This is a genomic window from Methylomonas sp. PHL2-19 (genome assembly GCF_059331595.1).
The window spans coordinates 1,613,655-1,844,340 of the sequence record NZ_CP196839.1 but is presented as its reverse complement, the minus strand read 5'-3'; the positions used below and the strand labels follow the sequence as shown (position 1 = coordinate 1,844,340).

Below are 230,686 nucleotides of genomic sequence, written 5' to 3'. Positions count from 1 at the left end.
CAGGCGGTCGGCATAACGGGAGATGCGTTCCGGAATCGGCGTTTCCCGGACGAAATCCTGGCCGGTGGCTTTATCGTGCACGCTTTCTTTGCTGGCGACTACGGTCGGGGCGATTTCGCCGGCAAATTCCGGCAAGGCCACTTGCCAAGCCCGTTCCATCACATCCAGGCCGGTGGCCGATTCGGTCCATTGCGCCTGGCTTTGGCTGTTCAAGGCGATGCCGTTCAATACCGGCACGCCCAAGCGGGTCAAGGTCGGCACGGTTTTGTCCGGGCTGGCACCGATTTTAAGAGCCAACGCGGCGATGGCTTCGACGCGGGATTTGCCGTTGCCGTCGACCAGCATTTTTTCCAGGGTTTTGTCGTAGGGATAACCGAACGCCGGCAACACGTTGTAGCCCTTGGCCTCCAGATTTTCGGCAAGAGTTTTTACCGTATCGGTCTGGCCGGACAGCGCCGAGGAACGGTAAAACAAAATGGCTATCCACGGTTGGCCTGCTTTGAAACCCGCGTAAGCTTTTTGATAGCTGTCGAAATCGGCAAACAGCTTATTACTGCGCACATCGAAGGCGCCGATCTCCGGTTGGGCTTGCGGCGGCGCAATGTCGGCCTGGACGTTTTTGAATTTGGCCAAGGCCAGCCGGATCATATTGGCGGCATTGTCGGCGCCGCCGGCCGACATATAGGCTTGCAGGTCCTTATCCAGTTGCAGGCCGTAATCGGCGAAATCGGCGTCGTAACTCAAACCCACCGCGTACAGCTTGCCGCCATGCGCGGCGATCTGTTTAAACACCTCGCCGCCCTCGCGCAGAATGCCGCGGCCGGTGATTTGCGCCAGCACCAGATTGGATTGTTGCAATTCGGCCTGATCGGCTTGCGCCAATTTGGAGCTGGAATACACCCGCAACTTGACGCCTTGCAACAGCGGATCATTTTGCAGTTTAGCGGTGGCGGCGACAGCGGTTTGTGAGTCCAGATCGCCGAGAATCAGGCTAAGGTTGAGCGGCGTTTCGGCGAAAGCGCTGCTTGCGGCCAGCCATAGCAGCAGAGCCGGCAGCCAAAGCCAGCACTTATTCCGGTACATAAACCACCTTACCGTCGTTCAAGCGGTACGCAGTACCTAATCGTTCGCCGGAACCGCTAAGTTTGCGGTCGGTGACTTTGGACACTTTGATTTGCGAGCCTTTCTTGCTGACGATTTCCATGGTGCCGTCGGCGTTTTCCTTGGTCATCGTCACGGTGGATTCCGGATTCATCAAATCCAGCATGTTGTAGGCCATGAATAAGGCCACCATCATGCTGACGATGAACACCACGCTGGCGTCGAACAGATTGGCGACGCCGGCAATCGGATCTTCCAGCGGCTCGCTGTTACGATGCAGACTAGAGCGTCTCAGATAGCGCATGGCCGTCCTCCTCGATTGTCAAATCCGGCGCGTCCAGAGTCCGGCTGGCGGCCAGCTCGGCTTGATGGCGCATAGCCGCGAAATCGGCGCGCAGCCATTGCTCGCGCACCAAAGCCACCAGATAGGTGATCACGCCGCAGCCCAAACCGGTGACGGTAGCGGTAAACGCGGTGACCATGCTACCGGCCATGCTGGGAATATTGCCTTGCGCCAAGGCCGCCAGCGAAATCCCCATCGGAATCAAAGTACCCATCAAGCCCAGCGCTGGCCCCAATTTAATGACGAAACGCACCTGATCCAGTTTGATTAATTGCCGATGTTCGTGGGTTTGCAACAGCAACTCCAATTCCACATCCAGCGGCGCGGCATTGGCGCGTTGCTGGCGCCCCAGCGCGACGGCCAGATCGAGATTAAATAAGCGCACGGTACGCGATCCGGCCTGGCGCCGCTCGAGCCATTCCTGGGCCAGACGACCACAGGTGTAGATCGAATACGCTGCCAGCAAGGTGACGATCAGCAATACCGGCAAGTAGAGCGACGACGAGATCATGTAAAGAATTTGTTCTAGCGTATGGGTGAGTTCCACGGCCTTCCTCCTCTATAAAATTGTTGTTGTTTTATTAAAAAATCTATTTTTCTCAAGCGCTTACCCAAAGCCCCATCACCGGTTTACCCAAACGACAGGCAATAGCAATCCGTGGCTCTTATGAACCGTTTTTTTGATAAGGATTGATCAGGCCAGCGGGAGCCGGCCTTGTGCCAGTTATTGCGGGTTAGCCTCCCGCCTTGGGCTTTCTTTACAGCATGGTTCTCTCCACCAACCAGAATGCGCCCATCAAACTGACCGCAATCGAACCGGCTTTCAAAAACTTCTCGGCCGTCTCTATCTTATTATTTAGCCACCAGATCATCGGCAACACGATAGCCGCGACGGCGATTTGCCCGGTTTCTATGCCCAAGTTGAACGACAATAAGGGCAACAAAATCCCGGTATCGCCGGACGAAATATCCATTTCCTGCAAAACCCCGGCAAACCCAAAACCGTGGATCAAGCCAAATCCGAAAGTCAGCCAATGCCGCCCTTTGGGATGGTCGCCGCGGATGATGTTTTCTACCCCCACATAGATAATCGTCGCGGCAATAAACGGCTCCACGAAACTGCTCGGCAGTTCAATCAGATTAAGCCCGGCGCAAGCCAGCGTGATGGAATGGGCAACGGTAAAAAACGTGATGATTTTTAAGGCCGGCCAAAAGCTGTGAGTGACCGCCAACAGTGCGAACAAAAACAGCAAATGATCGTAACCGGTGAGAATATGCTCGATACCCAGCTTAAAAAAATCGCCGAACGCCGCAAACGGAGCTTGGGGGGACTCCGCGGCCACGGCGTTGGCGATTGGTAAACTGATTTGATCGTCGTGTTTGCCCAGCATTTTTTCGCTGAGCGCTTTGCCGTTGGCGTCCCTGACCGTCAAATACTGCTGATGGCCGTCGGGCAGCAAAGCCAAAAACTTCGACTGTACCAACAAAGCGGTTTGCACAGCTCCCGGATAGTGCAGTTCCACCCGCGCATTATTTTGATCGTCAAAGCTGACCTGTCCTGGTTCGCTGGGCAGAGCATCATGGCTATCGATATTCACGCGCAGTTGCTCGGCCAATAGTTTGGCAATAGCCGGCTTGGCCGCTTCGCGCTCGGCTTCGGTCACCTCCGCGTCCAAATCGGCATCCATCGGCGCAAAGGCTTCGATGTCTTGTAAGGCAAAAGTCACCTTGGCATCGAGTTGCGCGGGGTTGATCGTTACATCCAGCGAACTTAGACCGGGTGGATGCGCATAAACCCCGGCGGATTGCAGCGTTAACAACACTGCAATCAAGCTGATAGCCCAGTGGGTTGAAGCAAATTTCATCAGGCTATCCTTAAAAATTGACCGTGATGGTGCCACGCACCATACGTGGCTCGACCGGATGTTTCATCAGGCCGGCGCCAGAAACGCCGTTTGGATAGTTATATTCATAGTTGTAGGCAATATCGTTGCTTTGTGAACCGAGAATATTGAAGATGTCGACCTCGAATTTGTATTGCTTTTGCTTATAACCCGCACCCAAGTTGACGATGTTGGTATCGCCGGCCCAAACCGCGCCGGATTCATCCAGCGGCACGCTGCCGAAGTGGCGGAAACGCAAGGTGCCGAACAGACCGTTGGGGGCTTCGATCAGGGCACCGGCACTAATGACCCGGCCCACGGAATTGGGGATGTACTTATTGGTCGCACCATCCGGTGCTTTGTTGAATTGCGCCGTGGTCAAGGCATAGTCGGCATCCAGCGTCAGCCATTCGGTGGGTTTGTAGTAATTGGTAAACTCGATACCGTAGCGTTGCGATTTACCATTCACTTCGGTCGTTCCGGCATCGCCGACGAACACCAGCTCCTCACTGGATTGCAACCACCACAAGGCAAAGGTGCTGTTCAAACCGGGGATGATATTGGTACGCGCACCCACTTCGCCGCCGCGCGACCAGGCCGCCGGGCGGATGCGCGGACTAACCGCATTGCCATCGGGGTCAAACTCGGTGCCGGTGACCGGATGCACTTGCAGCGTGGTGCCGCGCGCGTCGTTGGAGTGATAGCCGTAACCGATATTCGCGAAGTATTCGGTGTTGTACCAGGGACCGACCACCAGACTCAATTTCGGGCTGATCATGGCTTTGCCGCGACTGCCGGAGTTAGCGGCGTTGGTCTCAGCCGTGCCACTGCCGCTGGCCAGCACTTCGACGTCATTATTAATGAAATCGCCGCGCAAACCGGCGATGGTGCGGACTTTATCGTGCCAGTGGGTAGTATTTTTGAAATAAGTACCCACGGTGGTCACACCAACATTGCTCTTGCTGACGGTATTGACGATCTGCCGGGCTGTGGTTTCGTATAGACCCAAGTCCATGATCTGGTCATTACGAAATTGCAGGCCAATGCTGTTGTCCATTTCAAAGCCGAACAGCTTGTTATAGCGGGTGTGTTCGAAATGACCGCCAGTTTGCACGCGGCGTTCGGTTTGCAAAATCTGGTCGCCGTCGCCGCCGCGGGTAAAGCCGCTGAAATTGGAGAACAAATTCAAATCGGTGTAGACCGCGTAGATATTCGCGTCGTTTTTCCAGTTACCGCCCTGGTTCCAGAAGCTAGCCGAAGCGCTATAGCGGTTGGTCTCGCCGCCGTCGGTCGGGTCCATGCTGCCGTACAGTCCGATGGCGCCGCTATCTATTGAGGCTTGCGGAATCTGGTTGGTGGCGGTCCAGCTATTGGTGTAAGCCTTGCCGTTAATCGCCATGCCCCAGTCGCCGCGATCCAGCGTGTAGCGCAACTGGCCGTTGAATTTTTTCGAATCTTCCGGCACTTCCCAGACGCCGTTGTAGAGATTGAATTCGCCGGCATACAGCAAATCGCCATCGCCGAGCTTGTTGGAGTTGGCCACCAGCGTTCGGTAGTAATCAAACGAACCGGCGGTAAATTTGGCAATGCCTTTATCCAACTTGTCCATACTGAACATTTTGGCGTAACCGGCCGCCGAGAAGTCCCCCACTTCCGCGTAATACGGGCCCTTGCCGTATTCCACTTTTTTCACCAACTCGGGAATGATGCTGTTGATGTCCATATAACCTTGGCCGTGGGCGTGGGTAGTCATATTCATCGGGATGCCGTCGACATAAGTCGTGAAATCGGTACCGTGGTCCAGGTTAAAGCCGCGCAGGAAGTATTGGTTGGCCTTACCCGAGCCGCTGTGCTGGGTGGCGATGGCGCCGGGTACTACTTCGACCAATTCGCCGTTACGCGAGAACGGCCGGTACTCAAATTGCTTCTGGCTGACTTCGCCTTGCGAAGCCGACGGCGCAATACCGATCAGATTCTTGCCGCGGCCGTCTTCTTCCACTTGCACCGCTTCCAGTTCTTCTGACTTAGCGGTTTTGACTTTCTTTGTGCTCTGTTGCGAGGTCTCTTGCGCCGTTTGTTCGACAGATTCCGCGTCGGCATTTGGTGCGGCGTTCAGATCCGCACAGGCCAGACCTAAAATAATTTCCAGGCCGATGACCAGGTGCTTCTTTTTGAAATAGGTATTGCAGGATTTCATCTCAGCTCCGGGAGGTATTTAGTAAAGGCGATGGGTGACGCGAAGCGCCGGCAGGGTGTTGCATAAGGTCTTCCTCGATGTGCGTTATTGTTTTAGTTGTTATTGTTTTTGGGGTATTGCCTGGACCGAAATCGGTCGAATTTTCTAAACCGCGCGCTATGAGCCGTTGAACGCCGACAGCGCGAGAATGAACCGGGAGGAATAAACGTGCCGAGCAAAGCGCTGGCTCGGGGAGCGAAAACTGCTTGCTGGAAACCACAGCCGCTAAAGCGTCCGGCTGTAACTCGTTAAATGATTGGGTATTAAAATCGCCGAGGAGAGTGCTGGCGAAAATCGGTTGAAGACGGGGCGCTTCAACAGTGGAAACCGGGGACTTGCGAAGAGTAAAAGAGGTGCTTACAACAAAGAAATTCGAATAGGCAGGCGGCGATGTGCGACCGACGCCACTGCTGGACAAATGCGTACCCGGCGTATGATTGATGTCCGGAAACAGCTGCCTGAAGTGTAAGTTGCCCAGTGCTGCCAGACCATCGAAATCGACGATAGCCTTGAACAGCACCGACAGATTCTGCAAATAAGCGCTCAATGAAGCACTGAGCCCAAGGGTTTGACCGTCCGTAGCGCAAGCCTTTGTCGCCGAATATCCGGCCGGACTACCCAATGCTTGACCGCCCGAAACCGCATCATCCAGCCCCATCGCAGCTACTTGCCGCTCAAAATCAGGCCGCTCGGCCAACGCTCCGGTATTGAATAAGTCCGTCCAGTTGCTCAACGCTGTTGAACTGGTATTCTGATTTAGCGTTGTAATGTTGCCGGTGTCGCTGACCATGGCGTCAGCGGCTCTGGCCATCGCGGCTTGCGAGAATAACAAAGTCAGCAAGCAGGTAACGGTCAACACCACCAATTTAGCCACCAGTATCCCGGCGCCGTGCAGCAACAGCGTCGCCAGCATAAAGCCCAGCGTGTAAGACAACAAACTAGCCGACGTAGATATTTCCTGGCCATGGGCAAAGCCGTGGAAAAACGCGAAAAAGGCGACGATAAAGACGTTGACCTTAGCGCTGAAACGAATTTTGCGGGTAATTAGCACGGCAAACACCGCGCAAGACAATAGGATGATGCCTTCGACACTGGGAATCGTCAGCCCGGCCGCGCCGGCCAATCCGCCCAAGCTCATCACGCCGACAAAAGCCAACGGCAACATCCAGATCGCTTGACCGCGTAATTGCGCGGCCCAGATCCCCACCGCCAACATGGTCAGCAGGTGATCCCAGCCCCCCAAGGGATGACTAAAGCCATTATTCCAACCGATATTGTCCAAACCGCCAGAATTATTGAGCAACGGAAATATCAACCCAAACGCCAAAGCCAGGCACGACGCAAGCCATAAACGGCTGCGGGCTGACTCTGTTAGCTTGGTTTGAAACTGAAATTGCATGAGATTTATCTGGGTTTATCGGTCTTAAAGCTCGATCTATGCGCCACGTAGGACAAAACGGAAAACCATCATACGATAGAAGTCACATTTTTTAAAATTATGAAGATTTAATAAAATATCTTATTATCTTCACCAACAAACTGCTCGTGCCGCTAACTCGGGCCTTCAAGTACGCGGATGAAAGTGGCTGTGAGCATGATCGTGGTGACCATGCTGGTGATGCGACATTGCCATTTTCACCGGCACCAAGTTTAGCGATGCGTGGCGCACACCGGTTTCGGCGGACATTTTGTCTGCCAGCGACCGAATTCGTTGAGTCATGCCGCGCAGGAACAAGGTTTCCATGCAGTCGTCGTGATCGAGATGCACATGCATGGACGACACGACCAGGTCGTGGGCGTTGTGTTGCAGGCTGGTTAGGCGTTCGGCTAAATTGCGTTCATGATGATTGTAGACATAGGACAGCGTGGCGATGCTGTAGATGGCTTCATCCTTGCTTAGGCGCTTGGTTTCGATTTCCTTGCGCAATAAATCGCGTACAGCTTCGGAACGGTTGGAGTAGCCGCGCGCTGCAATCCATTGATCGAATTCGGCGGCCAAATCGTCGTTGAGAGAAATGGTAAAACGTTCCAAAGTCGGCTCCTGTCGTTATTGTTATGGGATCGCCGATTATAACGCAAAGCCCTGATTCACTGGCGTTTACGCCGATATAGATACCCGCCGCACTGCCGGCGCGATTAAAACAACAAGAGGCATTTTTCATGTCCGCCGGACATTACATACACGACAACTTCAGCAAACTCGTCATTCGCAGCCAAGTCGGTATTGCCTTAACACTGCTGTTGATATTAACAGCTTCCGACTTTTGGTATCCGAGCGACTATAGCCTGAAGGCCGGCGTGCATGGCGTGAGCGCTATCCTCGCTGTCGTGGTCGGCACCTATCTTACCCATCGTGCCATTCCGTTGATAAAAGGCATGCACGTCAGACTTGAATCGTTGCGCCACTGGCTGCTGGCCGCCACCCTGCTAAATCTGGCCGGCGCGATTAGCGGCAACTGGATCTATATGCGCTACCGCGGACAGGACGGTCCGCGCGACTGGATATTGGCTCATGTGCCGGCAATTCATAACGTGCTGATGGAATTCAAGGAATTCGTCTCGCTATTCCCGTTTCCGCTGATGCTATTGGCAACCGCGACACTGTACTACTACGGCCTATCGATCCAAATGCGCCGCGACCTGACCCGCTTCGTCGGCATCACAATCCTGGTGTCATGGAGTTTTCTGATGATCGGCTTCGTGGTTGGCTTGGTACTGGCCAAACTGCGCTTTGTTTGACGGTGACCCGCGTGATACATAATCAAAACCAAACCGATTCCAATAACGAGCCCCTCTATTCCGGGCCGGTGGTAGCGGCCAGCCTAGCCCTATTATTGGCATTTTTGACCTTGATGGTCAGCCACCATATTTCGCGATTGTCGCCCGGCCTGGACAAGTTAGTGCATAGCTTCGGCTATTGGATTCCGGGTTCGCAAGGCAAGGGTCCGGACGGCAGCATAGGCTCGTATACGGGCAAGGAAACCCTGGCTATCGGCGTCTGGTTATTAAGTTGGCTGGCATTTCATTTGCTCTGGCGCAAACAGGATTTGGATCTGACGACCTGGACCCGGGTTTTCGTCATTAGTCTGGCGGCGATAACCTTGGGCTTCTTTCACCCCTTATCCGATCCGCTGGTACTGTTCATCGCCGGTTTCTTCGGCCTGCCCTAAGGAAACTCCATGCGTAAGCTTTTAAATCCATTCATCCCGGTGTTGCTGGCATTGGCCAGCCCAATTAGCCTTGCCGAAGGCGTGCTGTTAAAGTCCGACCCCAAAAATAACGCCGAAGTGACCGGTTTCGACGGCACGGTGAAATTCTGGTTCAGTGGTAACGTCGGCGAGCGTTCACCTTCGGTCGTCGTCGTCGATGCCCAAGGCAAGCGGGTGGACAACGGCGATGCCCGCCTAGTCCTCGGCGAACGCCATCGGCTAACCGCCACCACCCAAACATTGCCGCCCGGCGATTACGCCACCCGCTACCGGGTGATTACCGAAGACGGGCTAATCGTCAGCGGGGTTTCCAAATTTTCCATCGTCGCCGAATCGGCGCCCGGGGAGGCCAAACCATGATTCGTATCAGCCGACTTTCCGCTGCTTTATTGTTGTTCACGACCGGCTTGCAACTGGCTATGGCATCGGTGCCGCTGGGCGGTAACCGCAAAGGCGCCAACGGCAGCTACGATCTTTACGGTTGCATGCTGACCAATGACTATTACGTGGTCAATTTTGCCGCCTACCAGATCGATCCTAATCGTGCCAAGGACGACAAATCCGTACCTCAGGCCGAATGCGTCGATCTGCCGCACGTCGGCAAAACTCAGATTGCGATCGATTTGCTGGATCTGGATGTACGCAAGAAGCCGGTGGCATTGAAAATACTACGCGAAGACGGCCAATCCATAGCCGAATTACCGATGGCCGTGGTTAAGCAAGGCGTATTGACGACGACAGTGGATTTTAAAACGCCGGGTAAATACCAAGCCGTGCTGTTCGTCAAGGACGACGACTTGCATACGCCACCGGAGATCAGCGCGCTTCACATGCCGCTGACCGTTGGCTTGCTTGTGGAACCAACGGCCACTAGCGGCAATAGCCTATGGATTTTGGTGGGGTTGCTGGGCGGATTGATAGCACTGGCGGCCTACTTAGTGCCGCGCTGGCTAAAGCCCAATCCAGCTCATACACCGCGTTAACCCCGATTTCGTCGCTCCGACCACAACGGGCCTGCCTGCCGTAACCACATGCTAGGGGCCGAACGAAAAGATGCCGGCGCGCCGCGTATGTCGCGACCGTCGGTAGTCAATACCCTGCTTTCACTCTGTCTTGCAAAGGAACCCCCTATGACACCAATCCGATTTAAATCGACCATACTGGCCGCTTGCGTGTTATCGCTAACCGCCTGTGCCTCCCATCACCACCACGATGAACAGCACGCCGACGCCGGTTTCGTACCAGGCCTGGGTGAAATCATGGCGCAAACCGCCACTCGCCACGCCAAATTATGGTTTGCCGGTCAGGCCGAAAACTGGGCACTGGCGGCCTATGAAATCGACGAACTGCACGAAGGGATGGAAGATGCCGGTAAGTACCACCCCACGCATAAGCAGATCAAACAAGCGATTCCGGAATTGATCGCCCAATATGTCGACCAGCCACTCACAGCGCTGGAACAAGCGATAAACGCCAAAAACAAAGCTGAGTTTATTGCCAATTACGATAAGCTCACCGCTGGTTGCAACGCCTGCCACCAAGCCACCGAATTTGGCTTTAACGTGGTTCAACGCCCCAGTCTCAACCCCTTTGCCAACCAGGCTTTCTAACCAACGGTAAAAGCCAACTTCTGCCGTCATCGAAGTTGGCACACTCGAATAACAGTGGGAGGTATCGGCGTTTTTTGACGTTCATTTTCTTGCCTATCCCTGTGTAAAACGACCCGTTATTTCTTCATCGCGCTATTTTTTCCGGCCTCTTAAATTGTCCACGCCGACCCAGTCGGCGGCGACTTCCGGTATTTTCTTCCGCGCAAAAAAAAAGGGCAGCCTAAGCTGCCCAAACTGCATACATGAAGTATTTGTGTTGTCAAAATGCCATTACTGGAATTTTGTCAGACCGGCAAAGCCTTCTCTGGCTTCTTTAAGTTCTTGTTCTGCCGCAGCAAAATCCGACTTTTTAGCCAATTCTCTGGCTTTTTTCAATTTCAAAACTACTTTGTCGCGTTCGAATTCGAATTTATAGTTGGCGCTAAGTTCGCTGGCGCTTTGTGACGCTTCCTTGATCAACGTGGCTATTTTTGTCGAATCAGCGGACGGAATCGCATCCAAAGCGGCTTGCATATGCGCATCCACTTCTTTCAACACCTCTGGCACGGTTTTGTGGACTTCTTTTGCGTATGTCACGCTGGAAAAGCCCAGAATCGAAACCAGCAGAGTTGATGCGATAAAAATTTTCTTTAATGTCATGTGTTTCCTCTTAGTTAAAATGAAATGTAACGGGTAAAGCAAATTGTCCTGATCTGAGATTAAACGCTACTGAGCGGGCGACTCCTGTGGTTGAAATTATTTTCGAGTGCTTGGCGTGGCTATTTATTGGGGCATCCGGCCGGCCAGCTTAGCCAGTGACATCAAGATACCCAGGTTTACGGCAACGCCGATTGCCAATAGACTTGAAGTCGCCAAAGCGAAGCCGGCCGTATAGCCCAGCGCTTCAACATCCAGCCAAATAGCCAAAGCGTGCACATAACCGTGAAACACCGCGACGGCAGCAATCAGCAGCAACGAAAAAACCCAGTGCAATTTGCGTCCCGACGCCAACAGCAAACCCAAAACCAGCACGCTCGCATACATCAGCGTTTCAGCGTGGGCAATCTCCAACGGGATCAGGGTCAAACCGCCGCCCAGCAACAACATGCACAAGAACAATAACACCTGCCAAACAAACGATTTGCCGCTACCTGTCCGGCAAATCCACATGCCTACCGCGAGCATCGTCAAGATGTGATCGGAACTGGAAAAAGGATGGAGCAAACCGCTGCCAAAACCGACCGATTCTTCGGCCCAATGCAACGGGTGCGCCTGCACAGCTGACACAGACGCCAGCATTACAACTAAAAACCGTCGTAATAATTGTTGCGTCATGCTTCTGTCTCCGATAGCGGCAAGGTTGAGGAATTTTTATAGAAACGCCGCCATCGTAGCAGAAATAAGACGAATTAAAAATATTTCATAACCAAATTAAAATAAAAAACCCTGCCTCTCAAAACTCGTACTTAAACCCTGCCTGCACCAGACGCGACATGCCCGACTGAATACCGCGCACCCGGTCGGTGATGTAGGTGTTGTCCAGCATGTTTTTCAGCGACACGAACAGGGTCAAGTCCTTGCGCACCTTGTAGGAGCTGGCGAAGTTGACCACCACATAGTCGTTGATCTTGCCGTAGCTGCCACCCAAAGCCGCGCTGCTGGTCGGGCCGTTGGGATGGTCGACGCCGCTGTCCAGATTCAGAAAATCGGCGTATTGCTCGCTGACGAAGGCTGCTTCCAAGTGGGCATCGAAACCGGTCGGATGCGAATAGCCCAAGGTCGCGGTCAACAGGCTTTCCGGCGCATACGGCGCGCGCTTGCCGGGCGCGGAACCGAACACATGGCCGCCGGGGCAACTCGCCGGATAGGCGCCGCTGGACAACGGCACGCAGCGGAAGGCCGCAGTGGTCTCGGCGGTCGGCAGCCACATGTAGGCAATCTGCGCATAAGGATTATGGGTCCAGTCGAACACATCGCCGAAGTCGGCCCGCGCCATAAGTTCAATGCCTTCATACAAGGCCTTGCCTTGCGCGACCGGTACGGTGCCGCCGCCGACCGTGCCCAGTACAGTTAAGGAATCGAAGTCGTTGTGGAAATAGGTCAGCTCGGTTTTGACGCCGCGCACCGGTCTGGCCCGGACGCCGAACTCGGTGTTCCAACTGATCTCGGCGCCGACTTCGGCCGAACCGCCGGTATCGTTGTAAACCGCGTCCTCCACTCGGGGCGGCGCGAAACCGCGGTGAATGCCGAAAAACAGCTCGGCGCTATCGATGGGCGCATACGTCATCGCGAACGACGGCAGGATTTCGGTCAGGCTGCTTTGGCCTTGCGTGCCGTTCAGCAAATTCTTGCGCTCATAGCTGACCGATTCGACGCGCACGCCCGGCGTGAAGGTCCAATCGTTCCAGATGAATTTGTTCTGCACAAAGCCGGAATAGGCGTCGACAAAGCGTTCGTTATTCTCGGTCAGTTGACCGTAATTGCCGCCGTTGGGATTGCTGGCGTCGCGTGCATCCGCGGTACTGCCGCGAATCATGCGCCGATATTGATTCTCGAAATGCGCTCGAAAACCGGCGTCCAATTGGCTTTCGATGCCGAACAAATCGTGTTTGGCATGCAAGGTCGGCGCCACGCCCCAGGTTTCGTAGTTACGCAACCGGCCGGAGTTGTAATTACACAAATCCATATCGACCGGAAAACCGTTCTCCCGGTCTTGCACATAAGTGGGGATGCCTCGCCCAACGCACTGGTTCTCGGTCGGAAATTCATTCTGCTGTCGCCACCAGTTGCGCTCGTACGCCGACCAGTAAAAACTGGTTTCCAACGTCACGTCGTTATTAAAACTGTGCTCGTAGGTGGCCGAGGTTGACCAGCGGTCATTGGTAAAATTGGCGTTTTTGTCCGGATTGTAACGCGCGCCGAGATTGCGGTATTCGGCATCGGTCAAACCGAAGGCCGCACCTTGTTCGTCCTGGTGGTAGAAATCGCCGCGCAGCGTCAAGCGATTACGGGCGTCGAAGTCGATGATGCTTTTTAAGTTGGCGTCGTCCACCACGGCAAAGGTATTGTCGCGGTTTTCCATGCCTTCCTTGTGGATGTAATCGACTACACCGCCGATGGCATCCAGGCCCTGGACGTTCTTGGCCATGCCACCGTAACGGGCGTGACCGTTCAGGTAATCGCGGTTGCCACCGGTAAAGCTGACGAAACCGCCGGGAGTGGTCGGCACTTTGGGGGTCAGATAATTGACCGCACCGTTGATGGTTTGCGGGCCGAATTGAGTCAAATCGGCACCCTTGTAAATCTCGATGCCGTCGTAGCGCTCAATCGGCGGATGGTAGTAGATGTCGTTGTCGCCGTAGGGCGCGAAGTTGAACGGGATACCATCTTCCAGGAACAACACCTTGGTGGAACGGAACGGGTTTTGGCCGCGAAAGGCGATATTCGGCCGCAGGCCAAAGCCTTCCTCGTCGCGCACATACACCCCGGGCGCCTTGCGCAAGGCTTCATTGACGGTAAAGACTTGGTCGCGCTCCAAGGTTTGCTTGTCGATCACCGAGGTCGAACCGGAAAAGGTCGCGGCTTTCTCGACGCTTTCTTCGACTTCGACGCTAGTCAGCGTGTCGACGGCATTCTCGGCTGAAGGCGAATGGGCTTCGGGTTCGACCGCCGCCACGCTCCCGGCCATCAGACCCGCTAGCAAAGCCGGCAATAATCCATGTTGTTTGGGCATATGATTCACTTCGGATTGAATATTGATTAATTGCGCATCCAAACCCCGGCAGGCCGAAACTGAATGCCGGGGCGCAATGTAACCAAGCCTGCTGAATCGAAACTGAAAATCCCGGCGCTTTAAATCCGGTTTTAGCGATGCAACGGCAAACTCACCGTTACCAAAAAGCCGCCCAGAACCTTACTGCGGCCAAAATATATTGCGCCATGGTAGGTGTTGACGATGTCCGACACGATACCAAGACCCAGGCCATGGCCCTGCACCGACTCATCCAGGCGCCGGCCGCGTTGAGTCAGGTAGGCCAGATCTTCGCTTTGACAACCGGGGCCGTCGTCGGCGACCCGAATCACCACCCCGCCTTCCAGCGCCAATTCGACATCAATCCGCTGCTTCGCCCATTTGCAGGCGTTATCCAGCAGATTGCCGAGAATTTCCATCATGTCTTCCCGGTCGAAATGCAGGAGTTGCTTGGGCGCGGTAATTTGAATGTCCAGCGGCTTGCCGGCGTAAATCGTCCGCAGGGTCTTTTTCAAGGCGATGATTTCGCCATGCGGGTTGAAGCCCGGCGCCGCCTGCTGGTCGCCGGCGATCCGCGCCCGTTTTAACTCGCGTTCGATGCAATGGCGGATGGCTTGGCTTTGCTCATCCAAGCGCGACCGCAAGTCAGGCCGGCTATCGAAATGCGGGTCTTCGCCGGTTCTTAACAATAGCGCCATCGGCGATTTCAGCGCGTGCGCCAGATTGCCCATCGCGGTGCGCGATTGTTGCAAGCGGCGCGCTACCAATTCCAGTAAATGGTTGATTTCCTCGACCAGCGGCTGGACTTCGGCCGGTACCTCGCTGCCGATATGTTGCCTGCCGTCGCCGGCCACCTGCTCCAGTTCGGAACGCACCGTGGCCAGCGGACGCAGCGCACGCTGGATGTCCCAGCGCAGCAAGCCGATGGCGCTGAATAATATCAGCAAGGTCAAACCCAAATAGGCCACGCGAATGGAGGTGATGTCATGGTCGACTGCCGACAGGTCTTCGGCCACGCTGATGTTGATCCGATGGCCGAAACGGACCGCGCCCAAGGTCAAGACCAGCAGCGGCGTTTGCTCGGGTCCGGCCGCATGGTAAAGCATCGACTGCTCAGGCCCGACGGCCTCGACCGCCAACGGAAAATCCAGCAAAGACGGCGACGGGTAAGCCTGGGTATCGATCTTGACTAAGTAATAGTGGCCGGATAACCGGCGGTTGTAGACCGAACTGATATGGAAACTATTGAAAGCAACTTGGTCGGCGTCGCTGTAGGCCAGAGACTCCAGCAGCGAGTAACCGTCGTCGGCCAGACGGTTAGCCATTTGCTTTTCGGCGGCGCTGCGGATGATCCAGTCGGCAGCGATCCAGTGCAGGATAAAAATCGCCCCCAGCACCGCGATCAGGCCGCGGCCCAGGCGCTTGCGTAAGGACATCACGGCTTGAGACCGAACAGATAGCCCTGGCCGCGCCGAGTATGAATCAAATCGGCGCCGACAATCTTACGCAGGCGTTTGACATAGACTTCCAGCACGTTGCTGTCGGGTTCTGTGGATTCGCTGTAGACGTGTTCTCCCAGTTGCGCCTTGCTTAACACCTTCCCGGCATTCAGCATGAAATAGCGTAACAGCCTGAATTCGATGGCCGTCAGCGGTTGAGCTTCGCCGCCGTCAACCATGGCGGTTTGTTCGTCTTCGTCCAGTTCGACGCCGAACAGCTTTAGTTTGGCTTGGTTGAAATGGTGCACTCGCTTCAGCACCGCCTGCAAGCGGGCCAGCAATTCTTGGGAGTGGAAGGGCTTGCAGACATAGTCGTCGGCACCGGCTTTAAAGCCGTCGACTTTTTCGTGCCACGCATCGCGGGCGGTCAGGACAATCACCGGCATATGGTTGCCGGCGTCGCGCCAGCATTTCAGTACTTCCAGGCCGGCCAGCTTGGGCAAGCCCAAGTCGAGAATCGCGGCATCGTAGGGCTCAGTCGCACCCAGGAACTCGCCCTGCGCACCGTCGGTTGCGGTATCGACGACGTAGCCGGCGCCGCGCAAATCAGCCGCCAGCGGCAAAGCAAAGGCCGGATCGTCCTCGACCAGTAGCAGACGCATAAATGCGTGAGTTACATCGCGTGCATTTTGTAGTCGACGCGGGGGTAATCCTTTTTGTCGCGCGGATCGGCGCTGTCGGCGGTTTCTTGAGCGTTGCGTTGTTGCGCAGACTTAGCAATCATCTGCTCCCAATTCTCGTAACGGGCATATTCCTTGTCGCCGGCCGCTTTTCGCTTCGTAAAATTTTCCTTGCCCAGATCGATCAACTCTTTTGAAGTCTTACCGTCGATGAGTTGCAAGAACTCATCGTTATTCTTGATTTGCTCGCGCAATAACCAATAGGAAACCTCAAACGGCATACGTTCGGCTTCCGGTAAATGTTCTTTGATGTAAAAAACCGACTTCTGCGCAGTCTGTAAACTCCGGGCATTGATCTGATTCGCCTTGCTGCAAGCACCCATCACGCATACCAGCGATGCAATTAACACAATAGCCAAAACTCTCACATTTCCTCCTAATGACTACGCTGTAGCCCGTTCCCGTTCTCACGGATAAAAAATAAAGGACTCACTTTCGGACAAACCTAATCGGCCGCGAATTGTAGCATTATTAAGATAATTATTTTTTTAGTCTTACATCGAATGAAAATAGCGGAGGTTAAGGCGGGATTTCTGTCGGAACTGCCCAGTTGGGCTTTACGGAATTGCCAACGACAAGCCCGCAGGATAGGCAAGCACGGCATTCGATGCTCAGAACATCATAGGCACCTTTGCAAAAAATCCGCTCGGCGTTTGCCTATCTCAACAATAGCTTTTCGCCATCCGGCTTAATGGCACCACTTGAATCTTGCCGGCATGTCCAGCCGAACCGAATGCTTCGTAACGCGCCTGGCAAAGCGCCTGCATCGCATCTCTGGCGGCTTGGTAAATCTTGCGAGCATCCAATTCCGCGGCATGTTCCGGTTGGGCGACAAAGCGGCGAATCGCGCCGGTGGAAGCCATGCGCAAGTCGGTATCGATATTGACTTTGCGTACCCCGTATTTAATGCCTTCCACAATTTCCGCCACCGGCACGCCATAGGTTTCCGGAATATTGCCGCCGTGTTCGTTGATGACTTGCAGCCAGTCTTGCGGCACCGAACTGGAGCCGTGCATCACAAAATGCATATTCGGCAGACGCTGTTGCAAGGTTTTTAAGCGGCTGATTACCAACACTTCACCCGTCGGCGGCTTGCTAAATTTATACGCGCCATGACTGGTGCCTATGGCCACCGCCAACGCATCGATTTGGGTTTGCTTGACAAATTCCACCGCCTCGTCGGGGTCGGTCAGCAAGCGGCTGTGATCCGCATCTTGCTGATTTTCCAACGAACCCAGGCAACCGATCTCCCCTTCCACCGACACGCCACAGGCATGCGCCATATTGACCACGCGGCGGGTCACCTCGACGTTATAGGCAAAAGACGCCGGGGTTTTCATGTCCTCCAGTAAAGAGCCATCCATCATCACCGAGCTAAATCCTGATTGAATAGCCTGGGCGCAAATGTCCGGCGATGGCGCGTGATCGCGGTGCATCACCACCGGAATATGCGGATATTGCTCGACGGCAGCCAAGATCAAATGCCGCAGAAACACTTCGCCGGCATAGCGATTAGCCCCAGCCGAACCTTGCATGATTACCGGGCTGTCACAAGCATCGGCCGCCTGCATGATGGCCTGCACTTGCTCCATGTTGCTGATGTTGAAAGCCGGCACGGCAAAGCTGTGTTCCGCCGCGTAATCCAAAAGTTGTCGTAAAGATATTAAAGCCACGCTTGGCTCTCCTTGGCGTTGTTGTATTAAATTCGATGGCGTCTGGCGGCATCTATACCGCCCGAACAAAAAAGCTACCGGCTCACAAGCTTTCCGCGTCGCGGCGAATCAGCCGCTTGTTGAGTGCTTGCCGGCTAATACCCAGCAAACCGGCGGCGACCCCTTGATTGCCTTGGGCGCGTTGTAAAGCTTCGGCAATCAGCGACTCTTCGGCTTCCTTCAGAGTCGGCAAGCGCTCCGGAAAACTGCCGGACGAGGCAGACATCCCGTCCATGACACTAGCATCGCCGGGCATCGGCATTTGCTCGGCAATGGCCTCCTTGAAACTCTGCAAGGACAGTACCCCGCCCTGGCTACGAGCCACCGCATCGAAGGCCATGCCTTCGAGCTCGCGGATATTGCCGGGGAACGAGTAATTATGCAACCACTGAAACAACGCCGGCGGCACGCTGGGTGCAGGCTTGCCCAGGCTGTCGGCGGCTTTCTCCACAAAATGCAGCGTCAGTTGCGGCAGGTCTTCCCGGCGTTCGCGGAGCGGCGGCAGTTGGATATGATGGGTCCGCAAGCGAAAATATAAATCCTTGCGAAAACTGCCGAGTTCGACTTGCCGTCTGACATCGCAATGGGTCGCCACAATGATGCGCGCCCTGCTCTGCCGGGGCCGATCCGCACCTATCGGATAAAACGAACCATCCTGCAATAAACGCAATAGCTTGACCTGCGAAGCGATGCTGAGGTCGCCGATTTCATCCAGAAACAGCGTTCCCTCGCCAGTGCTGGCCAGCAATCCGTCGCGCGCCCGTTCCGCGCCGGTAAACGAGCCCTTGGCATGGCCGAACAGCGTATCGGAAAACAGCGTGTCGTCCAGTCCGGCGACGTTGACCGCCACCAAATCACCCGCGCGCCCGAACAAGCGATGCAAGGCGCGGGCGATCAACTCTTTGCCGGCCCCGGTTTCGCCGGTGATCAACACCGGTTGCGGGGAGGCGGCAATGGCTTCGATGTAACGAAAGATGGCAAACATGGCCGGGCTTTGCGTGACGATGTCGGCAAATGCGCTGGGTTCGTGCGGGCTGTTGGTGAGCATTCGCTCTTTCAGCGACAAAAATTCCGCGCGTAGCACCCGGCTTTCCACCGCCCGCCGCACCGCTGCCACGAGACAGCTTTGCTCGACCGGCTTGAGTAAATAATCGCTGGCGCCGCTGCGCATGCACTCTACAGCAATCTGCAAATCGTTGGTGGCGGTCATCATGATCAGCGGAATTTCCGGATACTCGGCGGCGATCTGTTCCAATAAAGCCTTGCCGGACAGATGCGGCATGGTTAAATCCAGCACGATTACGCCGATGGGCCGGCTTGCCAGCAACGGCAATACCGTCCGGCTGTCGTCCAGCGTCAGCACCTCGGAAAAACCGGCGCTACGCAACACCAAACTGGCGCTGTGCAACAACTGCGCTTCGTCGTCCACCAACAAGATAGGCAGCTTGCCCAGATCTTTACATTGCATGATTCGCTGCCATCGCCGGCCCCGGATTAACCTGAAAAATAACCCGCGCACAGGTGCATTGCCCCGGCTCGGATGAAAAACTTAAGCTACCGCCTTGGGCGCGCAGCAATGAAGCGCTGATCGCCAAACCCAAACCGGTGCCGCCATTAGCCTGCTTGGTGGTAAAGAACGGGTCGCACAGTTGCTGGATATGTTCGGCGGCGATACCGACGCCTTCGTCTCGAACTTCCACACCCAACTGCCGGCCGTCATTCAGTAGCTTGGTGGTAACGCTGACCGATTTCTCCGGGTCCGGAAGTGCTTCCAGGGCATTGATCAACAGATTGACCAGCACCTGTTCCACCTGCTGCGGATTGCCGCGCAGCTCCGGCAAGCCCTCGGCCAAATCGGTTTTGAAATGCCGAGTTTTTTGTTCGATTAAATGCTTCAGTAAAGCCAGCGCCCGCTCCACCACGTCGTTAATCGCGAAAGATACCGGAGCCTCGCTGCTGGGCGGGCGGGCATAATTTTTCAGTTCCGCGACGATGCGTTCGATGCGTTTGGCGCCATCCCTGACATCGCGGATCAACACCGCCGCACTACTACGCATTTCGCTGTAAGGCAAACCGCCCAAGGAAAACTCGCCGGCCGCTTGATAATGCTCTTCCAACACCTCCAGCGCATCGCTCCAAATATCGGCAAGTAAGCCGGAATTAAACAGAATCAGTTGATTGGGGTTGTTAATTTCATGCGCGACGCCGGATACCAAAGTACCCAAGGCCGTCATTTTGTTGGCTTGAATCAGTTGCAATTCTTGCTGGCGGGCAACATCTTCCAAATGTTTACGGGCACTAATGTCGCGGATGATCGCAGTGAAATAGCGCTCGGCACCGCGCGTCCAACTAGATAGCGACAATTCGACCGGAAACGCGCTGTTGTTCCGCCTTAGAGCTTTCAATTCCCGCATTGGGCTACTAAGTCGATTTGCGCCTTGTGTTTCCTGGATTTGTGCAAAAAAGTCCGGCTGCGGGTTTGCCAACAACTGCTGAAATGGCTGACCGAGAATTTGGTCTGCCGGAAAGCCAAACATCAGTTGCGCGCCTTGGTTCCAGGACACGATATTGCCTTGCATGTCCACGGAGACAATCGCTTCATGCGCCGAGTCGGTAATGGCGCGCAGCCGGGCTTCGCTTTCCCGCAACCAGGATTCGGCTTGCAAGCGCTCGTTGGTTTCTTGTTGCAAATTGGCGTGGGCCTTTCGTAACGCCAGCGTATTCGCCCTGAGCAGGACAAATTGATACAGCAAATACGCCAACAGGACGACGGCGACTAAATACAACGCCAAACGATAGGCTTCGGCTTGTTGCTCCACGCTGCCGCTGTACTGGCGCAGGGCTTGTTGCAAATCATCGACTCGGCTGACGATGGGCTGGGCGATGATCTGCCGCAATAGCGAATCCACTTTGGGCGACACCTCGATAATCAACCGGCCGTGGGCGATCAGCACCCGATAGTCATCCGACTGCGCGGCCAATCCGGCCAGCCGGTCAAGCTCCTGCTTTATTTCCGCGGCCAATTCCGGCTGCAGGCTGTCCATGAAACTAAACATCAAGCGCCATAAATTGCCCAGCTTGGCGGCATCACCCGGCTTCGCGGCAGCGCGCAAAGTTTTACCGATTTCGTCGAAGGACATCACCGAATTACGCAGCAAGGCGTTATCGGATTTTAAGTATTCGATCTGCCCCAAGCGTTCCTGCACTGTTGCCGTTAGCTGATCAGCCAATGTACCCATGAGCCTCTCCGCTTCAGCATTCGCCGGTTGCAATTCGGTTTGCAAACTCTGCGTCAAACGCAAAAGTTCCTGGCCAGCTTTGGTGAGGGCATCGTAGTTAGCCAGCAGGCCGGCGCGGGCCAGCAAAATATCGCGCATCAGTTCCGCATCGCGCAATTCGATGATACGCAACGTGCTTTGCAGGCGGTTACGCCGCTCCAGTTCCGGACTGGCGCTTTGTAGCCAGAGATAGGTCAAGGCCAGCAACAGACCGGCGACGATCAGCCTGGGCCGCCAGGAAATCGCGGTCATGGCTTGGCTGCTTGGCTGGCGACCAAAGCCTTCCCGGCGTATTCCCCGGTCAATGTCTTTAGAAATTTGACGATAGCATCGCGCTGCTTCGCCGCCAGCCGCTTGCCCAATTGATGCTCGGCCATCGTATCCACCGCCGCTTCCAGGGTGGCGGCGCGGCCGTTGTGAAAATAGGGCGCGGTCACAGCGACATTACGCAAGCTTGGCACCCGAAACACGCCGCGGTCTCTGTCGTTGCCGGTCACGCTGTAGCGGCCCTCGTCCACCGGCTCTTGCGGCCCTTGCGGTGCGCCGAATACGCCGAACTTCTGAAATAGATTGCCGCCGATATTGACGCCCTGATGGCAGGCCACGCAGCCCAAGGCCTTGAACAAATGAAAGCCTTCCTGTTCGTCAGCGTCAAGCGCCGTGGTTTCACCGCGCAGAAAGCGGTCGAAGCGGGCATTGGGCGTGATCAAACTGCGTTCGAAATGGCTCAAGGCGTCTACCACATTGGCTTTGGTCAATCCGTCCGGGTAGATTCGGCTAAACGCATCGACATAATCCGGCACCGCGCGCAAACGCTCGATCAACTCCGGCCATTTGGCGTTCATGATTTTCGGATTCAGCATGACTTTTTCGGTGTGGGCTTCCAGTGTGGTGACTACCCCATCCCAATTAAAAAAGTAGTTGAACGACACGTTGAACAAACTGGGAGTATTGCGCAGCCGCGACACCCCGTCCGCCGCTGCGGCGCGGACCTTGCCGTCCATGCCGCCGCTGTCCAGCGGATGACAACTGGCGCAAGAGCGCTGGCCTTGGTCGGAGAGTTTGGGATCGTGAAATAAGCGTTGGCCCAACACCACGCGCGGGGCATCTAAAGCCACTGTGAGCGGTAAGGGCGCCAGCGGTTCCGGGGTTTGCGCCCGCGCTGCCATCGTTAAGGCCATCCCCATGCCAACCGCTAAAAAAAGCCCAGCCATACTTTTCTGCGTCATGTTTACGTGTGTCAAAGCGTGGTTTACGAATCCGGTCTTCATTCTATCCTCGATTGAAATCGCGGTAAGGCTAAATTTCGTACTGGATCAACGGCCTTTTCTTTGATTATCACGCTACATTTAAGCTTTCCGTTACCCCCCTGAGACAAAAGTTGCTGAATAAGCCACTCTGTTAACCGCCCTCCGCCGCTTAATGACCGGCATCGCAGCGCTTTCCAGCACCTTTGCTGCAACTTTCATCGCACCCACCCGCCGGCACAAACAAGGAAAAACCAAATCCTAACTAAATGATTTTAAACATATATTTATAAAAAACTTTCTTGGCACGCTACTCGCATTGTTAGAGACAGAAGCTGCCAGCAGTTTCTTTATCCGAGACCAATTCTCAGCACTTTAACCCTTTTAGGAGTACCGACATGCAAAGCAAATTAATCCCCTTTTTGGCCGTTTCCACCTTGTTCGCCGCCAACGCCGACGCCGCAGCCTTCTCGTTCAGCACCGGCGGTCCGGATTACCGAATCGCCACCGGCGCGCAAGCCGGCGGCACCAGCCGGGAAATAGAATCAGCCGACGACTTCGTACTGACGCAACACACCCAATTAAATCAGGCCACGTTCACCGGTTTGCTCGCCAACGGCGCCACGCTGAGTGACATCGCCAATGTGAATGTGGAAATCTACCGGGTATTTGGTAAGGATTCCGTAAACCCGCCCTCCGGCCGCGTGCCTACCCGCGTCAACTCACCTTCGGATGTGGCGTTTTTGGGCCGCGAATCGGCTGACAACTCCTTGAGCTACAGCGTCACCTTGCTAAACAGCAACGCCTTGGCCGGCAACTCGGTAATCAACGGCATTCATCCGCTGCCCAACCAAACCACCGGCGGCGAAGGCGCTGTTTCCGGGCAGGAAGTAAGATTTGACATTAATTTTAACGACGCCATCTCCTTGGCGGCCGACCATTACTTTTTCGTGCCGCAGGTGGAATTGAAAAACGGGAATTTCCTCTGGTTGTCTGCCGCCAAACCCATCGTCGGTGGCAGCGGCCCGTTCACGCCGGATTTGCAATCCTGGATACGCGACGGCAACCTGGACCCTGACTGGCTGAGAATCGGCACCGACATCGTCGGCGGCACCACGTTTAACCAAGCCTTCTCGGTATCCGGCGTTGCCGCCGTACCGCTGCCCGCTGCCACCTGGCTGTTTCTAAGCGGCATCCTGGGCGTCATGGGCTTGGGTAAACGCAAACAAGCCAGCGTTTAAATCGTCCTGCACTGCACTCCTCTCCTACCTGCCATGCCGTTAGCAAGCAAGTTGTTGGCGGCATGGGCTTTTTCTCTAGGAAACTAACTCAGCCTTTATTTACTTGCCGCCACGTAAAAAAGCCGGCACTAGGCCGGCTCTTCTAAGCTTAAGCGCTTACTGCGCGAAAAAGCCGATTTCAGCGGGTGGCAACGGCTGCGGGTTTAAACTGACCGTGGAGAGCTTGCTGACCGCGCCACTAAACAAGTCGGGCAGCGGACCGGGTTTTGGCCCTTTCCAGAAACCGGGATAAGGCGTTCCGCACCAACCGCCGGCTACCTGTTGCAGTTCTTCTGTATTCAGAACCCTAAAATTTTGCGTTACTTGCGTGTTCATTTGACTGGCTCCTTTGAAATATCAATAAATTCCCACCGCTAAAAGGTGGTTCCAAACCGCGACTTGAACCGATCCGTGTTTAAACAAAGCGTTCATCCGCATGCCGTTTTGGGCACACCCATTCAAATCGCAGATGCTCTTGGCCAGCGCCTCCGTTTGCTGGCCGGAGCCAAAAAGCAATGCCTATTGCAATCTGACCGACGGCGACCATTGATCGGTCGGGTCGCAAACCCTTGCTGTTTGCCGGCATAAGCACTTTACAAGCAGGCACCTCTCACATCTGTGGCAAATTACCGACAGCCGGACGCAATAATCCACAGCATCAGCAATCACGCGCCTTTAGGTTTTGTTGGGGAATACGGCATGGTTCATGAGCAGCGCGCCGGGTGCCTTGTACACCGGCCACATCGGCTGCGCCCAGCACAGGCCGGCTCAGCGGACGATATAGCGACGGCCCATGGGTATAAACGCTCTGAAAAATGACTGAAGGCGGCTTTCTATTCAGGCGGTGAGCAATACATCACGACATGATGGCCCGCTCAACCATCCCATCCGCCAGCTTTTGCTGCAACTGATTAGCGGCGACGAGACGGGCTTTAAGTTGGTCGCAGAGGGCCATCAGTTCTTCGACTTTGGCGACTATGCGGTGTTGTTCCATAATGGGAGGCAAGCCAATTGGCATTTTTTTTCAGAATGCCATGATTCAAGTTCACCATGGTTGTTCCAACAGCTTCTCCAGCAAGGTAAACGCGAACATAATCGCATCTGTATTAGTCACGACTTGATCTGACACATCGACTTGAAAAGATGAGAGTTACCGGTTTTGATAGGGGTGTCGAATCCTTACACAAAACACAAAAGGTAACTCTCATGATCCATACAAACAATCCGATCATTAAACACAAAGCGGGGCTGTTAAATTTAGCCCAAGAACTGAATAACGTCTCCAGAGCCTGCAAGGTGATGGGTGTCTCGCGCGATACGTTTTATCGTTATCAAGAGCTTGTGGCCGAAGGTGGCATTGATGCCTTAATCGACAAAAACCGCCGGTCTCCGAATCTGAAGAATCGCGTCGATGAAAGCATTGAGCTAGCAGTGAAAGCCTATGCGGTTGAGTGGCCAGCGCATGGACAGCATCGAACCAGTCATGAACTGCGTAAACAAGGGGTATTCGTATCCGGCAGCGGCGTTCGCTCCATCTGGTTACGGGCATGACCTGGAGAACTTTAAAAAGAGGCTTAAAGCACTGGAAGCCAAGGTAGCCGCCGAAGGGTTAATGCTGAGCGATGCGCAGATTGCGGCGTTGGAGAAAAAGCAGCAGGATGATCAAGCCTGCGGCGAAATCGAAACAGCCCATCCCGGTTACCTGGGTTCGCAGGATACCTTTTACGTTGGCAACCTCAAAGGGGTTGGGCGGATTTACCAGCAGACTTACGTGGACACCTACAGCAAAGTCGCTCACTGCAAACTGTACACCACCAAAACGCCGATTACTGCCGCGGACATCCTGAATGACAAAGTATTGCCGTTCTATGAAGCCAACGCATTACCCGTTCTACGCATTCTGACGGATCGCGGCACAGAATATTGTGGCAAGGTCGAACAGCATGATTATCAGCTATACCTGGCGATCAACGACATCGACCAGACCAAAACCAAGGCCATGTCGCCGCAAACCAATGGGATTTGCGAACGCTTCCACAAGACCATCTTGCAGGAGTTCTATCAGGTCACGTTCCGCAAAAAGCTCTATAGCGACCTGGATGAACTCCAAAAAGATCTGGACGAATGGCTGGTTTATTACAACAATGATCGAACTCATCAGGGCAAAATGTGCAACGGCAGAACGCCGATGGATACCTTGCTGGATGGAAAACAGATTTGGGCTCAAAAAAATCTGAACCAAATCTAATCTGACAGACACCCCGCAAAAACGGTAACTGTCAGATCAGGTCTGAGCTAATACAGGCAAATCTTGCCGGATTACGTTGGACAATAAAAAACCCGCTAAGCCAGATAGCTTGCGGGTTTTTGTACTTCTTTGGATTTCTCAAAATCCTTATTTGGTACGACGGGCGGACTTGAATTAAAAAATAACTCATTGATATTTATACAAATTATTTAACAGCCCCGCCAGAATGACATAATAAATGACACAATCACGCCGATTGTTCCGCATTTTACCTACTATTTTCGCGGATGGTGGCAAGTCATTTGATAGGCAAATTGCCACTATTCGCCAATCATTTTTTAGCCGATTGGCGAATAACAAGGTCTCCAGCGCTTGCCGCTGCAATCGCTCTTTAACGGTTCGGCTATTGATATGAGAATAAATTTTATTTAAAACAAATAGATAGCCGATTTTTACCCCAAAAAAACCGCCAATAATCGGGCGGATATTTTCGTTTTGCGCCATATATCTTCAATTCCTGAAATAACCCTGGAGGCGCCGGCGAGGTGCGATTAAACCGGCATTACCCGTTAAACCTGGGAAAAGCCACCGCAACAATCGGGCTATCGGGTTCTGGAACGAATTCAGAGCGCAAACTTCGTGCAAAAACCGCGCGGGGGAGGAGGAGTGAATTTTGACTGGCGGACGGTCTGAATTGACCAACTAGACCGTTACCAAGTTGCGACCTCGATCAGGCCGCTTTAGCCAATGGATTTAAAGCGACAGCGTCCTTTAAATGGTCCGGCGCCAGGTGCGCATAGCGCATCGTCATACCGATATCGGCGTGACCAAGTATCTTTTGCAGGCTCAGGATGTTCCCGCCGTTCATAACAAAGTGGCTGGCGAAGGAATGGCGCAATATATGGGACTTTTGCCCACGCGGAAAATCCAGCTCGCTGCGCTTGGCTGCCCGCCTGAATGAGCCCAGACAATTGGTGAATAGCCTATCATCCGGATTTTTGTAGCCGGCGAACTGGTCGAGAGCATGGAAGAACGCCGGTTCAAGCGGAACGGTTCTAGTTTTCCTGGACTTGGTAAATTCGAAAGTAATCCGGCCGTTATGTACCTGCTTGCGCTTTAACTTCTCGGCCTCGCCCCATCGCGCCCCAGTTCGTAAACAGATTTGCGTTACCCACCAAGTGCTCAGGTTTGTGGAATACATCTTGATAGTTTCCAGCAACTCATCGATCTGCGACCGGCTGAAATAACTGAACTGCCTTTCCTGGATCTTGAAAAACTCCACCTCGCAAATCGGCGACTGATACGTAATCACCTTCAGTTTTTTTAAGCGGTTGAAGACGGCGGCTAGATAACCGTGCCGATTATTAAAGGTTTTCAAGCACACAGCGCCTTCGTTTTGCGTGACATGAAAGCGGTACATCACAAATTGCTCAGCCGTGATCTGGCTGGCTATCGGGTTTTTTAAATCGATTGCCATCTGTAACAGGACCCGGCGCCGACGCTCGGCGTCAGCCAAGTTGATGCCGTGGTATATGTACCAAGCCTCGATCAACTCTTTCAGGCTGCGCTCATCCATCGCCTGCTCGTAGTTGGTGCGATACTTGGCGAGATAATCGCGCTCGAATAGGTCGGCGGCCTCCCTTGTTTCAAAGCCGCTGCGCCGCGTGCGCGGTATGCCTTTACGGTCTACCTGCACGCGCCAGGTGCCGTCTTGATCTTGTTTAACCGTCATAGCTCAACCTTGGCAATTAGAAATAGCCCGTGTTGCCGGCTAGCGGCGAATGCCGGCCGGAAGCGATGGCGGTCAAATGCGTCTGTTTATACTCGCTTAGTTGGACCAATAACCGATTCACGTCGCTATCGTCGCCCGGTAACTTCATTAAAAAATCTTGCATGTCGTTCAGCAATTGGTTCAACTGGGCGTTGTCCCTGGCATGGTTGCCGGCGACGAGCCTCATTGTTTTGTGTTCTCTATCCATTCTGTAGTCCTCCAGGTTCCCGGTAAGTGGGTGAAAAAAGCAAGCCGAACGGCGCCGGCTTGCCGTGGCTGGCTCTAATGGGGCGCTGTCTCGATCACGCCGATGACGTGCGCCGTGGCGTGGTGTAGGTCGGGCATCTCGTAACCGTTCGGCCCCACGCCGAAAGCCCGTTGATACAACAGCTCGCATAGCAAGCGCGAGGTTTCCCGTTTAAAGAAATCCTTTTCTTCCAAGGTATAGCCTTGGCTTTTAGGCGCTCAATACGGCTGGTTTTCTTGGTGTGGGTGGTTTGACTGGTTAGGTGGGCGATAGAGTCAAGCCATTTATGAGTGACATCGGCAAAACTGTCGAGTATCGGCAAGCCACCTTTAACCCGGTCTTGATTCTGCTTTCCAAGCTGCTTGGCCTTCTTGACATCGTCTCTGACAACTGCTGGATCAATACCGTCAGCTATTTGTTTACGAGCATCTTCCGATTTACGCCGGGCCGATCCCAATGCTGTATCCGGATAAACCCCTAGCGAGAGTCTTTTCCGCTTGCCTTCGAAGGTAAAGATAAAATGCCAAAGCTTTGTACCGTTGGATTTGACTAAGAGATACAGACCGCCGCCATCATTGATGAAGTAATCCTTATCTTTATGTTTGGCAGACCTGTAAAACAAGTCGTTGTTGAGTTTCTCAGCCATAGTGTGTCATCGAGTGTGTCATTCAAACTGGTGTTTTTCAGAATGATACACTCGATGACACACTTTTGCTTGCATGCCCCTGCATTTCACTGCACTTCCCTGCACAATAAAAAACCCGCGAACCCAGTAGATTCGCAGGTTTTTGCACTTCTTTGCACTTCCGTGCATTCTCAAATGGTACCGACGGGCGGACTTGAACCGCCACGACTTGCGTCACCACCCCCTCAAGATGGCGTGTCTACCAATTTCACCACGTCGGCTTTATTTGTTGCTAACTTATTTTGCCGCTGGCTTTTCGACTTCTTTGATAGCCGGCGCTGCAGGCAAAGTCGCATCCTGGATCGGCAAACTGCCGTCTGCCGGCATGCCTTGCGTTAACGGTACATCAGACTTAACGGGTTCAGCAGCAGGTGTCGAATCCAATATGACGTCGGTTTTTTTACCTTGATAGCCGCTTAAGACGGCCAAGCCTAAGCTGGTAATAAAAAACAAGGTGGCGAAAATAGCGGTGGTTCTGGACAAAAATGAGGCAGAACCTTGCGCGCCGAATACCGAACCGGATGCGCCGCCGCCAAAAGTCGCGCCGGCATCCGCGCCTTTTCCTTGTTGCATCAGGACCAAGCCAACGATGCCTATACCCAGGAAGATGTGAATAATTATTATAATTTGGTACAACATAAAGACCTTAATCGGATGAGACTAAACCGAATGGCAAATCTGCAGGAAGCCTTTTGCATCCAGCGATGCGCCCCCAACCAAACCACCATCAATGTCCGGCATCGCAAACAAGCCTTTTGCGTTATCTGGCTTGACGCTACCGCCGTATAAAATTTGTACTTTTTCCGCGATTACCGGATTTCTATCGGCAATCCGTTGGCGAATGTACTTGTGTACTTCTTGCGCCTGCTCGTCGGTAGCCACTTTGCCGGTGCCGATAGCCCAAACAGGTTCGTAGGCAATCACAGCGGTTTCGAACGCTTCGATGCCTGCGGCGGCAATGACTGCGTCCAGTTGCTCGTCAACCACTTGGAAGGTTCTGTCTTGCTCGCGCTCTTCCAGTGTTTCGCCAACGCACAGCACAGGCACTACGCCTTTGCTCAAGGCTTGGCAAAAGCGTTTGGCAACCGACTCGTTGGTATCGCCGTAGTAGCTGCGGCGCTCGGAGTGACCAACCAATGCATATTTGCAACCGACTTCGCTCAGCATTGCCGCAGACACTTCACCGGTATAAGCACCGGAAGCTTGGTCGGCTACGTTTTGTGCGCCCAATGCGATGGGGGATGCAGCCAATACGCTACGAATATCTGACAAATAGACGAAAGGAACGCAAACCGCGACTTCCTGCTGAACGTCACCTAGACCATCAGCCAAAGCTTGAGCAAGTTTTTGCCCATCTTCCCGAGAGCCGTTCATTTTCCAGTTACCCATAATCAAAGACCGACGCATTACATCCTCCGAGCTAAATAAGACCGCATATAATATCGAGTTAAGCCTTTTAGTTCAAGCCGGAATAGCTTTCTTGACATCGGCGGCCAGTTGGTTGGCAAACTTGACCACCTCGTCTTGATCTACACCTTCCACCATCACTCGGATCAATGGTTCGGTGCCGGAGGATCGCAGTAACACTCTGCCTCGTTCACCCAGTTTTTTCTCTACTGCATCCACGGCTTTTTTGATGCTGTCGATCTCTTCGATTTTGACTTTTTTATCGGTTTTGACGTTAATCAGTACTTGCGGATATTTGCTCATACCGGATTTAAGCTCGTTCAGGCTTTTGCCAGTACGTTGCATTTCCGCCAACACTTGCAAGGCGGAAACAATACCGTCGCCCGTGGTGGTTTTATCCAGACAGATAATATGTCCGGAGCCTTCGCCACCGAGCATACCTTTGTGCTCAGATAACATTTCCATCACATAGCGGTCGCCTACTTTGGCGCGCAGCAGAGGCACGCCGACGGCTTTCAGCGCATGCTCCATGCCAAGGTTTGACATCAGTGTACCAATCACGGGCCCGAACAATTTGCCTTCTTCCAAACGTGATTTGGCAATGATGTAAATCAACTCGTCGCCATCGACAATTTCACCTTTGTGATCGACCATGATAATCCGGTCGCCGTCGCCATCCAGCGCTATTCCCAGATCGGCGCGGAATTCCAGCACTTTGGCAGCCAGATTTTCCGGCTTGGTAGCACCGCATTCGTCGTTGATGTTCAAACCGTCCGGGTCGGCACCGATGGTGACAACTTCGGCTCCCACTTCGCTGAAAACATGCGGTGCGATGTGGTACGTCGCACCGTTGGCACAATCGATAACAATCCGCATGCCTTTAAAATCCAAATGCGGCGGCACGGTTGCCTTGCAAAACTCAATGTAACGCCCGGCCGCATCGCTGACCCGTTTGGCTTTACCCAGCTTTGCCGATTCCACCGTAGTCATCGGCGCATCCAAATATTGTTCGATCTGATGCTCTACGTCATCCGGCAATTTGGCGCCGTCCACCGAGAAAAACTTGATACCGTTGTCATAGTACGGATTGTGAGAAGCACTGATGACAATGCCGGCTTTCGCTCTTAAAGTACGAGTCAAATAGGCAATACCAGGCGTGGGCATAGGCCCCAATAAACGGGTATCCACACCCGCCGCCGACAACCCCGCTTCCAACGCTGATTCGAACATGTAGCCGGAAATGCGCGTGTCCTTGCCCACCAACACGAAACCACTGCCTTCCTTGGCAAAGACTCTGCCTGTCGCCCAGCCCAGCTTTAGCATGAAGTCGGCAGTAATAGGGTACTCACCGACTTTGCCGCGGATACCGTCAGTGCCAAAATATTTTTTTGCCATACTCAAATTCTCTTAACTAAATCCCAAAAAAAAGAGAGGCCGGAGCCTCTCTCGCTTTTGCCGTTACAGCATCAGCCTTGCTCGGCTGCGCCTCCGATTGATGGGTCGGTATCTTTTTGATCCCAATGATCATTTTTGATGCCGCCACTGGAAGACGGCGTATCGTCCTCCCAACCTTTTGGCTCTCTTACCGGTTTTCTTTCCATCAAATCATCGATCTGATATTTATCGATGGTTTCGTATTTCATCAAAGCGTCTGCCATTGCATGCAGAATATCTTCATTTTCCTTCAGAATCGTTTCCGCTCTTTCGTAATTTCTGTCAATGATAGACCGGATTTCTTCGTCGATGGTGTGCGAAGTCTCTTCCGCCACAGATTTATGCTGAGTGACAGAGCGGCCCAAGAAAATTTCGCCTTCTTCTTCACTGTACGCCAAAGGACCAAGACGTTGCGACAAACCCCATTTGGTCACCATGTTTCTGGCCAGCTCGGTGGCACGTTCGATGTCGTTGGAAGCACCGGTGGACACTTGTTCCCAGCCAAAAATCAATTCCTCGGCAATCCGGCCACCGTACAAGCTGGAAATCATGCTATCGAGTTTACGCTTGCTGGCGCTATATTGATCGCGCTCAGGCAAGAACATGGTTACACCCAACGCACGGCCACGGGGCATGATGCTGACTTTGTAGACAGGATCGTGTTCAGGCACCAAACGACCGACGATAGCGTGCCCTGCTTCGTGGTACGCAGTCATTTTCTTTTCTTTCTCGTCCATCACCATGGAGCGTCTTTCCGCACCCATGATCAGTTTGTCCTTGGCTTTTTCCAAGTCCACCATGCTGACCAAGCGCTTGTTGTAGCGCGCGGCGAACAAGGCCGCTTCGTTAACCAAGTTGGCTAAGTCAGCACCGGAAAATCCTGGCGTACCTTGGGCGATATATTTGATTTTGACGTCATCCGCCGCAGGGACTTTTTTCAAATGCACATTAAGAATTTGTTCCCGGCCCCTCACGTCAGGCAACCCGACTACCACTTGACGGTCGAAACGGCCTGGACGTAACAACGCTTTATCCAACACGTCGGAACGGTTGGTTGCCGCGATAACGATAATACCTTCGTGACCTTCGAAGCCGTCCATCTCAACCAACAACTGGTTCAAGGTTTGTTCGCGCTCGTCGTTACCACCGCCCAAACCGGCACCACGTGAACGACCAACCGCATCGATCTCGTCGATGAAGATGATGCACGGTGCGTGTTTTTTAGCTTGTTCGAACATGTCGCGCACCCTGGAGGCACCAACACCGACGAACATTTCCACGAAGTCCGAACCGGAAATAGTGAAGAACGGCACTTTGGCTTCGCCGGCTATCGCTCTGGCCAACAAAGTTTTACCGGTACCCGGAGGGCCAACCATCAAGGCGCCGCGCGGCACTTTACCACCCAATTTCTGGTATTTTGACGGGTCTTTAAGGAAGTCGACCATTTCTTCGACCTCTTCCTTAGCCTCGTCGCAACCTGCCACGTCGGCAAACGTCACCTTATTTTGATCCTGATCCAGCATCCGCGCCTTACTTTTACCAAAGCCCATCGCACCGCCGCGACCACCCACGCCGCCGCCTTGCATTTGGCGCATGAAGAATACCCAAACCGCGATCAGCAACAAAATCGGACCGAATGACACGAAGATTTGCATCAGCATGGACGGCTCTTCGGGAGGCTGGACGGATATTTCCACACCATTAGCCAACAGATCGTCGATCAAATGCGGATCGTTAGGCATATAAGTTTTAAACTTATCGCCGGAGACCATTTTGCCTTTGACAGTATTATCGGAGATCGCAACCTGCTGAACTTGTCCAGCTTTGACAGCGTCGATCAATTGCGAGTACGAAAAAGTCGCGTCGCTACGAATCGCCCGCGACCCGAAACTGTTGAATACAGCCATCAACACTACGGCGATGACCACCCACAAAATTAAATTTTTAATCATATCGCTCAAGTTACGCGCTCCGGCCTGGAATGGCCTCAAAATTTAAAAACCGAGTAATTGTATCAGGACTACTCGCATCCCACCGCCATCATAGCCCTATGAACGGCGACTTTCGCAGTTTTATTTAAAACCCTTCGCCAAAATATACACTTCGTTACTTCTGGGCCGCGAAGCTTTCGGCTTCCTAATCACCACACTGCTGAACTGCTGACGCACTTGATTATAGTATTCATCAAATCCGGCGCCCTGAAACATCTTGATCAAAAACGTCCCACCCTTAGCCAATATATGTTGCGCGGCATCCAGAGCCAATTCGCCCAAGTAAATCGCCCGCGGCTGATCCATTTCCCGGCTACCACTCATATTGGGGGCCATATCCGACAATAACAAGTGAACCGGTTCGCCATCAAGCACTTTATATAGCTGCTCCAGCACATCGTCTTCCCGGAAATCACCTTGAATAAAATCGACGCCATCAATAGGATCGATGGCCAACAAATCCAGCGCAATCACCTTATTTTTTTTACCGACGATTTTGCTGACATATTCCGACCACCCGCCCGGCGCGGCGCCTAGGTCGACTATATTAATACCAGGTTTTATGATTTTGTCTTTTTCTTGGATTTCTATCAGCTTGAACACGGCACGAGAGCGGTAGCCCATGGCCTGCGCTTTCTTGACATACTCGTCTTGGAAATGTTCCTGCATCCACTGCTGGCTACTTTTGCTGCGTGCCATATTTTCTATTCGTGTAAAATTGCTGGGTTTTTAAAGTTTAAGGAAACAGAGTGAATCCTATTCAAAAGAAAAAGCTGAAAGCTGAAGCTCACCCGCTAAATCCAGTGGTGATTATCGGCCAGGCAGGTTTGACCGAAGCAGTTATCAAAGAAATTAATGTAGCGTTGGACGCTCACGAGCTGATCAAAGTCAAAATTCGCGCGGAAAGAGACGAGCGTGCGGCTATTAGAGAACAAATCTGCGCGCAAACCAAGGCTGAACTGGTGCAATCTATTGGTCAAATAGCCGTTATTTATCGTTTGAACCCCAAAAAATAAAGCCAATGGGGAGGCGTTCCTCCCCATTAACCAATCAGCTTAAATATATTGAACCGAGAGAATCTCGTATTCGATATTGCCGCCCGGCGCTTTTACCGTCACCACGTCTTCCACTTCTTTGCCAATTAATGCTCTGGCAATCGGCGAACCCACCGAAATGCGGCCTTCCTTGATGTTGGCTTCGTCTTCGCCGACGATCTGATAGGTCACTGTTTTGCCGGAATCGAGATCTTCGATTTCCACTGTCGCCCCGAACACGACCTTGCCGTTGGCTTCGGTTTTTGTCACATCAATGATATTGGCGTTGGATAACTTGCCTTCGATTTCAGCGATGCGGCCTTCGGCAAAGCTTTGCTGTTCGCGCGCCGCGTGGTACTCGGCATTTTCTTTTAAATCGCCGTGGGCGCGCGCCTCAGAGATGGCCTGAATGATGCGCGGTCTAACCACAGTTTTAAGTTCTTCCAATTCGGCGCGCAATTTATTGGCACCCACCACTGTCAGTGGAAATTTTTGCATTTACTGCTCCCCTTTTGAATTCAAATTCATCCGTTAAAATGTTTTATGCAAGTCTTGCAGGCAATTCACGTCGCCGGCATCGAGTTCGCCCAAGGCATAACACGCGGCACGCGCACCCGCCATCGTCGTGTAATAGGTCACTTTGCGCTGCAAGGCTTCGCGGCGCATGGTAAACGAATCAGCCACGGCTTTAACACCTTCGGTCGTGTTGACGATCAACTGCACCTCGCCGTTTTTAATCATATCCACGGTGTTGGGCCGGCCTTCGTTGACCTTGAAGATTTCCTTGCAAGGAATACCGGCTTCTTTCAATACCTTGGCAGTACCGCGAGTCGCCACAATCTCGTAATTTTTGTCGATCAGCATTTTAGCCAGTTCCGGCAGCTTAGGTTTGTCGGCATCACGGATACTGATCAACACCTTGCCGCTGTGGCTCAAATCCACACCACACGCACGCTGCGATTTGGCAAACGCTTCGCCGAAGGTCTTACCGACGCCCATCACTTCGCCGGTGGACTTCATTTCCGGGCCCAGCAAAGGATCGACGCCGGGGAACTTAATGAACGGGAATACCGCCTCTTTCACTGAGAAATATTCGGGAATACGCTCTTCGGTAATGCCCTGCTCTTGCAAGGATTTACCGACCATCACCCGCGCAGCGATTTTCGCCAGCGGATAACCGGTGGCTTTGGAGACAAACGGCGCGGTGCGCGAGGCGCGCGGATTGACTTCCAGCACATAGATGGTTTCGCCTTGAATCGCAAACTGAGTATTCATCAGACCGCGTACACCCAGCGCTTCGGCCATTTTCGCGACTTGTGCACGCAGCTGATCCTGCATATGTGCCGGCAAGTCATAAGGCGGCAACGAACACGCCGAGTCGCCGGAATGCACGCCGGCTTGCTCGATATGTTCCATCAACCCGCCGATCAACACTGTCTCGCCGTCGTAAATCGCATCGACGTCCATTTCCACCGCATCGTCCAGAAATCTATCCAGCAATACGGGCGAATCGTTGGAAACACTGACCGCTTCTTTCATGTAGCGGCGCAAGCCTTCTTCGTTGAACACGATCTCCATCGCCCGACCACCCAACACATAGGATGGGCGCACGACCAACGGATAACCGAGTTCGCGAGCCGAATTAACGGCTTGCTCGACCGAACGTGCAGTGGCATTGGGTGGTTGCAACAGATTCAAACGCTCCAACAATTTCTGGAAACGCTCACGGTCTTCAGCCAAGTCTATCGAATCGGGCGAAGTGCCGATAATCGGCGCACCAGCAGCTTCCAAGGCCCGGGCCAGTTTTAACGGCGTTTGCCCACCGTATTGGACGATGACACCCTTGGGTTTTTCCAATTCGATAATTTCCAACACATCTTCCAGCGTCAAGGGCTCGAAATACAGACGATCGGACGTATCGAAGTCGGTAGAAACGGTTTCCGGGTTACAGTTGACCATGATGGTTTCGTAACCATCTTCGCGCAGCGCCAACGCGGCATGCACGCAGCAATAATCAAATTCGATACCTTGGCCGATCCGGTTCGGGCCACCGCCAAGGATGATGATTTTTTCCTTGTCGGACGGATTAGCCTCGCATTCCTGTTCGTAAGTCGAATACAGATAGGCGGTATCGGAAGCAAACTCCGCTGCGCAAGAATCGATGCGCTTGTAAACCGGGCGCACGCCTTTTTTGTGGCGGACGCTGCGCACTTCGGATTCCTTGGTTTCCAGTAATTTGGCCAGACGTCTGTCGGAAAAACCTTTGCGCTTCAGCCGCAATAATTCGCCCGGCTCCAGAGTTGCCAGGGTTTTGGTGGACAAGGTTTTTTCAGTATTAATCAGATCCTCGACCTGCGCCAGAAACCACGGATCAATTTTCGAGGCCTGATGAATCTCAGTAAAACTCAAACCACTACGGAATGCATCCGCCAAATACCAAAGGCGTTGCGGGCCAGGATAGCGTAATTCTTTCAGAATGGTGTCTTCGCTATTAGCATCGTTCAAATCGGCAATTTCATCCAGACCATCGACACCCACTTCCAAGCCACGCAAAGCTTTTTGCAAAGATTCCTGGAAGGTGCGGCCAATCGCCATCACCTCGCCGACCGACTTCATTTGCGTGGTCAGCCTGTCATTAGCTTGCGGGAATTTTTCGAAGGCAAAGCGCGGCACCTTGGTAACCACGTAATCGATGGACGGCTCGAACGACGCCGGCGTAGCACCGCCGGTGATTTCGTTACGCAACTCGTCCAGCGTATAGCCCACCGCCAATTTGGCCGCGACTTTGGCAATCGGGAAACCGGTGGCCTTGGAGGCCAACGCCGACGAACGCGAGACACGAGGATTCATTTCGATGACAATCAAGCGGCCGGTGTCGGGATTGATGGCAAACTGTACGTTGGAACCGCCGGTATCCACACCGATTTCCCGCAATACCGCCAAGGAAGCGTTACGCAGAATTTGATATTCCTTGTCGGTCAGAGTTTGCGCCGGGGCTACGGTGATCGAATCGCCGGTGTGCACGCCCATAGGATCGAAATTTTCGATCGAGCAGATAATGATGCAATTGTCTTTGGAATCCCGCACCACTTCCATTTCAAACTCTTTCCAGCCCAAAATGGATTCTTCGATCAATAGCTCGCTGGTCGGCGACAAATACAGGCCGCGCTCGCAAATCTCGATGAACTCTTCGCGGTTATAGGCAATACCGCCGCCGCTACCGCCCATCGTGAACGAGGGCCGAATCACGGTGGGATAACCCACTTCTTCCTGTGCGGCAAACGCTTCTTCCATGCTGTGTGCGACCTTGGCTCTGGACACTTCCAAACCAATGCGCGCCATCGCTTCATTGAACAGCGCGCGATCCTCGGCCATATTAATCGCTTCCTTGGTCGCGCCTATCATCTCCACGCCGTATTTTGCCAATACGCCGTGTTTGTCCAGCGCCAACGCGCAGTTCAACGCGGTCTGGCCGCCCATCGTCGGCAGGATGGCGTCGGGACGTTCTTTTTCGATGATTTTCTCAACGGTCTGCCAGTCGATAGGCTCGATGTAAATCGCGTCGGCCATATCCGGGTCGGTCATGATCGTCGCCGGATTGGAGTTGACCAGAATCACCCGGTATCCCTCTTCCCGTAGCGCTTTGCAAGCCTGGGTGCCGGAATAATCAAACTCGCAAGCCTGACCGATGACAATCGGTCCTGCGCCCAGTAATAAAATCGATTTTATGTCGGTTCTTTTTGGCATATCACTCTGTATAAAACTTAAGCGGAACGAGGCTGGTTCATCAAATCGATGAAATCGTCGAACAAGGACTCGACATCGTGCGGGCCGGGACTGGCTTCCGGATGCCCCTGAAAGCTGAAGGCCGGCACATCGGTGCGGGCGATGCCCTGCAAACTGCCGTCGAACAGCGATACGTAGGTGGCTTTCAGGTTGGCGGGCAAAGAGTCGGCGCTAGCGGCAAAACCGTGGTTTTGGCTGCTGATCATCACCCGGCCGGTTGCCAGTTCTTGCACCGGATGGTTGGCACCGTGATGGCCGAATTTCATTTTCTCGGTTTTCGCGCCGCTGGCTAAAGCCAATAACTGATGGCCCAAACAAATACCGAATACCGGCACTTTTTTGTCCAGGATGGTTTTGATCGCTTCGATGGCATACGTGCAAGGCTCCGGATCACCGGGGCCATTGGATAGGAACACGCCGTCCGGATTCATTGATAACACTTCGGCGGCGGGCGTTTTGGCCGGAACGACCGTGACCTTGCAACCGCGGTTGGCCAACAACCGCAGGATATTGCGCTTGATACCGAAATCGTAAGCCACTACATGCTTGGTCAAATCAAGCGCTTGTTGATGACCTTCGCCCAGCTTCCAGACGTTTTCGGTCCAGACATAGGCTTGCGCGGTAGTCACTTCCTTCGCCAGATCCATACCTTTCAAGCCTGGAAAGCCTTCGATGGCCTGTTTCGCAGCGTCTAAATCAACCGACTCACCGGCCATGATGCAACCGCGTTGCGCACCTTTGTCGCGTAGCAAGCGGGTTAATTTGCGGGTGTCGATGTCGGCAATCGCCACCACGTTGTGCTCGCGCAGATATTCCGGCAGGGTTTTCGCGTTACGCCAGCTGCTGGCCAGCAAAGGCAAATCCCGTATCACCAGACCACTGGCAAATACTTTGACAGATTCGTCGTCTTCAGGATTAGTACCGACATTGCCGATGTGCGGATAAGTCAATGTAACGATTTGCCGTGCGTATGACGGATCGCTGAGAATTTCCTGATAACCGGTCAATGCCGTGTTAAAAACCACTTCTCCCACGGAACAGCCGTCGGCACCTATCGAAATGCCGTGAAACGCCGTCCCGTCTTCTAGTACCAGTAATGCAGGTTTGTTCAAGATTGGCCACCTTAGATGTAGAAAACGGGATAAATCTTGCGACTCATCCCGTTCCTGATAGATAAAAACTTAGGTGATTTTACGAAATTATGGCTGTTTGGTCATTAACAATTTTCTAACTTGGTGCGTCACCGAGATTCCGCTGTTTCACAAAGACACTGTATTTATTGCCAATTCCGCCTTATCCGGATTGGCCGGGCGCCAGCAGCCACTGCACCGGGCTGTGTAAGGACAACAGGTTCAGTCAATGTTCGAATCTGCCGATTTCGGCTTGCAGTTTTTCTTGCTGCGCGGCCGTTAACAGCATAAACACGTCATGATCCAGCTTGGATTTTTCCAAGGCCATCTGCTGATGCATCGCTGCAGATTTCTCAAGCAACGCTTTGGCCTGTTCCTCATTGTAATCAGCGGAAAAACTCAAAGCGTGCAATTCGGCTCGCAGCGCATGCTCTTGTTTAAATCGACCCTGTCCGTCACCGAATCGGGTTTTCATTAAATTCTTGATATCGGCTTCCTGTTTTTCGCTGAGATCAAGATTTTTTAAAAATCTCGGCAAATGTTGCTCGCCGTCCGCCTCGCCAAACCTATGCATCGGCGGTTTGCCGCCGCCGTGGTGCCCGCCGTGCGGCGGCTCAGCCATTGCAGTTAGGGGTAACAAGCCAAGCACTAACACTAATTTTTTCATAACACTCTCCACAAAACGATGATAAATCCAAGGACAAAACTTGTTCAATTTCGTCGTAGCCAGTATTTCAAATCAGAGGTTAAGTGCTGTTAGTGCTGTGTAAAATCAGGTAAACCGCGCTGGTTGTCTGCAGAAGCCGCGGCTATGATGATGAACACACAGCCAACGAGCGAGAACCATGCACAAAGTGTTAATTATCGATGACGACGTCGAACTGGCGGGATTATTCCGAGAGTATCTGACGCAGGAAGGTTTTAATGTGGACGTCAGCCATACCGGCGCCTCCGGACTGCAACATGCCCTATCCGGCGAATATCAACTGGTCATTTTGGACATCATGCTGCCGGATATCAAAGGCACCGAGATATTGACGCGCATCCGCCTGGAAAGCCGGGTGCCGATACTGATGTTCACCGCCAAGGGCGATGACGTGGACCGCATCATTGGCTTGGAATCCGGCGCCGACGATTACGTCCCCAAGCCTTGCACGCCCAGAGAACTGGTCGCCAGAATCCGGGCAATTTTGCGTCGAACCCAGCCCGCCGCCAGTCTGTCATCAGGACCGATTGTCGCCGGGCCGTTAAAACTGTGGCCGGAAAAACGCAAAGCTGCCTGGTTTGAACAAGACCTGGACCTAACCAGCACCGAGTTCAATTTGCTGGAAACCTTAGCCAGTCAAGTGGGCCGGGTGGTCAGCAAAAACGAACTCTCCGAAAAAGCTCTGGGCAGGCCTCTGGCGCGTTTCGACCGTAGCATTGACGTCCATATGAGCAGCATCCGCCAGAAACTTGGCAGCCAGCCGGACGGCCGCTCTTACATTCAGACCGTGCGCGGCCAAGGCTACCAGATGATCAAGGCATAAGATGGGCAGATTGTTTTGGAAGTTTTTCTTTGCTTTCTGGCTGGCTCTATTAACCGCAGGCATCGGTGTGGGTACCGCCGTCTGGCTAAGACACTCCGCGCAGCAAAACCTGTCGGCCAAGCCAGCCGATGTCGTCGATGTCAGACGCGCTTCGCTAGTCAAGCTGGCCGCCAGCACCCTGCCGCATGGCGGCGTCAAGGGCTTGCACGATTTTATTCAGACCTTGCAAAACACCCGTTTTCCACCGATATACGCGGTAGACGATACGGATCGGGAATTACTGGGCAGACCCTTAGCGACAGAGGTATTGCAGCAGGCCAGAGCCTTACAGCGAAAAAACGCCTACCCGGATGCCATCCAAATGATTGCGGCCGACGACGGCCATCGTTATCTACTTTTCGTACCCTTGCCGGAACACGGTTTTGGCAGCCTGTTCAGGCCGTCATTTCCGGGCAATCCCGAACTGCCTGCATTTGGCTTCGACGGCCCCCTTTTTGGAGACCGGCCGCCCCCGTCGAGCGGTAACCCGGAAGAGCACGGCCCTCGCCCGCGCCGCGAGCCGCCCACGCCGATTTTACCGATAATCTCCGGCAGCTTGGCTAGCCTGCTGTTCAGCGGACTGTTGGCCTGGTATTTCGCCAAACCCATTCGCAGCCTGCGCGACGCTTTAAGCGCTGTAGCTCAAGGCCGGCTAAATACCCGCATCGGCAATGCAATGGGTAGACGGAGCGACGAATTGGCGGACCTGGGTCGTGACTTTGACCATATGGCGCAACAAATCTGCTCGCTAATCAACGCCCAGCAACATCTGCTGCACGATGTGTCTCACGAACTTCGCTCGCCGTTGGCGCGTATCCAGGCGGCTATCGGCCTGGCTCAACAACAACCGGAAAAATTGCCGGCCACGCTGGAACGCATCGAACGGGAATCGCAACGCATCAGCGATTTGGTCGGCGAACTATTGATGCTATCCAAGCTGGAAGCGGGCGTTGCGCCAGGAAAACTGGATGCACTCAATCTCGACGACCTACTGGCCGACATTGTCGCCGACGTGCGTTTCGAGGCGGAACCGAAGCGTATCGAACTGAGGTATCTCAGCGATGTTGACGTGGAGGTCGAATGCCAAAGCGAACTATTACATCGCGCTATCGAAAACGTGCTGCGTAACGCCGTGCAGCACTGCAAAGCCGACGGCACGGTATGCATTGCCGCCGATTTTGATAGCGCTAATCGTCACTTAAGAATACGGGTGGACGATGACGGCCCTGGGGTACCCGATCAGGATTTGACGGCCATTTTTCAGCCGTTTTTCCGCAGTGGTCAAGCGCAAAAACCGCACAGCACCGGCCTGGGACTCACCATCGCCCATAGAGCCGTCGATGCGCATGGCGGGAGCATCAGCGCTGGCAACCGACCGGAAGGTGGTTTAAGTGTTCTGATTGAAATCCCGTTTCCAATACGGCACGCAAACGAGAGGTAAGTATGTTTAAACTCAAAAAGTGGCTGTCAGCCACGCTGATAGCTTTACTGTCGGCATGGACGCTAAGCGCGAGCGCCGACCCGTTTCATCATTACGGCGGCCGGCATTTTGGCGGACACTTCCGTCCGGGTTTTGGCTTCTACTTTGGTGCGCCACTGTATCCCCGACCGTTTTACCCGTCCTATCCTTACTACCCGGCTTATCCGTATTACCCGCGGGAAATCATCACCGTACCGGTGCAACCCCCGGTCTACATCGAGCGCGAGCGCAGCCAGCCTCAGAACGCCCCTTTAGCAGAAGGCTATTGGTATTACTGTAACGACCCGGCTGGCTACTATCCCTATGTAAAGGACTGTGCGAATGGCTGGCAACAAGTTGAGCCGACGCCGCAAAATTAGCAGGAGACCGCAAACATGAACAGTAAAAACCCAATAACAGGAATCTGCGTAGCACTGGCCTTGAGCGGCTGCGCCCATATGCCTTCAGGCCCGAGTGTGATGGCGCTGCCCGGCACCGGCTTATCATTCGAACAATTTCGCCAAGACGACTACCAATGCCAGCAATACGCGGCCGGACAAGTGGGGGCCACACCGAATCAAGCCAGCACCGATAGCCAAATCGGCAGTGCCGCAGTCGGCACGGCAGTGGGAGCGGCCGCCGGCGCCGCTATTGGTGGCGGCGGCGGAGCGGCAATCGGCGCGGGCACGGGATTAGTGGCCGGGACTATCGTCGGCAGTGGCGAATCAAGACGCTCCGGCTATGCCACCCAACAAGGTTACGACAATGCCTATGTGCAATGTATGTATGCCAAGGGGCACAGAGTACCGGTATCCGGGCAGTTTTCTTACCAATCGCCGGCGCCCAAAGCCTCACAACCCAGCATTCCGCCACCACCACCCGGCTTGCCACCACCACCTCCTTACCAATAACCAGCAGGAAGGGCTTGCGTAACTAGAAAGTCATCCGCAAGCCCGCTTCGAGAATGTGGTCGGAAATATTGGTTTGGCCCAAGCGGGTCTCATAACGCACGAACCCTGAGCCGCCATTGGGCAATGTAGCGCTGAGCGAACCGCCGAGGTTGACATAATCGCGGTCGGGCTCGCCGGTTTGAATCGTAAAATTACCCTGCCCCGGCTCGGCCTGAGCCAAGCGCATGTGAATCAGCCGATTGTCGTTGAGGTATTGATGCTCCCATTCCACGCGCACGGCCGGCGTGAATACGCCCCATGAGGTGCTGAGCGCATAACTGATTTGGGTACCGAGATTGCTGACGAAAGAATGATTGATTTGCTCGCCGGTGATGATGTCGAAACCGTTGCCGCTGTGCTCCTGGTATTGGGCGATGTTCATGCCCAGGTACTCTAAACGCAGATAAGGGCCGATGGCCCACTCGTCCCAATTGAAGTCTTTGCCGCTGCTTAATGCAAAACCGTATTGATTGCCGGTGGTTGTGGATGCGGATTGGCCGGCGAATCCGGAAAAGGCGTATTGGCGGTTAAAGGCATAGTCATTACCGCCGTAGTTTCCCACCCAATCCAGATAAATATCCTCGGGCAGATAATAGCTGCCGTATAGCGCGCCCAGATAAGTATCGCTGCTCATATTGCCGGCCGAATCGGCATATTGGGTGGAAGAATGCGTGTAGTTAAATGCCGCACCAACCACCAATTTGTCGCTTAGCCGATAATCCGCGCCGCCCGTTACGGTGCGCGCTTGCGAATCAAAGCCGCGATCCCACGCATCACCGCGCAGATTGGCAAAATTAAAGCGGGTTTGTAAAAACACACCCAGCGGTGAATCACGGAACAGCTCGTCATCGCCCGCCGCGCCGCCTAGCCCCTGAGAGCCCACAGGGTTGGCGGATAATTGGATCCCGTTAAAATTCACCGACAAAGGCGCACCGCCGCCGCCTGCCCGTAAGCTCGCCAATCGGGTCAACGGGCCATCCATGCGCATTGCGCCCAATTTCACCGGCCCGGCCATCTGGCTCGGCACCTGATCCGGCGTTAATGCGGCAACAGCGGTGGTTTGCTGTTCCGGACTGAGCGCTTGCAGTTGCAGACACCGGGTCGCCAAAATCCCGCTTGGGGTCGCGCAAGCCTCATTCAAGGCGGGCGCGAAAGTCTGCTGGTTAAAGGTTAATTCCGGTGAGGTGCTAGTCTCTGTTGTAAAAGGTTGCAGGCTCCAGGGGGCCAATTGGCCTCGACCGCCACCGAAACTGCGTATCGCTCCCAATAAGTATTGGTTTTCCGGCAGATTGGGATCGATGTAAATGTCGTAGTCGCTGCTAATGCTGCTTAATTGGTTCACGCCATCCGCCAATACCAGTCGACTGGCATACAATGCGGCGCCCGGCGTGCTATTGCCATCGACCAAGCTCAAACCGTTGCCGCTCGCTACCGTTACAGAACCCCAGGCAAAATTATTGACCGCACCAGCAGTGGTCTGCCCCTGATCGCTACCCACCAAGCTCATCGCATGCTGCGTCGCGCTCGGGCCGCTGAAAACCAGATCGGCATTTGCGGTATTCCACAGGGTATTTTGCGTGCTGGCATTAATAAAATCGCCGGTTACGATGAAAACATCGCCGGCACCGCCCACCAAATAACCGCTGGCACCTATGGACAGATTGTTGAATTGGTTGATCGACGGGTCGCTCTCATAGCGGCCGTTATTCGTGAAGTTACCGGTAAACGCTACCGAGGTATTTACCGTTCTGAAAACACCGTCGTTACTGACATTGCCATCAAACCGATGCGTGTTGTTACCGGAAATATCGACGCGCCCTTGCCCGCTGTTATAGAAATCGCCGGTCCCGGTAATTAGACCGGTTTGCGCCAGATTGAATTGGCCGGTATTGCTTATAGTGCCGGTATTGTTCAGCACGCCGTGATTGCTGAAAGTACCTTGGTTACTCAGTTGCCCGGCGTTGCCGAAATTTCCCTGATTGACCAGTGCGCCGGCGTTTGTCAGCGTATTTCCCGTTACATTGTCGATGCTGCCGCTATTGACCATCTGTCCGGCGTTCTCGATTACACCTTGGTTGTTGATGGCGCCGAAATTGGCGAAAACGCCTGAGCCATGACTGAACGTGGCGCTGTTATTGACTAATGTGCCATAGTTGTTGAAATCGCCGCCGGTGTTGTAATAGTAACCGGGCAAAGTGCTGAAACTGTCATTCGCGCTAATAGAACTAACGGCTATAGGTATGACAGTTACCTGAAAAGGCGCGAAACCGGATATGCCATTCTGGTCTTTCCCAAACCCGCCGGCAGTATTCGGTTGGTAAACATAGTCCAGCGTTGCGCCAAGACCGATAAAGTAAGTCCCCGGCGTTTTAGGGGCCGTGAGTTGACCGGAAAACGATCCGCTCAGGCTACCGAAACCGGGACCGATTCCACCGGAGTAAAACCCGGCCGAGCCAGCCTGTGCCGGGGCAATCCAAGCGGTATAAAGCTGGATAATGCAGCCTGGGCAGTAACTGGTGTCGCCTTCCTGGATGCTGTAACCACCCGCCAAATTAACGGTGGCCCCCGAACCTACCGTTGCCGAATTTCCGGCAAAACTCCCCCTGTCTGCGCCGGCAAAGAACGGCTGAGTAATCGTGACATTACGCCCAATCACCGACCAGGACACATCGGATGACAACGCATCGGCTAGCGCAGACCCGGAGGCGCAAGCCAACAAGCCAATCCGTATCGGACCCTTTAATTTCATCACACTGTTAATTTGCTATGCGCTTGGATTGCGGGATTTGAAGAACTATGTACATAAGGTTAGCCGAATCATTCAACAAAACAACCGCATCGTTAGGTACTCTCAACGATGCGGAATATCAAATAATTTACAAGGACCCCAAATAAGCGGCCACCGCCTTGATGTCGTCTTCGCTAAGCGATTGTGCCAGAGCATTCATTTGCGGGGCCTTGCGCGCGCCTTTTTTGAAATCGGTTAGCTGTTTGGCTAAATATTGCGGATGCTGTCCGGCCAGTTTCGGCACCATACCCATACCTTGCGCATTGTTGCCGTGGCAACCCAGACACATAGCGGCTTTGTCTTTACCCTGCTTAACCAAATTGGCGTCGCTGCTACCGGCCGATTTGCCGTGCAAGCTGGCGTAATACGCAGAAATATTTTGAATGTCGGTGTCGCTCAAGCCTGAAGCCAACGGCTTCATCACCTCGTTATCACGCTGACCGTTGCGGAATTTATTCAGCTGACTCTCGATATACACCGCGCTCTGCCCCGCCAGACTGGGCCATAACGGGCTGCTACTGACGCCGGCCGCACCGTGGCAACCTTGGCAGGCCGCCGCTTTCGCCTTGCCTGCTTCGATATCCGCTGCATTGACGCCTGCGGCAAACAGCCCCAGCATGACGATATATTTCATTTTATGATATTTATTATTCATCGGAATCACCCTTGGTTGGCTTGTTGTACAATCCTGACCACATAATGCGCTATCAGGCTTCTGCATCATAGTCAGGCGACATTGACTAAGCAAACCTAAATCCCTTCAACCCACTCGAACCAAAGGAATAGGCCATGTCGTGGTTGCTATCGCTTTTTAATCAAGATTCCGTGCCGCACACACTACTAATTATCAGCCTGGTAGTGGCAAGCGGCCTGGTGTTGGGCAGAGTAGCGCTGGCCGGTATTCAACTGGGCATCGCCGGCGTGCTGTTTTCCGGACTGCTATTCGGGCATTTCCAACTGAGCATTAATCCGGAAGTGATGCATTTCTTGCGAGAATTCGGCTTGGTACTCTTCGTTTACGCGATTGGTTTGCAAGTCGGCCCCAGCTTTGTCAGCTCGTTTTTTCGTTACGGCTTGCGGCTGAACGGCATGGCCGCCGCGATTGTGCTATTGGGCGCATTGATCACGGTCTTGATCAGCATTGTCGGCGAGATTCCGATGCCGGTAGCGGTGGGCCTGTTTTCCGGCGCCACCACCAATACCCCATCGCTGGCCGCCGCCCAGCAAGTACTGGGCGGGATTGCCGGCATCGACAGCGAAACCTTGAAAATGCCGGGCTTGGGCTATGCGGTGGCCTACCCATTCGGTATCGCCGGCATCATTCTGGCCATGCTACTAAACAAACGCTTGTTTAAAGTCGATATAGCCGACGAAGCCAAAAGCTTTGCCGACCAACAACAGCAAGACACCCATGTACCGATCTGGAAGGATTTGCGGGTGGAAAACCCTAATCTGAACGGTTTAACGCTGAGCCAAATTCCGTTTTTCGAAGGCATGAACGTCGTTATGACCCGGATTCTGCATAACGGTGCCGTCGATGTTGCTGGCCAGGAAAGCCGCCTGGCAATTGGCGACACCATCCGCCTAGTCGGCGAACGTGAACCTTTGGAACAACTGAAAATTCTGATCGGTCCGGAGTCGGATATCGATCTAAAACAAATTGCCACCAATTTGCAAAGCAGACGATTGGTAGTCACCAACAAATCCGCGATCAATCAAACCGTCGGCAATCTGTGCATGCTTTACGGCGTCACCATTTCCCGAATTCATCGGCCTGATGTCGAGTTCTCGCCTACCAGCAATGTGCATGTCCACTTCGGTGACGAGCTGAATGTGGTGGGTCATCAGGAAGCGTTAAACAGTATCGAAAAAGCCCTGGGTAACTCGCTGGAAGAACTCAACCATCCTCAGATCATGCCGATTTTTATCGGCATCTCGCTGGGAGTTTTGCTGGGCAGTCTGCCGATGTATTTACCCGGCATTCCTTCCGCGGTAAAGCTGGGTATGGCCGGCGGGCCGCTCTTGGTGGCGATTATGCTCAGCCGGGTGGGTAATTGGGGCACGATGACCTGGCATTTACCGAAAAGCTCCAACATCATTTTAAAAGACATCGGCATTGTGTTGTTCCTGGCCTGCGTCGGTTTACACTCCGGCGATCAATTCGTCGAGACGTTGGTAAAAGGCGACGGTTTTTACTGGATGGCCTGCGCGGCGATGATCACCTTACTTCCGCTCCTGATCATCGCCGCCGTGGGCCGGATAGTCTATAAACTCAACTTCCTGACGCTTTGCGGCTTGCTGGCCGGCAGCATGACCGACCCCCCCGCGTTGGCGTTCGCCAATAACCTCAGCCCGGCAGCGGCTGTGTCGATGGCCTATGCGACCGTATACCCGTTGGTCATGATTCTGCGGATCATTGCCGCGCAGTTGATTATATTGTTGGTGCATTAAATCCGACTCATTTACCGGATTATCTGGTTCGGCGGCTAAAATCCCCGAGCCAGCGAAGACGGGTACTGCGATGACATCGAGCTTAAACATCAACTACCAAAATCTGGCGACCCGTGATGGCGAGTTATATCTACTGCCTGCTTTCTACCCAACCGGCATTGCAGACAGTTATTTGCACAGCTTATTGCAAAACCTGGCCTGGCAAACCGAGCAAATCCAACTTTTCGGGCGTTGGGTGCCGGTACCGCGATTGATGGCCTGGTACGGCGACCCAGGTGCCGACTACCGCTATTCCGGGGTTGATCACCAACCCTTGCCCTGGACCAGCGAGCTACAATCCATACGAAGCGACGTCGAAACCGTTTGCCAGCAGCCTTTCAATAGCGTTTTGGCGAATCTGTATCGCGACGGCCGGGACTCGATGGGCTGCCATGCCGATAATGAAAAAGAGTTGGGAGCGAATCCGCTGATCGCGTCGCTCAGTTTCGGCGAGACGCGCTTGCTGCGCTTTCGACACGCCCGCAGCTGCACGGTGCTGGATATCGAGCTAAGGCACGGCGATTTGCTGATCATGGCCGGCGAGTTGCAACACCATTGGCGCCACGAACTACCCAAAACTCGCCAACTAAAACAAGCGCGTATCAATCTGACTTTTCGGCGGATTGTGTCAACGCCCACTTCGCCCGCGCTATCCGCAGCGCGTTAACCTTTTCGACCAACAGCTGCCGGACAGTCTGATCAGCCGGTAGCTTGCTATTTACGCGAGTATTATCGCCATCCAGTTTCACCAGATAGTCTTCGTTTTCGGCAAATACACTAACCATATCCCGATTATCGCCGCGCCTATGAATGATGTATTTGGGTGAGGCTTTCGCGGCGCCGAACAATATTCCGTTCCAATCCGAATAACATTGCTTGCCTGCCGCCAAGCCCTGCAAAGTATTAAACACATCAATTTGTTGATATTGATTATTTTCCACGCCCACCGGCCGGTCGCTATCGACAATCACTAAAGGCACTTTGGCCGAAGCTTTATACTGGCCATATAACTCGACTTCGGCTTTTTTTAAGGGTGTCATCGAATGATGGTCGCCGACAATAATCAAGAGACCATTCTTGAAAAAGCCCTTATTTTTTAGTTCTTGATAAAACCGGCCTATTTGCTTATCGGTATAGGTAATGGCCGCAGATTCGGATTTTTCCTTAGTCTCCGGATTAATATAAGGATGATGACTGCTAACCGTTTTGATAAACAGCAAAAAATTATTTCTCTTATTTTTATCGATCCTGTCCAAAGCTCTTAAATATAAGGCCTCATCCGGCGCGGCCTCAAAATGAAACCGTTCCCATTTATCATACTCCGGCTGGTCGTGGCCTTCGACATAATCAAACCCCACACTTTTTGCCCAGACTCCGGTATTACCAAACTCCAAATCTGCAGTCGTTAAAAATTCGGTTTTATAACCGTGCTTTTTAAGAATATTGGGTAGGGAATCTTTTATATTATAAAAACTATAAAACGACGTACCGCCATCGTCGGTATAACTGGAGGGCGGATAGAGCGGCTGCAAGCCCGTCAGCAGCGCGACTTCGCCGTCTTCGGTGATAAAACCGTTGGCGTAAAAATTCTTGAACGCTTGATGTTGGCGAGCAATTTCATCCAGATTGGGCGTCCAATCGTGGATGCCGGAGAAATATCGGCTTTGATAAGCGGAAAGGGACTCCACCATCAAAATAATAGTATTCTTAGTGTCTACCGGTTGAGTTTGGCAGTCTATATGCTCTTGAAAACTAAAGTTATCGACATAGGCGGCGCTATACGGCGCAGCCTCGGATAATATGGTTAAGTTATAATCAATGACATTTTTATAAATCCAGGCATGGGCGTATTTTTCATTATCGGCAAACGCCGCGGCCAACGGTAAGCCAAGAATTAAGCAGATGGGCCACTTTTTGACATAAGGATTTACGGATTTAAACCTTACCCACGAAAAATATAAAGGTACAGCCAAGATTAATACGCTAAGCGCAAGCACACCAAAATCGCTTAACCCATAAATTTGCTGAATATATTTACTTGAATAATCGGCGTATTTTACCGCATCACCTAAAGCCAAATGGGTATTGAAATTAACGATAATGGCGTAATCGATAATATAAACCGCAAACAACAGCACAGCCGCCAAGCGTAATAATGCCGCCAGCCAACGCATCATAGTCGGCAGCAGCGATAAATACAGTAATATTAAAATACCGCCATAAATCACGGCATCGTTAAATAAAACCTGAGTAAATCCCAGCAAACGGGTACCGGTATAGTGATAAATGAAATTATCGACATACCAGCCTTTCAGCAGCAACGGCGCCACCAAAATAAGCAACCAAACAATCTTTCTCATGCTTGGGAAACCGCTGAAAATGGCGTTGGGATTAATCGCGCGTCAACTTCAGAAAATGAAAAATATCGACTTCAATCACGCCGAATGCAGTGATCCACAGCAGCGCATCGTAAGCATCCAGCCACTCTGACTGCATCAGCCAAGCCACGACCATACCGACTAAACCCGCAAATACAGCGAGAGTGATCAACCAAAACAGCTGCCGGTGTCGAGCAACCAAAGTCGGCCAGCGCACTTCCAACTCGAGCAGCACAATCAACCCAAACCAGAGCAGAGAGTTGAGCACATCCAACCATTCGTTATCGCGGACGTAGCTGCCGAATACCAAGGCAATCACCACAATCAAAACGTTCCTCACCGCATGCAAGGTCGTCTCATTAAACGGCGCGGCCTTGACAGTTTCCAGTTCGAACATCACCAATAAGATCACCCAAACCAGCGCATCAACCGCAGTGGTCAGCGTATCGACCGCTGCGTAAATACCGATATTCAGCGTCAACAAGGCCAGTATCGCCAGTTTGAATTTGGGGTAAGAAAGAAAAAACTCGGCGTTGGGCATAACGGTAAGATTAAGTGAGTCCGACGGCAAACGCCAAACTGCTCGTATAGCGATGGTTTGACGGAAAAGACATGAACCATGATGACAACCCGGCCGGGGCCATCATGGTCAACAGGAATTATTTAACGAAACAGGCTTTTTCCGCTTCGGCGTCAGCATCCTTCAGCTTGGTGCGCAAATCCTTGGATTGTTTAGGATCGCGAAAGGCCGCACCGGCTTCGCCTGGGGTTTTTTGCATCTGAGTAAAGGTTTTGGCTGACTCGTATTCTTCGAAACTGAGTTTTTCGGCGATTTTATCGATTTTGCAACCGCAGGCGTATTGACTGATATAGGTCAGGCCGCCGTGCTTGGCGACGCACTCCAGCACATATTCGACGCGGTCCCGGGTGGGATAGTCATTGACCAATGCCGCAGGCTCGGCTGCGGCGGCCTCCGGCTTTGAGTTTTCCTGGGTAGTGGCACAGCCGCTTAGCAGCGTTACAACAGCGAGAGTAGCGAAGAATGATTTTTTCATGATGCTCGGTTTTTATCGTTGTAGGGATAGTTATTGTTCGGCGGCGAAGTCGACAATCTGTTGCAACTGCGGGTTCATTTCCTTGGCGAATTTATTCAAGGCCGGGTTGTCGGTATCTTCAGGTAGCAGATGCGTTCTGACGATGGTTTTACCTGCGAATTGATAGGTCACCACATTACAGGGCATATAGCCAATTGCGTGCGGGGTGATTTCCAGCACGACCTTTGCCAGCGTCAAGTTGCAAAACTGTACGGTATCGTATTCCGGAAAATTCGTGGCTCCTCTGTCGCGGATTACCTTCCCCACCCGACTATGGCCGGTGATGCGAAAGTTGTGTTCGGCAATCGCTACTTCCAATTCCGCCAATACTTCGTCGTAGGGTTTGCTGGTTTCCACCTGATAATACGTCACTTCTTCGGTATGCTGAGACTGCGCGGCACAACTTGCAATCAACGGCAGGCTTGCGAAAATGACGGCTGTTTTAAACATCGGGAAAGCTTACCATCATGAGCGGGCAAAACAAAGTTAGCGGCGTGGTGCTGGCCGGCGGTATGGCCAGACGCATGCAGGAGCAAGACAAGGGCTTGATGTTGTGCAATAACCGGCCCTTGGTTAGTTACGCAATGGCAGCCATGATGCCACTGGTCGACGATTTGTTGATCAGCGCCAATCGTAATCAAGATCAGTACCGGCAATTCGCTTACCCGGTTATCAGCGATGCCGAACCAAGCTTTGACGGCCCGCTGGCCGGCATTCTGGCGGCGATGCAGGCCGCGCAACATGCGATATTACTGGTAGCGCCGTGCGATTCGCCGCTGGTTGCAAGCATGCATTTGCAACGCTTGCTCGACGCATTAATTAGCCAGGATGCGGACATCGCCGTGGCGTTTGACGGCGAACGCCTGCATCCGGTTTTCGCCGCACTGAAAACCAGCTTGCAAACTGATTTACAGAATTACTTGCGCAGCGGTGAGCGTAAGTTGCAAACCTGGTTTCACCGGCATTCGCTGGTCAACGTAGATTTCAGCGATAAGCCGCACATCTTCGTCAACATCAATACGCCGGCGGAATTGTCGGCGGTGGAGCAATCGTTAGCCGAAATCTTGCCTCAATAGCGAGTTGATATTAGCCGCTCAGTGCACCGCTTTTTCACTGCTGACGATTAAGAGCGCTTCTCCCGAGCGATTACCCAAAACCGTTGCATGCATACGCACCGGGATAATTTTCTGATCCTTGGTGATACGTTTGGTCTTAATACTTTTCACGCCGCCAGCAAGGATCAATTCCTGAATCAGTTGTTGGGTAATGCCCCTTTCATCGTCAGAGACGATCTCGGCAAACGTCATACTGGCGGCGTCCAAGCTATCCCAGCCGTATAAGATTTCGGCACCTTTATTCCAAGCGGTAATCTTCCCTGACACTTCAAACAGAATAATTGCTTCGTCGGTATCCATCACTATCGTGGCCAGCTTTTGCAAACAATTTAAACACTCCTGTTTTTCGACTTGATGCTGGTGAACGTAATCGCGCTCGGTTAACGCGATTAACTCCCTAGCCGAGTTCTCGGCCTGGAACATACAAGCCGACGCCGAAACGTGCACCACCTTACCGGATTTGCTCAGCCGCTTGGCCTGAAACGACGGCAAGGTGTTACCCACTTTCAGGTTGCTTAAACCTTGCTTGGCAAAATGCTTTTCGTCGTCCGGAATCAGATTGTAAAAATTCATCCCCAGCGCTTCATGCGCCGACCAGCCATACAGTTTCTCGGCGGCATGATTCCACGTCACGATGGTACCGTCCGGTTCGAGCAAGGTAATCGCATCGTTGGAAAACTGCACAAACTTGGCCAATCTCAGTGTTTCTTGCTCTTCACGCTTATGCAACTCCAATTGCGCGCTTTTCAGCTGATTGATGTCTACAAAAGTCAAAATAACGCCGGCATTGACTTTCGCAGAAACCACGTAGGGAATTACCCGCAATAGATACCAGGTGCCGTTTTCAAGTTGAATTTCCTGATCGAAACAGTTGTGTTGATCGTTGACACCTTTAACGACAGCGATGACATCCAGGTCTTTGATCGTATGCGTCAAGTGATAAAACGGCCGCCCGAGATCGGTTTCCAAAATATGGAATATCGACTGTAGTTTCGGAGTAAATCGCCTAATATCCAGATTCTCGTCTAAAAACAGAGTAGCGATATTGGTACTATTGAATAAGTTATCCAAATCGTTATTCAGCAAGGTCAACTCGACTATCTTGCCCTGGTGTTCGGCATTGACGGTATAAAGCTCTTCGTTGACCGATTGCAATTCCTCATTCGTACTCTGCAATTCCTCATTACTTGCCAATAATTCTTCGTTGGTGGCTTGCAATTCCTCGTTAGAGGTTTCTAACTCTTCCACCGTAGCTTGCAGGTTTTCGCGGGTAAACTGTAATTCTTGCTCCAGATCGATGATGCGTTGTTTAGCATCTAAATTGACATCGTAGACCAAGGTTTCCGTCTCGCTAAAACAAGAAGGATCCACCGTCTCCGTGATCATCGCCGCCACTAAGATTTCTTGGCCCTTCTTGCCCGGCAGGGGTTTAAATTGCAGTCTAAACGTCCGCAAACTGTCCTGCTCTCTGACCCGAATATTGGACAACACAATTTCGTTATTCGCTTTTAAGGCTTTTTGGATACCTGTGGAAATGGGTATGGATAAATCTTTTTTAACAATTTTACTGACATTACTCACCAGTTTGCCGCTGGGATAACTCAAATAATCTTTAGAATCGCCGAAAATATGGGATATTTCCATATTTTCATTAATTATCATCGTAAACGGCAAGACATCATTCGATATTGCCCTGATGAACCGGTCCAATACTCTTTCTTCCTGACCACTAAGCGCATTCGAGGAGCGCACCGAACTCGGATACGGCGCGTAAGTCATTAAAGCACTGGGGGACGCAGTAAAACCCAAGGGTTTATATTTGCCTTTGGAGCGATATAGTTTTGATTTGGCACTTGCCACATCGAAATACTCACCCATATCGCCTATCGTTTCACTGGTACCCAGCACCAACAAGCCTTCCTTTACCAGAGAAAAGTTGAATAACTCCAATATTTTTTTCTGTAAAACAGGTTGCAAGTAAATCAACACGTTTCGACAGCTGAGAATATGAATATTGGTAAACGGTGGATCTTTAATCAGGTTATGCTGGGCAAACACCACCATTTCCCGAATTTTTTGACTGACCTGAAAATAATCTTCCCGGCGAATAAAGTATTTCGACAGGAGCTTGGGCGGAATATCTGCAATAATACTTTCCGGATATTTACCGTTACTGGCTTTCTCAATGGCTGTTAGATCGACATCGGTCGCAAAAATCTTCACGCGAAAATAATGTCCTGAATACTCCCGATATTCCGATAACAACATCGCCAAGGAATAAGCTTCCTCCCCGGTGGAACATGCGGTCACCCAAACTCGCAACTCATCTTCTTGCAATAACTTGACAACTTTTTTTAACCAATGCTCACGAATATCGTCAAATACGTGCTCGTCGCGAAAAAAACTGGTAACCCCTATCAACAACTCCTGAAATAACACTAAAACTTCATGAGGATTTGTTTGCAACAAGTTTAAATACTCGGATATATCTTTTAAGTGATTGATCGATATACGCCGTTCAATGCGTCTAACTACCGTATTGGGTTTATAAAAGGTAAAATCGATTTTGCACTTTTCTCTAAGGATTGAAAAAATCCGCGTGATGTCACTGTCGTCAGACGAGACGATATTTTTTTCCTGTAAGGTGGCATAGGGATGCTTAACAAACGCCAACAACTGACCGGGCATCTTCTCCGGCGGCAAACTAAAATCCGCCAAACCCGTAGCAAAAGCATTCTTGGGCATGCCGTCGAATTTGGCGGAATTTTCGTCTTGCACCATCACCATGCCGCCGAATTCTTTGATGGCACGAATACCGCGTGTGCCATCACTGCCGGTGCCGGACAAAATGATACCTACCGCCAGCTCTCTGGCGTCCTCGCTCAAGGAGCGCAAAAATATATCAATCGGCAGATTAATCCCTTTGCTGGGATCTTGCTCGGCCAGCAATAGCTGGTTGTGAAACACCGTGACGTTTTTCCGGGGCGGAATCAAGTAGACGGTGTTGCGCTCGATTTTCATACCGTCCTCAATGCGCTTTACCGGCATGGCGGTATGTTTGGACAATAGTTCAGCCATCAAACTTTTATACTGTGGTGACAAATGCTGAATCACCACAAACGACAAACCGCTATTCGCAGGCATATTCTTGAAAAATGCCTCAATAGCTTCCAAGCCTCCGGCCGAAGCACCTATCCCGACAATATACTGCGGCGGCACTTTTACAGTGTTTTCATTATCCATAAAACCATGTTATTTAATATCAATCGTTTAAATTAATAAAGCCTCTGGACAACATTACCGTTCACGCGGCGATAAAAAAATCAAGCCTTATTTGCGTCGGCGATCACGTCGCTAATATTTGTGATAGTCACGACTAATTTACGCGCTTTCAAATCAAACGATTCGCCTGCTGTATCGCTACCGTCATCCGCATTACCTTTAATCAAAGCAGGAAAAGCCAAGTTCTTATCGCCTTGCAAACGCAACTGCAAACTTTTATGGGCTGGCGCTTTGAAAAAAGCATCAAAACGGTGAATAAATATATTTTTATCTTCTTCGAAGATTAGCTTGGAAAAATGGGTTTTCTGCAATTTACTGGCTTTATAACCCAACATATCTGCAAACGTATGATTTGCTTGCTCTATAAAACCTTGATAATCCAGAGTGATAATACCGACCGGAACGCAATGGTAAGTAAAATTTAACTTATTATTTAGGCGGGATAACTCAAATTGCGCTTTTTGCAGTTCTTCATTCTGCATTTGCAATTCAATTTGGTAAACTTGTAAATCATAAAATAGACGCTGGATTTCTTCCGGCGTAATACTACTGATTTCTTGCGGCGTGAAATCTATAATTTTCTCCGCCATTTCTTTTAATTTAGCAGCATGAGAATCTAATGTCATAACAGTATTTCCTTATTAATTTATATTTATTTTTTGAAAAACTTAGTGGAAAATTCTAGTTCCCACTATTTCTACTCCCTATCGATTCGTCCACTTCTATCCTCTTCGGATTTTACCGATACCTTACCTGCAACTTATTGAATTAAAACCTGACGCAGCGCCCAGCACTGGGATTGTAATACAGAACAGATACTCGAGCGTTTGCTGCGTAGTGTTTGCCTGCCTTAATATCCCTAGTTTTTACTTGAACATTTATTTCAAGCGGTGAATTTTTTTGTTCCCGAATAAACAGATATCCGCGCAAATAAACCACCGCCTTTTCTGGTCAAACACAAGCAAGCTCAGCCTAGTTTTCCGCAAAATATCAGCACTGGCAAACACTACAATTAGTGGCGTTAATATCCGTCCGATCAAAGGTTGTGTCATTTACGCCGCATTATGCTAACGTAAATTTTTTTTTGCTTGGAACCACGATGAAACGATCCACTCTTGCCATCATTCTGACATGCTGTTCGTCGGGTATTTTTGTCCCATCAGCCTTTGCAATCACTACGCCGGCAGATCAGGATAAATTGCGCATTCATACCAGCATGCCTCGAAGAACCAGCGATTCGCTGTTTTCATACACGGCGGAATGGCGTATCGACGATGGGGAGCTATATCGTTCTACCGGCTTGAGCTTTCTGAATGCACACAAGTTTGATGATCCGACACAGGCTCACGCCGTCACCAAAAAACTACTTACATCAATGAAAGACGGCATGATTCAGCTCGATCCGAATTGGCGCGGCATCACTATTACCCAACCGCCGGAACAAGCAGAATTAATCATCGCCAACAAAACCGGCTATTCGTTGACCACGGTAACGGTTAGAGATTACAGCAACCAAGGCTTGCGTTTCGATCTTGCCGATAAAAATTTCAACGCCGACGGCGTGCAAGTGGCTTTTGATTTGGTGTTCAGCGCGGATGTCGAATATCTGGACGGCTTTTCCTCGAAAAAAGCCCTCACCGCCTCACAAGGCGAAATCGAGATTAAGATAGACGACCAAAAACCGATTCATATCAAAACCGACGGTAAAACCACTCGCGAACTCGAGCAAGAAATCGCCAAACAGTTGAGTGTCTCTCACCTTGCTGAAACACCGCTTTATCCTGGCATGGTCAGCAACGATACCCGCAACAACAAACCGTTCGATGGCAGCGAAGTGCAATTTTTAAATCTTGCCGCCAAATCGATTGCCATTGACATTACCGACCCCGCCTTGGGCGTACTCGCCAAGTTCAAATTCAAAGACGAAAATCATTCGGTGAAGGTCGTGGAACCGCGTTTCATGCTTGGCGCGTTGGCCTTGACGGTACTTTTAGCCATTGTCTATTTTCGGCGTAAAAACCAACAGAAATCGATATAGCAGATCTAATTTCCGGATGGCCGCCAGCGCGCGCGGCCACCCGGCCTAACGTTTAAATCAATGCCCGGAATGTTCAGGCTGCTTATCGGTGACGCTGGTTCGACGCAAAATGTAGCGATCAGCAAGTTTGCCGGTGAACCGGTTGCCGTTACCATCCAACTGAATCAACGCATCTTTTTCAACCAGATATTGCTGGGAAGTTGCGCCATTCTTTGGCGTCAAAACCAGAGTGTTGGCTTTTTCGCCAGGGGCAAACTTACCCTTTTCAGTAAACTCCCTTTCCGATTTCCCCAAAAATTGGGTCATCAGCAGATAACTGCCGTTTTTGTTCAAAGCCAGCGTGGTTTTCACGCCGATGCAGTCGGCACAGGGGGTTAGGCCATTATAAATCCCCGGCCAATCCATACTCTTGTGTTCGTGATGAGCATCCTTGTCGTCAGTCCCCGCCGTTTCGGCAAGTACTGGATTAAAAGCAGAAAAAGCAGCCATCACCAGAAAAATGACCAGATTTTTTTTTAATTTTGATCTAACTGTTCGCATATTTGCTCCTGAGCAAACCGTCGCTAATAATAATTTTTTGAGTACGTACCACTCTGGAAATCCTTTGTACACCGGAGTTCATTCACGAAAAGCCTGGCTAAGGAAAAATCTGCAGTAGACACCCCATGCCCACCGTTTGATTTCTATTCGTCGACCTAAGCGCATACAGTTGCTCATTTAAAGCCCCGCTTACAAAACCTCAGGATTCCAACTGCCTATTGTGGCATAGCTGCAAAGGATTGACTGATTTCAATCAACAAACATATTTAACGGAAGCAACAAAGCTTTAAAACGGAAATACCGATAGATTCAAACCGATCATCGCGACATTCATTACAAATCCGTAGTTAGCCATGGTTTTGCGGAGTTTCGACTTAAACATCGCCACGGCAGCCAACGCTAAGCCAACCAGATCCATCACGATAAAAGCCACCACTAAGAAGCGTAAGCCATCGCTGTTAGAGACGCCATCCGTAGCGGCATAGATCGGAAATAAAATAAATAACCAGATAACAAAGTTACAAGCTGCCAGCAACAACGCCGCATTAGAAAACCCAAGTAATCGAAATTTCACATGGCGGGGCGGCGTTTCTTGAAATTCGTTGATCGGTTGATTCATTGTGGCTACCACGGGTTAGTGATTCGACACGGACGCTTGCAAGCAGTTTTTCGGTGTTTCATGCCAGCGGATCCCGTTAACTTTTTTGGGGCAAACTAACGATTTGCACCAAATAGTGACACGACGACTTCGCCATTACCAGTTTTTTGGCTTTTTGGCTCACATCAGAGATTTCCAACCGCACAGGATTTCTAAATTTCCCGTCCTCCATGTCTTCCCCGCTCCGGTAAATACCGAGGCCGTTCTCGGCGCGCTTTCAGCCCACCCTCCTCTAACAATTAGTACCGCTGATTTATTGCTTTCGGTTAGCCCGGCGCTAAAGGTATGATTACCCTAGCAATCAGATGGTAAAGTCATCAGTAAGAATGACAAAGCCCCTGCTGTTCATGCCGTTGGTTGCCAACCTAATTCCTATCAAAACGCATACAAGAAGGAAGGATATGAACAATCTCTCAGAAGAAGAACGTCAAAAAATTTTGCAAAGCTCGCCGGTGGGCACTTGGGCGCTGATGTTGATAGTCGGCGGCGGCATGGTCGTAGCCTGGCTGTTGATGTACTACGGCATCTTTTTGCCTCGCGGCCATATCGGTTAAGGGGGAGACATGCATATCGATAAACTGGAAAAAAACTGGGCCGGTATCTCGTTGGGGATAGCCGGCCTGTTTGTGACCGTCATTTTAGGGTCGGCGTTTTTTCACGGCATTCACGCGCCGAGTAACGTCGAAACCATAGACTCCGCCAAACTGCATCTCTCAGCCGAGTTCGCCGAAGACAAGCTGGGTGTACAACATAATGCTAACGGTAGCGTCACCGTACGCATGGTGGCCGGGCGTTACGGCTTTTATCCGAAAGAACTCACCCTGCCCGCCGAAACCGAAATCACTTTTCGCTGGGTGAGTCTGGACGTAATCCACGGCGTGCATATGCCGATGACCAATATGAGCACGATGATCGTGCCCGGCTACGTTGCGCAGGTAAGCACCGCCTTTCATCACGCCGGCGAGTATCCCGTGCTGTGCAACGAATATTGCGGCATGGGCCACGCGCATATGTGGAGCAACATCAAAGTGGTGAGCAAGGCGCAATGGGAAGCGCTCAATAAACAAGGGGGAGCAAATCATGGATAACGCAGCGGAAAAAAAATTGGCGCTGACCCATTTCTGGGTGGCGTTTGGCTCGTTCGGGCTGGCGGCGGTGATGGGCCTGTATCAGGTCATCGAGCGTAGCGGCTTCTTCGGCTTTTTGGAATCGCGGGAAGTGTATTACGCCTCGGTCAGTACCCACGGGGTGTTAATGGGCTTTGTACTCACCACCTTTTTCATCATGGGCTTTGGCTATTATGTGGCCAACACCACCCTGAAACTACCGGTCTGGAATAAGACTTTTGCCTGGACCGGCTTCGGCGTGGCCCTGACTGGCGTAGTCTTGGCGGCATTACCGTTGCTGCTAGGCCAAGCTTCGGTGCTGTTTACCTTTTATCCGCCATTGATGGCGCATCCGCTGTTTTACATCGGAGCAACCTTATTGGTCGTCGGCTCCTGGTTTTGGTGCGTGTCGATGATTGTCATGTACATGCAATGGAAAAAGATCAATCCGGAGCAACCCGTACCATTGGCGATGTTCGCCACCACCGCGAACGCCATTTTATGGCTGTGGACCAGCGCCGGCGTAGCCGCCGAAGTGTTGTTCCAACTGATACCCTGGGCTTTGGGCTGGATCGATACCATCGATGCCGGCTTGGCGCGCACGCTGTTCGCCTGGACCCTGCATCCTATCGTTTATTTCTGGCTGATTCCCACCTACACGGCGTTTTATACCTTGGTACCCAAGCAAGCCGGCGGCTTTTTGTTTAGCGATGAGATGGCCCGGGCCGCATTCATCTTATTGGTGGTATTCAGCTTGCCGATCGGTTTTCATCATTTATACATGGACCCGGAACAAGGCCACGGCTGGAAAATCCTGCACGCGGTCGGTACCTTTGTCGTCACGCTGCCAACCTTCATCACCGGTTTTACCGTGATTGCCTCACTGGAAATCGCCGGTCGTTTGAACGGCGGCAAGGGCTTGTTCGGCTGGATTGCTGCCCTGCCCTGGAATAATCCCATGGTATTGGCCATCATTCTGGGCTTGTTGATGCTGATCTTCGGCGGCTTCGGCGGCTTGGTTAATGCCAGCTACGCGATGAACGCGATGGTGCACAACACCGCCTGGATTTCCGGACACTTCCATCTGATCTTCGGCGGCACCACTATCATCATGTACTTTGGCATTGCCTATTACTTCTGGCCGATTTTGACTGGCAAGCCGCTGTTCTGCCCGTCCATGGCCATTGCCCAGCTTTGGAGCTGGTTCATCGGCATGATTATCATGACCACACCTTGGCACATCTTGGGCTTGCTAGGCCAGCCACGCCGCATCGATAGCGTCAATTACAACAATCTGTTGACGATTTCCTGGGAACCCTACGAGGTCACGATGATTTTCGGCGGTTTGATCCTGGTCGTTTCGGCCGGCATGCTGGTTTACAACCTGTATAAAACCCATCTCGGCAGCGAAAGTTATCAGGGTGAAGTGGAATACGCCGAGCCGATTCACGCGGTCAGTAATCTGCCCGGCTATCTAAACAACTTCACCTTATGGAATATCGTGATCGGCGTGTTCATGCTGATCGCGTTCGGCTATCCGATCCTGCAATTCTTCTTGATGGAAACCTTTGGTTCAGGCAGATGGGGGGTCTGATCATGAAAAAACTCATTCTAAGCGCAGCATTATTGTTGCCCAGCGTGGCTTTTGCCCAGCCTTCCTCACAAGTCGCCTGGACTGCCGAACAGTTAAATTTCGTGAAAGCTGGCAATCCGCAAAAAGGCGAAGAACTGGCCAAGGCTTGCAGCGCCTGTCACGGCGAAAAAGGCATCAGTATCTCGGCGGCGTTCCCGTCGCTAGCCGGGCAATTGCCGACCTATTTGTACAAGCAATTGCAGGATTATGCCGACGGTAGCCGGGATAACGCGATGATGTCGGGCTTGGCCAAAACCCTGAGTAAACAGGACGCCGCCGATTTGGCAGCATGGTTCGGCTCGCAACCGCCAGCCTTCCAATCGAAAACGGTAATGGTCTATGAAAAAGCCGAAGCCTTGGTTAAAAACGGCAGCCGTGAGCGGGTGTTTCCACCTTGCGAAGTCTGCCATGGTGGCAACGGCAAGGGGCAAGCCGTCGATATTCCGGCCATCTCCGGCCAAAATGCCGATTACATCTCGGCCACACTGCATGCGTTTAAGGAAGGCTCTCGTCACAACGACATCTACAGCCGGATGCGCATCATCGCGCAAACCCTGACTGATGAAGAAGTCAGCGAACTGGGTTATTACTACCAAAATATCAAAAACTAATAATATGCTTGGCACGGGAGGCAAGGCTTTTGCCTCCCGTTTTAAACCTTGCGCTAAGCGATACCCTGCTCAATAACCCGGAAAACATCTATGTCTGATCGCAACCAAACACCTGTTAAATATGCGTACAAAGGCGCCAATCTGATCAGCTTCGGCCTCTCGATCAAATTGCTGTTCACCGGTTATCTAACGACGATAGCCGCCGGTTATTTGATGGCCTTAATCCAGATTTTGTTTACCCACGGCATGGCCGACGGCAAATTCGGTTTGTCGATGGACGATATTGTTTACAGCTACTATGGCGACCGCTCCGGTTCGGTGTTGGAATCCAAATTGAATGGATCGATGAAATACAACGCACCGGAACAGGAGCGTTTCAAAATCATTCAATGGGTCAGGGATGGCGGTGACGAAGCGGTTTATAACAAGGACATCAAACCCATCGTCGAGCAATTTTGCATAGGCTGTCATAGCGCCAATGCCGGTTCGTTGCCGGATTTCACCAAGTTTGAAAACTTAAAAAAGCTGACCGAATCAAACGAAGGCGCTACCTTTCAATCACTGACCCGCCTGTCGCATATCCATTTGTTTGGGATCAGTTTTATTTTTATGTTTGTCGGCATCATTTTCAGTTTTAGTACCGGTGTGCCTTGCAAATATAAATACCCCGCCATCGTGATGCCTTATTTGTTTCTACTGATAGACATCGCCTCGTGGTGGCTGACTAAACTCAATCCCCACTTCGCCTTGTTGGTGATTGTCGCCGGGGCCGGCTTGGGCGTTTCCTTTGCGTTTATGTGGACCGTGTCCATGTATCAAATGTGGGTACTGGGCGGCATTCTGAAGCAATCCGACCGCCGCAATGCAATATTGCGCGATTAATTGCTGAGTGGTGAGTTGCTTGATGGGGGCGCCGCAGAACTTGTAGGCGCCCAATTTGCGATGACAGGCGGGGAATTTAATCGGTAAGTTGTTCCGCAGTTGCTAGAATTTTCACTAAATCCTCATTCTGGCTATCGAGTATTTCCAGACAAACAGCCTCATCCAAACCCAGCAATTCCGGCACTTCTTCCGGACAGACCTGATTCGAGGCATCGCCTATGCCTAAACGTCCCAACAGGCAATCGCTGTAAAACGTCAGCAGATTCAGCTGGTGGTTTTCGCCGCGATAAAAGGGGTTGTGATGGTGATAGACAATATCGGTAATCATGCGCGGCATCGACCACACATTCATCAGCCAGGCGCCGATTTCGGCATGATTAAGCCCGAAGGCAAAAGTTTCCAGATTGAAAATCGCCAGACTGGGATTGGCGGTGATCAAGCCACTCAAATAACTAAATTCGTCAGGAAAACGATGCCCCAGTAAGGGGAAACCGATATTGTGCATCAAGCCTGATAAAAACAAGGCTTGCGGCTCCGGTCGCGTAGCGGCCGGCATAACGGCGGCCAACTGCGCCATCAAGCGGGTGCTGGCCAAGGCATGGGTCCAGAACATCCGCGTACCTATCTGCCCTTCCTTCGGCGATTTCAACGGTGCCAGCACAGCCAAACCCAAAGCCAAATCCAATACAAAATCAAACCCCAACACACGAGTAATCGCATCATGTACCGTCGTGATCTGGCCGCGATAACCGTAGAGCGCTGAACTGGCCCAACGGGTAATTTGCGCTGTCAATAAAGGGTCGAGTTCGATGATGTCGGCTAATTTGCGCGCATCCGCGCTGGGATCGGCGATCAGATTCAATATGCGCAGCGCGCTGCCGGGCAAAGGCGGCAGCGCTTTAATCTGGGCGATAGTCTCGCGCATGTCGCGCGGCGGGGTCAAACCGTTGCGTTGCCGGCTGCCAACGTTATCAAGCGTCCAGTTTATCAGGTTGGATTCCATCATTGCCCCGCCACTTAATTTAGATTGAGTCGGTTAAGTTTACGGTACAGCGTTCGTTCACTGATATTCATTTCCGCCGCTATCAACTTGCGATTCCCCTGATACTTGCTGATCAAACTATTGATAAACTCCGCCTCGAATTGCGCCATGCTGTTAATTGGCGGGGAATATGCATCTCCACTTGCCTCACTGGTGGCGGCCGGCTCCCCTACTGCTTGGCGCTGCATAAAATGTATGTCGGCTTCTTGAATGCTTTTATCCTGACACAAGCCGGCCGCCAATTGCAGACAGTTTCGCAGCTCGCGAATATTGCCGGGCCAAGCGTATTGGATAAGCTTGATTAAGGCCGATTGCGTCATTGTATAGCCGCTATCGGCCTCGGTGTTTAACTGCGCTAAAAAATGATCGATCAATAAGGGCAAGTCCTGTCTACGCTGCCTCAGTGGCGGCACTTCGACCGGAAACACCGATAAACGGTAGAACAAATCTTCGCGAAACCGACCGGCTTTGACCATGTCCGCTAAATTTCTATGCGTAGCACATACCACTCTGACATTGGCTTTTTGCATCGCCGTGCCGCCTACCCGCCGAAATTGGCCGCTTTCCAGGGCGCGCAGCAGTTTGGGCTGTTGCGACAGCGGCAAATCGCCAATCTCGTCGAAGAACAGGGTGCCATTGTTAGCTAATTCGAATAAGCCTTTTTTTGCAGATGTCGCGCCGGTAAACGCACCCTTTTCATGCCCGAACAATTCGCTTTCAAATAACTCTTCGCCCAGAATCGTACAATCGACAATCACAAAATTGCCATCCGCCTGCCGGGAATGGCTATGCACAAATTCCGCCGCCAATTCCTTACCGGTGCCGGTCTCACCCAGCAATAATACCGGTGCTTGCGTATCCGCCGCCTGTTGCAGCCGAGTTTTGTATTGTGCAAACGCCGTCGACTTACCGATCATGGCCGGTGCCTCGTTGCCTTTTGCCGCGGATCTTTTCAACACGGTTAGCGTTTCGCCTAAATACAATGTGGCATCGGCATCCAGCAACGGAAAACCGCGCGCACTGAAAGAACGCTGGGAACTGGCATCGTTGGTGTCGGCAAAAATACCGGCGTAGGCTTCCAGAGTTTGAAATAAGCGCTGATGGCGGCAATTGCGGTTATCGACGCAGCACGGTTGGCCGACCAAATTCTGCCGCATGACGCCAAAACTCTGTTCCCAAGCGCGATTCACTGCCACGATGCGTAAATCGGCGCCGATTATGATCAGCGGCAGATCATGAGTTTCCAGCAACGATTCCAGCGTAAAGGCACTGTGCGGCATAAATTCCTATCAATGTTTTCGGTGTTGTTAGCGCGTTAAAGGCCATTTAAACCCTTCAGCCCTTGGCATCAATGTTGCGCAATACCGCTAAGGATAACTCATTCATCACCAGGGAACACCTATCAAAGTTGGTCAACTGCCGTTATGAATACGCCTATGTTTTAACCCTAGGGCAAGCGAAGCAGCATAACTATAGCCTCAGATGCGCCTACTGAGTGGGTCATCAAAACCGCGATGGCGAGAATAGGTGTCTCATTCATCCCTCAACGATCAGGTGCGCCGGTATGCGAGCCACCGCTAATGACCGCAATCCAGTGAAAAAAGGGAGGTTAAGAATTTCAGGAAAATGCAAAGATGATGGACAACAACGATATGACAATCGTTGGCATACTGCAGCGTCGGGGCTTACTAACCAAACGGGGCCGGCAATCGGCCCCGTAAAGTTTTTTTGACTTGAGCGCCTATTTACATCTGCGATTGCAGATAGTTTTGAATACCGACTTTTTCGATCAGGTCCATCTGGGTTTCCAACCAATCGACATGCTCTTCTTCGCTTTCCAGAATGTGTTCAAACAATTCCCTGCTGACGTAGTCGTTGATGCTTTCACAATAAGCTATCGCCTCTTTCAACAAAGGCAAGGCCAGATGTTCCAATTTAAGGTCGCATTCCAGCATTTCCTTGGGGTTCTCGCCTATCATCAAACGGCCGAGACTTTGCAGATTGGGCAATCCTTCCAGAAACAAAATCCTTTCGATCAACTTATCGGCGTGTTTCATTTCGTCGATCGATTCGTGATATTCCTTTTCATTCAGCTTTTGAAAGCCCCAATTTTTGAACATCCGGGCATGCAAAAAATATTGATTGATGGCAGTTAATTCGTTTTCCAGTGCCTTATTTAAAAATTCGATTACTTTTTTATCGCCTTGCATGTCAAATCTCCTGGGTTTTTATGATTAGTTGGGCGTCATTCGCAGCCTGCAATAGCCGACATGCATTTTTTCTATCCAAAATTTGCGCAATGTCCTTGTTACATTTACCGCAATCGCCACCAACACCAAAACATTGCACCAACTGTTTCCGCGAGCATAAACCGCTGTCTATGGCAGCATCGAGCTGACTGTCGGTGACGGCTTTGCAGAGACACACGTACATGGGCTACGCTACTCGCCTGCGCTGAACTTGCGCGGGATCGGCGGTGATTTTACGATAAATCTCCACGCGGTCCCCTTCCTTAACCGACGCATCCAATTTAGCCAGTTTACCGAAAATCCCGACCTTTTGGTTCTCCAAATCGATCTCGGGATACTGCGTCAACACGCCGGACAATTCAATCACTTCGGCGATGGTACTGCCCTCCGGCACTTCCAGCCGCAACCAGAGTTGCCTGTCCGCCTGCGCATAACATACACCCACATTCATAGTTTACGCCCCTTCTTCCAAGACAACCGGATCAATAATGGTCGGTTCTGTAATTTTGGCCGCCGCTTTCCGGTCCAACAAGCGTTTCAATGCCACCATGAAACCCAGCATGATGAAGCCACCCGGCGGCAAAGCCATCAGCAAAAAACCTTTGTATTCCGGAATCAAAGTGGTTTCCAGAAACCGGAAACTTTCCCCCAACAGCACAGAGGCGTTGGCGAATAAAGTGCCGGCGGAACTAATCTCTCGCATCGCCCCCAGTACCACCATCGCCGCAGTAAAACCCACCCCCATCATCAAACCATCCCACATCGACGGCATCACCGGTTGCTTGGAAGCAAACGCTTCAGCTCGACCGAGAATGACGCAGTTGGTGACAATCAACGGGATAAACAGGCCCAGTACCTTATGCAACTCATGCATCCAGGCGTTTAGAAAAATATCCACCAAGGTCACCAACGCAGCAATCAGCAGCACGAAAATCGGGATGCGAATTTCAGATGGAATCAGATGCCGGCTAACCGATACGGCGGCATTGGATGCCACCATTACCACCATGGTCGCCAAGCCCATGCCCAAGCCGTTGGTTGCCGTCCCGGTCACTGCCAGCAACGGACACAGCGCCAGATTTTGGGTCAGCACGACGTTGTTGTCCCATAGGCCGTCGCGAGCGATTTTTCTGTATTGTTCTGAAAACAGAATCGAAAGATTCATGATGGTTTCTCCAAAAATCGTGAGCAAGTGTTAATACCTGAGAAGATTGCGACGATTTTCTTCCCGTATGCCGCGCCGAGCACCGAAGCGTTTGGCGAGACCAGCCCGATAGGGGAGCGGCATGGATGCCGCTCGTTTTCGGAGGGGCTGGGAAGCCCCTTTCGAAAACCCTCGCCAAACGCTTCGGAGCGCAGGAACAAAGCGGCGTTCGGGCCGCCTTTCTTTTGGATACTTTTCTTTGGCGGAGCAAAGAAAAGTATCGCGGCTGTCGGTCCGCGAACCGACATGCAAACTAAGCGTCGCGATAGCGACACCAAAAACACTATCAACTAGGCTGCAACAACTCCGCCTGATGCACCTTGTAAAACTCCAACCCCCGCTTGATGGCCTGTACGACCTTGCGCGGCGTAATCGTCGCCCCACTAAACTGATCGAACACCCCGCCGTCTTTCTTTACCGCCCATTGCTCGACGGTCAGGTTATTTAAGGATTTGCCGTTGAAAGACAGCACCCACTTGGACTTGGTCACTTCAATCTTATCGCCCAATCCCGGTGTTTCGACATGAGCGATAACCCGCACTCCTAGGATTTCGCCTTTGCTGTCAATACCCATCACCAAACTGATCGGCCCGGCGTAGCCATCAGGTGCGACGAATTTAAAACAGACCGCGCTAACCAAACCAGCCTTTTTAGCCAGATAGACCTCAGTTTGTTCTGCACCCAAATTGGCATCGGCAGATGGCAGCAGCACACTGTCTTTCAGCAGGTTGTTATCGTAAAGCTCTGCCGGAACCACTTGCTCCAGGTTGGCCTGTAGATCTTCCTGCAAGCGCAGCTCTATCACGCCGCGTGTCGCCAGATCTGCAACACCCAATAAAATCGCCGCCAGCAATGCAAATCCCCCCAACACGCCGGCCTGATACTGTAATAGCGGCCGCAGTTGTTCCAAATTTCCTGGCTCCAGCCACACGGCCAGTTTTTGCCTAAAGTTACTCAAGATACGCAAGGCGTACTCTACATATTGGTTGGCTTTAGGAGGTAATTTAACGGGTTCTGAATTCATGACCAGTCTCAGGAATTGGAAATATCGAGCGGCTTGCCGTTACGATAGCGGCCATAAATTCTGGGCCGGATGTAATGATCGATCAGCGGCGTAACCGAGTTCATCAATAAAATCGCAAAACCGGTGCCTTCCGGATAGCCGCCCCAAGAGCGGATCACGAAAATCAATAAACCACAGCCGGCCCCAAAAATCACTTGGCCTAAAGGTGTGTTAGGCGACGTGACATAATCGGTGGCGATAAAGAACGCTACCAACATCACCGCGCCGGAATTCAAATGCACCCAGGGTCCAAGGTAATGTTGACTATCCCAAGCATGAAAAATCGTCGACAACAGAAGGATACTGAACAGCAACGAGACAGGGATGTGCCATTTGATGACCCCTTGGCGCATCAGCCAAATGCCGCCGGCTAGTAATAATAAAGACGAGGTTTCCCCCAAACTGCCGCGCTCCCAACCAAGAAACGCTAAAAATCCCGAATATTCGATCAAACTGCCGGGCAACAGCCGGTTTTGCGAAAACTCAGTCTTGACCCAACCCAACGTCGTGGCGCCGGTCACCGCATCCGGGTTTTCCAAACCGCTAAAGGTGATCGCTAAGCTATCGATCACGCCGGGCCCGGTGAACAGAGGCGATACGTTGGCCCAGGTAGTCATCTCGATAGGAAAGGAAATCAGCAAAGCCACCCTGGCCAGCATGGCTGGATTGAACAGGTTTTGCCCCAAGCCGCCGTAGACATGCTTGCCCAACACAATGGCCAGCGCCGAGCCAACCACGCCTATCCACCAAGGCGCCCAAGGCGGCAGAGTCATAGCCACCAGTAGACCGGTGACGATCGCCGAACCGTCGCGCAAATAAGGCATTGCCGCCACACCTTTCATCTTCAGGCACAAGCCTTCGAAAGCCATGGCAGACAGCACGGTCACCGCCAGCAAATACAAAGCCGGCCAGCCGAACAACAACACGCCACAGGCCGTAGCCGGTGCCAGGGCAATAATCACCAAACGCATGATTTGATCGACGCGGCGGGTGGCCGCCACGTGAGGCCCGCTAATCGGTTTATTACTCATACGGTTTCCTCTGCTGGCGCTGCTTGCGCCTGTTGTGCGGCAGCCAAACGGGCGGCTCTGGCTTCCTGAGCACGCAAAGCTTCCGCTTCGGCTTCCAATCTGGCTCGTTCCATCCGATTATTTCTGTCTTCGACTAAACGCTTGGTTTGTTCAGCCTTGTGCTCGGCTTGTTGGCGTTTAACTAACTCGCCGGAAGCGAATTTAAAGTAATGCACCAAGGGTATATTCGACGGGCAGACATAAGAACAACTGCCGCAGCTAATGCAATCTTTTAGGCCCAAATCAACCGCTGAGTCCAACTGATTGGCTTTGATCCGGCTAGCCATTTCCAAGGGCAACAAACCCACCGGGCAAGCGGTCACGCAACTGGAACAGCGAATACAAGGCTGTATAGCCGGCTCGTCGATGTCGGCATGCGATAAGGCCAGGATGCCGTTGCAGGCTTTCACCACCGGTACTTCGGCAATTGGCAAAGCGTCGCCCATCATCGGTCCGCCCATCACTAAGCGGGCCATTTTCGACTTTTCCAATCCGCAAAACGCCAATACTTCCGACATCAAGGTGCCGATGGGCACTTCCACATTTCTGGGTTTGGCAACGGCCGCGCCGGAGACAGTAACCACCCGGCTAATCAAGGGTTGTCCCAAGCAAATGGCTTGATAGACGGCAAAGGCAGTAGCGACGTTGTGCACCACCACCCCAATGTCCGTGGCTCGCCCGTCGGCGGGAATTTCCTGGCCGGTTAAATAACGCAACATTTGCCTATCCCACCCCATCGGATAGCGGGTCGGCACTTGCGCCACCACGATATTGGGAAAATCCCGGGCGGCCGTTTGCATGGCCGCGAAAGCTTCGGGTTTATTATCTTCGATACCCACCATAGCCTTCGGGGCATCCATGCCGCGCAACATTAACCGGATGCCGGCAACGATTTGCTCCGCGCGCTCTTGCATCAAACGGTCATCGCAAGTCAGATAAGGCTCGCATTCACCGGCATTAATCAGCAAGGTATGAATCTTGTTTTTACGCCCCAAACTGAGTTTGACCGCCGACGGGAATACCGCTCCGCCTAAACCCACCACACCGGCGGCGGCGACTCGTTGGCATATTTCTTCCGGTTCGAGTTGAAATGGGTCTTCCGGAACGATTAACTCGGCCCATTGCTCTTTACCGTCGCTTTCAATTACCACGGTGCGAATCGGCAGGGCTGACGGATGCGGTGCAGGAAAATCTTTGACGTCGGCGATAATGCCCGATGTTGGTGCATGCACAGGCGCCGAAATGGTGCCTTGGCTATAGGCCAGCAATTGGCCCTTCAGTACTTTCTCGCCGACCTTCACCACTGGCTCGGCAGGCTTGCCGACATGCTGTTGCACCGGAATGTACAATTTCTTAGGTATTGGAAAATCGGTAACAATGCTAAGCGGAGAGGTTTCGGATTTGTGCTCTTCGGCATGGATACCGCCGCGCAAACGGGGATTTTCGAACAAGGCGAACATAGGTGTCTCCGTCTCAAGCGGCCAGCGGTTTGGGCCAGCGCCAGTTGCGCAAGGTCACTTCCACAGGGTGCATTTGCAGACATTCGGTAGGACAGACTTCCACACATTTCTTGCAGCCGATGCAGGCATCCGCCACCACCGCGTGGATTTGTTTGGGTGCGCCGACGATGGCGTCTGTAGGACAAACCTTGAAGCAGCGGGTGCAGCCGGTGCAAGTTTCTTCACTGACTCTGGCCACCATCGCTTCTTGGTCTTGGGTTTGGCTCAAATCGACATCAACACCCAGTAATTTGGCCAGTTGTTCCACCAGCGACGTACCGCCCGGCGGGCATAATGTCACCGGCGCGGCGCCGGACACCACAGCCTCGGCAGCCGGCCGGCAACCGGGGAAGCCGCATTGGCCGCATTGCGAACCGGGCATTAAGGCTTCAACTTTCTCGATTAACGGATCGGACTCCACCTTCAGATATTTAGCGGCAATCCCCAAAGCCACGCCCAGCAACAATCCCAGCGATGTCAAAATAACGATGGCAGATAAAACGTACATGATGTGCCTCTTATTTGCTGTAAAGCCCCGCGAATCCCATGAATGCCAGCGACAGGATGCCGGCGGTGATAAATGCGATGGGGGTGCCGGAAAAAAGCGCCGGCACTGCCATGAGCGCTAAGCGTTCACGTAGGCCGGCGAAGAGCACCATCACCAGGGTAAAACCCATTGCCGAACCAAAGCCGAACAGCAGGCTTTGCACGAAATTGTATTTCTCTTGGATGTTAAGTAAGGCCACACCCAACACCGCGCAATTAGTCGTAATCAGCGGTAAAAAAATCCCCAACACCTGATACATCACCGGGCTGGTTTTATGTATCACCATCTCGGTAAACTGTACTACCGCGGCGATCACCAAGATAAAACCCAGCACGCGCAGAAAACCGATATCGAACGGTATCAGTAAACGATGCTCCAGCACCCAGCTGGCCGCGGACGCCAGCGTCAAGACAAACGTGGTCGCCAAACCCATTCCCAATGCAGTGTCCAGCTTGTTGGAAACCCCCATGAACGGGCATAACCCCAAGAACTTGACCAACACGACATTGTTGACCAAGGCTGTACCCAATATCAGAAGTAAGTATTCGCTCATCGTTTTCGACCCGGTGTTTTGCAACAAGACAGCATCATTTATGCCAACGCCTTAAAAACGCCGTAACTCCCCATTTCAGTGCAAAACCGCAAGATTTGCCACCGACATCTCTGTCCTAAAAAACACAGAGCCGGAACAAGTACAGTTAAATTTGTCGTAAACCATACAAATCGCCGGGATTTTCCAATAGCAGCTAAGCGAAAACTCATTTGGCTCTCTAATTGCATGTATTTTTCCAACTTAAGCCCAGAAAAAACACGCGAGAACCATTTGCCATGACCAAATCCACCCCTGACTACCTGCAAGGCCAGATTGAGATTGAAACGGCCGATATACTATCGCCAGCCATCGGCCCTAGAGGGCAATCGCCAAGAAGCGGCAAAACCTCTAAAACACTGCCTTTCTCTTTGTTTGTTAAGGCCGTAGAGCAAGCGCCGGTGGCCATTTCGATCACAGATAAAAAAGCCAATATCCTTTACATCAACCAAGCCTTTACCGACGTGACCGGCTACAACGCCGCTGAAATTTTGGGCCAAAACGAATCAGCGCTGTCCGACAAGTCCACACCCAGACAGATTTATTATGATTTGTGGCACACCATTTCCCGTAAGCAGGTTTGGCACGGCCAATTGGTCAATCGGCAAAAAATGGGGCAACGCTACCTGGCTGATCTGACCATCGCGCCGATGCTGGACGACCGCGGCGCCATCAGTCATTACATTGGTATGCACCGCGATGTCACCCAGGCACACTACGCGGAACAACAAGTTAACAACCAAAAGCAATTGATCGAATCGGTACTGAACGCTTCGCCGGTGGCGATGGTGGTGCTCGATTCGGACAAACGGGTCGTGCTCGATAATCAGATGTACAAAATGTTGATCAGCGAACTCGACAAAAAAGAGCCCGCGCTGTTCTTTCTGGAAGCGCTGGAGCAAGACATGGGCGACTTGTGGGGCGACAACATCGATCGGCAACAAGGTTTTGCCAATCGCGAGGTACGAATTGAAAGCGCGGGGCTTAAAGGCACGCGCTGGTTTTCCTGCTCCGGCAACTGGTTTATCGAAAACGATGTCTGCGCCGACAGCTTCTTCGCCAGACAATCCAAAGACTATCTACTGTTGACCATTAACGACATCAGCCCCTTGCGCCGGCAGCAGGAAAAGCTACAGATACAGACTTTGCGCACCATGTTGGCGGAAGAAGAACACATCCGCAGCATCCGCGAAACCTTGCTCGGCGCAATGCACCAGATTCGCCAGCCCTTGAACCAAATTCACGCGGCGATTCAAATCATGACGCAACGCAACGACGCCAACAATAGTCCAATCCGCGATCTATTGGGCCAAGTGCAAAAAATGGGCGAAGAAACGCTCGCCACTCTGCAACGCTGCGTACCGGAAATTCCGGAGTCCGCGGTGGTGCCGGTGAACTTGAATCAGCTGTTGCACGAAGTGATGCTGCTGTATAGCACCAAGTTTTTGGCAAACGGCATCGTAGTGGATTGGCTGCCCAACCCGGTGTTACCCAATATCCTCGGCTCCGAAAACAAGTTACGCATGTTGTTCAAGCAATTGATCGACAATGCGGTCAACGCAATGAATCGTGCTGGCAGCCAGGAACGCATCATCAAAATTAGCACGGCTATCGAGCATGATTGGGTTTGCGTGTCGATAGCCGATTCCGGCCCCGGCATACCTGCCAACCAACGGAGCAAAGTATTCGAACCGTTTTTTACCACCAATCAAAGCACCGCCGGCGTCCAGGCCGGCATGGGACTGGTCATGAGCAAGGAAATCGTCAATCAGCATAACGGCATGATAGAAATCGACCCGCAATACAAAAACGGCTGTAGTTTTAAAATTAGCTTTCCCTGTCAAAAAAACCTAGCGATGGTGAACATCCATGAGTGATCGTTTATTGCTGGTTGAATCCGAACTGGATACGCTATTTCTGGTCAGTCAATTGCTGAATAGCACGCATGACTTGCGCACCAAGCTGAAAGGCATCCTGGAGATTTTGCACAAGCGTAACGGCCTGCATTTCGGCATGATTACCCTACGCGATGTCGATGACGACAGCATGAGCATTTGCGAGATCTACGGCGAAGGCATAGACCGCTCGGTACGTTACCAACCGGGCGAAGGTCTGGTCGGCGCTATCCTCGACGAAGGCAGCACGATTGTGGTGGAACGCATCGCCGACGAGCCGCGTTTTTTAAGCCGCTTGGGCGTGTATAACCCGGATTTACCGTTTATCGGCTCCCCGCTGGCCATCGAACAAGGCGAAGTGGTCGGCATTTTAGCCGCGCAGCCTTGTACTTCGACGTTTTTGGGCGAGCGCGCCCGCTTCATGGAAATGGTCGCCAACCTGATCGCCCAAAGCGTGAACATGCTGCGTGTAATGGAACGCAAGCAAAACGAACTAGCTAGCGAACGCGACTATTTAAAACAAACACTGGTCAAAAACTACCGCTTCGAAAACATCATCGGGCATTCCGAACCGATGCTGAAAGTATTCGACATCATCCGCCAAGTGGCGAAATGGCATACCACGGTGCTGATCCGCGGCGAATCCGGCACCGGTAAGGAAGTGGTCGCGAGCTCGATACACTTTAACTCAGCCTGCGCCAACGGCCCGTTTCTAAAATTGAACTGTGCAGCCTTGCCCGACACCTTGCTCGAATCGGAATTATTCGGCCATGAGAAAGGTGCATTCAGCGGCGCAATCGGCCAACGCAAGGGCCGCTTCGAACTGGCAGACAACGGCACGCTGTTTCTCGATGAAATCGGTGAGATCTCGGCGTCTTTTCAGGCCAAATTGTTGCGCGTGCTGCAAGAAGGCGAATTCGAGCGGGTCGGCGGCGTCCGCACTTTAAAAGTGAATGTGCGCATCATTGCCGCCACCAACCGCAATCTGGAGCAGGAAGTCGCCGAAGGCAATTTCCGCGAAGATTTGTATTACCGCTTGAATGTGATGCCCATCAATATGCCGCCGCTGCGCGAGCGTATCGAAGACATTCCGGAACTGGCCAGCTTTCTATTAAATCGAATTTCCCGCCAACAAGGTGGCCGGCCTCTTGAAATCAAGGAAAGCGCGATCCGGATTTTGATGAAACACGACTGGCCGGGCAACGTTCGCGAATTGGAAAACCGTTTGGAACGCGCCGCCATCATGAGCCAGGAAGGCATTATCGACCGCGACGTGATTGCCAGCACCGGCCTGGAAAACGAAATAGGCATCAGCCGCACCCCGCAATCGATAAAACACATCGATCTGCACGACGAAAACATGGACGAACGGGAGCGGGTGATTGCCGCGTTGGAGCAAAGCGGTTGGGTACAAGCCAAAGCCGCGCGCTTGCTGGATATGACACCTAGGCAGATTGCTTATCGGATTCAGACCTTGAACATCAATGTTAAGCAGATTTAGAAAACCTGCCGCTCAAGTTAAGCAGAGAGGGGGCGATTGAAATTGCCCCGTCCTAAGGAATGATTTAAAGCTTTTCGCTGACGATTCGGTAAATCTGCTCTGCAGCCTGTTCGCCGGCTTGCAACAAAGCGTTCAACTCGGCGAGTTGAGCCTCGGCAAACATCCTGTCCTTCAAACTCGCGGCGTTGATCTGTACATTCAGCGCGGCGCTTTTCAAGCCGGCGTAGCCCGCCATCACCGCCACCCCGGCATCGCTGATCACCCCTAGATTGCCGTGTTCGGCAGCCACCCGGCTCAACTCGATAGCCTTGGCGCAAGCTTTCGCGCATTCCAGCGGCACCAGGGTGGCTTCTCTGAGCACCGTTTGAATCTGTTCGGCGCGCACGGCTTTCTCGTCGTCAGTGCTTTTAGGTAAGCCATAACAGGCCATCAGTTTGTCAAATACATCGACATCGGCTTTGATCATGCCGATCAAGGTGCTGCGCAAGGCTTCCGACTCGGTCAGCAAGGCCTGCATCTGTTCTTCCACCGCCGCGTATTTGGGTTTGCCGATGGTCAGATTACAAACCATGCTGGTCAAGGCGGCGGCTTGCGCACCCATCACAGCCGCCGCACTACCGCCGCCGGGCGTGGCTTGCTTGCCGGCTAGTTCGTCCAGGAATGTTTCTACCGATTTATCTTTGATTTCGTTCATTGACAGTCCTTAACTTTCGCGACGCCAAATAGTGTTGCCGCCGGCCACATCCTCTAAAACTATGCCTTGTGCTTTCAATTGATCGCGGATTTGGTCGGCGCGCGTCCAGTCTTTGCCCGTTTTGGCAGCTTTTCTGGCGTCGATCAATTGCTCGATTTCCGTTTCACTCATGCCATCCGGCGCTGCCCCACCCTTCAAAAAACTGTCCGGATCGTCCTGCAATATGCCCAAAATGGCCGCCAGTCGCTTTAATGTTGCCGCTAGCACGCTTTTTTCCTCGGCTTTGTTTAATTCGCGCGCTAAATCAAATAGAACAGCCAAAGCCACTGGTGTATTAAAGTCGTCATCCATCGCCTGCTCGAAACGCTGGCAGTAATCTGCATCGATAGCCGCATCGATAATTTCGACACCTCTCAAGGCTGTATACAAACGAGTCAAAGCCACACCCGCCTCGTCGAGTTGCTCATCGGAATAATTCAGTGGACTACGATAATGGCTGGAAAGGATGAAGAAGCGGATCACTTCCGGGCGATATTGTTTCAACACCTCGCGCACGGTGAAAAAATTGCCCAACGATTTGGACATTTTTTCTTCGTTGACCCGCACGAAACCGTTATGCATCCAGTAATTCACAAAGGGTTCGCCGGTGGCGCCTTCCGACTGGGCAATCTCGTTTTCGTGATGCGGGAATTGCAAATCCATGCCGCCGCCATGAATATCAAAATGATTACCCAGGCAACAAGTCGACATGGCAGAGCATTCGATATGCCAGCCCGGTCTGCCCTGCCCCCACGGTGAATCCCAATAAGGTTCGCCGGGCTTGGCCATTTTCCACAGTACAAAATCCAGCGGATCGCGTTTGGCGGTATCGACATTCACCCGCTCACCGGCTTGTAAGTCTTCGATATTTTTACCGGACAGCTTGCCGTAGCCGTCAAAGCGGTTTACCGCATAAAACACGTCACCATTGCTACCGACGTAGGCAAACTCACGCTCGATTAATGTCGAAATCATCTTCACGATGTCGGCAATCGATTGCGTGGCTTTTGGTTCAATATCCGGCGGCAACACCGACAAAGCGCGCTCGTCTTCGTGCATCGCATCGATAAAGCGTTCGGTCAATGCGGTAAACGCCTCGCCATTCTCATTGGCGCGCTGAATAATCTTGTCGTCGATGTCGGTAATATTTCTGACGTAGGTAAGCTGATACCCGGCATGCCGCAAATAACGGGCGACCGTATCGAACACCACCATGACCCGCGCGTGGCCGATATGACAGTAGTCGTAAACCGTCATGCCACAGACATACATACCGACTTTGCCAAGCTGTTTGGGAATGAACTCTTGCTTACTTCGAGTTAAGGTGTTGTAGATTTTCAACATGTTGACCATAGGTGGATGTAGCGAAACATCTGGCAATCTATCAAGATTCCAGCTTCTCTTTCAAGATAAAAACACATAGAATTCGCGGCTTGCAGCGCGATTATGGAGCTATCAATGCGTACCACCCTGGTTTACCTGATGCTGTTTTTATTCTCAACCCTTTCATTTGCAACAGAAAATAAAATGTCCAATACACATAGCAAAGTCAAATTAACCACTTCCCTGGGCGACGTCGTCATTCAATTGGAAGACGAAAAAGCACCGGTTTCCGCCGCCAACTTTTTGGCCTATGTGAAACAGGGCTTTTATGCGGGTACCATTTTCCACCGGGTAATCCCAGGTTTTATGGCCCAAGGCGGCGGTTTCGATACCTCATTCAAACAAAAAGAAACTAATGCACCGATCAAGAACGAAGCCGACAATGGCCTGAAAAACAAACGCGGCACCTTGGCAATGGCCCGTACTAACGATCCGCATTCGGCAACCGCGCAATTTTTTATCAATTATAAAGACAATTCTTTTCTGGATCACACCAGCCCAAGCCCTAGCGGTTGGGGTTATGCAGTATTCGGAGAAGTGATCGAAGGCATGGATGTCGTCGATGCCATGGCCAAACAAGCCACCGGCAATCGCGGTCCGCATCAGGATGTACCGAAAACCGACATCGTTATCGAAAAAGCCGAAGTTATCGAATAATAATTAGCGGTTTCCGCCGGTAAGTGGGCGGAAACCGCTGTTGCTTAACGTGAAACAAGACGTACTCTTCATCTCCGACCTGCATCTGGCTTTGGAAAAACCGGAGATCACCCGGCGTTTCTTGGGCTTTTTGCAGCAGCGCGCCATTGAGGCAAAATCGCTGTATATCCTTGGCGATTTGTTCGACGCCTGGATCGGCGACGACGACAATACCCGACCTATCCCGTCCATCAAAAACGCTCTCAAACAACTTAGCGACGCCGGCACCGAGATTTTTCTACTACAGGGCAACCGCGATTTTTTGCTGGGTCAAGATTTCTGCCAGGAAACCGGTATCCGTTTGTTGGATGAATATGCGACTATCGAATTGAATGGTCAGCGAATTTTACTAACCCACGGCGATTTACTCTGCAGCGACGACTTGGCTTACCAGGCTTTTCGCAGCAAATCGCACAGCCCGGAATGGCAACAAAATGTGCTGTCCAAACCCTTATGGCTGCGGCTGATAGCGGCACGTTGGTATCGGTTGCGCAGCTATTACCATAAACGCGGCAAAACCCTGGATATTATGGATGTTAACCAGGATACGGTGGTCGAAAGCCTGCACAAGTATGGTTGCTGCACATTGATCCATGGACACACGCATCGACCGAAATTACACGAATTTATGCTGGATGACCGGCCGGCCAGACGCTACGTGTTGGCGGATTGGAAACCGGATGGCGCGGAGGTTTTGTGTTGGAAGAACAACGATTTTCAAACAGAATCGGTCTGATATAAGCATAAAAAAACCGGTAGCGATTTAACAGAAGGCCAGCGACCTGCGTTTTTTAATCTCAAACCCGCTGATACACCACTGCCACACACTACCGGGAATTGTCTTACTATCTCCGAAAAATAAGACTCAAAAGAAACCAACTAGTTCACTGGGTATATAATTTTAGTAGGTTAATGCCCACGCGCGTTTTTCCCGGTGGACATTAAGCGCTATCTAAGCCGGTGCCTGTCTATTACCAAAGTGTAAACAACGGTTAATTCACGACGACGCCCGCATTCATGCTAAGTTAGACTAAACTTTCCAAGCTCTACCAATTAAGGCCCCTTAACTCCTCCAGCCATGAAAAACCAAATACTTTATCTCTTGGCGCTATTTATCGGACTATGCACCATCGCCACCAGCCATGCCGATGAAGTTAACCTCCCCGACATTCTTGCCCGAGTCAAACCCGGAATAGTAGCCATCGGCACTTATATGCCAACACGAAACCCGCGTGCGGTATTCCTGGGCACCGGCTTCGCCGTTGCCGACGGCAGAAAAGTGGTTACCAACGCTCACGTAACCGCAAAAAAACTAGACGAAGAGCACCTCGAACGTTATGCGGTTTTTTATCGCCACGAGCAAAAAGAACAAATGCAAATTGCAGAACTGACCGTGACCGATGAAGATCACGATCTGGCATTGCTAAAGGTAGACGGCGGAGTTTTACCCGCACTGGAAATCGGTGACTCATTAATAGTGCGGGAGGGCGAGCAATATGCATTCACCGGTTACCCAATAGGCATGGTGCTGGGTTTGTATCCGGTCACGCACCGAAGCATTATTTCGGCTATTTCACCCAACGCCATACCGGCAATCGCCACTCGGCAGTTAAACGTCAACATGCTGAAACGACTACAGACGCCTTTCAATGTGTTCCAATTAGACGCCACCGCCTACCCCGGCAACAGCGGCAGCCCCTTGTACGACATCAATTCCGGAAAAGTTGTTGGTATCATTAACAAAGTCTTTGTACAGGGCAGCAAAGAAAATGCCATATCCAATCCCAGCGGCATCACCTATGCTATTCCCGCTGAACATATCAAGACGCTTCTAAAACAGAATATCGTCAAATAGTTATTATCCAGGAGTTAGCGGTAGCCTTCACATGATAAGAATTTTTCGACATTACATTTCCACCGCCTACCTTTGGTTGCTTATAGTGGAATCTTTGGTGTTTTATCTGGCTATGTATTGCGGCGCTGGCCTCAGATTTTTATATATAGCATCCTGGTATTCTCAATCCGAACTCGCTGCTTCAGCAGCGGTTTACGCAGTGGTGTTTATCGCCAGCTGTTCCGGTTTGGGCTTGTACCGCAAAACACTAGATAAAGAAGAATACAATATTCTCCAGCGCATCAGCTTCAGCTTTGCCGTTGCGGTTTTTATACTGGCGTTCATCTACTACATCATTCCCGATTTGATGCTGGCACGCAGCGTCCTGATTTCCGCAATTATTTTTTCTTTTGTGGGCTTGCTGTTAACACGTTATTTATTTTATCGCTTCGTCAATCTGGATAATTTAAAACGCAGGGTGTTAGTGGTGGGATGCGGGCAAAGAGCGGGCGAACTCAGCGTCGTTAATTCCAGCTATATTTATAGAGGATTTGAAATAGTCGGTTACATCACGCTGGAGGACGAACCAATAAGCGTACCCCATGCGATTGCGCTCAACGAAAAAATCAGGCTAACCGATATTGTCGAAGCCGCTAACGTCGATGAAATAGTCATCGCTGTCGATGATCGTAGAAAAAAACTACCCGTGGAGGAACTGCTGGACATCAAAATGTCCGGCGTGCAAATCATGGACTTGCAAACTTTCTATGAGAGAGAGCAACGGCTGGTTTTTCTGGAGGCGCTGAGTCCAAGCTGGCTGATGTTTTCCGATGGTTTTGTGAGTGGCGGTTTGCGCCCCATCGTCAAACGCAGCTTCGATATTTTAGCCAGTCTGCTGTTACTATCTGTCAGTTGGTGGCTAATGATCCTCACCATGTTGGCGATCTATATCGAAAGCGGCTTTGGTGCACCGGTTTTCTATCGGCAAAAACGTGTCGGCTATCGGGACATTCCGTTCGATGTCATTAAATTTCGCAGTATGCGTATCGACGCTGAAAAAAATGGCGCGCAATGGGCTAGCCAAACCGATGACCGCGTAACTCGCGTCGGCAAAGTGATTCGTAAATATCGGATAGACGAGCTGCCGCAACTGCTAAACGTACTAAAAGGCGATATGAGCTTTGTCGGCCCGCGCCCGGAGAGACCGGAATTCGTAAAAGGCTTCGAAGAGAATATTCCTTATTATAAAGAACGGCATAGGGTTAAACCCGGCATTACCGGATGGGCGCAACTATGTTACCCCTATGGCGCCAGCGAATACGATACCCGACAAAAACTGCAATTTGATTTGTATTACGTCAAAAACTACAGCCTATTTCTGGACTTGACGATAATGCTGAGCACGGTGGAGGTTATTTTGTGGGGTAAGGGAGCGAGATAAAAAAATATTTATAAAAACTTTAGTGATCAATAACTTACCATTAATCCTGCCACCCTATTAGGGAGAAGAAAAAATGAAAACTTCAATGCTACGATTTATTTTATTTACCTTAATATCGTTGCAACTCAGCAACTCAGCCTTGGCGGAGAACAACCGGAATCTTTATGTTTTCGGTGATAGCTTATCGGACACCGGCAACGTTTATATACAGACATCCGCCTCAGGACTTCCCATACCCGTCCCTCCCCAAAAGCGATATTTCAACGGTAGATTTTCGAACGGTCCAAATGCCGCTGAACAATTCTGGAAGTCACTCGGCAACTCGTCTAAAGTAAAGCCTATATTGGCGCTCTCTCCAGAAAAACTTACGCTGAAACCAAATAAAAACCTAGCCATAAGCTTTGCTTATGGTGGCTCTGAAACTAGTTTCGGCAATTCGGTACTAGGACAATTTAATGTGACCGGCCTACTAGGGCAAGTAGGCATGTTCAAGGTCATAAAAAATGACAGCTTTGTTGAAAACTCTTTGGCTTTTGTTTGGAGTGGAGCAAACGATTATCTCAATCAATTTGGCAAGGGAATCGTGATTCCTACAGAACAAGTTGTCGACAATATCAGCAAATCGATTCGTAACTTGTATGCTTCAGGGATTCGCCGTTTTCTAGTGCCCAATCTCCCTGACCTAAGTGAAGTACCGATTGCTAATTTCATAGCTTACCAAGACCCCGCAAATCCTCATCCGGAAATTCTCGACCTCCTTTCATTCCAAACTATCGATCACAACAACAGGCTAAGGATAGAATTGAGAGAACTTGCAAAGCTACCTAAAATCAAAATTTATAAAGTCGACATTTACTCCATAACCAAATCCTTGATCGTTAGAGATGATCAGGTTGTAGCAGGACCTGCGGCAGGATGTCTCTATAGTCCAGTATTGACTCAAGACAATTGTTCAATAGTGCCTTTCGATGCAGGAAACGGTTTGATATTTTGGGATGAAATCCATCCAACCACAGAGGTTCACAAAGTTTTCGCCGAAGCCATGCTAGATTCGATTAAAAACTAGCAGCCACCTAGATGCTGGGTTGGCTTTATTAGCCAAACCCAGCGCCCCCCAGTTTGTCTATAAGCCATAACGACCCGGGGCAATAATATTGTTTGGGTCGACAGCCTGCTTTAGAGAACGCAAAACATCAGGAACGGCATGTTCCTTAGCCGGCAAATCCATAGACTGGATACCGAGACGATAAGGCACAAAACCATGTTTTCGCCCCGTATCTAACAGTTCATGATAACAAGCTTGTGCCCTGGCAACCTCATCTGCGTCTTGCCTATCAAACAAAATTGGAATGGTACTATCCCAACAACGATCCGAAATACTAGTCAAGGTGATCAACGGCTCGATTCTATGTTTGATACAGATGGATTTCACCATTTCGACATATTGGCGAGTTAACTCAGGTTTCATGGGTAGAAGCGGCGAATACCAAATAAGCCCACAACCGTCCTTATCCGGATTCATCGAGGTACCATCAGTCGGCATGACACCTGACCGCCAGTAGGCCAGAGGCAAGGCAATCTCGCTTGGCTCTCCCGCAAACAATTGCATGGTTTTATTCAACGTCCCCAACACATTAACTAAATGTAAGTCGCGGATAACTGGCAAAGCCTGCGCGGCGCCATGCATGAATTTCACTAAACCCGGGGTAAAAAAAACAAGCCGTTTGGCGACAGGCTTTAATATTCTTCGAATCTCCCCTCTCGCCGCAGCAACAACTTTCTTATTGCCATAAATAGCACCCACACCGGTCCATTCCATGACCTGATTGCGCTTCATAAGCTGCTGCAGCACATCTTCCGGAATCAACCCATCCGAGCCCAAGCGGTCTTTTGGGTAAGGCTCCGACATCGACAATACCCGGTGTTTGTTCATCAGGTTGATAGAACCCGTCACCGTTCCCACCTCACGCAACACCTGCCGGACTTTTTCAACCGCCAACCCTAGATCGTCAGCTTTTTTTACACTGAAAAAAAACGCCTCAACTCGCTCCGGTTTTGGCGCCAAAGCAATCGTCATTTTGGTGACAATCCCAAAATTACTTTGCGAGAAAAGACCGTCCATGTAAGGCCCCATCCCCCATTTAAAAGCCTTATCAACCGCCTCGCCTCCCAAACCAGAGAGCATGGAAAGATAAATTTCTCCGTTGGGTAGCACGGCCTCAAGTCCCATTACCGCCCCAAAGTGATCAGCATACGGAGTGATGCCGTAGCCTCGCTCTAAGGCGTTTCCAACCAGACTACAATCAGGTCCAGCCCCGGTAACCGGAATCAGATACGGATGGTCATGCTGCTTTAAATAAGCATCAAGCTGGCGTTGGGTAACTCCGGGCTCGATAGTGAGCAAACCTGTTTCCTTATCAAAGTCCAGGATTTTATTCATCCGTGATAAATCAACCAACACGCAATGGTCCTGAGCTGGGTTTTTTGAGCCATAGCCCCAATTTCGCCCAGTGCTGTAGGGATAAAGAGATATTTGATGTTTATTAGCAATCCTGACAATCTGACAAACAGCTGATACATCCTCAGGTACGACAATTGCCGGAATGCTGCGACTAATTCCGACACAATTTGCAGCTATGAGACCCAATACATCTGGATTATTGACTACTCCATCAATACCGATTGCTTGCTGAAATTCGGTTAAAGCGGCAATTAAAGTGCGTGAATCCATTTTTATTCCCCTAACAACTGGTCAAGTAGAAATGAGTATAACAGCTTGCATAAGCACCTTGGGAGCTACTAGCACCATAACAAACGTCAGGTTTTTTTACAGCATACTGACTTGGAAGTTAATCGCACAAACACACCAAAATAAAACCACATAACAAACAATAGCTTATATAAAATATAACAAATGGCACAATACATGCTAAGTAGTGCTTGACTGAACACTAGGTCTTTTAAATTTTTCTGATACTTAAGGTGACTACTATGAAAACATCTACCAAACTGAAACTAATCGGCGCAGCAAGCTTGCTAGCCCTTAGCAGTGCAGCAAGCGCGTTGAGCGTTGACCATGTAAACTGGGATCCTGACTATCTAGATGCAGCAGACCACGACTTTTTGAGCGAATTTAAATTTACTCAGTGGTATTCAGCAACTGATACCGACCCAGTTCTTTACTCAAATGCTGTTGGGATTAATGATGTAACAGCTACGGTCACTGGCGTCGGCACTAGTGCCACAGGTTACTTCTTGCAAGGGGTTGGCGAAATCGACCGCGTTAACGGCGGATTTTCTTCCGGCCCTGCGTTTATGGATGCTGGTTACGAGCTAACATTTGCGTTCGGCGGTATTTCACTGCTTACAAACGGCACTTATGATCTTAGCGGTGCTTTCGCACGGATTTTTGTAAACGATACCGTTACTAACTATCAAACCCCAGCAGGCGGCGATGCCGAGGTTTTAGACGCTCAATCAGGCAGTGTATGGCTCGATTTAGCAATTGATTCACTTGTCTTCACTGGAAGCGGTAACGTTGAAGGCGGTAGTGTATCAGCACAACTTCGCGCTATTGGCGGCTCAGCCTATGCTTACTTTGACCCTAAAACTCTGGAATATAATTCCAGTGCCTTTTTTGACACAACGAACAATGCTAAAACTTCCAATGGCGGCAACGGTCAATTCAATGGCAACACAGTCTCAGTTCCTGAACCAACATCTTTGGCACTGTTAGGAATTGGTCTGTTAGGCTTAGCAGGACAACGTAGAAAATCAGCCTAACATTTGGCATTCTAGGCGAATTTGAAATTCGCCACTGTCGGAAAACCCCGGTTGAAAACTCATTCCACCGGGGTTTTTGTTTTTAATTCCGGTAGTCTTTTAAGCGAATCGCCCCCATTTTCTCGAAGACTCCAACCTTTGCGATAATGGAGTTCGAGGAGCCGCTATTTTGCCGAAAGATTTTTTCGAGCTTCCCTGCAGGAAAAAATCGGCAAAAACTACGCGACCGCATGCCCGCGGCGCCCCGATTCGTCCACGCCACCTCGTTCCGACCCAACAAGGAGTCGAAACATAGGCTCTCGCATGACTTAACGCCGTGTCGCGATGCCTTGCAGGTTTCGGAGTGCGATTTGGACATCATGAAGCGTCTGGATCAACTGCACCTGAAACACCCGTTCATGGGCCCTCGCCAGTTACGGGATCAGCTCAATCTGCAAGACATATCCTGATCGGCCGCAAGCGGGTGAAAACCTTGACCACGAAAATGGGCATCGAGGCGGTTTACTGCAAGCCTAACACCAGCAAGAAGACACCCGACCAAGAAGTCTATCCCTACTTGCTGCGCGACACAACCGTCGACCGTGCCAACGAATTGCCTCAAATTAAAAGTAACCCAAGGGTTCAGTAAAAACGGGTCGTTGCCTCACATTGTGTGTAACCGAAATCAAGCGGGTTACCACCATGGGAAAACACGAACGACGAGCCTATTTACACGCCATCCAAAAACGTTATCGACAAAGTGATAGGGCCACGAAACAAACGATCCTGAACGAGTTTTGCGAAGTCTGCGGCTACGCCCGTAAGTACGCGATTCGTTTGCTGAATCGAAAAGCCAAGCCAACCGCTTCGCCTAGCAAACGGCCCGGCCCCAAGCGGAAATATCAAGCCGAGGTGTTGCTGGAGCCATTGAAGCGCATCTGGTTCGCTAGCGATCAACTGTGCGGCAAGCGCCTGAAAGCAGCGATACCGATCTGGCTGCCGCACTACGAAGCGCAGTACGGCTCACTCTCCGATCAGGTTCGTGCCGACTTGCTAAAGGTTTCGGCGGCGACCTTGGATCGCTTGCTCAAACCCTTGCGCGTCCAGCACCCCAAAGGCTTGTCCGGCACCAAACCCGGGTCTCTGTTGAAAACCCAGATTCCCATCCGAACTCATTACTGGGACGAGACCCAGCCCGGTTTTGTCGAAGCCGATACTGTCGCTCACTGTGGCAATTCGCTGGCCGGCGATTTCGTCTGGAGCCTGACGATGACGGACATTGTCACCGGCTGGACCGAATGCCGGGCCACCTGGAATAAAGGCTCGCAAGGTATCCTGGAACAGATTCAGGCCATCGAGAACCTGTTGCCATTCCCTTTGAAAGGCTTCGATTGCGACAATGGTTCTGAATTTCTCAATCATCACCTGGTTCGCTATTTCACCGACCACCCGCAAAAGCCTGCGTTTACCCGCGCCAGGCCTTACAAAAAAAACGACAATGCTCACGTCGAGCAGAAAAACTGGACTCACGCCAGGCAATTATTCGGCTACGACCGGCTGGATAATGCCGCGCTGGTGCCGTTGATGAACGAGGTCTACAGCACGCTTTGGTGCCCTTTGCAGAATCATTTCTGCCCCAGTCTGAAACTTCAGAAAAAACACCGAGACGGCGCCAAAGTCGTGAAAAAATACCATGCCCCGCAAACCCCTTACCAACGGGTGATCAATCATCCTGGCATTCCGGAAACCACCAAACAGACTCTCCAGGAACATCATGCCAAACTCAATCCATTTGCTCTTAAGGCCGCCATTGAGCAACAATTGAAACTCATTTTTTCACAAGTCCAGGTTACCTCTAATGTGAGGCAACGACTCTGATACTTCGGTTACCTTTTTCTATGAGGCAATACGCCAATCAGACCTGGGCGCTGGATACGCCCAACATCCCAACGACCAAAGGATTCGCGTATTTAACGACAGTCGTCGACTGAGCCAGCCGCGAAGTCCTGGCTGCCAAGGCGTCGATAACTCTGGAAGCCTGCCATGCCGTGGAAGTTTTGGAAAAAGCTTTCAAACACTATGGCAGACTGAACATTCGTTAACACCAACCAAGGCAGCCAGTTAACCGCCAAGGCATTTATCGACGTGGTGAAAAGCCAAGGCTGCCAGCTTAGTATGGACGGCCGCAGGCCTGGCGAGATAATGTTTTGTCGAGCGACTATGGCGATCCGTCAAGTACGAGCGGATTTACCTACATGCTTACGATTCCGTCAGCCAAGCCCGTGCTTCATTCCTGGATTATTCCGAGTGGTATAACCACGGGCGACCACATTCCAGTTTGAAACAAAAAACGCCGCATTAGGCTTATAACGATGGGTTACCAACCCTCGCTGAAAATCTTGGAAACGGAGCATTAGCGAAGTGAAGATTTTTTAGTCCCCGATAGCCGTAGCGCCTTGCAGGTTTTCGCACAGAAGCGGAGAAAACCTGCAAGGCATCGCGACATGGCGTTAAGTCATGCGAGAGTCTGTGTTTCGCCCCCCCCTTGCTGGATCGGAACAAGGTGACGCGGACGAATCAGGGGGCAGCAGGCATAAGAAGTCGCGTAGCTTTTGCCGACTTTTTCCTGCTGGGAAGTTCGAAAAAATCTTTCGGCAAAAATAGCGACTCCCCGACAAGTTGGCCACCTAAACCATGACAGGGATTTCACTTCAAATCATCGATTTCCTGTTCAAAACCAAGGGATCACTTCTGGTAATACGTCGAAGGGGCAATCGGCAATATCTTACAGATCGGCTCGCCCCCATAAACGACGCGATGGTCGTCAATGAACGCTTTCATAGTTTGGACGAGCGGTCGAGCTCCGCATGTGCAAAATACGCCGACACCTCACCCAGAATCTCGTTGGCCAGGCGTAACTAGCGGACTTCGCACTCCAGAGCCTTGGTCTGCTCCGACTGGCTGTCGACCGGCCCTTTAGGTTTTACGCCAGCCGTTTGCGACAGCCGCAGCCAGCGACGTAAGGTCTCGGCTGCACAACCAGACTCGGCAGAAATCGATTGAATCGCCGCCCATTCGGACGGGTATTCGTCCTGATGATCTAGCAGCATGCAAACCGCTTGTTCTCGAATTTCCGATGAATAATGTTTAGTAGTTTTCTCTTTCAGTGCTCAATTCCCTCAGAGGTTAGAGCCTCCGAGACAACCGGGGCGGTTCACAACAACCCATCCAAACTTTTTCCATCAAAAGATATATCAAGATTTCTCAATGTTTTTTTAGGAGCAGTTATCTTAAATCTTGTTTAACAAAAAACCTAAACATCCGCCAAACCGAACCAAACCCCATTAATGCCAATAAGCTGTATACAAAATTCTTTATCGTCAAGTATTTTAAAATATATTGAAGTCGCCCAGTATCAACCTCTTCTTTTCTGGCGAAATTACGTTGAGAGAAGTCAAGTATAACCTTAGAATTTCTGCCAGAATCTTGATTTTTCCTATCACCAGCACCCTCAGGTTTAGCAGTTATCCCAATACTGCTCTTGAAAACTATCATAGCATTCAAATTCTCATCCACCCCGATAAACTGTTGTAATTTTCCCAACAAATTACTGCCACTTAAATCATACCCGACCATGCTCGCATATATCCTGCTGTCAAGGTCTTTGAGATCGTAATAGGTCCAAACTAATTTGCTATATATTCCTTCCCCAAGACTATCCCGTAGTTCGTCCAGGAGTTTTTTAGAGGAAAATACATCATCGGAGTAATTATAGCCACCCCTCCCCCAAACCAAATCGGCATCAGAAAAATCTGGAACAAAGAAGGAAAACTGCGCAGATTTATTAATGTTTTCCTGCTGTCGAAATATAGGTCGTGAGATCGAAGAATCGTCAACAGCCAATTCGTCTGGAGAAACCTTGGCCCTGATATTTTGGACAGCTATTTCATGACTATGAATTTTAGCAATATCTTTTTTAAGATCAACCGAACTTAGTATATCTTTAACTCCATCTGAAGCTGTTTGAGTCTTCTCTTTGTCGTCTTTCACGTTAACGCCATCTACGACAAGCTCAGCCTGAATACCCATCGCAACTACATTCGTAACGAATATGCTCAATAATGCCATCAGAATAAGTGCGAATGGAAAACTTCTAAATATCATGCAAGACTACCCAAGCACATAAATACGCATCAATTTAAAAAAAATAATAAAAACTAAAATAGCCATCTGAAAAACTAAAACACCACTAAGCACTTCGTTACATGGGCTTCGTTGAATATTTCGACGTAACCACATTACGAAAAATCATACACAGCGGGGCTTGAGCCGTAAAAACCAATAAAACCAGTCCAAAGTGCGCCACAAAAAAACGCGCCATTAATATATCGCCTGAAACTAAATGACTTCTATCAGCACTTAACAAAAATTGCATAGCCGAAAAAACAGCATCATACTTTAGAATAAACTGCTCCGTTCCCCAACTTAACAACTGATAGCCTAATGGAAAAGAAATTATAAATAAAAATCCGATAACAACAATGTGCCGATTATTATTAAAAACTGTTAAAAATAAAATTGACGAACCTAGCCAGCCGACCAGAAAAAAATAAATACCAATACAGATGACCGCGAAAGAATAGCCACTATTGATCATTAACTCTGTTAGATTGTCCGTCGCAGCTTCAATAACCACGATCCAATACCCAAACGGCAGTAACGATAATATCCAAAAGAAGCCTAAAACGAAAAGCCGCACCAACTGCCGAGTTGAAACCACCCAAAAAAGCGCCGCATGAGTGGCTGTCAATGCGATTAATGAATATACACCAAACAAACCTAAAAACCGAAACGCTAGCTCTAGCTCTGCGGGGATACTCAAAATAGGAGAGCCCAACACATCATGTATACTTTCCAGGGGAACAATAACCCTTACCAACATCCACGCTATCAGAGTATGTACCGCTAAAAAACGAGCATAAAAAAAAACTTCTCCCCTACCGTTTTTCAAAATATTCATCAAAGAGAATAGCGGATATGCAAAGCACCAATAAATCAATACAGCTATGCCTAAAGCACTGATGATTCGATATTCTTTCGAAAATAACTCCCTCACATTGTAAGGCATAGCCTCAGAGCCACTGACAAATATCAGCACACCCAAAGTCACAAATACAGATCCCACTGCCAGCAAAAATAGGGGAATCCCACTTGTATAGCTCGTAATATTTCTTGGACGACTCACGAAAGCCGAGCCTTCAGCAAAATTAGCCTGCCCCCTTGAAATCGCAAACAGAACCTCATTTCCCAGCTTGTTTTTAGGCTCCGGCAAAGCAGGTCCATTAGGTTGCAGCAGCTTGACCACCGAATAACCGAGATACCCTCCAAAAAATTCTAAAATAACATCTGTTATATCAACATTTTTATTTGGCAAAAACAATTGTGCAAATTCAATACTCAGAGCCGTCATCACTATTACAGCCAAAATAATGATACTTGCTTGATTGCGACTATTAAAATACTGAAAAGAATACCCTATCAAACCAAAAGGCATAAAAAATAAAATTTTATGAAAAACCTCTGTAATAGCCCTATATTCGGTACCATAATAATATGCATAAAAAGGCACTCTAAGAAACTTATCACTCCAAGTTGAAAGTCTTATATAACTCAACTCAAAATCATAAGGGTACAAAAATACAAATCCTACAACTAATGCCCATAAAAAATACGCTAAACACGCATACAAAACAGTGAACCTATGATAACTTTTCAAATCACTAGCACTTCCGACCAAAGCAAGCCCATTTGAACCTAACGTTATCAATTGCACGCCAATAAAACCACCCACCAACGCAAGCAAAATATCCGCAACATCGGTAACCCTGCTATATACAAACAGCTGAAAAAACTCAATTATAGTTGCCGAGAAAAAAACTCTTTTTAATAGATCAACTTTACTCAAAGGTTTCAGCTTATACCATAGCCAAGGAATTGGCATCCATAATATGACATCAGACAAGCAGTCATATATATCTCGAAAAGCTTCTCCCTTTAACCCATAAAATGGCAGTAGAATAACGCGCCCTTCATGCCATTTATGATAAAACTCAACAGGACTTAGGGTTAAATCCAGCGGCATGACGCTGTAAAAAAACATACACCCCAAATAGATTTGCAAATAGGGAACTGAATTGTTTTTATTTATTTGCCAATTTTCAAACCAATTGGCAAATCTTCCACCAAAAACCCACCACGCAAAAACACCAATGGCGGCTCCCAAAGTTTCGGCTATTATGTCGTTTAACGACACCGTTCTGGGAGGAAAAAATAACTGAGTAAATTCGATAGTCGAACAAAGCAAAAAACTGACTATCAATACAAAAACTGACGACACACACCTACCAACAAATTGTTGCTTTAGGGAAAGCGTGCCCAGCCAAAGAAAGGCAAGCGGTATAAATAGCAGAATATTGGCAACCCAATCTGCTCTTGACGCAATACCCAGGGTCAAATATTCAATATTCTGAAAACGAAACCAAGCATCGCTTAACGAAATACTATTAAATTGCCATGGCACCAAACTGCCGTAAACAACAAAAATCGTATAAACAACACAAGCAATTAATAAGCTATTTTTCACAAAAAACTTGGCTCATTGATATTGGCTTTGAAAAGCCGCTACAAAATTGGTCAACTGCTGGTATGGAATATGATTAATACCTGCCGCAGCCTTACGGCCGCCACCCGAAAATAAGGCACATAACACATCGGCACCAACTTTATTATTTATCGGGGCTCTAACGCTAATTTGATAGCCTCCTCTTTGATTGTTGCTAACGATTGCATGAGCCCTATCCGGATATTGATTAGCCAGTTGATTTCCCCATACACCAGATACCCGCCTTGCCCACTTTTCATCAGGCAAAATAACTACCGAGATACTGTCGGTCTGATATTCAGCATCAACTTGCGCCGCTAGACTCATATCCTCGTTATAACCATTAAATAATTGCTGACAAATTTCCGCCTTATCCCGGATAAAGTCAAACGGCGATATAAAACCTTCCAGCTGCCTATAGAGCTCATCCGGAGCAAAATATAGATCATCGATACTCGTACCGTAAGCGTTGTAATTGATAGCAATTCCCAGTTGCTGTAGTTGAAGCAATTCTTGGGCCGTTAAATCAAGTAACTTAGCAGCTTCTCTTGCCGAAGCATCCAAATTATCGCCAAAAGCCCCTGTCACAGCCCATTCGGCAAAGCGTTGCTTCAAATAAATGCTCATCAATAAACTTGTGCAAACATTCGCATCAGTGCTTATTAAAGAGGTCAGACCTTGGTGAACGGGAATTTCACCTGAATAATGGTGATCCATGTAAAAAATGCTGACACCTTTATTAAGAAGCTCGCATAGCGCTAAGCGATTCTTATCCAGAGAGATGTCGAGCACAACTATCTGATCGCCTGCCTCAGCGCAAACTCGACTTAATAAACCAATGTCGCGCTTGACCCCAGTAACAAGCACAGACTCCTTGGGAAAAGCCAATCGCAACTGTAGCAACGCACAAATACCATCTGCATCGCCATTAAATACGTCTATATTCACTTTACATTTCGCTTTTAGTAGAGGCGATAACACCGCGCTGCTCGAGCATGCTCATCACTTGATCGACACAGGCTTCCAACTCATACGTTCCGGTACCTACTATCATCTCGGGGTTTTCCGGCACTTCATAAGGAGAAGATATGCCGGTGAATAGTTTAATATCGCCTTGCCGCGCTTTTTTATATAGACCTTTTACATCCCTCTGTTCACACACGGACAAATCGCAGTTGCAGTAAATTTCAATAAAATCGCCGTGCGGTACCAAATTTCGCGCATATTGCCGTTCAGCCCGGAAGGGCGAAATAAAGGCAGTTAACGCTATCGTACCGGCCTCCAGCATTAATTTGGCGACTTCGGCAATTCTACGGATATTCTCCTGCCGGTCTTGATGACTAAACCCCAGATCGCCACATAAGCCTTGGCGAACGTTATCGCCATCCAACACAAACGTTCGACACTTTAACTGGTACAACCGCTCCTCGACGGCATGAGCCAAAGTTGACTTGCCTGCCCCGGATAAACCTGTAAACCACAGAATGGCCGATTTGTGCCCGTTTAAAATCTCTCGGCGGCTACGTGTTACGGTGGCATGATGCCAAACAGTATTTGAGCTTTGTTTATCCATTGAATCTAACTCCATAATTGTTCTGCCAAGACTACTTCATCGCAGGCAAGCGATGCAATCCTCTGCAACAAATCCGGAAATCTCGCCGATTGTCTACGCTTCTACTTCATCCGTGGATTTCGCGGCGATAAGGGTCACAGGAGATTTAAACGCCAAATTAATACTCAATACTTGCTCCCAAATCAACGCCAACAACGATTTTCAAGAACTTTCTTTCAGCCATCGTTAATCCGCGCGTTTTCGGGTATCATTTGCCGCCTTTTTCGACTAGCTTGGCTTTTCATGCGAATTGGCCCTTACGAACTTCCCAAACCAGTATTACTAGCGCCTATGGCGGGCATTACAGACGCGCCGTTTCGGCAAATCTGCAGCGAATTTGGAGCGGGGCTCACGGTGTCGGAAATGGTGATTTCAAATCGCAGCTTGCAGCACCACCCGCGCACCCTGAAAAAGCTCGATTACAACGGCGACATAAGCCTGCGCTCGGTGCAAATTTTGGGTACCGACCCTCGGCAAATGGCTGAAGCGGCCAAATTGAATCAGGACCGAGGCGCCCAGATTATCGACATTAACATGGGCTGCCCGGCAAAAAAAGTGTGCTCAGTGGCGGCGGGTTCAGCGCTAATGAAAAATGAGTCATTAGTGGCTAAAATTTTAGACGCGGTAATCAATGCCGTGGAAATTCCGGTAACCCTTAAGATTCGTACTGGCTGGGACTTAGATAATAAAAACGCGCCAAGCATCGCCAAAATTGCTGAGAGCTGCGGCATTCAAGCGCTCACCATCCACGGGCGCAGCCGAGCCTGTAAATTTACCGGACATGCCGAGTACGACACCATCAAACAGGTCAAACAAAGTATCAGTATTCCGATTATCGCAAACGGCGATATCGATAGCCCCGCTAAAGCCAGTGAGGTATTGGCATATACGGGAGCCGACGCGGTGATGATAGGGCGAGCGGCGCAAGGCAAACCCTGGATATTTAACGACCTAGTCGCCCATCTCAGCAACACGACATATTCACCACTTAGCTTGACCGACATCAAAGCCGTTATCAACCGGCACCTGGAAAATTTATACAGTTTTTATGGCAACGACAGTGGTGTTAGAATCGCCCGCAAGCACATCGGCTGGTATTTCGATCATCTCGGCAATCTGCCTGCCGACCAAAAGACTGCAATTAACCAAGCCCAACACGCTGCGCGGCAACTCGCGCTCGTCAACGCCTCTTTCAATTTGCTGACACCACGAGCCGCCTAGATGGGAAAACATCTTACACATAAAGTCACCGGCAGCGAGCAAACGCTGTCTGACCATGTCCGTCATTGCGTCGAAGACTATTTCGCCCACCTAAACGGGCACGATTCCAGCGGCTTATACCATTTGGTGTTAGCAGAAGTGGAAAGACCCTTATTGGAAACCACGCTGAAACACTGCGATTACAATCAAAGCAAAGCCGCGATCATCCTCGGCCTCAGCCGCAGCACCTTACGCAAAAAGCTTGAACATTACGGCATAGGTTAATTTCCAACCCTTCTTTTTACCCTTTCTTGAGGTTTGCATGAATCCCACTTTGGGCATAAATAAAAAAGTGACCCGCGCATTGGTCAGCGTTTCCGACAAAGCCGGTATTCTGGAATTTTGCCGAGAACTCAGCCACCTGGGCATCGAGCTATTATCCACCGGCGGTACGGCTAAACTGCTAGCCGACAATAATATTGCCGTTACCGAAGTCTCCGACTACACCGGCTTCCCGGAAATGATGGACGGTCGCGTTAAAACCCTGCATCCCAAAGTTCACGGCGGCATTCTAGGTCGGCGCGGTATTGATGACGCAGTGATGGCCGAGAACGGCATCAAAGCCATCGATATGGTGGTAGTCAACTTGTATCCCTTCGAACAAACCGTCGCAAAACCCGATTGCGGCCTGGAAACCGCGATAGAAAATATCGACATTGGCGGCCCGAGCATGATCCGGGGCGCAGCCAAGAACCATAACGACGTGGCTATCGTTGTCGATCCAGTCGATTACCCGAAAATATTGGCCGAGTTACAAGCTAATGCCAACGCCCTAAGCCACGACACCCGTTTTAAATTGGCGCTAAAGAGCTTCGAGCATACCGCGCGTTACGACACAATGATTGCCGCCTACCTCAGTAAAGTCGTCGATAGCGGCGATTTCCCGGAAACTCTAAATCTGCAATTCCACCGCCTGCAGAGCATGCGTTACGGCGAAAATCCCCATCAAAACGCGGCATTTTATGGTGAAAAAAATCCACCCGCCGGCAGCATAGCCGCTGCCAAACAGTTACAAGGCAAGGAATTGTCTTACAACAATATTGCCGACGCCGATGCGGCATTGGAATGTGTCAAAGCGTTTAACGACCAACCAACCTGCGTGATCGTCAAACACGCCAATCCTTGCGGCGTTGCGGTAAGCGGTGACATTTTCGACGCCTACAATCTGGCGTACGCGACCGACCCGACTTCCGCATTTGGCGGCATTATCGCTTTCAACCGCGAATTGGACGAAAAGACTGCTGCAGAAATCGCAGGACGCCAGTTCGTCGAAGTGATCATCGCGCCGGCCATATCAGCGGGTGCGCAAGCGGCGTTGGCTAAAAAACAGAACGTCCGGGTTCTGGAAACCGGCTATTGGACAAATACCCATGAATCAGCTTTAGATTTTAAACGCATCACAGGCGGCTTATTAGTTCAGGACAAGGATACCGGCAAGATTGGCGCTGCCGATTTGAAAGTAGTCAGCAAACGCGCACCAACTGAACAAGAATTGGCGGACCTATTATTCGTCTGGAAAGTCGCTAAATTTGTTAAATCCAATGCCATCGTTTACGGCAAAAACGGCCAAACCATCGGCATTGGCGCCGGACAAATGAGTCGAGTTTATTCGGCAAAAATCGCCGGCATCAAGGCCGCCGACGAAGGTTTAACGGTGCAGGGCTCGGTCATGGCATCCGACGCCTTTTTTCCGTTCCGCGACGGCATCGACGCGGCCGCGGCGGCCGGCATAACCGCAGTTATTCATCCAGGTGGCTCGATGCGCGATGCAGAAGTGATTGCCGCCGCCGACGAACACAATATCGCGATGGTGTTGACCGGCATGCGGCATTTCAGACATTAATACGGGACAACCTTATATGAACATTTTGATCGTAGGTAGTGGCGGCCGAGAACACGCCTTGGCCTGGAAAGTCAGGCAATCCGCAAAAGCCGGCAACGTCTACGTTGCGCCTGGTAACGCTGGCACTGCCCTGGAACACGGCATAAACAATGTAGATATTCAGGCCGACGATATCGAAGGTTTATTGAGTTTCGCTCAAGCCCGAGACATAGAGCTCACCATAATTGGACCGGAGGTACCCTTAGTCAAAGGCATCGTTGACCGATTTTCCGCCGCTGGTTTGAAGTGCTTCGGGCCGACTGCTCAAGCCGCGCAGTTGGAAGGCTCCAAATCCTTCTGTAAGGATTTTATGATCCGCCACGGCATCCCCACAGCCGCATACGAAAGTTTTACAGAAGTTGAACCGGCAATCGCTTATATTCGCGAAAATGGCGCACCCATCGTTGTCAAAGCCGATGGTTTGGCAGCCGGTAAAGGCGTAGTCGTCGCCCAATCCGAACAAGAGGCAATTGCCGCGGTTCAAGACATGTTAGCCGGCAATACGTTTGGCACGGCCGGGCACCGGGTGGTGATTGAAGAATTTTTGGATGGCGAAGAAGCCAGTTTTATCGTTATCGCCGACGGCTTGCATGCCTTGGCCATGGCCACCTCTCAAGATCACAAGGCCCGCGACAACGGCGATCAAGGCCCCAACACCGGCGGCATGGGGGCCTATTCTCCCGCACCTGTCGTGACACCGGAGATTCACCAGCGCGTCATGGATGAGGTAATTTTGCCCACTTTGCAAGGCATGCGTGAAGACGGTAACGAATATACCGGCTTTCTCTACGCCGGCCTAATGATAGGCAAGAACGGTAGTATCAAAGTGTTGGAATACAACTGCCGCTTTGGCGATCCGGAAACCCAACCGATCATGATGCGTTTAAAAAGCGATTTGGTTGAACTTTGTCTGGCGGCCATAGATAAACAACTTGATCATACGACCACCGAGTGGGACGAACGCCCTTCATTGGGTGTCGTACTCGCAGCCGGCGGCTATCCCGACGACTATGCCAAAGGCCATCCAATCAGCGGATTACCGGGCAATATTGGTGACGATTTTAAAGTGTTTCATGCCGGCACCAAACAAGTTGCAGGCCAAGTAGTCACCGCTGGAGGCCGAGTATTATGCGCGTGTGCATTGGGCGACAGCATCGCTCAAGCCCAGGAAAAAGCCTACGAGCTATGCAGACAAATCAACTGGCAGGATGTGTATTTCCGAACAGACATCGGTTTTAAAGCGATTAAAGAAACCGCTTAACAAGTAAGTTTGAGAGATTTCAGAATAAGCGAGGACGATGTAATCCGGTCCGTAGACCGAATTACATCGCTACAGGCAACTTAGGCGTCGCCTACACGCAGAACTTCAAGTTTGACTTTCGCCAAGCCTGCTTGGATAAAACCAAGCTCGCTGGCCGCCCTTTTGGACACATCAAGCAGCCGCTTATTGGCTTTATGAGCGCGGCTATTTATCCGCAACTCGACACTACGATTATTACTAAGATTAACGACACGCACCAAAGAACCAAACGGCAAGCTCGCGTGAGCCGCAGTTAATGCGTTTTTATCATAAAATTCACCGTTTGCTGTCCGCTGACCATGCATTTTGTCGCTGTAATACGATGCGACGCCGCTTTGTTCAAGGGAAAGAAAACCGTTCCTTTCTGTTTTCGCTAAACCTACAGAGCTAAAAGACGCTAGACTCGCTGAAAGCAATAATATTGCCGTCAATTTCGTTTTTCGCATCCTACCCTCCTTACGTTGAGTATTGACAGGAGGTTTGAGGTTATCCGAATAAAAACGCTTTGACAAGCTTTTTTCGTTAGCCTACAAATTTCACAATCTGTCAATAACTATTTTTCGCAAGCCAAATTTATCTACTCTCTAAGAAACACAAGGCCTCGCGGGCAAACCCCAACGCATAGAACAACACTTAAAAAAAGAAAAAAACCTGCTTAGTCACAGCAACCTTGGAGATGTAATACAAACAAATCAATGCGCCACCAAAAGCCAACCATCGCGAACGTCCCGATTGGCGAATCGCCACAATCCCCAAGCCAATGTAAACTATCAACATCAATAGCTTGGCTACAATCCAAGCAAATTCTGCTGACAACCAATCTCCTTGGAAAACCAAGGCAAATCCGGTCAACAAGACCAAACTCGCAATAACATGCGGACCAATTTTTAGCCATTTCTGCTCCAACAGGGCTGGCTTTAGCTCGGCAAGCACCACTCGCCCAATAAAGCTGACGACCAAAACTGCCACGAAAAGAAGATGTATGTGTTTAAGCATGAGTACCCCAAATTTAGCTAAAGATTATTTTCGAGCCGCCTCCATTCGAACAACACAACGCCGTAAGAACAAACAGACTGCCAGATTCAAATTCCAATCCTACCATGCAACCTGCACGATGGCCGAAGTTAACCATACCTCCTTTCTCTTCATCGCCCCGCAGAACACTCGACAAACGATAGGAATTTCCCGCAATATTTCTAAACTTGCCGCCGCAATGCAAGCTTCGGGCATACGGCATAAATGCATAGCAAACCGCGCCGAAACAGATACGCAGCAACAGCATCACATCAAAACCGGATACTTTTCAGCCAAAAGAAAAGCCCATAATTAATTGATTTTATTAGAAAAATAAAACACCTATCAATCAAAACGAATAATCGCAAAAATATTGTTTTGACACAAAACAGTTTTGAGTGTAAAAAATGCACCGTCGACCAACAATAATACTAATTTCGACATACAACTCGAGTTGCCCCGTTTAGGGCTAATTATTACAACAACAAGATGAGGATTATAAAAATGGCTGAACAAGAAAAAGACAATACCTTTACTGTAGTTGCTGTTGTTACTGCAATTGCTATTGCTGGCGTCGTTTTGCTGAAAGCGGATGAAACCAAACATCTCAAATACAGCGGCGAAACTTCTGCCCAAGCTGAAGCCCAAGTTTTGGCAAAGCATAAAGATTTTAATAACGACGTTTTAAGCCAAGCGAAATAATTTTTGCTTAGCAATTTAGGCGCCAGCTGAAAATTCAGCTGGCGCCTTTTTTGTGCCTGCAAGTTTCTCACTCCATTTCTGATAGTTCGCTTTTTCAAGAACCCACGCTAATGTAGAATTGAGCCTTTATACCAATTTTATTTTAGCTACAGATGGACGTTATCCAACGCATTGCCGAAGAACTTTCAGTTAAGCCGCAACAAGTCGCCGCCGCAGCCGCCCTATTGGACGATGGCGCCACGGTGCCCTTCATAGCCCGCTATCGCAAAGAAGTCACCGGTGGCCTGGACGATACGCAATTGCGAAATCTTGAGGAAAGATTGATTTATTTGCGGGAACTTAACAGCCGCCGCGACTCAATTCTCGACACCATTCGCTCGCAAGGAAAGCTCACCCCGGAACTGGAACTAGCAATACTCGACGCCGACACCAAAACGCTTCTGGAAGACCTATACCTACCCTACAAGCCTAAACGCCGCACCAAAGCGCAAATTGCTCGCGAAGCCGGTCTTGAACCATTAGCCGACGCCATCCTGGATAATCGCGACCTAATCCCCGAACAAATCGCAGCTAGCTATATCGATGCTGAAAAAGGTATCGCGGATGTCGCGGCGGCCCTGGAGGGCGCCCGTCAGATCATCATGGAGCGTATTTCCGAAGATGCCGAACTACTTGCTGAATTGCGCGAACGTGTTTGGAATAAGGGGATCCTGCACGCTAGCGTCGTGACCAGCAAGGAAGCAGAGGCAGCCAAATTCAAGGATTATTTCGACTATAGCGAAGCGATCAATAAGATTCCGTCGCACCGTGCCTTGGCCTTGTTCCGCGGTCGTAACGAGGATTTACTGTCCTTAACCCTGAAACCGGCGGAACTGGATCAAGAAGAACATCAGTTATGTTCACAATTCGTTAGTCAACGCCTTCAAGTTAAAGACACAGAAAAACCCGCCGATGCCTGGTTGGCCGAAACCGCCCGCTTTGCCTGGAAAATCAAATTATTTACCCGTATCGATATGGATCTAAAGCTGAGACTGCGCGAAGCCGCCGAGCAAGAAGCCATTAGAGTGTTTGCCAGCAATTTGCGCGACTTGATGCTGGCGGCGCCAGCAGGTCCCAAAGCGACCATGGGCCTGGACCCCGGCATTCGCACAGGTGTCAAAGTTGCTGTGGTTGACGCAACCGGCAAGCTGTTGACCACAGAAACCATTTACCCACATCAACCTAAGAACCAGTGGGATCAATCGATAGCAGTTCTGGCTAAATTGATCAAGCAGCACCAAGTACAACTGGTGAGTATCGGTAACGGCACCGCTTCTCGGGAAACTGATCAATTGGTTGCAGACTTGATGAAGCAACATAAAGACCTTAATTTTCAAAAAATCACAGTTTCCGAAGCCGGCGCGTCGGTATATTCGGCATCGGAACTGGCTGCCAAGGAGTTTCCAGACCTCGACGTCTCATTACGCGGCGCAGTATCGATAGCCCGCCGGCTACAAGACCCACTGGCGGAACTGGTGAAAATCGATCCAAAATCGATAGGCGTTGGTCAATACCAACATGATGTTAACCAAGTGCAATTGGCTCGTATGCTAGATACCGTGGTAGAGGATTGCGTGAACGCGGTCGGCGTAGACGTAAACACAGCTTCGGTAGCTTTGCTGAAACAAGTATCCGGACTTAGCAGCAGCATCAGCGAAAACATCGTTGCGTTTCGCGATGCGAATGGCCCGTTTGCGAACCGCAATCAGCTGAAAAAAGTGCCGCGCCTAGGCGATAAAGCGTTCGAACAAGCCGCCGGCTTTCTCAGAGTCATGAACGGCGACAACCCGCTAGACGCATCTGCCGTACATCCAGAAGCCTACCCCGTGATCAATGCAATCCTAGATGATACGGGCAAATCAATCCGCGACTTGATCGGCCAAAGCCAGTTTTTACGCGGCCTGAATCCGGCAAACTATGCCAACGCCAATTTTGGCGTTCCCACCGTCTCGGATATTTTGCAGGAACTGGAAAAACCCGGCCGCGACCCGCGTCCGGAGTTTAAAAGCGTACAATTCAAGGATGGTGTTGAGAAAATTACCGATCTTGAACCCGGCATGACTTTAGACGGCGTCGTGACCAATGTCGCCAATTTCGGTGCTTTTGTGGACATCGGCGTACACCAAGACGGTTTGGTGCATATTTCACACCTGGCGGACGACTTTGTTAAAGATCCGCGTAGCGTCGTAAAAACCGGCGATATGGTAAAAGTACGTGTACTGGAAGTGGATGTAGCACGCCAGCGTATTTCTCTAAGCATGCGAAAAAACGTGGATGCCGGTGAGATTATTCCAAAAGAAAAACCGCAAAAAACTGCTCATAAACCCAAACAACAACCCGCGCTACAGAACAGCATGAGCAGTGCATTTGCCAAGGCGTTGAAAAAGTAAACAGTTCAGGGCTCTGCTATACTTTCGAGCGATTGTCGGTCGAAGCGGTAAATCCGACTCGACCAACAGATTCTCAAATCCATTCTCATATACAGGATCAGTTATGAATCGAAATACTCGCGCCCTGACCACTGTTTTATTCGCAGCTTTTCTAATGACCAGCTTGCCAAGCCTAGCGGAAGAGGCCGAAACCTATGGCGAAACCTTCGGGCGAAAACTGACTACCGGCCTCGCCAACATCACCACATCTTCCCTGGAAATACCGAAAAACATTATTTTAATCAATAATCAAAGCAATGTTATTTACGGCTTTATCGGCGGGACTTTTAAAGGGTTATTGAACATGGGAGGAAGAATCGGCGTCGGCGTGCTGGATTTGGTTTCCTCGCCAATCCCTACGCAGCCCATCGTCTATCCTTTATATGTTTGGGACAATTTCAACGCGGAAACCACCTACGGCAAAGCCTTCCGCCCCAGCAATTAATTACTTAATTTTGTGGTGGAGCATTCACCTACTCCACCGTCAGATCAAGCAACCATCTTCAACTCACTCATACCGTTGGCTTTTTTTACCAATTCAATCTGCGTTTTAATGCGCTTTTTTACCCCTTCGACGTGGGAAATTACACCGACCGTTTTCCCTTGAGTCTTCAAGCCTTCTAAGGCACTCATTGCCAGATACAGGGCTTCCGCATCTAAATTACCAAAGCCCTCATCCAGAAACAGTGAATCGATCGCCTTACCGTTGTTGGCAATCTCAGCTAGCGCCAAGGCCAAAGCCAAACTGACCACAAAGCTCTCCCCGCCAGACAAGGTTTTCGGCAATCGCCGTAGATTTTTTTGTTTGGTATCTTCAACCTCTAACGCCAAACCATTATCACTAGCCAAACTGCGAATATAGTAACGTCCGCTTAGTTTTTCCAAAATCCGGTTGGCTTGCGACAACAAATTATCCACCAACAACTGTTGAATACGCCGCCGGAAACCACCCTGCTCGTCGTTAATCAACTTCATTTCCGCTTCGGCTTGCGCGTGTATCACCCTTTGCTCAGCCAAAAGCGCCTGAAGGCTCTGATATTTTTCTTGATAAGCTGACTGTTTATCCAGCTTAGTTTCCAACGTAGCTACTTCTTGTTCGGCTATATCGATTTTCTGGGATAGCTGACGTTGCATTCCCAAAAGATCGGCTTCGTTTAAATTGGCCGGCATAACCGCCAATTCATTTTGTAAATCGGCTGACAGTTTAGCCAGTTCTTCGCCGATTGCTGCCAATTGCGTATTTTGCTGTTCCAGCTTTTGCTCAATTTCCGCCCGCCTATCGATCAGCTCTAAAGCCGACCGTAAACTATCGACATCAGCAAAAACGCCACCCGCAATTTTATTAGCTAGAACTCGCCGCATTGCATCTAGTTCGAGTTGCTGGGTGGCTATTTGCCGCTCCAATTCGACGATGAGTTTTTGCTTCTCCAGGATAACTAAATGCAAACCCAGCGATTCTTCCGTTTGCAAGCTAGTCAAAGCGTCAGCCGTCTGCTCCTGATAACTGGCTATTTTTGCTTGGCTGGCTTGCAGTCTATCTTGCAAGCTAGCAACTTCCTCCAGCAAGCCCTTCTGACGTAACTCGCGGATTTGGTAATCCTGGCGCCGAGTATTGAGCTTATCGAAGACTATATTTTCTTTGCCTTTTCCTGGTAACTTCTCACCCAATAAAGCCAACTGCTTTTCCAGTTTATCAACAAGCGCCTTTTGCTCCGCCGTACGACTAGCGAAAAGCTGTTCGGATTCGATGTATTCCTGAGGCCGATTACGCCAAGTGGCATCAAGTTGCTCCACCGACGCCGTTAATTTTTCTACCAAAGCGTGCTTGGCTTCTAGCTCGGCCGTCCACTTAGCCACATTACGCTGTAACTGCGCGTGATCATTGACCAGGTTTTTGATTTTCTCCAACTCCTGGGCTTCTGCGTCCCACAAGCGTTTTTGCAAAGACAAATTATTGATGTCCAGCTCCGCACTGACGGCGTTTAAACGGTTGCTCAAAACCAACCATTGCGAGCGCATTTGCTGCAATCTTTGCTGCCGAGCTGACAATTGACTACCTTGCTTTTTTGCCACTGCCAACTGCCCGGAGACACTATCGATAGCCGCTTTTAAGGCCTGCATCTTGCCGCGCTGATCGACTAAGGCTTTTTTAGAGTTGGTTTGGATTGGCGGTTTAGAAATATAGGGATGATCTAAGGAGCCACATAAAAAACACGGTTTACCATCAACCAACTTGCCGCGATCACCGCTAAATTTTTTCAGCAATGCCTCATTCAGCACGGCTTGCTCCAAGGCTTTGCCGATATTCTCTTCACGGTCCATCTCGTCTCGCAGGGCATCCAGCCTGGCTTGCAAGCGAGTCTCATCGGGCAGTTCCGGCGCTTTATTACGAGAGAACCAACTAAAAAAACTTTTTTTGGTAAATTTGGCATTAACCGCAGCCAGCGAGTGCAGTTCCTGAAAATCATTGACCCGTGTTTGCTGCTCTACCAGTAACTCCTTCAACTCCTCGAAACTTTTACCTTGCGCCAACTCCAGTAGGGTTTTACGTGCAGCTTCAATACGCTCATTCAAATCGGCAACCGCCGTTTTAGTATCGCGTAAAGCAGTCTGGTTTTTTTTCAGCGCCGCAGTCGTGTTTTTAGTCCAATTGGCTTGAGTCTTCTGCTTACCGGCCAACTCCACCAGTTCTGTCCGAAGATTACGTAACTGCACCACGTCGGGAAAGTCAGACTGCAAACTAGCATCCACCTGATGATCTTGCAACCAGCCGTCTATTTCCGCAAGACTGGCCTTTCTTTCGTCCAATTGCTGTTGCAGCTTCTGCACCAGTTCGGCTTCACGCGGCAACTCCAGCTTCAGATCACCCACTTTCAATTTCAGCGCATCAATAGCCTGTTTTTGCTCCTCTACGCTTTTACCGTTCAGGCTTGGGACGATTGCGTTACTGACATCTTCACCAAGTTGGCGCTGTAGCGCATTCAGCTCCTGACGATAAGCATCCAAGGTCGCCTGACTCTGGACAATCTGTCCCTGCTTACCATCCAATAAAATTACTTCTTCGCGAAACTGCGTCGCTTGCTGAAAATCGGCAATTTTCTGTAAATCGTCTTGTAACAGCTTAATTTGCGCTTCAACTTTCTTTGACTGTTCGAGAAGTTGTCTTTGGAGCCCTTCTAGCGAATGAATGTTTTCGATTGTCAGTAGCTGCTGTTGCAACTGTTTTTGTTGGTTTTTTAACTCAGCAACTTGATCCTTGAAATCCTGTAAGTCATGCTCGCCGGCTTGCAAGGCTTCCGGACTGAGTAAAGGAATCAGATCAATATCCTGTTGTAGTTGCGTTAAACGACTGAGCGATGTGTGAAAGTTACCTTCAGTCCGCTGCCGATACTCAACATAGATCTGGGTACCGCTGATTTTTTCCAGAATGTCCATGCGCTCGCTATCCAGCGCATTTAGAAAAGCCGCAAAGTCGCCCTGCGGCAAAACCATGGATTTGCTGAATTTATGAAAGTCCATGCCCGTCAATTCGGCAATTTTGGTCCGTACTGTATTTGGTGTCCTGGCGAGTAACTCCGAATCATCGTTTAACTTAGTCAAGCTCATTTCCGGCTGTAAAACCTGATCTTGATTTGCGTCAGCAGGCCGTTTTACCTGCCATGAGGAACGAAACCTCTCGCCGTCCAAAGCAAATTCAACCTGTGCATAACTATCGTTTGCCTGCTTGGTGATTACATGTTCTGCAGGCTTGTCGAAACGAAAAGTTTCTCCGTATAGGCCTAGCGTAATCACATCAAGGATACTGGTCTTACCGGAGCCGTTAGGGCCAGTGATAGCAAACACACCGCTGTCGGCGATAGGTCCCTGGTCGAAATCGACTCGGCCTTCACCTTCCAGTGAATTGATATTTTTGAAGACGATATTGAGTATCCGCATAATCCCAGGCTTTAAGGGCTGTTGGTGGCAACTTGCTCAAACTAGAATAGCATTAGGCTAATCCTAGCAAATTGGATTGACAATCTATGCGGGTATTTTAGTGAATTTGAATTGGGGCTGCTGGATAATATCTGTTGGTCTCATTGCGGCGCCGTCGTCGGCACAGCAACTAATTTCTTGCGATGCATTGCATCTCTAAGCGTTTGGAACTCCTGAGCATCAAACCCGTTTGCATTACCAAGGCTTTCCGCATGTCGAATCACATTTTCAGCATGATCGAATTCGTTGAGCGTTACAAATAAATAAGCTTTTTCCGCGTAGAAATACATTCTTTCAGGAGACAGGGCAATTGCTTTATCTACAAACTCAAGTGCGCGGGCCGCATCCCCCTGATTGAAATAAATCTTTGCCTTGATCAGATAAATCATCGGGACATCAAAATAACTGGGTTGGGCTAACACCGCATCAATCCAATCCGTTAAATTTTCAGCGATATTTTTGCACTCATAGTCACCATTAATCAGGCAGTTCGCGGCGCTGCGTAGACCGAGCATAGTACGAAGTGGATATGTTTTTGCCGTTATCCGTCGCAGTATCTCTTCATGAATACGCCCTTTCAAAGCCTCCATATAGCTACTATCAAGAACAAGTGGCGCGTCATAAGATTGAGGTAACGCAATATTTTGCTGATCTTTACTAACATCGTGATAGTAGATCAATCTGTTGAGCTCCATAAAGACCTCCAATAATGTAGAAACTTCAAAGGTATTTAGTTGCGCGGCAATGAGATAGTGGTTGTAGGTTTCCACATTAGGCCCATGCTTCAACTCAAGACTATTTGCGTAAACGCTGTTGGTCCGTGCTGATTGCGGATGATTGCGCACCTCGAAGTAACTAAAACTGTCCAGACTGGACCAAATTGATGAGCGAGCGTAAGTAGCAAGCGCCAAACTAATAACAATGCAGGCATAAAGCGAATTAAGCATCCACTCGCTTACTCTTTTAACAAAAATCTCATAAACCGAGACCACACCACCAATAACAATGCCAATGCTAGGTAAGTAATTACGGTGTTCGTATATCAACTCTAACGGATAAATAGTAGATTCGATGCTATGGCCGACAAAAAACCAAAGGATGCCAAAACTTAGAAAGGGTATTTTTCTGCGGAGACTGTTGTTAAGTGCAACAACTATCAGAAAAATAATGCCAATCATTGATAGCAATGTGCTCGCAGGTTCCAACAAACCTTTGCTTAACGAAAAGTCATCATGAAACAAGCCTAACTGGGTATTGTCTGGATAGAACAACAAACCAAGGTAATAAAACAAAATCCTGCTCTCAGTCATGACTCGTTCTAATAACGTAAAATCACGGAACTGATAGCCACTCAAAATATACTCAGGATGCTTCCACAGATAACCAGCACAAAACAATATAGGAATGACTACGGTAATAGCATAGTAACTGTAAATTTTATTTCGAAGCGCCCGCTCAGAGACTGCCGGCATTAGCGTCAACTCACAGACGACAATCAACAATGGCAGTAGCAGCGAATTTTCCTTTGCTAACCCCCCTAGCGTAACACCAAAGAAACATCCGACCGCCATATGCACGATTCCACTAGGTTTTTCTAAATTTAAGCGGCCCCTAAGAAAAACTAAAAAACCACTCAACATAAAAAAGCAGGCCATACTGGTCATCCTTTGCACCACATACAAAACTCCGGTTAGTTGCAATGGATGAACGGCCCAAATTAGGGCTGATAGAAAAGCTAATTTTTGCGCCGGGTAGCTAGGCGCGGCGATAGCTATCAATAAGCGGCTTAAAAAAAACACCAAAAAACTGTTAAGTATATGAATACCTATGTTCGTTAGTTTATAAGCAGTTCGATCAAAATTTTTTCCAGCAAAATAATAATTCAATGCAAAACTTAAACTGGCTAATGGGCGTTTCAATGCGCTACTCGTATTTGCACTCCATGCCGATAATAAGGACTGGCTATTCAATCCATTTAGGGTTATTCCAGTATTATCTAAAATATTCGGATAATCGTCGGCCAAAAATGGGCCTGTTCTGCCAGGCGCATAAACGCTTAAAATCAATAGGCACAAAAAAACCAGTTTTAGCCAACTTGCTTGCCACCATTGCCTGCCAAGTTCATTTGTAGGGATCATAATCGCGTTTCATTTCAGAACATTGCCTTAAAAAAAAGGGGCTTTTCAGCCCCTTTCAGCATTTGTTAAAAGCTCATTGATCAATTAAGTTTTAGGATGGAATTTTGGTGTAACTGTTGTATCTGTTGTACTTGGACTAATTACCCATTGCATACCAGCTCCTTGGGTGCATGTTCCGACATAAGTTAACTTGTTTGTCGTACTCGTCACTGACGACCCTATAGTCGTATATGTAATTAATACACTTGCAGTGGCTGAAGACGATGATGTAAGCACAACTGAATTAACGTACTTTCCTTTGATAAGAGTAGATGTAGCCAATCCGTAATGCCCGTTTGTGTAGGTAGTTGTTGATGATCCCAAATCTTGTTCGCTACATGCCACGCCGGCAGCCGTAAAGGCAGGAGAAGCCAGACTTGGACCTTCAGATATCTTGGATTTAACGGTGTAATCTTGGTAAGCCGGAATCGCGATAGCTGCCAGAATACCGATGATGGCGACCACGATCATTAACTCGATCAAGGTAAAACCTTGTTGTACTTTTTGCATTTGCTTATTCATAACCACCTTCTTTTTTATGATGAACGGAACTTAAAACTCTCAGACTTATTAACAAATAGCATGCCAATTATCTTCCGAACAGAATAAAACAATAAAATTAAGCCTATTCCAGATACATTTCAAAGCCTTACACAACGCCCTTACAAATAAACAAAGGCAATATTCCCGTAGCCACAACCTTATCAAAAAAGTAGTTTTTGTTCATAACTGACGTTTTTTGTCACCCCTATAAATCGCTAAATAATTCAGGGATGGTTGACTACAAACTCTTACCGACAAACCAAAGCTCCAGCATCATCAACATCCACACTAAATCGCCGTAGTAGGCCGCATGCACACTTTGATGCATCTCGATAGCATGATCCAAAAAGTCCGGTTTAAAAAACTCGCGCCGCTTCAAATCATTTATTGCGCCATAAGCCAGCTGCTTAAGCGGCTGATGGTCCTTCAGCCAAACGCCGAAAGGCAACCCAAAGCCGTGCTTGGGCTTGTTGATAATTCGTTCCGGTAAAAAATCCGCCATCGCTTGCTTGTAAAACCAGCGCAGTTTTTGCCCTCGCAACTTGTCATTCGAGGGAATTCGGCAAGACAAGTCGAGAATGCGTCTATCCAACAAGGGGTAGCAAACTTCAACACCAGCCATTTCGCACATTCTATTGACTTTGACCAAATCGTTATCGTGGAGCGTATTTTTCCAATCCAGATACAACATACGGTTCAAGGTACTAGCGGACTCCGGCCGCCAATAGTCTTCCCTAAACTGGCGTAAGGGCGCAGAAGTATCAATTTCCGCTAAAAAATCAGCTTGAAAAATGTCTGCCGCAGCATGCCTATGCAAAAAATTGTAATCCTGGAGGCGGTCTGGCATCGCTGCGTTCGCTTGATCGATATAGCGTTTTGCCTTAAACGGTAGTTTCTGTTTGGCTATTACATCCGGCAAGTTATTTAATGTTGCTTCGAGGCCAGCGCTGAGGAATTTTGGCAGGCGATGATAACTCTCGAATAACATTTGCTTGGCATAGCGCTCGTTACCCGCAAAAATCTCGTCCCCCCCATCCCCCGCGAGCAAACGATCAACACCATGATCCTTAGCCAACTTGGCGCAATAATACGCTGCCAAGGCCGACGCATTGCCAAACGGCTCATCATAGTAAGCCGCTATTGCCGGCACGGCATTGACGGTATCCTCGGGCGTGACGTAGTACTGGTGTTGCCGCGTGTTGAAACGTTGCACTGCAATATTGGCGTACTCGATTTCATCATAGCCGTCAGCGTCAAAACCCATCGAAAAGGTTTTCGCCTTGCCTGGAAATACCTTTGCCAAGGCCCCCGCCACACTGGAACTATCCAGCCCACCACTCAGAAACGCGCCGGTATTGTCTTCAGTATCGGCCATACTTCTGACCGCTTCGATTAACTGCTGCTGCAATTCCAGGCCGGCTTGATGCAAATTGCAGGATTGCTCACGAAATACCGGTAGCCAATAGCGTTTTAAGCTGATTCGTCCGTTGTGATAAACCAAGCACTGCCCACCTTCCAGCTTTTTAACTTGCCGATAAATCGTTGTAGGGCTGGGACAATGGTTGAGATAGATGTAATCAAATACCGCTTGCGGCGCAATGTCGTTACTGACCTGAGGATGACGCACTACAAAATCGGCACTTGAACCGAATATTAGGCCATCGGCGATTTCTGCGTAATAGATGTTACTGAGACCAATCGGATCGGTAGCCAACATCAGCAGCTGCTGATTGGTATCGATAAGCAGCAAGGTATCAGCTTCCGGCAAACCGACTAAAAAATCGACACCGCGACTTAAATAGGCATCCCACAAACTCTGCGAGCGACCTGATCGCGAACCGGACTGCGGGACGAGCAACAACACCCCATTACTGTCCGTCATATCGGTCGCAGCGGTTGAAAAAGCGAAGTTCTGACCATGCCGAACATTAAATATTGAATCCGCCGCCGTCATTTGCCCCAGCAAAGCGATAGATTCATCTTTCTGGAGACCGCTCCCCATCCATCCTGCAAATTTTGTCATAGTGATCGATATAGTTATGCCTTGACGTGACTAATCACATAACGGAACTTTCCTGAACGTTCCTTGGGAATGTAATCGGTGTATTCGATATTGATGGTAACGGCTTGTCCTAAACGTTTTTTAAATTCGTCGACGATTTTTTGTTCGTAAGCCGCTTGATATTTTAGGGTTTTAACAATTTGCACAGTGGTTTTATCCAAACTATCTTGGGTGATTTTAAAGGAATCAACGCCTTCTAAATCTCGCAAGACATAAATCAATGCCAAGCCATGCAATACTGTTCCATCCTGAGCAACTACAAAATCGGTGGTTCGACCTTGAATCTCCTCCAGCACTGGTAATCCGCGCCCGCAGGCACAGACTTTATCCGACAATATTCCCATATCGCCGGTACGATACCGAATAAACGGAAAATCTCTGGTTGCCATATGCGTAACCACAATTTCACCGAGCTCTCCGTTAGGTAAAGGCTGGCCTTGTTTGTCTACAATCTCGACGACAATGTCCTCAGCGGTAATATGCATACTGCCTTTGGGACACTGATGCGCGATAAAACCGGCATCACGCCCGCCGTAACCATTCGCGACCGGACAAGCAAACACGCTTTCTATTTTTGTCCGCTGATGATCGTACAGCCGTTCCGATGTCACGAAAGCCACTTTAATCCCCAAATTATGCAATGCCACGCCCCGCTTCTCAGCATGACTGGCAATGTGGGCCAACGCAGAAGGATAACCAAATAACATTTTCGGACGAATCTGCTGGATTTGTCGAACAAAGCCGTCCAACTTCTCCGACGACATTTCGAACGCCGGAATCAAATGTGTACGCAACAATTTATCGCGTAACAAGCGAATTTTATCTTGCGCCCCTAGTTCGATTGGAGATCCCCAAATTACTGCTTCCGGATCACCTATATCCACACCCCACCAACGGGTAGCTCGCCACTTTGCCGCGACATCATGACTAACTCGGCGGCTACCGATGTAAAAAATCAATGGTTCTCCACTGGAACCGCCAGTGTTGAAACGTGCGAGTCTTTTAGCATCATCCGCTCTCATTTCATCAAGATGCTGTCTGATTTCCGGCTTACTTAACAACGGTAGCTCGGCTAATTTTTTCACACTATCAAGGTTCGCCGGATCAAACCCCAAGTTAGCGAACAACTGCCTGTAGTAAGGCACATGAATTTGTACGTCTTGCAGAAACGCGCGTAAATGTTGCAATTGCAACTGCCTAATCTCGTCGGGTTTTAGCCACTGACTGCGCTCCATGCCGCGCCTAACTTTGACGGTACTATGCTTTTTTAAGGCTTCGTGAAGCGGAAAGATTACCGTTGAACAAAAAGACGTATAAAAGCTCATGACCTCACCAGTTTTTTAAATTCCGCCAACAAAATATCCACCCGCTTATCCCAAGAGTTATCAGCCGCATAATTTACAAGCGCTTGCCGGTCCCACTGCCGTTGCAAAGCATGTTCAAGCGCCATTAACAATGCGTCAGCATCCCCAAACGACACGATAGTACCCAATGTTTCATCAGCAACCACCTCGCGATTGCCGCCAACATCGGTGCTAATTACCGGCAAGCCGCAAGCCATAGCCTCCAGAAACACGTTAGCCCAGCCCTCGTTGGCAGTAGCCAGCACAAACAAATCGGCTGCCGATAATGGGCCAAGCAATTGTTCTGCAGGCAAAGCCCCAAGAAAACGCACATGTTGGTCAATATTCAGCGTTTCAACTTGTTGCTCCAAGCGACTGCGAATATCGCCTTCCGGACTAGCGCCTCCGACGATCAAGTATAGCAATCGCGGGTATTTTTCGATTAATGCCGGCAAAACTTCGATCACTCGGTGAAAACCTTTTCTATCGACCAATCCGCCGACCGAAATCAGTACTTGGGCGTCTTCAGGAATTTGCCAATGTTGCCTTGCCTGTTTTTTATCAATAGGAAAAAATTTCGCGGTATCGATGCCGTTGCCGACCACCTGGATTTTTTTCGCGTCGGCGCCTAAATCCACTACGTGCCGCTTTAAAGAATCCGATACCGAAAATACTCGGGAGGCATCATTAAGAGCTTTTAATAATCGTTGGCGGCGACTGGGAATTTTAGACAACGGCACCTCTGTGCCGCGTAAAGTGATGGTGACCGGCACCTTAAACCATTTCCCGAGTAACGTGGCCGCATAACCGTCAGGGTATGCGAAGTGCGCATCGATCACATTAAATACGAAGCTCTTTTTTAATTGACGACAAATCAAAAAACTACAGATTGCCATAAAAAAGCCGTCCCAAGAACGTCCGATTCCGGGTATCGATAAAAAGCGCGGGAAATAGACAGAAATACCGTCTTGATTTTCGTATTTATCCGGTTGCGGCCGATAATTCGGTTTAAACCATTGAATCAGGCTTTGCAGTGGGAACCAAGGCACCGGGGAAATGATTACTAAAGAACAATGACCGGCCACTTTGGACATGCGCTCGCGAATAAAAACGCCAGCGTTAGGCCTGACACGACTGGGATACAAAGAACTGAAAACAATCAGCCTTGGCGAGTTATCGGCCATCGTTACCCGCCATTATCCTGCCGTAAACAGCCTGATAATGACTGACACTGCGCTGCCAATTACGCTCTTCTTCGACATAGCGCCTACCGGCTCGCCGCACCTGCCCCCATTGATCTTGCTGATCGAGGACCGCCAACACCGTTTGCGCCAAAGCTGTCTTATCCCCAGCCTTGAAGAGATAGCCAGTTTCCCTGTCTCGAATTAACTCATGATGCCCACCGACATCCGAAGCCACCAACAAGCGGCCTTGCGCCATGGCTTCCAGCGGTTTTAAAGGTGTCACCAAATCGGTTAAGCGCATCGCCAAGCGCGGATAAACAAAGATATCGACCAGATTGTAATAGCGCTGCACTTGATCGTGAGCGACACGTCCGGGCAGAATGACGCAATCCTGTAAGCTCAGCGCCTCAATTTTCTGCAGGATTTGTTGCTGTTGCGGCCCACCGCCCACTAACAACAAACGCACATCAGGCTGCTGTTCGATAATGGCAGGCAATGCATCCAGCAATAGCAACAACCCCTCATAAGCATAAAAAGACCCGATAAAACCGAGCACAATTTTGCCGTTCAAATCCAACTCTACTTGCAAATCTGGCTCGGCGGCCTCGCCGTAGGTAAATTTATCGATATCGACGGCGTTGGGAATCACGGTAATTTTTTCCGCCGCGACTCCGCGGCCTATGATATCCCGGCGCAGACCTTCGCAAATAGTCGTCACCGCATCGGCACGCTTAAAAACATGTGTTTCCAATGCCTTAGTCAATCGGTAACGTAAACTACCTTCATGGGTGGTGCCGTGATCGACGGCCGCATCTTCCCAAAATGCCCGGCATTCGTAGACCAACGGCAATCCGTATTTTTTTGCTACTTTTAAGGCCGCAAGCCCGTTCAACGCGGGCGAATGGGCGTGCAGAATGTCCGGTTTGATCTGCGGAATAATTTCATCCAGCCGTTCCGCCAACGACTGTACGATGGCCCATTGATTTAAAACCGGCAATTTCGCCGCTAAACCTTGTGGGATAACAGATCGATAAAAGGTCAGCCCATCAACGGTTTCAATGGGAGCTTCCGCGACTTGATGTTTGGCGGATGTGACATGAAACGTCTCCCAACCCAGTTTGCGTTGTTGCTCGAGAATCGCACGAGTACGGAAGGTGTATCCGCTGTGCAACGGAATGGAGTGATCCAATATGTGTAATATCTTCATGTCAAGAACGGGTTAAGGAATATTCCTATTGGCAACTTGCCGGGTTCGACATGATTGCCATGGTTTATGTTGTTTTAGTATTGTCAGCCAGCCGAAACCACGCCTTTCTGATTAAATGCGGCACTAGTATATACAAGGGCATTTTTAACCAATGCGAGCGAAGAAACAACAGCCAACGAGCAAAGCCGGTCAGGCTATCCATGCAGCTAGAATGGTGTGGTTTTAGGGCTTGCGAGAAAAGATAGTCCATAACTCGGTTTTTTCCGCCTCCCGCGTAGATGGTAGAAGCCTCAATGACACTATCAGGAACCGGAGTTGCCAATATTTTGGTGGCATAACGGAGGGCGTAAAACAAGGGCTTACCCAATCCCAACATTTCCGCTCGATGATGCAGGTTTTCCCAAAAACGCAGATCGTTGCCACTAAATTCGCGTAGGAGCAAATCGATGTCGCTCAAATCGCGCAAACCATTTTCAAACTCCCCTCCCCAGAACAAATGGCTGGCACTATGGAGAACCATATCCTCGGGGGCCAAAACCCAATAATCGGTATCGGTTATCTTGACAGCGGCTTTTAGCAACAACTCAGCATCAGGATATAAATTGCAGGTTTGCGGAAGTATATTGTGGTGAATATCCAGCGAAGTCCCACGCTTAATATGCCTTAGCGGCGGCAATTCATGCATCCACTGCTCATAATAGCGCTGATCGTAATTATCCATCGATTCAGGAAGCCATCCATGCCATTTCAACGCATCTTTGACCTGTTTCAACTGAGTCTTCGGCACCAGTATATCAATATCGCTGAATACGCGTCCCAAACCAGCATTCAATCCGGATGCTGAATAAGCGGTGCCCTTCAACAAAATCAACCGAATATTCAAAAGCTTAAAGACCTGCAATAGGTTATGTAGCTCCCAATTGACGATACGCTTTTGAGACAACCAATAAGTCTCGGCTGATTCAAGATGATAATAAAAAGGCTGTGGAGGACTGAACAATCGAAATTTTTTCTGGAAAAATGCCAGTCTGGCCAATACTCCGGCGCTTCTTGCTTGCCTTAACAACAGCTCCCAATCGGCATTCGAGTCAGTACCATCCTTCGCCTTGACCATCAAGTATTCATTCAACAAATCAGGCATCATGCGACTCTCTAGCGTACATCATCCAATAATTGCACAAATAAATCAGACGCTTGGTTAAAATCGCCATCGTAAATAAAATCATACGCCTGACAGCTGTTTACCAGACCCACCATGGTCTCAAAACCCTGCGCACCTAGTACACTGTAATTGAATGAAAGGTCCGCCAGCCGCATGAACGCCTCGGCCTTTGGCACCGCAGATAAACTCAAGGATGATTCTGCTCGATACTTCGGAAATACAACCAAGCATGGCAGGGCGGTTTGGTCAGCTTTTGACACCGATTCGGAGGGCGGCTTCATCAGACAAACCGATCCTTTCAAAGTATCGTGAACAACAGGACTGAATTGGCAAAATGGAAAAGTATCCGCGATCACCGATATAGATTCGTTTTTCAAACTAACTGGACGCGGCACAGGAACAACATACCCGGTTGCTCGATTCACCAAAGTTAGTTCATCAGATAATAGTCGCCAACCGTTGTTGATTAATGCTGCACACAATGTGCTCTTACCCGACCCCGGCGCACCAGGTAAAATTAATGCTTTACCGTTTCGTTCCACCACGGCGGCGTGAACAATTAGAAACCGGTGTGAGTAACCGGATATACACCAATTCAACCCCCATTCAAAGAATGGAAATGCCTGCGCATAAGGTAAAGGCTTGAAGGGAATAAATTGATCAAAGGCAAATAGCACCTGTTTGCGAAAGAAACGTCTTACGCCCGCAGGCTGAATTAAGCGGATATAAAAGTCGCAAAAAGTATCTGGGGGTAATATCGGATAGGCAGAGTAAAGCTCAATGATACCCTGCTGAACTGACGGTATAGCAGAATGAATTCTAATTGAAAAAGGGCCAATCCTGATAACAAACTGCCCAGACGCTATCAAAGATGAAGTGGAATTAGGTCCGCGCAAAATATTTATATATTTTCAACAACTTGAATGCTCTGCAACACGCCTAACATGCCCGCTAAAGATTGCTGATCAATTCTCTGCAGACCTGCATCAATAGCCATATTTAGCAAGGTTGATTCACTAATCGGTGCTTGAGAATGCATAATTGTCAATAATATTAAGCTCGCCTCCTCATCTAGACGATGAGTTTCTCCACTACCGTGATGAAAAACTATGGCCTGCTTATCAAGCAATGCTATCTGAACAGGAAAACTTGAGGAAAGAGTCCAAGCCACAAATTAAAGAGGAACCAGACTTCTAAGTAACTCCTTAGCTCCATCAGAGTTAGAAATCAACAAACTTCCATCATAAAAAGTATTAGCGGAATTAATAGCTAAAAGGTAGAGCTTTTTGATCTCATCGGAATTCACATCAGGTATCAATCCATTTATACTGGCATTAAGATAATCAATGCTCGCAGCGCCTCTTAGATCGACACTAGGAGCAGAAAACAATGTTTGAAAAAATGTTGTTGCAGCTGCGGTCGAACCAAATACGGATGAAAAAGTCGTGGCATCATACGTTTCTGTGGTTGTACCACCGCCAGTAGTAGTTGAGGTCTTTGGAAAGTTAGCAACTATAAGCTCACACATTTTAATCTGGGCACTCGATGTAGCAGTCACTAAACTACCCGCACTTTCGCTAGTGTATTTGTAATATTTATAAGTAAGATTGGAGGTTGAATTCCCCGACCAAGATTTCTTAACTTGAAATGGATTGACCCTCGCTGAAATCCAGTCGTTGATATTTGGATGTGTGCCATATTGAGTATTTACATCAACGGTATCGACATTACCTCTCCAGGCTAACGCTGTATGTCCAGCTCTACAAACCGACATATCCTCGGAATGACTCGACACATTGCCTGATTGCACTCCTGAGATAGTACACTGATACACACTGCCTAAGGCGGTCTTGCTTGTGAGGGTCATTAAAACCGGCGCAATCACACCAGCTTTCGCGAAAGATCTTCTGGATTTATCAAGTGGTTTAGCAACGTGCTGGGATTCTTCTGCAGTACGTTTCTGTTCATCTATTCTGTTCATCTGGAACCCTCTTACATTAAACTTTGAATTGGTTCGCACTCTAGCAAAATACCTTGTATCTGTCTATTGCACACAGGTACAGATCCAGAATTTGAAAGTCGATCATTTAACTATTTCGAATAAACGCTTCAAACATCAGCAATGACCAAATCGACGCGCTGTAATCGCGCAGCCCGGACTGATGCTGAGTAACCAAATGATGCAAATAAGCGTCATCGAACCACCCTGTGCTTTTCAGAGTTTCCCCCAGCAAGGCCTGCTGCACTCGCCCCTTTAATGGCCCTCTAAACCAGTTACTTAATGGCACCGCAAAACCCATTTTGGGACGATAAAGAATATCATTAGGCAGATAAGGTTCCAATGCCTTCTTGAATAGATATTTACCTTCTCGCCCATGCAATTTTAAATCAGGTGGCAAGGTTGCCATCCATTCCACTAACTTGTGATCCAGCAACGGTACCCGGACTTCCAAGGCATGGGCCATACTAGCCCGATCAACCTTAGTCAGAATATCTCCAGCCAGGTAAGTTTTCAAATCCAAATATTGCACCATTGACAATGGATGATCAGGAGCTTGCTGACTATACCGACGGAATACTTCAATAGCTTGATAACCCTGCAACTCGCTCTTTAGACTATCGCTAAATAATTGGCTGCGCATGCCGTTGGAGAGTACCGAGACACTGTGAAAATAACCTGCCATCGAATCTCTACCAATAGACTCGAATGTTGTTTTTGCCCGTAAAACCTTGGGCGCCCAATCCAGCTTTGGATATACCTTGCCCAAAGCAGAGAACAAAGGCATCCGCAACGCATCAGGCAATAATGCCCTCATCCTCTCTTCATAGGTATGCCAGCGATAGCGCCTGTAGCCAGCCAGATTCTCGTCGCCGCCGTCGCCAGATAACACCACGGTCACCTGCTTCTTGGCCAACTCGCAAACCCGGTAAGTAGGTAAGGCAGAGCTGTCGGCATAGGGCTCGTCATATAAACCGGACAACTGATCAATCAAACTAAAGTCTTCGGGATCGACTTGTTCGACTCTATGTGCAGTGTGATAGCGGTCCGCAACCTGAGCGGCGAATTGCGCTTCGTTAAATTTAGGATCGCCAAAGGAAATCGAACAAGTATTGACCGGATCTTTGGATAGTCCTGCCATCAATGCCACGACACCACTGGAATCGACGCCGCCAGACAGAAATGCCCCCAATGGCACGTCAGCGACCATTCTAATTTTCACAGCCTCGCGCAAGCGCTCGATTAACTCTTCACCGGCTTCTACTGCGTTGCCCGCAGAGGCCGTCTGAAATTTAACATCCCAATATTGTTTAGGTCGAAAACCGTTCTGTCCTCGTTTAATCGTTAAACAATATCCAGGCTCAAGCTTGTAAACACCTTTATATATGGTTTTTGGATCGGGAATATAGCCAAAGCCGAAATAGTCCTCTACCGCAGTAGGGTCAACATTTTTTGGCAGTAAAGGGTGTTGTTTTAATGCTTTCAGTTCGGAACCGAAAATGAACTGACCGTTACTTAATTCAGCATAAAACAGCGGTTTTACGCCGAGACGATCTCTAGCCAAAAATAAGGTCTGCCGCGGCCTATCCCAAATTCCAAATGCAAACATGCCGCGCAAGCGTTCCACGCACGACTCACCCCAAACCTGCCAGGCATAGAGAATGACTTCTGTATCGCAATGCGTCCTGAAACTAAAGCCCAATGCCTCCAATTCTTCTCGCAATTCCGGAAAATTGTAGACCTCGCCGTTATAAGTCAACACCACATTGCCATCCTGACTATGCATGGGTTGTTGACCGCTGGACAAGTCAATAATGGACAGTCTGCGGTGTCCAAAACCCAAACCGGGCTCGGTATGCAAACCGCCTTCGTCTGGTCCCCGGTGGAACTGCGATTCGTTCATCCGCGACAACAAATTGCGGTCTATTTCACTAGCACCTGTAATATCGAAAATACCGACTATGCCGCACATATGAGTTCTCTCTGAATCATTTACTGCTTGTCATAAACTTGCCGATAGCGATCCACCATGCTATCGATTGAAAATTCCGCCTTAATCCGCCTAAGCGAAGCTGCGCCCAGTTGCTGCCGTTTGCTATCATCCAACGCCAAATCACGCATCGCGAATGACAATCCCGCTACATCCTCTTTTTCTACCAGGCATCCGGTCTTTCCATCCAGCACCAACTCGGGGTTACCGCCGACACGAGTTGCTATAACCGGCAAACCGCTAGCCATCGCTTCCAATATAGTATTAGAAATACCTTCGGCTTTTGACGGCAATACAAAAATATCCAGGCTACGCAGGATTTTGGCAATGTCGTTACGTTCGCCGGGCAACCAGACTTTATCGGCAAGACCGGCGACACTCAATAACTCAAACGCTTCGGCTCGCAAAGGCCCGTCACCAATCAAAAGCAATCGGGCAATTTGGGCAAATTCCGGGGATTGTTGACAAGCATCGATAAACGCCCTAACCAGCGTCAATTGATCTTTCACGCCGTGCATGCGCCCGACCGTACCGATCACCAGCTTTTCATGCAAATTCAGTGAGCAACCGTCCGGTATTTGTCTACTTCCGGCACGAGGATAAAACGTTTTGGTATCGACACCGTTACAGATTCGCGTGATTTTATCTGAAGAAATGCCCACTCGATTCAGCAGATAATCCTGCAAATGCTGCGACAAGGGAATAAAGCGATGGATAATTGAACCTAAAACCCGCCGCAACCATTGATATTTGACATTACTGCCATCCGGATCGAAGACATCCCAACCATGCTCGCCATGTACGCGATAAGGCACGCCGGCTAACAATGCGCAAATCTGATATTCGATAGCTGCTAAATTACGGGTATGCACGATAGAGGGCCGCCATTGCTTCAACAAGCGATAGACTGTATAAAACGACGCCCAATCCTGCCCTGGGCGCTTATGCAACTGATGAACAACCACATCTTGCCGCTTGATACGTTGGCTGAATTCGGTACTATCCGCCAAACAGATAATGGCGTGCCGGTAACTGCTTTCTGGCAAATTGTTAATGATATTGACCAGACCGTTCTCCAGACCGCCAATTCCTAACCGATAAATGATGTGCACGATTAACGGCGGTAACGGCTTGGACATTTATGCAGACTCGCCCGCTATCAATCGGCACAAGCGTTGGCCGTTCTGCTCCCAACTGAAATCGCTTTCTACATAGCGGCGATTGACGTCAGCCGATTCGACCGGCTGTTCCAAAAACTGTAAAACTTGGCTGGCAAAGTCTTCCGGAGCGTCGGTTATCGCTACCTGCAAATCCGCTCCACCAGGGATGCCTTCCATAGCCGCCGTAGTAACCACTATGGGCTTCGCCATCGCCATTGCTTCCAACACCTTGTTTTGAATGCCTCTGGCAATTCGCAAGGGTGCGACGACAACGTCAGCATAAGCTACATAGGGCCTGACATCATCAACCCTACCGGTCACAATGACGGCAGGATCTTTATCCGCCAGTTGCAACACTTCTTTGGCAGGCTTGGAACCCACTATATAAAAATATACATCAGGCAGGCTGCTTTTAATAATAGGAAAGACCTGCTCAGCAAACCATTTCACCGCATCGACATTGGCCCAATAATCCATGGCGCCGGTGAAAACAATAGTATTCTGCTCAGCCGGGAACGGCGACTGCCATGACAACTCCGGATCGAATCTTTCCGTATCCACTCCGTTGTTTACAAAACCAATTTTGCGAACTGATTCTGGTGCCAAAGTTTTAAACAAACCTGCTTCTTGTTCGGATACGAATATTGTCGCATCAGCCCATGCTGCGATACGTCGCTCATAGGCCAAAAGCTTTTCGGCTTCACGCCGGTAAACCCAATTGGCTGGCCAGCGCTTGCTGAAGGAATATTGCTGCCATTTGTCGGAATCTACATCGACAAAATCGGCTACACAATACAAGTTGGTATATCTCTCGACGTATTGCGCCATCGGCGATGAAAAAATCATCGCCCGCTCAATACACTGTTCGTTAATAGTCTTATCCACCCACTCTTGCAACCCACGGTTTCGGTAATACGGCAAACTCAAGGCTTCTCCACTCAACAAGCCTGCCAAACTTTTAATTTTACCGATCTTGGGATTTAATTCGATACAGCAAGTATCCGCACAGAAAGACTTTAAGGCGTCGAGATGCCGCCTGTCATCAGGATCATCGATAAAGGTACCGAGGAATATTCGGTATTCGGCGGCTAACGCCTGCAAAAAATGAAATGAACGAATCTTATCGCCCTTGTTGGGCGGATAAGGAATACGATGGACCAAGTAAAGTAATTTAGGCTTTTCCATTAGCCTAAGTCCTTGGCAAGCCAAGGGCCAATTAGCTGACTAAGCGGCAAAGGCAAACGCTTCCAAGCCGCAATAAACAAGCGGTATTTAGGATTTAGCGGATTGATTTCGGGTATTTGTTTGGCTTTAACCAGATCAACCTCGTAATAGAGCGGTTCCGGTTCAAAACCCCAGTGCTTTTTAAATCGATAAGAGCCCGTGCCAACTTTACTGCGACCATAATCGAAAATCTTGCAGCCCTTTTCCACCGCACGCCGCATCACTTCCCAATACATGAAATCGTTGCCTTTCAAATCACGGGCTGCGTCGGTGCCGCCGCCGTAATACGGCAAAACCTCGTCCTTGAAATAAAAACTCATTACGCTGGCCACTAATTGACCTTCGTGCTCTATCGTGAGCACCTCGCAACTCTCACCAAATACATCCTGCAAAATTTGAAAATATCTTTTCGGAAAAACCGGGGTGCCTAAATTCCGGACACTTTCGGAATAGGCGCGATACAAACGTTCGACATTATCGTCTATGACACTGGTAAGACCGGCTTTAATGCCAGCCCGCACCATTGCCCGCTGTTTACGCGGAATCGCATTCAGATTTTTTTCGACATCTGGATCGAGTTCTTTTCTAAACGTGACATAGAGTTCTTTGTGCGGCCAATCCGGGTGATGCTGTTGTCGACTTCTCATCTCCAGACTATCCACGCCCAATTCCCTAGCCAGTTGTTGTGCTTTGCTTTGTAAGCCTGCGAAGGCTTCATCATTGCTTGCGACAATTCCACCATAAACACAAAATGCGTTTGAAACCAAAGAATTACCAAACAACAAGCTATTGACATGAGTCAAGGGCAAAATACCGGTAATTTCGCCATCTTGCTCTGTGTAGTAATAATAGGTGCTATGTCCGAAAGCCTGCTTTATCACTTGCTGCCAGGCCGATAAATGAAAAAAGCTGCCATCGGCCGAAGCCATGACATAGTGATCCCAACGCTCTCTTTGGGAAGGCTCAAGTAATTTGATCATGACTGACTATGATGATGTGTCTGTTTGTTTGCTTAGAAACACGCTCTGCATGGTATCCCAAGCAAAATCAGCAAGTAAGCTGTTAAGGCGATTTTCCATTCGACCCAGATTCAGATAATGTCTAAAGCGGGTTTTAAATGACAGATCATGCTGCCGCGGTTGCTCTGGATCTATTTCCCAAGGGTGAAAATAAAAAATGCCAGACTGGTTTTCGCATTTGTTGAGGTGGCGATAAGCCCATTTCGAAAATTGATACGGATACAATCTAAAAAACCCACCACCACCACAGGGGATATTACGATTCAGAATTTTTAATGTAGTAATCGGAATTTCCAACAGTTTCGGCGCGTTGTCGGGCCGATAGGCGAAGCGAGGAGCTCCAGGCATACCGTATAAATCATGCTTGACCGGGTAAATACTGGAACTGTAGTGAAAGCCTTCATCCTCAAGGACTTCTAAGGCCCAAAGATTTTTGGCGCCAATTGAATAACTAGCCGCCCGATAACCCACAATTGGCTTACCACCAATATCTTCAAGAATCTGCCGGCTAATTCTAATGTCTTCCCGGAACTGCTCCGGTGTTTGTTCGGTTACGCGGGTGTGTTGATAACCATGCGATGCGAGTTCATGCCCATCATCGACAATCCGCTTAACCAACTGCGGGTAACGCTCAGCCACCCAGCCCAAGGTAAAAAACGTTGCTTTTACTTGATGTTGAGCAAACAAATCCAAAATTCTATGGGTGTTCCGCTCTACCCGGTGCGGCAATCTATCCCACTGGTCACGCTGAATATTCGCCTCAAAAGCCGAGACCTGAAAATAATCCTCGACATCGACCGTCATGGCATTAACCCGCACAGGCAAATTCATACAGTTTTACCTTGCCAACTCATAACGACGCACAATTTCATCGACGATGCGATCAGCCGCTTTACCGTCCCAATATTCCGGGACTCGACCACTCTTACCGCCAGTGTGCAAAATATCATCAACACATTGCATGATTTTGGCCGGATCGGTTCCCACAATAGTATTCGTTCCCTCGGTGATCGTGATCGGCCTTTCCGTATTTTCCCGCAAAGTCACACAAGGCACACCCAATGCGGTGGTTTCTTCCTGCAAGCCGCCGGAATCAGTCAAAACCAATTGGGCAGCTTGCATCAAACCAAGCATTTCCAGATATGCCACCGGCGGCAACATAATCACTCGCTGTTGCGGCAATAATTGCAGCAAACCCGCTTCCGCAATTTTTTGCTGTGTGCGTGGGTGAACCGGGAATATCACAGGGAGTTTTTCACTAATATCACCCACTACCCGAACCAAGCGCTCCAGTGTTTCGGGGTCGTCAACATTAGAAGGTCGGTGTAATGTTAATAAGGCGTAAGCTTTTTCCGAAACAACCTGCTTAGAACCGTATCGCTGCAATGTTTCCGCCAAAGAAGAAGCTTGCTGGCAGTTAGCCAAAAGCGTGTCGATCATCACGTTCCCAGTAAAGCATATCCGCTGTTCTGCAATCCCCTCCCTTGTCAAATTATCCGCCGCCGCACGTTCCGTAGTGAATAGCAAGTCAGATAGCTGGTCGGTCAAAATCCGGTTAATCTCTTCCGGCATTTGCCGATCATAACTTCTTAAACCGGCTTCAACATGAATCAGTGGAATGTTCTTTTTCACTGCGACCAACCCGCAGGCGATGGTGGAATTGACGTCGCCGACAACCAACACCGCAAAAGGCTTAACCTCATCCAAAACCGGCTCAAAGCGCAACATGACATTTGCAGTCTGCACGGCATGACTGCCAGATCCGACCCCCAAATCTTTGTCCGGCTCTGGAATACCAAGCTGTTGGAAAAAAGTATCTTTCATGGCTTGGTCGTAATGCTGACCGGTATGCACCAGATAAGGTGTTATCAAATGCCTAACCGCTTGCAACTGCCTAATAATGGGCGCCATTTTCATGAAATTAGGTCGCGCGCCAACCACGCAAACCAAGACTTTAGGGAACATTTTTTAATCCAGGGAGGTTGTTGTATCGCTATATACGGCATCCATATCCAATTGCAGCAGAATAGCTTTTCTAAGTAACGCTTTTTCTTTATTCAGACTGTTTCGAAGATTGGTGACAACTTCTTCTAGTCTGGCAATCCGATGCTCAAGAGATTCTGAGTCAACACCACTGAAACGATGTAAAGGCGGCATGGAATTCTCATACTCCTCGTCAGCGGCTTCGAGTAACATTTCTTCCTTAACCTCGACAATCACTTTGGTGACCGCCTGCTCATCCAGCAGCTTCAACTCCTCCAAATAACCGAACAATAGCAGACGATCACACAAGGAATTAATGCGCCTAGGAATACCGCCGCTAAACTCATGAATCACCTCGAAAACACTGGGCGTAAACTCGGGAGTTCCCGTCCAGCCGGCAGTTTGCAACCTAAAAAGTATATATTCTTTAGTCTCTTCCAAATCCAACGGATCAAGTTGAAATGTGGATACAATCCGTTGTTTCAGCTGCTCCATATCCGCGGAGTATATAGTACGTTTCAATTCGGTTTGCCCAACCAGAAACACCTGAAAAACGGGATTGCCGTTTACATCCAAATTGGTAAGCATGCGCAACTCTTCCAAGGACTGTTTAGGCAAATTTTGTGCTTCATCGACGATTAACAATAATCTCCTTCCCTCTCTGGCTTTTTCAGCGATAAATTTTTCGAATCCCGATAATAAACTAGCTTTATCCGTTAGGGAAAATGAAAAACCAAATGTCGATGCAGCCATCCGCAAGGTGTCTTCGGGACCCACTTGAGAAGTCATCATCACACCAATTAACAATTTCTCCTTATTCAAATTTTTTATCAAACTCTTTACCAGCATAGTTTTACCTGTGCCTGGTGAGCCAATAACGAGCACAAAGCCTTCACCTTGCGTCAAGCCGTAATGCATATAAGCTAAAGCACGCTTATGCACGGAGCTCTGGAAAAAGAAATCTGGGTCGGCGCTTAACTGAAAAGGCTTTTGGGTGAGATTATAAAATCCGTCGTACATGTAGTTTCTATTTAGAATCGTACGTTAAAATTGGCTGTCGCCCTGTTTTCAACATAACCGTTAAATTGAGACGAATCAGATATTTGATTGATATGTCGAAACTCGAGTCTAGTATCCATTAATAAGGGCCTCCCAAGATTAATCGGAATCCCCCTACTAACCCCCAAAGCAACATCATATCGAGAATTGCTGGTCAACTCTCCGTCGGTGTGCTGCCAAGACGGCCGCAAATAAAGATCCATTCTAGAAGCAAATTGCCATTGCCAACTACCCGTAACACCATATGACATGTCTTCTCCAGAACGAACTTCATATGTTCTACGTTCGTTAAATACCGAAGCGGTATAACTGCTCTTGCCCGTTTGGTACGAGAAAGAAAGATTTCCGCGTTTTCTAATAATCACGTCGTTGACCAAATCAAACGGATTGAAAACTAATTGAGTATTGTTAAAATTGGGGCCTCGAATTAAAGATGACCTTCCAGTCACAGGATCAGTAGGGCCCGGCGTGAGAAATCCCTGAGCAATTAAATCTTGAGTATTAACCACCTGAGTCAAACTACCCGATGCATCCCGAAGAAAAAAACCCTGCTCAGCAAACAATTGCTGCTGTGTAGTTGTCTCCTGGGAATAATTGAATGCAATAGTGGCCTGCTTAGCTCGATAATTAAAGTTTGCATCCCAGGAATCGCCAGTATTTAACCCAACATCTTTATTACGATACGTAATAGTCGAACTGAGATTTTCCGATGGATTAAATTGCAACGTAGCATGCTTGTTATTACCAACACCGACCTCAAGCGAATACCACTTGCTTGGCGTCCATTGACCACCTACAGTATAAAAAAACCCATTACTTATGCTGTTGGCCGAGGTCTGAAAATCGTTATTTTCAAACCCCGCTTGCCCGAAAAGGTTGAATTTGTTATTGATATAATACCGGGCATTACCTTGATATTGTTCAAATCGAACATCTTGACCGACAACCCTACCCTGTTCTTGCGACGAATAATTTAATCCCCAATTAATTCTATTAAAATAACTGCCGCTGGACAATCTAGCCTGGCGCGTAATAGTATCTGAATCAGACACTAAACTTGACAACTGCGGAGTGACCGCCGATCCATTTAAATTCTCAAAGGAAGACTTACTATAACCGACTTTAGCTAAACCCGTTGCAAACTGGCCAAAACGAGGCGTCCAATAGGGTGAAATACTAAATGTCTTTACTTCAGTCCGCCCTCCGTTCCCAGAAATATTATCAGTCGTAACAAACGAATTACTAATATTTTGCTGACTAATTGAGCTTGCAGTTTCCAGAAAAAGGGTGTTACGAACAGCTTGATACAAAGAATTCATATTAAGCTGATGATTTATATCTATAGCATCTCTACCACCCGCATTATAGAGACCTTGCATACGATAATTTAAATTGAAATTACTCCACGGAGAATTCCCATACAACGAAACTCCAGGACTAATCTCGGTGACAAAACCGCTCTTTTTGTTATTTTCAGAAAGCGCCAAATTATCAGAAAATATTTCACTCGCCGATAAACTCGGACTAAATCTCCAATCAAGCGCCATTGCGACGCTAGAATGTAAAACCATGCCGACACTTAAACCAGAAAGCAAGGTAGCTAGAGATAAACCGGAAAGACGATTACTGTCACAAATGTCCATATTTCCCATAACTATAATTGTGACCGTATATATCTATCTCTTTTCTTGTTTTATTCAGAAGGGTCATAACAACATCGCAATTGCTAAGCTTGGCAACCGACTCATTAACCACGCTCTGAGGGGTTACTTCCGCCGCGATCACCAGCACTACTTGACCTACAAGTTCTGCAAGTATTTGGGCTTGAGTAGCAACTAACAACGGAGGTGAATCAAAAATCACAATTCGATCTTTGTATCGCCGACTCACTTCTTCCGCGAACAAATACATCCGTTGACTTGATAACAACTCTGTTGAGTATTTATGTCTTTTACCCGCTGTAATTAAACTAAGATTTGGAAGATCTGTTTTTAACAAAATATCTGAAAAAGTTACTTTATCATCTTCTAAATACTCTATTAAGCCTCGAGGGCTATTAATCCCCAATTGTTTTGATATACTTGGCTTTTCCACGTCAGCATCTATAAGCAAAACTTTTTTATCTCTTTCGTTAGCAATACTCAAAGCCAAATTAATTGAAACAAATGTCTTACCTTCCCCAGGCAAACTACTGCAAATAAGAATTAAATTAGAACGATTAATACCATTATTTTCTGCGCCCTGTATATTGTTTACCAAAGGCCTCTTAATAACTCTAAATTCTTCAGCTAGCTGAGATTTTGCGTTATTATTATCTATAAAACCGTTTTCCGCTAAACTAGCCCAATCAACAACAACCTGTTGTTCGGGCGAAAATGCGCCGGAAGATTCTCGCAACCCAGTCGATTCTAAATTGGTTTCACTGAAACCCCTATCAGGTTTAGCTGTGGTAGCCGACTCTTGACTATTATTTTCCACAACTAACCCCTGGCTCCCTGCCTTTTTCAGCGCATTCTCTATAATGCTCATATGTTTACCTGTTTAATACGACTTTACTTGAGTATCTCAAATATCATGATACCGATATAACCACTTAGCAATATTGCAAAAGTCGAAATAAGTAACCAGTCAATATTATTAGTTTGACTTATGCCTTGTGAGGTAAGAGACACACTACCTAAGGATGGTAGGCCGGTCACAATCCTTACTTGTCTCGTTGACATGAACACTGGACGTATAAAATAAACCAAAAACGCGACACCAAATCCTAAAATAACCCCAACCAAAAGCGCGAAAGAATAAAATAATTTTCTATTAGGTGAGCTAGGCTTGTTGGGCTTACTAGGGGGATCAGCAATTTTAAATTTCAAACGAGATGTCTGGTCATCAACGCGTTCGGTAATATGAGCCTGTTCACGCCGATCCAGCAACTCGGCGTACTTGCCGCTTATCGTTTCATAGTCCCGGTTAAGATTTTTCATTTCCGTTTCTATGGTCAATCTTTCATTCAAACCTTCTTCAAGCTTTGCTATCCTGTTTCGAATTGACTCAACCAAAGTTTGACTAGAAGCAACTTCAGCCTGAGCATTGTCAAACCCCATTTTTAACGCCTGAACATAGGGATTCGCCATTTTCTCTGCACCAATACTTTCGGAAAGCCCTGCCTGTATATCTCCATTGACTTGCGACTGACTCGTCTTAGCTTGGTTCTCTTGAGTTTTCAGCGTGTCAATCAACTTATCGATTTCAATTATTTCCGGATGGCGTTCGGTATATTTAAGCAACAATTCAGTGCGCTTATCTTTCAGAGATTCTATCCTTGCATTATCCGCAGATACTTCCTGAGTGGATGTCGGTAGACCCCAGTCTTCCTCAGACTCTTGGATTTCAGCAACCTGCTCCGCTAAAACATTTCGTCGAGAAATAGCTTGCTCTAGAGCCGTGTTGGCATCTAGATACTGCTCCTTCATTTTCTGCAAACTCTGAAATTGATCTGAGCCGTTAAGTAAATCAATGTTTGCGCGTTTAAATTCTTCTTTCGCTTTTTCAGCATCTTGCAGTCTAATCTCGTATTCTCGTATCTGCTGTTCGATGAAACGCTGCGCATCACTCGCGTCAGCCAGTGCTTTCCCCTCTGTTTGTTCAGAAAACACAGTAAGAACAGCCTGGACCACACTCTTCGCTACTTCAGGATCTTGCGAAGTATAAGCAATATCAAATATATCTCCTCTACCCCCTGCAATTGTTATGTCTTTCTTAAGTTTCTCAATCAATTCTGTAGCAGATCCTGAGCTATCCTGCGATCTACTTAGCTGAGATAGCGAAATAATTTTTTCCAGATTAGGTCTCGTAAACATTAGCTGCTGGATTATTCTGATCAGCGCAGATATATCAGGCTCTATAACCATACCTCTCATCAGAGGCCTAATCACCGTAGCTGAATCAATATGAACTTTGGCTTTCGATTCAAATTTATCAGGCATCATAAAAATGTACGCCCAAGCGGCTGAACAAACAACCAAAGCGAAAACGATAGCAAGGCGCTTGTACTTTAAAGTACCTTTCAAATAAAAATAAACTTCGGAAAGATCTTGCTGCATATTAACTAGCCGTTGTTTTCAATCTAAAATTAATGGACATACTACCTACAGAAAAAGTCTACCTTCTTACAAACACTTAAAAATACGCATCGGGAATAATTAAAATGTCCCCAGGCATCATCAAGACATTAGCTGACAAATCTGTATCATCAATGAGGTCGTCAATCCTTACGCCAAACGGCTTCAATTCTCCATTCACATCCCTGATAACACTGGCTCTATTACCATCAGCATATTGGTTCAGACCAATTTGAATAATAACATCCAATAGCGTCATTCCCCTCTCGTATGGAATAGATTTACCCTGGTAACGTCCTACGCCACCACCACCAGCTCCACCACCGCCACCGCCAATTCTCCCAATGACCCTGATTTGCTGAGTGCTAATCCCTTTGAATCCGCTAACCATAACAACTACCTGTGGACTTTTTATATAAGTCGAAAGCACCTTCTCAATGTCCCGAGCAAGTTCAAATGGAGTTTTACCACTGGCCAACAATTCTTCTACTAAAGGAACAGTTATCTTTCCATCCGGACGGACTGGTGCTGATGTAGATAACTCTGGGTTGCCCCAAACAAAAATATTGACACTATCGCCAGGCCCTATCTGATAAGTATAGTCAGCAGTCTGTTGCATATCCTCAAGTAAAGGCTGGGAACACCCAACAATACTAGAAGCAAAGGCAGAAGCTATCAAACAATACAACAATTTTTTTTTAAATATCGGCATAATCATAATCTAAGTAGTTACCCAATTACCTGCTCAATTCTCTATTTCTTCAAGGATCTTTTTTGCGTTATCTTTACCGGAAAAATTTCGCTTCTGTTTTTCAGACAAACTAATAGATTGTTTAAGCTCACTTATCGCAGTCGCTTTATTACCAGCATTCATGTGCGCAACCCCTAAGTGATATCTAAACTCAGGCAGTTTAGGCTCTTTTAGAATCAAAGACTGTAATAACTTAAGCCCCTCCTCATTACTACCAGCTTTAATTAATGCCCAAGCGTATGTGTCTTGAAAATAAGAATTCTCGGAATCTTTAAATACTTTTGCCAACTCCATTCCTTGACTAATCTCATCGTGACTGTTTGACTCTATCAATAACGAGGCCAAATTGTTAATAGCTAAGTTATTATCGGGATTCTTATCGAGTACGGCTTTATACACCCTGATTGCATTTTCCTTTTCGTTTAATTGTTCATACAAAGCAGCTAGAGCCATAGCTAACTGAGGATCATTTGGATTGACTTCCAATCCTCGCAAGTACACATCTTTGGCTGAAGAAATATTTTTATTCATCATTGCCTCAACCCTTGCTAGAGCGAGATAAATCGATGCTGCTTTTGGAGTATGTTTAAGCTGATCCGTCAGCAGCTTTTTGGTTTTTACAAAATCATTATTTGCAATGTATATATCACTCAGTACGCCGACAGTATTTAATTGATCAGGATACTTTACATGGTGCTTTTCCAAATACGCAACAGCATTCTCTCTTTGCCCAAGAGCCTCGTAAGATCTGACTAAATTAATCAAAGAATTTAAATGATTAGGATACTGTTGTATCAACTTGTCATACAAGCTAATTGCCTCAGCATACTTACCTTTACCCTGTAAAACATTGGCTTGGAGATATATAGGCATCGCCTTATCTTTAGAAAAAAGTGCTAGCCGTTGAATAGACTCTTGAGCGCCATCCCACTTTTTCTCTAAAATATCCAACTCAGCCTTACTAGTAAGCAATAAAATGTCGTTTTGTTTTAGCGCTAACGCCTTTTCAAGATATTGCCTAGCATTTTCATTTTGCCCGGCCTGTACGTAGTTACTATATACACGAGAAAAAGCAGCCAAATTTGCTGGATTAACTTCTAACGCCTGTTTAAAACTTTTCTCAGCCTGTTTCCGATCCTGTTTTATTAAATAAGCATCACCTAGCAAAGAATAAACGTCGTCTACATTAGTTTTGTTCCATACAAGTTTATTAAGGAACTCAATAGCTTCATCCGTTTTATTTTGAGCCAGCAAAAAACGACCTTTAAGCAAATTTGCCTGAATCAATTCCGAATTAATACTAAGAATATCTTTTAAAGAGCTTTCTACAGCACTAAACTGCTTTTCCGTTAACGCAATTTCCGCAAGAATGACTTTGGCTGACAAGCCTGCTTCGTTATTCTTTTCTAGCTGAACAACTTGTTCTAACCCTTCCTTTGCAGTTTCAGCATATCCTGACGCAACCATCCATTTCGAGAGCTCTAACAACACCTTAGGTTGCCCTTGATGGCGATTAAGCATAGCCTTGTACTCAGGAATCACTCGATCTTTAGCACGAGCATTTAAAAATTCGAACAAAACTATTTCAGGCTCGACTTTATCATTTGATTTTTCGACCATTTCCCTCAATAGTCTCTCCGCCTCCTCAAGCTTATCTGTCATCGAGTAAATGGAAGCCAAGCTCAGCTTAAAGTTACCGGCATCTGGGTATAACTGAATAAGCTCCTGATAACCTTTTATTACGCTATCTATGTTATTCAGCCCTGCATCCAGTTTTATCTTAAATAAGCGCAAAGGAAGGTTTGCGGGCTGTACTCCCAATGCCTTATTTACTGCCCCCAAAGCTTGATCTATTTCATTTTTTTCAGCAAATAGAGCAGCTTGCAATGACAAAGCCTCAACATTATCCGGGCTATCTTTTAAAACAAAATCAACTATTTCTGCTGCTTGATCTTTTTTCAACTGCTTAATATAAACCGATGCCTTGATCATTTTTGCATCAATATTGCTTGAGTCACTTGTCAAAACTGACTCCGCTTGCTCCAATGCTTTCTCCAGATCTCCAAAAACAATATCGAGCTTACCTAGTTTTATTTTTGCGGAAGTCAAACTTGGCTCTAATTCTAAGGCCCTAATCAGGTTTTGCCGCATCGACTTGAAATTATTATTTTTTTCGTCCAATAGGGCCATATACAAATAGGTCTCACCAAACTTATCGCTGCTTTGACTGGCTGTCTTCAACTCAAGCAAGGCCTTATCAAATTCCCCTTTTTCAAAAAGCTCCTTACCTTTTTGCAAATGACTCCGAGCAGATTCCTCCGGCGAGGAACATGCCGCTGTTTGCAATAAAAACGCACATGCAAGAACTACGGAACTGATTATTTTTCTTTTCATCCTATTACCAAAACCCCAATATTTTATTTGACTACTTACTAATCGCCTAGAAATATATAATTACATTCGATCCCGCCATATTAATTAACAATATTTTCTTTTATCCAGGAATATAACTCTAGCAAATCGGGATGCATATTTTCTAAAACAGCCTGAGTAGTAATGAAATAAGGTGCTCGTATACCATGATAGTCAATATCCTTACCAACTCGTTGAAAATCTATACCTGACCGATGCATCAGCCGCGGCAAGAACGGCTCCATCATCGCAAACACATTTGTACGTCCATCAACCTCTGTTAGGACTGTGGCGGCAAAAAAACAAGCAACTGCTATTGACGAAAAAGTCCTCTGCTCTTGAGGCGAAAACTGTAAGCCGTTAATTTCACCGAAGCGGGTTAGAGTCTCGCCGGTACGTCTACGAAACGCCCCATCCACAGCTAATCTTGATATTTCGCATACTGTATTTCTTTGTAGCTTTAAATTATCTATAAGCTTGCTGTCTAAACTAGCTCCACAGTATTTTTCTAACGGCAATGGCTTATTCTGTCGTTCCCCGATAGCAGGAACCATTCTTACACAACCAGCAGGGATACCAGTTTGCAAATGCGTAATCAAACAGTGGCGGGAATATTGATCGTATTCGTCTACTTCAAGGCGATTAGCAAAACGTTCAACAGGTTCATATTTAAACTCTTCACAATAAACACGGTACCTTACTTGAAAAACAAATTCCTTCTGAGCATCGCTTTCAGCGAGCCCCACCTTGAAGTAACGGCTAAAACTTTCTGCCAGTGATAACTTAGGCCCCACATCCATCTTGCCCTCTCATTTTCACGAGCATCATCCAACTACAAATATTTATCGATGTCATGCGCTTTAATTCCCCACGCCAGTAAATGCTCTATTCGATCATTTGCCAATCCCAAACGATTAGACATAGCTTGAAACAAGCCCTTCAAAAATAAATAACCCTGCACCGGATGATCGTCCAAATAAACGCTCAACATATCACTACGAACTTCAAGTAGACACACATCAGTCAATGAAACAACAGAGGCCGTTCTCTCCCTGGGCTCGTACAAACAGACATCCCCAAATACCGCCCCAGCATCTAAATCACAGAGACCTGGACTTATTCTACGATTCCCATCCAGCTCTGCACCGCCCAACACTCTAACAACACCTTCTTCTATGAGAAATAATGTATTTCCTTGCTGGCCTTTTTTTACGATGGTCTCACCCGCATTTAGGCGATATCGTTTCCAGCCGGAACCGTCAGAGAATTGCGCATTAGCTAGTACGTCACTAAATAATTCTTTCATGTCAGCCTGAATCTGCAAAGTAATGATCCTGCCTACTGCTTATAAGGTCGTATAATGATTATACGTATTGAAAAAACACTTAAACATCGACGCTAAATGCAAAGCTACATTTATTACAGCTACTTAAGCGCAACCATCGCTTATGGTTTTTTACTTTTATACGCTTGCTTTAGGAAAAACTGGCATCTGCCTTTCATAATAGCAGTTTTGTGCTCGTTAGCATGGTGCACAAGCGTGATAATCGCCACAAAAAATAGCCATTTCTTCTTCGCTGACACGCTACCGTACGAAACTCTCCGGAATGCATCTTGGTTTCTTCAACTTGGAACGCTGCTGTCCAAACAAATATACAACGATCACAAGCAAATATTTAAGTCGAACGTTAGCGTAGTCGTTACCCTGATTCTAATGCTGGTTTTAGGTATCGAGATCTTCCCTGGCAGCCTAACCCTAATCCGAGAACATCTAAACGTCGATCCTCGTTTCACATCGCACGTTGTATCCGCTGTATTTGGCCTCATCCTGGTTGAGCAGCTTTATCGCAGCACCCCCCTGAAGCAAAGGTGGAATCTCAAATTTCTGTGTATAAGCCTTGGCTCGCTATTCGCATTCGATTTGCTCGTTTACAGCAAATCACTGCTATTCAACAGCCTGGACTTCGAGCTCTGGCAGTCACGAGGTGTCATTAACGCACTCATGACACCACTTTTAGCAGTCACATTGACCCGACTAAAGCTTAACAGCCAAAGTACGGAACTGACAACACCTCGCAAAACTATTTTTTACTCAACGATTCTCCTCGGTTGCGGCATCTATTTAATCCTTATGTCGTTTGCCGGTTTTTATATCAAACGCGCAAATACCGAATGGGGTGAGGCTGCACAAACTCTGTTTATTTTTCTCGCCATTCTCCTGCTGATTATCCCGTTTACATCTGGAAAAATACGAGCGATCTCCAAGGTGTATTTTAGTAAGCACTTTTTCCACTACAGCTACGATTACCGCGAAGAGTGGCTCAAAATCAGCAAATCATTGGCAAAACTTGAGTCGCTTGAGGAACTGAAAGGATTCATCATAACTACTTTAACGGACCTAGTAGAAAGCGCAGGAGGCGGTTTGTGGTTAAAAAACGATCAAGGCCATTTTTTTCTAGCTGCAGAACAAAACCTCAAACTCACTCCGCAAGAAATTGAATATCTCCACAACATCGGCGACCTGCCTCAATATTTAGCGAACAAGCAATGGGTCATCGATTTTTTCGAACTGGCTCATGCTCCGGAAGTATACGACGACATAGATCTATCGCCGTGGTGCTACGAAGATAGCCAAGTATGGCTGATAGTGCCGCTATTTCACCTAAACAAACTTGAAGCTTTTGTCGTGTTAACACAGGCGCGCGCGCCACGAAAGCTTGACTGGGAAGACCACGATCTTTTAAAAACTGTGGGAATGCAACTTGCCAACGCCCTCGCTCTCAACCGGACAAGTGAAGAACTCGCCAATAATCGTCAATTTGAAACTTATCACCGCCTTTCAGCATATTTGGTACATGACCTCAAAAATCTGGTGGCCCAGATCTCCTTGATAGTAAAAAACGCGGAAAAGCATAAACATAACCCGGACTTCTTCGACGATACCATAGACACACTAAATAATGTGGTCAAAAAAATGCACCATATTGTCGAACAGTTAAAACAAGGCGAGACCAACACAACCACAGCCAATACCTTCATCAATTTGGTGGAATTGGTTAAAAACATCGCGCAACAACATCTCGGCGCTCCGCCGTTGCAGATGGACACAACACTCAGCGAGTGCTTCGTGACGGCCGACAAAATCAAACTGACCAATATCTTGACGAATTTAGTTCAAAACGCCCAAGACGCCATAGCGACAAGCGATGGATGGGTTAAGCTTGAATTAACAAAAAACCAAGACTATGCTGTCATCAAAATTATCGATAACGGCATAGGTATGGACCAACAGTTCATTGCAGAACGCCTATTCAAGCCGTTCGATACGACAAAAGGCAACGCCGGAATGGGCATCGGCGCCTACGAAGCCCGAGATTACATTCTAAAGCAGTCCGGAAATATCCGGGTCGATAGCAATCCAGGCCGCGGCACTGCTTTCACCATCCAATTACCATTAGCTCAGCGAGTTTCCGCAAATCAAGGAAATAATGATCACTTCTAAAGTACTGTTAGTTATCGAGGACGACCTAGGCTTACAAAAACAACTGAAATGGGCCTTCGAGCAATACGAAGTAGTAATAGCAAGTAATAGAGACGAAGCAATAGCTGCACTTAGACGATATACGCCAAGCGTCGTTACCTTGGATCTTGGTTTACCGCCCGACCCCACCAACGCCACTGAAGGACTCGCCACTCTCAAGGAAATTCTCGCATTAGCACCGGCCACCAAGATAATCGTGGTAACCGGCAATGATGATCGCGCAAATGCGATTCATGCAGTAGCCTTAGGTGCTTATGACTTTTATCAAAAGCCGGTAGACCCGGACGTCTTGGGCCTGATTATAGAAAGAGCGTTTCAACTCGACGCATTGGAGCGCGACTACCAAATATTGCAGCAACAAAAGCCCCTGACCGGCGTGATCGCCACCAGTCCGCAAATGCAGGCGGTCATGCGGATGATTGAAAAAATTGCACCGACTCAAGCAACCGTTTTACTAATCGGCGAAAGCGGCACCGGTAAAGAGCTATTGGCAAAAGCCTTACATCGCCTGAGCACACGCGCCTCACAACCGTTTGTAGCGGTAAACTGTGCGGCCATACCAGAAACATTGTTAGAGAGTGAATTATTTGGCTACGAGAAAGGTGCATTCACCGGCGCAGTCGCGCAAACCAAAGGCAAAATCGAATATGCGCAGGGCGGCACATTCTTTTTAGACGAAATCGGCGACCTCCCTTTTGCCTTGCAAGCAAAATTGCTGCGATTTATCCAGGAACGGGTCATAGAACGGTTAGGGGGTAGAAAGGAAATTGCCGTGGATGTGCGCATTATATGTGCAACACATCGCCATTTACCCGACCTCATTGCGCAAGGTAATTTCCGGGGCGACTTATATTACAGGCTCAGTGAGATCGTCGTTGACATTCCCCCACTACGCGAACGCGAAGGCGACATTATTACGATAGCTAATGCTTTGCTACAGCGCTATTGCCGCGAAAACAACTCCAAAGAAAAACATTTTTCCCACGACGCCGCTCGTGCTCTTGAAGCTTATAACTGGCCTGGCAACATTCGGGAGATGGAGAACAAAATCAAACGTGCGGTCATTTTATCCGACAACAATTTCGTCACCGCCGAAGAGCTGGAAATTGGTACCGATAGCGACAAGTCTATGCCGCTGAATCTCAAATCGGTACGAGAAGCGGCAGAAACGATCGCCATCAAACGCGCACTGACCTACGCAGACAATAACATATCCGAAGCAGCTAAATTATTAGGTGTTACCAGGCCAACCTTGTACGGTTTATTTGAAAAATACGGACTGCAAGCTTTGCTGCGTAATCATACTGATGAACACCAGGATTGACATAGAAGGCCTACCAGCGAGAACGGTTGATAATTGCAGGCTAGGGTTTTACGCGGCGGATTTAAACGGATAAATCAGATTCTCGACACATAAGAAATAACGCCGATTTGCTTTACCTGGCGCCCCCTCATATCGACAGGAACGTCAGTTGCAATATCCGAATATAAGCGAAAATCGTGTCGGTAACCCTCAAACCATAAAGAGTTTTCCAGCACTTGCTTTGTATTTAAATAATACAGCAGACGTGCACTTTGACGACTAGCATCGCCCAGTTGCTGTATATCTAAGCCTTGTATCTTAATACTGTACGCCAGTGCCGGGTTGGCTAACATATACCAATGTCTAATGCCCTGCTGGACGGAATAAACCGCCGCAGCCCGATACAGTCCCCACATTATGTCTCTATTGATATTGCGGTAATCGTGCAGAAAACTAATTTTGCGATTTTCTTCAGCAACCTCTATAGCCGGGTTTCTGAAGGCAAAGCGCCTTGCTTCCTTAATAACGCATAGCCTGGAAATTTCAACGGAATTTTTGTATCTGCCGTTTGGTAACCGTTGATGTGAACTACTGCTTTCTTGAAACGGAAAAACGTGACCTTTGGGCATGACCATCCTCAGCCCGCCCAACCACTGCTGAGTATATTTATGCCTGACTAAAAAATGAACTGCGTTTTTATCCCATTCGTCGATTTCTTGCTGCGCCGGAAACCGCTCCGTATCGTCGAAGCCCATTTCATCGCAATAAACCCGGTATCTGAGTTGATAATGAATTTTTTTACTTTCCGGCGTATCAGCCAAAAATACCTCGAAACAATGATCGAAAGACTGCTTCTGTCGATTCAAGATACACCCCACCCTATAAACAAATATTCATAACAAGTTCAAATAGCTATAGCCGCTTTGTCTCGTTCCTCAGGTAAGGATGGTATAGCAAATCGAGTCAATTTCAAGCAAAATTGTAAAAAAAACCGACACTCACTGATTAGATTTTTTTAATTTCCTCGTTCTATCTAGCTCGCATTCCAACGTAAATCCAGCGTAAACGGATAGTCTTTATTGAACTCCTCACTCGGTAATTCCAACACGGTTTCGGTCGGCGTATGCCCGTGCTGCCAAAAACGACTAACCCTACGTCCTTCAGCCTCGTAAGCATTAACTGGCAGCGTGTCGTAGTTGCGGCCGCCGGGGTGAGAGACATGATACGTGCAACCGCCGATAGACCGACCGTTCCAGGTATCGACCAAATCAAATACCAGCGGAGCCTGGACACCGATAGAGGGATGCAAAGCCGACGGCGGGTTCCAAGCCCGATAACGGATACCCGCCACCAGCTCTCCTTGCTTGCCGGTGGCCTTTAACGGCACCCTGCGACCATTACAGGTTAAGGCATAGCGTTCACCCATCGCTCCAGTCAGCGACACCTGCAAGCGCTCCACCGAGGAGTCGACATAACGGGCGGTGCCGCTGCTGGTGATTTCTTCGCCTAACACGTGCCACGGCTCAATAGCCTGATACAGATCCAATTGCAGATCGTTAACCCGCAGACTACCGATTCTAGGAAACCGGAATTCCAAAAACGGCGCGAACCATTCCGTCTTGAATTCATAACCCGCAGCTTGCAGATCGCGCGCCACATCGTAAATATCGCTGGCAATGAAATGCGGCAACATAAACCGGTCATGCAATTGCGTCCCCCAGCGCACCAAAGGCTTCTTGTAGGGCTCGCGCCAAAACCAAGCTGCCAGGGTTCGCAGCAACAGCATTTGCATCAAACTCATTCGTGCGTGCGGCGGCATTTCGAACGCACGCAACTCCAGGAGCCCAAGCCGTCCAGCATCGGTACCCGGCGCATACAGTTTGTCGATACAAAACTCGCTACGATGCGTATTGCCGGTCATATCCACCAACAAATTGCGGAACAGCCTATCGACCAGCCACGGCGCGGCCACTTCGCCCTCCGGCATCTGTTGAAAGGCAATTTCCAGCTCATACAGACTGTCATTGCGCGCTTCGTCGACGCGCGGCGCCTGACTGGTTGGACCAATAAACAAGCCGGAAAACAAATAGGACAAGGCTGGGTGATGCTGCCAATACGTGACCAAGCTGCGCAACAAATCCGGTCGCCGCAAAATCGGACTATCGGCCGGCGTAATGCCACCCAAGGTCACATGATTACCGCCACCGGTCCCGGTATGCCGGCCATCCAGCATGAATTTCTCGGTGCCGAGCCGGGTCAACCGGGCCAACTCGTACAAAGTGGTGGTGTTATGCACCAGCTCTTTCCAACTGGCGGCCGGATGAATATTCACCTCTATCACGCCAGGATCGGGCGTCACCGGCAAACGGGTCAGACGCAAATCGTGCGGCGGCTGATACCCCTCTATTACCACAGGCATTTTCAAAGCCGCTGCCGTAGCTTCCACCGACGCGATAATGTCCAGGTAGTGTTCCAACTCGGTCGTGGGCGGCACAAATACAAATAAACGACCTTCACGGGCCTGAACCGACAAAGCGGTATGCGGTACCCATTCCGGATCGTGCGGCCTCTCATCATCGGCTGCGTCCATTTCGGTCGGATGTAGTCCCTGCTTGGCCATTTGACTGTAACGACGGCTAACTTCCGAATCAATATCGCCCAGAGGCTCCACCGGTTCGTACAGGCTACGTTCATGGGGGTGATCGCGCTTTTCGAACGGCACCCAAGGCAAACTGTTCAGAGGTAAACGCAAACCCATCGCCGAATCGCCAGGCACCAGGAACATCGCCCCACGCCGGAATTCCCAAGCACTGCTGTTCCAAGAGCCGGCCTGATAGCTCCAATGCAGCGGCAACACATAGCCGACCGGCGCGCCGAGATCCTCGCTGAGCAATTTGGCCAAGCGCTGACGCTCTAAGTCGTCTTTCAAATCGACTAGCAAAGGATCCAGGTTTTTCGGTACCAATCCCTCCTGTAACAGGTAGTAAAGAGGATCTTCGAAACCCGGCAGAATGAACTCGTCGGCCACGCCCAGCCGTTTGACCAAATCACGGATAAATGCATCCGCATGCTTGAGATCGAATCCATAATCACGGGTCTCATCCGCCAATAAGGCCGGATTCTTCCAAATCGGTTTGCCGTCCTTGCGCCAGAAACACGCCAACTGCCAGCGCGGCAACGGCTCGCCGGGATACCATTTGCCCTGGCCGAAATACAATAGCCCGCCCGGCGCAAAGCTGTCGCGCAAACGTCTGACCAATTTTCCGGCCAACTTGCGCTTTTCCTCGCCGTCAGCATCGGTATTCCATTCCGGCGCATCCATGTTATCGATGGACACAAAAGTCGGCTCGCCGCCCATGGTTAAGCGCACATCACCCGCTTTCAGCTCGGCATCAACCTTTTCGCCCAGACGCTCAATGTCTGCCCATTGCCTATCGGTATAAGGTTTGGTAACCCTGGGATCTTCATGGATGCGGCTGACACGATTGGAAAAATCGAAGGTAGTCTCGGCCTTGCCGATAAAGCCGCCGCTGACCGGCGCCGCGCTGACATAATCGGCAGTACAGGCTAAGGGAATGTGGCCCTCTCCGGCAAACAGTCCGGACGTCGGATCCATACCTATCCAGCCGGCGCCGGGAATATACACCTCGGCCCAGGCGTGCAGATCGGTGAAATCGTGATCGGTACCCGACGGCCCGTCCAGCGATTTCACATCCGCCACCAACTGCACCAAATATCCCGATACAAAGCGCGCTGCCAAACCCATGTGCCGCAATACCTGCACCAATAACCAACCGGAATCTCGACAGGAACCCAACTTTTTTTCCAGGGTTTCCTCGCAACTTTGCACGCCCGGCTCCATGCGGATTGCATAGTTGACGACCTGGTTCACGGCTTGATTGATGCCGACCAGAAAATCGACGATGCCTTGTTTATCCCGCTTCAAGCCGGCCAAAAAGCCTTTGAGCAAAGGCCCCTGCTCGCGAATTTCCAGGTACGGCGCCAGTTCTTTGGCCAATTGCTCAGGATAAGCAAACGGATAATATTCCGCGTATTCCTCCAGAAAAAAATCGAAGGGGTTGATCACCGTCATATCGGCAATCAGATCCACTTCTATCGAAAATTCGGTGGTTTTTTCCGGAAACACCAAGCGCGCCAGATAATTGCCAAACGGATCCTGCTGCCAGTTAATGAAGTGCTTATCCGGTTTGATGGTCAGTGAATAGGCACTGACCGCCGTCCGCGAATGTGAAGCCGGCCGCAGCCGCAGCACATGCGGCGTCAACTGGACCGGATGATCGTAGTGGTAACTGGTTTTGTGGTTAATCGCGACTCTGATACTCATGCTGACACCGGACTGGCTGCTTCACTCTCTGCCTGCAACAAGCGTAGATTTTCCTCTACCCCGGCCGCGTGCGTTAATTCAGCAACATTCTGCTTGGTGAAAAAACCATCGAAATTACCGAAACGCTGGACGTATTCCACGATCAACGACGAATGCTCGGAAGCACTGGAAAAAATCTGTTTCAAACCTTCCTCACGCGATCCGATCACATCCAGCAGAAAGTCCTTACCTCTGGCCCGGATAGCCTGCACTACATAATCGATATTGGCCTGGCCGTTGATCTCACCGTCCGCTACCTGCAAAGCCACATGATGCAAGCGCGGTCCATAGTTGCGTACAAAACTTTCGGTGGGCGACGGCAAGCCGACCAGGTGATTGACAAAATACGGATGATTGGCCGCGGTAAACACTTTGGCCGGACTAATGCGTTCCTCGGGATAATGGATGCTTTTGGTCACGTTGGTTGAAGAATTCTGATTGGCAATATCGTAGGACCCCCAATAGTAATAACTGGAGAGCGTCAAATATTCCAAAATCGCCACTTCCCGATTCTGGCTGTAAACCCGGGTAGCTAAATGATCGATGGGGCGGATCAGTTTATCCAGCCCTAATTCTTCCTGAATCTCCTTGGCTTGCAGGTAGCCGCGATTCACTTCGTCAAGGATAATGCTATTTCCCAAGGCATATACTCTGATGTCCTCCGGCGGCCTTTCCCAGTAAGCCACGATGTTGTGGGTATACGGCGACGGCTTGACGATGGCCATATTGCCGGGCAATTCCAGTTTGCGGATTTGATCCTGATTGAAGAAACGGATTTCCCTGGCTTTTTGCTGCTCGACCACTTCGTGCAAATTGCTGACCCGGAAAATTTCGCCCATATAGCGCGAGTTAGGCTTGTGGGCACCAATCGGATACACCTCGTTCAGACTGCGGAAAATGTCAGCCCGACCGGGTGCACGCACTTCCCGCACCAACAAGTCCGGCGAATTCATATCAATCCGCAGCACGTGAGTCCAATGGCTCTCGGACTGTAAAGTGACCAAATAGTGGTAAGGCGTCATCAAGGCCAATTCGCTGACATAGGCCGCCGAACAGCCTGGCTCCACCGTCAACATTAACGCATCGATTTCGCGGATCATTTCGGTCAGGCCGGTTCGATCCCGGTTTTCCAGCAACTTGACCAGAAACTCGTCAAACCAGGGCGAATTGGCCTTGTCGCCCTGTTTGGGGTGGATCAGTGAATTTATCATCCGTTTTCCTCTAACTCTATTTGTCCGCCAGGCTGAATCGCCAAAATTTTGCTTAAACAGTCGGTGCAGCAATTACTTACAGCACTGTTTACGCAAGGACTTATTCCGGCCCATTAAGAAAGGCCCGCTGAATTTCAACGCCGAGCGCGTTGTTGCGCAAAATGAAATCCTGTAAAAACTGATGCAAGCCCGTCTTAAAAATGTCGGCCATCCGCCCATAATGCAGCCGCGCATGATTTTCGCCGGCCAAGCGCAGACACTCCCGGCCCCGCTGCCGACACAGTTGCTCCAGGATAGGCGCCAATTCGTCGTAGCAGGCATGCAAAGAACGCGGCATGTCGTCGCGTAAAACCAGTAACTCGGCCACTTTCCAGGGCTCGATGGTGTCTCTAAACACTTTTTGATAGGCCTCGAATGCAGACACCGAACGCAGCAAGGAACTCCATTCATAATAATCGACCTGGCCCTCGGGAGCTTCCACGGCCGGCAACAGCAATTGATACTTGGCATCCAGGAGTCTAGCGGTATTGTCGGCCCGTTCGACAAAGCTGCCCAAACGCACAAACTTGTAACTGTCGTCGCGCAACATGGTGCCGAAGGTAACACCGCGAAACAGGTGCGAACGCGATTTCACCCAATCGCAAAATTCGCTGATCTCAGCTTCTCTTAAACCTTGTCGAATCCGTTGCCTAAGTTCCAACCATAAGGCATTGACGGTCTCCCACATTTCCGAAGACATCGCCACTCGGACGGCACGCGCGTTTTCGCGCGCCGAGTTAAGAGCACTGACGATGCTGGACGGGTTACGCTCATCCAAAGCCATGAACTGAATCACATTGACCGCAGTGTAGCCGGAGTAGTTTTTCTCGAAAGCCTCGATATCGTCGGCAATCTGCACCGGGGGTTTCCAGCGTGCGGCTTCGTCGTAGGCGCTATTGGCGACCAGTGACATCCGATAAGTGACGTCCAGCACCCGCGCCATATTCTCGGCGCGCTCGATATAACGGGCCATCCAGTAAAGATGGTCGGCGGTGCGGCTTAGCATGTTGAGTCTCCTTGCAATACCCAAGTGTCCTTAGTGCCGCCGCCCTGCGAGGAGTTCACCACCAGTGAACCTTCCCGCATCGCTACTCGGCATAAGCCTCCCGGCACCAGCGTGGTGGTTTTGCCGGACAGCACGAACGGCCGTAAATCGACGTGCCTTGGGGCCACGCCCTGCTCGACTAAGGTCGGACAAGTCGACAAAGCCAGAGTCGGCTGGGCGATGTAATTGTCGGGCTCGGCCAAAATCCGCGCCCGAAAATCCTCGATCTGCTGTTTGGATGAGGTCGGCCCCACCAACATGCCATAACCGCCGGAACCCTGCACTTCCTTGACCACCAGTTCCTCCAGATGCTCTAACACATATTTCAAATCGTCGGGATTTTCCAGCTTGTACGTGGGCACATTGGACAAAATAGGCTCCTCGCCCAGATAAAAACGCACCATCTCCGGTACATAGGTGTAGGTGGCTTTGTCGTCTGCCACTCCCGTGCCAATTGCGTTAGCCAGCGTGACGCCCCCATTGCGATACACCGAGACCAAGCCCGGCACGCCCAGCATCGAATCTTCCCTAAACGCCAGCGGATCGAGAAAATCGTCGTCAATGCGCCGATAAATCACGTCTATGCGCTTTGGGCCTTCCGTGGTGCGCATGAACACTCCATTGTCCTTGCAAAACAAGTCCTGGCCCTCTACCAGTTCTATACCCATTTGCTGCGCCAGAAACGCATGTTCGAAATACGCACTGTTATAGGCGCCAGGAGTCAACAACACCACAGTCGGATCGTAAACACCGGGCTGCGCCACCGCCCGCAAATTGTTCAATAGCACCTGCGGATAATGCTCGACCGGCGCTACAGCATAACGGCGGAACAGTTCCGGAAACAGACGCATCATCATCTTGCGGTCTTCCAGCATGTAGGAAACCCCGGACGGTGTGCGCAGATTGTCTTCCAGCACATAAAATTCGTTCTCGGCAGTACGTACGATGTCGACGCCAGCGATATGCGCATAAATCCCGCCCGGCACATCCACGCCCTGCATTTCCGGCCGATACATCTCGTTTTCCAGAATGCTGGCGGGGACGATACCGGCTTTGATGATTTCCTGATCGTGATACAGATCGTTCAAAAACGCATTCAGCGCCGTGACTCGCTGAATCACGCCCGCCGACAACACCCGCCATTCCGTCGCGGCCAGAATCCGCGGCACCACATCAAATGGAATTAAGCGCTCAGCGCCGGCCTCGTCGCCGTAGACATTAAAAGTAATACCCACCCGCCGAAACAGCATTTCCGCTTCGCGGGACTTTTGCATCAACTGGGCGTGATCTGTACTACTCAACCACTCCGCGAAGGGTTGATACAGCCGCCGGACGCTACCGGTTGAGGTACGCATTTCATCGAAAAAAGTATTTATATTCATGACCATCTTTCAGCAATCCACATGCCAATCTTATTAATGTCTATTTATCAAAAAGTTAAATCGCCGCCACATCACCCAAACTGCTTTACGCACCACATCAGTGCAGCACACATCGGTAAGCGCCCTGAAAACGACCATAGCCGTTCACACGCCATTGTCATTTCCGCAGGCGTTGATTATTGTGATTGCCCTAAACCAGCAATTTCGGCGAGGCCAGACAGATGCAGACAGCTTTTTTCACGATATTCGGTGAAGTACTATTCGACAATTTTCCGGACGGCAGCCGAATCCTTGGTGGCGCACCGTTTAATGTCGCCTGGCATTTGCAAGCTTTGGGCCGGCCAGCCCTGTTTGTCAGCCGTGTAGGTGAAGATGACGCCGGCCGCGAGATCCTCGCGGCCATGCAAAGTACCGGTATGACGCGATCTGCCATGCAGATCGACGCTACGCATCCAACCGGCAGCGTAGCGGTCAGCATAACAGACGGGCAACCCAGCTACCGGATTCTGGACCAGCAAGCTTACGACTACATTGAAGCAAAGGCGTTCCATCATGCCCACAAACAGGGCTTGCTCTATCATGGCAGTCTGGCTTTACGAAACCCGGTTTCCAGACAAACATTGCTTGATATGCAACAGAACTGGAGTGGCCCGGTGTTTCTGGATGTCAATCTGCGCGCGCCCTGGTGGCAAGCGAATGAGGTCTTGGAATGGATAGCCGGCGCGGATTGGTTAAAACTGAACGATGAAGAATTGGAATTATTGCTGCCTGACCAGCAGAGCATAGACACCAAGATGCGCCTATTGCAGCAGACGTATCATTTACAAGGCGTGGTGCTTACGCGCGGCAGCCAAGGTGCGCTGGCGCTGAATTCATCGGGGGAATTGTTCAGTATCGCCCCCGAAGGCCAGATTAAAATAGTTGATACGGTCGGCGCCGGCGATGCGTTTGCAGCAGTTTTGTTATTGGGGATTGCCGAACACTGGCCTATGCCCGTGATGCTAAAACGGGCGCAGGAGTTTGCGTCGGCGTTGGTAGGTCAGCGCGGCGCTACCGTCGCCGACCCAGCGTTTTATCAGGGGTTTATTGAAGCCTGGCAATAGCAGAGGCTTAATATCTTGTACCTCTGCGGCACTAATCAAGACTGTTGTCTGGCAGGCACACCGTCTGACCAATTGTCAGACTGGGCAGAGAAAAACTTTTTAAATGTCGGCATAAAGCTGGCGGTGATCGGTATCGAATAAAAACAGTACATCGCTGCCGCCTCGCCGGTACTGACGCCAAACAACCATTGCGGCATGAATAAGGTCATCAATGCCCCGAAGCAATGATAGATGCCGATGCGCCAATTGTTTTTCCAGACAAACGCGCTGAACGCCAATGCAAACAGCGAGCCATGGGTCACCAGCAAACCAAAGGCGCTGGAGATCGCATAACCGATGTGATAAATCCCCATAAACAGGCAGGAGTTCATCCGGCCGATAAAGTTAGGATCTATGTCAAACAGCTGCCAGTCGTTCGGCAAGCGGGTCAAAATCAAAAACAAACCACTCAAAGAGCTGCCGACGATAAAGGCTTTTTTCAAAGCCTTAGGGTCCGACGAATACGTCGCCAAAGCCGGCATGATCGCAAAGGCTTGCAGACTGATATGTACCGACGATAGCTCACTCAGGAATAAGTTGGTGCCATAGCCGCACTGATCGGCCACCGGATAAGCAAAATACTGAATAAACTCCATCAACGAGAAGTGAAAAATGGCGTAAGCCCTCGCCAGTTTCACCCAAAAGGTTTCGTCCTTATCCAGGAAAGTTACCGTAGAGGCAACGAGCCCCGCCACTCCCAGGCCCAAAGACATATTGGCGCTAAAACACATGGTTAATCCGTCATTTAAATTTTTAGAAGCGGCGCGTACCTTATCGCAGTCGCCGGTTTGATTTATGAGTGCCGGCCATTTTTGCCGGAAGGCAAAGATACACGTAGCGGCGTTTTATTGCAGCAATTTTGTGGGAATTAATCGCTAGCCGCCTGAATACGGCCGAACTAGTGCGGCCGATTGGCCAACTCAATCTGTTCTATCAACTGTTCGGCACCCTCCAACTCTCGATCATAGACATCGGTGCGATAAGCCTCGCCATTCAGCGTAACCGCGGATGCCGATACCAAACCGTCGGCTTTTTCTATGTTGATACGGGTTAATGTAGACAAGCCAGGCTGCAAGGGATTGGCCTTCAGTTCCGAGGCATCCAGCGCGATACGCACCTGCAGGCGCTCGGCGATATGAATGAAATTACCGGTGGCATTATCGGTCGGCAACACTGCAAAAATGCTACCGGTACCTGGGTTGATGCCTTGTACCCGGCCGTGATAAATCCGTTCGTCGCCATACGCCGCGACGCGAATTTCCGCAGCCTGCCCCGGCCTGACCCCGGCGATCTGGCTTTCCAGAAAGTTGGCTTCTATCCATAGATCGTTCAGCGGCACGATAGCCAGTAAGGGCGCACCAGCCTTCAGCGTATCGCCAACTTGTACCTTGCGTTTGGCCACGCAACCGGACACCGGCGCCACCAGATTCCGGCGTTGGTAATCCAGAAACGCCTGGCGCAAGCGGCTCTTGGCTTTTTCCACGGCCGGATGATTATCGATACCCGAATCCAGCAATTGCGCCTCGACTCCGTTTTGTTCGGCGCGAATTTCTTTAATCGCCGCCTCAAGTTCGTGGCTTTTATCTTGGGCATTTTGTAGTTGCTGATCGGAAACCGCGCCGTCCTTGGCTGCCGCGTTGAAGCGCGCCAGGTCGTGATTGACCTGTACCAGTAAAGCTTGTTTTACCAAGGCCCGCTGCTCAAGCGTCTCGGCTTTGGCCTGTAAGCTGACAATATTCCGCACCGCTTCCGCCAATTCGGCTTGCGTCTGTTGCAAGGCAATGCCGGCATGCACACCATCCAGCCGCACCAAGACCTGGGCTTTTTCCACGCACTGGGTGTTTTCCGCCAGTACTTCGACCACGGTACCGTCAGTCTGGGTTTTCAACGTAATTAAATGCCCGGCCACGAAGGCATCGTCGGTGGTCACCCAGTCGCGATGCTCCAGCCACCAATACGCCAAATAAGCCAAACCGGCCAGCAGTAAAGCCAAGGTGACGCCTTGCAAACGGCGTCGGCGTTGGCGCAAAATTTCCCGAGGACGAATTTTTTTTGGCATGTTTGCGGTCATGGCGTTGCGGGTTTAGTGTCGCTGTAGCCGCCGCCCAGCGCTTTGAGAATGTTGATCTCGGCTTTGTGTCGCTCGCCCACCAGAGCCGCCAAGCGAAACTGTTGCTGGTAGACCTCCAATTTGGCCAGACTCGGCACGGCACGATCAGACAAGCCATGAATGCGTAAACTGTCGGCCAGCTTGTCAGCGGCTAATGCGTCGGCCAAGCTTTGCCGCTGTGCCACCAGGCGCGCATCGAGCTCGCGCCAACGGCTCAGCGCATCGGCCACTTCCTGCACCGCATGCACCAAGCTGCGGTTATAGCGCTCGACGGCCCCATCGTAAGCGGATTCTTGATACGTCAGATTGGCGCGCAGCCGGCCGCCTTCGAAGATCGGAAACTCGATGGACGGCCCGACCGCGTAAGCCAGACTGGAACCTTGCAACAACACGTCGCTCAAGCTGACGCTGTGCAAGCCGGTGAAGGCCACCAGATTGACGTCCGGATAAAACGCGGTCTCGGCCACCTTGATTTCCTCGGCCGCCGCCTCGGCATGTAGTCGCGCCGCGCTAATATCCGGGCGATGCGCCAACAAATGCAGCGGCAAATCCACCGGCAGGGTTAACGCTTGCTCAAGCTGATCGGGTTCGATGACAATGCCAGCCCCCCAATCAGGCCCCTTCCCAGCCAACGCCGCTAACAAATTTTTACTTAACGCCACGTCGGCGCGCGCCGCAGCCAAACCCTGTTCAGCGTTAGCAAGGGCTATGCGAGCCTGCAATATGGGGGCATCGGCCGCTAAACCAGTCGCCAGGCGCGTTTGTTCGAATCTCAACAAGGCCTGGCGCTCGGCGACGATGTGCTCGGCGATGCCTTGCTTTTCGCTGACAGCCAGCAGCTCGAAATATGCCTTGGCCACAGCAGACGCCAGTAACAGCCGCGCATCGGCCAATTCCGCCGCGGCCGCCAGCGAGCGGCCAACCGCGCCTTGCAGAGCCGCTGCATCGCGCCCCCAAAAGTCCAGGTGGTATCGCAAGATCAAGGGGTTGATCAGCATTTGCCGAAAGTTCTCGCCAGCCAGCTTGGCTTGCACGCTGTTCGCCGAAAAGCGCTGCGCCGAAAAACTGATATTGGCGTCAACTGTCGGATAAAGCTCGGCGGCCTGCGCATCGACCATCGCCTGCGACTGTCGCAACCGGGCTGCGGTAGCCTTCAAATCCGGATTATCGGCCAGCGCCGTGCTTATCAAGCGCTGCAATTCCGGGCTGGCGAAGCCGGTCCACCAATCCGGCGCCGGCCAGGCATCGCTGCTTGCGAAACTGCCGCGCGCATCAGCAACGGTGTTGGTCATGTCAGGCATGGGTAACAGACTGGCGCGCGTACTTTCTTCTCCACCGAACCGGGCGCAACTTGACGAAATACCCAACATTAACGCCAGTGCAATGAGTCGGCGTACAGACATCAGGCCTCCTCCGCGAGTAATTCCTGAGTTTCCCGGCGCAGTTCCTGCTCGACACTGACTTTCACCGGGGTGCGAGTCGGGTGCGCCAACCAAACTAGCGCCGCCATGCCGACAAACACGCAACCGGCCATCCAGAACGCATCGTTCATGGCGTGTAACACCGCATCACGTCCGGCCAGCTTGGCATATTTGGTCAACGCCGCCGGCTCTGCAAATCCCAAGGCATTTAGCGTTGCCAAGGCAGGATGATCGGCCAATTCAAACGCGCCGTGATTTTCGGCAAAGCGGGTCAGATGCTGCGGCGCCCGCCGGTACAGCACGATGCCTTGCACCGCAATGCCGATTGCCCCGGCCGCTATCCGCAACAGATTAGCCAATTCCAGCGCCCGCCATTGCCGTTCGGCTGGCAGGCCGTGCAGCAGCAACGCAGTCATCGGCACAAAAAAGCTGCCCAGGCAGGCACCCTCCAGCAATTTCGGCCAGAACAATTGGGCAAACGAGTCCGGATCGTCGAAGCGACTCAGCCAAAAATAGGTGGCGGCAAATCCCAGCAAATTAGCACTCGCCAACAGCCGGGCATCGCAGCGTTTGACGATCTCGTGCAAGACGCTGGCCATCGGCTTGGCGCAGATAGCCATCGGCAGAAATACCAAACCGGCTTCCCACGACGAATAGCCGAACGCCAGTTGTAACTGCACGATGAGCAAGGACAGCAAGCCTTGAAAATACAGAAAACCGGTGAATAAAATGAACACGCCAATACTGAAATTGCGGTGGGCAAACAGGCGAATTTCCAGAAATGGCCGACGCACTTGCAATTCCCACACCACCCAATAAATCAGCGTGGCGGCTATCAATGCGATCAAGCCTTTGATGTAAGCCGAATCGGTCCAGTCCCAATCGTTGCCCTGGTTCAACAAAGTCTGCAAAGCAAACACCAGCATCACCGACAAGATAAAACCCACGCTATCGAAGCGCTGCCAGGATCGCCGGTGACCGCGCCGATACAACAGCGCGCCGACGATACCGGCAATCGCCAATGCCGCCGGGATGTTGAGCCAAAACAGCCAGCGCCAACCCAAGTTATCGGCTATCCAACCACCCAAAGGCGGGCCGAAGGTGAACGGCGTCAACGTGAATAGGCTCCAGATACCGATACCTAGCGATTTACGCCTATCGGGATATTCCTTCAGCAACAAGGCCTGACCCAAGGGCAGCGTCAAGCCGCCGGCAAATCCCAGCACAATGCGGCCAGCCAGATAGCCATAAAAGGCAGTGCAATAGGCGCAGAGGAAAGAGGCCAAGGCAAACGCCAGGAAAGCCGCGACGAAGGGCCGGTATTCGCCGAAGCGCCGCGCCAACCAGCCGCCCACCGGAAACGCCAGCGCCAGCGCTATCATGTAATCAGTCTGGGTCCAGGTCGCAAAACTGGGTGGCACCCCCAAGCCGCCAGCCACTCTGGGCAGCATGGCGATGTACGCGCCGGCATTGAAGATCACCAACGCATGCCCAAATCCCAGACATAGGTTAAACAGCTTAAACCGCCAGCCGCGCAGACGCTTTTGATAGACGAGGCTCATCCGCTTATCGGCCTGGTCAACACGCTAAGATTCGTCGGCTTGAGGGGATAGGCGCAGACCAATATCACCCAAGCTTTGCCGCAACAACGGCACCGCCATATCGCTGATCAATTGTTTAAACGCGCCACCGCCATTGTCCAGAGAGGCGAACGCCTGATCGTCAACCCTGAAACTTTCCGATAGTGTCCGAGCGATGACATGGCGCGAGACGGGATCGATCAGCTTGATCATTAGCTGCAAAGACGTTTGCCCTTCAAAAATCCGATACCTGCCGATCCCAACTTCTATCACCGCGTCGTAGTGGCCCATCGTCGCATAATCAATTGACGTGGTGTTCTGGCCGTACCAAGCTTGCATCGCCTGATGCCAATGTTGCAAACTGGCGTCGCCCGCCGTAGGCAAGGGGTAATACTCGCGACTCAATTCCCCTTTGCGATTTTCCGCAGCCAGTAGACCAGGCAGCTTCTGCGCCGCCGCCTTGGCGGGCGTCCAACCCAAATCGGTATTTACAGGGCTACCGGCAGCGCTTGGCGCCGCCTTGGTCATCGCGTCCACATCAGCCGTTTGGCTGTCGCTAACCATGCCCGCAATTTCGATACCGCCAGGGATTTGATAAAGTTCAATGGGCAGCGCATAACCCATGGCCATGTTTTCGAAATGTCGATAAGCCGGATCGCGCCGCTCGATCAAATCCGGTATCACTTCCAGCGGCGGCGCTTGCACCGGCACAATCAAAAAACTGTGCAATCGGTCGATCTGCGACGCGGCGGGCTTAATTCTCTGCGCCGTGCATGCCGCCAGCAAACACGGCAAAGCCAATCCCAGCAGCATGTTTTTGTGGTTGCCCAAAAGCCTGGTAAATGAACATATTGACGTTTTCATGATTTCCTCCGCACCCAACAATGCCATCGAATCGATACATTACTAGGTAGGCACTATAAAAACCCCGTTGATATAAGACAAGCGATATTTATTGGACTTTAATATCGATAAATGCAATATTAAAACCATGGACATCGACCAAATCAGAACCTTTTTAAGCGTCGCGGCCAACGGCAGTTTTCTGGAAGCCGCCAATCGTTTGTACGTAACGCAATCGACGGTCAGCACCCGCATCCAGCGCCTGGAAGCTTATTTGGGCGTGACGCTGTTTGTCCGCAATCGCTCCGGCGCCAGCCTGACTTTGCCGGGCCGGCGTTTTTTACCGCACGCCAAATCCTTGCTATTAACCCTGGAACAAGCCCGGCACGACATCGGTTTGCCCAGCCGGTTTCGCGGCAGCGTCAGCATCGGCGCGCGGATTGCCCTGTGCGAAACCTTGTTGCCGGAATGGATCAGCGAAATACGGCAGGCTATGCCCGATATTTCCGTTCGCAGCGACATCGGCTTTGAGGAAGACTTGATGCGCAGCTTGGTGGCGGGCGCGCTGGATATAGGCTTGATGTACACCCCCCAACACAGCCCCGGCCTGCAAATAGAACCTTTGTTCGACGAAACCCTGGTACTGCTGACCACCGACCCCAGCCAGCCCTGGCCGAATGACGATTACATTTATGTCGATTGGGCGCCCGGATTTTATGCTCAGCACAGTAATAGCTACCCCAACCTGGAACGGCCGGCGCAGGTGGTCAATATCGGCTGGATGGCGGTACAGCTGATTCTGGCGCAAGGCCGCGGCTCCAGTTTCCTACCGGTACGCCTGGCCGAACCGCTGCTACAAGCCGGCAAACTGTTTCCGGTCGCCGATAGCCCGCAATTCAAATTACCGGCCTACATGGTGTCGCAGCGCGATAACGATGCGCCGGTTTTGCAGCAGGTGCTGGAGCAGATCCGCGCCCTGGCGGTACTGGAGCGGCAAAAGATTTATGTGCTGCCCGATCAATCCAAGGTGGCCGACGCGACATGAAATGCATCGGCATGGATGTCCTGCAAGGCCGCGCCATGCAAAAACGCCTGGCGCTTGGTCTGATGCACCATATCCGGATGGCCGCATAAATACAGCCGCCAACCTTTCAGACTAGGCAAACTCGCCATCGCCACGTCGTTGGCCCGGCCCCTGGCCACGCCATCAGGCGCATCGCCGCGTGAGATACAGGCGGTGTAATGGAAATTTGAGTATTGGTCGGCAAGCGCCTGCATTTCCTCGATCCAATACAAACCATCCATCTCGCGGCTGCCATGGAATAGATGAATATCGCCACTGTGGCCGTGGTGCAAAGCTTCGCTGACAATCCCGGCCAATGGCGCCAAACCACTGCCGGTGCCAATCAGCAACAGATTTTTTTCCGGGGTAGTCGGCAGGTAATAACACAGCCCCTGCGGATCGGATACCTCGAGTTTGTCGCCTACCTGAAGTTCCCGGTGCGCCCATTCACTGAAGCGGCCGCCGGCCAAACGGCGAATATGAAAGCTGAGTTTGTTGGCGTACACACGATTGTTGGCAATCGAATAACTACGGGTCAAACCGTCGGCGCGTTTCAGATTCACGAACTGGCCGGCGTAATAATCCATGGTTTCCCGACAACGCAAAGTGAGTTGCAGCGTCTCCGCATTCAACAAACTTTTTTCGATCACCGTCGCTTCAGTAAAAAAATCGGCGGGCGGGCTAATGCTGATAGACATATCCTGCTGCGGATAACACAGGCAGGCCAGGAAATGGTTCTGATGCCGCAATACGTCTTTTAAACCGTCTTGCGCCGCCAGCGGCGGCGGGCCCTGCAAGCTGCGCACCATACAGCTTTGACAAGCGCCCTGCCGACAACCGTAGGGGATGTCGATGTTTTCGCGCAGACAGGCGTCCAGCACGGTTTCGCCAGACTCGCAAACAATTTCGCGGTCGTTCACGCTGAGTTTATGCACGCTCATCCCCTACTCCGGCGCCTAGCGGTCCAACACGTCGTTACGGGTGCTTTCGGCAATCGCCGCGACTTGATTGATCAACTCTTGTGGCACGTTCAGTTCTTGTAAGGTAGCCGCCAGATTTTCGACCACCGCATCAAAATGTGAATCATCCAGACCCAGTTTTTTAACCAGATGCGCATGGGCTTGACGCATATCGGCGCCGGAGTAGTTATTCGGACCGCCAAAAGCCATGGTTAAAAAGGATTTTTGTTTGGCTGCCTGTTTGTCCATATCGGTGTGTTCGAAAAAGCGGTTGATGCGGTGATCGCTCAACACTTTGCGATAAAAAATATCGACAGCCGCGTTAACGGCCGCTTCGCCACCCAATTGTTCGTAAAGAGTTGCCTTGGTTTCGCTCATGATGGTCTGCCTTTCGTTGCAAATAAAAAAATGCGGCTGTTTAAAGCCAGGCACAGAGTAAGCGAATAAAATTACTTTTGCAATATTTTTATTATAAAAGTTATTTATATGTCAAAAATAGACTTTTAGCGCTTTGCGTGATAGCTGATCCGGCGTAGAATGCCGCATCACTTATTTGCGACCACCAGACACGCATATGGTCAAACTTACCGGCTCGCGCCAAGAGCAAATCTTAAAATTATTGCTGTCCAGCACCTCAGGCATGAGTATCGACGAGCTGGCCGCCCAGTTGGAGATTTCCAGAAACGCCGTCAAACAACATCTCACCGGCCTGGAAAAAGATCAGTTGATTCAGGAAGCGGCGCTGAACAACACCGGCGGCCGGCCTTCGCGCAATTACACGCTGACCGAACAAGGCCGCAACCGCCTGCCCAAGCAATATCCCTGGTTTTGTAATTTGTTGCTGGGTGAGCTAAAAACCGAACTGGGCGAAGCCGCTTTAAGGCAAATGCTGTGGCGCATGGGCGTCAATCTGGCACAGTCGCTGGCCCCGCAGTTTAGCGGTAAGGACCCGGCACAAAAGCAAAGCGCGCTGCTGGAATTGATGCAATCGCTGGGTTATCACGCCGAAATGGACGCCGAACAAACACAGCCGACCATTAAAGCCGTTAACTGCGTTTATCACGATCTGGCACAGCAACACCCGGAACTATGCGAATTTGACCGCGCGCTGATGTCCACCCTATTAGACAAACCCGTCGAGCAAACCGCTTGCATGGCCTTACAGGATTGCGCCTGCAAATTCAAAATCTGCCATACCAGCGCTTAGGCGAACTTCCCAACTATTCCAAACAGTTGCCAAAATTTCCGGCTTTGGACTAAAGCGCCTTAGCACAATACGCGGGTTTTTCTACGCGGCGACTCTCGGTGTTACAATGTTGTTTTCCAGAATGACTATTTTGAATCGCGACCATGAGCCAACCTTTCCGCACGACAACCAGCCTGTTTAGCGGGCTGCTGTTATTGTTAACCGCCTTCTCGCTGCAAGCCGCCAGCCCGATTTTCACCCCCGCCGCTCCCAGCGTCGCGGCCTCCAGTTACTTTTTGATGGACTTCGACAGCGGCCGGGTATTGGCCGAAAAAGACGCCGACAAGCGCGTATCGCCCGCCAGCTTGACCAAAATCATGACCGCCTACGTGGTGTTCCGCGAGCTGAAAGCTGGGCATTTGACGCTGGACGAGAAAGTCACGATCAGCCAGAACGCCTGGGAAACCGGCGGCTCAAAAATGTTCGTTGAGGTAAACAAACAAGTGGCAGTCGAAGACTTGTTGCAAGGCATGATCATTCAATCGGGCAACGATGCCAGCGTCGCCTTGGCTGAACACGTCGCCGGTAGCGAACAAACCTTCGCGACGATGATGAACGAACAAGCCAGCCGCTTGGGCATGGCCAACAGCAATTTCGAAAACGCCACCGGCCTGCCCAGCCCCAACCATTACAGCTCAGCGCATGACCTGGCGACCCTGGCCCGCGCGGTGATCAAAGAGTTCCCGGAGTACTACCGCTGGGACAAACAAAAAGAATTTACTTACAACGGCATCACCCAGCAAAACCGCAACCTGCTGCTGTGGCGCGATCCTTCCGTTGACGGTTTGAAAACCGGTTTTACCGACGATGCCGGCTATTGCATGGTGGCTTCCGCCAAACGCGAAGATATGCGTTTGATTTCGGTGGTCATGGGTACCGCCAGTGCCGGCGCGCGTTCCAACGAGAGCCAATCGCTGCTAAATTACGGTTTCCGCTTCTTCGAAACCCATCGTCTGTACGAAGGCAATAAACCGCTGGGCGAAGCGCGGGTCAGAAAAGGTGTGACCTCCAAAGTTGCGGTTGGCTTGCCGGAAGATCTGTATGTCACCGCCCCGCGCAAACACTTTAACGAACTGAAAGCCGAAACTCAGATCGACAAGGGCGTATTCGCACCGTTGAATAAAGGCGATACCGTCGGTAACCTGAACATTTCGCTGGCTGGCGAAGCTATCCTCAGCAAACCGCTGGTGACCTTGGACGCTGTCGCCGAGGGCGGCATTTTCCGCCGTCTGTACGACGCAGCCATTGGCTTACTGGAAAAAGAATGACGGAGCAAGTCTATCTGAACGGCGCTTATCTGCCATTAGCCGACGCCAAGGTGTCGGTGCTGGATCGCGGCTTTTTATTCGGCGATGGCGTCTACGAAGTGATTCCGGCTTATAACGGCCGGCTGTTCAGACTGGAAGATCATATTGCCCGGCTCAACAACAGCCTGAACGGCATCCGCTTGCCTTTGCCGCATAGCGTTGCGGACTGGGAAGCGATTTTCCGCCCGTTGCTGGCAGATGACCGCGATCAATACATTTACCTGCAAGTCACCCGCGGCTATGCACCGAAACGCGATCACGGCTTTCCCGAGCAAGTCGTACCGACCATATTTGCGATGAGTGCGGACATCAAGCCGTTCGCCGGCCGGATCGACGGCATCAAGGCGATTACGCTGGACGACATCCGTTGGCAGCTCTGCAACATCAAAGCCATTACCTTGCTGGGCAACATTCTGCTTAGGCAGGAGGCGCTGGATCAGGGCAGCGCGGAAGCGATACTGGTGCGCAACGGTTATGTCGTCGAAGGCGCAGCCAGCAATCTGTTTGCGGTGCTGGACGGCGAATTGATCACGCCGCCGAAAAGCCATGAAATCCTGCCAGGCATTACCCGCGACGTGGTTCTGGAACTGGCGGCCGCGCATAACATCCCTTATCAAGAAGACATCATCGCACTGGAAGCCCTGCACAACGCCAGCGAAATCTGGGTCACCAGTTCCACCCGCGAGATCGTGCCGGTCATCGAACTGGACGGCCAGCAAGTCGGCGACGGCAAACCCGGCCCGGCCTGGAAACGCATGGACGACTTACTGCAAGCCTACAAAAAATCACTGTCATGAGCGAAACCGAAAGCTTACTGGAATTTCCCTGCCAATTCCCTATCAAGGTGATGGGCAAGCATCGCGACGATTTTGACGCCATCGTCGTGGAAATCGTCCGCCGCCATGTCCCGGACATCCTGGAAGGCGCGGTCACCACCCGTCCGAGCAAAGGCGGCAATTATCTGGCGGTAACGGTCATGATCGAAGCCCATAGCCGCGAACAGCTAGACGCCATCTACCTGGGCTTGACGGCCTGCCCCGATGTGCTGATGGCCTTATAAACCGGACTGATGCCCAGCAAGGCGACGGCCGTCCTGCGCGATCTGGGGACGCAAGACTATCTCGGCGTCTGGCAGGCCATGCAACAATTCACTGCCGAACGCGACGACAACACTGCCGATCAAATCTGGATCGTCGAGCATCCGCCGGTTTATACCCTGGGTTTAAACGGGAAGCGCGAACATTTTCTTAAAGCCAATAACATCGAAATCGTCGAAAGCGACCGCGGTGGCCAAGTGACCTATCACGGCCCCGGCCAGTTGGTGATTTACCTATTGGCCGATTTGCGCCGATTAAACAAAGGCCCCAGACAAATGGTGACCATCCTGGAAAACGCGGTGATAAACACCCTGCGGCAATACGGCATCGCCGCCCAAGCCGAGCCCAAGGCACCGGGCGTCTACGTCAATCAGCAAAAAATTGCTTCGCTAGGCCTGCGTATCAAGCGCGGTTGCTGTTACCATGGCCTGAGCATAAACAACGATATGGATTTGGCGCCGTTTGCAGACATCAATCCCTGCGGCTATGCCGGCTTGCAAGTCACGCAACTGGCCGATTTGGGAATTAAGATAACTAATCAGGAACTAGCAGTGCCGGTTGTGCATCAGTTACTGCAAGCAATAGAAATCTGAAACAAGCAAACTCGACAAGCGTCGCTGGAAACAGCCAAGCTTGCGGAGACTCAAAAACCAACCCAAGTGCCCGGTGGCTATATGACCCTCAACGCCCCTTCCCGCTTCACCCCGGAAACTCATCAACGTAATGCCGACAAGCTGTCGCGGATTCCGGTAAAAGTGGAAAAGCCCGAACAAATCTTGCGCAAGCCGGACTGGATACGCATCAAATTGCCCAGCGGCGACCAAGTCAATCGCATCAAGCAATCATTGCGCGAACACCGCTTGCACACTGTCTGCGAAGAAGCCGCCTGCCCCAACTTGAGCGAATGCTTCAGCCACGGCACCGCCACCTTTATGATCATGGGCGATTTGTGCACGCGCCGCTGCCCGTTCTGCGACGTTGCCCACGGCAAACCGCAGCCTTTGGATGCGGAAGAACCGGCCAATCTGGCCGCGACCATCGCCGCAATGGCTTTGAAATACGTGGTGATCACATCCGTGAACCGCGACGACTTACGCGACGGCGGTGCCAGCCATTTTGCCGCTTGTATCGCGGCAGTGCGCAGCGAGTCTCCGAATACCACCATCGAAGTATTGGTGCCGGATTTTCGCGGCCGTATGGACACCGCACTGGACATTCTGCAACAACAGCCGTGCGATGTGTTCAACCACAACTTGGAAACCGTGCCGCGCCTGTATCTGCAAGCCCGCCCCGGCGCCGATTACCATATTTCGCTCCAATTGCTGCAACAACACCGACAACGCTTACCCAATGTACCAACCAAATCCGGCTTGATGTTGGGCATAGGCGAGACCGAAGCGGAAGTGATTGACGTGATGAAAGACTTGCTGGCCCACGGCGTCAGCATGCTGACGTTGGGCCAGTATTTACAACCCAGCAAGGACCATTTGGCGGTACAGGAATACATTCATCCCGACCAATTTCAGCGCTATGCTGACATCGCCCGCGAATTGGGATTCAAACAGGTCGCCAGCGCGCCCTTGGTACGGTCTTCCTATCACGCCGATTTGCAGGCAGCGGGTGTTGGCAAATAGCAACACATCCCAAGCTATACAAACATCCCGATAGCGTTTGAGCTTTGTCGCATCATAGCCGTCAATCGCGCATGGATAAAGAATACGCAAGCAAGTAAATCCGGCCCGTAACTGATTCGCGGAGTGGTCTCAATTGCCAACCCGCAAGGGGCGACGTCGAACATTATATTTACTTCGGTACTCAGTGAAATCGGCTGAGCAGGTTCTTGATTTCCTCTAGCGCGTAAGCCGGCTGATTTAAGGTCATCGGTTTGTGGCTGAATAGCCGGCATCGGGCACATGGATATTAAGAGCCTAACTGCTTTTGCGTGAATAGAATACTATTTATAGGACTCTTCCCAGCCGATTATTAAAGACCGGATTAATAACAGTTGCTGCCGGACGCTGGTTTGTGCTGAACTACCGACGCGATTCGTGTGGATAAATTGCTTGGGGGGTGGATGATCGACAAACCGGTGCGCGCGCAACTTCCCGCTAAATTGGTCGCGCCGACCTTACCCGCTGTGGTTTGCCGCCGACGCCTGTTCGAACAAATAGACCGCAGCTATTCCGACTACGGTTCGGCAGTCTGGCTGTTCGGGCCGGCCGGTTACGGTAAAACCACGTTAGCGGCTGATTATGCCGCCGCAAACACTCAACCCGTACTTTGGTACCGTTTCGACAGCGATGACCTGGACCCGGCCGTTTTTTTGGGGCATTTCCGCACTGCGGCAACCCGTTTGGGCCTGGTCTCCGCGACACCGGCGTTCGGCCCGGAATATTTGCCCGGCCTTGAAGCCTATGTCGGCGAGTTATTGCGCACGCTGTTGCCGCCCGAAGCCGCGCCAATGCTGCTGGTATTCGACGATTGCCACCAGGTGGTCGCTTCGCCGTTACTGGTGCGGATATTGGCCGCATTGGGCCGCATCGTCGGCGTGCAGCACCGAATACTGTGTCTGAGCCGCCACGAACCACCGCCCGGACTGGCTATTGCATTGCAGCCGCTCGGCATGCTCACGCCGGCGCAATTGGCGTTTGACCGCGACGAAGCCGGCCGACTGGCCGATCTAGCCGGATTCGACGGCGGCAACGACAGGCTCGACAAGCTGTTCGGCCAAAGCCGCGGCTGGCCAGCCGCTTTAGCCGTGGAATTACGGCAACGGCCACCCGAACATCCGACTCCGGCCAACGAGCAAGCAGATTTAGCGCAACGGGTGCAGGACGGTTTGGATGCCACCGTCTTGCAACAGTTGCTGGCCGTTGCCTGCGCAGAAACCGCAACCGAGCCGCTGGCGCACGATTTAGCAGACGACCCGGCCGTGTTGGCGACGTTGGCCCGACTGGCGGCCAACCATTATTTGGTCAACCGCATCGACACTGCCATCCCCAGTTACCAACTTCACCCTTTGCTGCGGGAATTTCTGCTGGCCCGCCACCGGGCCAACCTCGGACAGGACGGTTACGCGGCATTTTTAAAACGCAGTGCCGGAGTGCTGGAACGCCACGGCGAGATTGGCCAGGCCTTCGAACTGTACCGCCAAGCCGGCGCCGGACTGGACCTGCAACGCCTGATTCTGGTCCATGCCAAAACCGAGTTGGGCGCCGGCAGAAGCCTGCAACTGCAGTCTTGGTTGCAGAGTTTACCGGACGACTTACCGGCTAACCCGTGGCTGGAGTTCTGGCGGGCCGCGGCCCAGTTGGCGTTAAATCCGCCGTTGGCCCAAACCTTCTTCGAACGGGCTCACGCCGGTTTCGGCGACGACCCCTTGGGCAAAGCGCTGAGCGCCGCCGGGGTACTGAGTGCGATGTTTTTCGTGATGGACGACTTTCGCGACGCGGCACGCTGGCTGAACGAACTGGCTGTGCTGGATTCAGTAATCGAAGCAGCCGACGATCCGGAGTTGGACGCCTGGATCCTGGGCTGCGGCAATATTCTGGTCCACTTCCCCGATTACCTGGAATTGGCCCGACGCTGGGCGCAGCGAGCATTAGCGCGCCTGCCGCACTGTCCATCGGGGCGCCAGGTATTTTTAACTTCCTTCCTGTTGCAATACCACGTCTGGCGCGGCGATACGGAAGGGTCGCGCGCCTTTTTTGCCTTACTGGATCAGCAGATAGCCAACGACGAACCGCTGTACCGGATCAATCTATTGAATTGGCAAGCAGTGAACGCTTACCTATGCGCCGAGCACGCCGCCGCTTACGCAGCCACCGAGGCTGCCGCGCAATTGGCTACCGCTTACGGCTTGGCTTTTTATTTGCCGAACATTTACGGACAAGAAGCCTACACCGCGCTGTCGGCCCGTGATTGGGAGCGCTTTCGCTCGGCGTTGGCGCGCATGGAAGCGTGTTTGCCGGCGAATCGGCGGGTAGACCAATCGTTCATCTTGCATTTGCGCTCCGGCCTGTCGCTGGCGGAACAGCGTTTTAGTCAAGCGCGCCAGGAAGCGGAACTGGCGTTGTCGATTTGCCGCGAAATCAACTTACCGTCGGTGGCGGCCCTGGTTCAGCATGGGCTGGCGCAAGTGTTAGCGGCGTCCGGTGACCGGGCCGAAGCCGCCCGGCATTTACTGCAATTGCAAAGCTATGCCGTTCGCGCGGACAAGCCCTTCATTCTATTCATGGCCTTGCTGACCGAAGCCCAAGTCCTATTGGCCGGCGGCGACGAAGCCGGCGGCCTGGCCTCGCTGGCCCGGGCGTTGGCATTGGGCAAGCGCCAGCGCTATCTGAACGTGCACCCGTTCTGGCAGCCGGCGGTGATCGGCAGGTTATGTACCGTGGCGCTGGAGCGCGGTATCGAAGCCGACTATGTGCGTTGGTGGATAGTGCAACGCCAACTGCAACCGGACGGTAACGCCTGCGAAGAATGGCCGTGGCCGGTGAAAATCCGAACGCTGGGCCAGTTCAGGATCGACGGCCTCGAACCGGCGGCCCGCCGCAGGCAAAAAGACAACAAGCCATTGCAGTTGCTGCAGTGGTTGCTGGCGACGAATCCGGACGGCGTGCCTCAACAAACCCTGGCCGATGCGCTGTGGCCGGACTCGGACGCCGATGCCGCCCAGCACGCGCTGGAAGTGGCCTTGCAGCGCCTGCGCAAACTGCTGGGACGGAATGAGGCGGTGTTGTTGCAGGGCGGCACCCTGTCTTTGAATCGGGAATTGTGCTGGCTGGACATTTGGGTCGTCGACGAAGTCGCCAGACGATTTGCCGCCGACCCGAATCAGGCCGCAACCTTGGCGGATCGCCTGTTAAAAGTCTGGCGCGGCCCGTTTTTGCCCGGCCTGGAAGCGCCATTAGCGGCATCGAAACGGGAAAATCTCGCTGCCAAATTCATCCAAACTTTGGAAAAGCTTGGTTCCGAGCTGGAAGCCGCAGGCCGGAGAGCCGTGGCCATCGCCTGCTATACGCAAGCCGTCTCAATTGAACCGTTGGCGGAAAATCTGCAATACCGGCTGATCGATTGCCTGCTCGCCGAAGATAGGCGCGCCGAGGCCTTGCTAGCTTACCGCCGCTGTCGGCGCCACTATGCCGGCCACTATGGCATCGAACCCTCTCCCCGCTTAAAGTCCCTGGCCGCACTGATCACGGCACCAAACGTCGGTAAAGGCTGAACACTGTTCATAGCCTTAATGGACGGCATCGAGCTAATACTAAATAACTTCCGGTCACGCATTCGCCGATCATCCGCAAACAAATTCGGTCGATGTTGTGAGTTTTTTGTGAGGCCTGTTGCTTTAGGGTATCGACACGACCGTCGATAGGAGACCTAAACATGAACTTTCCCGCTAAGCCGATCACCTTGTTTTTATGCGTCAATCCGTTTTCGACGTTTGCCGCAGTAGTTTCGCCGCCGCCTGTGCTGTCGTTGATCGCTTCCGACGTTTATGTCCAGTACGGCGGCCCCGGGGTCGCGAATACCTTGCAGCATCATCCCAGCGTATTGTCGATTGCAGTCGGAGGCTCTACGGCTTCCGCCGATTTCGGCAGCGGCATCTTTAAGGCCAGTTCTGCAGCTGCGGATACAGGCTCACAAACCACTTATGCCTACACCGGCATGACTGCAACATTCAAAAATACCGGCGCCGTCAATATCAGTTTTGCCGCCGGGGCGATTGATGCCGACATCGACGCGGTGTTCAGCCGCACAATCGGCAGCGAAGCGAGCGGCCAAGCCGCCACTGTACTGAGTTCCGCGTTGGCAGGAACTTACCCGGGCAATAATGTTCCCGGCGTTAGCGTGCTGTATCAATATGGTGCTTCCAATAGCCCTTCATCGCCGTTTTTCGACTTTCATTTCAACCCCAATGCCGGTTTCACCGGCAGCGGTACGGCAGATGCGGACAAGTTGTCGGCCAATCTGGCCTTCCCGGCTTTCACGCTGAAACCGAACGACATTCTAACCGTGAATTATTCGCTGAATACCTGGGTCGTGGCCGGCGTCGGCTTGGGCACTCCCGGCAGTGGCTGGAGCGCTACCAGCGATGCAACGCACACCGCGTCGATCAGCCTGCAATTGCCGGCGGGAACTTTACTGAACTCGCCGATTGCGCTCGATTGGGTGAAAACAGCGCCTGTCCCGCTCCCGCCAGCCATCGGCTTGATGCTTACCGGGTTGGCGGGCATATTCGGCTTCACCCGCCAACGTTCGCACCAAGCCATGATTTTCCCGCTGGTCGAATCCATTAACCCAGGAATCCAATCATGAATCTAAACAAAGGTTATGCGCTATTCGGCATCGCGTTATTCGGCCTTACCACCGCTGTTCGCGCGGACCAGGCCATTTTGCAATATGGCGGCAACGATTACGGCAATCAGCGTCTTTTCGATCCCAATCCAGCTGCTTTCGACGACGCCAACATTTAGGATGGCGTCATGTCGCCACGGCGGAATTCAGGGTTTCCGGTTATTCCGATTCGGTAACCAACTCGAACAACCGTTTCAGCCAAGGCTCCTTGCAATATCACTATCTAAGTTACTTAAGACCATTCAGATTAAACACCAGTCAGAGATACTTTAAAGCACGTCATAACATTTGGAGGATTATTATGTTGAAATTAGCACGATATATTGGCATATGCGCGCTTGCGACCAGCCAACTTTCAACAGCGGCGACAGTGTTCGTTCAATACCCTGACCCCAGCGGTTCTGGGATCACGTCTGATCCTGCATTTGCCACGCAGACCGGCGCCGGCTTCTTTGCAGAGGCGGATCTGCTGAGTGCCGTATTCAAGGCAAGATCGGAATCCCCGGACGCTTCCTTTGCTTATGCTGGACTACAAGGTTTGACCTTTACCAATCCGCTGGGCAACGCGCCAATACTGCTGCCGGCCGGAGCGCTTGGTGTCAACATTACCGGCCAGTATACACTTGGCCCGCTGGTACCAAACTCTGGCGCCAGCGCGGGCATAACCGGTGTCCTTAGCATCAATGACGGCAGCTTGGCAAGAGTAGCCAGAGGCGATCATTTCGTCAATATTGGTCAGGCTAGTAATGGTTTCTCCTACCCTCCCACCAATACAACAACCCCAATTACGCAAAACGGGGGGACCGTCTTGTTTAATACGGCAACCTTGACCAACCTTGACATGACATTATTAATGCCAGCCATGACAATAGACCCTGGCGAAACCCTGGAAATCACGTTTTTGCTGCAAACGATACAAGGGGCCAATGGTGCCGGCGTCAAATCACTAGCCGATGCGTCGAACAGCGCAAAGTTGTTTTTCAATTTACCGGCTGGCGTCAGTTTGGTCGACAATGCTGGTGGTACTTTGACCTGGGTTAAGCCTGTGCCGTTACCGGGAGCTTTTTCGCTGTTCGGCATTGCACTGGCATCTGCGGCAGTGCGCCTGCGGCGTGCCGCCCCCCATTCGCACTAGCAGATTTTTCGCTCGTTCCCACGCTAGCGCGTGGGACGGCACTTGTGTATAACGCTAAGCACCCGAGCTTGGAACTACCCATTAAAAACGTATAAACACGGGATGTAAGCCTCTTCATCCCTGACCTTCTTCTCCCTTTTTATCATGCGGCTTCGGAGGCCGCGAGCGTTGACAATTCGCCATCCTACCTCCCCCAAAACACTGTAGAGGCGTAAAACCTTGCGTCTACGCGCATAAGCGGTAACACTACTTGTTTTTTAAAGCCATCCAAGCATATGAACCGATTCAGAACCTTTACTTTGGCATTCACTGTCTTTCTGGGAACAGCGCTAATCAGCGGCTGCTCGTTTTCCACCAGCTCCGAGAGTTCGTCCGACAGCATAGGCAGCTTGTCTGACAGTTCTGGCGGCATCTTCAAAAGCGCGTCCAGCCCCTTTACCTCCAGTTCCGACTCGTCGCGTAACAAACACGAAAAATACGAAACCGATGTAGCCGACTATACCGCTACCTTCGTAGTGTCCAGTAGCGGCACGCTGGACAGTTTTCGCGGCCATCTTAGCGAATTAGCCGAAAGCCATGAGATCACCAACTGGGAAACCGACCGGAATACTTACGTAGGCATCGGTCGCGGACTTGCCAAAGCCAAGCTCGGCAAACCGCAAATTTCGGCGTTTACCGAAAGTTTGAGCGATAACGAGCCCTGGAAGAAACAGGTCATTGAAGAAGGTTTAAAAAAATAATCCCGCAGGCAGTCGCCCACTTGGTCATGCCAGTTGCCGGCTTGAAATTCGCAAAGTGGGCGCTGACGCTGGGCTGTTTACTTTGGGTAGCCGTTGCCGAAGCAGACCAAAGTCATCATTTCGAGTTCCTGTACATAGACGCCAACGAAGGCAGCGCCAGCGGCGGCCATGCCGCCATTAAATTCGACCGACAAGTCTTTCATTTTCAACACATCGAACCCGGTTTGCTGCGCCTATATCGCAACGATGCGGCGGCTTTTGAGTTTGCCTACGGTTTTCAGGAGAACCGTAACATTTACGGTCACCGCATCGAAGTGTCTGAGGATTTTTTTCAAGCACTACGGGACACCTTCAGTCGCCGCCTGTTCATTCAAAACCAGCAATTGTCGCTGTTACAAGCCCTGCACGACGACCAGACGCTGGTTTCAGGCTTGCAAAATCTTGGCTCTGCGCCGCCTCTGCCTATAAAAGGATTGGGTTATTTTTTGACGAAATATCGGGCGGCAGAAGCGTTCCCTGTCGAGGCAGACAAACCCAGCAATAACAGCCAAGCGCTACAACAATTGCACGAAGCCATCGTTAACAAGTATGGCGAAGATTTTTTGCCGGCCAAGCGCCAGCAAGCTTGGCAAACCCTGCAAACCCTGAAACCTGAGTTAGCAGTTAACCCCGCTGAACCCACGGATACACGGTTTACCGCCACGAACAGCTCATTTGCCGAACGCTACCGCAATCAGTTGCTGAATCTGGCAGCGCTGGATGTGCTACACGCCAGGCTATCCCCGCTTAGCGAAAGTTTGTTAGAAATTCCCGAGGCGACATACAAACTCAACACCGCGCAACGAGCCAAGCTACAAGATTTTCGGCGGCGTTTGTTTGCCGATTTAATGACCCTGATGCACAGCCAGCGCAGCGACTGGGGTTATCCGCTGTTGGTGGGAATGGCCCGTTTGCATGCGCTGGACCATGCCGTCGCCTCGGGCTATCTGAGCGTGCTGGACCGCAGCCGCCCCGACAGTGACGACCCACAAGCCACTATTATCGACAACGACAACTTGCCGGCAGCCCTGCAATACAGTCAAGAACTGTTTACCGCGGCGTCCAAACAACTCGACAACCCCATAGCGCTGGATGAACTCGCTTACTCGGAACTGGAGCTAAGCGCGACGGCGCTTATGCGATTGCATAAGCCGCGCCATGATCAGCAGTCTTTGCAGCTGTTGCCATTGACAGCCACTCCATCACGACCGGCAGCGGCCAAATTGCTTGGTTTACCGCTACCTAGCAGCGAACTGGCAGATTTCCAAAACAGCGTCACGCAGCAAATCGAAACATATCAAAGCCAATTGCAATCTCTGTATGGCTATAACTTGCTTAGCCGCAATTGCGGCACCGAAATCTTTCGGCTCCTTAACCAGACGGTTGCGGAAATCTCGTCTACAGCCGAGGAAAGTAGAAGCCAGGCTTCGCAGCGACTGCTGGGCGGTTACGTTGATGAAGGCGGCTTGAACATGATTCCGTTTATCGCCTACGACCAGATAGGAAACACATATCGACTAAGCACCAGCTTCCAGCGCCAGCCCTACAGAGAACGGCAGCGTCAACGACGTTACCGGCAGACGCCGCAATGGCTGGTGGATTTACAGGAATCTAATACCCTGAGTTCGAGTATTTATCAATGGAACGAGGATGACGCGGCGTTTTTATTCTTCACTCAAGATCAGCTATGGCCTCGGCCATTGCAGGGCGGCTTCAATCTAGCGATAGCTGGCGGCCAGGGCCTTTATGGTATGTTCAGTTGGCCTTGGGATGGTGGGGACAATCTACGCAAAGGATTGAAAGGTTTTGTGGTCAGCCTGCCTGAACTGTTGTTCTTTAACATCCGTAAAGGCTCGTTTCCAGGATTGCTGCCGGAAGCAGGTCTATATTGGCCTGAGGCTTTTTAACTAGGCTAGCTTGCGGGTATAGCGACGGTGAGAGGAGGGAAGAAAATTCGTTGCCTCTTTACCGGACTGCCCTCAGACCCTAGGCAGTTTGCGGTGAAATTCTCGGGCATCAGGCTCGAACATCAATAAATCTGCCTTTACCACCTTCGTTATTTTGATCGGAGGCGTCTTTAGCAACCGGTTGGACTTGCTGAAACGCTTGTATGGGGCTGTTTGGCTGGGCTTTTTTGACTGTCGGAACATTGGTTCCGGCAGCACTATAAATTTGCGACGCGCCTGAATTAATTGACATGTATGACATTGGCTACCTCTTGTTCACGGATTTAATGGCTACAACTCTACTTGAGAGCAGCCAATTTTATTCCAAGCCATTTGTATGAGTTGCCTGTTGCCTCGCAGTTTTCGAGATAATTGCTATACCAGCTTCGAAGCATATACCTGAATTGCGCTAATTTGCCCGATATGCCGCATTAAACCGTTCTCGCGAGGCTTCAGACAGGAAAACACCGGTAAGCGTTCGCTTGTCAATCCACCCTATTTGTTAGTATCAATGCGGCGGGTAAGCGCTGTTGCTTGGCTCAACGCTTGATGACCGGACTCACCGGCGCCACGTTCTGCGGTACAAAAGGCGGTGGACTCGGCGTCGTGGTTGGGGCTGGCGTGGCAAAATCAAAGGTGGCGATACAGTTGACGCCGCCGATCAGTTCGTCGCTAGGGTTGGGTAAGGTCATGCGCACCGTAAAGCTGCCACTGGCCGGATCGATCAATTGGTCCACTTTGGTGACAGTAGCTCTCACGACTTTTTTGGCCGGCAGCTCAGGGCGTACTTCCACATCCATACCAGGCTGAATCAGACCAAAATATTCAGTCGGCGCGATCAGCTCAACGCGCAACGGATTGACTTGCGCCAGCTTCATAATCGCGCGATCACTAACGGACTCGCCGGGCATCGCATAACGGTCTATCACAATACCGTCTATCGGACTTTTGATGGTTTTAACCTCCAGTTGCGCCTTGGCCATTTCCAATGCCAACATCGCCGACTTTTTGCGTTCCTCTGCCTTTCTCAACTCGATTCCAGCCAACACCACTTCGGTCTCGACTTTGTCTTTCTCGATTTGCGAAATGACATTGGTGGTGGCTAAACTCCGATAACGGGTGCGGTTGCGCGTGGCGTATTCCAGTTTCACTTTCTGATTGCGTACCTCGCTGCTACTCTCGGCATCGGCCTTGGCCTGGTTAAACTTGGCCAATTCCACCGACGCTTCCAATTGGGCAAGCGGTTGGCCTTTGGCAACGTGATCACCCTTATCGACCAACAGCGCTGCGACGGTACCCGACACCGGGCTACTCAACTCGACGTACATTTCCGGCTTGACCATGCAATCCAGATTGGCGGCAAACACGGTACCACTGAACAGGCCAGGGCCGATTAATGCGCAAAAAAAATGGTGGCGTAAGGACATGTAAAAACTACTAATCGATTAATTTGACTTGATTTGAAACGGTCTGATTTTTAAATTTAAGGCCACAGCGTTTATTCAAACTTGCCGGAAAACGCCAAAATACGCGACAAATGCTTATCCTGTTTGCTGAGTTGCCTTCTGACGTTGCGCTGTTGCCGCTCGTTATAAATTTGCGGCAGACGTAATATCAGGTTTCCCAAAAAACCCGGCAAAGCTTGCTGATCTTTAGCCAGGCCGGCCAGAGTCTTGAGAATAGCAGACGAATAAAACTCCCGTAGCGCCGCATCCTCCAGCGACAGTATCGCTTCGCAGCTACCCGGATCGCCTTGCCGGGCTGAGCGCCCGTATAGTTGCCGATCTATGCGCCGAGATTCATTGCAGTTCAGCGCAATCACGTGCAAACCGCCCAGGTCCGCCACGCCCAATCCCAGGGCTATATCGGTGCCACGGCCGGCCATATTCGTAGCTACCGTAATAGCGTGCAACTGCCCGGCTTGCGCGATGATCTCAGCCTCGTGTTGATCTTGTTCCGCATTCAACACCCGGTGAACCAAACCCGCCGCTTCCAGCCAAACACTGACCTCCAGCGACTCGGCAACCGAACCGGTGCCTATCAATACCGGCCTGCCTAGTGCGTGCAACTCGCGGACCCGTTGCAGAAACACGCCTTGCTTGGCTGCCTGCGTGGCATAAATCCGTTCGCTGAACAAAATCCGTTTCGATACTCTGTGCGTCGGCATTTTTACGCTATGCAAACCATAAACGCGATGCATTTCCGCGGCCACTTCCCGCACCGTGCCCGAAGTACCGGCCAGTTTGAGATAGCGGCCGAAAAAGCGCTGGTAACTGATCCGGGCCAGCGGCTCGCGTTGTTCGGAAATCAAGCAACCTTCCTTAGCTTCTATCATTTGTTGCAAGCCCTGCTCCCAAGACCGATCCTCCATCACCCGGCCGGTAAACTCGTCGATGATTTGCACCTTGTTATCTTTCAGGATGTATTGCTTGTTGCGCTTGAAGCAATACTCGGCAATTAGCGCCTGTTTGACCATGGCTTCCCGCCAGCGCTTATTTTTCCAACTCGGCCCCAAGCCGATAATCATATCCGCAATGGTATTTTCGCCTTGCGGGGTCAGTTCCACGTCGCGAGTTTTGGGATCCATGACAAAGTCGTCATTGATGAACAATGACGAGGCCAGATACAAGGCGTCACCGTAGGTTTCCGGAGACGCCTCACTCGGCCGGGCCTGGGTGATGATCAGCGGCGTGTTGGCTTCATCGATCAATACGCTATCGGCTTCGTCGATAATGGCAAAGCATAAGCCCCGCATGATCAGAGCGTTGCTTTTCGGCTGTTTGATTTGCCTTTGAATCTGCTTGAATTGAAATTTTAACAAGCCCACATCCTCGCCCATCTCGATGCGGTCACGCAGATAATCAAAGGCAATTTGTTTATTCGTCGTATGGACGATGGGTTGTTGATACAGTTTTCGGCGCAGTTCAAGGTCCATACCGTCAACCACCGCACCGGACTTCAAGCCCAGGCGCAGATAAAGCGGTTTCAGAATCTCCGCATCGCGCGCCGCCAAGTAATCGTTGGCAGTAATCACATGCACCGGGATGCCTGCCAAGGCGGCGGTGCAGGCCGGCAAGGTCGCGGTCAGCGTTTTGCCTTCGCCGGTTTCCATTTCCGCCAGCATGCCGTTGATCATTAACCAGCCGCCAAACAATTGCACGTCAAAATGCCGTTTATTCAGCGTCCGACCGGCGGTTTCGCGAATCAGCGCGAAGGCTCTGATCATCAGCTCTTCTGTCAGACCATGCCGGTATAGATTTTCCCGCAGCTCGAGAATGGCGATGGTCAACTGTTGCTCGTTGTAGTGGCTTAACGGGGCGGCAACTTTTTCAACTCGACTGACGATATAAGCCTGGCTGAAACGCTGGCGATTCAGGCGTTTGTGGAGTTTGTCGAAAAATGCCGCGGCGCCTTGCTCGAAATCGCTTAGTCGACTTTCCGGCTTTTGCGGGTAGCTGCCAAAATATACCCCTGGACGCAACACCAACTCAGACATTGAACTGCCTCAAAAATACCTGGCGTACCCGGCGGTACAGCTGAGTCATAATCGATTCGCCGCCATGGTTGATCCGCACATAAGCGCGCATACCTATCGGCAGATTTTTCGGCGGCGAGAAGTCCAGATCGACCAAAAAGATTTTTTGCAGGGTTTGCATGTCTTGTTCGTTTTCCGTATTCACCCGGATCTTACCGCCGCCGGTGGTCGCCAGGGCCGGGCTGGGCAGCGTATTGGTCGCTTCCGGCGCCAAGCGGATGATGTTGGCCGGGTATTCGCGATACGGGTCGCTAACCAGACGCACGCTGATTTCCGGACTGCCTTGCCTTAGCAAGCCAATATTGTCTTGGGTTACCACCATGCGGATGGTCGGTGGCTGTTCATCCAGAATGTAACCAATCAATTCACCCTGGCGCAAATAGCTACCGGTCAGATCGTCGGCATCCGGCAACAGGATATAACCGGATTTAGCAGCGCTAATGATCATCGCGCTGGATTTATGATTCAAATGATCCAGTTCGGATTCCGCAATCCGCAGCGATTCTTTCAAAATTTCTGCCTTCACCAAATCGTTTTCTTTCTCCGCCCGATATTGGCTTTGCAACTCGGCCACTTTGGCGCGGGCGATTTTGGCTTTGGCTTCCAATGCATCGTCATGCATGGTCAGCAACACATCACCCTGATTCACGAATTGGTTCGATTTCACCAGCAATTCGCCGATGAAACCCTCTTGCTCCACCTTGATCAACGCTTCATCGGGTAGCCACACCACGCCTTCAGCCAGCGTGTAATTGGGAATCGGCAAAGCACCAAAAACCAGAACCACAAACAAGGCCAAGCCTGCCGTGGCCAGCAGCGCCTTATCTCTTTTCCGACTCAGACTGGGGCTGGTAAACACAAAACGTATGGCTTTATACAGCGGAAACACGACCTGTAATGACACCATCAACAACGCAACGACGATACCCAGTGAGAAAAATTTTTCGGTCAGATAGATACAGACAAACCACAACATCATCAGGCGGTAAGTCAGCGATGCCAAACTATAAATGACAAACCAAGCCGTTTCGCCCGGCGCGGAGGCTGGGGACACCGCCTGTTTCAAGTCAAACAAATAACGCTGGGCCAAATAGGCCCAGATTTGGCTTGAACGCTGATACAAATTCGGAATGCTCAAGGCATCGGCCAAAATGTAATAGCCGTCGTACTTCAATAGCGGGTTGCCGTTAAAAAACAACGACGAGACGCCGCCAGTCAGCAGGATGTCGAAACCCACATCTTGGACAAATCCGGTCTCGGTGCTCAAAAACAAGAACAGGCCGAGCGCGGCCAGAAATCCTTCCACCAAAATACCGGCAGCGCTGATCAACATCCGGTCGTACTTGTTACGCAGATGGTTGGCGGCGGAGACATTGACGTAAGGCACCGGCATAAACAATAAAAAATTGACGCCCATTTCATGCACTTCGCCGCCTTTCAACTTCATAGCAAAGCCATGCCCCAATTCATGCAGGATTTTGATCAAGGGGTACAACAAGAACATGATCAAAAAATTGTAGGGAGCCAAAGCATTCAATTCGAAATGATGGCTGATTTCCTGCCAATTGGCCCCCGCTTGCAGCGAAGCAATTGCAATGACCAGCAGCCAGACCATCCCAAACTTGACGCTGAACAGACCCGCCACTTTAGACACATGTTTGCCGAGAAACTCGTCCGGATCCCACAGCGGCAATTTCAGCGAGAGCGGATTCAACAATCGCTGATTGCTTTTCGCGCTGCTTAGCCGCGCCTGACGCTCGAACAATTCTTCGGTGTTGACCAAGGCTTCGGTTTGAATCAAATCGGCCTGATGTAATTGCCCCAGTAGTTGAATAAGGTCTTGTTGGCTGGGTGCATAGTCGCCCAGCTGCCGATTCAGGATGTCGGCAATCTCTTGTACGCTCAACTTGCCGTCCAATAGCCCGATGAACTGATAAGCCAGGCTGTTAAAGCGCTGATGGCGGGCGGTATTGGGGTCTTCCAGGATGTACCAGATCAGGCCGCGGTACTCGTGGCGATGAATCTCGATATGGCTATGCAACTTGGGTTTGAGCTTGGCGACCCGGTACCAGTGCGGACTGAACAGTTCGTTAGCCATGAGCAAACCTCAGCACTGGTGTCACCAGGACCAAATCCACAAACGCAGCCAAGCCAGCATGTCGTGGCTCCATATCCACAATAAACTGGCGCGTCCGGCCGCGATTTTGCCAACACCCTCCATGCCCGGCCGCAATAATTCAGGGGCTTTTTCCAGGCTGGCTTCCACCCGGAAGACATTCTTGCCGCTATCGGTTTTGGCCACTGCGGTGATCTTTTGCACCTGTAGCGGAAAGGTCCGGCTGGGCATACTGGCCAGCACCAAAGAACCTTTTTGACCTTCCTGAATATAGGAAATCAGGCTTTCATCCACTTTCAGGATGATGCGGTAACCCTCCAACGGGGCAATCTTGAACAGGATTTCACCGCGTTCGACCGGTGAACCGAGTTTCTGACTCAAATCGCCTTCAATCACCACCCCATCAAACGGCGCGGCCAGATTGATTTTCTGCAACTGCTGGCGGGTCAGCTCCATCTCCGCATCGGCCTGGTCGATTTGCGCGCTAATGACCCTGACTTTCACGAGATCACCACCAGACAGGGCTTCGCGGTATTCGCGACGGAATTTTTGCAACTGCCCGTCCAGCTTGCTTAATTCCAGTTGTAATTCCGCATCGTCCAGACTAGCCATCAGTTCGCCTTGCCGCACCGTATCACCAGCCCTTACCGCCGCGGATTGCAAAAATCCGGAAATGGGCGCAGCGACCACCCGCTGAATTTTGCCTTCCAACACCGCGTTGGCGGTCACCCGAAAATCACTGCGCCACACAGAGCTGATCAACAAGAACAACACCAAGCCCAGGGCGGTCAATTTCACTTTGAAGTGTTTGACGCCCATCAGTTCGGCCAGCCGCTGTTTAAGCTTGATGCCGATTTTTACCGACAACGCTTGTTCGTCGAGTTTTTTTAAAGTCAGGTACGGGGAGATCAGTGCCAGGGCTTGTTGGCAAAGTAGTACGGTTTCCTTGGCAAAGGATTGTTCTTCGCTGCGTAACAGGGTAACCGCGCCGATAAACTTACCGTCATGCAGCATAGGCACGGTCAGCAATGAACCATAACCATACTTGCGGACGATTTCCTGATGGGCGCGCTGGATACTGACCGATTTGACATCCGGAACCACCACCACGCTATCCTGCTCAATGGCTTCGTCCATCGCATCGGCGATTTTTTGCAACAAATTGGCTTGCTGGTCAAATTGCGCGTTATTGGAAATCGCCACTACCGTGCTGTAGTTGTCTTTGAATTCGCCGATGGCAACCCGATCGCAACTCAGCATGCGCGTCAATTCCGTACCCAGGCTAATCAAAACCTCGCGGTAACTATTTTGCTCGAAACAAGCCGCCAGCAAACCGACTACGGAGCTGTAAAAATCGTCGTTCTGCTGCAAACGGTCTTGCGCCAAACGCCACCACTCCACGCTCTGCTCCAGCGTGGCAAAAACAGCCGCGCGCCGATCAGCAACAGCATGCTCCAGTTTGAGCGCAATCACACCTAATAGTACCGAACCGTCAAATACCGGCAGACCGAAGAAGTCATATTGCCGTTGATCCGGTTTTGCCACATTAGGCATGTAACTGGGTTGATTTTTATCCAGTGCAAGTTTGCAAATAGCCGATAACTCGGCAGCATCGGCGAGGTTCTCCGGCCATTTCGCCAACAGCCGCAGCGTTTTGCCATCCGCATCGCTCACCATCAATGCCGCAGCCTCAGTTTGCGGCACAATGCGGCAGACTATCTCCAGCCATTGTTGGGCAAATCTAACGCTCATAGCGGAAAACCTCCCGGACAGGCATTACTCTGAACCACACTCTGCGGGCACAACATCAGAAATATGTCATCGAGGTGGTTGGCTATTTCCTGACTGACCAGGTCTTTCAAATTACTGGGGATGGCGGCAAATTGTTGCTGGCTATCCTTTAAGCCACTGAGCGCCTGGTTAAATTGTTCCGGCTCCGCAAACACTTGCTGCGCCAGATAAACCAGATAGGTTTCGTTGCGATAATGCGGATCGGTAAGTTCAGGATGCAGTTGGTGACCAATGATGTGCGAATATACCTCGGGTAAATGCCATAAACGCATCAGTTCAGAGCCCAACTGACAATAATCAAAGCCAAACAACAGCCGTTCCTGCTCGTCAATCGGCAAGCCCTGCTCCCGGCTTGCCAGCAATGCGTCCAGCGCCTGTTCCGGGGCTTTGACAAACATCGCCGCGTGGCCGATTTCCAATAACAACCCCAGTGCAAAAAAACGATGTCCAGCGGGTAGTCCGGCCATTTTAGCCAGCGTGCGGCAGGCGATGCCGCATTCGATGCCATGCAACCAGAACTCTTTCAAGTCCATCACCGCGTCGGGAATATTGCAAAACGTCCGCATGCACAAACTGCTCAACAGCAAATCATGCAACTGAATGGTACCAATCAAGCTGATTGCATCGTAAAGGTCATACGCTTTGCGGTTAAAACCAAAGAAGCGGCTGTTGGCCATGCGGATTATGCGGACGGTCAACATAGAATCGGTTTGCAGCACCGCGACATAGTCGCGGATTCTGGCATCCGGCTTTTCTAATAACAGCCTGATTTTCAGATACACCTCAGGCATCGAAATTTTTTCGGCCAAATCGCAAAGGAATTGTTGTTCAGCTCTCATAGCGGCTTAATTGAACATGAGCTTTTCCATCTCAGTCGCGGCTTTTAAAGCTTGTTCGACAGCCTCTGCCAACTGTTCGGCATTGAGTTGCAAAATATCCCAAATGTCCGCGGATACGCTCTCCTCGATTGCGCGCATATGCCCGGATATGTATTTTTCGGCACAGGCCCGCACCAGATGCAGTAGTGCGGTTTCCCTGCGCTGATCCGGGGCAAGGTCAGGGGTGGGCTGATAATGCACAATGTCTTGAAAATGCGCCGGCAAACACCATTGCGCCATCAGTTTGGCACCGATCTCGCCATAATGCATACCCAACAGTTTTTGTTCAGCGATGTGCAGTAATTCCTGGTTATTCCGGGACAGTTCCATCGCGCGTTTCGCCAACTCAGGGTGCTTTGCGTAAAGCACCAGATGCCCTATTTCATACAACAAACCAATCACAAACAGGCGTTCGCTCTTGGGGAATTTTAGCTGGCTTGCCAACAACCGGGTCAACACCGCCGAGAACAAGCTGAACCGCCAAAAGGTTTTCAGCGGCATGATGTCATTGGGCAATTTTAACGAGGCAATCGCCGAGGTAGCCAGCACCAAGTCATGTAACTGCCCGATGCCCAGCATATTGACGGCGCGACTCAAGCTGTCGATCTTTCCCGGAAAACCAAAGAAAGCGCTGTTGGCAACTCTTAACACGGCGACGCTTAAGTTGGGATCGCTGGCCACAACTTCGACAAAGTGCTCGATATCCGAACGGGGATCGTCGATCAAATTTCTAACTTTCTGATATACCTCGGGCAAGGAAACCAAACCTTTGATTTCTTGCAAGGTATGTTCGATCAAATCAGCTTGCGAATTGATCTCGACAGGATCAAGCAAGGGCGTCCCTCCAAATTAGACAGTGTTTAAATCAAGCGGAAGTATAGAACGGAAACCGGAGCTGTAGTAGGGAAACTACCGGTATTCCGTTCGGGCTGAGGTCGTCGAAACTCAAGCTGGTTTGCTCTTTGAGGGGTGATCGGTATTTAAGAGTGGGGTTAATAAAAGCCACAAGCGCTCCATTTTTTCCATATACCCTCCGACACTTAACCACTGCACATTTTGAGCAGGCTTATCTGTGTTCTATTACGGATTATTTGCTGCAATCACAGAATAATTAAAACGAAGTCGCTAAACTCTAGCAGCATCTCTGGCATCCGATGCCAACGGCGTTCCATGCTCATCGGTCAAACTGCAACTTTCAACGCCCATGAATTCAAAGTCACATCTCAAGCACTACCACTCAAAACCGATTCTGGAAGAGTTGGAATCTCGACAGCTGTTCTCCGGCGGCATCGAGGGGCTTTTGACCGAACAGCTCATGGATCCCAACGCAACCTACACCAATGCCACGCCGCCCGCCGACACCCAACAGCCCCCCGCGCAAACCAGCACCAGCGAGACCAGCCGCAATGAAATCGTGTTTGTCGATACCCGCGTCCAGGGCTACGAATCGCTAATAAACGATATCAAAAGCAGCGACGTTTCCAACCGTAATCTGGAAATCATTACGCTGGACAGCAGCACCGACGGCATTCAACAAATCACGCAGATTCTGGCCGAGCGCGACAATCTGGACGCGGTGCATATCATCTCGCACGGCAGCGACGGCAGCCTGGATTTAGGCAACAGTCAACTCAATTTCGATACCTTGATTCAAAACCAGACCGACATCAGCGCCTGGGGAGATGCCTTCAATGCCAACGGCGATATTCTGATTTACGGCTGCAATGTCGCGGAAACGCAATTTGGGCAGAGTTTTGTCGAGTATCTGTCCGGGATCACCAATATCGACGTCGCGGCGTCGGAAGATACCACCGGCAGTGCGGATTTGGGAGGGGACTGGCTACTTGAATACCAAACCGGCGACGTCGAAACCGAAGTTGTAGTCAACGCGGCGGGTCAAAGCGAATGGACTGGCTTGATGGCGGTGACTGCCAATGGCACAGTGACATCCACCAGCAGCACCAGCACCAACCAACTGACGTGGTCGCATACGGTCAGTGCCGGCTTCGACCGGGTACTATTTGTCGAGATTGCCATTGATGACGGCAGCGCTGGGGTCAACAGCGTTAAATACGGTACCGCCGATCTCACCCGCGTAGGGCGCACAGCAGCCAATCACGCCGTCGAAATTTGGGCGTTGGTCAACCCCACAGAGGGAACCGATAACGTCGTTATATCATTTACCGGAAATACAGAAGCTGCTGCGGGTGCATCGACCTTTAACGGTGTTAACCAATCGACGCCCTACGGTACTTACGCTGGCAACACCGGCACCACCGGTTTGTTGGGAGGATCAGGCACGGTGAATGTCGCCAGTGCGACTGGCGATTTGGTTATCGACGTGCAGTATTGGAAAGCTATTTCCGCTGTTACTTCGGGTACCGGGCAAACTTCGCAATGGAGCAGCTCTCCCCTATTGTCTACGGCAAAGGCAGGCTCTTCCGTGGCGGAAGGCGCGAGCTCAGTAACGATGAGCGGTTCAGCGTTACTTGCTGCCGATTGGTCGATAGGTGCGGTATCTATCAAAGCAAGTATAAACACCGCGCCTGTAAATACAGTACCCGTAGCACAAACGACGAATGAGGACACGGCCAAAGTGTTCTCATCGGCCAATGGCAATGCGATTACGATAACCGACGCTGATGCCGGCGGCGCAAACAACGAAATCACTCTGACGGTCACCAACGGCACCCTGACCTTGGGCGGCACCACCGGCTTGACCTTTGTAGCCGGCGACGGCACGGCCGACAACACGATGAGGTTTCGTGGCACGGCCAGCGCCATCAACACGGCGCTGAATGGCTTGAGCTTCACGCCCACTGCCGAATACAGCGGCAGCGCGACGCTGACATTAGCCACCAAAGACTCGGTACTCCTGAGTTTGGATATCGATACCGGCCTCTTGGGCCGTTACGCTTTCGATAACACTAGCGCACTGGAGACCGATAGCAGTCCGGCGGCCGGTTCCACGGTTTCGGTCGTCAATGGCACGTCCGTCAATGACACTACCCGCGGCAATGTGCTGAGCTTGGCTGGCGACGGTTATGTGCAAACTACTGGGGTTTATGGCCAGCCATCCAGTGTCACCCTGGCGGCCTGGGTAAACTTGACATCCGCCGACACGGGGGGTGCAGAAGTCATTTCGCTGGGCGACAACGTGATATTACGCCTGGATGCCGGCGGCAAAATCAAAGGTAGTTATGTCGATAGCGGCACGTTCAGATTTACCGAAACGGCTACGACATTGGCCGGAACCGGCTGGCACCACGTTGCATACACCATCGACAGCGTAGCCCATACCCAAGCGGTTTATATAGACGGCGTTGCCGTGGCCTCTACCGCTTACACCACATCCATCGCTTACAATCAGGGAACCAATAGTTTTATCGGCAAGCACGGAAACGGTGGTACTACCTACGATTTCAATGGCAAGATCGACGAAGCACGGATTTATAACCGCGCTTTAACTGGGGCGGAAATTGCCGCACTCGCCGGAGACCTGACCTTAACAGACACCGATACGGTGGCTATCACAGTAACGGCAGTCAACGATGCGCCGCTCATTTCCGCCATCGAAGCCACGACCCTGGCTTACACCGAGAACGGCGCTGCGACAGCGATTACCTCAGGCCTGGTACTTACTGACGTCGATAACGCTAATCTGAGCGGCGCCACGGTGCAGATCACCGGCAACTACGCCAGCGGGCAGGACGTACTGGCATTCACCAACCAAAACGGTATCACCGGCAGTTGGAATAGTAGCACCGGCACACTGACCTTATCCGGCACGGCCACCGTTTCTCAATACCAAACCGCGCTGCGTTCTGTTACCTATCAAAACACCAGCGATGCACCGTCCACCGCCAGCCGCACCGTGAGTTTCAGCGTGACCGACGGCACGACGGCAAGTAACATTGGAACGCGCAGCATCTCGGTCGCGGCGATCAATGATGCGCCGGTCAACAGTCTGCCCGCCAATAGCTACACAGCTATCAACACCAGCAAAACCTTCTCCAGTGCCAATGGCAATGCCCTACAAATCGCCGATGCCGATGCTGCCTCCAGCAGTGTGCAAGTGACGCTCAGCATCAGCCAAGGTACATTGACGCTAGCCAGTACCTCGGGCCTGACCTTGGTCAGCGGCACCAACGGCAGCAGTAGCATGACTTATTCCGGCACAGTGTCGGCAATCAACACCGCACTGAATAATGGCCTGACCTTTACGCCCGCTAGCAACTACCGTGGCTTGGCTCAATTGACCCTGACCACCAGCGATCAAGGCAATACCGGTTCGGTTGGCACTTTAACCGATACCGACATTCTGGATGTGCATGTCGGCGCCATTGTTGTCACCAACACCTCGGATACCATCAGCGCTTCGGCTGATACCAGTTCGATCAGCGCATTGATCGCCAGCGATGGCGGCGATGGCATCTCGCTGCGGGAGGCGATTGCCGCCGCCAACAATACCGCCGGCACGGATTATATTTATTTCGGCATCAGCGGTTCATCGGTGCATACCATCAATCTGACGGCACCCTTGACGATTACGAGTCAAGTCGTGCTGGATGCGACCAGCGACGACAGCTTCAGCGCCAACAAACCCGCAATTGTTTTGAACGGCGCCGGTAGTATTCAAGATGGCATCCAGCTCTACGGCGGCAGCGATGGCAGCACCATCCGCGGCCTGGTGATTCAAAACTTTACCGGCAGCGGCATCACTATCGCCGGCAGTAGCGGCAACACCATTGCCGGTAACTGGATAGGCCTTAATGCTGCCGGCACCGGCGCTGCCGGCAACGCAGTGGGCGTCAGCATCTGGAATTCCGCCAATAACATCATCGGCGGCAGCTCGGCGGCGGATCGCAACGTGATCTCCGGCAATACCATTCTTGGTATCGGCTTGAATACCGACAACGGCTCGACCACAGGCAACGTAATCAAGGGTAACTACATCGGCACCGATGCCTCCGGTGCGAATGCAGTCGGCAATGCCAATCAGGGTGTTTGGGTTAGTGCCGCCGGTAACAGCATCGGCGGAACGGTCGCCGGCGAAGGCAACGTCATCAGTGGCACCACGGCCTGGGTGGGCATTCAGTTGGAAGCACCTGCCAGCAGCACCCTCGTCGCAGGCAACCTGATCGGTCTCAACGCCACCGGCACCGCCGCGCTGGCCAATGCCGGCGGCGGTATTTATGTGCAGTCGGCTAACAACACCATCGGCGGCACAACAGTCGCAGCACGTAACGTCATTTCCGGTAATAGCAGTTCGGGTATTACCTTGACCGGCGGCTCGGCAACCGGCAACGTCATTTCCGGTAACTATATTGGTACCGATATTTCCGGCATGATCAACTTGGGCAATGCCAATTCCGGTATCACCATCGAATCGTCCGGAAACACCATTGGCGGCACGGCAACTGGCGCCGGCAACCTGATCTCGGGCAACAATTACTCCGGCGTTTTTATCAATGGCGAAAGCGCCGACAACAATATTGTCCAAGGTAACTATATCGGTACCGACGTATCCGGCAATGCCAGTTTGGCAAACAGTTGGGACGGGATTTCCGTGATCGGCGGCGCTGACAACACGATAATTGGCGGTACCACGGCGGCGGATCGCAACATCATTGCCGGCAATACCGAAGCAGGCGTCTATATCAGCGATAGCGGCACCACCGGTACTGTCGTCCAAGGCAACTACATTGGGGTTGGCACGGATGGCGTTACGGCGTTGGGCAACGGTATGCAAGGTGTTGCTATTGAAAATTCCGCCACCAGCAGTTTAATCGGCGGCACGGCGGCCGGCGCCGGCAATATCATCGCCAACAACGACGTGGGCATAACGGTTGTAGGGGCTAGCTCCAGCAACGTGTTTTTAGAGAACAGCATTTACGGCAACACCCGGCTTGGCATCGATCTGGCCGACGATGGCGCCACAGCCAACGACGCCGGCGATGTCGATAGCGGCCCGAACAGTCTGTTGAACACCATGGTGTTAACCCGCGCGGCAGTGAATGGCATCAACTTGACCTTGAGCGGCACCTATAGCGGGGCGGCTAATAGCTATTACCGCATTGAAGTGTTTTCCGATGCCACGGCCAGCGGCGAGGGGCGAACCTATCTCAACGCGGTGAACATGGCGGTCGGCAGTTCAGGTACCGTCAATATTCAATTTAATTTCTCCGATGCCCGCCTAGCGACTGGCCAGTACCTTACCATTACCGCGACCCGCACCGATTCCAGTTATTCGACCTTTTACGAAACCTCGGAGTTTTCCAATGCCATTGTCGCGGAAACGCCGAGCAGTGCGCCGGTCGGCCAAGATCACACGATTACGGTGACCGAGGATACCGCTTATACGTTTACCATTGCCGATTTTCCGTTCACCGACGCCGACGGCAACAATCTCAGTCAGGTCTGGATCGAATCGCTGCCAGGTTCCGGGACACTGTATTTGAACGGAGTTGCCGTGCAGGAGTTGGACGCCATCAGCGCCGCCGACATTCAATCGGGCAAGTTGACCTACACCCCGGCGGCTAACGCCAACGGCACGGCGCTAACCAGCTTTTTATTCAGTGTCGCCGACGATGGCAGCAGCTACGGCGGCGGACAAACCCTGGATAGCACGGCCAATACCCTGACCATCAACATTACCGCCGTTAATGATGCGCCGGCATTCAGCAACCTGAATGGTTCGCCTACCTTTATCGAAAACGGATCGGCGGTGGTGCTTGATGCCGACGTGACAATTTTTGACGCCGAGTTGTCCGGCACCGACAATTTTAACGGTTCCACCTTGACCCTGGCTCGCCACGGCGGCGCCAACTCTGAAGACGCCTTGGCGTTTGACGGCATCACCGTGACCGTCAGCGGCACCGACGTGTTTGTCAGCGGCGTGCAGGTCGGCACCTACAGCTTCACCGGCGGGCAGATGGAAATCACCTTTGGTGCTAACGCCACCAATGCCCGGGTCAACACCTTGATGCGCAACACTGTCTACTGGAACTGGAGCGAAACCCCGCCCTCCAGCGTGCAGATCGACTGGACCTTCAGCGATGTCAATGCCGTCGCTCAAGGTAGCGGCGGAGCGCTAACGGCAACCGGCAGCACGACGGTTAACATTACCTCAGTGAACGATGCGCCAGTTATTAACGTGGTTAGCGCTAGAACTACCAATGAAGACGTAGTAAAGCGTTTTTCGGCTTCGATTGGTAACGCCATAACCATCTCTGATGTTGATGCCGGCTCCTCGAATCTGGAGATGACGATTTCCGCTATCAACGGCACAGTCACTTTAGGCGGGTTGGTCGGATTGACATTTTCCGTTGGTGATGGAGCAGCGGATACCACAATGACGTTCCGTGGCACCCTAGCGGCCATCAACACTGCCCTGGATAACATCGATTACATGCCAGACCCCAACTACAGTGGGCCGGGCGGTATGCAATTTACGCTCAGTGATTTAGGTAATACCGGAACCGGTGGTGGCTTGGTAGCCACTGCGACCCAGGTAATCACAGTCAATCCGGTCAACGATGCGCCCGTGTTGACGTTCGCTTCCGGTAGCGTCAGTTATCCGGAAAACGCCGGCGCCGTGATATTGGCACCCAATGCGACCGTGACCGATGTTGACTTGACAGATTTTAATGGCGGCCAGTTGGTAGTATCGTTTAGCGCCAACGGCCAAGCAGAAGATCGTCTGGCGATCCGTAATCAAGGCACGGCCAGTGGACAAATCGGCGTGTCGGGTAGCAATGTCAGCTACGGTGGGGTCGTAATGGGTACTTTCACCGGCGGTACCGACGGCACGACACCTTTGGTCATCAGTTTTAACAGCAACGCCAGCGTGGCCGCTGCGCAGGCCTTGGGGCGTAACATTACTTATCAGAATGTCTCGGACGCCCCGTCAAATTTGGTGCGTACCTTACAAGGGTATCTGACTGATGGCGATGGCGGCACCAGCAATGTGGTGTCCGGCACACTCAGTATTATTGCCAGCAACGACGCGCCGGTTGTGACCAGTGCCAGTCTGACCTTGACCGAGGGCCAAACCGTCACCCTTTCGGCGGCGAACTTCGGCGTAACCGATCCGGATAACAACAGTTTCACCTACACGGTCAGCAATGTGTCCGGCGGTATTTTCCAGCTTACGACCAACCCCGGCTTCAGCATCAACAGTTTTACCAGCACGGAACTGTCTAACAATCAAGTGCAATTTGTTGACGATGGCAATGAAGTCGCGCCTAGTTTTAGCGTTGCCGTAAGTGATGGCTCGGCGAATTCGAATACTCTGGCAGCAACAATCAACTATACCGCCGCCAACGAAGCGCCAACGGACATTGCCGCGACCCGCTATCTCTCTGAGCAGAGCTATTTGACAAAATCGATGTATGACTTAACCCTCAATACCGGACATAGTGGCTACGGCATTGTCCTGGACGGGGTCAGCTACGCCCGTGGCTTGGGAACTCATCCCGCCGCTAGCGGCAACGGCTACGGTTATGTCGACTATGCGATCAATGGCGCCACATCGTTCAAGGCCACAATCGGCATCAACGATTACCAAACCGGCTCGTATGGCAAGGTGCAGTTTTACGTATATGTCGATGGTGTACAGACTTATAGCAGCCCTATTCTAAACTCCACCAGCACGCCTATCGACCTGAACATCGACGTGACCGGAGCCAGTACGTTAAGGCTTGCTATCGACAACGCCAATAACGGCAACGCTTTTGATCATGGTGTTTGGGCCAATGCGCGCCTGGAAGGCGGCACTGTTGCCTTGGCAAGTATCGCCGAGAATACCGCCATTGGCACGGTCGTAGGCTCGGTTGTGGGGGTTGATAACGATCTGCGGGAAAATTGGGGTTATGCGCTGATCAATGATGCAGGCGGACGTTTTGCGATAAACGCCAACACTGGCCAAATCACCGTTGCTAACGACAGTCTACTTAATTATGAAGCCGCGACCAGCCACGACATCATCATTCGTGCGACCGACACAGGCGGGCTCAGCGTCGATAAAACATTTACCATCTCGCTGGCTGATGTTAACGAGGTGCCGGTCATCAGCAGTGCGTCGCTGACCTTGAATGAAGGCGATACCGTTACTTTGTCATCGGCCAACTTCGGCGTCAGCGATCCCGACAATACCAGCTTCACCTACACGGTCAGTAGCGTCAGCGGCGGTTACTTCCAATTGAGCAGCGCGGCGGGTAACTCGATCACGCAATTCACCAGTGCCGATTTGAGTGGCGGTCTGGTGCAGTTCGTCGATGATGGCAACGAAGTGGCGCCGAGTTTCAGTATGACTGTCAGTGACGGTGCGTTGAATTCCAACACATTGGCCGCGACGATCCATTATACGGCCGTCAACGACAACACCCCGGCGATCAGCTCCGGCAGCAGCGCCAGCGTCAATGAGAACAGTCCGATCAACACCGTGGTCTACACCGCCACCGGCAGCGATGCCGACGGCAACCCGCTGACCTGGAGTCTGAGCGGCGCCGATGCCGCCTTATTGAACATCGACGCCAACAGCGGTGCCGTCACCCTCAAGGCCGCTGCCGATTACGAAAGCAAGTCCAGCTACAGTTTCGATGTCGTCGCCAGCGACGGCACCTTGAGCAATAGTCTGGCCGTGACCTTGGCGGTCGTCAATCTCAACGACAATCCGGTCTCGGCGGTCAGTGACAACAATGCCACCGCCAACAGTGTCGCCGAGAACGCCGTCAACGGCACCGTGGTGGGCATCACGGCGTTAGCGACCGATGCCGACACGGGGGCGACGATCAGCTACAGCCTGACGGACAACGCCGGCGGCCGTTTTGCCATCGACAGCAGCACCGGCGTGGTCACCGTCGCCGACGGCAGCCTGCTCGATTACGAGTCCGCCACCAGCCACAACATCACCGTGTTGGCGACCAGTTCGGACGGCTCGACTAACAGCCAAAGCTTTACAATCAATATAACCAACCTCAACGACAATGCCCCTGTGCTCAGTGCAACCAATTTGACCCAGAGCGAAGGCCAGACGGTGACTCTGAGCGCCGCAGATTTTGTCGTCAGCGATGCGGACAATAGTGATTTCACTTTTACCATCAGCGCACTGACCGGGGGTTACTTTCAACTAACAACGGCCCCCGGCATTGCTATCACCAGCTTTTCCAGCGCGCAACTCGTCGCCAATCAAGTGCAATTTGTCGACGACGCTAACGAGGCTCCGCCAAACTTCAACGCTACAGCCAGCGATGGCACACTTAATTCCAATACGCTGGCCGCGACCATCAACTACAGCTCGCTCAACGATGTGCCAGTCCTGACCAGTGCCAGCCTAACGTTGAATGAAGGCGAGACCGTCACCCTTGCGGCCGCCAACTTCGGCGTCACTGACCCCGACAACGCCAACTTCACCTATGCGCTCAGCAGTGTGAGTGGCGGGTATTTCCAACTCACTACCAATCCCGGTGTCAGCGTCACCAGTTTCAACAGCACCCAGCTGGCCTCCGGCCAGGTGCAGTTTGTCGATGACGGCAATGAAGTGGCGCCGCGTTTTGATGTCACTGTCAGCGACGGTAGCCTCAGTTCCAATACTTTATCCGCGGCGATCAACTACACCGGTATCAATGATGCACCGATCATCAATAATCTGGGCTTGACGGTAAGCGAGGGGGAAACGGTCACGCTCAGCGCAGCCCATTTTGGGATAACAGATCCGGATAGTGACAGTTTTACTTACACGGTCGGCGATGTAACGGGGGGGTATTTCCAATTGGCATCCCGTGCAGGATTACCGATCACCGGCTTTACCAGCGCCCAGCTGACCGCCAACCAAGTGCAATTCATCGACGACGGCAACAATGAATCGGCGCCGAGTTTTAGCCTCTCCGTCAACGACGGACTAGCGGGCTCCACCGCAATGGCCGCCAAGATTAACTATATTGCATCTAACGATACGACGAGTACTTTGCACGACATCATTAGGTATAATCCAAAAAATGGTTTGAATGATAAAAATCAGGGAGACGACGCTCAAACACATATTTCAGCAAGTCAGCACGTATCCACCGATCAATTTGCGGTCATTGTTGATTTACCCCCCCATGCCGATCAATTAACGCATGAATCACCTTCAGATAAGCAGGCAACAGGCAATCGATTTATCTTAGAATCCAACGCATGGATTGATAATGGAAATAGCCCACGCTTATCCGGACTGATGGACACTAATAAAAACGAAGAACCACGCAGGAACGAAACTAGCCGAAAATACCACTTTGAATCCAGAATTCCATCGGTCGATGAATACAGAATTGATAGCCAGACGACTTTAAGCGAGCAAGAAGAAGTGGAGTTTTGGAACAGATTGGAAAACATTCACAAGCAAATGAGCGACCCTACGGTCGTAGAGGACGCCAATCCGGTAAACATTAAAATCATCCTGGGGACCAGCGCCGGTCTGACTGCCGGATTTGTCAGCTGGATCTTGCGGGCTGGGTCGTTAATGGCCAGCTTTATGTCCACGGTGCCCTTACTGAAACGCTTTGATCCATTGCCTATAATGAGGTCAGTCAAAAAATCAAGGCTGGCAAAAGACCATGAAGCCAAAGAGCTTGACTCAGTATCCTCCCACTCTGAAGAAACCCCGTGATGATCAGAAACTGTTTGCTTGAGTTTCGGTTTAATATTCCGGCATCGCATCATTTAAAATCATGGACGCCCTAAAAAAAGCGGTCGGAGTTTTATTGCCGGCAATGCGCATCAGCCTGGCTTTAGTAATGCTGAGTATCTGCTTACTGTTTGCAGCGGAAATGTTGGGTTTCATGCCGGATAGATCCAAGTTTATGCTGGAGTCGCGCAAACAAGTCAGCGAAGCACTAGCCATTCAATTTTCCACCATCGCCCCTGATCAAGACCCACACCGCATTGAGCGAATGCTCAATGCTTTGATCAAGAGAAGCCCGGACATTTTATCCGCCGGAATCCGCTTGCAAAACAATCAATTAATTTTTCAAGTCAACGATCACGTTAAAGAATGGGCCGATTACGATAGCCAAAAATCCACGTCCACGCATTTGGTGGTGCCTATTTTTCGCGACTCGGAAAAATGGGGGGATATTGAATTTAAATTCGCGCCAATAGCCGGAGAATCGGCCTCGGATTTTCTTGAACACCCCAGTTTTAAAATGGCGATATTCTTTTTGGTTGTCGGCTTTTTTATTTACTTGGCGTTCATGCTCAGAACCTTGAAAGTACTCGACCCCAGCGCCGTGATTCCCGAACGGGTCAACGCGGCTTTCGATACGCTGGCCGAGGGTGTCATCATCATTGATGAGCATGAGCAAATTGTCTTGGTCAATGATGCCTTTCTGAAAAAAATCGCCAGCCCTACGTCGGCTTTGCTGGGGAAAAAGGCCTCACAATTAGAATGGAAAAGCGCGGAAGATTCGACCACCGACGTCTACCTGCCCTGGCAAACTGTTTTAAAAACCGGCAAAAGTTCGATTGGCGCGCATCTGAAACTGACTAGTCCTGACAATGACACATTTAAATTTGTGATCAACGCATCGCCCATTCTTTCTGGCAACGACGCCCCTCAAGGCGTGTTGATCACGCTGGATGACATCACCGAAATAGAAGAACGCAATACCAAGTTGCAAATCATGGTCAGCAAGTTGGAGGAAAGTCAGGCGCAAGTTAAAGAACAAAACAAGGAATTGCACTTTCTGGCCACCAGGGACTCTCTGACCGGCTGTTTGAATCGGCGAGCATTTAACGAACTGTTTGAAAAAGCGTTTGCCGATGCCCTGCAAAACAATTTGGAGCTGTGCTGCATCATGGTCGACATCGACCATTTCAAACGGGTTAACGATAATTACGGTCATGCCACCGGTGACGTCATCATCAAATTGCTCGCCGAAATCTTAACCAACAACACCCGCAAAATTGATTTGGTTGGCCGCTACGGCGGCGAAGAGTTTTGCGTCGTGTTACCGGGTCTAAGCGTAGACGAAGCCATTACAGTGGCGGAGCGTATTCGGTTGCGCATCAAATCCGAATCGGTCGCCCGTTACGAAACCGGCCCTTGGGTGACCGCGAGTCTGGGTGTCGCCAGCATCCTAGACAAACCGGAAGACCCGAGCGAATTGAACAAATTTGCCGATGAAGCGTTGTATGTTGCCAAGGAATCGGGCCGAAACCGCGTTGTGCGCTGGCAACTGCAAAACGAATTTGCGGAAAAAGTTAAAACCGCTCCGGAGCCCGCCGAAAAAAATCTACCTGCACCGCAACCAGAGGCCGCTAAGGCCGCCGATGATTGTTATCATCAATGACTGAATGTTGGTTTGAATGAAAGCGGCTCTCAAATGATGAATCGATACAGCACAGCAACAAAGTTGGCTTGGAGCCGGTGAAAATCAAGTCACGCAAAAATCACGCAAGCCAAATTTCAGGCACAAAAAAACCAGCTCTGATTTCTCAGCAACTGGTTGATTTGCTTATCGAATTGATGGTGGGTCGTGTGCGATTCTAACGCACGACCATCGCATTAAAAGTGCATCACCAGCGAATTGAAACAACGTGGAGCTACAGTATATTCTTTTAATATCAATAGTTTCAAGTTGTTTAGGTTTGAGTGGATTGGACTCAGTTTGTTTGACTCGTGCGCCTAAATTTACGCCTTGCCTATGATGGAAAAATGGATTCGATTATTTTTCTATAATCCAAAATCATTCTTTTTTCTGGTACACCTCCCCCAAACCTGCAAGCGAAGAAGGTCATCCAAAATACCCTTAGCACCATCACTGAATTTGTAGTCGGATAGCTACAGATGAATCAACAGACTTCAAACGTTTGGTAATTTGCTCCATGAGGCTAATGATTTATCTCATAAATCACTTTAGTATTCTGTTTTGAAGTTTGGATTAGGCCGGTAAGGACGTTTCGATTCATAAAGAATCCAACCATCGCCGATATTTCGGCGAGTCGCACACATCAATTCTCCTAGGTCATTGTCGGTGAGTAGGTAGTGACAAATTCTCCCACTGTCATAATCCTCACCGGTATAGAACACAATGTCAGATAGGCTGGATTCAACGCCATCGGCTTCTGGAAAAGTATTTCTCCAATCAGGTTTAATAAATAAGTCGGCTCCACAAATCCCTTCATAAGAACAATGGACCTTGCCTCCCCAGTCAGAATAAGGGATATTCACTTGTTCCCTATCAGTACAGAGTGAGAAAGCAACCTGAGGGCTTCGGTTCAGTTGTTGGCTGCGTTTTAACTGTTCCTCGACCAAACTCCGCCATAACCAAAAATCGTCAAACGGACAGGCAACTGATTGAACTTTATCGCTAACAATCAATTCCTCTATAACTCGAAATAAAGCGGTTGATAAATGCGATTTTTCAGGAACACAATTTGTTATTCGGCAATCCCTTGAGATATTGGGTAGATAATCCTGATGATGAATGCCACGCTCCATTCGAGCGATTTCGCCTTGGATCAAAAAGTCATCTGACTGGTGCAATTGCGATTGGATGATGCGAATGGATGCGAGTAAATCGGCCACGTAAGATCGCCAACTTCCGGCATCCCAAAAGAAACGCCAAGTGGCGGAGGCTGGAGGAGTATCGTCACAATATAACCCAAAACAGGCGTCAAAATCGACCAAAGGCCAGTAACCTTTGCCCCATCGTTCTGATTCATATTCCTGATATGGAAGCCAGTCCTTTCGATTTTTCCCCTCAAATATTTCGGCTACATCGGGTTCAACCTCAATCGGGCGCACCCGGAGATAATGCAAAACATCGCCTATGCGGTTTATGGTGAGCAGCTCATAAACACGGTAGCCCAACACTGCTTCTTGAACGAGGACCAATAATGGTGCCGCATCCAGTTCCACTAAAAATCGCTGCTTCCTGTCAGCTCCGCTACCCCAGCGATAATAAATCCCAAGATCCAATTTTTTTGGTAATTGGCATTGCCGCAGTAAGGATGCGGTCAAAGATTGCATTTTAATGCCTCGTATCCATTGGTTTTCTAAATCGACTATTCTGCGGCGAAAGAAGCTCTGGCATGGAAAGCCAACTTTCGATGATTTTTGATCGCAACTGGCGTAAATTGCTACCCATCCATGATGCTAACGGCCAGTCAAAGATACTCTTGATACTGACTTTTCGTTGCTCCTTATCCCATGAGTCCCAATCAGGTTCAATGATCGGCCCCGGCTCGCTTGGAATCCTTGCGGCATCATCCGATTTAAGTAAGTATTCGATAGGAAAACTTTGTTTTTCAGGTTTAAAAGACCGGTTGCTCACTACACGCAGAAGACGTTGAATAACAGCTTCCGCTGCCTCGGCGTTTAAGTTCGTTATTGGCTAGCCGAAAAAGAATTAGAAATTTACAACAGACACCTACAGAAAAGTGTTTATCAAAAAATTATCTGTTGAAAAATAATCCACTGACTTTCAGTTTTGACCCTGCATTTAGCGATGGTCTATCAGGTCATCGCAAACCAGCTTTGCCGATCCAAAACACTTAGTGCTAGCTCGATTTGTCTAGGTGTGAATTGACGTTTGCGGTTATTCCAAGCATGGGTAGCCTGAATTACTTCCTGGACAGTATTGATTTGCTCGAATTTACGCAGCCAATGAACTGTAGCCAACAGCTCCAGGCCAAACGGCGATTCAAAGCCTTCCACAAGTTTGGACACCAAGTTAAAGCGCTCGCGGGTTTGCGGGAAGTCCTGTAAAAACGCTGTAGCTTCTTCTACTGCTCCCGGCACCAGTTGCAATTGCTTTTTAGGATCATCGCCGCCGTCGGCGTAGCCGGAAATAAAATGGCCTTCGACATCATTTAACACCTTGCCCAAATTTTCAGCATAAGGGCCATAATGCGCTTTGCGATAACGTAAACGCAACGGCTCACCGGCCTCCTGCATGAAATACATCAGCTTGTGCACTTCCAGCAATGAAACAGTCGGGTCAAGTAAACCCGCCAAATAGCGTTGCAACAACTCAATCAGAACGGCTCTGCCGGGGGTCATTTTGGGTGGAACTTTATTCCGCGCGATTACCTCGTTGGCGGGAGCGCCATTGGGTTGATAAATCAATACCCGAACATCCGGTAACGCGCTCATGGCCTGCTCGATTCGGGGTTTAACCTGTTGCCAATCCAGACCGCCCAGACCGCTACCCAACGGCGGAATGGCAATCGACTGAATATCGTTTTCACGAATGCAGGCCACCAGCGCATCAAGACCGGCTTCAATATCTTCCATGCGGCTGGCACCGCGCCAATGGCGTTTGGTCGGAAAATTGATGATGTAGCGCGGGTTGGCAAGCTGGCCGGTTTCGAACACGAACATCCGCCCCGGCTGAACTTGTTCTTTATCGCAAGCGGCGGCATAGGCTTTAAAGTTGTCCGGCCAGGCTTTTTTAAACTGCAAGGCAATGCCGCGCCCCATCACGCCGACGCAATTCACGGTGTTGACTATGGCTTCGACGTCCGCGCGTAAAATATCGCCTTGGGTTAATTCAATCATTGTGCTCTCTAGTAATACCAAGCGGTTTTTATCGTTACAGGTGGCTTGTGAGTTGCCGCTTGCACAATATTAGTCACCTGTCGATGAATTGGCACCGAAAATACGCCAATCGATTCAATTAAATGCCACGGAAAACTGCGCTCCATCAGAAATTCCGCCTGCTTGCCTTCCTTGCACTCCTTCCATTGGTTGGTTTGGATTGCCTTCCAATCCAGTTGATCCAGTTGGCGTAAATCGCAACGATCTTCAAAATAATAGGAACCGGCGTTCGACAAAGTAAACGCCCAGCGCCGTTGATTTGCAGTTGCCCATGCCACACTGGCCTGCAAGTCGGCCTGTAAATGCAAAATCGGCCCTTGCCCACCCTGATAGTCCAGCTCCGGGTGATTGGCTTGGCGAATGATAAACAACATGATGGAGCGAGGGCAAAAATAAAACGGCACACAATCGCCCACATGCAAATCCGGGTGGCTAGCCAGCCTCAATTCCTGCAAACGGCGTTGCTTGATGCTGTTCATGCCTATGGTGGTGCCACCCGTCTGGTTCGCCATCACCGCCGCATCGCATAACAGACCGCCCGCCGCAATGATCGAGGCCAATCGGTCCACGTGGACGATGTGATAAAGCTTGGGCTGGGCGGGAACGGTCATGGCCTTAGTCGGTTGCTACCGATTGCACGGTCACTTGGCCGTTCATTAGCATGGGGAGGAGCCAGTCACGGAGAGCCACTAGTTTTTCGTTTTCCTGCTCTAAAGTGTCCTGCCGAGCAAAAATAGCAGAAACTGCCGCTGTATATGTTTCAGATATATGTGTCGGTGGGAGAACAATCTTTACAGTTTTTAGAACGCTGCCAGATACTTCCTTGAAAGTCGAACCGGAAGCATACTGGGTTATTGCCTTCAAACTAAGGTTTACCGTGTAATAGATAAAGGCTGATGAATAGCCTTTATTGGGAATAAACGACTTAAAACCTTGATTGGTGGTCAGTTCATTACGGGCAATCGCCATATAGCCGATTGGTGCCCTTGAGCTTAATAAAACGGTCCCCTTTGGATACTTGTTAAGAGAAGCCGATTTAATTCCAGCCTCACTGACATCAGTTGCGCCTCGGGTTACAAACTTCTTTCCCTGATTACCCGACAAGTCGTTTGGCGTAATCCAAGGTGTACCATCTATACAAAAATTTTCAGCTTCTGTTGTCGTCGGCGTGCTCCCGCCGACAATCTGCCCGAGGTCTTCCAATGTTCCCTCAGTCCACCCCTCCGGTATTTCCCGTTTCAGGATTGGGTTATAGACCATTTTGCCGCCGGAGGATTTGTAGGGTTTGCCGTTGGCGGCGGGCTTGTTTTGGGCGAAGTCGAAGGGAAAGTCGAACTGCACAAACCAGTAGTCATACAAAGTCTTCGCCATCGCTTCCAGTTCGGCGTTGATGCGGTTGTTGAGTTCGATTTTGGCATCGATAGCACTCAGGACTGACGAAATTTTTGTTTGTTCTAATTCGTTTGGAAAATTGAACTCGATTTGTCTAAGCGTGACACCAGTTAAATGCTTTATTGTCGATCCGATAAAAAACTTATCAAGTTCTTTTAAGCGTCCAGCTAGAAGCATTCTGTAATACAAAAACTCAACGTTGTATCCAGGCTTAACTCTTAGCCTATGCAACGCTTTTTGTATTTTCATATTCGGTATTTGGTCTCTCCAAATAGCGCACCGCCCTGGTTCACCACCTTCGCAAATAATTAAATCCCCATTTCTAAGACCATATCTCTCGTCTTCATAATCTTCAAATCTCATTTGACTGAGATTGTTAAGAAAAAAACTCCCCCACCTAACATTTATATTCGCCAAATATGGCTTTAACTCACCTTTATTTTTTTCTTCATCCAGCATTTTTCCTAGGCATGTGTCCGAGATTTCTCCTAGAGATAGCCTTTCCCAGCTTCTCATAAGGAGAGCTCTGTAGATACTCTGTTCAAAAGCAACAAATTTCATCATTTTTTACTCGGCGATGATGGATTCAGGGATGGCATAAAACCGTGTGTTATCGAACGGCTGATCGTGCTTCAACATGCCATGGATCGCATGCAGTAATTTACGCATGACGGCGCAGACGGCTTGCAAAGGTTTCTTGCCGTTGTCGATCAAATGCTGGAAATACGCTCGCACATGCGGATCGTGCTGTTTGGCACTCAAGGCCGGCATATACAACGCCGAACGAATATGCCGGTTACCGGCCTTGGATAGCCGCATTTTCTTGTGTACGCTTTTGCCCGACTCAAAGGCCTTGGGATCGAGTCCGGCAAACTTGACCCATTCGCGATGCGACAGGTTGGGCGGCAATAGCAGTAGTTCGCCCATCAAGGCAATGGCGCTGGTTTGGGCAATGCCTTTGATGCCGGTCAACAGGTCGAATATTCGTTGCAGTTCCGGATGCTGGTCGATCAACGCCAGCGCCTCGCCAGCCAACGTATCGATGCGTTTTTCCAGCTGACTAATCGCCAATTTGGCATCGCGTAGTAGGGCCTTCGGCGTTTCCTCGGTCGCACTCAGCGCATGTAGATGATTTTTCGCGGCGGCCTTCTGACCGGTTAGCGCGTCGATACGGCGAGCATAGCCGCGCAAAGCCAGCGCTTGATTCGAAGGACGAGTCCAGGCGACGAAATCCATGCGCTCGACATATTCGGCCAAGGTGTTGGCATCGACGGCGTCGGTTTTACTGTTTTTCATCAATACCTTAGCGAAGTGATGCGAAGCCTTGGGATTGACCACCATCACAGGTACACCGACGTCGTGTAGCGCAATAGCAAGATCGAAATGGTAAATACCGGTGGCTTCCAGACAGACCTTGATGCCGGGTAATTTGATCAACTTATTCACCAGACGCGCACGGTCGCTACGAGTATTAGCATATTTTTGCGGGTCGAACGGCTTGCCGTTCTTGCGGATCACTAAAACCAATTCGTCGGCGCCGACATCCACGCCGGCAAACAGGCGATGGACAGATTCAGCGGGGGTGTTGAGCGAGCGGTTCGTCATCATCATTTTTAAATACAGTTTAAAGGGAAGTACACTATTCACCGGTTCCCGACCCTGCACATGCACCTACCTTCCTTGTGTATGCAGGCTCTAAGCCTCGGATACTCCACGGTATGGGTGAATAGGGCGGGGGCCAATCTACACGACAGGCTCTGGTAAACTACCAGTCCTCAGGGTGGGACGGCCTCCCAATGAACAATCACAGCTTAATCGGTTTTTCTGGGCTATCGGTTGTTAAAATTCATCATACAAGGGTGGGCAAACAGCTTTTTCGTTTGCCCACGCGGTGTCAACGGTGGGCACGAAACAGCCGTGCCCACCCTACGATAGATAGGATGTGCTGAACAACGTGAAGCGCATCGGTCGCGATCGATGCGCCTCCTTGCGTCGGCACATCCTACAAGCCTAATCGTCGCCAGGTTTCCAATCAAAATATTACAGGCCCACCCGACATTTCTAGGCATTGAAATTCACCCCCGCCAACTGCTTCTTAATTTCCGCCTCCAAATCCCGCGACTGGCTAAACAGACTGTCCAAATTATCGTTAAACACCTTCATTTTTTCGGAAAACTCTTCCGGCGTAATATCGACATACTCAATCTTCACATCGAAATACTGCCCGGCGCTGAGCGAGTAATTCTTGGCGGCGATGTCGCGGTAGCTGACCACTACCGAAAAATCCTCTTGCTGCTGCTTGGCGTTGAACACATCGATGATGCGCTGCTCTTCGGCGGCAGTGAGCACGGTTTGCCGGTATCTTGACGCGCGTGTCTTCTGTAAATTTCATGAATTCCTTTGAAAGTTATCGGCAAGCATTTAACGCCTGAGTTTCCAGTTCTTAATCTCCGGCAAAATATTTCAGACTGGACTAGACCGCCTATTTTGCCAAGGCTTTAAGTTTATTTCAGTCATTTTTAGCAACAAAAAAATTGGTAAACATTTACAACTATATAAGTTGTTGTAATCGTTGATTGGTCATGACCTTGACTACTGCTTTTGCAATGTCTTCAGCACTCTGGCCGGATAAATCTCGTGGCAGTTTCAAAAGCTGGAAAATCTCCCCTTGCCGATGCTGCTGCACCTCACCGTAGCTGTAAAACGTCGTTAAAACATTTTCGTGTCCCAGATTTTGGCTCCAAGACTTAAACTCCTCTGGGGTTTGGCAAAGTTTCTCACCAAGCGTTCCCAAGGTTTTACGGAAGCTGTGCGGGTTGAAGTAAGGCAAACCAGCCGCTTCAAACGCCTCGCGAAAAATGGAGCGAATCGGCGATGCGTTTTGCCAATGCTCTGGCTTTATACCGGAAGCCCTAAAAACACGATCCTCGCTATTAATCACATTGGTTTTCGGAAACAACGGATCATCATTGCCCCATAGCAATTCAGTTTTCAGGTAGTTAACCCAGTCGACCACGATTTGCTGAATCTCATCGCCGACGGGAAAGAAATAAGTGGTGAATGTTTTGCTGAACTTGGTTTTGACCTCACGAGCATCCTGGAAGATGCAATTTGCAATCAGATCGACATGTTTGAGTTTCATCGATGCAATCGCACTATCACGCGCACCGGTCAACAAAGTAAAAGCGATCAGCGCGCGGTTACGCTGCTCGATGACCGTGTTGTTGGGCGTAGATGCGATGACGTGCTTAATTTGTTCGATGGTCGGCACACGAGTTTGCCGTTTGGCCGTCGCAATCCGCACCTCTTTTTCGGATAGGTTGAAATATTCGGCCTCGGTATAGCTGATATGCGACTTGTAGCCCGGCTGCATGGTTAACCATTGGAAAAAGGTTTTCAACTGGCTAAGGGTCGAATTCATTGTCGATTTGCTCAGTGGCTTGCCGGTTTGCTGATTGATTTGTTTGGCCAGGTCGGCTTTGAAGGAAACCGCTTGCTGATAATGAAAAGCCTTGAATTCGCGATATTTTGTGTAGGTTTCAAAGCGACTGATGGCCTTGGCTACGGCATCGACTGAGCTTTCGTTTTGACGTTTGGCTTCTTTCAAAAAGATAAAGTATTTGCGCTTAATACGCTCGTTTTGGGCATTGTGTTTTATCATGGTTTTAACTCACTATTTGAAGTCACTGTTTACGAGGGGGTTATCGCTCTCGCTTATCCGCTGCATCTGGCCTTGATAGTCTTTCTTGTTCCAACGCGACAAATACTCGCTGCAAACCTCGCGGAAGGTTTTGTATCTGATGCGCTTGCCGGCCTGTATAAACAGCTCAGCGCCACCCATGCGCTCAATATCTTGCGGGGATAGTTGCAGCAACTCTTTTTTGGATAGCGCGTTAATGGCTTCCAGCTTGGCTTGATGATGGACAACGAATAAATCGACGCCCAGTTGTTTGAACAACTCCGCGCCGCCCAAGGTTTCGATGTCGGCATCGGACAGCGCCAGCAATTGCGCCTGATCCAAAAAGGGGACGGTTTTAATGCTGTGTTCGATTTGATCAGCCCAGGCTTGGGCAAGGGACTCGGCAGGGAAGGTTTTGTTTTTAACGATACCCTTCAGCGGACATCGGCGCGGAAATTACCGTTTGCTAGAGGTCTGATGTAAGCCATCATGCACCTCCAACGAAAACGCGAGGCACGCAGAAACACACGAAAGAATCGTGGCTAGAAAAAATATTTGGTTGGTTTGAATTTTTAGCCGCGGACTGGACTAAAAGGGACTGCTTTTGCTGGTTCATTACGCCACCTCATTGAGCAACTTAATGCAGAGTGCGCCTAAATTTGCGCCTTGCTGCGGTTTGTTGCTTCAACTCGACGGGCAAGCCAGTTGATAAGCTATTGATTAGCTTGGTCATTCAGTGGTGGGTCGTGTGCGATTCGAACGCACGACCATCGCATTAAAAGTTCGATTCAAACAACTATCTAGCAACTGCATACTACTTATAAGTCCGTATAATCAATAGCTTATCATGTGTTTGAAGAAGCGTAAAGTCGTAAAAAGTAGTGTGAAGTAGTATGAACCACTGTAGTTTTTACTGTAGTTTTGGCTATTTGCTACCCACCAAATACGAAGCTAGTACCTTTCAGCCGGCAAAGCTAGATCACTTTCCACTAAAATCTAACGTGTGAGTACCTTTTACATAAAATGGGCCAACACACATTGCTGTATCGTTCAACTCTGGGGCGATCATTGAAGTAGTGAAAATTAACTGATAATCGTTTTTTAACTTTCCACACTCTGACACTATGATTCGTTGAAAATTATGACTGCGCTCATCAACCATCCCTTTGTCTTCGATATTATCCATAATCAAAAAGTTAGGCAGGCGTGCAAACTTATCATCGACAGTATGCAAGAAAATAGCTAAACGAATGCTATTTTTCATGACTACCATAGAGCTCGCAGAAAATTTACTTCGGCCATTGACGAACATCTTATCTTTTGCAAAATCAAACGTAACTTCTTCCACCTCATCAAAAGTCGGCTCGTAACTTCCATCTTGGGCCAATAATTGACTGGCTATGGTTTCGATTGATCCGTAGACTTCGTTAAACCTGTTGGCTTGTCTGGCATTAATCTGATCTAGCTTATCTTGTATTTGTTGAATAAGCGTATTAGCTTTCTCTTTTTCTTGTCTCAAAGATTCGACTTTATTTACATGTTCCCGGCGATCCTCAAGGGCTAATATTTGACTTTTACAAAAACCCATTTCAGACGCTATTCCGGAAAGGATTGCATCTTTCGCTTCGGCTGTAACCTCTAACTCCTGATATTCAAATTTCGCTTCTTCAATTTGCCGATTAATTTTCGGTAATCGACCATTAATTTCGTCTAGTTTGCCCCTAAACTCTTTTATGAGAGCCTCGCTTTCCCGAACTTGAAAATTCAATTCGTTTAGCATCTGCACATAGCCTAAATCTCGATTGCCATCATGTTTTTCTGTTTTGCAAAGACGGCAGCCCGAATGTTCATGTTCAGAAACTAGCTGTAGACACGCTGGACAGTACTTGAACTGAACTGCACCTAGAGAAGAATAAGTAAGTCTCGACTGACCTAAAGCAATCTTTCTATCGTATAGTGATGTAACAAACAATTCGGTTTCAACCAACTCAACAGAAATTTCAGCTTTATTAGTGTCTAATTCTTTCTTCTCAGAGGAAAGCTGGTCAATTTTATTTTGAAGTTCCGTGGCTTTTGCAGCTGCCTGTTCGTTTAGGTCTTTCGACTTAGAACGCAATATTTCCTGCATTCTAAGTTTTAGGTTATCTAATTCTGACGCAATTTCACTGATTTCACTATTTAAGGCTAGTTCGTTAATTCGGGACACTTCGCCTCCGAATAATCTGTAGATAGCGTTCAACTCTCCATTTAACTTCTCAAAAGCTTTGTTGGCAGCCAATAAATCTTGCCTTAAGTTGTGCGCCTCAAGATCGTCAATGCCCAATAAATATTCACCTATGGCACGCCGATAAGTGGTGTTATCGAATTCTTTATCTTCTTTGAGGAGCTTTCCAGTAGCCGAAAGCTGATCCACATACATCAAACGAAGGATTTGATGTAATGTTAAATTCTTAGAGTCATCAGTTTTATGCCTTGGTAGCCCCAACAATTCAAAGATTTGTTGAGAAAAGCTATGGCGCTCTTCACTACGGCGTATTGAATATTGAGTCCAATCGGTAAGGGATGTTAAAGCATCATCGGCAGCCCCTTCCGAAATAAACATCTTTGCCTGTCCAGTATCAGAAATTTCTCTTTTAAGGCAAAAAAGTACCCCATTCAGTGTTACTTCTGCCATAACCCAATCGCAACTTAACTGCTCCTTGGTCCACTCCGTTATAACCGCTCCAAGAGCGTATGAAAGTAAATCTACAATCGTTGACTTACCGGTACCGTTGACACCCCGAACAATATTCACACCTTGGTGAAAAGGTTGATCATAGACAAAGCGGCCTGATTTACATACAACTAACCGATTGACGAATAGCTTAGAAAGACTCATTGCAACTCCGTGTCATACCTAAACTCCATTAATCCTGTTCTCTTTTTAAGCCCGTTTTTTCCACCAAAATTAATCAGTGGAAGTTCATTAACTACCATTCGAAACCACTCATTCTGAGATACCTCAGAAGAGTGGAGTACATCGCTGAGATCTTGTGGAATTGGTTCAATTGAGCGCTTAAGCTGCTTAACCTTATAGCTGTCAATGTCAATCAACTGCTTTGCTAGAAGATTATGAAGTGCCACAGTTTGTAGAGACTCAAGCTCATACAAAATCCGTTTTGTATTTTGCATAGACTCGAAAGGATCAGGTATTTTTGAAAGCACTCGCCTATAAGCATTTAATTCAGCTGGTAACGGCTTTATGTGTTTTAACATGTGTGGAAAAACAATATAAAAATCAAGTAGCCGATACAACTCAATATCTATAAACTCATGAACAGTGTTTTCAAGAATGAGTAATGTCCTAAAAACACAGTGATTGGCATCCTGCACTGGATGGTACATTAACATTCTGTACTCCAAATCAGATGACATTTCCCAGTTAGGAAATAGAGCATTCCACTTACAATTTCAGTGGTTATCGTATAATCAAATCTGACAATGGCTTGATGGATAGGCTTTATGAGCTCTTCTAAGATTAGCAGATCGATTTCTTGGTTATTTGCTCCCGAAATAATCTTGGGATGAATACTTTGATACCACGTTGTGTTAATTGCCGAAAGAATCTGTATATATACATGTTGTTCTACTTTCGACATCTGGTTTTTTGCGACTCGTCGAGCAAACTTATTCTTGAGGAAAGTCGCCCGACTAAACAAATCAAGCCTGCCCCCTTTTTCTAACTTTTTTTCTAGCCCGATTATTTCCCGCTCAGGATTATCTGTTATGTAGTCTGCCAAGTCTTCAAGAATATCGATAAGCCTCTCATCCTCTCGACAAGCTCGCTTTACCTGATCAATAGCTTTTTCAAGGCTGGTTAGAGTAACAAAATGATTATCACCAGTGTGAAAAGCCTTGTCTTGATATTGTGCACCCACATCCATAATTAGAAATTATTATCTCCATTATGAGTGGCATTGTCTTTATATGTAACTTTATTTCCACCAGACTTACTCTTGTTCTCTGGCGATTCCTTTGACTTAAGAATGGCGACTAAAAATACAATTAGTAATGCGGAAATTATAAGGATTGTTAATGCAAATAACTTATCGCTTCCAAAAAGTTCTATGATTTGTTCGCTGAAAATCTGATTCAAAATGAAATAAATCAGAAATCCAACCACACCCACGGAACCAGTAGCTTTAATTGCTGCGGTCCAAATATTATCCATAAAAACCACTACCCTCCGTCAATTGAATTATTGGCACTTGTTTAACAATAAACCGTTCCGTACTTTATAAAAATAGTACATCGAACAAGCAAAAACAAGCAGACTCCACATGGCATCGAATCCTAAAGCCACCTTGCGTAAGCGGGAGGCTCTGCCTACAACTCAACCCCAATCCCTCTCTGCGCCCAAATCGGCACCAATTTCCAAGCATCACGCATTTTCCCATGCAGCAAATCGGCACGAGGCTCCAATTGCCTTAAGTGCATCCAAAATCGACTAGAGTGGTTATGCTCCAAAGTATGGCAAAGTTCATGGGCGATGACATATCGCACTTGGTCTTTCGGTAAAAACAGCAATTTGCAATTTAGACTAATACGTCCAGCTGTCGAACAACTGCCCCATCGGGTACGCTGGTTTTTGATGGATAAATCGGCGAACTGCAAACCAGTTTGTTGTGAGACGTTGGCAACCCAGGTAATCAAAGCGGCTTTTGCGTGCCGAGCCAACCAACGCCTTAAAGCAGCATGACAGGCATCTATATTCTCGATTGCACCGGCCACTACAATCCTGCCATACCGATCCGTCTTAGCTCCAACTGTCTTGCTCTTCGTCGCGTGATATTCGACCAACCAAGATTCGCTCAACGCCGGCAAATCAAATGCTAGAGGGCGAGATAACTCAGTGCTCTCCAACAAGTGACGGACTGACTCAAATTCGGACAGGCGTTCTGTAATCCATTGCTGTTTACTAGCAACCAGTTTCGCGACGCTCGACTGATCTACACCTGATGGAGCCGTGACGACCAGGCCATCACGGGCGCTGACCTTCAAACGGATAGAACGGGATTTTTTAGATTCGCGAATCTGATACTCAATACTTCGTCCGTCCGCCAACACCAATTGTTCGCGTAAGTTACTGCTCATCTGGCTTTACAGGATTGGCCGACTTGTAGTGCTTACGCTTCAAGGTTTGAATAAAGTTACCAATAAGACCCATGGCGTCATCTGCCAACAATCCAGCTGAAGGAAATTTTGAGGCCAACATGAATAACAAATTACGGGATAACTCCGGGTCGATCGAACTGCTATTCCACCAACCACTAAAACAAACCTTGTCAGCCTCCGCCAAAATCGCAGCGGCAATTTCGGCGATCAACACATCGTCGATGGCGGCATTGCGGGCCTTTATTTTCAGGGCCAATTGCTGAGCAATAGGCCGATTGGCTTCTTCGACAGCAGCGCGAACCGCCTCGGTCAATTTTTCAAATTCTTCGATCAACGCGATACCGGCCAGCGTCCCCGCGCGCTTTTCGTCGATTAAGCGCTGCAATTTTTCGGCAAGCGAGCGGAAATTTTCATCCTGATCCAAGCGAATGCGCAGCTCGGCGGACAACATGGCTTCGATGTCCAACGCCTTGGCATCTGGCTTTTTATCCTTAAGTTTGGTCAGAAAGTGCTCATCCAACACGTAGGTCGGAAACTCGGTTTCTAGTTCTTCGACATCGATATGCTCACGAATCAGCTCGCGGGTACGCGCAGCGTCTTCATCCGTAGCCTCGACACTAAGACTGGCATCCGGGTAAAACTTTTTCCGATACAACAGATAAAGCTTGGTCAGCCAGGCATAAGGCCTAATGAACTCGCGCAACTGTTCATCCGGTTGCAAGGCCTCGTAAAGCACTCGCAAATTGCGATAGCCGGTATCGAACTGCTTTTCCGCGCCATCCACATCGCGCAAGATCGTCATAGCGGCAATGAATGCCTGATGTGACCCGTCCCGAGGTACGGTATCTTCCGGGAACAAAGACCAGACTTGCTGAAACGTCTTAGTAAAATGCTCGCGAATCGTGTCAAATGGAAAAGCTACATCGCCCAACTCGTCCGGCTTGTAGTTCAGGGCTTCATTCAAATTGTCGAAGATACCGTAATAGTCCAGCACCAAACCATGGCCTTTCAGTTCGTTGTAAGGCCGGTTTACCCGCGCAATCGTTTGTAACAAGGTGTGATTTTGCAGCTTTTTGTCCAGATACAAGGCCTGCAAAATCGGCGCATCGAATCCGGTCAACAACATATCGCACACCACCAGTATTTCGACCTTACGATAAGGCTTATCCTTGTGTTCCTCGGATTCCGACAGCGCCGGTATCAAGAATTCGTTCAGCAACTTTTTACGTTTACTATCGCCGAGATACAGCGACTGAATGTCCTTCGGATCGCTTTGCGGCGCTTCGGAAATGACAGACATCACCGCTTCATCGCCCAGTCGCTCCCGCAGAGCAGCCGTGTAAATCTTCACGGCTTGCTTATCCTTGCAGACAAACAAGCCTTTAAAACCGTTGGGACGAACGTGTTCGATAAAGTGCTGAACCACGTCATCCGCAATTTGCGTAATCCGCTTGGGATGGAACAGCAAGGCATCCAGCCTGGCGGCATCCGTGCTCAAGCGGTTTTGTTCATCCGCAGGCAGATGTCCAAATTCACGCTTAAACGCTGTATCCAATTTAACACCGTGCAATTGCCAATCGGTGACGCGCGGCTGCCAATGAATGGGCTTAACCACGCCATCGCGCAAGGCATCGGTCACCGTGTAAGGCCGCCCCATGTAACGCTCGAGCTTGCCATCGTCTTTCACGAAGCCCCAAGCTTTGGGGGTATTGTGATCGTCGTTTTCAATCGGTGTGCCGGTAAAGCCAAACAACGAAGCGCCTGCCAACGCAGACCGCATATAAGTACCCAGTTCCCGCTCTTGGGTGCGATGCGCCTCATCGGCCATCACGATCACATTGCTGCGCTGTTTGGTGACGTGTTTGGGCATGCCGTCAAACAAATGTACAGTGGTTAGAATCACCCCGCGATAGTCGCCGGTCAGCTTTTCCTCCAAATCGCGCTTGCTGGCGGCTACATGTACGTTATCCGTACCGGTGGAATTCAATTCCCTATCCATCTGGTCGCCCAGCTGCTCGCGGTCTACCAGCAAAATAACAGTGGGTTGCTGCAATTTCGGGTCTTCCCACAAACTACGGGCGGCATAGATCATGGTTAGGGTTTTACCGGAACCTTGGGTATGCCATATCAAACCCCGGCGTTTTTCGGCGGGCTGACTCAAATCGGTGGCCCGATTCAAGATGTCTTTAACGGCCAGATACTGCTGATAGCGCACCACCACCTTTTCGGTTTTGCCGTCTTTGGTGACAAACACGATAAAGTGCCGAATGAAGTCCAGCAAATTGCTTCGGTCGAACAGACCATATAGCGAGACGTGCATTTCATTGAATTCGTCGATGTCGTGCGGCCAAGGATCGCGCCATTGCAGCCAAAACTGTAGCCGACGCCCCGGCACGCCGTACATCATTCGGGTTTCGTTGACCCCAACGCCGTAAGCATTGGTATGGAAAAGTTGATCGATCTCTTCAGCATACTTACCCAACTGCTTGGCGCCTTCGCGCCAATCGGGTTTATTGCGGCTTGCCGTTTTGGCTTCGATCACCACAATAGGAATGCCATTGATCAACAGCACGATGTCCGGGCGGCGCGGTGAGCGCCCTTCTACCGGAAACTGATTGGTCACCCACCAGTCATTGGCATCCAGATTTTCGAAATCAATCAAACGCACATCTTGCGCGTTTTCGGCGGCATCGAATTTGTAATTGACGCCGGATTTCAGCCAGGCCAGCCATTGCTGGTTATCGCGGCAAGCCCTTAACTTGGTCACGATGGCATCGACGCGAGCATCGTCAGTCAAAATCGTTGGATTTAAGGCTTTCAACTTTTCGCGCAATAAAGGCAGCAGCAACACCTCCGATTCATCGGGGCGGTAGGTTTTCAGAGACTCGCGCGAGCGCCATTCCCAGCCGAGGGTCGCGCCTTTCAGATGCTCGATGATTTCCCGCTCGACTGTGGTGTCTTCGTTGAAAAGATGCGCTACATCATAAGCAGTGACGGGCTTGGATACGCCCTCGTTGTTTGCATCACTCGCGGTAGTCATGGGTGGTTCCCTCCGTTAAAAATCGAACAGTGCTTATCCTTGCAAGGGATTGATGACCGTTAAACTTTCGATCACTTGCCCTGTCTGCATGTCTTCGCTATATAGCGTATCGCAACCGGCTTCCAACGCGGCAGCGACAATTTGGCTGTCCCAAATGGAAAAGCCATAACGGTTACGAATTTGCCAGCCTCGACGAACAACAGCCTCATTGAGCGCTTGCAAACGGACATAGCTCAGCATCATATTAAGGTTCTCCTGAATCCAAACATCCGCTTGGCCGGAACGCAGCATCACATTGTAATACTCCGCCAAAACCTGCGGGCTGATCACCGCAGTGTCTAGCTCGGATACCAATTCCAGGGCAATCGCGTGACGCGGCTCATTTGGTTTACGTAAATGGGCGTATATCCAGATGTTGGTATCGACGAATTTAGCGCCGGGCATTACGTTCTTCCCGCGATGGAATCTCAATGGACTCGACATCCGCGATGTTGAATTTTGGTTTTACTCGCACAGCTTGCTCCGGCGTACTGTCATCCAGCGGCCAAACAATGATCTCTACCTTACGGTGGCGAAGTTCTATAGGCACCGGGAAAAAATCGGGCGCATCATCGAAAACTTGGCGTATGGGTTGCATGGCGTCTCTCCTATTGGGTATGAATTCGAGTTAGCTTATCTCAAAAGTTGGTGGGATACGGATTTTGCCGGTGAGCAAGTTTTGCAGAAGGGAACGTTTTACTTCAAGTAATGCATTTACCACTTTCGTTTGAGCGTTGATCTGGTTTTCAATGCCATCCAATAGCTCGACGATCTGTTTTTGCTCCTCTAACGGTGGCCTTGGAAAACGGAACTGCTTGATTGCTCGTGCACCAATATTATTGTTGCCTGCTGATGTATTTGCCACGGCTCCAGCTTGGCGACGCCCCAAAGGTGAAGCAAGAAAATAGTTAAGATAAGCCCCAAGAAGTAAAGACTGATTTGTACGCAAACGAATCAAATAAGACGCATAGATAGTGTGTGTTTCCGCGACTTCCTTTGAAACGATGGTTGACTTGCCGATATATTCTGGATTTCCATTGGTCCTAATCAGTAATACATCATCAACCATCAATTTTAGCGAAGATGCTTCTGATTCTGGCACTTCGGCATAAGGCACGTCGGTCAACGTCAAATGCGGAGCAACTACTTGAGGAATTGCAATTATGGGATAGCCCCCCTGGTAGTCATTGGACGCCGAATTGGTGCCATATTCCACAAGGACCAGCGATTTACCCAACTTGTCGTTATCCCAATGAATAGGGATTTGCGTCGTGTAGCAGCGGTGTATTTTACAAGATTTAGTTTCAACATCTGCCGTTAAACCAAACTCAAAAACACGTGCCATCAGTGATTGCTTTAGCTTCCTTGTGGCATTACTCGATAGTTTTACCGAACAGAACAAGAATCCCGAGTTCGAATAGCTTTAAGCCATCTGCTGGCCGAGTACCAATGTATCGATAATCGGACAATCTGGTTTATTGTCCCCGCTACAGGTTTGCGCCAACCGGGCCAGAATGTCGCGCATTTCAGTCAATTCGGCAATGCGTCGGTTCAAATCGTCGACATGGGATTGGGCCAGCGCTTTGACATCAGCGCTGGCCCTCGCCGGGTCTTGCCACAGCGAAACCAGATCGCGGATTTGGTCCAGCGAAAACCCCAGACCCCGAGCTCGTTTGATCATTCGCAACACCTGCAAATCGGTGTCGTTGTAGGTCCGGTAGCCCGATACGGTGCGTACGCTTTTTCTGATCAGTCCGATACTTTCGTAGTGACGAATCATTTTGGCGGATACGCCAGTCATTTTCGAAGCTTGGCTGATATTCATCGATCACTCTCCAACATGGATGTACACAGCGTTGCGGGCGGCAAGTTCACCGTCCGCAAGCAGGTTCGGTTAATGCCTGACGGATTGCAAGAAGCCGGCGGGTTTCCAAGTCCTCAGCAATAAGGCGTTGCCAATCACGCTCAGCGAACTGAATGCCATCGCCGCTCCGGCCAGTTGCGGGTTGAGTAAACCCAGAGCCGCCAATGGGATGGCAGCGAGGTTGTAACTAAACGCCCAAAACAAATTTTGCTGGATTTTGCGGTAGGTTCGCTGTGCAATATCGAGCGCGTCACCTACCAGTATCGGGTCGCCGTGCATCAGCGTAATGCCGGCAGACTGCATCGCGATATCGGTGCCGGTCGCCATGGCAATGCCAACGTCGGCGGCTGCCAGTGCCGGCGCATCGTTGATGCCGTCGCCAACCATTGCCACATGGTGGTTTTGCTGTTTCAGTAATTCCACTTGGTAGGCCTTATCCGCCGGCAATACTTCGGCGATTATGTCGCTGATGCCTAAAGCCTGGCCGACTGCTTTGACGCTGCCGCGATTATCACCGCTCAACAATACGGTTTGGATATTCAATGCCTGCAATTGTTTGATCGCAGGATATGCAGTGGATTTGAGTCGATCGCCAAAGGCCATCATGCCGAGCAAGCGTTTTTGCGGAGCGACCATCGCCAGCCAGGACACGGTATTGCCGGCAAGCTCCAAGGTATGGGCACATTCCGCCAGCCCACCCAGATCAATGCCCAATTCAGACATCAAACGGCTATTGCCCAAACGCAAATCGTAATTATCCACTCGCCCGGACAGCCCACGTCCAGGCAAGGCCGTAACGGCATCTACCGGCAAGGTTTGGATTTGTAACTCACTTGAGGCTTTGAGCACGGCCTTTGCCAAAGGGTGTTCGCTACCGGTTTGCAGGGAAGCGGCCAGCCGCAACAAGCGTTCGCGGTCGATACCCAACGGCACTGCTTCGACCAGGTAAGCTTTTCCTTGTGTCAAGGTTCCAGTCTTGTCGAAAATGACCGTGGTGATGCGATGGGCGATTTCCAGCACTTCAGGGTTTTTGATCAGAATTCCGTGGCGGGCGGCAATGCCGGTGCCGGCCATCAGTGCGGCGGGCGTTGCCAAGCCCAACGCACAAGGACAAGCAATTACCAAGACCGACACGGCGTTGATAATCGCGGTTTCCATGGCGGCGCCATGCAACCACCAACCCAGCCAAGTCATCAAGGCAATGGCTAGTACCACCGGCACGAACCATGCGCTGACCTTATCCACCAAATGCTGAATCGGCGCCTTGGCCAATTGCGCGTTCTCGATCAAGCGAATCATTTTTGCTAATGAAGTCTCCGCGCCGACCGCATCGGTATGCACCACCAACAAGCCTTCGCCGTTGATGGCACCGCCGGTTACCTTATCGCCGGGTTGTTTGGCGATCGGCATACTTTCGCCGGTAACCATCGATTCGTCGATATGGCTGCGGCCGTCGGCGATGGTGCCGTCGACCGCGATACGCTCACCGGGGCGGACGACGACTAGGTCACCGACGCTGACTTGTTCAATCCCTATTTCCAGTTCCCGATCACCGCGTTTGACGCGAGCGACTTGCGGCTGTAAAGCTTGTAACGCCGTGATCGCCGAAACCGTTTGCCGTTTAGCCCACGTCTCCAACCATTTGCCGGTTAGCACCAAGCTGATCACCACCGCTGACGCCTCGAAATACAGGTGCGGTGCCATACCGTCAGTCCGGTTTATCAATTGGTAAACGCTCAAGCCGTACGCCGCGCTCGTACCGATCGCCACCAGCAAATCCATATTGCCGGCACCGGCTTTCAGCGCTTTCCAGCCCGCCCGGTAAAAACGCGCCCCTAATACGAACTGGACCAGCGTCGCCAAGCCCAGTTGCAACCAGCCCGGCAGTGCCATTTGAGTACCGAAAGGCTCGAGTAGCATCGGTGCCAGTAACGGCAGCGACAATAAAGCCGACATTACCACCGGCAGTCCGTCTTGCCGCCTTGGTTTGTTTACCGGCCGATCCTGCTTGACGGAAGCGCGATAACCAGTCGCCGCGACCGCACTGATCAGTATGTCGGTATCCACTGAGCCGTCGCCACGGACAACGGCACTTTCCGTGGCTAAATTTACGCTAGCTTCCTGCACGCCAGGAATCTTGTTCAGCGCTTTTTCGACACGCCCTGCACAGGACGCGCAGGTCATGCCCTCTATCGACAAGTGAACCGAACGATCTGCCGCCTGGCTGGAGTTATGGGTTTTCATGATCAAGTCTCCTGTTGAAATTGACTGTGATCAAAGTGTTCGGCTTGCCACGATGGGAAGGTCAATAGTTTTTTTACGTTTTTTGGTTACGGGCATTTATTGAAAAAAATCGATACTGGGAAAGATGCAAGGCTCTAAACGAGTGGTTTATTGACGATGGCATAAATCACATTGGCTGAAATCTCGGTAACTGATTGACTTGCCAAGTGGTGGAGATTGGCCTGCTTCACTTTCTGTAACTGTTCCCCATTCAATTGCTCCAAGGTGCCCCGATATCCGCTACCCATCGCCAATATCCACCAATCTTCAGGCTCAGACAGAGCGTGAGTCGCGTCTTCGGAAAAAATGTCCACTTCGGTTAAACCGGCCTCGGCCAGCATCGCCAAAAGCCCTTCCGGTGTAGCAATGCGATCCCAAGGGTTGAAGTTTTTATACAAGTCAGGGCGTTGATGGCGAATAGCTTGCCAAAGCGAGGTGTTGGCTGGCTCGAATAACTCAGGCCCCCAGGTTGTAATCGCCAGGCACCCGCCAGGCCGGACTTGGCGCCACAATTCTCTGACTGCGGCGGCCATATCAGGCACGAAAAAGATCCCAAACACGCAAACGATGGCATTGAAATAACCATCGGGATAACCTAAAGTGAGCATGTCATCAACCCGAAACTCTAGGTTATCAAGACCATCTGCTTTGGCTTTTTCAGCAGCCCTAGCCAATAATTTTTCCGCCAAATCAATGGCAACCACCTGGCCTTCTGAGCCAACCTTTCGCGCAGCCGGTAAGGCTGAAGCGCCGGTTCCGGAACAAACATCCAATACCCTGTCTCCTTTGCTTAAACCTAACCGCTCAATGGTGTTATTGCCGAATCGACTCCAAAACGTGTTGGCAGGATGATCGAAAAAATCGGCGGCGGTGTTATAGGCGTACGCGGTTTTAATATTGACTTGTGTATGTGATTCCATTGCAACCTCCTAAAAATCATTCAAATCTTAATCATGGATAGCTACTTTGTATCAGGGGCCATCTGGAGGTATTAATCTAAAGGTTTACATTATTGGAAGGTCAAGCAGAATTAGGGGACGATGATGATCGTCAGATGACATCGATCAGCGGCGCTGGTACTGCCGAAGGCATCCGAGCTCCATTGCCAGCACTTCCAACATTCATCTCTGTCCCCTTTTACTTCTTGGAAATCGACAAGCGTTATCGGAAGGAGGCCATTCGCGCAAAGTGTTGAATAACTGATGATTCACTAAACCGATGTGCCGGCTAGATGACTATTTAGCATGAACTGTTGTAACGGATAGATTGCTTATCAGGCCGAACAATAACAATGTCGAGCCGACGAATGCCGATATGGAAAGCGTTTCTCCCCAAAACAGGCAACCGATCGATAGGCCTATAATCGGCGTCAATAAGGAAAATGATGCAACGGTGGTCGCGGGATAATGCCGCAGCAACCGATTCCAGGCCAAAGTGCCTATCAATAATGCGCCTAGCGACTGGTAAAGCACTGCTATTGCCGCCGGGACTGCGGAAGCCGTAGTCAAATTAAAAATCGTCTGATGGTTTTCAAACGCGGCGCTCAGAGCCGCCAATGTTAAAGCTGGCATCAATGATGCCCAGACGATAAAAGCCAGGGAGTCTGAGCGTTGTCCGGCAGTTGCTACTATTCTGACGACGATATTTCCCGATGCCCAGCCGGCAGCGCCCATTAAACTCAACGCCATGGCAATCAACGGCACCTCGGCGGATTCATCACTCGCGATAATGCTTAAGCCTGTTAGTGCCAATCCCAGAGACAAACCTTTACGTGCATTGAGCGACTCCAATCTTAATACCATGCCGAACAACATCGTGAAAAATACCTGCGATTGCGCCAAGACGGAGCTAAGGCTCGTAGGCATCCCGTGATGAATTGCCAGAAACAGGCCGCTGAACTGAACTGCGCCCCAGCCTAGTCCGTAAACAACTATCGTTCGCCAGCTAGTGTTTGGTCGTGGAACAAACGGTATCAGCAATGCCACCAATACGAAGCGGAGACTGGCAAAAGCCAGCGGCGGTAAATCCTGCAACCCCCAGCGGATTACCGAAAAACTGCCGCCCCAAACCAGCACACACAATAAGACGAGCGCAATGTGTCGTGGTGCCATCGCCGGTCAGACTCCAACGACCGAACAAATCACCACGCGCCAACCATCCGGATCTGCATAGGTTCGGCTTTTATCTAACCAATAAGGATTTTCCGGCGCCACTTCTTCAGCACCGACTGAGGCAAGATTTTCAAAAAGTGTTTGTCGCTGATCAGCATTGGTGACGTATAACACCAGAAGGTTTTCGGCGGAAGGCATAGAGCATGGAGCTCCGAATGCATGCTGGGTAAATTCCAGGTGATAGTCACGCCCGGGTAAGCCGAGCATGACGCCGTCATAGCCGGAATGGTTTTTGAATGAACCGATCACCGGCAAACCCAGACCGTCGCGGTAAAAACGTACAACGGCAGCCAATTGATTGGTGGGTCTGGCAACCCTAATTTGAGCAACGTTGATACCGTTGGGAAATTCGATGCATGATTTTGAATTAGACATTTTAATCGAGTTATAACTAAATCTGGTGTACGGCCCGACTTGATGAAAGGTGGCGCCCTCTGCTGAAATGAGATTGTCGAGATCGAATAACAGCAAAATGAGAGACGCCATGAACAAAGATAATGCAAAAGACTGGAATAATGCCAGTGGGATTAACGATCCTTTGACGGATTTGTTGAAGACGGGTGCTAGAGCCTTGATCCAACAAGCCGTTGAGGCGGAGCTACAGGCTTTTCTGGGCGAATACGCCAAGGTTACCGATTTACGGGGCCGGCAAACCGTGGTGCGTAATGGCTATTTGCCGGAGCGGGAGATCGTGACGGGCGTGGGTAACGTGACGGTCAAAATCCCCAAGGTTCGAGACCGTTCCGGCGGCAGGATCAAGTTCAACTCGTCGCTGGTGCCGCCGTATGTTCGCAAGACAAAACGGGTGGAAGCGGCCTTACCCTGGCTGTATTTGCGCGGCATTTCCACCGGCGACATGCAGTCGGCCTTATCGGTGTTGCTGGGTGACGATGCCAAAGGCTTGTCACCTGCCGTGGTTAGCCGCCTGAAAGCCCAATGGGCCGAGGATTATCTGGCCTGGAATCGGCGAGATTTATCGAAGGAGCGCACTGTGTATGTCTGGGCCGACGGCATCTATTCGACCCTGCGTGGCGAGGATGATCGGCTGTGCCTATTGGTCATCATCGGAGTCAACGAACAGGGTGAAAAGCGCTTGCTGGCCTTATCGGACGGTTATCGGGAATCGAAAGCCTCGTGGCTGAGTGTTTTGCAGGATTTACAAACGCGAGGTCTACAGGACGCGCCGAAACTGGCTACCGGCGACGGCGCTTTGGGTTTCTGGGCAGCCATCAACGAAGCTTGGCCCACCACACAACACCAGCGCTGCTGGGTGCATAAGACGGCGAATGTGCTGGCGACGCTACCCGATTCAATCCAAGGCAAGGCCAAGGCGGGGCTGAAAGAAATCTGGATGGCGGAAACCAAAGCCCTGGCCAATCAAGCCTTCGACACGTTCTTGCGTGACTTTGAAGCCAAGTACCCCAAGGCGGTGGGCGTGTTGGAAAAAGACCGTGAATCGCTATTGGCCTTTTACGACTTTCCCGCCGAGCACTGGATACACATTCGGACGACAAATCCGATCGAATCCAGCTTTGCGACGATTCGCCATCGGACCACCCGCACCAAGAACTGCGTGTCCCGCAATACCTTGTTGGGCTTGGTGTTCCAATTGGCGTTAACCGCCGAGAAGAGTTGGCGCAAGATACGCGGCTTTAAACGATTGCCGGATGTGATTGAGGGCATTCGTTTTCAGGACGGCATGGCTGTCATTATGGAACCGGAGAAAACAGAAGAAACACAGCAGATGGCCGCCTGATTCAAATCAGCCATACACCAGATTTGACTATTTCTCATTTTAATCTCCTGACACTGGCCCGATACCACCACGGTTACCGCTAAACCAGTGGCGTACAGTTTCAGTTATTATTAAGATGAATAGAAATGAAGAAATTGTACGTAGCTTATGAATACAGTGCATGACTTGAGGCGTATAGATTTGAACCTGCTGGTGGTTCTGGACGCACTTTTAGAAGAACGGCACATCTCGCGCGCGGCAACTCGATTAGCAATGACGCAGCCGGCGGTTAGCCATGCACTCAATCGCCTGCGTGATCTCATAGGCGATCCATTATTAGTGCGGGTCGGCAATGAAATGCGCTTAACGGCTAAAGCAGCAGCCTTGCTAAGGCCGTTAGCCGATGCCCTGACTCATGTTCGCAATGTCGTCATGTCAGAGCCGTTTTCGCCTGAAAATTGCCAGAGAACCTTTCGACTGGGCATGTCTGATTATGGCTCTGCAGTTGTCCTGCCAGGACTGTTGCAGCGTCTTCGCGCCGAGGCTCCGGGTGTTAATCTGGTTGTGATCCAATCATCGCGATTGGAGATGTTGCGACAAGTGGCGGAAAGCGAATTGGACGGTGCAATTGGTGTGTTTCCGATGATGCAGGAGGAACTGGAAAGCGATACTCTTTTTCAAGAACGCTTTGTGTTGGTAACGGATCGCCGCAATCTAACGGAGCAAAACGGCCTATCGCTTAGCCATTACCTTGAGGCCCCGCATATCCATGTTTCTGTGCAAGCCATGCACCATAGCCATGTCGATAAGGCTCTGGCCGCGCTCGGAGCGCAACGCCGCATAGCGGTGCTGGTGCCGCATTTTACGGTTGCCGCTGACTTATTGGTCGGAACGGATTTGTTGCTAACCATTGCCGCGCGCGCCATCAATATGGAAAAAATCTCCCCCGACTTAGTTGTCTTGGAGCCGCCGTTTGCAATACCCGGCTTCGACTTCGTATCGATCTGGCGTGCGGGCGCCGACCGGAATTTCGAACTGACCTGGCTACGCTCAAGCATCAGGGCTATCGGGTTGTGATGCACGCCGTAGAAAGCAAAAGACTTGCATCGTCAGGCCTCAGCGCGGGCCTTGATGGCTAGATTCATCGCTTCAAAGCCCATTTTGGTATCTTTCTCAAGGCTCTTTTTGAATAACGGCACCAGCAAGCCGCTGAAACGCTCGCTCTGCATAAAGCGGATGCGTCCGTCTGCGATAGACTCAATGACAAACCGATGTTCGCCATCGAAGAGATTGGGAAACAAGAAATGTCCCAGCCAGCGTAGTTCCTTTCCCGGTTCGACAGCAAAAACGCGCGGCCGAAACGTCATGGCTTTTCCGTTGCTGGGCTGAATCCGCACTTTAAGCCTCGCATCCAGTTTTACTTCACCTTCTATGTTGAGAATAAACGGATTCCATTCCGGATAAGCCGGGAACTCGGTAAGAATGGACCAGACGTGTTCCGGCTCGGCAGCTATTTCGATTTCAGTATGTAACCGATAGGTATTCATGGGCTTTCTCTGAAGTTAACGTGGCTTAAGTAAAATCGGTCAATATTTCGTCCGTGCCTCTAACCTTGCAGAACTCGCCGTCAAGGCTGGCCAAATGCACGTTATGGATGGCGTCAGCGGAGATATTGACGCCGTCGAGCCCACGGCGATTAAAAGTGGCGGTCGCGTCGGACACAAGTATGGTTTCATAGCCGAGATTGCCCGCCATGCGGGTTGTGGTGGAGACGCAATGGTCGGTGGTGAAACCCGCGATGATAAGGTTATGTATGCCGTGTTCTTTAAGAAACTGATCCAGACCCGTTCCAATGAAAGCACTATTCACCTGCTTGCCGAAGACCGGTTCGCCGTCCGTGGGTTTGGCTTCCGGTTTGAAATCGCAGCCAGGTTGATCCGGCGCTAACGGCGAATTTGAAGTAGCGGAAAGGTGTTGAATATGGATTATCGGTAACGACAACGTTCGCCAACGCGCCAGCAGCCGGGCAATGTTCCGTTCTGCATCGGGGTTATTTCTGATGCCCCATTTCGGGTGATCAAAACCCTGCTGCACATCAATTAAAATTAAAGCCGTTCGTTTCATAGGATACTCAATTATTTAGCATTAAAAAAAACGTGATATAGAACCTCGGTATACGATTTTCTAATCCGAGAGCAAGCACCGATTTAGAAGCGATCATACATGGCACATGTTAATACCCTAAACAATCAGTAAAGCCGAGCTGAGATAATCGCACTCATCACTTAAATTTTGTCCTTCAATTTATTTGGCTGCCGGAACCGATGCTTACCCGCAACGTGGAGGAGGCGACGAAATTTTGGACACTCAAAATGGCTGGGCGCATTGCAGACCGCTGCATGGCGAAGTCCATCACGCATAGCCGTCAGTTCATTAATTTTTCTATCCAACTCATCCGCCTTGGCCAAAAGCAACGTTCTATCGATGTTAGGCCCTTCAGGGGTAAACATCTCGCCGATCTCATCAAGCGAGAAACCGGCACCGCGCGCCAAAGCAATTAATGCCAGACGCTCCAACACATCGCCACTGAATATACGGCGTAACCCTATCCGCCCTGTAGACCGAATCAATCCTTTCTCTTCATAAAAACGCAACGTGGAGGCCGGTAATCCCGATGCCTTAGTAACCTCAGTAATATCCATACATTTTCCTGTTGAAATTAATGCTTGACCTCAAGTTGACTTGAACTTTTATCCTAGGCTCGAAAATAACGGTTTTTCAAGACTGAAACACCAAATAAATATTGAATTTTAATAGGCTAATGATTTAAGGAGTCGAGATGGAAGCAAGTTTCTGGCATCAAAAATGGGAACGCGGTGAGATTGCATTTCATGAAAGCGAGGCAAACCCACATCTGGTCGCGCATTTTAAAGAATTACATCTGAAAAAAGGCAGTCGCGTGTTTCTGCCGTTGTGCGGTAAGACCCGGGATATAGCGTGGTTGCTTAGCAGAGGTTATCGAGTGGCTGGCGCGGAATTGAGCAAACTCGCCGTTAGCGAGTTGTTCAATGAACTTGGCTTAGAGCCAAAAACCTTTAAGGCTGGAAAATTGACCCAATACAGTGCTAAAGACATAGACATATTCGTCGGTGATATTTTCGACGTGTCTACCGAGCTTCTTGGTGCAATAAACGCGATATACGATAGGGCAGCCTTAGTTGCCCTGCCATCCGGCTTACGGGAGCGCTATACGTCGCATCTGATGAACATAAGTGGCACGGCAGCGCAGTTACTGATTACTTATGAATACGACCAACTGCAGATGGATGGGCCTCCGTTTTCAGTGACCGAAAACGAAGTAAAGCAACATTATGAGGCTGCTTACCGGCTGAAGTCTGTTGAAAGCAAGAATATTGAAGGTGGATTGAAGGGCGAAGTTGCAGCAACGGAGACCGTCTGGTTACTTCAAGACGCTAATAAATAGGTTGGTTTATCATGCCGGGTGTTGAATGGATATTGTTGTATCTTGTGCTGGGTGCTTTGGCGGGCTTTATCGCGGGCTTACTGGGACTTGGTGGCGGCGGAATTCTGGTTCCTTTTCTGTCATCCATTTTTCTTTACCAAGGTACTAGCGTAGAAAAAGTCGTTCATGTGGCATTGGGAACGTCATTGGCTTGCATGATTATTTCTTCAGCCGCAAGCGTCCACGCACATGTTTCACGAAACGCGGTTGACTGGCAGACCGTTCGCGGAATGTCTCCAGGAATCATCCTTGGTTCTATTCTGACTACCCAGTTGGCCGCTAACTTTAGCGCAGCCTATATTGCCCTGTTTTTTGCGCTGTTTATGGCGATTGTAGCGGTGCAAATGTTTATGAATTGGCAGCCCAACCCCCGTCAAATGTCGATGAGCTTCCGCGGACTAGCTACGGCTGGAGTGTGTATCGGATCAGTATCAACACTTGCTGCAGTGGGTGGAGGTTTTCTGACTATTGGCTACTTGGTATATAGGAATGTGGCTATAAAAAAAGCCATTGGTTCCTCGGCGGCAATTGGATTACCTATCGCTGTCACGGGCACAATTGGTTACATGATTAGCGGCTGGTATGAGACATTAAGCAACCCCTATGTCATTGGGTTTATAAATGTGCCAGCATTTTTAGCGATCTCTACCGCTAGCGCTATTGTCACCCCCTGCGGCGTTGCCTGCTCCCATAGACTGCCAGTAAATTATTTGAAAAAGGTATTCGCTATTATTTCGCTGATTTTGAGTATAACGATGCTAGTTTCGCTCGTTTAATATGGGGATAGATATTATGCTCAACATTGCCATAACCAGGGGCGAAAATTGGTCCGATAAAGGATTTCTTGGTTATGACGAACGTTATCGGTTGGTGGCTTTAGCGCACATTTGCTATTTTACAGAAACTCCTAATCGTCTGTTGATGGCCGACTGGATGAGATCACCAACGGCTGCTTTGTGGCCCTCCAATTCTCAGAATCAAGATATTTCTGACTGGCCGGTTTGGAGAAACGTGACGGACCGGAATGAGTCGCCTAGGGACCGTCCGCTCTTCAGATTCATCGCCGGAAAGCTGTCGTTGAATTCCGAAACCTGAAAGCGGCCGTTCGTCATTGAGTTAAACCGACTCAAATCAGCCTTTCGCGGTAATAATTTGGCTTATCGGTTAGTACTATACAGCTGACTGTCGCTTGGATGAAAAAGAGACCATTTCAATCAACGAGTAGGCAAAACGGAGCTTGATTGATTATTTGGCCTTCGGGATTTTCTATTGGTCATGAACTAAACTTATGATGCATTGAGGTATATCGTCATAATTTGATCAACATTTGAAATTGGGCTTCAACTAGATGAAAAATCTTGAGAAAACTGCGACGTTGAGTTGTTCAACTGGACTGCCGACGGTCGAGTACAGCTCACTTTCTAGCGAGGAACAGGAAAAGATCCTGCATCTTCAGCAGGCCATTCTCGAGTCAGTCGCGCTCGGCGTCGATCATATGGAAATCATCAATCAGGTTTGTCGCTTGGAAGAGCAGCTTCTGCCAAACTCGGTCGGTTCTGTGATGCTGATGGATGAGGCTTACGAATTTCTAAATGTGTATGCGGCACCCAGTATTCCGCCTGAAGGTGTTACTCAGCTTAACGGCCTGAGGCCTGGGCCGGGTGGTGGGTCTTGCGGCAATGTTATCTATCGGCAAGAGCCGCAGTTCGTCAGCAATACCTTCGCCGATTTACGTTGGCAAGACCTGCGACATTTGGCCTACAACTTCAATCTCTGTTCCTGCTGGTCGGTACCGATTTATTCCAGCGAGCAAAAGATTAAAGGTACGTTCGCACTGTCCAGTTTTGAACATCGCTCACCAAGTCCATTCCACCAAAAATTGCTTGAAATCGGTTCGTCAATTATTGGCATCGTGTTGGATCGGAATAAGTCGCTAGAATCTTTACGTTTGTTTCAGAAAGTTTTCGAGGGCAGTGAAGAAGGCATCATGGTCACTGACCCTAACAAGGTTATCCTGTTGGTGAATCCAGCCTTCAGCAAAATGGTGGGCTACACTAGTGAAGAGCTCTTGGGCGAGACGCCCAAAAAACTGTCGTCTGGTCACCACGATCGAAGCTTCTATGCTGCAATGTGGGACAGCATAAACACATTCGGCCATTGGCACGGTGAGATTTGGAATCGTCGCAAAAACGGTGAAATCTTCCCCGAATGGCTGGCGATTTCGACAGTCAACGATCTGTCGGGCAAAACTACCCACTACATTGGCATTTTTAGCGACATCAGCGAACGCAAAAATGCCGAGGAGCAAATTCGCTATCTGTCTTCGCATGATGCATTGACCGGGCTGCCTAATCGCATGCTGTTCAAGGATAGGCTTGAAAATGCGATAGCTTTTGCGGCTCGGTCCCATCATAAGGTCGCGGTGTTGAATCTTGATCTCGATCAATTCAAGATGCTAAACGACTCATTGGGGCACACCGCAGGCGATGAACTGCTGCGTTGCGTTACCTCTCAGTTGAAGGTATGTGTACGCGATACCGATACTCTGTGCCGCCCCGGCGGAGACGAGTTTTTCATAGCATTGGCCAATATGCCGGATACCGATTCGATCAGTACTAGGGTCGACAAGATCCTCGAACACATCGCCAAGCCTTTTGTACTTGAAGGACGAAATTTATCGTTGTCCTGCTCTATCGGTATTGCCATCTACCCTGATGATGGCGCCAACTTCGAGACGCTGATGAAGCGAGCGGACAAGGCCATGTATCAAGCAAAAGACGCCGGTCGCAATACCTATCGCTATTTTACCGAGCAACTTAACAGCGATAGCTTTGAATATATGCGCATCACCCATGAACTACGCGAGGCGGTAAAGTGCAAGCAATTCACGCTGCATTATCAGCCGCAGATTGACCTCGCCACGGGCAATGTACAGGGAGTAGAAGCTTTAGTTCGGTGGAATCATCCGCTCGAAGGGCTGATTCCACCTGGGCGATTCATCAGTATTGCCGAGCAGAACGGCTTAATTGTCGAGATCGGCGAATGGGTGCTGAATGAAGCGTGCAGGCAAGCAGTCGCTTGGCAAATGGCAGGCTTGCCGCCAATAGTGATCGCGGTCAATATGTCCGCCGTTCAGTTCAAACGCGGCAATGTCGAAAACCTGGTGCGTAGTGCATTAGATAATAGCGGCTTAGATCCGCAATATCTCGAAATAGAATTGACTGAGTCGATTCTCCTGCATGACATGGATTACATGCTGTCTTTGCTAAAAGACTTAAAGGATACTGGACTAAAGCTTGCCATTGATGATTTTGGCACTGGCTACTCTAGTCTTGCTTACCTTAAAAAATTTAAGATCGACCGTCTGAAGATTGACCAGTCTTTTGTGCGTGATATAGCCATTGATCCCAATGATGCAGCTATCGTTCGCGCTATTGTGCAGATGGCGCATACCCTGAATCTGCGTGTGATTGCCGAGGGCGTAGAAAACCAAGAAATGCTTGAGTATCTAAGCAGTTGCCAGTGCGACGAAGTGCAAGGGTATCATTTTGCCCGACCTATGCCTCCAGAGGCATTCGCTGCATTTATTGCGGATAAGACTTAGGGCTTGCGGCAATTGCCACTAAAAAAAGGCTTTTCAAGTAATTTTTCACCGGTGAGATACGTTTGTGTTTAATCCGGTTACTCCAGAAACGGAGTCTATGACAGAAAGCCGGTGTTTAACCGAGGCGACACATACATTAATTTTTATTCCAGGCCGCCAGCTAATTTAAAGTAGCCTTTGCAATTATTTTTCACCTGATACATAGCTTCATCGGCCCGATGAATCATGTTAGAGACGGTCATGCCTTCGTATGGAAACAAGCAAATGCCAATGCTGACTCCCAGATTCACTTCGTCAGGAATTCCCGATATCGGCAGAGCTAACTGTTCCAAAAGCTTTGTTGCTAAGCCATATGCCGCCGCTTCACCATCAATGTCTAATGCCAAGACGAAGAATTCATCGCCGCCGATTCTGGCCACCGTATCGATGCCACGTACTGCCGAGATAAGCCTCTGCCCCGCCTCTCTCAGCACAAAATCGCCCACCTCGTGAGAGAGGTTGTCGTTGATTGCCTTGAAACCATCGAGATCAATAAAAAAGCCACAATGCTTAGAACCATTGCGGTGCGCTTCAGACATTGCCTGTGTAATACGATCATAAAGTAGATCACGATTCGGCAATCCGGTTAAACCATCGTGAAGTGAACGTGTCAGATGGTGCTGACGCTGATCGTCCAACTCACGCTCGCGCAAAAATAGAATCCTTCGACCATGCTCGGCGAGGTAACCGGCTGAACCACCGATCAGATTGGCAGAAACAATAAAAAAATCATGACTCGCCAGTATGTGTAACGGGTACCCCAAAAATTTGCCGAATAGCAGGTTATACGCAACGAAAAGTATCAGATCGACGCCAAGCGCAAAGACAAAACGGGTGCCGACGAAGTTGTAGGTATAAAAAGTCACCAACACCATCATTGGGTAATAATAAGGTGAGCTATCAAAAGGCAGCAGCATCTGCATGCAGACTAAACCCGTACCGGCAGCAAAACCCACGGAACCTAATAGCAAGTGACATAGCCCGGAAAACCAAGGTGTAAATGTTAAAGTCATTATGAAAGTTGGCACGCACAGTGCCGTGAGACGTATCCTCCAGACTTCATCAACCAGCTCTGGTGGCGCAAACCAGTAATCAAGAATTCCGCTTAACAAATAGACGAACATTCCAACGATCATGGCAGTTCGACCTTGGTGGCGGGTCCGTTCGAACGTGACGCCAAGAAATGCCCGCTCTAAGGATTTATCGTTGAACGAAAGGGTGAATGGATTAATCAATGCCATGCTATCTAGCATAGCATGTGCAATTCATGCCCTTAAAGTTATGGGTACATGTATATCTTCTATAGGATATGCTTGATACGAATGACGACTATTGAGTATTTACCTGCTATTTCTCTGATATTTTTGATGGACTGGTTATGGCCGGAGTGACGCAGTCATAAAGTCGATTTGCTTGCCGAATACCTGACATTCGGCCAAGTCAACGGTTACCTGAACTATTAAAATTTGATAGTGAGCCCGAAGGTCGGGTCTTGGCCGAATTGGTGAGGTCGCCAGTGGCTGCTTTATAGTCCTCCAGTCGCAGAATCTGCATTTGGCTGACTGGACTATATTGGAGAAGCTCGACAGATCGCTAGGGGTCGATAGCGTCGAACCTGCCCATTCAACGCAAGATCGCCCAACCCTCTTCATTTTTTTATTTCCCGCCGTTCTTGAAGTAATTTGTCACGCTGTTCTGCCCAAAACATGCTAGCTGTATGTTCCGAAATATTCCCATCCGCCACCAATTGGCAGAGCCCAATAAAAGAAGCATAGAGCTTGATGATGCCTTCGTCCTTGGGATATTGGCTCATTAATTCATGCTGTTTTTGTCGGGCATCGGCATTGCAAAACTCATTGGGGAGTGGTGCGAAATCAATATTGTCGCCGCCGCCAATCGCAGCTTTCGCGGTTTGAAAAAGTATCAGCAGGAAGCAACAAATCAATTTCTTCGTCAAATCCGATCCTCAAATTGACATTTCGTCCAGCGCAGAACTAATAGAAGGATAATCTCCTTTAGAAATGTATGTGTCAATCCGGAATCACGGGTCATGGTTTTTTATTGCAATGCGGGTTCTGTACACCGGGCATCATCATGCCTTGGGCTGTTAACCCAATCGCTGACCGGGGTTGTGGTCATGTAGGTGTAGGCTTGGCAATCGAGTAAGGCATATACATCATCCGCATCAGCGGTTTTGTTGAGCCAGTCATGATAATGCTGTGTTGGAATGATGACCGGCATGCGCTCATGAATCGGTTGCATCAGTTCATTGGCGGCGGTGGTAATGATGGTGCAGGAATACAGGGTTTCGGTATCATGTTGCCATTGCTCCCATAATCCAGCGAAGGTGAAGGGTTGACGATCTTCGCGGTGAATGTGAAAGGCTTGTTTGCCGTTACGTCGTTCCCATTCGTAAAACCCGTCTGCGGGTATTAGGCACCGTCGATGCTTGAAGGCAGAGCGAAACGACGGCTTTTCCCGGATCGTTTCCATGCGGGCATTGATCAAGTGCGCACTGTTTTTGCTGTCTTTAGACCAGGACGGTACCAAGCCCCAGAACAGATTCACCGCTTTGCGCGAACCGTCATCGAGTTCAACGATGTTCAAAATCTTCTGGCTCGGGGCAATGTTGTAGCTTGGTTGAAATTTCACCGGGCGCAGCAATTGAAAGTGCTCAACGATGTCTTCAGCGCTTGCAGTCAAACTATAGCGGCCACACATGTAGGGTTGCTCTCCCACTCTCATATAAGAACAAATGTAGAACAAAATAAAATCTAGCGGTAGACTACTCACCCCGAGATTTCAGTGTTTTGCCATTATGCCTGTCGCACCGCTTTCCATCACTATTCAGAACGTTGTTTCCCCGCTGAAAGATCTATGCCGCGTCACGCTGTTCAAACCGGCTGAACCGTTATCGCGCGTAGCATTGCCGCTATTTATCAGCAAAATCCCGGCAGGTTTTCCGTCGCCGGCGAGTGACTATATCGAGAAGGACCTCGATTTGAACGAGTTGATGATTGAAAATCCAGCGGCGACGTTTTTTGCTCGCGCCCAAGGTTATTCGATGATCAACGCCGGCATCTTGCCCGGCGATATATTGGTGATCAATCGGGCTCTAGATCCGCAGGCGGGTTCGATTGTGGTGTGTGTCTTAGATAACGAATTTACCGTCAAGCGGTTGGTGTATGACAACGGTCGGTGGCAAGCCGTCGACCATTTCGACAGCAGAAACAAGCACAGACTCGTTTTTTATTTCCAGATCGGCATCCTGCATGTATTCGCCAATATGCCCCAACGCTGCCAATGCGCTACCTTCATTTGAGTTATCTTCGTCATCGGAGTGCTGGCCTAGCTTGGCGAAGTAAGGGTAAACATTAGCTTTGAGGTGTTTATGCAGCTCTTTACCACCGAGGTTTTTAAAGTTCTTCCAGCGCAGTAGCTGGCCTTCAGGCGTGTTGGGGAATAAGCGATCAAAGTCTTTGCCTGTACGCGCGGCTTTACGCTCGGCTACGTCTTCCTGCATGTCCAGCATGCGAGCAAACATCAGGTAGCTGATTTGCTCGATCACGGTTAAAGGATTGGATCGGTCGTTTCACAGTCGAACATATCAAATGTGTTGCGGCTGATGAACTTAACCGGCGTAGCTGTGAGTCCCACTTGCAGCGCGTCGAAATAATCGAACAAATCTCTGTATTTGTTGTAAATACTGCGATGACTTTCATCTGCAATGATGAGATCAAAAAAACCTACATCGAGCTGCGTGAAGCGGTTCATCATGCCAGGATAAGTCGCGATATAAACGCGGGCAGTTTGATCAATACGGTTGGTTTCGCCAATAATGCAGCGTGGTTCGCTGGGAAGGTTTTGTTTAAAGGCTTCGTCGGCTTGTATGCGCAGTTCTTTACGATCACATAAGAACAATACGCGCTTAGCCCAACCTGTGCGCAAGAGGAGCTCATCCAAGGCGATAGCTACGCGGGTTTTACCAGTTCCCGTTGCCTGGATAATCAAAGCCTTGCGACGTTGATTCTTAAAGTGTGCTGCGACTGTTTTAACCGCTTCGATCTGATACGGACGATCGGCGATGCTAAGCTCTGGATTGAATTTTTCCAAATCCGCAGCGCGATAATGGCGCTGGTAAATCAGATAGTCCAAACTGTCTTTGCTATAGAAGCCATAAACGGGACGATAAGTATTGTACTGGTGATCATCCCAGATAAAGGTCTCGTAACCATTGCCGTAGAAAATGACCGGACGCTGATAGCCCATGTGTTCGAAAGCATCTGCATACAGCCTTGCTTGTTCACGTCCCGCTTGTAGGTTGGTTTGACCGGATTTTTTCGCTTCGATTACCGCCAAGGGCTGGCCGTTATCGCCCCAAAGCACATAATCCACGTAACCTTTACCCGATTTGTTATCGGGGTACACCACTTCAAATTCTTGTCCAACCTGGTCGGAATTATCAATGTTCCATCCGGCTTGCAATAGCATGGCGTCGATAAGTAAGGCACGCGTTTTGTCTTCGTTCCATTGGAGACTGGCGGCTACCTGTTGGCTTTGTTGTTTACGTTTTTGCTGATCCGGCTTGGCGGGCGCCTCCAGACGATCAATGTTTTTAATACGTTCGCGCTCAAGTTCATCCATGACACGCTGTAGGTCGTCTTGCTGTTTTTGCAACTCCTTTTCGTAGCTGGAAACGGACTTTTTCAGCTGATTCAGGGTGGCTGTGGGGTCTTGCACATCCTGAAATGCCTGAATGTTGTCTCTGGGTTTGCCGTAATATTTGATCCCCATATACATGGCAAGCTGATGTGCTGTGCCAAGGGCCTTTTGGGCATTGCGAATTTCGCCTTTGGCACCGTGGGCAGTATCATTGCCTTGAATGCGCAAAAAATTGATCTGATGAATAAGCGATTTATTGACGCAATCTTCAAACACCGGATTTTTGATCAGCTCATAAAAACTCGATTGAGGCAATCGCGGTAATTGTTCTTCCTTGTAGATCGTTTTAGTTAGCTCTTCTGCAAAGTTTCTCAATCGCGTCAATGCACTACCTGGATCGATATGCAGCACAGCCTCGGCCAAGCCTCCTAAATTGGCTAGAACCTCATTCTGTGGCCTGAGAAACTCAAAATTGATAGATTTCATATAGATTATTCTGTCCATGGCCCTTCTAAAGCGAAGAGCGTGCCAATTATTCTTCTATACCCAGCTTGTCCATCCAGTTGCTGAGGGTTTGGTAATTCGGCAATCCCAATAACGCCGTAGCTCTTTTCTTATTACCGGCAACTTGCGCCAACGCCTTGGTAATGTATTGTCGTTTGATGTCATCCAGTAAGCCTTGAATATCAAGGCCTGCACCTATCTCCGGCAGTTCGCTTTTCTTGCCGTTGGCCGGTCGGCTAATCATGGCGTCCTTGATATCGGTCTCGGTAATAGTATCCGATTCCGACCAAATCGAAGCGCGCAATAACGTGCCGTGTAATTCCCGTATGTTACCCGGCCAAGTATGGCTCAAGATAATATTTTTGGCTTTTACAGAAATTTTTTTATCAAAATAGCCTGGCTGATTGGACGCTTCGCGATTGATTGCTGTCATCAGGTGGTCCACTAACAAGGCAATGTCGCCACTGCGCTCTCGCAACGGAGGCAATGTCAAAACGCCAATGGCAACCCGATAAAACAGGTCTTCGCGAAAACGCCCGTCTGCAATCTCTTGGGCGAGATCGCGATTGGTGGCTGCGATCAGCCGCACATCGAATATCTGCACTTTACTGTCGCCAACCTTGCTGATTTCACCGGATTGCAGGACGCGCAGCAATCTCACTTGAGCATCTTCCGGCAGTTCACCAAATTCATCCAAAAATAAGGTGCCGCCGTCGGCTGCTTCGAAATAGCCGATTTTGTTGCTTACTGCACCGGTAAACGCGCCTTTGATATGGCCAAACAACGCTGAATCGATCAAATCTTTGGGAATTGCGCCGCAATTAACAGTTACAAATGGCTTACCTTGACGTTGGCTGGCGTTGTGAATGGCTTTGGCAAATAGTTCTTTTCCGGTACCGGATTCACCCATGATCAGCGCCGGCACATCGCGCACCGCGATTTTTTCGGCTTTCCGAATGACCCGCTGAAAGTCCGGGTTTTGGGTGATGATGTCGGAAAACGCCGCTGAGGTGGGTGCTAGATCCAAGGCCAATTCACTGAGCCTTTGATCGGCACGCTTAACGATTTGAGGAACAAATTCGGCGGATATTTCGAAAGGAATGCTCACGAACTCGCCGCCTTTCTCCTTGGTTGATTGTACGAACCGAGTGTTGTATTTGGTTTTACCAAGCAGAATGGAAACCGCTGTCATCGACGGAGTGCCGGGAGACAGGTGGATGCTGACATCCAGATCAGGCTGTTCACGAGTCAGCTTTTGCAGATAGCCATCTACCGCTTGATGTATGTCGCCGAA

Annotated in this window: 200 protein-coding genes, 1 tRNA gene, 4 pseudogenes and 1 other annotated feature (2 of these 206 only partly in view); of the genes and pseudogenes, 66 read left to right on the top strand and 139 right to left on the bottom strand. The window is 50.3% G+C overall.

Annotated elements, in window-relative coordinates:
- The 7 genes from ACR02O_RS08785 to nikR all read right to left on the bottom strand — a co-directional run.
- Nucleotides 1-1,083 carry the beginning of a cobaltochelatase subunit CobN gene (locus tag ACR02O_RS08785; protein WP_494523216.1) on the bottom strand. Its footprint begins 2,871 nt before the window's first position, so 1,083 of the gene's 3,954 nt are visible here — the first part of the coding sequence; the start codon lies at nt 1,081-1,083; the stop codon falls past the left edge of the window.
- Complete coding sequence (locus ACR02O_RS08780) at nt 1,070-1,405, bottom strand: DUF2149 domain-containing protein (protein WP_026147208.1); 336 nt, start codon at nt 1,403-1,405, stop codon at nt 1,070-1,072. Before ACR02O_RS08780 ends, ACR02O_RS08785 begins: the two co-directional genes overlap by 14 nt.
- Nucleotides 1,383-1,991, bottom strand: coding sequence for a MotA/TolQ/ExbB proton channel family protein (locus ACR02O_RS08775; protein WP_033155583.1), 609 nt, complete (start codon nt 1,989-1,991; stop codon nt 1,383-1,385). Before ACR02O_RS08775 ends, ACR02O_RS08780 begins: the two co-directional genes overlap by 23 nt.
- Nucleotides 1,992-2,202: 211 nt before the next feature.
- Nucleotides 2,203-3,309, bottom strand: coding sequence for a HupE/UreJ family protein (locus ACR02O_RS08770; RefSeq protein ID WP_033155584.1), 1,107 nt, complete (start codon nt 3,307-3,309; stop codon nt 2,203-2,205).
- Between the two features lie 10 nt (nt 3,310-3,319).
- Nucleotides 3,320-5,524 carry a TonB-dependent receptor gene (locus ACR02O_RS08765; RefSeq protein WP_101054834.1) on the bottom strand — a complete coding sequence of 735 codons (2,205 nt, stop codon included), beginning with the start codon at nt 5,522-5,524 and terminating at the stop codon, nt 3,320-3,322.
- A 1-nt stretch (nt 5,525) separates the two neighbouring features.
- Complete coding sequence (locus tag ACR02O_RS08760) at nt 5,526-6,962, bottom strand: HupE/UreJ family protein (RefSeq protein WP_101054831.1); 1,437 nt, start codon at nt 6,960-6,962, stop codon at nt 5,526-5,528.
- A 165-nt stretch (nt 6,963-7,127) separates the two neighbouring features.
- The gene (gene nikR, locus ACR02O_RS08755) at nt 7,128-7,595 is read right to left on the bottom strand and encodes a nickel-responsive transcriptional regulator NikR (RefSeq protein ID WP_494523215.1); all 468 of its coding nucleotides are present in this window, start codon (nt 7,593-7,595) and stop codon (nt 7,128-7,130) included.
- Nucleotides 7,596-7,723: 128 nt separating this feature from the next.
- Between nikR and ACR02O_RS08750 the strand changes: the two genes are divergently transcribed.
- The 5 genes from ACR02O_RS08750 (at nt 7,724) to ACR02O_RS08730 (ending at nt 10,382) form a co-directional block, all read left to right on the top strand.
- The gene (locus ACR02O_RS08750) at nt 7,724-8,302 is read left to right on the top strand and encodes a hypothetical protein (protein ID WP_033155587.1); all 579 of its coding nucleotides are present in this window, start codon (nt 7,724-7,726) and stop codon (nt 8,300-8,302) included.
- A gap of 11 nt (nt 8,303-8,313) precedes the next feature.
- Entirely contained in the window at nt 8,314-8,733 is a 420-nt protein-coding gene (locus ACR02O_RS08745; protein ID WP_033155796.1) for a hypothetical protein, read from the top strand.
- A gap of 9 nt (nt 8,734-8,742) precedes the next feature.
- Entirely contained in the window at nt 8,743-9,132 is a 390-nt protein-coding gene (locus tag ACR02O_RS08740; protein ID WP_033155588.1) for a copper resistance CopC family protein, read from the top strand.
- Entirely contained in the window at nt 9,129-9,755 is a 627-nt protein-coding gene (locus tag ACR02O_RS08735) for a hypothetical protein (RefSeq protein ID WP_033155589.1), read from the top strand. The genes ACR02O_RS08740 and ACR02O_RS08735 overlap by 4 nt, the downstream gene beginning before the upstream one ends.
- Before the next feature lie 147 nt (nt 9,756-9,902).
- On the top strand, nt 9,903-10,382 hold the full coding sequence (locus ACR02O_RS08730) for a hypothetical protein (RefSeq protein WP_033155590.1): 480 nt from the start codon (nt 9,903-9,905) through the stop codon (nt 10,380-10,382).
- A gap of 270 nt (nt 10,383-10,652) precedes the next feature.
- Here ACR02O_RS08730 and ACR02O_RS08725 read toward each other — a convergent pair whose 3' ends face one another.
- The 10 genes from ACR02O_RS08725 to ACR02O_RS08680 all read right to left on the bottom strand — a co-directional run bounded on the left by ACR02O_RS08725 (nt 10,653) and on the right by ACR02O_RS08680 (nt 22,495).
- Nucleotides 10,653-11,021 (bottom strand): hypothetical protein, encoded by a 369-nt coding sequence (locus tag ACR02O_RS08725; protein ID WP_033155591.1) that lies wholly within the window; start codon nt 11,019-11,021, stop codon nt 10,653-10,655.
- Nucleotides 11,022-11,144: 123 nt separating this feature from the next.
- Nucleotides 11,145-11,696 carry a HupE/UreJ family protein gene (locus ACR02O_RS08720; RefSeq protein ID WP_051669675.1) on the bottom strand — a complete coding sequence of 184 codons (552 nt, stop codon included), beginning with the start codon at nt 11,694-11,696 and terminating at the stop codon, nt 11,145-11,147.
- A gap of 118 nt (nt 11,697-11,814) precedes the next feature.
- Complete coding sequence (locus ACR02O_RS08715; protein ID WP_033155798.1) at nt 11,815-14,094, bottom strand: TonB-dependent receptor family protein; 2,280 nt, start codon at nt 14,092-14,094, stop codon at nt 11,815-11,817.
- 131 nt (nt 14,095-14,225) lie between these two features.
- The gene (locus tag ACR02O_RS08710; RefSeq protein ID WP_494523214.1) at nt 14,226-15,548 is read right to left on the bottom strand and encodes a sensor histidine kinase; all 1,323 of its coding nucleotides are present in this window, start codon (nt 15,546-15,548) and stop codon (nt 14,226-14,228) included.
- Nucleotides 15,548-16,213, bottom strand: a complete 666-nt coding sequence (locus ACR02O_RS08705; protein WP_101054822.1) for a response regulator transcription factor — start codon at nt 16,211-16,213, stop codon at nt 15,548-15,550. The genes ACR02O_RS08710 and ACR02O_RS08705 overlap by 1 nt, the downstream gene beginning before the upstream one ends.
- 11 nt (nt 16,214-16,224) lie before the next feature.
- The gene (locus ACR02O_RS08700; RefSeq protein WP_033155594.1) at nt 16,225-16,659 is read right to left on the bottom strand and encodes a hypothetical protein; all 435 of its coding nucleotides are present in this window, start codon (nt 16,657-16,659) and stop codon (nt 16,225-16,227) included.
- Between the two features lie 294 nt (nt 16,660-16,953).
- A complete protein-coding gene (gene fba / locus ACR02O_RS08695; RefSeq protein ID WP_494523213.1) occupies nt 16,954-17,964 on the bottom strand; it encodes a class II fructose-bisphosphate aldolase in 1,011 nt (336 codons plus the stop codon).
- A gap of 82 nt (nt 17,965-18,046) precedes the next feature.
- Nucleotides 18,047-19,471 carry a sigma-54-dependent transcriptional regulator gene (locus ACR02O_RS08690; RefSeq protein ID WP_494523212.1) on the bottom strand — a complete coding sequence of 475 codons (1,425 nt, stop codon included), beginning with the start codon at nt 19,469-19,471 and terminating at the stop codon, nt 18,047-18,049.
- Nucleotides 19,461-21,533, bottom strand: coding sequence for a DAHL domain-containing protein (locus ACR02O_RS08685; protein ID WP_494523211.1), 2,073 nt, complete (start codon nt 21,531-21,533; stop codon nt 19,461-19,463). The genes ACR02O_RS08690 and ACR02O_RS08685 overlap by 11 nt, the downstream gene beginning before the upstream one ends.
- Complete coding sequence (locus ACR02O_RS08680; protein WP_494523210.1) at nt 21,530-22,495, bottom strand: cytochrome-c peroxidase; 966 nt, start codon at nt 22,493-22,495, stop codon at nt 21,530-21,532. The genes ACR02O_RS08685 and ACR02O_RS08680 overlap by 4 nt, the downstream gene beginning before the upstream one ends.
- 431 nt (nt 22,496-22,926) lie before the next feature.
- Here ACR02O_RS08680 and ACR02O_RS08675 point away from each other — a divergent pair, with 431 nt between their 5' ends.
- The gene (locus tag ACR02O_RS08675) at nt 22,927-23,769 is read left to right on the top strand and encodes a PEP-CTERM sorting domain-containing protein (protein ID WP_101054810.1); all 843 of its coding nucleotides are present in this window, start codon (nt 22,927-22,929) and stop codon (nt 23,767-23,769) included.
- A gap of 156 nt (nt 23,770-23,925) precedes the next feature.
- Here the strand turns inward: ACR02O_RS08675 and ACR02O_RS08670 are convergent, their stop codons facing one another.
- Together ACR02O_RS08670 and ACR02O_RS08665 are read right to left on the bottom strand one after the other, a co-directional pair.
- Complete coding sequence (locus ACR02O_RS08670; RefSeq protein ID WP_494523209.1) at nt 23,926-24,144, bottom strand: bacteriocin; 219 nt, start codon at nt 24,142-24,144, stop codon at nt 23,926-23,928.
- Between the two features lie 520 nt (nt 24,145-24,664).
- Nucleotides 24,665-24,826: a hypothetical protein gene (locus ACR02O_RS08665; protein ID WP_494523208.1), complete on the bottom strand. Its 162-nt coding sequence runs from the start codon at nt 24,824-24,826 to the stop codon at nt 24,665-24,667.
- Nucleotides 24,827-25,014: 188 nt separating this feature from the next.
- Between ACR02O_RS08665 and ACR02O_RS08660 the strand changes: the two are divergent.
- Nucleotides 25,015-26,056, top strand: a pseudogene (locus ACR02O_RS08660) (IS481 family transposase).
- Between the two features lie 186 nt (nt 26,057-26,242).
- Here ACR02O_RS08660 and ACR02O_RS08655 read toward each other — a convergent pair.
- From ACR02O_RS08655 to rlmE, 10 genes are all read right to left on the bottom strand, one after another.
- Nucleotides 26,243-26,560, bottom strand: a complete 318-nt coding sequence (locus ACR02O_RS08655) for a hypothetical protein (protein WP_494523207.1) — start codon at nt 26,558-26,560, stop codon at nt 26,243-26,245.
- Between the two features lie 226 nt (nt 26,561-26,786).
- The gene (locus ACR02O_RS08650) at nt 26,787-27,788 is read right to left on the bottom strand and encodes a phage integrase (protein ID WP_494523206.1); all 1,002 of its coding nucleotides are present in this window, start codon (nt 27,786-27,788) and stop codon (nt 26,787-26,789) included.
- A gap of 16 nt (nt 27,789-27,804) precedes the next feature.
- The gene (locus tag ACR02O_RS08645; protein WP_129871378.1) at nt 27,805-28,035 is read right to left on the bottom strand and encodes a hypothetical protein; all 231 of its coding nucleotides are present in this window, start codon (nt 28,033-28,035) and stop codon (nt 27,805-27,807) included.
- Nucleotides 28,036-28,129: 94 nt separating this feature from the next.
- Nucleotides 28,130-28,720 carry an Arm DNA-binding domain-containing protein gene (locus ACR02O_RS08640; protein ID WP_494523205.1) on the bottom strand — a complete coding sequence of 197 codons (591 nt, stop codon included), beginning with the start codon at nt 28,718-28,720 and terminating at the stop codon, nt 28,130-28,132.
- 175 nt (nt 28,721-28,895) lie between these two features.
- Nucleotides 28,896-28,980: transfer RNA gene (locus tag ACR02O_RS08635), tRNA-Leu, on the bottom strand.
- A gap of 16 nt (nt 28,981-28,996) precedes the next feature.
- Nucleotides 28,997-29,398 carry a preprotein translocase subunit SecG gene (gene secG / locus ACR02O_RS08630; RefSeq protein ID WP_171696150.1) on the bottom strand — a complete coding sequence of 134 codons (402 nt, stop codon included), beginning with the start codon at nt 29,396-29,398 and terminating at the stop codon, nt 28,997-28,999.
- 21 nt (nt 29,399-29,419) lie between these two features.
- Complete coding sequence (gene tpiA / locus ACR02O_RS08625; protein ID WP_205451076.1) at nt 29,420-30,166, bottom strand: triose-phosphate isomerase; 747 nt, start codon at nt 30,164-30,166, stop codon at nt 29,420-29,422.
- A gap of 54 nt (nt 30,167-30,220) precedes the next feature.
- Complete coding sequence (glmM, locus tag ACR02O_RS08620; protein WP_033155614.1) at nt 30,221-31,561, bottom strand: phosphoglucosamine mutase; 1,341 nt, start codon at nt 31,559-31,561, stop codon at nt 30,221-30,223.
- Nucleotides 31,562-31,632: 71 nt separating this feature from the next.
- The gene (gene ftsH / locus ACR02O_RS08615; protein ID WP_205451079.1) at nt 31,633-33,552 is read right to left on the bottom strand and encodes an ATP-dependent zinc metalloprotease FtsH; all 1,920 of its coding nucleotides are present in this window, start codon (nt 33,550-33,552) and stop codon (nt 31,633-31,635) included.
- A gap of 120 nt (nt 33,553-33,672) precedes the next feature.
- Complete coding sequence (gene rlmE / locus ACR02O_RS08610) at nt 33,673-34,290, bottom strand: 23S rRNA (uridine(2552)-2'-O)-methyltransferase RlmE (RefSeq protein ID WP_205451081.1); 618 nt, start codon at nt 34,288-34,290, stop codon at nt 33,673-33,675.
- 50 nt (nt 34,291-34,340) lie between these two features.
- Between rlmE and yhbY the strand changes: the two genes are divergently transcribed.
- Nucleotides 34,341-34,607, top strand: coding sequence for a ribosome assembly RNA-binding protein YhbY (gene yhbY / locus ACR02O_RS08605; protein ID WP_205451089.1), 267 nt, complete (start codon nt 34,341-34,343; stop codon nt 34,605-34,607).
- A 39-nt stretch (nt 34,608-34,646) separates the two neighbouring features.
- Here the strand turns inward: yhbY and greA are convergent, their stop codons facing one another.
- The 4 genes from greA to ACR02O_RS08585 all read right to left on the bottom strand — a co-directional run bounded on the left by greA (nt 34,647) and on the right by ACR02O_RS08585 (nt 40,208).
- Nucleotides 34,647-35,123 carry a transcription elongation factor GreA gene (gene greA, locus ACR02O_RS08600; protein ID WP_020485125.1) on the bottom strand — a complete coding sequence of 159 codons (477 nt, stop codon included), beginning with the start codon at nt 35,121-35,123 and terminating at the stop codon, nt 34,647-34,649.
- Between the two features lie 33 nt (nt 35,124-35,156).
- Nucleotides 35,157-38,372, bottom strand: a complete 3,216-nt coding sequence (carB, locus tag ACR02O_RS08595; protein ID WP_458136898.1) for a carbamoyl-phosphate synthase large subunit — start codon at nt 38,370-38,372, stop codon at nt 35,157-35,159.
- Nucleotides 38,373-38,389: 17 nt separating this feature from the next.
- Nucleotides 38,390-39,523: a glutamine-hydrolyzing carbamoyl-phosphate synthase small subunit gene (gene carA / locus ACR02O_RS08590; protein WP_494523204.1), complete on the bottom strand. Its 1,134-nt coding sequence runs from the start codon at nt 39,521-39,523 to the stop codon at nt 38,390-38,392.
- A gap of 244 nt (nt 39,524-39,767) precedes the next feature.
- Nucleotides 39,768-40,208, bottom strand: a complete 441-nt coding sequence (locus ACR02O_RS08585; RefSeq protein WP_101054789.1) for a Spy/CpxP family protein refolding chaperone — start codon at nt 40,206-40,208, stop codon at nt 39,768-39,770.
- Between the two features lie 178 nt (nt 40,209-40,386).
- Here ACR02O_RS08585 and ACR02O_RS08580 point away from each other — a divergent pair, with 178 nt between their 5' ends.
- The 4 genes from ACR02O_RS08580 to ACR02O_RS08565 are packed head-to-tail and all read left to right on the top strand — an operon-like array spanning nt 40,387 to nt 43,479.
- Nucleotides 40,387-41,070 (top strand): response regulator transcription factor, encoded by a 684-nt coding sequence (locus ACR02O_RS08580; protein ID WP_033155622.1) that lies wholly within the window; start codon nt 40,387-40,389, stop codon nt 41,068-41,070.
- Between the two features lies 1 nt (nt 41,071).
- Entirely contained in the window at nt 41,072-42,550 is a 1,479-nt protein-coding gene (locus ACR02O_RS08575) for an ATP-binding protein (RefSeq protein ID WP_033155623.1), read from the top strand.
- Nucleotides 42,551-42,552: 2 nt separating this feature from the next.
- Nucleotides 42,553-42,948, top strand: a complete 396-nt coding sequence (locus ACR02O_RS08570) for a hypothetical protein (RefSeq protein WP_033155624.1) — start codon at nt 42,553-42,555, stop codon at nt 42,946-42,948.
- A gap of 15 nt (nt 42,949-42,963) precedes the next feature.
- Nucleotides 42,964-43,479 (top strand): glycine zipper family protein, encoded by a 516-nt coding sequence (locus ACR02O_RS08565; protein WP_033155625.1) that lies wholly within the window; start codon nt 42,964-42,966, stop codon nt 43,477-43,479.
- Nucleotides 43,480-43,501: 22 nt separating this feature from the next.
- Here the strand turns inward: ACR02O_RS08565 and ACR02O_RS08560 are convergent, their stop codons facing one another.
- A complete protein-coding gene (locus tag ACR02O_RS08560) occupies nt 43,502-46,267 on the bottom strand; it encodes an autotransporter domain-containing protein (RefSeq protein ID WP_494523203.1) in 2,766 nt (921 codons plus the stop codon).
- Between the two features lie 127 nt (nt 46,268-46,394).
- Entirely contained in the window at nt 46,395-46,961 is a 567-nt protein-coding gene (locus tag ACR02O_RS08555) for a c-type cytochrome (RefSeq protein WP_033155627.1), read from the bottom strand.
- A gap of 134 nt (nt 46,962-47,095) precedes the next feature.
- Between ACR02O_RS08555 and ACR02O_RS08550 the strand changes: the two genes are divergently transcribed.
- Together ACR02O_RS08550 and ACR02O_RS08545 are read left to right on the top strand one after the other, a co-directional pair.
- Nucleotides 47,096-48,757 (top strand): putative transporter, encoded by a 1,662-nt coding sequence (locus ACR02O_RS08550; protein WP_051669687.1) that lies wholly within the window; start codon nt 47,096-47,098, stop codon nt 48,755-48,757.
- 70 nt (nt 48,758-48,827) lie between these two features.
- Nucleotides 48,828-49,463, top strand: coding sequence for an alpha-ketoglutarate-dependent dioxygenase AlkB family protein (locus ACR02O_RS08545; protein WP_494523202.1), 636 nt, complete (start codon nt 48,828-48,830; stop codon nt 49,461-49,463).
- Here ACR02O_RS08545 and ACR02O_RS08540 read toward each other — a convergent pair.
- The 4 genes from ACR02O_RS08540 to ACR02O_RS08525 form a co-directional block, all read right to left on the bottom strand.
- The gene (locus tag ACR02O_RS08540; RefSeq protein WP_458136890.1) at nt 49,399-51,156 is read right to left on the bottom strand and encodes an LTA synthase family protein; all 1,758 of its coding nucleotides are present in this window, start codon (nt 51,154-51,156) and stop codon (nt 49,399-49,401) included. The two genes, ACR02O_RS08545 and ACR02O_RS08540, sit on opposite strands and share 65 nt — an antisense overlap.
- Nucleotides 51,157-51,187: 31 nt before the next feature.
- Nucleotides 51,188-51,715 carry a hypothetical protein gene (locus ACR02O_RS08535; protein WP_458136889.1) on the bottom strand — a complete coding sequence of 176 codons (528 nt, stop codon included), beginning with the start codon at nt 51,713-51,715 and terminating at the stop codon, nt 51,188-51,190.
- A 118-nt stretch (nt 51,716-51,833) separates the two neighbouring features.
- Nucleotides 51,834-52,229 carry a hypothetical protein gene (locus ACR02O_RS08530; protein WP_026603822.1) on the bottom strand — a complete coding sequence of 132 codons (396 nt, stop codon included), beginning with the start codon at nt 52,227-52,229 and terminating at the stop codon, nt 51,834-51,836.
- 30 nt (nt 52,230-52,259) lie between these two features.
- The gene (locus tag ACR02O_RS08525) at nt 52,260-52,718 is read right to left on the bottom strand and encodes a DUF302 domain-containing protein (protein ID WP_458136888.1); all 459 of its coding nucleotides are present in this window, start codon (nt 52,716-52,718) and stop codon (nt 52,260-52,262) included.
- 17 nt (nt 52,719-52,735) lie between these two features.
- Between ACR02O_RS08525 and mobA the strand changes: the two genes are divergently transcribed.
- Entirely contained in the window at nt 52,736-53,344 is a 609-nt protein-coding gene (mobA, locus tag ACR02O_RS08520; protein WP_458136887.1) for a molybdenum cofactor guanylyltransferase MobA, read from the top strand.
- A gap of 18 nt (nt 53,345-53,362) precedes the next feature.
- Here mobA and ACR02O_RS08515 read toward each other — a convergent pair whose 3' ends face one another.
- Together ACR02O_RS08515 and ACR02O_RS08510 are read right to left on the bottom strand one after the other, a co-directional pair.
- Nucleotides 53,363-56,626, bottom strand: coding sequence for a chemotaxis protein CheB (locus ACR02O_RS08515; protein WP_494523201.1), 3,264 nt, complete (start codon nt 56,624-56,626; stop codon nt 53,363-53,365).
- A gap of 80 nt (nt 56,627-56,706) precedes the next feature.
- Nucleotides 56,707-57,291: a PAS domain-containing protein gene (locus tag ACR02O_RS08510; protein WP_205451118.1), complete on the bottom strand. Its 585-nt coding sequence runs from the start codon at nt 57,289-57,291 to the stop codon at nt 56,707-56,709.
- Between the two features lie 473 nt (nt 57,292-57,764).
- Between ACR02O_RS08510 and ACR02O_RS08505 the strand changes: the two genes are divergently transcribed.
- A complete protein-coding gene (locus ACR02O_RS08505; protein ID WP_458136885.1) occupies nt 57,765-58,703 on the top strand; it encodes a hypothetical protein in 939 nt (312 codons plus the stop codon).
- 57 nt (nt 58,704-58,760) lie between these two features.
- Here the strand turns inward: ACR02O_RS08505 and ACR02O_RS08500 are convergent, their stop codons facing one another.
- Together ACR02O_RS08500 and ACR02O_RS08495 are read right to left on the bottom strand one after the other, a co-directional pair.
- Nucleotides 58,761-59,315, bottom strand: coding sequence for a copper resistance protein NlpE (locus ACR02O_RS08500; RefSeq protein WP_494523200.1), 555 nt, complete (start codon nt 59,313-59,315; stop codon nt 58,761-58,763).
- Nucleotides 59,316-59,529: 214 nt separating this feature from the next.
- Nucleotides 59,530-59,862 (bottom strand): hypothetical protein, encoded by a 333-nt coding sequence (locus ACR02O_RS08495; protein ID WP_033155638.1) that lies wholly within the window; start codon nt 59,860-59,862, stop codon nt 59,530-59,532.
- A 440-nt stretch (nt 59,863-60,302) separates the two neighbouring features.
- Here ACR02O_RS08495 and ACR02O_RS08490 point away from each other — a divergent pair, with 440 nt between their 5' ends.
- From ACR02O_RS08490 to ACR02O_RS08470, 5 genes are all read left to right on the top strand, one after another.
- Nucleotides 60,303-60,455, top strand: a complete 153-nt coding sequence (locus ACR02O_RS08490; protein WP_051669688.1) for a hypothetical protein — start codon at nt 60,303-60,305, stop codon at nt 60,453-60,455.
- A gap of 9 nt (nt 60,456-60,464) precedes the next feature.
- Nucleotides 60,465-60,989 carry a cupredoxin domain-containing protein gene (locus ACR02O_RS08485; RefSeq protein ID WP_033155639.1) on the top strand — a complete coding sequence of 175 codons (525 nt, stop codon included), beginning with the start codon at nt 60,465-60,467 and terminating at the stop codon, nt 60,987-60,989.
- A complete protein-coding gene (locus tag ACR02O_RS08480) occupies nt 60,982-62,601 on the top strand; it encodes a b(o/a)3-type cytochrome-c oxidase subunit 1 (protein WP_458136883.1) in 1,620 nt (539 codons plus the stop codon). The genes ACR02O_RS08485 and ACR02O_RS08480 overlap by 8 nt, the downstream gene beginning before the upstream one ends.
- A 2-nt stretch (nt 62,602-62,603) precedes the next feature.
- Nucleotides 62,604-63,251 (top strand): c-type cytochrome, encoded by a 648-nt coding sequence (locus ACR02O_RS08475; RefSeq protein WP_494523199.1) that lies wholly within the window; start codon nt 62,604-62,606, stop codon nt 63,249-63,251.
- A 90-nt stretch (nt 63,252-63,341) separates the two neighbouring features.
- Complete coding sequence (locus tag ACR02O_RS08470) at nt 63,342-64,133, top strand: Aq_1264-related membrane protein (protein ID WP_445368303.1); 792 nt, start codon at nt 63,342-63,344, stop codon at nt 64,131-64,133.
- 76 nt (nt 64,134-64,209) lie between these two features.
- Here the strand turns inward: ACR02O_RS08470 and ACR02O_RS08465 are convergent, their stop codons facing one another.
- The 11 genes from ACR02O_RS08465 to rsxA all read right to left on the bottom strand — a co-directional run bounded on the left by ACR02O_RS08465 (nt 64,210) and on the right by rsxA (nt 73,360).
- Nucleotides 64,210-65,139, bottom strand: coding sequence for an HDOD domain-containing protein (locus ACR02O_RS08465; RefSeq protein ID WP_494523198.1), 930 nt, complete (start codon nt 65,137-65,139; stop codon nt 64,210-64,212).
- 11 nt (nt 65,140-65,150) lie between these two features.
- Nucleotides 65,151-66,455: a sigma-54 interaction domain-containing protein gene (locus tag ACR02O_RS08460; protein ID WP_494523197.1), complete on the bottom strand. Its 1,305-nt coding sequence runs from the start codon at nt 66,453-66,455 to the stop codon at nt 65,151-65,153.
- Nucleotides 66,456-66,920: 465 nt separating this feature from the next.
- Nucleotides 66,921-67,385, bottom strand: coding sequence for a bacterioferritin (bfr, locus tag ACR02O_RS08455; protein ID WP_033155643.1), 465 nt, complete (start codon nt 67,383-67,385; stop codon nt 66,921-66,923).
- Between the two features lies 1 nt (nt 67,386).
- On the bottom strand, nt 67,387-67,608 hold the full coding sequence (locus tag ACR02O_RS08450; RefSeq protein WP_033155644.1) for a (2Fe-2S)-binding protein: 222 nt from the start codon (nt 67,606-67,608) through the stop codon (nt 67,387-67,389).
- Between the two features lie 3 nt (nt 67,609-67,611).
- A complete protein-coding gene (locus ACR02O_RS08445; RefSeq protein ID WP_033155645.1) occupies nt 67,612-67,875 on the bottom strand; it encodes an RnfH family protein in 264 nt (87 codons plus the stop codon).
- 3 nt (nt 67,876-67,878) lie between these two features.
- Nucleotides 67,879-68,589, bottom strand: a complete 711-nt coding sequence (locus ACR02O_RS08440) for an electron transport complex subunit E (RefSeq protein ID WP_033155646.1) — start codon at nt 68,587-68,589, stop codon at nt 67,879-67,881.
- 325 nt (nt 68,590-68,914) lie between these two features.
- Nucleotides 68,915-69,652 carry an electron transport complex subunit RsxG gene (rsxG, locus tag ACR02O_RS08435; RefSeq protein ID WP_494523196.1) on the bottom strand — a complete coding sequence of 246 codons (738 nt, stop codon included), beginning with the start codon at nt 69,650-69,652 and terminating at the stop codon, nt 68,915-68,917.
- Between the two features lie 8 nt (nt 69,653-69,660).
- Nucleotides 69,661-70,722: an RnfABCDGE type electron transport complex subunit D gene (locus ACR02O_RS08430; RefSeq protein ID WP_033155649.1), complete on the bottom strand. Its 1,062-nt coding sequence runs from the start codon at nt 70,720-70,722 to the stop codon at nt 69,661-69,663.
- Entirely contained in the window at nt 70,719-72,221 is a 1,503-nt protein-coding gene (rsxC, locus tag ACR02O_RS08425) for an electron transport complex subunit RsxC (RefSeq protein WP_494523195.1), read from the bottom strand. The genes ACR02O_RS08430 and rsxC overlap by 4 nt, the downstream gene beginning before the upstream one ends.
- Before the next feature lie 13 nt (nt 72,222-72,234).
- A complete protein-coding gene (gene rsxB / locus ACR02O_RS08420) occupies nt 72,235-72,768 on the bottom strand; it encodes an electron transport complex subunit RsxB (RefSeq protein WP_033155651.1) in 534 nt (177 codons plus the stop codon).
- A 10-nt stretch (nt 72,769-72,778) separates the two neighbouring features.
- A complete protein-coding gene (gene rsxA / locus ACR02O_RS08415) occupies nt 72,779-73,360 on the bottom strand; it encodes an electron transport complex subunit RsxA (RefSeq protein WP_026147191.1) in 582 nt (193 codons plus the stop codon).
- 275 nt (nt 73,361-73,635) lie between these two features.
- Here rsxA and nifL point away from each other — a divergent pair, with 275 nt between their 5' ends.
- Together nifL and nifA are read left to right on the top strand one after the other, a co-directional pair.
- On the top strand, nt 73,636-75,273 hold the full coding sequence (gene nifL / locus ACR02O_RS08410) for a nitrogen fixation negative regulator NifL (RefSeq protein ID WP_494523194.1): 1,638 nt from the start codon (nt 73,636-73,638) through the stop codon (nt 75,271-75,273).
- A complete protein-coding gene (nifA, locus tag ACR02O_RS08405; RefSeq protein WP_171694541.1) occupies nt 75,266-76,792 on the top strand; it encodes a nif-specific transcriptional activator NifA in 1,527 nt (508 codons plus the stop codon). The genes nifL and nifA overlap by 8 nt, the downstream gene beginning before the upstream one ends.
- Before the next feature lie 64 nt (nt 76,793-76,856).
- On the opposite strand, the gene fchA is transcribed toward nifA, so the two are convergent.
- Both fchA and cysS read right to left on the bottom strand, forming a co-directional pair.
- Entirely contained in the window at nt 76,857-77,486 is a 630-nt protein-coding gene (gene fchA, locus ACR02O_RS08400; protein ID WP_415878899.1) for a methenyltetrahydrofolate cyclohydrolase, read from the bottom strand.
- 9 nt (nt 77,487-77,495) lie between these two features.
- Nucleotides 77,496-78,869: a cysteine--tRNA ligase gene (gene cysS / locus ACR02O_RS08395; protein WP_494523193.1), complete on the bottom strand. Its 1,374-nt coding sequence runs from the start codon at nt 78,867-78,869 to the stop codon at nt 77,496-77,498.
- A gap of 114 nt (nt 78,870-78,983) precedes the next feature.
- Between cysS and ACR02O_RS08390 the strand changes: the two genes are divergently transcribed.
- From ACR02O_RS08390 to ACR02O_RS08370, 5 genes are all read left to right on the top strand, one after another.
- Entirely contained in the window at nt 78,984-79,565 is a 582-nt protein-coding gene (locus tag ACR02O_RS08390) for a peptidylprolyl isomerase (protein ID WP_171694539.1), read from the top strand.
- Nucleotides 79,566-79,614: 49 nt separating this feature from the next.
- Nucleotides 79,615-80,340 carry a UDP-2,3-diacylglucosamine diphosphatase gene (locus ACR02O_RS08385; protein ID WP_458136875.1) on the top strand — a complete coding sequence of 242 codons (726 nt, stop codon included), beginning with the start codon at nt 79,615-79,617 and terminating at the stop codon, nt 80,338-80,340.
- 342 nt (nt 80,341-80,682) lie between these two features.
- Complete coding sequence (locus ACR02O_RS08380; RefSeq protein ID WP_458136874.1) at nt 80,683-81,459, top strand: S1 family peptidase; 777 nt, start codon at nt 80,683-80,685, stop codon at nt 81,457-81,459.
- 31 nt (nt 81,460-81,490) lie between these two features.
- Nucleotides 81,491-82,879: a TIGR03013 family XrtA/PEP-CTERM system glycosyltransferase gene (locus tag ACR02O_RS08375; protein ID WP_033155656.1), complete on the top strand. Its 1,389-nt coding sequence runs from the start codon at nt 81,491-81,493 to the stop codon at nt 82,877-82,879.
- A 73-nt stretch (nt 82,880-82,952) separates the two neighbouring features.
- The gene (locus ACR02O_RS08370; protein ID WP_205451131.1) at nt 82,953-83,945 is read left to right on the top strand and encodes an SGNH/GDSL hydrolase family protein; all 993 of its coding nucleotides are present in this window, start codon (nt 82,953-82,955) and stop codon (nt 83,943-83,945) included.
- A 57-nt stretch (nt 83,946-84,002) separates the two neighbouring features.
- Here the strand turns inward: ACR02O_RS08370 and ACR02O_RS08365 are convergent, their stop codons facing one another.
- Entirely contained in the window at nt 84,003-85,610 is a 1,608-nt protein-coding gene (locus ACR02O_RS08365) for an FAD-binding oxidoreductase (protein ID WP_458136873.1), read from the bottom strand.
- Nucleotides 85,611-85,870: 260 nt separating this feature from the next.
- On the opposite strand from ACR02O_RS08365, the gene ACR02O_RS08360 reads away from it, so the two are divergent.
- From ACR02O_RS08360 to ACR02O_RS08345, 4 genes and pseudogenes are all read left to right on the top strand, one after another.
- The gene (locus tag ACR02O_RS08360; RefSeq protein WP_205451133.1) at nt 85,871-86,662 is read left to right on the top strand and encodes a PEP-CTERM sorting domain-containing protein; all 792 of its coding nucleotides are present in this window, start codon (nt 85,871-85,873) and stop codon (nt 86,660-86,662) included.
- A 230-nt stretch (nt 86,663-86,892) separates the two neighbouring features.
- Nucleotides 86,893-87,111 carry a hypothetical protein gene (locus ACR02O_RS08355; RefSeq protein ID WP_205451134.1) on the top strand — a complete coding sequence of 73 codons (219 nt, stop codon included), beginning with the start codon at nt 86,893-86,895 and terminating at the stop codon, nt 87,109-87,111.
- Between the two features lie 232 nt (nt 87,112-87,343).
- The gene (locus tag ACR02O_RS08350; RefSeq protein ID WP_458136872.1) at nt 87,344-88,519 is read left to right on the top strand and encodes an integrase; all 1,176 of its coding nucleotides are present in this window, start codon (nt 87,344-87,346) and stop codon (nt 88,517-88,519) included.
- 340 nt (nt 88,520-88,859) lie between these two features.
- Nucleotides 88,860-89,003 (top strand): annotated as a pseudogene (locus ACR02O_RS08345) (integrase core domain-containing protein); the annotation flags it as partial.
- Nucleotides 89,004-89,392: 389 nt separating this feature from the next.
- On the opposite strand, the pseudogene ACR02O_RS08340 reads toward ACR02O_RS08345, so the two are convergent.
- The 5 genes and pseudogenes from ACR02O_RS08340 to cysC form a co-directional block, all read right to left on the bottom strand.
- Nucleotides 89,393-89,751, bottom strand: a pseudogene (locus ACR02O_RS08340) (transposase); the annotation flags it as partial.
- Nucleotides 89,408-89,524: a sequence feature (AL1L pseudoknot), on the bottom strand. Its footprint overlaps the pseudogene before it by 117 nt.
- Nucleotides 89,752-89,926: 175 nt before the next feature.
- Nucleotides 89,927-90,769, bottom strand: a complete 843-nt coding sequence (locus ACR02O_RS08335; RefSeq protein ID WP_494523192.1) for a hypothetical protein — start codon at nt 90,767-90,769, stop codon at nt 89,927-89,929.
- Nucleotides 90,770-90,902: 133 nt separating this feature from the next.
- A complete protein-coding gene (locus ACR02O_RS08330) occupies nt 90,903-93,284 on the bottom strand; it encodes a VanZ family protein (protein WP_494523191.1) in 2,382 nt (793 codons plus the stop codon).
- A 12-nt stretch (nt 93,285-93,296) separates the two neighbouring features.
- Nucleotides 93,297-94,250: a DHH family phosphoesterase gene (locus tag ACR02O_RS08325; protein ID WP_494523190.1), complete on the bottom strand. Its 954-nt coding sequence runs from the start codon at nt 94,248-94,250 to the stop codon at nt 93,297-93,299.
- Between the two features lies 1 nt (nt 94,251).
- The gene (gene cysC / locus ACR02O_RS08320; protein WP_445368283.1) at nt 94,252-94,875 is read right to left on the bottom strand and encodes an adenylyl-sulfate kinase; all 624 of its coding nucleotides are present in this window, start codon (nt 94,873-94,875) and stop codon (nt 94,252-94,254) included.
- Nucleotides 94,876-95,157: 282 nt separating this feature from the next.
- On the opposite strand from cysC, the gene dusB reads away from it, so the two are divergent.
- The 4 genes from dusB to purD are packed head-to-tail and all read left to right on the top strand — an operon-like array spanning nt 95,158 to nt 99,317.
- Nucleotides 95,158-96,135, top strand: a complete 978-nt coding sequence (gene dusB / locus ACR02O_RS08315; protein ID WP_494523189.1) for a tRNA dihydrouridine synthase DusB — start codon at nt 95,158-95,160, stop codon at nt 96,133-96,135.
- Entirely contained in the window at nt 96,136-96,399 is a 264-nt protein-coding gene (locus ACR02O_RS08310; protein ID WP_020485063.1) for a helix-turn-helix domain-containing protein, read from the top strand.
- Between the two features lie 37 nt (nt 96,400-96,436).
- Nucleotides 96,437-98,017, top strand: coding sequence for a bifunctional phosphoribosylaminoimidazolecarboxamide formyltransferase/IMP cyclohydrolase (purH, locus tag ACR02O_RS08305; RefSeq protein WP_494523188.1), 1,581 nt, complete (start codon nt 96,437-96,439; stop codon nt 98,015-98,017).
- Between the two features lie 16 nt (nt 98,018-98,033).
- Nucleotides 98,034-99,317 carry a phosphoribosylamine--glycine ligase gene (gene purD, locus ACR02O_RS08300; RefSeq protein WP_458136866.1) on the top strand — a complete coding sequence of 428 codons (1,284 nt, stop codon included), beginning with the start codon at nt 98,034-98,036 and terminating at the stop codon, nt 99,315-99,317.
- 80 nt (nt 99,318-99,397) lie between these two features.
- Here the strand turns inward: purD and ACR02O_RS08295 are convergent, their stop codons facing one another.
- Both ACR02O_RS08295 and ACR02O_RS08290 read right to left on the bottom strand, forming a co-directional pair.
- A complete protein-coding gene (locus tag ACR02O_RS08295) occupies nt 99,398-99,802 on the bottom strand; it encodes a septal ring lytic transglycosylase RlpA family protein (RefSeq protein WP_064010231.1) in 405 nt (134 codons plus the stop codon).
- 187 nt (nt 99,803-99,989) lie between these two features.
- The gene (locus ACR02O_RS08290) at nt 99,990-100,352 is read right to left on the bottom strand and encodes a SirB2 family protein (RefSeq protein ID WP_458136865.1); all 363 of its coding nucleotides are present in this window, start codon (nt 100,350-100,352) and stop codon (nt 99,990-99,992) included.
- Here ACR02O_RS08290 and ACR02O_RS08285 point away from each other — a divergent pair.
- From ACR02O_RS08285 to ACR02O_RS08270, 4 genes are all read left to right on the top strand, one after another.
- The gene (locus tag ACR02O_RS08285; RefSeq protein ID WP_494523187.1) at nt 100,351-100,686 is read left to right on the top strand and encodes a hypothetical protein; all 336 of its coding nucleotides are present in this window, start codon (nt 100,351-100,353) and stop codon (nt 100,684-100,686) included. The two genes, ACR02O_RS08290 and ACR02O_RS08285, sit on opposite strands and share 2 nt — an antisense overlap.
- A 188-nt stretch (nt 100,687-100,874) precedes the next feature.
- On the top strand, nt 100,875-101,072 hold the full coding sequence (locus ACR02O_RS08280; protein ID WP_033155670.1) for a hypothetical protein: 198 nt from the start codon (nt 100,875-100,877) through the stop codon (nt 101,070-101,072).
- Between the two features lie 152 nt (nt 101,073-101,224).
- The gene (locus ACR02O_RS08275; RefSeq protein WP_458136863.1) at nt 101,225-103,501 is read left to right on the top strand and encodes a Tex family protein; all 2,277 of its coding nucleotides are present in this window, start codon (nt 101,225-101,227) and stop codon (nt 103,499-103,501) included.
- 103 nt (nt 103,502-103,604) lie between these two features.
- A complete protein-coding gene (locus ACR02O_RS08270; RefSeq protein ID WP_033155672.1) occupies nt 103,605-103,985 on the top strand; it encodes an exosortase system-associated protein, TIGR04073 family in 381 nt (126 codons plus the stop codon).
- Nucleotides 103,986-104,029: 44 nt separating this feature from the next.
- On the opposite strand, the gene ACR02O_RS08265 is transcribed toward ACR02O_RS08270, so the two are convergent.
- From ACR02O_RS08265 to ACR02O_RS08145, 25 genes are all read right to left on the bottom strand, one after another.
- Nucleotides 104,030-107,476: an AAA family ATPase gene (locus ACR02O_RS08265; RefSeq protein WP_494523186.1), complete on the bottom strand. Its 3,447-nt coding sequence runs from the start codon at nt 107,474-107,476 to the stop codon at nt 104,030-104,032.
- A gap of 140 nt (nt 107,477-107,616) precedes the next feature.
- Nucleotides 107,617-109,653, bottom strand: a complete 2,037-nt coding sequence (locus tag ACR02O_RS08260) for a tetratricopeptide repeat protein (RefSeq protein ID WP_494523185.1) — start codon at nt 109,651-109,653, stop codon at nt 107,617-107,619.
- A gap of 84 nt (nt 109,654-109,737) precedes the next feature.
- Complete coding sequence (locus ACR02O_RS08255; protein WP_494523462.1) at nt 109,738-110,202, bottom strand: pilin; 465 nt, start codon at nt 110,200-110,202, stop codon at nt 109,738-109,740.
- 271 nt (nt 110,203-110,473) lie between these two features.
- Nucleotides 110,474-112,117 (bottom strand): asparagine synthetase B family protein, encoded by a 1,644-nt coding sequence (locus tag ACR02O_RS08250; protein ID WP_494523184.1) that lies wholly within the window; start codon nt 112,115-112,117, stop codon nt 110,474-110,476.
- Nucleotides 112,118-112,272: 155 nt separating this feature from the next.
- Complete coding sequence (locus ACR02O_RS08245) at nt 112,273-113,382, bottom strand: phenylacetate--CoA ligase family protein (RefSeq protein WP_240618100.1); 1,110 nt, start codon at nt 113,380-113,382, stop codon at nt 112,273-112,275.
- 236 nt (nt 113,383-113,618) lie between these two features.
- Nucleotides 113,619-114,734 carry a glycosyltransferase gene (locus tag ACR02O_RS08240; protein WP_494523183.1) on the bottom strand — a complete coding sequence of 372 codons (1,116 nt, stop codon included), beginning with the start codon at nt 114,732-114,734 and terminating at the stop codon, nt 113,619-113,621.
- Between the two features lie 79 nt (nt 114,735-114,813).
- On the bottom strand, nt 114,814-116,031 hold the full coding sequence (locus tag ACR02O_RS08235) for a TIGR04063 family PEP-CTERM/XrtA system glycosyltransferase (protein ID WP_101054732.1): 1,218 nt from the start codon (nt 116,029-116,031) through the stop codon (nt 114,814-114,816).
- Between the two features lie 64 nt (nt 116,032-116,095).
- On the bottom strand, nt 116,096-117,175 hold the full coding sequence (locus tag ACR02O_RS08230; RefSeq protein ID WP_458136856.1) for a nucleotidyltransferase domain-containing protein: 1,080 nt from the start codon (nt 117,173-117,175) through the stop codon (nt 116,096-116,098).
- A gap of 8 nt (nt 117,176-117,183) precedes the next feature.
- Complete coding sequence (locus tag ACR02O_RS08225) at nt 117,184-118,089, bottom strand: HprK-related kinase A (protein ID WP_458136855.1); 906 nt, start codon at nt 118,087-118,089, stop codon at nt 117,184-117,186.
- 5 nt (nt 118,090-118,094) lie between these two features.
- Entirely contained in the window at nt 118,095-118,364 is a 270-nt protein-coding gene (locus ACR02O_RS08220) for a hypothetical protein (protein WP_458136854.1), read from the bottom strand.
- Nucleotides 118,365-118,367: 3 nt separating this feature from the next.
- Nucleotides 118,368-119,174 carry a hypothetical protein gene (locus ACR02O_RS08215; protein WP_458136853.1) on the bottom strand — a complete coding sequence of 269 codons (807 nt, stop codon included), beginning with the start codon at nt 119,172-119,174 and terminating at the stop codon, nt 118,368-118,370.
- Nucleotides 119,175-119,280: 106 nt separating this feature from the next.
- Entirely contained in the window at nt 119,281-121,164 is a 1,884-nt protein-coding gene (locus ACR02O_RS08210; RefSeq protein WP_494523182.1) for an XrtA/PEP-CTERM system amidotransferase, read from the bottom strand.
- A gap of 20 nt (nt 121,165-121,184) precedes the next feature.
- Nucleotides 121,185-122,321 carry a TIGR03088 family PEP-CTERM/XrtA system glycosyltransferase gene (locus ACR02O_RS08205; protein WP_494523181.1) on the bottom strand — a complete coding sequence of 379 codons (1,137 nt, stop codon included), beginning with the start codon at nt 122,319-122,321 and terminating at the stop codon, nt 121,185-121,187.
- Nucleotides 122,322-123,527: a TIGR03087 family PEP-CTERM/XrtA system glycosyltransferase gene (locus ACR02O_RS08200; protein WP_494523180.1), complete on the bottom strand. Its 1,206-nt coding sequence runs from the start codon at nt 123,525-123,527 to the stop codon at nt 122,322-122,324.
- Entirely contained in the window at nt 123,527-124,546 is a 1,020-nt protein-coding gene (locus tag ACR02O_RS08195) for a FemAB family XrtA/PEP-CTERM system-associated protein (RefSeq protein WP_494523179.1), read from the bottom strand. Before ACR02O_RS08195 ends, ACR02O_RS08200 begins: the two co-directional genes overlap by 1 nt.
- A gap of 6 nt (nt 124,547-124,552) precedes the next feature.
- Nucleotides 124,553-125,389 carry an XrtA system polysaccharide deacetylase gene (locus ACR02O_RS08190; protein ID WP_494523461.1) on the bottom strand — a complete coding sequence of 279 codons (837 nt, stop codon included), beginning with the start codon at nt 125,387-125,389 and terminating at the stop codon, nt 124,553-124,555.
- A gap of 33 nt (nt 125,390-125,422) precedes the next feature.
- Nucleotides 125,423-126,550 (bottom strand): non-hydrolyzing UDP-N-acetylglucosamine 2-epimerase, encoded by a 1,128-nt coding sequence (gene wecB, locus ACR02O_RS08185; protein WP_494523178.1) that lies wholly within the window; start codon nt 126,548-126,550, stop codon nt 125,423-125,425.
- A 3-nt stretch (nt 126,551-126,553) separates the two neighbouring features.
- Nucleotides 126,554-127,588: an XrtA/PEP-CTERM system-associated ATPase gene (locus ACR02O_RS08180; protein ID WP_033155687.1), complete on the bottom strand. Its 1,035-nt coding sequence runs from the start codon at nt 127,586-127,588 to the stop codon at nt 126,554-126,556.
- Between the two features lie 11 nt (nt 127,589-127,599).
- Entirely contained in the window at nt 127,600-129,279 is a 1,680-nt protein-coding gene (locus ACR02O_RS08175; protein ID WP_494523177.1) for a TIGR03016 family PEP-CTERM system-associated outer membrane protein, read from the bottom strand.
- Nucleotides 129,257-130,156, bottom strand: a complete 900-nt coding sequence (locus tag ACR02O_RS08170) for an XrtA-associated tyrosine autokinase (RefSeq protein WP_205451157.1) — start codon at nt 130,154-130,156, stop codon at nt 129,257-129,259. Before ACR02O_RS08170 ends, ACR02O_RS08175 begins: the two co-directional genes overlap by 23 nt.
- Before the next feature lie 23 nt (nt 130,157-130,179).
- Nucleotides 130,180-131,727: an XrtA system polysaccharide chain length determinant gene (locus tag ACR02O_RS08165; protein WP_033155690.1), complete on the bottom strand. Its 1,548-nt coding sequence runs from the start codon at nt 131,725-131,727 to the stop codon at nt 130,180-130,182.
- Between the two features lie 76 nt (nt 131,728-131,803).
- Entirely contained in the window at nt 131,804-132,457 is a 654-nt protein-coding gene (locus ACR02O_RS08160; protein WP_494523176.1) for an XrtA/PEP-CTERM system exopolysaccharide export protein, read from the bottom strand.
- Nucleotides 132,458-132,490: 33 nt separating this feature from the next.
- Nucleotides 132,491-134,890, bottom strand: coding sequence for a tetratricopeptide repeat protein (locus ACR02O_RS08155; RefSeq protein WP_494523175.1), 2,400 nt, complete (start codon nt 134,888-134,890; stop codon nt 132,491-132,493).
- Between the two features lie 80 nt (nt 134,891-134,970).
- Nucleotides 134,971-135,708 (bottom strand): PEP-CTERM/exosortase system-associated acyltransferase, encoded by a 738-nt coding sequence (locus ACR02O_RS08150; protein WP_171694502.1) that lies wholly within the window; start codon nt 135,706-135,708, stop codon nt 134,971-134,973.
- A gap of 32 nt (nt 135,709-135,740) precedes the next feature.
- Entirely contained in the window at nt 135,741-136,214 is a 474-nt protein-coding gene (locus ACR02O_RS08145) for a Crp/Fnr family transcriptional regulator (protein ID WP_033155694.1), read from the bottom strand.
- A gap of 96 nt (nt 136,215-136,310) precedes the next feature.
- On the opposite strand from ACR02O_RS08145, the gene prsK reads away from it, so the two are divergent.
- A complete protein-coding gene (gene prsK / locus ACR02O_RS08140; protein ID WP_458136845.1) occupies nt 136,311-138,410 on the top strand; it encodes an XrtA/PEP-CTERM system histidine kinase PrsK in 2,100 nt (699 codons plus the stop codon).
- Nucleotides 138,397-139,773: a PEP-CTERM-box response regulator transcription factor gene (prsR, locus tag ACR02O_RS08135; RefSeq protein WP_171694500.1), complete on the top strand. Its 1,377-nt coding sequence runs from the start codon at nt 138,397-138,399 to the stop codon at nt 139,771-139,773. The genes prsK and prsR overlap by 14 nt, the downstream gene beginning before the upstream one ends.
- A gap of 74 nt (nt 139,774-139,847) precedes the next feature.
- Here the strand turns inward: prsR and ACR02O_RS08130 are convergent, their stop codons facing one another.
- The 5 genes from ACR02O_RS08130 to ACR02O_RS08110 form a co-directional block, all read right to left on the bottom strand.
- The gene (locus ACR02O_RS08130) at nt 139,848-140,630 is read right to left on the bottom strand and encodes a PEP-CTERM/exosortase system-associated acyltransferase (protein ID WP_494523174.1); all 783 of its coding nucleotides are present in this window, start codon (nt 140,628-140,630) and stop codon (nt 139,848-139,850) included.
- Nucleotides 140,631-140,785: 155 nt separating this feature from the next.
- Nucleotides 140,786-144,097, bottom strand: a complete 3,312-nt coding sequence (locus ACR02O_RS08125; RefSeq protein ID WP_458136843.1) for a transglutaminase family protein — start codon at nt 144,095-144,097, stop codon at nt 140,786-140,788.
- Nucleotides 144,094-145,347, bottom strand: coding sequence for a hypothetical protein (locus ACR02O_RS08120; protein ID WP_494523173.1), 1,254 nt, complete (start codon nt 145,345-145,347; stop codon nt 144,094-144,096). The genes ACR02O_RS08125 and ACR02O_RS08120 overlap by 4 nt, the downstream gene beginning before the upstream one ends.
- Before the next feature lie 100 nt (nt 145,348-145,447).
- On the bottom strand, nt 145,448-146,392 hold the full coding sequence (locus ACR02O_RS08115) for an alpha-E domain-containing protein (protein WP_033155700.1): 945 nt from the start codon (nt 146,390-146,392) through the stop codon (nt 145,448-145,450).
- Nucleotides 146,386-147,819, bottom strand: coding sequence for a circularly permuted type 2 ATP-grasp protein (locus ACR02O_RS08110; protein ID WP_494523172.1), 1,434 nt, complete (start codon nt 147,817-147,819; stop codon nt 146,386-146,388). Before ACR02O_RS08110 ends, ACR02O_RS08115 begins: the two co-directional genes overlap by 7 nt.
- A 215-nt stretch (nt 147,820-148,034) precedes the next feature.
- Here ACR02O_RS08110 and ACR02O_RS08105 point away from each other — a divergent pair, with 215 nt between their 5' ends.
- The gene (locus ACR02O_RS08105) at nt 148,035-148,916 is read left to right on the top strand and encodes a PfkB family carbohydrate kinase (protein WP_494523171.1); all 882 of its coding nucleotides are present in this window, start codon (nt 148,035-148,037) and stop codon (nt 148,914-148,916) included.
- A 35-nt stretch (nt 148,917-148,951) separates the two neighbouring features.
- On the opposite strand, the gene ACR02O_RS08100 is transcribed toward ACR02O_RS08105, so the two are convergent.
- The 5 genes from ACR02O_RS08100 to ACR02O_RS08080 form a co-directional block, all read right to left on the bottom strand.
- Complete coding sequence (locus ACR02O_RS08100; RefSeq protein ID WP_494523170.1) at nt 148,952-149,686, bottom strand: DUF5765 domain-containing protein; 735 nt, start codon at nt 149,684-149,686, stop codon at nt 148,952-148,954.
- Between the two features lie 167 nt (nt 149,687-149,853).
- Nucleotides 149,854-151,014 (bottom strand): HlyD family secretion protein, encoded by a 1,161-nt coding sequence (locus ACR02O_RS08095; RefSeq protein ID WP_494523169.1) that lies wholly within the window; start codon nt 151,012-151,014, stop codon nt 149,854-149,856.
- Nucleotides 151,015-151,022: 8 nt separating this feature from the next.
- Nucleotides 151,023-152,468 carry an efflux transporter outer membrane subunit gene (locus tag ACR02O_RS08090; protein WP_494523168.1) on the bottom strand — a complete coding sequence of 482 codons (1,446 nt, stop codon included), beginning with the start codon at nt 152,466-152,468 and terminating at the stop codon, nt 151,023-151,025.
- Nucleotides 152,468-154,048 carry a DHA2 family efflux MFS transporter permease subunit gene (locus ACR02O_RS08085; RefSeq protein WP_494523167.1) on the bottom strand — a complete coding sequence of 527 codons (1,581 nt, stop codon included), beginning with the start codon at nt 154,046-154,048 and terminating at the stop codon, nt 152,468-152,470. The genes ACR02O_RS08090 and ACR02O_RS08085 overlap by 1 nt, the downstream gene beginning before the upstream one ends.
- Before the next feature lie 24 nt (nt 154,049-154,072).
- A complete protein-coding gene (locus tag ACR02O_RS08080) occupies nt 154,073-154,930 on the bottom strand; it encodes a hypothetical protein (RefSeq protein WP_494523166.1) in 858 nt (285 codons plus the stop codon).
- A 127-nt stretch (nt 154,931-155,057) separates the two neighbouring features.
- Here ACR02O_RS08080 and ACR02O_RS08075 point away from each other — a divergent pair, with 127 nt between their 5' ends.
- Nucleotides 155,058-155,954 carry a LysR family transcriptional regulator gene (locus ACR02O_RS08075; RefSeq protein WP_494523165.1) on the top strand — a complete coding sequence of 299 codons (897 nt, stop codon included), beginning with the start codon at nt 155,058-155,060 and terminating at the stop codon, nt 155,952-155,954.
- Here the strand turns inward: ACR02O_RS08075 and ACR02O_RS08070 are convergent.
- Both ACR02O_RS08070 and ACR02O_RS08065 read right to left on the bottom strand, forming a co-directional pair.
- Complete coding sequence (locus ACR02O_RS08070; RefSeq protein ID WP_494523164.1) at nt 155,927-156,913, bottom strand: 2Fe-2S iron-sulfur cluster-binding protein; 987 nt, start codon at nt 156,911-156,913, stop codon at nt 155,927-155,929. The genes ACR02O_RS08075 and ACR02O_RS08070 overlap by 28 nt on opposite strands.
- Before the next feature lie 15 nt (nt 156,914-156,928).
- A complete protein-coding gene (locus ACR02O_RS08065) occupies nt 156,929-157,309 on the bottom strand; it encodes a group I truncated hemoglobin (RefSeq protein ID WP_494523163.1) in 381 nt (126 codons plus the stop codon).
- 196 nt (nt 157,310-157,505) lie between these two features.
- Here ACR02O_RS08065 and ACR02O_RS08060 point away from each other — a divergent pair, with 196 nt between their 5' ends.
- The 12 genes from ACR02O_RS08060 (at nt 157,506) to ACR02O_RS08005 (ending at nt 170,759) form a co-directional block, all read left to right on the top strand.
- Nucleotides 157,506-158,138 carry a helix-turn-helix transcriptional regulator gene (locus tag ACR02O_RS08060; protein WP_171697663.1) on the top strand — a complete coding sequence of 211 codons (633 nt, stop codon included), beginning with the start codon at nt 157,506-157,508 and terminating at the stop codon, nt 158,136-158,138.
- Nucleotides 158,139-158,281: 143 nt separating this feature from the next.
- Entirely contained in the window at nt 158,282-159,445 is a 1,164-nt protein-coding gene (locus ACR02O_RS08055; protein ID WP_494523162.1) for a D-alanyl-D-alanine carboxypeptidase family protein, read from the top strand.
- Nucleotides 159,442-160,281, top strand: coding sequence for a D-amino acid aminotransferase (locus tag ACR02O_RS08050; protein ID WP_494523161.1), 840 nt, complete (start codon nt 159,442-159,444; stop codon nt 160,279-160,281). The genes ACR02O_RS08055 and ACR02O_RS08050 overlap by 4 nt, the downstream gene beginning before the upstream one ends.
- Nucleotides 160,278-160,544 carry a YbeD family protein gene (locus tag ACR02O_RS08045; RefSeq protein WP_020485010.1) on the top strand — a complete coding sequence of 89 codons (267 nt, stop codon included), beginning with the start codon at nt 160,278-160,280 and terminating at the stop codon, nt 160,542-160,544. Before ACR02O_RS08050 ends, ACR02O_RS08045 begins: the two co-directional genes overlap by 4 nt.
- Nucleotides 160,545-160,553: 9 nt before the next feature.
- Complete coding sequence (gene lipB / locus ACR02O_RS08040; RefSeq protein ID WP_494523160.1) at nt 160,554-161,174, top strand: lipoyl(octanoyl) transferase LipB; 621 nt, start codon at nt 160,554-160,556, stop codon at nt 161,172-161,174.
- 81 nt (nt 161,175-161,255) lie between these two features.
- Complete coding sequence (gene lipA, locus ACR02O_RS08035) at nt 161,256-162,215, top strand: lipoyl synthase (RefSeq protein WP_494523159.1); 960 nt, start codon at nt 161,256-161,258, stop codon at nt 162,213-162,215.
- Between the two features lie 416 nt (nt 162,216-162,631).
- A complete protein-coding gene (locus tag ACR02O_RS08030) occupies nt 162,632-165,805 on the top strand; it encodes an AfsR/SARP family transcriptional regulator (RefSeq protein ID WP_494523158.1) in 3,174 nt (1,057 codons plus the stop codon).
- A 161-nt stretch (nt 165,806-165,966) separates the two neighbouring features.
- The gene (locus ACR02O_RS08025) at nt 165,967-166,899 is read left to right on the top strand and encodes a hypothetical protein (RefSeq protein WP_205451178.1); all 933 of its coding nucleotides are present in this window, start codon (nt 165,967-165,969) and stop codon (nt 166,897-166,899) included.
- Nucleotides 166,896-167,057, top strand: coding sequence for a hypothetical protein (locus tag ACR02O_RS08020; RefSeq protein ID WP_165786383.1), 162 nt, complete (start codon nt 166,896-166,898; stop codon nt 167,055-167,057). Before ACR02O_RS08025 ends, ACR02O_RS08020 begins: the two co-directional genes overlap by 4 nt.
- Before the next feature lie 182 nt (nt 167,058-167,239).
- Nucleotides 167,240-168,073, top strand: a complete 834-nt coding sequence (locus tag ACR02O_RS08015; RefSeq protein ID WP_205451179.1) for a hypothetical protein — start codon at nt 167,240-167,242, stop codon at nt 168,071-168,073.
- Nucleotides 168,074-168,348: 275 nt separating this feature from the next.
- Nucleotides 168,349-168,813, top strand: coding sequence for a putative lipoprotein (locus ACR02O_RS08010; protein ID WP_205451180.1), 465 nt, complete (start codon nt 168,349-168,351; stop codon nt 168,811-168,813).
- A 26-nt stretch (nt 168,814-168,839) separates the two neighbouring features.
- A complete protein-coding gene (locus ACR02O_RS08005) occupies nt 168,840-170,759 on the top strand; it encodes a hypothetical protein (RefSeq protein ID WP_205451181.1) in 1,920 nt (639 codons plus the stop codon).
- 109 nt (nt 170,760-170,868) lie between these two features.
- Here ACR02O_RS08005 and ACR02O_RS08000 read toward each other — a convergent pair whose 3' ends face one another.
- The 7 genes from ACR02O_RS08000 to ACR02O_RS07970 form a co-directional block, all read right to left on the bottom strand.
- The gene (locus tag ACR02O_RS08000; protein WP_205451182.1) at nt 170,869-171,060 is read right to left on the bottom strand and encodes a hypothetical protein; all 192 of its coding nucleotides are present in this window, start codon (nt 171,058-171,060) and stop codon (nt 170,869-170,871) included.
- 277 nt (nt 171,061-171,337) lie between these two features.
- Nucleotides 171,338-172,225, bottom strand: coding sequence for an efflux RND transporter periplasmic adaptor subunit (locus ACR02O_RS07995; RefSeq protein ID WP_494523157.1), 888 nt, complete (start codon nt 172,223-172,225; stop codon nt 171,338-171,340).
- 71 nt (nt 172,226-172,296) lie between these two features.
- On the bottom strand, nt 172,297-174,294 hold the full coding sequence (locus tag ACR02O_RS07990; RefSeq protein ID WP_494523156.1) for a preprotein translocase subunit SecA: 1,998 nt from the start codon (nt 174,292-174,294) through the stop codon (nt 172,297-172,299).
- The gene (locus ACR02O_RS07985) at nt 174,287-176,431 is read right to left on the bottom strand and encodes an HlyD family secretion protein (protein WP_494523155.1); all 2,145 of its coding nucleotides are present in this window, start codon (nt 176,429-176,431) and stop codon (nt 174,287-174,289) included. The genes ACR02O_RS07990 and ACR02O_RS07985 overlap by 8 nt, the downstream gene beginning before the upstream one ends.
- A gap of 21 nt (nt 176,432-176,452) precedes the next feature.
- The gene (locus ACR02O_RS07980; protein ID WP_494523154.1) at nt 176,453-178,201 is read right to left on the bottom strand and encodes a GAF domain-containing protein; all 1,749 of its coding nucleotides are present in this window, start codon (nt 178,199-178,201) and stop codon (nt 176,453-176,455) included.
- A complete protein-coding gene (locus ACR02O_RS07975) occupies nt 178,198-179,079 on the bottom strand; it encodes an HDOD domain-containing protein (protein ID WP_033155721.1) in 882 nt (293 codons plus the stop codon). The genes ACR02O_RS07980 and ACR02O_RS07975 overlap by 4 nt, the downstream gene beginning before the upstream one ends.
- A gap of 6 nt (nt 179,080-179,085) precedes the next feature.
- Nucleotides 179,086-179,952 carry an HDOD domain-containing protein gene (locus tag ACR02O_RS07970; RefSeq protein WP_051669714.1) on the bottom strand — a complete coding sequence of 289 codons (867 nt, stop codon included), beginning with the start codon at nt 179,950-179,952 and terminating at the stop codon, nt 179,086-179,088.
- Between the two features lie 370 nt (nt 179,953-180,322).
- On the opposite strand from ACR02O_RS07970, the gene ACR02O_RS07965 reads away from it, so the two are divergent.
- Nucleotides 180,323-190,771 (top strand): cadherin-like domain-containing protein, encoded by a 10,449-nt coding sequence (locus ACR02O_RS07965; RefSeq protein WP_494523153.1) that lies wholly within the window; start codon nt 180,323-180,325, stop codon nt 190,769-190,771.
- Between the two features lie 61 nt (nt 190,772-190,832).
- A complete protein-coding gene (locus ACR02O_RS07960; protein ID WP_319962695.1) occupies nt 190,833-192,452 on the top strand; it encodes a diguanylate cyclase in 1,620 nt (539 codons plus the stop codon).
- A gap of 566 nt (nt 192,453-193,018) precedes the next feature.
- Here ACR02O_RS07960 and ACR02O_RS07955 read toward each other — a convergent pair.
- The 7 genes from ACR02O_RS07955 to ACR02O_RS07925 form a co-directional block, all read right to left on the bottom strand.
- Nucleotides 193,019-194,134 (bottom strand): hypothetical protein, encoded by a 1,116-nt coding sequence (locus tag ACR02O_RS07955; RefSeq protein WP_458136822.1) that lies wholly within the window; start codon nt 194,132-194,134, stop codon nt 193,019-193,021.
- Nucleotides 194,135-194,620: 486 nt separating this feature from the next.
- The gene (gene darG, locus ACR02O_RS07950; protein ID WP_458136820.1) at nt 194,621-195,664 is read right to left on the bottom strand and encodes a type II toxin-antitoxin system antitoxin DNA ADP-ribosyl glycohydrolase DarG; all 1,044 of its coding nucleotides are present in this window, start codon (nt 195,662-195,664) and stop codon (nt 194,621-194,623) included.
- Nucleotides 195,665-195,672: 8 nt separating this feature from the next.
- Nucleotides 195,673-196,314 carry a type II toxin-antitoxin system toxin DNA ADP-ribosyl transferase DarT gene (darT, locus tag ACR02O_RS07945; protein WP_458136819.1) on the bottom strand — a complete coding sequence of 214 codons (642 nt, stop codon included), beginning with the start codon at nt 196,312-196,314 and terminating at the stop codon, nt 195,673-195,675.
- Nucleotides 196,315-196,318: 4 nt separating this feature from the next.
- The gene (locus ACR02O_RS07940) at nt 196,319-197,659 is read right to left on the bottom strand and encodes a restriction endonuclease subunit S (RefSeq protein ID WP_494523152.1); all 1,341 of its coding nucleotides are present in this window, start codon (nt 197,657-197,659) and stop codon (nt 196,319-196,321) included.
- 3 nt (nt 197,660-197,662) lie between these two features.
- Nucleotides 197,663-198,706: an IS110 family RNA-guided transposase gene (locus tag ACR02O_RS07935; protein ID WP_494522208.1), complete on the bottom strand. Its 1,044-nt coding sequence runs from the start codon at nt 198,704-198,706 to the stop codon at nt 197,663-197,665.
- 450 nt (nt 198,707-199,156) lie between these two features.
- Nucleotides 199,157-199,444, bottom strand: a complete 288-nt coding sequence (locus ACR02O_RS07930; protein ID WP_494523151.1) for an N-6 DNA methylase — start codon at nt 199,442-199,444, stop codon at nt 199,157-199,159.
- Nucleotides 199,445-199,646: 202 nt separating this feature from the next.
- Nucleotides 199,647-200,468 carry a site-specific integrase gene (locus ACR02O_RS07925; RefSeq protein WP_458136815.1) on the bottom strand — a complete coding sequence of 274 codons (822 nt, stop codon included), beginning with the start codon at nt 200,466-200,468 and terminating at the stop codon, nt 199,647-199,649.
- Nucleotides 200,469-200,477: 9 nt separating this feature from the next.
- Between ACR02O_RS07925 and ACR02O_RS07920 the strand changes: the two genes are divergently transcribed.
- Nucleotides 200,478-200,672, top strand: a complete 195-nt coding sequence (locus ACR02O_RS07920; protein ID WP_458136814.1) for a hypothetical protein — start codon at nt 200,478-200,480, stop codon at nt 200,670-200,672.
- Nucleotides 200,673-200,768: 96 nt separating this feature from the next.
- On the opposite strand, the gene ACR02O_RS07915 is transcribed toward ACR02O_RS07920, so the two are convergent.
- From ACR02O_RS07915 to ACR02O_RS07845, 15 genes are all read right to left on the bottom strand, one after another.
- Nucleotides 200,769-201,116, bottom strand: coding sequence for a hypothetical protein (locus ACR02O_RS07915; protein WP_458136813.1), 348 nt, complete (start codon nt 201,114-201,116; stop codon nt 200,769-200,771).
- Nucleotides 201,117-201,753: 637 nt separating this feature from the next.
- Complete coding sequence (locus ACR02O_RS07910) at nt 201,754-203,652, bottom strand: hypothetical protein (RefSeq protein WP_494523150.1); 1,899 nt, start codon at nt 203,650-203,652, stop codon at nt 201,754-201,756.
- Nucleotides 203,649-204,164: an ABC-three component system middle component 5 gene (locus ACR02O_RS07905; protein WP_494523149.1), complete on the bottom strand. Its 516-nt coding sequence runs from the start codon at nt 204,162-204,164 to the stop codon at nt 203,649-203,651. The genes ACR02O_RS07910 and ACR02O_RS07905 overlap by 4 nt, the downstream gene beginning before the upstream one ends.
- Nucleotides 204,158-204,697, bottom strand: coding sequence for an ABC-three component system protein (locus ACR02O_RS07900; RefSeq protein WP_494523148.1), 540 nt, complete (start codon nt 204,695-204,697; stop codon nt 204,158-204,160). The genes ACR02O_RS07905 and ACR02O_RS07900 overlap by 7 nt, the downstream gene beginning before the upstream one ends.
- Before the next feature lie 2 nt (nt 204,698-204,699).
- Nucleotides 204,700-204,984, bottom strand: coding sequence for a hypothetical protein (locus ACR02O_RS07895; protein ID WP_494523147.1), 285 nt, complete (start codon nt 204,982-204,984; stop codon nt 204,700-204,702).
- A 155-nt stretch (nt 204,985-205,139) separates the two neighbouring features.
- Complete coding sequence (locus tag ACR02O_RS07890; protein WP_494523146.1) at nt 205,140-205,907, bottom strand: M48 family metallopeptidase; 768 nt, start codon at nt 205,905-205,907, stop codon at nt 205,140-205,142.
- Nucleotides 205,897-208,968: a type I restriction endonuclease subunit R gene (locus ACR02O_RS07885; protein ID WP_494523145.1), complete on the bottom strand. Its 3,072-nt coding sequence runs from the start codon at nt 208,966-208,968 to the stop codon at nt 205,897-205,899. The genes ACR02O_RS07890 and ACR02O_RS07885 overlap by 11 nt, the downstream gene beginning before the upstream one ends.
- A 33-nt stretch (nt 208,969-209,001) precedes the next feature.
- Nucleotides 209,002-209,412: a PIN domain-containing protein gene (locus ACR02O_RS07880; protein ID WP_494523144.1), complete on the bottom strand. Its 411-nt coding sequence runs from the start codon at nt 209,410-209,412 to the stop codon at nt 209,002-209,004.
- Nucleotides 209,399-209,605, bottom strand: a complete 207-nt coding sequence (locus tag ACR02O_RS07875) for a hypothetical protein (RefSeq protein WP_494523143.1) — start codon at nt 209,603-209,605, stop codon at nt 209,399-209,401. The genes ACR02O_RS07880 and ACR02O_RS07875 overlap by 14 nt, the downstream gene beginning before the upstream one ends.
- 30 nt (nt 209,606-209,635) lie before the next feature.
- Nucleotides 209,636-210,352: a restriction endonuclease subunit S gene (locus ACR02O_RS07870; protein WP_494523142.1), complete on the bottom strand. Its 717-nt coding sequence runs from the start codon at nt 210,350-210,352 to the stop codon at nt 209,636-209,638.
- A 78-nt stretch (nt 210,353-210,430) separates the two neighbouring features.
- Nucleotides 210,431-210,832 (bottom strand): Cu(I)-responsive transcriptional regulator, encoded by a 402-nt coding sequence (gene cueR, locus ACR02O_RS07865; RefSeq protein ID WP_494523141.1) that lies wholly within the window; start codon nt 210,830-210,832, stop codon nt 210,431-210,433.
- A gap of 69 nt (nt 210,833-210,901) precedes the next feature.
- Nucleotides 210,902-213,115, bottom strand: a complete 2,214-nt coding sequence (locus ACR02O_RS07860; protein WP_494523140.1) for a heavy metal translocating P-type ATPase — start codon at nt 213,113-213,115, stop codon at nt 210,902-210,904.
- A 134-nt stretch (nt 213,116-213,249) separates the two neighbouring features.
- A complete protein-coding gene (locus tag ACR02O_RS07855) occupies nt 213,250-214,074 on the bottom strand; it encodes a class I SAM-dependent methyltransferase (protein WP_494523139.1) in 825 nt (274 codons plus the stop codon).
- 315 nt (nt 214,075-214,389) lie between these two features.
- Entirely contained in the window at nt 214,390-215,265 is an 876-nt protein-coding gene (locus ACR02O_RS07850; protein WP_494523138.1) for an EamA family transporter, read from the bottom strand.
- A 6-nt stretch (nt 215,266-215,271) separates the two neighbouring features.
- On the bottom strand, nt 215,272-215,811 hold the full coding sequence (locus ACR02O_RS07845; protein ID WP_494523137.1) for a VOC family protein: 540 nt from the start codon (nt 215,809-215,811) through the stop codon (nt 215,272-215,274).
- Between ACR02O_RS07845 and ACR02O_RS07840 the strand changes: the two genes are divergently transcribed.
- Together ACR02O_RS07840 and ACR02O_RS07835 are read left to right on the top strand one after the other, a co-directional pair.
- The gene (locus ACR02O_RS07840) at nt 215,810-217,081 is read left to right on the top strand and encodes an IS256 family transposase (protein WP_494521800.1); all 1,272 of its coding nucleotides are present in this window, start codon (nt 215,810-215,812) and stop codon (nt 217,079-217,081) included. The two genes, ACR02O_RS07845 and ACR02O_RS07840, sit on opposite strands and share 2 nt — an antisense overlap.
- 147 nt (nt 217,082-217,228) lie before the next feature.
- Nucleotides 217,229-218,137, top strand: coding sequence for a LysR family transcriptional regulator (locus tag ACR02O_RS07835; RefSeq protein ID WP_494523136.1), 909 nt, complete (start codon nt 217,229-217,231; stop codon nt 218,135-218,137).
- A gap of 32 nt (nt 218,138-218,169) precedes the next feature.
- Here the strand turns inward: ACR02O_RS07835 and ACR02O_RS07830 are convergent, their stop codons facing one another.
- From ACR02O_RS07830 to ACR02O_RS07820, 3 genes are all read right to left on the bottom strand, one after another.
- Nucleotides 218,170-218,607, bottom strand: coding sequence for an SRPBCC family protein (locus ACR02O_RS07830; RefSeq protein WP_494523135.1), 438 nt, complete (start codon nt 218,605-218,607; stop codon nt 218,170-218,172).
- A gap of 25 nt (nt 218,608-218,632) precedes the next feature.
- On the bottom strand, nt 218,633-219,184 hold the full coding sequence (locus ACR02O_RS07825) for a cysteine hydrolase family protein (protein ID WP_494523134.1): 552 nt from the start codon (nt 219,182-219,184) through the stop codon (nt 218,633-218,635).
- A 161-nt stretch (nt 219,185-219,345) separates the two neighbouring features.
- Nucleotides 219,346-219,762: a helix-turn-helix domain-containing protein gene (locus ACR02O_RS07820; RefSeq protein WP_494523133.1), complete on the bottom strand. Its 417-nt coding sequence runs from the start codon at nt 219,760-219,762 to the stop codon at nt 219,346-219,348.
- 137 nt (nt 219,763-219,899) lie between these two features.
- Here ACR02O_RS07820 and tmpT point away from each other — a divergent pair, with 137 nt between their 5' ends.
- From tmpT to ACR02O_RS07800, 4 genes are all read left to right on the top strand, one after another.
- Nucleotides 219,900-220,544, top strand: coding sequence for a thiopurine S-methyltransferase (gene tmpT / locus ACR02O_RS07815; RefSeq protein ID WP_494523132.1), 645 nt, complete (start codon nt 219,900-219,902; stop codon nt 220,542-220,544).
- Nucleotides 220,545-220,555: 11 nt separating this feature from the next.
- Complete coding sequence (locus tag ACR02O_RS07810) at nt 220,556-221,359, top strand: sulfite exporter TauE/SafE family protein (RefSeq protein WP_494523131.1); 804 nt, start codon at nt 220,556-220,558, stop codon at nt 221,357-221,359.
- Nucleotides 221,360-221,375: 16 nt separating this feature from the next.
- Nucleotides 221,376-221,678, top strand: a complete 303-nt coding sequence (locus tag ACR02O_RS07805) for a hypothetical protein (protein WP_494523130.1) — start codon at nt 221,376-221,378, stop codon at nt 221,676-221,678.
- Nucleotides 221,679-221,931: 253 nt separating this feature from the next.
- Nucleotides 221,932-224,187 (top strand): bifunctional diguanylate cyclase/phosphodiesterase, encoded by a 2,256-nt coding sequence (locus ACR02O_RS07800; RefSeq protein WP_494523129.1) that lies wholly within the window; start codon nt 221,932-221,934, stop codon nt 224,185-224,187.
- Nucleotides 224,188-224,330: 143 nt separating this feature from the next.
- On the opposite strand, the gene ACR02O_RS07795 is transcribed toward ACR02O_RS07800, so the two are convergent.
- From ACR02O_RS07795 to ACR02O_RS07785, 3 genes are all read right to left on the bottom strand, one after another.
- Nucleotides 224,331-225,467 (bottom strand): diguanylate cyclase domain-containing protein, encoded by a 1,137-nt coding sequence (locus tag ACR02O_RS07795; protein WP_494523128.1) that lies wholly within the window; start codon nt 225,465-225,467, stop codon nt 224,331-224,333.
- A gap of 407 nt (nt 225,468-225,874) precedes the next feature.
- The gene (locus ACR02O_RS07790; RefSeq protein WP_494523127.1) at nt 225,875-226,183 is read right to left on the bottom strand and encodes a hypothetical protein; all 309 of its coding nucleotides are present in this window, start codon (nt 226,181-226,183) and stop codon (nt 225,875-225,877) included.
- A 101-nt stretch (nt 226,184-226,284) separates the two neighbouring features.
- Nucleotides 226,285-226,947, bottom strand: coding sequence for an SOS response-associated peptidase (locus tag ACR02O_RS07785; RefSeq protein ID WP_494523126.1), 663 nt, complete (start codon nt 226,945-226,947; stop codon nt 226,285-226,287).
- A gap of 97 nt (nt 226,948-227,044) precedes the next feature.
- Here ACR02O_RS07785 and ACR02O_RS07780 point away from each other — a divergent pair.
- Nucleotides 227,045-227,368, top strand: a pseudogene (locus tag ACR02O_RS07780) (S24 family peptidase); the annotation flags it as partial.
- Between the two features lie 9 nt (nt 227,369-227,377).
- On the opposite strand, the gene ACR02O_RS07775 reads toward ACR02O_RS07780, so the two are convergent.
- The 3 genes in view from ACR02O_RS07775 to ACR02O_RS07765 are tightly spaced (at most 46 nt apart) and all read right to left on the bottom strand, a layout consistent with a single transcriptional unit that may run on beyond the window.
- A complete protein-coding gene (locus tag ACR02O_RS07775) occupies nt 227,378-227,794 on the bottom strand; it encodes a type I restriction-modification system subunit M N-terminal domain-containing protein (RefSeq protein WP_494523125.1) in 417 nt (138 codons plus the stop codon).
- A 2-nt stretch (nt 227,795-227,796) separates the two neighbouring features.
- Complete coding sequence (locus tag ACR02O_RS07770) at nt 227,797-229,374, bottom strand: DEAD/DEAH box helicase family protein (RefSeq protein ID WP_494523124.1); 1,578 nt, start codon at nt 229,372-229,374, stop codon at nt 227,797-227,799.
- Nucleotides 229,375-229,420: 46 nt separating this feature from the next.
- Nucleotides 229,421-230,686 carry the 3' portion of a sigma-54 interaction domain-containing protein gene (locus ACR02O_RS07765; RefSeq protein ID WP_494523123.1) on the bottom strand. It continues 252 nt past the right edge of the window, so 1,266 of the gene's 1,518 nt are visible here — the last part of the coding sequence; its start codon lies beyond the right edge, outside the window; its stop codon occupies nt 229,421-229,423.

What these genes read in the sequence shown, in the direction of transcription:
- ACR02O_RS08780 (WP_026147208.1), bottom strand. Translation starts at nt 1,405, where the DNA reads ATGCGCTATCTGAGACGCTCTAGTCTGCATCGTAACAGCGAGCCGCTG.
- ACR02O_RS08770 (WP_033155584.1), bottom strand. Translation starts at nt 3,309, where the DNA reads ATGAAATTTGCTTCAACCCACTGGGCTATCAGCTTGATTGCAGTGTTG.
- ACR02O_RS08765 (WP_101054834.1), bottom strand. Translation starts at nt 5,524, where the DNA reads ATGAAATCCTGCAATACCTATTTCAAAAAGAAGCACCTGGTCATCGGC.
- ACR02O_RS08760 (WP_101054831.1), bottom strand. Translation starts at nt 6,962, where the DNA reads ATGCAATTTCAGTTTCAAACCAAGCTAACAGAGTCAGCCCGCAGCCGT.
- ACR02O_RS08750 (WP_033155587.1), top strand. Translation starts at nt 7,724, where the DNA reads ATGTCCGCCGGACATTACATACACGACAACTTCAGCAAACTCGTCATT.
- ACR02O_RS08740 (WP_033155588.1), top strand. Translation starts at nt 8,743, where the DNA reads ATGCGTAAGCTTTTAAATCCATTCATCCCGGTGTTGCTGGCATTGGCC.
- ACR02O_RS08735 (WP_033155589.1), top strand. Translation starts at nt 9,129, where the DNA reads ATGATTCGTATCAGCCGACTTTCCGCTGCTTTATTGTTGTTCACGACC.
- ACR02O_RS08730 (WP_033155590.1), top strand. Translation starts at nt 9,903, where the DNA reads ATGACACCAATCCGATTTAAATCGACCATACTGGCCGCTTGCGTGTTA.
- ACR02O_RS08725 (WP_033155591.1), bottom strand. Translation starts at nt 11,021, where the DNA reads ATGACATTAAAGAAAATTTTTATCGCATCAACTCTGCTGGTTTCGATT.
- ACR02O_RS08720 (WP_051669675.1), bottom strand. Translation starts at nt 11,696, where the DNA reads ATGACGCAACAATTATTACGACGGTTTTTAGTTGTAATGCTGGCGTCT.
- ACR02O_RS08715 (WP_033155798.1), bottom strand. Translation starts at nt 14,094, where the DNA reads ATGCCCAAACAACATGGATTATTGCCGGCTTTGCTAGCGGGTCTGATG.
- ACR02O_RS08710 (WP_494523214.1), bottom strand. Translation starts at nt 15,548, where the DNA reads ATGTCCTTACGCAAGCGCCTGGGCCGCGGCCTGATCGCGGTGCTGGGG.
- ACR02O_RS08705 (WP_101054822.1), bottom strand. Translation starts at nt 16,213, where the DNA reads ATGCGTCTGCTACTGGTCGAGGACGATCCGGCCTTTGCTTTGCCGCTG.
- ACR02O_RS08690 (WP_494523212.1), bottom strand. Translation starts at nt 19,471, where the DNA reads ATGCAATGTAAAGATCTGGGCAAGCTGCCTATCTTGTTGGTGGACGAC.
- ACR02O_RS08685 (WP_494523211.1), bottom strand. Translation starts at nt 21,533, where the DNA reads ATGACCGCGATTTCCTGGCGGCCCAGGCTGATCGTCGCCGGTCTGTTG.
- ACR02O_RS08680 (WP_494523210.1), bottom strand. Translation starts at nt 22,495, where the DNA reads ATGGCTGGGCTTTTTTTAGCGGTTGGCATGGGGATGGCCTTAACGATG.
- ACR02O_RS08675 (WP_101054810.1), top strand. Translation starts at nt 22,927, where the DNA reads ATGCAAAGCAAATTAATCCCCTTTTTGGCCGTTTCCACCTTGTTCGCC.
- ACR02O_RS08670 (WP_494523209.1), bottom strand. Translation starts at nt 24,144, where the DNA reads ATGAACACGCAAGTAACGCAAAATTTTAGGGTTCTGAATACAGAAGAA.
- ACR02O_RS08665 (WP_494523208.1), bottom strand. Translation starts at nt 24,826, where the DNA reads ATGCCAATTGGCTTGCCTCCCATTATGGAACAACACCGCATAGTCGCC.
- ACR02O_RS08655 (WP_494523207.1), bottom strand. Translation starts at nt 26,560, where the DNA reads ATGGCGCAAAACGAAAATATCCGCCCGATTATTGGCGGTTTTTTTGGG.
- ACR02O_RS08650 (WP_494523206.1), bottom strand. Translation starts at nt 27,788, where the DNA reads ATGACGGTTAAACAAGATCAAGACGGCACCTGGCGCGTGCAGGTAGAC.
- ACR02O_RS08645 (WP_129871378.1), bottom strand. Translation starts at nt 28,035, where the DNA reads ATGGATAGAGAACACAAAACAATGAGGCTCGTCGCCGGCAACCATGCC.
- ACR02O_RS08640 (WP_494523205.1), bottom strand. Translation starts at nt 28,720, where the DNA reads ATGGCTGAGAAACTCAACAACGACTTGTTTTACAGGTCTGCCAAACAT.
- secG (WP_171696150.1), bottom strand. Translation starts at nt 29,398, where the DNA reads ATGTTGTACCAAATTATAATAATTATTCACATCTTCCTGGGTATAGGC.
- tpiA (WP_205451076.1), bottom strand. Translation starts at nt 30,166, where the DNA reads ATGCGTCGGTCTTTGATTATGGGTAACTGGAAAATGAACGGCTCTCGG.
- glmM (WP_033155614.1), bottom strand. Translation starts at nt 31,561, where the DNA reads ATGGCAAAAAAATATTTTGGCACTGACGGTATCCGCGGCAAAGTCGGT.
- ftsH (WP_205451079.1), bottom strand. Translation starts at nt 33,552, where the DNA reads ATGATTAAAAATTTAATTTTGTGGGTGGTCATCGCCGTAGTGTTGATG.
- rlmE (WP_205451081.1), bottom strand. Translation starts at nt 34,290, where the DNA reads ATGGCACGCAGCAAAAGTAGCCAGCAGTGGATGCAGGAACATTTCCAA.
- greA (WP_020485125.1), bottom strand. Translation starts at nt 35,123, where the DNA reads ATGCAAAAATTTCCACTGACAGTGGTGGGTGCCAATAAATTGCGCGCC.
- carB (WP_458136898.1), bottom strand. Translation starts at nt 38,372, where the DNA reads ATGCCAAAAAGAACCGACATAAAATCGATTTTATTACTGGGCGCAGGA.
- ACR02O_RS08585 (WP_101054789.1), bottom strand. Translation starts at nt 40,208, where the DNA reads ATGAAAAAATTAGTGTTAGTGCTTGGCTTGTTACCCCTAACTGCAATG.
- ACR02O_RS08580 (WP_033155622.1), top strand. Translation starts at nt 40,387, where the DNA reads ATGCACAAAGTGTTAATTATCGATGACGACGTCGAACTGGCGGGATTA.
- ACR02O_RS08575 (WP_033155623.1), top strand. Translation starts at nt 41,072, where the DNA reads ATGGGCAGATTGTTTTGGAAGTTTTTCTTTGCTTTCTGGCTGGCTCTA.
- ACR02O_RS08570 (WP_033155624.1), top strand. Translation starts at nt 42,553, where the DNA reads ATGTTTAAACTCAAAAAGTGGCTGTCAGCCACGCTGATAGCTTTACTG.
- ACR02O_RS08565 (WP_033155625.1), top strand. Translation starts at nt 42,964, where the DNA reads ATGAACAGTAAAAACCCAATAACAGGAATCTGCGTAGCACTGGCCTTG.
- ACR02O_RS08560 (WP_494523203.1), bottom strand. Translation starts at nt 46,267, where the DNA reads ATGAAATTAAAGGGTCCGATACGGATTGGCTTGTTGGCTTGCGCCTCC.
- ACR02O_RS08555 (WP_033155627.1), bottom strand. Translation starts at nt 46,961, where the DNA reads ATGAATAATAAATATCATAAAATGAAATATATCGTCATGCTGGGGCTG.
- ACR02O_RS08550 (WP_051669687.1), top strand. Translation starts at nt 47,096, where the DNA reads ATGTCGTGGTTGCTATCGCTTTTTAATCAAGATTCCGTGCCGCACACA.
- ACR02O_RS08545 (WP_494523202.1), top strand. Translation starts at nt 48,828, where the DNA reads ATGACATCGAGCTTAAACATCAACTACCAAAATCTGGCGACCCGTGAT.
- ACR02O_RS08540 (WP_458136890.1), bottom strand. Translation starts at nt 51,156, where the DNA reads ATGAGAAAGATTGTTTGGTTGCTTATTTTGGTGGCGCCGTTGCTGCTG.
- ACR02O_RS08535 (WP_458136889.1), bottom strand. Translation starts at nt 51,715, where the DNA reads ATGCCCAACGCCGAGTTTTTTCTTTCTTACCCCAAATTCAAACTGGCG.
- ACR02O_RS08530 (WP_026603822.1), bottom strand. Translation starts at nt 52,229, where the DNA reads ATGAAAAAATCATTCTTCGCTACTCTCGCTGTTGTAACGCTGCTAAGC.
- ACR02O_RS08525 (WP_458136888.1), bottom strand. Translation starts at nt 52,718, where the DNA reads ATGTTTAAAACAGCCGTCATTTTCGCAAGCCTGCCGTTGATTGCAAGT.
- mobA (WP_458136887.1), top strand. Translation starts at nt 52,736, where the DNA reads ATGAGCGGGCAAAACAAAGTTAGCGGCGTGGTGCTGGCCGGCGGTATG.
- ACR02O_RS08515 (WP_494523201.1), bottom strand. Translation starts at nt 56,626, where the DNA reads ATGGATAATGAAAACACTGTAAAAGTGCCGCCGCAGTATATTGTCGGG.
- ACR02O_RS08510 (WP_205451118.1), bottom strand. Translation starts at nt 57,291, where the DNA reads ATGACATTAGATTCTCATGCTGCTAAATTAAAAGAAATGGCGGAGAAA.
- ACR02O_RS08505 (WP_458136885.1), top strand. Translation starts at nt 57,765, where the DNA reads ATGAAACGATCCACTCTTGCCATCATTCTGACATGCTGTTCGTCGGGT.
- ACR02O_RS08495 (WP_033155638.1), bottom strand. Translation starts at nt 59,862, where the DNA reads ATGAATCAACCGATCAACGAATTTCAAGAAACGCCGCCCCGCCATGTG.
- ACR02O_RS08490 (WP_051669688.1), top strand. Translation starts at nt 60,303, where the DNA reads ATGAACAATCTCTCAGAAGAAGAACGTCAAAAAATTTTGCAAAGCTCG.
- ACR02O_RS08485 (WP_033155639.1), top strand. Translation starts at nt 60,465, where the DNA reads ATGCATATCGATAAACTGGAAAAAAACTGGGCCGGTATCTCGTTGGGG.
- ACR02O_RS08480 (WP_458136883.1), top strand. Translation starts at nt 60,982, where the DNA reads ATGGATAACGCAGCGGAAAAAAAATTGGCGCTGACCCATTTCTGGGTG.
- ACR02O_RS08475 (WP_494523199.1), top strand. Translation starts at nt 62,604, where the DNA reads ATGAAAAAACTCATTCTAAGCGCAGCATTATTGTTGCCCAGCGTGGCT.
- ACR02O_RS08470 (WP_445368303.1), top strand. Translation starts at nt 63,342, where the DNA reads ATGTCTGATCGCAACCAAACACCTGTTAAATATGCGTACAAAGGCGCC.
- ACR02O_RS08465 (WP_494523198.1), bottom strand. Translation starts at nt 65,139, where the DNA reads ATGATGGAATCCAACCTGATAAACTGGACGCTTGATAACGTTGGCAGC.
- ACR02O_RS08460 (WP_494523197.1), bottom strand. Translation starts at nt 66,455, where the DNA reads ATGCCGCACAGTGCCTTTACGCTGGAATCGTTGCTGGAAACTCATGAT.
- bfr (WP_033155643.1), bottom strand. Translation starts at nt 67,385, where the DNA reads ATGCAAGGCGATAAAAAAGTAATCGAATTTTTAAATAAGGCACTGGAA.
- ACR02O_RS08450 (WP_033155644.1), bottom strand. Translation starts at nt 67,608, where the DNA reads ATGTACGTGTGTCTCTGCAAAGCCGTCACCGACAGTCAGCTCGATGCT.
- ACR02O_RS08445 (WP_033155645.1), bottom strand. Translation starts at nt 67,875, where the DNA reads ATGAATGTGGGTGTATGTTATGCGCAGGCGGACAGGCAACTCTGGTTG.
- ACR02O_RS08440 (WP_033155646.1), bottom strand. Translation starts at nt 68,589, where the DNA reads ATGAATCTTTCGATTCTGTTTTCAGAACAATACAGAAAAATCGCTCGC.
- rsxG (WP_494523196.1), bottom strand. Translation starts at nt 69,652, where the DNA reads ATGAATTCAGAACCCGTTAAATTACCTCCTAAAGCCAACCAATATGTA.
- ACR02O_RS08430 (WP_033155649.1), bottom strand. Translation starts at nt 70,722, where the DNA reads ATGAGTAATAAACCGATTAGCGGGCCTCACGTGGCGGCCACCCGCCGC.
- rsxC (WP_494523195.1), bottom strand. Translation starts at nt 72,221, where the DNA reads ATGTTCGCCTTGTTCGAAAATCCCCGTTTGCGCGGCGGTATCCATGCC.
- rsxB (WP_033155651.1), bottom strand. Translation starts at nt 72,768, where the DNA reads ATGTACGTTTTATCTGCCATCGTTATTTTGACATCGCTGGGATTGTTG.
- rsxA (WP_026147191.1), bottom strand. Translation starts at nt 73,360, where the DNA reads ATGAGCGAATACTTACTTCTGATATTGGGTACAGCCTTGGTCAACAAT.
- nifL (WP_494523194.1), top strand. Translation starts at nt 73,636, where the DNA reads ATGACCAAATCCACCCCTGACTACCTGCAAGGCCAGATTGAGATTGAA.
- nifA (WP_171694541.1), top strand. Translation starts at nt 75,266, where the DNA reads ATGAGTGATCGTTTATTGCTGGTTGAATCCGAACTGGATACGCTATTT.
- fchA (WP_415878899.1), bottom strand. Translation starts at nt 77,486, where the DNA reads ATGAACGAAATCAAAGATAAATCGGTAGAAACATTCCTGGACGAACTA.
- cysS (WP_494523193.1), bottom strand. Translation starts at nt 78,869, where the DNA reads ATGTTGAAAATCTACAACACCTTAACTCGAAGTAAGCAAGAGTTCATT.
- ACR02O_RS08390 (WP_171694539.1), top strand. Translation starts at nt 78,984, where the DNA reads ATGCGTACCACCCTGGTTTACCTGATGCTGTTTTTATTCTCAACCCTT.
- ACR02O_RS08380 (WP_458136874.1), top strand. Translation starts at nt 80,683, where the DNA reads ATGAAAAACCAAATACTTTATCTCTTGGCGCTATTTATCGGACTATGC.
- ACR02O_RS08375 (WP_033155656.1), top strand. Translation starts at nt 81,491, where the DNA reads ATGATAAGAATTTTTCGACATTACATTTCCACCGCCTACCTTTGGTTG.
- ACR02O_RS08370 (WP_205451131.1), top strand. Translation starts at nt 82,953, where the DNA reads ATGAAAACTTCAATGCTACGATTTATTTTATTTACCTTAATATCGTTG.
- ACR02O_RS08365 (WP_458136873.1), bottom strand. Translation starts at nt 85,610, where the DNA reads ATGGATTCACGCACTTTAATTGCCGCTTTAACCGAATTTCAGCAAGCA.
- ACR02O_RS08360 (WP_205451133.1), top strand. Translation starts at nt 85,871, where the DNA reads ATGAAAACATCTACCAAACTGAAACTAATCGGCGCAGCAAGCTTGCTA.
- ACR02O_RS08355 (WP_205451134.1), top strand. Translation starts at nt 86,893, where the DNA reads ATGCCCGCGGCGCCCCGATTCGTCCACGCCACCTCGTTCCGACCCAAC.
- ACR02O_RS08350 (WP_458136872.1), top strand. Translation starts at nt 87,344, where the DNA reads ATGGGAAAACACGAACGACGAGCCTATTTACACGCCATCCAAAAACGT.
- ACR02O_RS08335 (WP_494523192.1), bottom strand. Translation starts at nt 90,769, where the DNA reads ATGGCATTATTGAGCATATTCGTTACGAATGTAGTTGCGATGGGTATT.
- cysC (WP_445368283.1), bottom strand. Translation starts at nt 94,875, where the DNA reads ATGGATAAACAAAGCTCAAATACTGTTTGGCATCATGCCACCGTAACA.
- dusB (WP_494523189.1), top strand. Translation starts at nt 95,158, where the DNA reads ATGCGAATTGGCCCTTACGAACTTCCCAAACCAGTATTACTAGCGCCT.
- ACR02O_RS08310 (WP_020485063.1), top strand. Translation starts at nt 96,136, where the DNA reads ATGGGAAAACATCTTACACATAAAGTCACCGGCAGCGAGCAAACGCTG.
- purH (WP_494523188.1), top strand. Translation starts at nt 96,437, where the DNA reads ATGAATCCCACTTTGGGCATAAATAAAAAAGTGACCCGCGCATTGGTC.
- purD (WP_458136866.1), top strand. Translation starts at nt 98,034, where the DNA reads ATGAACATTTTGATCGTAGGTAGTGGCGGCCGAGAACACGCCTTGGCC.
- ACR02O_RS08295 (WP_064010231.1), bottom strand. Translation starts at nt 99,802, where the DNA reads ATGCGAAAAACGAAATTGACGGCAATATTATTGCTTTCAGCGAGTCTA.
- ACR02O_RS08285 (WP_494523187.1), top strand. Translation starts at nt 100,351, where the DNA reads ATGAGTACCCCAAATTTAGCTAAAGATTATTTTCGAGCCGCCTCCATT.
- ACR02O_RS08290 (WP_458136865.1), bottom strand. Translation starts at nt 100,352, where the DNA reads ATGCTTAAACACATACATCTTCTTTTCGTGGCAGTTTTGGTCGTCAGC.
- ACR02O_RS08280 (WP_033155670.1), top strand. Translation starts at nt 100,875, where the DNA reads ATGGCTGAACAAGAAAAAGACAATACCTTTACTGTAGTTGCTGTTGTT.
- ACR02O_RS08275 (WP_458136863.1), top strand. Translation starts at nt 101,225, where the DNA reads ATGGACGTTATCCAACGCATTGCCGAAGAACTTTCAGTTAAGCCGCAA.
- ACR02O_RS08270 (WP_033155672.1), top strand. Translation starts at nt 103,605, where the DNA reads ATGAATCGAAATACTCGCGCCCTGACCACTGTTTTATTCGCAGCTTTT.
- ACR02O_RS08265 (WP_494523186.1), bottom strand. Translation starts at nt 107,476, where the DNA reads ATGCGGATACTCAATATCGTCTTCAAAAATATCAATTCACTGGAAGGT.
- ACR02O_RS08260 (WP_494523185.1), bottom strand. Translation starts at nt 109,653, where the DNA reads ATGATCCCTACAAATGAACTTGGCAGGCAATGGTGGCAAGCAAGTTGG.
- ACR02O_RS08255 (WP_494523462.1), bottom strand. Translation starts at nt 110,202, where the DNA reads ATGCAAAAAGTACAACAAGGTTTTACCTTGATCGAGTTAATGATCGTG.
- ACR02O_RS08250 (WP_494523184.1), bottom strand. Translation starts at nt 112,117, where the DNA reads ATGACGGACAGTAATGGGGTGTTGTTGCTCGTCCCGCAGTCCGGTTCG.
- ACR02O_RS08240 (WP_494523183.1), bottom strand. Translation starts at nt 114,734, where the DNA reads ATGTCCAAAGTGGCCGGTCATTGTTCTTTAGTAATCATTTCCCCGGTG.
- ACR02O_RS08235 (WP_101054732.1), bottom strand. Translation starts at nt 116,031, where the DNA reads ATGAAGATATTACACATATTGGATCACTCCATTCCGTTGCACAGCGGA.
- ACR02O_RS08230 (WP_458136856.1), bottom strand. Translation starts at nt 117,175, where the DNA reads ATGATGCCTGATTTGTTGAATGAATACTTGATGGTCAAGGCGAAGGAT.
- ACR02O_RS08215 (WP_458136853.1), bottom strand. Translation starts at nt 119,174, where the DNA reads ATGAACAGAATAGATGAACAGAAACGTACTGCAGAAGAATCCCAGCAC.
- ACR02O_RS08210 (WP_494523182.1), bottom strand. Translation starts at nt 121,164, where the DNA reads ATGTGCGGCATAGTCGGTATTTTCGATATTACAGGTGCTAGTGAAATA.
- ACR02O_RS08205 (WP_494523181.1), bottom strand. Translation starts at nt 122,321, where the DNA reads ATGTCCAAGCCGTTACCGCCGTTAATCGTGCACATCATTTATCGGTTA.
- ACR02O_RS08200 (WP_494523180.1), bottom strand. Translation starts at nt 123,527, where the DNA reads ATGGAAAAGCCTAAATTACTTTACTTGGTCCATCGTATTCCTTATCCG.
- ACR02O_RS08195 (WP_494523179.1), bottom strand. Translation starts at nt 124,546, where the DNA reads ATGATCAAATTACTTGAGCCTTCCCAAAGAGAGCGTTGGGATCACTAT.
- ACR02O_RS08190 (WP_494523461.1), bottom strand. Translation starts at nt 125,389, where the DNA reads ATGACGGTCGATGTCGAGGATTATTTTCAGGTCTCGGCTTTTGAGGCG.
- wecB (WP_494523178.1), bottom strand. Translation starts at nt 126,550, where the DNA reads ATGTTCCCTAAAGTCTTGGTTTGCGTGGTTGGCGCGCGACCTAATTTC.
- ACR02O_RS08180 (WP_033155687.1), bottom strand. Translation starts at nt 127,588, where the DNA reads ATGTACGACGGATTTTATAATCTCACCCAAAAGCCTTTTCAGTTAAGC.
- ACR02O_RS08175 (WP_494523177.1), bottom strand. Translation starts at nt 129,279, where the DNA reads ATGGGAAATATGGACATTTGTGACAGTAATCGTCTTTCCGGTTTATCT.
- ACR02O_RS08170 (WP_205451157.1), bottom strand. Translation starts at nt 130,156, where the DNA reads ATGAGCATTATAGAGAATGCGCTGAAAAAGGCAGGGAGCCAGGGGTTA.
- ACR02O_RS08165 (WP_033155690.1), bottom strand. Translation starts at nt 131,727, where the DNA reads ATGCAGCAAGATCTTTCCGAAGTTTATTTTTATTTGAAAGGTACTTTA.
- ACR02O_RS08160 (WP_494523176.1), bottom strand. Translation starts at nt 132,457, where the DNA reads ATGCCGATATTTAAAAAAAAATTGTTGTATTGTTTGATAGCTTCTGCC.
- ACR02O_RS08155 (WP_494523175.1), bottom strand. Translation starts at nt 134,890, where the DNA reads ATGAAAAGAAAAATAATCAGTTCCGTAGTTCTTGCATGTGCGTTTTTA.
- ACR02O_RS08150 (WP_171694502.1), bottom strand. Translation starts at nt 135,708, where the DNA reads ATGGATGTGGGGCCTAAGTTATCACTGGCAGAAAGTTTTAGCCGTTAC.
- ACR02O_RS08145 (WP_033155694.1), bottom strand. Translation starts at nt 136,214, where the DNA reads ATGAAAGAATTATTTAGTGACGTACTAGCTAATGCGCAATTCTCTGAC.
- prsK (WP_458136845.1), top strand. Translation starts at nt 136,311, where the DNA reads ATGCAAAGCTACATTTATTACAGCTACTTAAGCGCAACCATCGCTTAT.
- prsR (WP_171694500.1), top strand. Translation starts at nt 138,397, where the DNA reads ATGATCACTTCTAAAGTACTGTTAGTTATCGAGGACGACCTAGGCTTA.
- ACR02O_RS08125 (WP_458136843.1), bottom strand. Translation starts at nt 144,097, where the DNA reads ATGAGTATCAGAGTCGCGATTAACCACAAAACCAGTTACCACTACGAT.
- ACR02O_RS08120 (WP_494523173.1), bottom strand. Translation starts at nt 145,347, where the DNA reads ATGATAAATTCACTGATCCACCCCAAACAGGGCGACAAGGCCAATTCG.
- ACR02O_RS08115 (WP_033155700.1), bottom strand. Translation starts at nt 146,392, where the DNA reads ATGCTAAGCCGCACCGCCGACCATCTTTACTGGATGGCCCGTTATATC.
- ACR02O_RS08110 (WP_494523172.1), bottom strand. Translation starts at nt 147,819, where the DNA reads ATGGTCATGAATATAAATACTTTTTTCGATGAAATGCGTACCTCAACC.
- ACR02O_RS08105 (WP_494523171.1), top strand. Translation starts at nt 148,035, where the DNA reads ATGCAGACAGCTTTTTTCACGATATTCGGTGAAGTACTATTCGACAAT.
- ACR02O_RS08100 (WP_494523170.1), bottom strand. Translation starts at nt 149,686, where the DNA reads ATGTGTTTTAGCGCCAATATGTCTTTGGGCCTGGGAGTGGCGGGGCTC.
- ACR02O_RS08095 (WP_494523169.1), bottom strand. Translation starts at nt 151,014, where the DNA reads ATGCCAAAAAAAATTCGTCCTCGGGAAATTTTGCGCCAACGCCGACGC.
- ACR02O_RS08090 (WP_494523168.1), bottom strand. Translation starts at nt 152,468, where the DNA reads ATGTCTGTACGCCGACTCATTGCACTGGCGTTAATGTTGGGTATTTCG.
- ACR02O_RS08085 (WP_494523167.1), bottom strand. Translation starts at nt 154,048, where the DNA reads ATGAGCCTCGTCTATCAAAAGCGTCTGCGCGGCTGGCGGTTTAAGCTG.
- ACR02O_RS08080 (WP_494523166.1), bottom strand. Translation starts at nt 154,930, where the DNA reads ATGAAAACGTCAATATGTTCATTTACCAGGCTTTTGGGCAACCACAAA.
- ACR02O_RS08075 (WP_494523165.1), top strand. Translation starts at nt 155,058, where the DNA reads ATGGACATCGACCAAATCAGAACCTTTTTAAGCGTCGCGGCCAACGGC.
- ACR02O_RS08070 (WP_494523164.1), bottom strand. Translation starts at nt 156,913, where the DNA reads ATGAGCGTGCATAAACTCAGCGTGAACGACCGCGAAATTGTTTGCGAG.
- ACR02O_RS08065 (WP_494523163.1), bottom strand. Translation starts at nt 157,309, where the DNA reads ATGAGCGAAACCAAGGCAACTCTTTACGAACAATTGGGTGGCGAAGCG.
- ACR02O_RS08060 (WP_171697663.1), top strand. Translation starts at nt 157,506, where the DNA reads ATGGTCAAACTTACCGGCTCGCGCCAAGAGCAAATCTTAAAATTATTG.
- ACR02O_RS08055 (WP_494523162.1), top strand. Translation starts at nt 158,282, where the DNA reads ATGAGCCAACCTTTCCGCACGACAACCAGCCTGTTTAGCGGGCTGCTG.
- ACR02O_RS08050 (WP_494523161.1), top strand. Translation starts at nt 159,442, where the DNA reads ATGACGGAGCAAGTCTATCTGAACGGCGCTTATCTGCCATTAGCCGAC.
- ACR02O_RS08045 (WP_020485010.1), top strand. Translation starts at nt 160,278, where the DNA reads ATGAGCGAAACCGAAAGCTTACTGGAATTTCCCTGCCAATTCCCTATC.
- lipB (WP_494523160.1), top strand. Translation starts at nt 160,554, where the DNA reads ATGCCCAGCAAGGCGACGGCCGTCCTGCGCGATCTGGGGACGCAAGAC.
- lipA (WP_494523159.1), top strand. Translation starts at nt 161,256, where the DNA reads ATGACCCTCAACGCCCCTTCCCGCTTCACCCCGGAAACTCATCAACGT.
- ACR02O_RS08025 (WP_205451178.1), top strand. Translation starts at nt 165,967, where the DNA reads ATGAACTTTCCCGCTAAGCCGATCACCTTGTTTTTATGCGTCAATCCG.
- ACR02O_RS08020 (WP_165786383.1), top strand. Translation starts at nt 166,896, where the DNA reads ATGAATCTAAACAAAGGTTATGCGCTATTCGGCATCGCGTTATTCGGC.
- ACR02O_RS08015 (WP_205451179.1), top strand. Translation starts at nt 167,240, where the DNA reads ATGTTGAAATTAGCACGATATATTGGCATATGCGCGCTTGCGACCAGC.
- ACR02O_RS08010 (WP_205451180.1), top strand. Translation starts at nt 168,349, where the DNA reads ATGAACCGATTCAGAACCTTTACTTTGGCATTCACTGTCTTTCTGGGA.
- ACR02O_RS08005 (WP_205451181.1), top strand. Translation starts at nt 168,840, where the DNA reads ATGCCAGTTGCCGGCTTGAAATTCGCAAAGTGGGCGCTGACGCTGGGC.
- ACR02O_RS08000 (WP_205451182.1), bottom strand. Translation starts at nt 171,060, where the DNA reads ATGTCATACATGTCAATTAATTCAGGCGCGTCGCAAATTTATAGTGCT.
- ACR02O_RS07995 (WP_494523157.1), bottom strand. Translation starts at nt 172,225, where the DNA reads ATGTCCTTACGCCACCATTTTTTTTGCGCATTAATCGGCCCTGGCCTG.
- ACR02O_RS07990 (WP_494523156.1), bottom strand. Translation starts at nt 174,294, where the DNA reads ATGTCTGAGTTGGTGTTGCGTCCAGGGGTATATTTTGGCAGCTACCCG.
- ACR02O_RS07985 (WP_494523155.1), bottom strand. Translation starts at nt 176,431, where the DNA reads ATGGCTAACGAACTGTTCAGTCCGCACTGGTACCGGGTCGCCAAGCTC.
- ACR02O_RS07980 (WP_494523154.1), bottom strand. Translation starts at nt 178,201, where the DNA reads ATGAGCGTTAGATTTGCCCAACAATGGCTGGAGATAGTCTGCCGCATT.
- ACR02O_RS07975 (WP_033155721.1), bottom strand. Translation starts at nt 179,079, where the DNA reads ATGAGAGCTGAACAACAATTCCTTTGCGATTTGGCCGAAAAAATTTCG.
- ACR02O_RS07965 (WP_494523153.1), top strand. Translation starts at nt 180,323, where the DNA reads ATGAATTCAAAGTCACATCTCAAGCACTACCACTCAAAACCGATTCTG.
- ACR02O_RS07960 (WP_319962695.1), top strand. Translation starts at nt 190,833, where the DNA reads ATGGACGCCCTAAAAAAAGCGGTCGGAGTTTTATTGCCGGCAATGCGC.
- ACR02O_RS07955 (WP_458136822.1), bottom strand. Translation starts at nt 194,134, where the DNA reads ATGCAATCTTTGACCGCATCCTTACTGCGGCAATGCCAATTACCAAAA.
- darG (WP_458136820.1), bottom strand. Translation starts at nt 195,664, where the DNA reads ATGATTGAATTAACCCAAGGCGATATTTTACGCGCGGACGTCGAAGCC.
- darT (WP_458136819.1), bottom strand. Translation starts at nt 196,314, where the DNA reads ATGACCGTTCCCGCCCAGCCCAAGCTTTATCACATCGTCCACGTGGAC.
- ACR02O_RS07940 (WP_494523152.1), bottom strand. Translation starts at nt 197,659, where the DNA reads ATGATGAAATTTGTTGCTTTTGAACAGAGTATCTACAGAGCTCTCCTT.
- ACR02O_RS07935 (WP_494522208.1), bottom strand. Translation starts at nt 198,706, where the DNA reads ATGATGATGACGAACCGCTCGCTCAACACCCCCGCTGAATCTGTCCAT.
- ACR02O_RS07925 (WP_458136815.1), bottom strand. Translation starts at nt 200,468, where the DNA reads ATGCAGCCGGGCTACAAGTCGCATATCAGCTATACCGAGGCCGAATAT.
- ACR02O_RS07910 (WP_494523150.1), bottom strand. Translation starts at nt 203,652, where the DNA reads ATGAGTCTTTCTAAGCTATTCGTCAATCGGTTAGTTGTATGTAAATCA.
- ACR02O_RS07905 (WP_494523149.1), bottom strand. Translation starts at nt 204,164, where the DNA reads ATGTTAATGTACCATCCAGTGCAGGATGCCAATCACTGTGTTTTTAGG.
- ACR02O_RS07900 (WP_494523148.1), bottom strand. Translation starts at nt 204,697, where the DNA reads ATGGATGTGGGTGCACAATATCAAGACAAGGCTTTTCACACTGGTGAT.
- ACR02O_RS07895 (WP_494523147.1), bottom strand. Translation starts at nt 204,984, where the DNA reads ATGGATAATATTTGGACCGCAGCAATTAAAGCTACTGGTTCCGTGGGT.
- ACR02O_RS07890 (WP_494523146.1), bottom strand. Translation starts at nt 205,907, where the DNA reads ATGAGCAGTAACTTACGCGAACAATTGGTGTTGGCGGACGGACGAAGT.
- ACR02O_RS07885 (WP_494523145.1), bottom strand. Translation starts at nt 208,968, where the DNA reads ATGACTACCGCGAGTGATGCAAACAACGAGGGCGTATCCAAGCCCGTC.
- ACR02O_RS07880 (WP_494523144.1), bottom strand. Translation starts at nt 209,412, where the DNA reads ATGCCCGGCGCTAAATTCGTCGATACCAACATCTGGATATACGCCCAT.
- ACR02O_RS07875 (WP_494523143.1), bottom strand. Translation starts at nt 209,605, where the DNA reads ATGCAACCCATACGCCAAGTTTTCGATGATGCGCCCGATTTTTTCCCG.
- ACR02O_RS07870 (WP_494523142.1), bottom strand. Translation starts at nt 210,352, where the DNA reads ATGGCACGTGTTTTTGAGTTTGGTTTAACGGCAGATGTTGAAACTAAA.
- cueR (WP_494523141.1), bottom strand. Translation starts at nt 210,832, where the DNA reads ATGAATATCAGCCAAGCTTCGAAAATGACTGGCGTATCCGCCAAAATG.
- ACR02O_RS07860 (WP_494523140.1), bottom strand. Translation starts at nt 213,115, where the DNA reads ATGAAAACCCATAACTCCAGCCAGGCGGCAGATCGTTCGGTTCACTTG.
- ACR02O_RS07855 (WP_494523139.1), bottom strand. Translation starts at nt 214,074, where the DNA reads ATGGAATCACATACACAAGTCAATATTAAAACCGCGTACGCCTATAAC.
- ACR02O_RS07850 (WP_494523138.1), bottom strand. Translation starts at nt 215,265, where the DNA reads ATGGCACCACGACACATTGCGCTCGTCTTATTGTGTGTGCTGGTTTGG.
- ACR02O_RS07840 (WP_494521800.1), top strand. Translation starts at nt 215,810, where the DNA reads ATGAACAAAGATAATGCAAAAGACTGGAATAATGCCAGTGGGATTAAC.
- ACR02O_RS07845 (WP_494523137.1), bottom strand. Translation starts at nt 215,811, where the DNA reads ATGGCGTCTCTCATTTTGCTGTTATTCGATCTCGACAATCTCATTTCA.
- ACR02O_RS07835 (WP_494523136.1), top strand. Translation starts at nt 217,229, where the DNA reads ATGAATACAGTGCATGACTTGAGGCGTATAGATTTGAACCTGCTGGTG.
- ACR02O_RS07830 (WP_494523135.1), bottom strand. Translation starts at nt 218,607, where the DNA reads ATGAATACCTATCGGTTACATACTGAAATCGAAATAGCTGCCGAGCCG.
- ACR02O_RS07825 (WP_494523134.1), bottom strand. Translation starts at nt 219,184, where the DNA reads ATGAAACGAACGGCTTTAATTTTAATTGATGTGCAGCAGGGTTTTGAT.
- ACR02O_RS07820 (WP_494523133.1), bottom strand. Translation starts at nt 219,762, where the DNA reads ATGGATATTACTGAGGTTACTAAGGCATCGGGATTACCGGCCTCCACG.
- tmpT (WP_494523132.1), top strand. Translation starts at nt 219,900, where the DNA reads ATGGAAGCAAGTTTCTGGCATCAAAAATGGGAACGCGGTGAGATTGCA.
- ACR02O_RS07810 (WP_494523131.1), top strand. Translation starts at nt 220,556, where the DNA reads ATGCCGGGTGTTGAATGGATATTGTTGTATCTTGTGCTGGGTGCTTTG.
- ACR02O_RS07805 (WP_494523130.1), top strand. Translation starts at nt 221,376, where the DNA reads ATGCTCAACATTGCCATAACCAGGGGCGAAAATTGGTCCGATAAAGGA.
- ACR02O_RS07800 (WP_494523129.1), top strand. Translation starts at nt 221,932, where the DNA reads ATGAAAAATCTTGAGAAAACTGCGACGTTGAGTTGTTCAACTGGACTG.
- ACR02O_RS07795 (WP_494523128.1), bottom strand. Translation starts at nt 225,467, where the DNA reads ATGGCATTGATTAATCCATTCACCCTTTCGTTCAACGATAAATCCTTA.
- ACR02O_RS07785 (WP_494523126.1), bottom strand. Translation starts at nt 226,947, where the DNA reads ATGTGTGGCCGCTATAGTTTGACTGCAAGCGCTGAAGACATCGTTGAG.
- ACR02O_RS07770 (WP_494523124.1), bottom strand. Translation starts at nt 229,374, where the DNA reads ATGAAATCTATCAATTTTGAGTTTCTCAGGCCACAGAATGAGGTTCTA.